Source organism: Enterocloster sp. OA13, assembly GCF_022440595.1.
GTDB classification, from domain to species: Bacteria; Bacillota; Clostridia; order Lachnospirales; family Lachnospiraceae; genus Enterocloster; species Enterocloster hominis.
On record NZ_JAKNTF010000001.1, the window covers coordinates 2,768,234 to 2,998,919 of the forward strand.

The following is a 230,686-nucleotide window of genomic DNA, read 5'->3' on the forward strand; positions in this document are numbered from 1 at the left end:
GATTTTTGCGTCCTTACATTCAACTGAAATAACCAATCATCAATTAATCCATATAATAAGAGGTGCAGAAATGACAGATACGAATAAAGCCGCGGAATCCCTTCCGCTTTACCACATTGACCATACATTATACCAGGGCCGCCCAACTGACCTTACAGGCCGTCTGGAGAAAGAAATCCGTGCATATGACCTGCTGGATTCCCTTGGTGTGCCTTATACCAGGGTGGACCATGATGCCCTTCCCACCATTGAAGCATGTCTCAAAGTGGACCAGCTTCTGGGCGCTGAAATCTGCAAGAACCTGTTCCTGCGCAATGCGCAGAAAACCGATTTCTACCTGCTTCTCATGCCCGGGAATAAAAAGTTCAAGACCGCAGTGCTTTCCAAACAGATTGGAAGCGCCCGCCTTTCCTTTGGGGAACCTGATTTCATGGAACAGTTCATGGACCTTACACCTGGCTCCGTCACGGTTCTGGGCCTGATGAACGATAAGGAAAACCAGGTACGGCTGCTGATTGACAAGGACGTGCTGGACAGCGAATTCTTTGGCTGCCATCCCTGTATGAATACGTCCAGCATTTTGCTGCGCACCAGGGATTTGATTGATAAAATACTGCCTGCCACGGGGCATCCCTATACGGTTGTGGATCTGCCGTATGCGGAGTGAGGGCAGGATTCCTTATTTACAAAAAAACAACCATCCCTTTTTGGAGACTGGTTGTCTATAGTCTGAAGCTTGCCCTATCCAAGGGCTTTTTGATATTCATTCCTTCAGATAAACAGTTAACATAGCAGAACTGTTTATCTGAAGGCCAAGTATATCTTAACTTATGGGGTAAGGCCTTTTAATCCATATTAAATCACTTTTTTTTGACGAAATAATTATATAAAAGTAATGCCACTAATATGGCCGGTGAAAATAAAATAATGTTAATAAGAACCTGAAGGAATTTTCCTACAATGATAGTCCAAAGAAATTGTATTCCCATATAAAGTGGTCCTTTCACTTTTCTTTATCAATATCACATATCGTAATTCAAATAGCACTGTATCTTGTTATAATTTTCCTGGTTATCCACAAAACTTATTGTTTGTGTGAAATATACGTTTGCCGCCAGTCCATTAACTAGAAATCCAACATATCCAGTAGTATCATACCATATATCTGCATATACAACATTTGTCGTTGCGGAGGTTTTATCAACAGTACAATACTGAGCCGGAATAGCTGATACACTTCCATCATATGCGGAAAACCTAATAAATCCACCTGGAGCAAAAATCCCTATTCTTTTACATTTACAGATTTATCATCGTAACCACTCCTTTACATATAAAGATTAATTCTTAAGAAAATATATTTTGTATTACATTTATCTCAACTATCGGTCATCTAAACGATTGCTTTTGCATTGTATAAAATCATATCATACTATCGTAGTATTATATCATAGAAATAAAAATTAAAAAAGATGAGTCCTCAATAATACAGAATAACGAACAGCATATATTCATTGCATGGCTAAATCATTGAAAACTAAAGCATGGACATTCCCCGTTTATTTATATTATTCGCATCTCATACATCCAAACAACCCATTCATTGGAACACTCCCCTTTTCCTTTAGCATACCCCAATTATGAAGTTGTTTATAATTATATTTACCCATACGATAAAGCCGATTCCATCTCAAGGCATTTTTGTTAATTTCCCAAGAGCTAAGTCCCTGATTTACTCTTACGAGGAAGTGTGATAGAATGGAACATAGGATATGCGAAATCAGATGTCGGAGGATTGAACATGAAAAAATTAGATATTAAGAGTCTGGCAATAGGATTTATCATTGGGACCGTGGGAATAACCACTGCTTTTGCGGCAAACGGCATTAAGTCAGCAGATTTAAGTACTGCCAAGGTAACACTGGACGGGGCTGCTGTCCCGCTCACTAAACCTTTAGTTGCGGTTACAGCGGATAATGAGACGGATCCAAGCCTTTACATGCCTGTCGGTGAATTACTTGAATATCTTGGATATACCGTAACATGGGATGGGACGAAGGATACGGTCCATTTAGTTTCCAACGGCAGCCGCCCTCACGAAATAATCGGCAATGTTGTTACCGATGGAAATACCGTCATGAATCTAAGCAATAAAAATGCCTTTAATATATCCGAGTCAGGTTCATTCCAAGCTGAAGACAATCAGGTCTTAACCTTAAATATCACATCCACCATTAAAGGCGGGTCCGTTGATTTATTTTTATTCGACCCCAATAATAAAGAACAGAGGATTACAATCGGTTCTGCGGATGCAGCAAAGGAGATTGCCTTATCAAAAGGCATCTGGCAGTATAATTGCAGCGGGATGTTTAACGAGGGCGGGAACATAAGGATTGTAGGAACAGTTAAGTAACCACACCGGAATCATGTGATACGGACGAAACGGAACATCAGCAACGCCAAGGGGCCGGAAAAACGGAGTTAATCAAACTTCATTTTTCCGGCCCCTTTTAGGCAGTGATGACTGTGCACGGATTTTCAGGAAAACAAGGCATCAGGAAATGATGAGGGGAAAGCTTATCCGTGTCAGGAAAAAGCCGTCCTCCTGTCCGATATAAAAACTCCCGCCATGGTCCTCGATGATTTTTGCGCAGGTCTTAAGGCCGATTCCTGTGCTTTCCTTTACATCTGCATCCCCTGCCACATAGTTGCCGAAACAGATGATAAGACAATCTTCCCGCTGTTCATAGGATACGGTTACCGGGCGGTTCCTGTCCGCGTATTTTAACAGATTGGAAAAAATATTTCCGAATACCCGGCGGCACAGATTGATGTCCGCCAAAAGCCTGCAATTGATTTCATCGGAACTGCGCCTGATGTCAAAGCCCTCGCTCTCCATGTCAAAAAGACTCTCTTCCACAATCTGGCCCAGGAATTCAGCTCCATTGACCTCTTCTTTCTCAAGCTCCTCCCGTTCCCTTCCGTACACAATGAAATACTCAAACAATTTATCGGAAAGCTCCTTAATCTGGTATGCCTTTTCCCGGATGGAATTCAGATACTTTTTCTGCTGCCCGCCATCCCCCTCCTTTCCCATCTGGAGTATGTCCACATAACCTAACAGGGAAGTCAGGGGGGTACGCAGGTCATGGGACATGGCGGTGACAAGTTCGCGGTTCGCCTTTCCCGCTTCCTCCTCCTTCTGCTGCCGTTCCTTGATGGCACAGCGCATGGCATCGATTTCCGATGCCAGGGAGGCAAGCTCATCCTTTCCCTTCACCGTAATCCGGTAATCCAGGTCCCCTCCTTTCAGTATCTGTATCTCCTGTTCCATCAAATCTATGTACCTGATTTTCCCGCGGATCAGCATGACCAGTATCAGGGCAAACGCTGTCATGGATATCACGCCGCCCAGCACACTGGCAGCGGCATAGTAGCCGTACTCCACATAATAGCTTACTCCTGCCTGGGCTGTCCCGTCTGCAAATTGCACCTCATAGAGCCATGAAGTATCTTCCCATTCATTCATTTCCGGGACCATCACCATCACCTTGGCGTCATTGCTGTAACGGAACCTGCCGTCTTTATAGATGGTAATGAGAAGGTTCTTCTCGCCTGACGCCCACTTGTCCAGCATCTTACTGTCATCCGTGGACAGTCCATTCCCTGTCACATATGCCTGGAGCCGTCCCACACATGCCTGCTCCCTCATGATCATTCTGGTTTCACTGAAACAAACCCGGTCCAGTATGCCAAACAGCACTGTATTAAGGGCCATATACAGGGCCAGTGAAACAAGGGCCGACGCCACTGCCGCCATGGTAAGCTCTGTCCCCAGCCTGCTGAAACTTCTTCTTTTACTCAATGCGGTACCCCTTTCCCCATACATTGACAATATATTTGGGATTCTTCGGATCTGCCTCAAGTTTCTTTCGAAGATTCCTGATATGGACCATCACCGTATTATTGGCGCTGTAATAATAGGCTTCCCCCCAGACGCTCTCATAGATGTTCTCAATGGTAAACAGTTTGCCCCGGTTGGACGCCAGCAGTAAAAGGATGCGGTATTCCAGGTCCGTGAGAAGAATCTCCCCGCCATTTTTCATGACCTCGTTAAATGATTTCTGAATCACCAGATCCTTAACAGCTATGGATTCCTCTCCGTCCTCCTCCTTTCCTTTATATATATGATACCGGCGTATCATGGCCTTTACCCTGGCCGCCAGCTCCGCATAGGAAAATGGTTTGGAAAGATAGTCATCACCGCCTGCCCCGAATCCCATGGTCTTGTCAGAATCCTGGGTGCGGGCCGTAAGGAACAGGATGGGGGTGTTTAACCTTCTGCGTATCTCTGCGCAGGCTGAGAATCCATTACGTCCCGGCATCATCACATCCAGTATGATCAGGTCGAATGTATCGTCTGCCATGGACGCCGCCTGCTCCCCGTTCTCTGCCTCCACAACCTGATATCCCTCGCTCTCCAGCAGGATCCTCACTACCTCGCGTATCTCCGGATCGTCATCTGCAAATAAAATCTTCCGCTTGTCCAACCTGACACCTCTCTTCATGATTGCATGTTTTTGTTCCATATCCCTGCCATGGATATCCCAGCATGGTAAAACTATTTTCTATTATATCTCAGATGCCCTGTCTCTTCCACCAAAACAGTCAGATATATACAGCTGTTTCCATTCCTTCTGTCCAGCCGTTCCCCCTGTCAGTCATGTTTGATTGCCTCCAGCGCTGAAATCCTTACTGCTTTGCCGGCCGGGTAATAACCTGCCCCCACGCCGACCGCAATGGAAAACAGGATTGCAAACAGGGACAGCCACCAAGGTATCACGGACAGCCTGGAAGGGGCGCCCGCCATACCCGCGTCCATGACAATTCCCATGTCCATGGCTGAGGATGACATGCCTCCCGATGTCATATTCATGATGAAAGATATGGCATAACTGAATACAGTCCCTGTCACTCCTCCTAAAAACCCGATAAAGCCTGCTTCCAGCAGGAATATCTTCCTTATGTCCCTGACAAAACACCCCAGAGACTTCATGACACCGATTTCCCTGGTCCGCTCAGATATGGACATGATCATGGTGTTGGTGATTCCCAGGGCTGCCACGAACAGGGAAATAGCTCCCAGGCCGCCCAGCATCATCTGCTTCTGCCTGGCCTCCTGTTCCATGGGCTTGCGGATGGTCTCCATGGAGCTGGTCCTAAATCCCATGCGTTTTATTTCCATCTCCACCTCTGCCACCTGATTCATATCCTTAACCTTTACCAAAGCGCCTGAATACCCTTTTTTCCACTCCGGCTTCTTACCGCTCAGCTTAGCCTGCTGGTCCAGTAAGGTCTTAAGCATTTCCAGGTCCATGATAAGTCCCATGGATGTCTCCTCCCCTTTTCCGAAATCCTCCTTCATCCTACCCGCGGCTTCCAGCTGGCGCGTGATTTTCTTATCATCCTCCTTATCGCTGCTGATATCCAGTGTATAGGATGTTTTCAAAGGGTCAAAATATGGCTGGGGCTTCACGGGCATTCCCCTTTCATCCAGGTTATCATATCCGCTGTACATATCAACCGTATTCCTGCCAGGAGGCCTCTTGGTGTCCTCAAACATATAGGCAAAATTCTCCCCCACAAAGACACCGTCCCTTCCCGCCTTGTCCCACGCCCCTTCTGTCAGCTTATATCCCATTGATTCAGCCGCCTTCACGTCAATGCCCACAATGGTGGCGTAAGTGGATCTGTAACGCCGGTTCCTACCCGCATACAGGGTCAGGGGTATATTTTCCGCTGTTAGTTTTGGGGTGGCTGCTTCCACCGACTCCATTTCCTTTAAACGCCGGATTGCCTTGTTATCCAGCTTTGCCGAACGGCTCCCTTTACCCGCCGGATATACGTTGATGATGGTAAGGTCCCCCATCTGGGCCAGCATGCTCTTCTGCGCCTCCTTCATTCCGATTCCAATGGATATCATGATGACCACGGAGCAGCAGCCTATGATGACTCCCAATACGGTGAGAAAGGTCCTGCTCTTGTGGCGGGTCAGGTTCTGGATACATATGGTGAGTAAGTCCTTTGTTTTCATGATCTGTCTTCCTCGTTTTCTGTAAGCCGGTTTCCAGACCGGGCGTCCTCCGGTTCATCCCAGTCATTCCGGTTCTGGCTGTCTTCCAGCATATCCCATTCAGTCTGTCCCTGGCTCCTGTTCCGGACATTCAATCCCCTGGATTTTTTCCTCTTTATCCACAGAATCCCTGCAAGCAGCACCGCGGTAAGAATAACCGCCGGCAATTTCCAGTCTGGTTTTCTTCCTCCGTCCATTTCCCCATCCATCATATCAGGGCCAGCCGTTTCCTCGGCAGCACCTTCCTTTACCTCGAATGTCACAGGAATCTCCATTGTCCTTACCTCCATGGACTCATCCTCATATGTCACCTTTACCTTGCCCTCAAAGGTTCCTGCTTTTTTCGGGGTTGCGATGAAATCAATGGTCCCGCTCTTTCCTGCATCAAAATTCCCCAGGTTCAGGCTTCTGTCAATAACCTGGATGTCGCCTTCCAGACTGGCCTCCACATTGTACACCTGTCCCCTGCCCTTGTTCACATAAGGAAGGGAGATGGTGGTCTCCTCATTCTGGCGGATTTCTTCCACAAAAGAAGGCGGACTTACCTGGAACCGGTCAGGCTGGTAAACCGGTACTGCAATGGTTTCAGTAGCAGTGGACTGCTTTCTCTCCGTCTTATCAATATACTCATATTTACACGATATGGTTATCTTAGGGGACTGTATTTTGGAATCTTTTGTCTGGAACAATGCCTGGACATCCACCTGCTGATTTTTTCTCTCCCCCGGCCCCATCTTTGGAACATAAAACGTGTTGGAGGATGAATTAATGGATAGCCCTTCCCCTGTTTCCAGTGAAATGACCACATTTTCAATGGTCGAACCCTGGCTGGTATTCATGAATTCCATGTTCAGATGAAACACCTGCCCTGCTGAGACTTTATCTCCATATGTATAATTAGTCAGTATGATATTAGGTGTGGGGGCTCCCGGTGCGGTTGTCCTGCCATTGGTAGGCACCACAATCCTCTCGGAGTATGTGCCCTGGACCGTTCCCTTATCTGTATCATAGTCAAACTTCAATGTAACTCCCAAAAGCTGGGATGCAGCGGATGACAGCTCGGAGCCTGCCTTAAGGTTCACGGGCACATCCACGGACTGCCCCGGGCCTATATCCCCTATCTGCCGTGTATCCGTTGCCTCCAAAAGGGATATCTGGTCATTTGGTTCAAAGGTAGCTGTAAGATTCCGGATACCTTTGGCTGTGTCGGTATTTTCCATCTTTAATAGGATCTGGAACGGCTGGCCGGAATTAACCGGACCCATGGGGCCTCTGTCTATCCGCAGTATGGGCTGGCCTGTGGCCGTGCCTCCTTTTACAGGCAGAAGAACCTTCTGGGCAGAGGTGACCGGCGTCAGTTGTCCTCCTGAATAGTAGTTGTACTTTAATTCTAAATCAATGAGCTGGCTGGGGCCGGATATATCCTGTCCCGCAATCAGGTTGAATTTGACGTTTTCAGTCCTTCCCGTGTCCAGGCGGCTGACGATTCTGGCGTTGGTATCATCGCCAATGAACAGGGAGGTTCCCGGTGATACGTTTACCACCATATCCTCGATATCCGCATCTTTGCTGGTGTTCTCAAGTTCCACTTCCAGGGTGAAGCGGTCTCCTGGGCCTACAGGGTTCTGCGGTGAGATTCGCCTGACCCTTATGATTGGCTGTCCTGTGGTGTTTCCTGTATCCCCGTTTTCCCTGGGAGCAGACTCCTCGCATTCCGAAATGTTCACCTCCAGCTGTTCCGGGGGAATTCCCGAACTTTTAAATCCCACCTTCAGCCTCAAGACATCTCCCTTCCCCGTGTATGTAAGCTTTGAAAATGTAACTGTAAGCTCCAGGTCATCCTCCTTATCCGATGTAATCTTTACCTTTGGATTTTCCCCATTCCGGAAGCTGTCGCTCATCTTGGTCACGGTTACCCCCCGTTTTCCCACCTCGCTTGTCTTGATTCCATTGCTTCTTAAATTGACCACCACTTTTGCCTGACGCCCTTTGCGCAGCACATCCAGGGTGTCCTTTGAACCGCCCAGTGCAAAAATATCATATCCGCCCACCCAAAGGCTGCCGCTTCCAGCTTCTCCATCGTCCGGCTTATTGGAGCCTTCCGTATTGCCGTTGTTTCCCCCGCTGCCGCCCTGGTTTTCTCCGCCCTGGCCCGCACCGCCGGAATCAGAACCTGAACCGCCCGTCTCCCTGCCTGGCTGAAATGTTCCTGCCCCTCCGGCTTCCATTCCTCCGGCTCCTGCCCCTCCGGCTTCCGTTCCTCCTGCTCCTGCCCCTCCGCCCCCATCCCTTCCATCTGTCCCTTCTGCGGCAATAGCTTCCCGTATTGCCAGGCTGCCCATCTCCTCCGCCATGACGCTGCCACACATTCCTATTATCAAAATAGCTGCAATCGCCACGGCCGCTGCTCTTTTTATCATTCTTTTCATTATTCCTTTCATCTCCATCGTCACTGTCCCTTCCTTTCATCTCCCGTTATGACGCCATCCACCAGCGTTACAATCCGGTCTGCATACTTGGACATACCCGGGTCATGGGTCACCAGTATGATGGTCTGGTTGAATCTTCTGGCAAATCCCATGACCATGTCCATGATCTCCGCTGTTGTCTTTGTGTCCAGATTACCGGTAGGTTCATCTGCAAACACCACCTCAGGCCTGGATACAAATGCCCTGGCAATCCCCGCCCTCTGCTGCTGTCCTCCGGACATCTGGGAGGGATAATGGTGAAGTCTGTGTGAAAGTCCTACACGTCTTAACAGATCTTCTGCCATGGCCTCCCGCCGCTTCCGGTCCACTCCCTTAAACATAAGGGGCATGGCCACATTTTCAACCGCTGTCATGGACGGCAGCAGATTATAGGACTGAAAGATAAAGCTCATATGCTCCTGACGGAAGGCGGCCAGTTCCTCCTCATCCATACGGGAGATACTTTTCCCGCGGATGAACACCTGCCCTTGCGTGGGTTTCTCCATCCCGGCCAGCTGGTTCAAAAGCGTGCTCTTTCCAGAACCCGACGTGCCGAAAATACAGCATACCTCTCCTTTGTAGATTTTCAGATTAATCCTTTTGAGGGCTACCACTTCCTCGTCCCCCATCCGGTAAACCTTGCGCACGTTCTTAACATATATGATTGGTTTTCCATGTTCCATCATCTTGTCACTCCTCTTTTCATGGGTCTATGATAAAAAATAATCCCATGGAAATTGCATCATATAAATCTTAAGAAATCTTAATTTCACAATACTTAATTTCACAATAACCTGTATTTTGGGATGGTCTTTTGCTATAATCATTCCATGTTAAAGGATAACTGCCTGTAAAAAGAAAGAGGTGAGGGAATGAAGGGCGCGATTCTTGAAAAAGGTGAAGCAGGTCATACCTATCTGAAAAAACTGTTCCAGTCGGTTCACCATGTCCAGAAGGACTATAACTGGCTCATCACGGACTGTCAGTGTTGTACCCGTACCGAAGCCTTTTACCAGCGGATATTTCAGTATGACCGATATGGATGGCTTTCAGGCGAAGAACTGACCTGCATGGTTGAGACGGAGGATTTCCAGTGGATCTGGGCTGTCCTCTCCGGTTTTCCCAGACATATATCCCTGGCTCAGGTGCTGGAATATGGCCTGCCTTACGCTGACATGTATCCTGGATTCTGGACCAATCCTGTCTCCATCCAGCATCCCCTGGCCGAGGTGGAAATTGTTTCCTGGGACAGTTCCTGTACCCTTGTCATAAGCCGGAACCATAAGATTGTATCGGATTTCATGGATGGATTTCCGCTTAGCAGGGATTTGTCCCTGTATAATGGACAAAACGGAATATTGGATGAGACAGATGAACTGGAACGCTGGTTTTCACAGCACAGATAGAAAATACCCCAAATCCTTTTACGCATTGGAATGGGCATGATGTAAGAAGGAAGCCCTGTTTCGGAAGGGATACTGATTGTGGATAAAATCCCATTTCAGAAAAGTGTCCCCTATTGGAATATGCATTTGGATGCGTACATTTGGGTACGTACATTTGGGTGCGTACATTTTAGAACATACATTTGTGAACATACAGATTGGACCACACCGGAGGAAACGGAGGGACAATCAGTTGCACCACGGGAGAACTATCATGTTTTCATCTATTTGAACCTGAAGACTACAGGAATCAATATGGAAAATCAGCAAAAATATGAACCTGGTTTTCAGAAAAAAGTGACTTTAAAAAGGGGCATATGCTTGAATGGATTGGGAGTAAAATAAGTATTTTCATAAATTAATCCGGCAGGATGAAGCATACATGCAATCCCAGCCCATATTACGGACCATGTTTCCAGCACAGCATAAAAGCCGCCCTCCGGCGGCTTCTGTCAAATAAAACATTTTCTTACAGCATTTCCCTATATCAGGTACTCCCCCATGGTCTGATACCCCAATCCCTGCCTGCCCATGATTCCCATCATGTTTTCCCGCCATGACGGGGGCATGCTCCAGGACAGGCCGCAGCCAGCGGATATCTGCCTTGGCACCGGTATCAGGCGTCCCGGGATATCCTCTTTGCGGCAGACTGTCTCCATGGCGATGGCCTCTGCCGTTGTATGGAATGTTATGACCAGTCTCAGTTCTTTTTTCCTCATATCCTCCACCCCGTCTTCCCGGTGCCGGGCGGCGCCGGTACTACTCAATGATCAGCCTGTATCCCCGTCCGTCCGGTTCCACCGTCACCTTTTTACCCTGGCTGATTCCATATTTCCTCACGTTCTCTTTTGTATGGTTTTCGCTTACCAGGACCTGGATTGGTCCGCTGCCATGGGTTTTCAGCGCATTGGCTGTCAGAAGGACAGGTTCCGGGCAGGATAAGCCTCTTGCATCTACTTCATACGCCATAATATTGTCCCCTTTCTTATATCTGTTCTTTTCTTGGTACAAACCCGATTACAAACAGGACCGCGATACATACGATGACCGCTGCTTTTCCCGCGCCCTGAAGCCCTCCGGCCACTGCCGGGGATGTCTCTGTGGCCGCTGCCGCTGCCGCGGCTGCAAATCCAAAGTTATGGCAGCAGGCAGCCCCCACAAAAAGCCCCAGGAATGTCACTGCGGAGTCTGAGGAACCCTGCCCTGCCAGAATCAGCTGCCTTAAGGGGCATCCCCCTGCCAATACCGCTGCATACCCCACTGCATACATTCCAAGTATGTTCCACAGATGCTGGGAGTGCGCCACCGGCTGGCCGTCAAAGGACAGCCTGAAGCCTCCTGACGCCATGTTATAGATAAGCATGACCACAAAAAAACCGCCAATGATGGTAAGCAGGTCATAATTCCTCATCAGGAATAAATCCCTGAAACCGCCTGCAAAGCAGGTCCTGCAGCGCTGTGACACCATACCGAAAGCCAGACCGCCTGCAAGGGAAATCAGTACCGGAGCGTGCATACTGCCCGGTCCCTTCTCACTGACCGCCATGACTCCTGTGGCAACACTGGCAATCAAAACCACCACCAGGAAGGAGGGAAGGATGTAACCGCTGTAAGCCCTAGTCTCATAGGCGCGCCCAAGGCTGAATCCCCGCTTTAAAGCCACGGTGCCTGTGACAGTCCCAAGCCCGAAACCGATGAGGGCCACATATGCATTCAGGTCGCCGGCCGCCATCCGGATGACCATCCTCAGGGGGCATCCCAGGAATGCCAGGGAACCTATCATCATGATGACCCCCAGCAGGAACCGTATCATGGGTGAAGAACCGGCCGTGGAGCGGTATTCCCTTGTTGCCATGGATAGGATGAATGCCCCCAGCACAATGCCCACGATTTCCGGCCTCACATATTGTACAACCGCTGCCTGATGGAACTTCATGGCCCCCGCCGTATCCCGTATGAAGCAGGCAATACAGATTGCCATATTTCTGGGATTTCCCATCAGTGCCAGCAGCGCCCCAACCACTCCCAGCACTCCGCCATACATCATCAGTTTTCTTTTGGAATCAATATTACCCATAGTGTGTATCCCCCCTGTTTTTATGATTGATATCTTACATTGATCCAGCAATTTCCCTTACCGCCAGCACGGCCTGGTCCATCTCTTCCTCCGTGTTATAATAGGACATGGAGAAACGGACCGCTCCCTGCCCCACGGTTCCCAGCGCCTGGTGCATCAGGGGCGCACAGTGGGCCCCTGCCCTGGTATAAATCCCATAATCCATTGCAAGTCCATCCGATACCTCACCCGAATCATAGTCCCGGATATTCAATGCCACCACCGGCGCGTGAAGGTCCATGTGGGAAAAATCCCCGTATACGGTGACTCCTGGGATACCCGAAACCCCTTGGTAGAAACGTCCCATCAGCATCTGTTCCCTGCCGCGGATTGCCTCCATCCCGGTTTCCTTTATAAACTCCAGGGCAGCATGAAGCCCTGCAATTCCATGCCCGTTAACCGTGCCTGCTTCCAGTGCCTCCGGCATGTCTGTGGGATGTATCTCCGAATAGCTGTGGGTCCCGCTTCCCCCTGCCATCAGAGGACGTATGGAAATGCCTTCCCGTACACATATCCCCCCAGTCCCCTGTGGGCCCATCAGGCTTTTGTGTCCGGTAAAGCAGAGCACGTCAATACCCATCTTCTCCATGTCTATGTCAAATACCCCTGCTGTCTGGGATGCGTCCAGTATGAACACCAGGGATGCCCTCCGGCAGATTTCCCCCACCCTGGCAATATCCACCAGGTTCCCCGTAAGGTTGGATGCATGGGTGCATATGATTCCCTTTGTGTTTGGCCGGATGGCTGCCTCCATGTCCTCATACCGTATGTTTCCCAGGCTGTCGGCCCTGACAATGGTCAGTTCCACGCCATTTTCCCTCATCATGTACAGGGGCCGGAGCACGGAATTGTGTTCCAGCATGGTGGTAATCACATGGTCGCCCGGTGAAAAGATGCCCCGGACAGCCATGTTCAGGCTGGCGGTTGAGTTGGCGGTGAATGCCACCTGCAGGGGATTGCCAAGACCGAACAGTTCCGACACAAGAACCCTTGTATCATATATGGTCCTGGCAGCACCCAGGGATGCCTGATGGCTTCCCCTGCCTGAATTCCCCATATGGCGCATGGCATCGGCCACTGCCTGGATGACCGCCTCAGGCTTATGGTAAGTGGTTGCCCCATTATCCAGATAAATCATTTCCCTGTCTCCTTTCGCTGTGGGCATCCGGTAAGGTTATGATATCAGGACCCGTTTCTCCCCCACCATCTTCGTTATCTTTTTCTTATCCATGAATTCCAGCATCTGCACCGCGTATTTACGGGATGTGCCGCACATATCCCTAAACTCGCCCAGGGATATCTCCCCATTCTCTGTCAGATAATCCTTCAGCCTTGCAAGTACCTGTCCATAGGCGGCGCTGTCCATATAGGACGCCGGGTTCAGCTTCACCAGCTTCCCGTTCTTATGCATGTCTGCAATGATCTGCTTTGCCCGGTTCTTATCCTTGAACTGGTTCAACACATCCACGGTAAGGGGCGCTTCAATCCCGGCCTGGGCGTATATGGTCCCTATCTGCTCCAGCATGCCTTTTAGCTCCCTGGAATACTGGGTGGAAAAATCCTTGCCGGACACATAGGTTCCCTGGGTCCTGACCACCATGCGTTTGACCAGCTCTGCCAGCAGCACGGCGCCTTTCCTCATGTCGTTCAGCCGGAATTCCTCGCTGAGCCTGGACTTGAATTCCTCCTTATCCATGCCTTCGTTGATGGGGTTCTCCCTGTGATAACCGGACAGCAGCCTGTCCGCATAGTCTGCGATTGTCTTCCAGTAATCCATATGGATGACGGATTCATCGGATAGTATGAGGATGTGCTTACTGTCTTTTAAAGTGCTGATCATATGGCTGGCCCGGGATTTCGGCATATCCATATCCGCCGCAATCCGTCCCACGGACGGGAAACGCCTGCTTTCTTCCTTAATCATAAGCTCCATGACCTCCTGGTCCGTACCTGTTTCCTTTTTATGCAGGGCTTCGATGGCCTCCTCATCCCCCCTCCTGTGTTTATAAGGGGATGCATCCAGCACGATGCCGCCTCCGAATGTCTCCACCGGTGAAAGGAAGCGGATGATGAACCTGTCATTCCTCTTAAGCACCACAGGTTCATCAAACCTGATCTGTGCATAGGCGCTTTCCCCATGGCCGATACGGTCCTTATCCATCAGGACTGCCTTTGCAATGGTCTGTGCCGCCCCATAGTTGAGATGAATCCTGTCCCCGGTCTTAAGTTCCCTGTCACTGGTCTGGAAAATGGACAGTTTCACATCCACCAGGGTGGATGTAACGAGAGAACCTGGAAATGCAAGCACATCCCCTCTTTGCAGTTCCTCTTTTTTCACATTCAGGAGGTTCAGGGCCGTGCGCTGTCCCGCATATGCGGCGTCTTCCCGCTGGCCGTGGGACTGGATTCCCCTGATTTTAATGGGGCGTTCCCGGGGATACAGCATGACCTCCTGTCCTGTCTGCACCATTCCCTCCTGCAGGGTTCCCGTAATCACGGTTCCAAATCCTTCCGTTGTGAACACCCGGTCCACGGGAAGGCGGAACAGCTCCGGCTCCGAACTCCGGCTTCCCAGGTCTGAGACCATCCGGATGATTGTGTCATGGAGAAGTCCGATGTTCTCCCCTGTATAGGATGACACCCGGAGGACCGGGGCATGTTCCAGGAAACTTCCCCGGACCATATCCTCCACGTCGGCCTCCACCATTTCAGCCCATTCCTCATCCACCATATCGCTTTTTGTCAGCACCAGGATTCCCTGTTTGATGTGAAGCATTTTCAATATCTCAAAATGCTCCGTGGTCTGGGGCATGACACCCTCGTCCAGTGCAATGACCATCAGTACCAGGTCGATTCCCCCGATGCCTGCAAGCATGTTCTTAACGAACTTCTCATGGCCCGGCACATCGATGATCCCAATATGTAGTCCGGCATCATTGGGCAGGTTGGCAAATCCCAGGTCAATGGTGATTCCCCTCTTTTTTTCCTCCTTCAGCCTGTCTGTGTCAAAACCGGAAAGCGCCTTAATCAGGCAGGTCTTTCCATGGTCCACATGGCCAGCCGTCCCCACAATGATATTCTGCATTATATTTCACCGCCTTTCATGTGAGGAAATATCTCCGCCCCATGGGGCAATGTCCCTGCCTCATGGCTCAATGTCCCTGCCTCGTGGCTCAACGTCCCTGTCCCATCCGCCGGCGCCCCCTCTGCCACGGACAGAAACGCCTCCACTGCCAGAGGAAATTCCTCATCTGCAAGGGTCCTCACATCCACCAGCACCCTGTCATGGTTGACCCGTACAATCAGGGGGACCGGGGCCTTTCTCAGCTTCCGCTCCAGCTTCTGGGCGGGCAGTTCCTCCTTCCATACGCCTATCCCATATCCCTCCAGTTCACAGGTAGGCGCGCTTCCCCCGCCCACCTGGTCCGTACAGGATTCTATCTCATAATGGAAATCCGGGCATGCGGCTTTTAGCATGTCTGCCAGCCGTCCGGCCCTTTCCTTCAGCTCGTGGGGCCGTGCGCATATCATCTTAAGCACCGGTATTTCCTTTACCGACGCCTCCCGGTCAATGTACTGTGCAAAAGTTGCCTCCAGGGCTGCCAGGGTCATCTTATCCACCCGGAATGCCCTTGCAAGCGGGTGCTTCTTCATTCTGTCTATGTATTCCTTTTTCCCGATGATGATACCTGCCTGCGGGCCTCCTAACAGCTTGTCACCGGAGAACAGGACCACATCCGCCCCGTCCTTCAGGGCATCTGTCACTGTTGGCTCATCCAGACCATACCATCTCAGATCCGTCATCAGCCCGCTGCCCATATCATAAATCACAGGAAGGCCCAGTTCCTTTCCCAGAGCCGACATCTGCTTAAGCCCCACATCCTCCGTGAACCCCACAATCCGGTAATTGGATGTATGGACCTTCATGAAGCATCCGGTCACCCCTTCTTCATAGGCGTTCCGGTAATCGGATATCCTGGTCTTATTGGTGGCCCCCACTTCCCTGAGGATGGCGCCGGACTCGCCCATCACATCGGGAATCCGGAAGGAGCCGCCCACTTCCACCAGTTCGCCTCTTGAGACAACCACTTCCTTCCCCCTGGCCAGGGCTGCCAGGACCAGCATGGTGGCTGCCGCGTTATTGTTCACAGCCATGGCTGCCTCGGCCCCTGTCACCTTCTTTACAATGTCCTCCACAATCAGGTGGCGGCTTCCCCTTGTCCCTGACTTCAGGTCGTATTCCAGGGTGCAGTACGCATCCATCACATCCATCACTGCCTGGGATGCCTCCCTGCTGAGCCTGGCCCGTCCCAGATTGGTATGGAGCACTACCCCTGTTGCATTGAGGACCCTTCTCAATGGCTTTTTCTTCTTTTCCGTCAGTATGGCGGTTATCCTGTCCATGATTTCATCCTGGGTCAGGACCCTGTCAGCCGTCCCCTCCAGAATGGCTGTCCTCAAATCCCCCACCGCGTCCCTTACTGTCTCCACTATCAATGGCCTTGGCATGGTTTCATAAAATAAAACGAGGCGCTTATCCTGCAGCACCTCGTCCACTTTAGGAAGCCCGCGCAGAAGCACATGTCTGTCCCCCATCGGTCTACCTCCTTAGTTGTACCGGAACGCGGACTGTGTCCAGCCCGTCCGCGGTACCTGCTGCATAATTAGCAAAACGGAGGTGGTGGGAATCGAACCCACCCGTGAAGCTCTTAACTCCACACAACGGTTTTGAAGACCGCGGGGCGCACCAGCTACCCAACTTCCTCCCAATTATAAAGCGATACTATTCAATTGTATGCTTTGACCTGGATGTGCCACACCTTAGAGCAGGGCACACCCGAACGGAGATGGTGGGAATCGAACCCACCCGTGAAGCTCCTAACTCCACACAACGGTTTTGAAGACCGCGGGGCGCACCAGCTACCCAACTTTCTCCCTAAAAACTTAAATCCATCCATAAGCTGCAGCCCATGGGGGATATGGCAGGCGGGGGGGATGATATCCTCTCCCCCGCGCATCCCATAACTAAAATCAATCTATATATCCTGCTTCCTTCAATATACCTGTTGCTTTTTCCAGGTTGGCCTCGGAAATCTGGACAATTGGTCCTGTGCATCCCATGCCGCTTTCCGCATAGATGCCTTCCTTCCATAAGGTCATCACCGCGTCATCCAGGTCCATGACCTCGATGCCCGGGATGGCCGCTGTCACCACTTCCTTGGGCGGGCAGGCCGCTGCCTCTGCCTCCTCCTGCCTTGCCGGGGCGTTCCTGGCTAACAGGGCGTCCAATCCGGCCTTTCTGGCAGCCGCATATTCCGCGGCGGCAACCGCCTTCCAATCGCCTGCAATCAGGCTGGCCGCATATTCCATTGCCCCTGCAATCACAGGCGCGCCGGAGGCCCTGGATACAATCATGACCAGCTTGTCATAGCCTTCGCCGATGCCTGGCCCGTATCCATATCCGGTTGCCTCATACTGGCCGCCGGTGGTGTAGGAGGAAAACATCTTCATCATCAGGTTGCCGGTAAGGGAGTCCATCACAACCACATCCGCAGTACCCATCAGCAGGTCGTTGCCCCTCATCTCCACGCCCTTGTCCGCCCTTGCGGATTGTGCCAGCCGGATGTCATATCCATTTTCCTTCAGGGCCTTTAAAATCTTCTCACATGCCCTGGCCCCGTCTATGTTGGCAATCCCCACGGTCGGATTTTGGATGCCGTCAGCCTTGGCTGCAATGATTCCTGCAATGGCATTCCTGACCAGGGCAGATACCCTGTCCGTGTCCGAGGTTCCCGTGGTATTGGCAATATACATGGGCTTTCCCTTTGCGGGGGTGATTACCTTGCCCACGGTTGACACACCGATGGGGAATGGATAGTGCATGGTCACGGCTGCCTGGGCATCTCCTGAGGCCAGGGCAAGTTCCATGGCCTTGTGGGCATCCGGGCCGTCTAAGACCGTTACCCCAATCCCCTTCCTGGCAGCCAGGTTAAGGGCCAGATCCGTGTCTTCCTGTCCGTGCTCGCTGCCCTCCAGTGCGAATACCACCTTCGTGCCGCAGCAGGACACAGCCCTTGCCAACGAGGAATGTGTACGTTCCGCCTTTTCGTTTCCGGCCTTTACGTTTCCAGCCTTTTCGTTCCCAGCCTTTCCTTCCCCGGTTTCCACGTCCCCGGCATTTACCCTTCCATCCTTCACGCCTTCCGCTGCCCCATCCCCCTCGTTGGCTTCCACCACAAAGGAAACCCCGTCAAACAAGTTGGTCATGCGGCCCAGGAACAGGGAACCCTTGCCCACAATCATGGCGCGTTTTGTCCTGCCCTCCATGCATTCCTTTACAAGAGGCCCAAGATACGGGACTCCGGATGGAATATGGCCCTGGGTGGGCGCCCAGCCGGTCATTCCGTGTTTTTTTACAAAGGACGGGATATCGGCCCGTTCAATCTGCTTTTTCATGACGGCCAGAGCTGCAATCATCTTATAATTGGCTTCCGGCACATCCCCTGCTCCCGCTGGTTTGGTGATGTCCGGATTCTGAAGCTCCGGCGCATACTTATCGATATCCGTGAATTTAAGCCCCGCCTTCTCAAGGGGTTCCGCCACCAGGGAGCTGATGACCATCTGAGGCGCTGAACCGGTTCCAATCTTATGGCAGCCCACTATATCCGTTCGTATCTGGGGATGGATCCCATCGTCCTCAGATACCAGTACGGAGAATCCTGCAATGCAATCCTCCAGGATTGGAAGCCCTTTCTTCACATGGTCCTTTCCGTTCATTCCCAGCTTGGCGGTACAGCCTCCGGCCGTGACAATGACATTTTTAAATGTCCCTGATTTGACCAGGGCCGCCGCATGTATCATGGCATGGGCAGGTCCTGCGCAGAAACCGCGCACATCGGAGCCGGTGGCGTTTTTATATCCCGCTATCTCAGCCGATGCCTTGGCAAAGTTGCCTCCGCCCCTCTGGTTCATGTCCCCGCAGGCTTCCTCGCAGCAGTCAATCACGTATTCCACATCATCGGGATTGAACTCATTCTTAAGTTTAAGTTCAATCAGGGAAATGACGTTGGATGCCTTGGACACCAGATTTTCAAGCATCACATGGGCGGACAGGTTCACATCCACATCATGGGCGCGCTTTACAACGCCTGCCAGTTCTTCCCTGCGGATATAAAGCCCCTCGGAATGCTCTTCCCTTACAAGCCGTTCCAGTTCTTCCCTGGACCCGTTATTCTTAAGAAGCCCTTCCAGCTGCTCCTGTGTGAACATCCCGCGTTTTTCCAGCTTATCCTTCACGGTACGCGCAAAGCCTTCCTCCAGCATGACCAGTTCGAACACATCACAGATGTGCATGACCCCGTAAAATTCATCTTCAGGGAGGATGCAGCCAAACGGACCATTTTCCTTTGGCTCCTTCCACTTTTTATCATAATATGGGAACGGTGTTTCTCCCAGTTCCTCATGGGTCGCATTCCCTATGTAAACCTGGTTCGGGATATAGGAAAGCACATCCTCATATTCCCTCAGGTGTCCCGGCAGTTCCACCAGATACCCGGAGTCCGGGTTCACAACCCGCTCTGTTGTCTGTGTGGTGCCGTTATATATAACCATATCCGGGGTGGCAGCCAATGTATAGCTGGTCCCCTTAATAACCGGATAACCTTTCATTCTGTATGTCCCCCAATTTTCATGAACACCGTGTGTACGGTCCGGTCTGTCCCTTTCTGGATTCCTGTATCATACAGGCGCCTTCGGGACAGCCCCGTCCGGATGGGAACAGGCCCGGGCAGCTAAGCTGCGCGGCCTGGCCTGTTCCGGGTACGCTCCTGCAATCCTCAGTGAGGCCACGAATCAATATTTGCCGTAGTCCTTGCGGATTTTCTCCACTTCCTCATGGATTGCCGGAACATCCATAACCATTTCCATCATTCCCACCTGTTCATCATAAACAGCAGGGTCTGCCTCTGCCTTTACTTCATCTTCGCAAATGTGATATACATTTAGTCCCAACTGGACTCCTGCTAAAGGACCTGCGTAAGTGGGGTCGCCTGCCGTAACGGTTTCAGCGGCCAGGCCGGCTGCTTCTGCTTCTGCAGCACCCAGAAGAACAACGATGTTCTCCGGTCCGTATTCCTCACTTAACTTTAAAACCCTTTTCTGGTTTTCCAGATCCATAGCACCCGCGGACGTTCAGACAAAGCATTCCGTAGAGGAGTAGGCTATCTTTGCGCCGGCTGTCTTCGCACACTCTTCTATGGCCGGTCCCGGTACGCCGTCACGGTCACCGATGATAATAGCGTACTTGTCTTTTAAAACTGCCATTTCATTTCCTCCTATTTCATTTTATTTATGCATAAGCCTTTGCTGGCTTTAAGCATACTTCTTAATCATTTCCTCACAGGAATCAGGGGTTGCATCCTCCTTCACCCTGGAATCAACCATCACTCCATCCTTATAGATGGCGATGACCGGAAGCCCCAGGACCTTCTGGGAGATGGCAAGCCTTCTTGCCTTTGTGGTGTTTAAGGAACAGAACTTTATTGTCTTGCCGTACACCTCTTCAAATCCATGGATATGGGGCATAAGGGCTGCACAGGGCACACATCCGTCGCCGTAAAAATCCACCAGGATATATCCTTCTGCCTTCAGCACTTCTTCCTCAAAATTTTCCTTTGTCAAATCGGTCACGTTCATATCCTCCTATTTTTCAGATTGTGTTGTATTTATCCCGCCTATATGTTATCGCGATAACTTTCGTCTATATTATACATGGGAGTCCATACTTAATCAAGTACTTTTGCGTATTTTTTACTAACTTTCACCCGTCACTGCATATCTGCCACATAGTGTTCGGCCTGACATGCGGCTATGGCGCCGTCAGCCGCGGCCGTCACCACCTGGCGCAGGGATTTCACCCTCACGTCGCCGGCCGCAAATACTCCTTCGATATTGGTATGCATGTCTTCATCCGTCCTGATGTACCCGTTTTCCATGGCCAGCCCGCTGTCCTCCAGAAGTCCGGTGTTGGGCAGATATCCGATGAATCCGAAAAGCCCGAACATCCCGTCGTCCGGGTCGGCAAGGACCTCGGTGAGCTGGCCTGTCTTCACATTCCGCACCACCATCCGGTCAAGGATCCCGTCACCGCTAACCTCGTCCACCACACTGTCCCACATGAAATGCAGCTTCTCATTCCTGAACGCCTTTTCCTGGATGGACTGGGCAGCCCTCAGCTGATCCCTTCTGTGGATTACCGTCACCTTCCTGGCAAATTTAGTGAGATAAATGGCTTCCTCAATGGCGGAGTCACCGCCGCCCACCACATAGACCTCCATATCCTCGTAGAAATTGGCGTCGCACGTGGCACAGAAGGAAATGCCTTTGCCCAGGAAGTCCTTTTCATTCCTGCATCCAATGGGCCTTGGATGGGCTCCTGTTGCAAGAATCACGGTTTTCCCCTCGTAGACATTGCCCTTTGAATCAATCAGCCTCTTTACCGGCCCTTCAAGCTCCGTCTTTTCAATGGCCGCGCTGACCCTGTGCACACCGAATTTCTCCACCTGCTTCGTCATACGCGCAATCAGGGTTGCCCCGGATTCCTCCGCCTCAACCATCTGGCCCGGATAATTCTCAATGTCCGATGTGATGGCAATCTGCCCCCCGTCCTGGCTCCTCTCAATCAAAAGGGTGTTCAGACGGTACCTGCCGCCGTAAAGGCCTGCCGCAAGACCTGCGGGGCCTGCGCCCAGGATGATTAAATCATATATGGTTCCCATTTTTCCCTGCCTCCTGAAACTTAATGTAATCCCGGACAAATGTCCTTGACAAAATGCCGGAATTGAATATGATAGAAAATAGCATCTGCCAGCATCTGGCAGATAATACACAACATAAGGAGTACTGCTCATGACAGACATTAAACTTACAGAGCTCACCGGTTCCTGCGGCGGCTGAGCGTCCAAGATAGGGCCAGACACCCTCGCGCAGGTCCTGCGCGGTTTACCAACCTTTCACGATAACCGGCTGTTAGTGGGCTATGACACTGCGGATGATGCCGCTGTCTATGAACTTTCCCCTGATATGGCCTTAATCCAGACCGTGGACATCTTCCCCCCGGCCGTGGATGACCCCTACGAATACGGCCTGATTGCAGCCGCCAACTCGTTGTCCGATGTATGGGCCATGGGCGGGGAACCCAGGCTGTGCATGAACATATTGATGTTTCCGGACTCCCTCCCTCCCGAAGCGGTCAACGCCATACTCCGTGGCGGGTGCGATAAGGTGGCTGAGGCCGGGGCCATCCTGGTAGGCGGCCACACCCTCAAGGACGACATTCCCAAGTATGGCCTTTGCGTCTCGGGCCTGGTCCCACCCAACCGTATCCTCCGCAACAACACGGTACGGGAAGGGGATGTGCTGATCCTCACAAAACCCCTGGGTACCGGAATCCTGACAACCGCTGACCGCGGCGGCCTTTTAACCCGGGCAGAACACCAGGCCATGGTAAGATCCATGACCACGCTGAACAAGTACGCTGCGGACGCGGTGCGCAGTCTTGACGGAATCCATGCCTGCACGGATGTCACTGGTTTTTCCCTGCTGGGACACAGCTTCGAGATGTGCGCGGGCACAGGACTTACCGCTGTCATAGACAGCGCCAGGGTCCCCCTGCTCCCCGGAGCGGACACCTATGCGTCCATGGGGCTGGTTCCTGCCGCGGCTTACCAGAACATGGGACACCTGAAGGAAAAGGTCTCCCTTCCCGGCAGCCTCGCATCCCACATCCATGACCTGCTCTTTGACCCTCAGACTTCCGGGGGCCTGCTGTACAGCGTTGCCCGTGCAAAAGCAGGACGCATCATGGAAGCCATCCTTAAGGCATGCCCTGAAGCTACTGTCATAGGACATGTGGAACGGGATTGCGGTTTTCCGGTAACTGTCCTATAACGGTCATCCTCTGATCCAGTAACCGGATCCTTATCTGTAATGTACGGGCAGCATGCCTGCCCTACATTTCCCTGCAGCAGTCCAGCAGGCCGCCAAGGAAGTTCCTGATCCGGATATTGCCGTGCTTTTCACTTTTCCCCCGGATATAGTTCATCTCCTTTTTCATCTGTTCAAAGCTGTAAAGCCTTCCTGCGTATTCATTGAATACAGGGTCCGCATAATCATCCAGGCCCCTGGCGGCCAGATTGTACATGCCGTCCGAGGCAGCCCTGCGGATACGCTGCTCCACGCTCTTGGAATTCTGTTTCATCCTTCTGCACAGTTCCCGGATTGTAATGTCCCCAAATTCCAGTTCCTGTTCAATCATATAGCTGATGATGCGGATGATATCCTTGCTTCCCGCCTCATTCAGTATTCCGATTTCCTGGAGGATTCCCTTCAGATGCCTGACGGAAAGACTTAAGCTTATTCCTCCGTCCGCCTCCCCTGGCCGGCCGTCTTCCCCGCCAGGGTCCGGTGTGCCCATGACGCCGCTCCTGGCCTGTTTAAGGATCCACTGCATGTTCTTGACCATTTCCATACTGCGCAGGGTGTTCCTGATTTCCGCCATGTTCACCGGTTTGTGCAGCAGCAGTTCAGCACCTCCCTCATACGCCCTCTGGACGGTTTCCATATCATGGGCCTGTGACAGCATGATGATGGACGCTGCCGGAAGTGTCTCCTTTATCCTGCGTATGCATGTGACGGCCTTAAGTTCAGGAAGGGGTAAATCCGCCAGGATCACATCCGGACGGATTCCGGGAATCCGCCTGCAGGCATCGTCCCAGCCTGCCGATACGCCGGCAACCTCCCCCAGCTCCTCCCCTTCAATCATATGGGTCAGTTCCCTGCGCGAGTAGCTGTCGCAGTCTATAAGATAGATTTTCATTTTTTATGTATGAACGTATCTTTTATATTCTTCCACAACATGAATAATATCAATACAGCGCCCACATATCCATTGAGCACGTAAATCACATTGACCAGGACCCTGAACGGGAGGAAGAGTCCTACCAGAAGCCCCACAACGCCTAAAATAACCGTTAGGATCTTAAACCGGGCTGTCCCCTCTTTGGCAAACCTGGCGCATGGGTTATATAAAAGAGGAACCGCTGTCGTATAGATGCCTGCAAATACCACAACCGCGAATATGGAGGCAAATGGCTTAAAAATCCGTTCTGCCAGGATCAGGTTGGGGATATCCGCATTCCACACAAAGATCCCGCTGTTGCTGATGCCGGAGGTATTGATATTGGCAATCTGAGCAAACATGATCAGGATGATGGCCACACACACAGCCAGTGTTCCCAGATAAACTCCGTATTCCACATCTTTCTTTTTATTGTTGGCCCCCAGGGCCGCTGTAAAGCTGGCAAACCACAAAAGTACGAAGCCTGCGTAGGACAGACTGGAAATCATCCAGTTAGGCCCTGCGTTCTTGATGGTTTCACCGCCCGCCTGTGCAAAAGCGCCGCTGTGTATGATATCCAGACCGGCGTTAATCTGACCGCCGTCCCTTAAAAGGGTTACCACACCGATTCCGATACACAGTACAACGATGGCCGGTCCTACCATACCGATCTTGTCTACCAGTGAATTCAGCCCGCCTACCACGGTAAAGATGGCCAGGGCTGCCAGGATCACGCCTCCCACCACAAAGGGAAGGCCATACTGCTGGTTCAGGGTGGATGCCGCTCCACCTACCATGACAAAGAATGACATATAACAGAAAACAGTTGAATAATAATCCATGAATGTCCCAATGTATTTTCCGCAATAAAATTTGTAAACGTCATTCCCTTTCTCAAATCTTTCTTCTGCGCCTGCCTTTGCAAAATTGTAATTGTAGTATACAAAGCAGACTGCAAATAGTAATACCGTCAGGATTCCCTGCACTCCGTATGCAGTAAAATATTGAATGATTTCCTGTCCTGTGGCAAATCCTGAGCCGATGGTAAATGCAATGACTGCCCCCGCAAGTATCATTACCCGGCCCCAGTTAACTTTATTATCATTTTCCATATGCCTTCTCCTCTTAGCAGACCTGGCTGCCGCAGGGGCACGGCAGTCCCCTGGACACAGCCGCTTTGGCCGTGCCCGGGAGCGTGTCTGAACATTGCCTTCTGCCACGCTGCAGCAGCCTTCAGCAATTATTTTTCAAACACTGTCTGTCCTTCCACTGGTGTCTGCAGGGCTTTTAACGCCCTCCTCACCATGGATAAGCGGAGTTTGTAGCTGTCTGTCTCACCCTGTGGCGGGTCGCCCAGTGGGTAGGGGATACCTATGCCAGGGATGATACGGTTGGCACCGATTGTCAGGGAGATAGGAACAACGGTTGCCATATGAACTACAGGAAGGCCATACTTTTCGATACCTTTAACCATCGTTGCACCGCAACGAGTACAGGTCCCTCAGGTGGAGACGAGGATGACCCCGTCCACATGTTCATCAACAAACATTTTTCCAATCTCGGTCCCGAACCTGGCCGCTGACGCGGTCGCTGTCCCGGTACCGGTAGTAGCGCAGAAATAGTTGACAAGCTCGCCGAACTCGCCTTCCTTTTCCAGCTCTCTTAGCGCATCGAGGGGAACCACCACATTGGGGTCCGCGATGGCAAACTGGCGGTCATATCCGCCATGGATGGATGTAAAATCATCGGCTGAAAGCCGGTCCATACCCGTAATATCGTATTTGCCCCACTTGGTGGCATTACTGGATTCGATATGGTCCGGGTTGCCTGTGGGCACGATACCGCCCGAGGTGACAACCGCGATTTTGGCTTTCTTTATATCCTTAATGGGAGCAGCAGGCTCAACCCGGTCAAACTTGGGCATGGGCAGGTCTGTCTCAAATGCCTCGCCTTTTAATTTCTTGACCAGCATCTCAACCGCGCGCTCAGAACCTCTCTTCTCAGCAAAGTAGTTGACGCGGATTCCTCTTTCAAGATATCCCTCTTCGGAAGGTCCCAGTATCTCCTGTCCCTCAGCCAGCTTCTTAACCAGGGCCGACATCACAGGAAGCACCTTGGGCATGCCCGCTGCGGAATTAGGGGTTCCCACAATGATAAGGTCCTTGCGGAACATATCCACGCCCGGGTTCTCCTCATACATTCCGGTGATGACCGGTATCATGAGGCGCTCTTCCACGGCCTTGCAGATCGTGCCGCAGGCCACGCCGTAACGTCCTGCGTTAAATGCAGGTCCTGCCACGAACACGTCCGGTTCATACTTCTTCACCATCTCTATGACGGCATCGGTTGCCGCGTCCAGGTTTTCCCCAAAATAGTTGTCACCGCAGATAACGGTGGCCGCAATTTCATAATCGCTTCCCAGTGCGGCCCTAAGTCCCATGCCTGGCCCCACGGCGCCTTCACGGACTTCCGGCATATGGTCGGCTTTTTCCTCGCCGCCAATACCGGCAAAGAACTGGTTAATATAATGTACGACTTTATATTTCGCCATGTTTCCATCTCCTTTGATTGATTTAGTATCCTCTTGCTGCCAGCTTGTTAAAGCCATTGGCAATGGTGGAGGCTATGATGATCTGAAGCTCTGCCTCAAAGCTGCCGTCCGGGTTCTTACAGCCATCCCAGCCGCCAATCTGCATCTCGATGAACTCCTGGGTTCCGATGACCTTATCCATGGCCGGGAATATAAGGGTTGCATTGCCCTGTCCGCAGGATGCCAGCGCATCCGCTTCCTGGCACACATCCGCCAGGGACTGGGACTTGCCGTCCTTGCCCGGGAACTCATCCGTAATCAGGACCACCTTGGTTCCTGCATTCTCCACCTTGCGGCAGTTCATCATCAGGTCCGTATCAGGATTGCCATACCCCTCTTCCGTAATCAGGACACCGTCCAGTCCCATCCAGTTACACAGCTTGGCAACCATATCGGAATGGCGCTCCTTGTCAGCAAGGAACACATTCTCATTGGTCAGGATGACGCCCATGAAATTGATATCCTTGCCATGATGCTTATAGCAGTCCTCAATGACCGGATTGTGGAAATGATGGTAGGTGGTAACCTTGTCACAGGGCGCCACGCAGTTGCCGGAAACAATGGCCCCGTCCATGATTTCTGTCGGATACATGAAGGTGGGGACGAACTGCTTGGCATCCACGCCATAGTAATATGTATCGTGAAGAAGTCCCTGGGACTGCAGCATGTGGATATATCCCACCTTGGGAAGGTCCGGATACATGGCCGCCTGCTCAAATACCGGTCTTGTCTCATAGGTGATGATCTCGTCCGGCTCCAGGTCCCTTCCGGCTTCCCCGAGATAGGCCGCTACCTTTAATCCGGCCATGCGGGCCGCCTTCTCGTACACATGGGTCTCCAGGCCGTCGGCCGGTTCCACCACCACGCACAGGTTATTGGTCTTGGAGAACGGACAGTAATCCGCGGCAGGACCGCTCATATCGATCACGCCTTCCTGGAACCCCACAATCTTACCTGCTGTAATGACACAGCAGCCCTCCAGTGCATGGGTCCGTCCACTGCCCACCTGAGGGCTTACCTTCCCGATTACACCTGGAAAAATCTCTCCGCCTCCGCTGACCTTGACTCTTGGCTCAATCACGTCCTTTACCGGCGTGATCCTCACGGACTCGCCTGGCCTTGCGATGTCAACATGGCAGCCAGCCAGCTTGTCATCTTCCAGGACAAGCGTTTCAACTTCCTCTTTGCTGACATAAAGGACCCCGTCCTTCACGTGAGTCTTGTCATCGAATCGGATATCTTTTATAAAGATTTTTCCCAATTCAAGCTTCATATGAAATACCTCCCACTTCTTTATATTTTACTGCCACCCGCCGGCATTACTTCACCCACTCCAGCGAAATGACAGCACTTTTACAATTGACAATATTTGTTGTTTGTGTAAAAATGATACTTTTAAAATAGTAATCGCGATAACTTATGGCTATAATATAGCATATGTTATCGCGATTATCAATGGTTTTAATGAAGTCTTTTGTTACTTTTTGTAACATTCACCTTTTTCGTCATTTTGTTATATTTTTGACATTGTTTTTGTACATATTTACCATTGGGGCTATTTGGGAGTAAAGTCACTGGCATAAAGCTGGGTTATCTCCTTGCTCTCCGATATGAACCGGTCCACCAGTTCCGGTATTGCCTCAGGTTCCACCCCGTGCTCCTGGACAAACTTAAAATATCCCAGAAACAGGGTACAGAGAATGTGATTCAGCTTTCCTGCATTTTCCTCTGTGATTTTCCCCTCTTTCACAAGACGCCTGCAGATATAATAGTCGCGGTCATAATACCCTGGGATTTCCAGCATCTCCTTTATCAGGGGACTGACGCGGATGATGGCATCCGGGAACATTTCATAATATTCCTTCAGCGCCTCCCCCAGGTCCCGGTTGATATTGCGGTAGAACACGGACTCAAACGCTTCCGGTTTGCGGAAAGCCTCCGTTGCATAGGAACGCCATATGCCGAAATGTACGTCCCATATGTCCTTCCATTCCTTCTCCCGGATGGAAAGGTCCAGGATATACTCGTTCAGGGCATCCAGCTGCGCATAGAACAAAAGCTCGTCCAGGTTGTCAAAGTACCGGTACATGCTGGCGGACGAACACCCAAGTTCCGTTGCCATGCGGCGTATACTGACCGCCCCCACTCCTTCTTCCTTGATGATCCTGCTGGCCAATTCCACATAATCTTTTCTGCTTAAGTCCTTAAAATAGGACGTTCCTGACTTCTTCATCATCGTTCCCCCACGCTCTGCTCCCTGTCCATCCCTACAGCCTTGGGATGACATTTTCAATCATCGATAAGTCAATGGTCTTGTAGTCATAGGCTATCTTCCCATCATACTCAGGGACTTTCTTAATGGCATTCCATTTCCCATAGGTTTCAATGGCCTTTTCTATGAGGCACACATCCTCCCCATCCACGGACCCTGCTTCGCCGTACAGCAGTATGGTCCTGTAGGGCGTCTGGTTGGGCTTTAAGCTGGACGCCTGGGGATGGGTCAGAAGCTTATGCCCCCTGTGGATTAAATCCCTGGCCTTCTTAAGCACCTCCTCATAGGAATCCAGCATGAATACCTGGCCCACGCTTTCCTCCCACTTTTTTACAGCCCGGTCATTGTTGGTGACCAGGATGCATTTTCCTAAATCAAACATTGTAATCCCCTCCTTTGTTTTTGGACTGCGCATGTAAATGCTTTTAATATCTTACATCATATTCGTGGTTCAGTCAATTTCCCCGGCGGGTTTGTCTGGGCTATATTTTCCTAGGGCGTGTTTGAAAATTGCTTTCCGTCAGCTGTGCGTCCCACTTTGTGGGAGATTTGGTCCCGATGATGGAGGCGTAGCGGGCTACGCTGACTGAATCGGGGCCAAATATACCGCGAAGTGGGGCGTGCAGATGGCGGGAATGAATTTTCAAACAGGCCCTAGCAGAAAGGCTGCGCCGGACCTGGACCGAAGCAGCCTTTGTTGTATGGATATTTGTGTTTTAGAGCATTCCCAGGGCTTTGGGCAGGAAAAGTGAGATTTGCGGGAAGAGGCTTAAAATCAGAAGGGTAAATAAAAGCGCACCAATCCATGGAATCAGCGCCTTTGTCAGCCTGATGATTGATATGTCCCCAATCCGTGAAATCACAAACAGTACCATTCCAAAAGGCGGGGTCAGCAGGCCAATCATAAGGTTCAGAACCATCACTACCCCAAAGTGGACCGGATTTATCCCCATTGCCTGAATCAGCGGATTCAGTAATGGCATCAGTATTGTAATGGCGGAAATAGGTTCCATAAAGCATCCCACGATTAACAGGAACACATTCAGTATCAGCATCATAACAATTGGCGATGAGATGGAACCTGTCAACAGTTCCAAAAGCTGCTGGGGTATCTGGGCCCGGATCAAAACATTGCCGTACAGTGCAGATGTGGCAAGTATTAATCCGATGGTAGCACTGTCCTTCACCGTCTCCCTTAACACATCTGTCAATTGCTTCATGTTCATTTCCTTATATACAAATACCGAAAGGATAAAGGAATATACCACCGCCACAACAGCTGCTTCCGTAGCCGTAAAATATCCGCTGTAAATACCTCCGATAATGATAATAGGGGTCATCAGAGGCAGGATTCCCTCTTTCAGGCTGATAAAGAGCGCTTTTACCGTAGGGAAAGGCTCCCTGGGATAATTATTCTTTACCGCATAAACAGTTACCACAACCATCATAACAGCTGCCATTAAAAGTCCGGGAAGAATACCTGCCATAAATAGTGCTCCAACTGAAGCCGAGGCCATCATACCATATACCACCATAGGAAGGCTTGGTGGTATGATGGGACCAATGGTTGATGAAGCAGACGTTACTGCACAGGCAAAGTCAGTATCAAAGCCATGATCCTTCATGGCCTTAATCTCAATGGCCCCCAAACCACCTGCATCGGATACCGCAGTCCCTGACATACCTGCAAAAATAATACTGGATACCACATTCACATGGCCAAGTCCGCCGGGCAGGAAACCAATGATGACCTTTGCGAAGTTAAACAGGCGGTTGGTTATCCCTCCCGTATTCATCAGCTTTCCGGCCAGCAGGAATAGCGGAACCGCCAGCATGGTAAATGAGTTGATACCAGAAACTGTCATCTGAGCCAGTGTGTTAATCTGTATGGTCCCGTACTGCATCAGCATAAGTACCACCGCCGTGATTCCCAGACTGAAGGCAACCGGAACGCCTAGTATGAACAAGCCAATAAGAAGAACCAGAAATACAATCCCATTCATCTATTACCACCTTCCTTCCCAAATGCCAGCCCCAGACAGCGTACCATATGGGATATACAGAAACAAAACATCATCACCCCGGAAAACAGCACTACACCATACAAATAACTGTGCTTGAACCACATCAGGGAAGCCGCTGCAACATCACCGCTGGTCTTGATGGTTTCATAGGTACCCCGCGAAAATAAAAGAAGGAAAATACCGGATGCCAGATATGTAACTGCCTGAATCAGATACCTGACCCTGGGATGAAAGCGGTTTAACAGAACATCAATCATAATATGGTTCTCATCTTTAGCAGCAAGGATGGAACCTAAAAATGTTATATAAACAAAGGAAAACCTGGCCATTTCCTCAGTCCATGGGGTCGCAATATTAATCCTCCTGCATATTACCTGTAAAAATACAAACAATACCATGGCCACCACCAGGATGATAGAAAGGCAGTCAATTGCCTTATATAGTAAATTCAATGCTTTTCTGGCCATCATGCACCTCCCTTATGAGAAATCCCGTTGGCAAAGCCAACGGTGACATCCTATTCAGCATACCCCATCACTTCATCATAAGTGGTTACCGTCCACATTGTCTCAAATAAATCCTTTAAAACGGGTTCAGCAGCAGCCCTGAACGCATCCACATCCGGTTCCACTACCGTACAGCCGTTATCAACCATCTCCTGAAGGAACTGTCCTGATAATATTTCCGCCTGCTCATTGGCATATTCCATTGCCTGGTCCGCACACTCCTGGAAAAGAGCCTTTGTTTCCTCGTCCATGGCATCATACTGTTTCCTGCTGATATAAATCCAGGTAGGTTCATAGATATGATGTGTATTAATCACATATTTCTGCACCTCATACAGCTTGTTGGTTGCAAACTGCTCATAAGGTCCTTCGGACGCTTCTACCACATTGGTCTGAAGCGCACTGTAAAGCTCTGTCAATGCAACGGAGGTGGTCAGGGCCCCCACCCCTTTCCAAAATGCAACCCAGGATGTTATTTCTGACACCCTGAACTTGATATTCTTAAGGTCTGCTGGCGTCTTTATTTCCTTATTGGCAGTTGTCTCCCTGATTCCCCTGCGGTTCATGGCCAGGGCATGGATATTATTTTCATCCAGCTTTTTATACAGGCCTTCACCGATTTCACTTCCAAGCACGGCATCCAGATGGTCCCAATCCTTAATCATATAAGGAGCAGACAAAAACTGATACTCCGGCGCATACATATCAATGGGTTGGATTCCTCCTACAACCATGGGAATCTCGTCTGCTGCCAAGGCAGTGAAATTATCCTTCTCCGTACCTAAAGAGCCATTGGTAAATATATTAATCTTAATGGCCCCACTGCTCTTATCCTCAATCAGTTCTTTGAATCTGGCTGCTCCAAGGGCTGGCGCTGACTTTGCATCATAAACAGTTGCCAGGTCGATGTTCATCTTAGGAAATGCCGTCTTTGAATCTGCATCCCCCGTTTCATGATTGGCTGCTTTCGTTTCTTTTGACGCTGCGGCCGTCTCCTTGCCCCCCGTTGTTGAACTGCTGCATCCTGTAAGCCCGATTGCCATGGAAACTGCAAGTCCCAATGCTATTATACGTTTCATACTGCTTCCTCCTTTGAATGAAATTATTTTATAATACCGGTGTAAACGGTATATCTGCTTAAAACATCTTCATTTATCTCAATCCCCAGCCCGGCCCCGTCCGGTACGTACACGCAGTTATCCCGGAAGTCAAAAGGCTGCACAAGAAGTTCATCCCGAAGCGGATTAAAGTTCCTGTCATATTCCATAGCCGGTTCATTCTGCATCGCCACCGGATTGGCTGTATGGGGTACGCAAGCCAAGGATGCGATTGCTGATAACGCCACTGCCAGGGCCACGCCTGATCCCCATACATGGGGTACAACCATAACACCATAAGAAGTGGCAACCGCCACGATATTCATGAATTCCGTCAACCCTCCGCATACACATATATCCGGTTGGGCAATGTCAATACATCCTTTTCCAATAAAATCCTTAAACCCATACCTGGTATATTCGCATTCGCCGCCTGCAATGGCAACATCCAGGGCCTTTCTGACTGCAATATATCCCTCCCTGTCCTCAGGCGGCACAGGTTCTTCGAAAAAATCAATCCCCTGTTCTTCCAGATAACGCCCCATCTTAATGGCTGAAAAACTGTTATATGCGTGGTTCGCATCTACAAATATCCTTACATCCTTCCCAACTGCCTCCCGGATAGCCCTTACCCTGAGATAATCCTGTTCAACAGGAAGAAGCCCTACTTTAATCTTCAGCATCTGAAACCCCTGCCTGATGTAAGATCGTGCCTCCTCCTGAAGTTCCTTAAGCTTATCCTTCACATCCAGATAATCCTCTCCCCGATAATAACATCCGGTAGCATACGTCTTAACCTTATCCCTGAAACGTCCTCCTAATAAACTGCTGACCGGAAGCCCCAGCGCCTTTCCGCAAATATCCCACAGCGCAATATCTATAGCACTGATTGCCTCTATGTATGATCCCTTCTGGCCAAAATCCCGTGTCAAAGCATACATCTGGTTCCACAAAACCCCCTTCTCAAACGGATTCCTGCCTATAAGCAGCGGTGCCAGTATATGTTCCACACACGAACATACCGGTTCAGCAGGGCCATACTGCCCTCCCTCTCCCCATCCACATATTCCCTCATCTGTCTCTATCCTGACCAGAAAACTATTCCTCTCCGGGAATTGGCACTGCGATGAAAAGAATCTTTTCTCCCCCAAAGGAACCTTCAATATATAGGTTTTAACCGCTCTGATTTTCATGGCCTTCTCCTTTCGTACACCAATTGTATACAATCAGTATACGATTTAAAATATAATTTGTCAACACTATCTGTAAAGATTATATCAATAATATTTCAGACCTGAATTTATAAAGGATTTTTTAACATCCTCCATAGTGCTGAACAAATGCTTCCGCATCAGTTCCTCCGCCTGTCCGGCATCCCCTGCCTTCATGGCCTCAAGAATCCTTAAATGCTCCTCACAGGACTGTCTGAATCTTCCTGGTACATTAATGGAATAATTATGAAGCCACTGATTCTGTTCACTGATATTCTTTAAAATCTGACGTATCCTCCTGTTCCCTCCTATCTCAATGGATATCTGGTGCAGCTTCTGGCCTTCCTGACCAAACTCCTGCCCATCTCCCTGCTGGCATTTCTCCATTCCCCTGTTAATGTCCTCTTCAATGACTTTTAGATTATCCTGATTGATTATCCTAGTGGCACAATTAACACAATATCCCTCCAAGACAGCCCTTACTGTGTATATCTCATCAATATCGTTCTCCGAAAGCTGCCTGACAAAACATCCCCGGTAAGGCATGATAACTACAAAATTCTCATTCTCCAGCCTGCGCAGCGCCTGTCTCACCGGAGTCCTGCTGACCTCATACTTCTGGGCCAGTTCCTCTTCTACCAACGGTGCACCAAAATGCAGACGCAGGTTAATGATCTCATTCTTCAGCTCCTCATATATGTAATCTGACCGCCCCTGACTGCCCTCCTTAGATTTCTCTTTCACAATCATTACCTCCTAATAAACAGTTCGTATACTATTAGTATACACTATTTCTCCGAATTTGGAAGTACATTACTAAATAAATCACCCCCCGCCAATTCAATTGATGCCAGTGACCCGTGAATCATCCTGATTCCGGGTCACCGCCCCACATCCCAAGTTTTATCCAAAAGCAGCTTATCGTCATCTCTCTATATACTGGATTGCCACACACCGCGGCCCGCCCTGTGCCACAAACACAGGACTCAGCTCCAGTATGTGGATTTCCAAGCCGGGAAACAGTTCCGCAAACAGTTCCTTCATCCGGCGGGCCTCCTCTGCCGCTGCTGCATGGGATATATACAACAGGTGCCGCTCCCCCAGCTTCTTATCCTGCAGATATCGGATGATGCTGTCCACTGCCCCGGACATGGTCCGCTTTACCCCGTATTTATCCAGCTTCTTCCCGTCCGCGGTCAGCTTGACAATGGGTTTCAGCTTTAAGAGGGAACCCACGGCGGCTGCCACGGGCGTCAGCCTGCCGCCCCGCCTCAGGAAGGAAAAGTCCTGGGGTATCAGGAAAGATTCCGTCCTGTCTGCCGCCGCCTTAAGCCAGTCCAGGATTTCATCCCTGGTCCTTCCCTCCTCTGCCATCTTCCTGGCCTGGTCCACCATGTAACGGTGGGGGCCGCACAATGTCCTGCTATTGAAGACGGTGATCTGTTCCCGGTTTTTTGCCATCTCCCTGGCGCCTTCAGCACTCTGATAGGTTCCGGACAGGCCGTCGGCCATGGATATATTGAGAATGGGCTGGTCCTTGTACTGCTCATAGGCATCCAACACATCACCGATGGGCGGCTGGGATGAGGTGGGGATCTGCCCAGCCTCAATCCGCCTGTAAAAATCCTGCATATCCATCTGAAGGTCCCGCCCGTGGCAGTCCCCAATGCTGACACAGAGGGGGATGGATTCAATCCCTGCATCCCGCCCTTCCTTAACCGTATAAAGTGTTGATGAATCTGTAATGATCTTAACCATATCAGTCCCCCCGGAGTTATTATCTGGTATTCAATACTATGTATTAGAGTTTATAGTATTGATATGATATAGTCAAGACATATTTCGACATTTTCCTACATTCCTGCTGGCAAATTATAGCAATCCATTGTGCACTGTTTTCAGACAATCTGCTCCAATATGGATGGGTCCTTTATCTTCCTGTCTTCTGCCAGCAGCACGATCTTGGACATGATTTCCGCTGTCTTGGGGTCCTCATCCACAAACGGAAGGAAGAGCCTGCCCCTGGACTGGCTGTGGACCGGAAGGATGTTGAGCATGGCCCCGCCTGCCTGGTGGATCACGCCGCTGCCCAGATGGACCGTGTACTCTCCCCTGGCGCCTTTTATCATTGCATGGCTGTCCTTTAATGTAACATTGGAAATGCCAAAGAGAGGCAGGTTGAATTCCACGATTGCCCTGCGCATCTCTATGGTGGAATGGCTGGTTTCCGGGTCCACGCCGCCTGCATGGGCCACGCTGACCGCCAGGTCCACATCCCTCATGACCTCGCTGTATATAAGGTCCGGTACCTTGTCAATCTCAAGGGATTCAAAGGTTTTCCGGTCCGAGAACTCCACCCACTCCAGGGTGGGCGCTTCCACATCACTGGGCGAGAACCAGTCGGCCAGCGCGTATATCCTGGCTATGATGTCCTCTTTATAATAGACCTTCTGAAGCCCTTCCTCGTAATCCGCTATCCAGCGCCTTCCACGCAGCACAGCCACGGTCTTCTGAGGCTGGATCTGGTTGCCTGCAAACATCCTGGAGTATTTCTGCCCCTGTTCCTCAGGCAGTTTCACGTACAGTTCCCTGAATACCTGCTTAAAGGGCTGTCTGACGCAGTTGTCAAACAGATATTTCTGGTATCCATGCCATACTCCCTGGCGGTATAAATCCAGGGGATGGGCGATCCGCAGCAGGTCCGTTCCCTTCAGCGGCGTACGTGTCCCATCATAGGGCACCAGGCAGGGGCTTATATTCCCCGGCTGGCCCTGTGCCGCATGTTCCTGCATTTCCATGAATCCCAGCTTGCCACCGGACACAAACACAAGCGGCGCCAATATGGCCCTGACCACCGGGTTTGCATAAAGCATGGACACCTCATCCACGGTGAATAGGGTCTGGCTTTCCATGGATTCCTCCATCATTTTCCTGGTCCTGGAATACTGGTCCTTCAGCTTTTTGTGGACGGCCTTGAGTTCCATCACATATGCATCCTTACCCAGCCTGGAGGGGATGGATTTCAGGGCCTTGCCCGGGCCAGGTCCCGTGATGGCGGACTTACCTGTATCAGTTCCTGGCGCCGCGGCCTTGCGGCAAAGGATTTCACTCTTCCCGTCCTCCCTGATTTCCAGTTTCACCAGTACATCGTCCACCTGTCTCCATTCCATGTATTCCCTGAACTGTTCCATGAGCCGTGTTTCCATGTTAAGGGTCAGCCGGGTCACATCCTCAAATCCCGCGTTCACGCTTAAGTTGGTCAGGGCTGTCTCCACCGCCTTTGCCTCGCTGGCCCGTCTCTGCGCCCCGAACTGGCGGCTTTCCTTCAGGAACTGCTGGATATACTGGTAGCGGTCTACCATGTCCCGGTTCCCGTCTTCCCCAAAGGGAACAAGCCCCAGACTCATCAGCAGGTCCTTGTTGCGCCTGGCCCCTATCTCATTTTTCAGTTCCTCCACACCCACCCGTCCGGCAGCGGCGTCCGCGTACTTCCTGGCCCTGGAATGCTTCTGTCCGTCTGAAATATACTTGGCCGCATCATAAAGCAGGCTGAAATGCTCCTCTCCCAGCTGGCCGTAGGCTTCCCTGAACCAGTTGACATCGAATGCGCCGTTCTGGAGTTCCTCCGGGCTTAAGGGGGTGTATTTTGCAAAAATGGCCTTCTTCCTGTCATCGAAATTCTCATCCATATGGGCCATGAAATAATAGCATCCGCTTTTTAATCCCCTCCAGCCAAGATATCCTTCTATGATATCAATCCACTGGGGCGCGTACATGGCCACCTCCACCAGACGGCTTTCCTTGATTTCCGTTTCCTTCAGGAGCTGTCCCAGGGTCTCTGGCGTATCGTCTTCTGCCGGATAACAGGATTTTAAAAGCCCGCTGAGCACTTCCTTCTTGGTATATATCCGGCTGCCTCCATACCAGCCATAATAGGAATTCCGGTCCAGCGTGTCCTTTCCCAGGGCCATGAGGATACGGACCAGGTACCGTGCCCCGCAGATATAGGTGATTCCTCCCATGAACCTGGAATAACAGGTTTCGCTGTCCCCGCGGCGCAGCTCCACATCCACCATCTGAGGCACGATTTTGTCATAAAGCTCCTTGCAGAGACGGCCTTCTTGCGTGTGCTCCAGCATGTAGGCATTGCCCTTTTCCTGTATCTGGTTATAATATGCCTCGCCAAAGAACTGGATTGTGTTCCACCTGTTCCTCGTCATGGCGCATTCGCCGTGGACGAACTGGGTCAGCACCTGAAGGTTCCTGGTGGTATCCAGGTATTCGAATACTGCCTTTATCAGGATATCCATGGGAATCATGGACATGAGGTACGCCTTCATGAACCAGGACATGCCAATGGGTGTCATTGGCTCCCTGCGGTCTGTGAGGAACTGGCCGGTATCTGAGGTGTCACGGCATTTTAACTCAAAACCATATGCGGTTTCAAATGCCAGCCTGAATTCCTGGTCTGTCTGCCAGTACTTAAGGCCCTCAAAGTAACGGTCAAGGAGAGGCAGGCGGTTCATATAGCAGGAAGTGTCATACATATTATTGTTCCATCCCCTGTACTGGTATGTAACCTTCTTGTTCTTCTGGTTTACCACTGCAGACAGGGCCTGGATGACTGCCAGGCTCTCCTTAAACAGGCTGGCCCTGTCCAGATAATCCGTCCTGTAGTTCAGGCGTATGGACCTGACCTGGTCCATATATACCAGGGACAGGGGCTCCGGTTTAAACGGGGGCTTTCCCCAAACGGCGCGGTAGAATACGGCTCCTGCATCATACGCATGGCCCTGGATGAAAAGCAGGGCTTCCATCTCCATCAGGACCTCATGGCTTTTGATTTCATTTTCATAGAATTCCCTGAATTCCTTTGCCAGGGGGTAATTCTCCAGATGATAGGAATAGTCCTTTGCATCCTTTAAGAAATGGTATCCGTTCCCGAGAAGCTGTGCCTCGCCGCTCCTGTCAAGGTACTCATAGTCCCTATACTGTCCAACCAGGCTGTCCAGCTTCTTAAGGATGAGGATGACATCCTTTTCCTTAAGGGGAAGGCACTGTTCCAGTACCTGAGGGTCCGGGGTTCCCATAGGAAGCGCCGCGCTGGCGGCAGGGTCGTACAGACCATAGCCGTTTTCCCGGGATATATCTGCCTTGGTCCCTGCACTGCCTGTCAGTTCCTCTATGAGGATTTTTTCCTTGTCCGTGGGCGCTTTTATGGCAAGGGGCAGTTCCCTCACTTCCTGGTACAGTTTATCCTTATCCTTCATCCTGCTCAGGCGCATCATCATGTCCAGGGCGGCCGTGCGCTTTTCTTCCCTTTTGTCAGACAGAAGACGGGTCACCGAAGCCTTTAACCATGCATCGTCCTGTTCCATCAATAGGTCAATCAGCCTTCCCCTCAGCCCGCTGCGCTTATACCGCAGCATATCCTCCAGGATCATATAGTCCGCTTCCTCAAGCTTCAGTTTCATTACGATTGCATAGGCCCTTTGGGCTGTGTATTCTTCTGCATTGCCCACGTATCCCAGAAGGATCTCCCTCTGCTTCCGGTTCCCTGGTTCATACAGGAGAAGGTTGATGAGCTGGCTCCTGCAGGAATACCCGCCCTGGCTGGTGATTTCCCCTAAAAGGCCTGCCATGTATGTAATCTTCTCCTCGTCCTGCAGGATATACGCCAGAAGGGACAGCTGTCCAAGGACCATTCCCGGACTTAATTCCACCTTATACCACGGAAAGATGCAGGGGTCATAAACCAGTCCCTTCTTTGGCATCCTTTTATAAATATCCAGGAACACGGCATACAGTGCCCCTGCTTCTTCCCTGCTCCCATAAATATCATCCGGCACGGGTTTCCTGGGCGTCAGCAGCTCCCGCCCGTAAAAGGTCCGGTCCGTGAACATCCTGGATAAATCACTGTGAAACCTGCAGGTAAATGCAGGCATGAAGCAGGCAGCCAGTTCCAGGTCCTCCCCCTGTTCCAGGAGCACTTTTTTCGCCACCATGCTTTTATAATTGTCATCCTGCAGGGACTGGTTGTAATACGAAGCGGCCAGCTTCTGCGGTTTCGTGCCATGGTCAATGAGCGCCTTCATGGTATCCATGGCATCATATATTTCCCAGAACCCCTTTGCCCACAATGCCACGCTGATGGCAATGGAATCATTGGATTTAAGCTGTCCGTCGCAGAACCTGCTGTCCCTCAGACAGCTTCCCATAAGCCCCAGAAGCTTACCGCTTATGCGGTCCGCGCTGTTCTCGTCAAATATACCGATCCAGGTGGATACTGCCCGCTTAACAGAGGCAAAACGGATCAGGTCATTGTCCTCTATGACCTTCAGGAGAAGCAGGAATGCGGGGATGGTACCTTCATCCATGGACTCGCAGATGGCCTGGCGCAGGCCTTCCTGTAACCTTGCGGCCACTAAAAGGTCTGCCAGCAGCTTATGAAGCCCTTCGTTATCTGAGCGGAGGATTCCAAGTATCATCTGGCGGTCCAGGTAAGCCGTGTTATTATCGCTGAGGATCAGTTCCTTCAGGGTATCTATGACCTTCTGGTTCCCACGGTCGATTTCAGCTGCATATACCAGGTCAAATCCATTCATGAAACAGGACTCCGACTTTATGTAGTCCAGCATCTCCGGCTCCAGCTGTCTTAACATCAGACGGCTGATGTCCCCGCCGCAGTAGAAAATCCGTTCATATGTATTAAGAAGCCCAATGGCACGGCGCATCTGCGGCCCGTACCCCCGGGTACGCACCGTCCTGCGGCTATATCCCGTGGAATAGGGGAACCGGTTCAGTTTATCAATGATGTAGAGATAGGAATCCTGGTAATCCTTTGGCACAAACGCGTCCAGAATCCCTCCATGGGCCCTCTTTTGCAATATCAGCCCCTTCTTTTCAAACCACTGGCTGGGCTTTTTATCACCGGCAGCGTAATACTCACTTACTGCACTGTCAACCATCGGGATATTACCATTCCTGTATCCCCTGCTTAAGGACTTTATCTCCTCTGCCAGCTTCTTCTCATCCCCCTTAAGTTTCCCGGTCCTGGCATCCAGCTTGCTGTCCCTCAGCTCCGTAATCTTCCTTCTGGTGTTGTAATCATAATCAGCCATCTCACCACATCCTTCCCGCCAGCATGGTCAGCCTGACAAATGTAAGGCTGCTCCCTTCTGTCAGCAATATCTTCTCTTCCAGTTGTTCAAGCGCCCTGTCATCCAGGAAAATCCTGTATATACCGTCCTCAAAGGACTGGATTGCATGATCCACCGCCGATTCCAGGTCAGCCTTCCTGTCCCCGTAATTCACGCCAAAGCCCACCTTGCCGGAAGCTGCCTGGTCATTAATCTCATCGCTGGTCAGGCAGCGCAGCAGCTCCTTATCATCCATCCTCTGGTTATAGAGCGCTACACATGCAGTGGTCATGGCTTCTATCAGTTCCCTGACGTTCCCCGGATGTCCGGGAATCTCATATACGGCTTCCTGGACCTGGTGTTTGCTTTTTCCTATCTTTTTGATGTTGACCTTCAGCTTCACGGATATTCCTCCCCGATTTTTTCTTCTTCTGACCCACCGGATGATTCAGTGCATCAGCTTCAATCATACAGTCTATTCTACCATATAATCCCAGTCCATACCACTCCATTTGCGGCCCTCAGACAGGCTGGTCAGCTCCCGGCCACAGTTCCCGATTACAGCTTCCGGTTACAACTCCCGGTCACAGTTCCCTCCCATTGGTCTCAATTACCCTGCGGTACCAGTAAAAGCTGTCCTTTTTAATGCGCGCCAGGTCCTTTAAGTCATGTTCATCCCGGTTCACATACACAAAACCATACCGTTTCCGGAAGCCCTGATGGGAACTGAGCAGGTCCATAAAAGACCAGGGGGAATATCCGAACAGATCCACGCCGTCCCCAATGGCCTGGGAACATGCCTCAATATGCTGTCTGAGATAGTCTATCCTGTAGTAGTCGTGGACCTTGCCGTTTTCCGTGAGCACGTCCCCGGCCCCAAGACCATTTTCCGTGACAATGAGGGGAAGCCTGTATCTGCGGTAGTACAGATTGAGCACCGTCCTGAGCCCCATGGGGTCAATCTGCGCGCCGTATGCGCTGGTTTCCAGATATTCATTCTTAACATGCCGGAAATATCCATACTGGTCAAAATCCACCTCGTTGACTGGAAATGACCGTTCCCCAAGCACATGCCCCCCGGTTGCCGGAAGATATGAAACGCAAAGCGTCCTGTAATAGTTGACAGCAATATAATCCATCCGCGCGCCCATCAGTATCTCCCTGTCCCCAGCCCCCGTCTTTGGCACAATGCCCCGCTCCTCTAAATACCTCATATAATATCCCGGATATTCACCGTCATAGTACATGTCCAGACAATAATCCGTCTTGAACCAGTCATTCATCCTGGCAGCCCATACGTCCTCCGGCCGGTTGGTCAGGGGATAGGTGCAGGTGGAGGAAACCGCCGGGCCTATTCTTCCCCCGGGAACCAATTCATGGCACGCCTTTACGGCAAGGGCATGGGCCAGGAACATGTGATAATCCATCTGCGCCCTGAGGCGGTCGCACTCCCACGCATCCCCGGCCTTGATATTCATCCGTTCATCCACCCTGACCATCAGGTTCTGCTCATTGTGGACCTGCCAGTACGCCACCTTGTCCCCAAATTCACGGAATACGATTCCGGCATACCGCTCAAAGGCAGCCACACATTCCCTGGATTCCCAGCCATTGTACTTTTCCACCAGGGCATAGGGGAGGTCAAAGTGATACAGGGTCACAAAGGGTTGAATGCCCTGTTCCAAAAGACAGTCAATGACCTGATGGTAGAACCTGATTCCTTCCTGATTCACATCCCCGTCCCCATCCGGTATGATCCTGGCCCAGGACATGGAAAAACGGTACATCTTAAGCCCCAGTTCCTTCATCAGCCCGATATCCTCCCTCCAGCGGTGATAAAAATCACTGGCCGTCCTGGTGTCTGCCTGGATGCCGGAACGCCGGAAGGAATTGTAATCCGCCACGGTCATGCCTTTCTTCCCCTCATCCCATCCGCCCTCTATCTGGAATGCGGAGGAGGATGCGCCCCAGAGGAAATGTTCCGGGAATAGGGTTGGTCGTCTGACGGAACCTGCTGTTTCATCCGTGCCTTTTTTACTCATGGAATCCTCCTTTTCATTGTTCTCATCCTCTATTGTCTTCATCCTCCATCGTCCTCATCCTCTATTCTCCCCTTCATCCAATTCCTCAAACCCAAACACCCAGGTCAGCAATGCCGACCCAAAAAAGGAAATACTGATTCCCAGCAGATAAAAGAGGAAATTCCTCATTCCGAACGCCCCATAGGTTGCCAGCGTAAGCACGCCATTATTTGCAAATGCATCCCCATACACGCCGCCAATCCCCATGACCGCCCCTCCCGCCGCCCCGCAGATAACGGCGCATACCATGGGCTTCTTAAGCCGTAAGTTGCAGCCATAAATCGCAGGCTCCGTAATCCCGCACACCCCGGCGGTCAGGGAGGCGGAGGCGGCAATTGCTTTCAGGTTCCTGTCCTTTGTCCTCAGCATCACCCCCAGGGCAGCGCCGCCCTGGGAAAAGTTAGCCGCCCCTGCAAATGCCAGCAGGTTCTGCCGTCCAAACCGCGCCACATCATTAATCCCAATGGGGACCAGGGCGCGGTGGGCGCCGAATATGACGAACACACACCACATCCCGCCGATGAAAGCCCCGCATAGGGCCGGGCTTAAGGCCATCATGCCCGTATACACGTAATTGATTGCATTTCCAATGTAAATGCCCACCGGGCCAAATACCAGATAGACGGCAGGCACCATGACCAGCAGGGAAATGCCCGGCACCAGGATGATTTTCAATATCTCAGGAATGACCCTGGTCAGGAACCGTTCCACATAGGACAGTATGAATACCCCGATGATGATAGGGATGACCGAGGACGTATAGTTGGCCTTTGTAAGTGCGATGCCAAACATCCTGACCGCCGCCCCGCCCGTCATCAGTTCCAGTATGACCGGATAGCACATGGTGCCGCCCAATGCCATGGCAACGAATTCATTGCCATGAAATACCTTTGCGCTGGTATATGCAAGGATGATCGGCATGAAATAAAAGATTGCATCCGTGGCAGCCATCAGGATGATGTAAGTCTCATTCCCCGTAATGTCCACTCCGCGGCCGGAGGCAGTAATCCTGGCAATGGTCAGGAATCCTTTTAAGAGCCCGGAGGCTGCAATAGCAGGCACCATGGGGGTGAACATGGCGGATATGGATATCAGGATGCGGTTCCATACGGAGGTACCCTGCCTGGCGCCTGCCTGGATGTCCTTATTGGCGGCTGGTGTCTTTCCTGTCGATATCTTTCCCGCCGATGTTTTTCCTGCCGATATTTCTCCTGCTGACGCCCTTTCTGACGATGTCTTTCCCGCCTCCATCTGCCTGCATACCGCCTCATAGACATGTTCCACTTTTGTCCCAATCACCACCTGCATCTGTCCGCCCCGTTCCACCACGGAAACCACGCCCTCCACCTGTGCAAGCTTTTCTTTGTCTGCTTTCGTCCTGTCCGACAGTTCAAACCTAAGCCTGGTAAAGCAGTGTGTAAGATTCTCCACATTCCCGGGACCGCCTGCCAGGGTCAGGATGTCCCTGGCCACCGCATCATAATTCATATTTCCTGCTCCTTCCCGCTGCCTGCATTTCCCTGAAAACAGCACAAAAAAGCCGGGTTCATCTGCAGGCAGGACCATATAGGTTTAATATAGCATTTACCTGCGGATTTCATCCGGCTATTTTAGGGGTCTGCTGCCCTTCTCTGTTTTTTGTATTTACCATCCGTTGACTGCATAGAGAACTGCCAGGCGGAGCTGTCTCAGGAGTCCGTCAGACAAGGTTCCATATTCTTCGTCCATCCCTTTTTCATGGGCCATGTAGGGCGGGGAATCATTCCACGAACCCATGGCGCCGAACACATCCGCCCGGCTGGCAGCCTGGAAGAGGGGCAGATGGCTTTCCGGAATCTGAGGGAGGGGAATCTGTCCGGACCTATGTTCCGGAAGTGAAACCCCCTGCAGGTACGACAGGGATGTTTCGAATATATCCGCAAAATTACCGCAATCAATTTCTCGGGCAAACCGCCCTATCTTTTCCAGGATTGCTTTAAAATCCTCCGTGTTATCGCCAAAATGGAACTTCATCCCGGACAGGTCCTTACAGACCTGTTCCGCGTACCGGATATCCCAGCCCTTTTGCGCGGAATCGAACTCCCATCTTGGAAAGAAAAGGCTTACCTGGCTGTTCCCCCAAAAACAGACAAGGGCGCTCTGGGACGTGTTGGAAAATCCCAGCACATTCCGGTCCTTGACCTGGATGGGAAGCATCATCTTGATATCCCTCATGCCCTTCTTACAGCAGTGGACATACCACTCCTCCACCCCCTTGGCATTTACCTGCTTTGTGCCAAACAGCTTCTTTTCCGGCAGGAACTGGAATCCGATGCATTTTTCATATGGCACAGGCTCATATTGTATGGATGCGCCTGTCTTAAGCGCGTTTTTGGCTGCCGCTGTGATGTGGCAGATCTGATACATTTCCCCGTTCATGGAAATAATCCTCCTGATACTGATGGCTTACAGTCTGTTAAAACTGGTTTCATCATAGCACAGGTCCGGCTGGATTTCCACTATATACGGAGCAGGGCTGCCATAATACCTGACAGTATATTTTAATTTGCCCGGATGGAACAGGGATGGTATAATGAACTGGTAAATAATGTAATTCCTGACAAGTCAAAGGAGGACCGGGGATGAAAAAAATGACAGGTTTGAAACAGGGTATGCTCTATTTAATATGCGCGGCAGTCATCATAAGCAGTCCGTCCACCGTATCTGCCGGCAATGGACAGACTGATGTGGAAGATACCGGTGAGCAGCCGCCATCGCTTCGAAAAGAGATTCAGAAACTGAAAAAGGGAAACTGGGTTAACCTGACCACGCAGCAGAAGCTGGAGGATCTGGATATCCTGTATCAGACCCTGAAGGATAATTATCCTTATTTCCATGTCCTCAGGAGAATGCGGAATGTGGATCTGGAGGAAAAATACCGGACAGCAAGAAAAGAAATCAGCAGGGGCGGAACCGATATCGCCTTTTATCAGCAGCTGGATGCATTCATTAATACCAATGACCAGATTGGACATCTGATGCTGGACAATCCCTACTGGTATGAAGATTCCGCCAGTTCCTACAAAAGCCTTGCCAGGGATTATCCTGAAATGGAACGCATGCAGAAATTCTCCGCAGCATACAACAATGATAAATCCATGGAAAACTACGGGAAAATGAAGGCCATAACAAATCCTGCCTATAACAAAGTGATGGCATATTACGATGCCGCTGAAACAGCCCAGGATACAGGAACGGAATCAGCGGCGGATAATGTCCGGACACACATCGATAATGTCCAGACACGCATCATTCAAGAAGGCCGTATTGCCTACATAAAAATCGATTCCCTTCTACCCTCCAATGTCTACGGCGAGGATAAAAAACAGCTCTTTGATTTTTATGGAACCGTGAAGGATTATGATAACGTGATATTCGATTTCACGGATAATGGCGGCGGTTCCATGAATTATTTCAATGACCTGATTGTATCCCCCAATATTGATACCACCCTGAAATACAACGCGTATAAACTGATAAAAGCCGGGGAAAATAACGGGATTTTCCTGGATTTCAATGATTACCGCCCTATTTCGGAATTCCCCGGACTTCCCCTCATGAATCAGGATGACCTGTCCGATGTGGATCTGTTCCATGAAATAGAGTACACAACCGAACCTTTGGGGAAAGAAAAAATGCTGAAAGGAAAACTATGGCTGCTTGTAAGCGATACCGTCTTTTCCTCGTCCGAATACGCAGCCATGTTTTCCAAGGCAACCGGCTTCATGACGCTGGTGGGAACCAGGACAGGCGGGGAAGGAATCGGAAGCGACCCTCTGCCCATCATACTTCCAAACAGCGGTCTTATCGTTCAGTACGCAGCAGAGTACGGCGCTTTGCCCGATGGTTCCGGCAGCCAGGAGTATGGGACAATGCCTGATATCCTCTCTCCTGAGGGGGAGTCCGCGCTGGATACCTGTTTAAGGGTCATTGGACAGGATCACTAGCCATGATATGTGCTGATATGGCTCTGTCTGTATTGACACATGGACTACATCGTGTTATCATATATTTAGACTACACATTGTAGTTTTAACAGGAGGAAGGAACGAATGGTCCAACAGGTATCTGATGCTGAATTAGAACTGATGAAAATCATCTGGGCAAAGGGCGGCAGGGTCCTTTATGCCCAAATCATGGATGAGCTTGCAGCGGCTGGCAGCCGCTGGCAAAAGAACACGGTCATCACCCTGCTGTCCCGTCTGGTGGAAAAGGGGCTTTTAAAGACAAATAAGATAGGCCGCCGTAACGAATACGCCGCCCTGGTTACAGAGGCAGATTACCAGGCGCTGCAGACAGAAAAGCTGATTAAAAAATTCTACGAGGGCAATGCAAAGGGACTTGTATCAACATTAATCCAAAGGGATATGCTGACAGCTGAGGACTATGAGGAGTTGAGGCAATTCTGGGAGGAGGAGAACAAGAGCCGATGAATGGAATATGGAAAGTCATCCTGTCCATGTCGCTTTCCGGGACCTTACTGATTACCGCCCTGCTCCTCTTTAAACCCTTGTTCAGGAACCGGTTTGGCAGACGTTGGCAGTACTATATCTGGCTGGTGGTAATCAGCCGTCTGCTCCTGCCATTCACACCGCAAGAAAGCCTCATGAACACCTTATTCTTAAAGGCCGGGCAGGCAGGTATCCAGGCGGGGACAGCCTTAGTTGAGGAACAGATGACCGGGTTGATGCTGGCTGGAGGCGCTATGGGGGACGGTGCTGCCGGCAATGACAGTACGGACGGTGGCACTTTATGGAATGATATTGTGGAGAATAGGGCTGACGGTAATGGCTCCGCTGATAAGAGCGTTGTTCATAAGGGCGCTGTTCATAAGGGCTCCGCTGATAAGGGTGCTGTTGATAAGGGTGCTGTTGATAAGGGCGCCGCTGATAAGGGCGCTGTTGATAAGGGCGCTGTTGATAAGGGCGCTGTTGATAAGGGCGTTACAGGGCGTGAAAATGAAACCTCAAAATCCAGGACAGGCTTATCCCCCGCTGTCCTGACAGCAGGAAAGCTTCTATCCCATCTCTCCCAAAACCTCTGGCTTATCTGGCTCATGACAGCAATAATCCTGCTGACACGGAAGATTACAGCTTATCAGGACTTCAGGGATTACGTAAAAGCTGGCGGGGAAGCGGTTGCTGATACAAGGATATTAGACCGGATGGCAGTGATTGGCGGACAGGCCGGAATCAGGAAACCTGTGGAACTGTACATTAATCCTCTTGTTTCCTCCCCGCTTCTGATGGGCCTTTTCCATCCCTGTATCGTGCTCCCTGAGGCTGACATGCAGGAGACTGGATTTGACTGCATCCTGCTCCACGAACTGACCCACTTAAGACGGATGGATACCGTTTACAAATGGCTGGTCCAGTTTACAATCTGCCTGCATTGGTTCAATCCACTTGTGCATCTGATGGGCCGTGAAATCAGCCGGGCCTGTGAACTTGCCTGCGACGAGGCGGTCATCATGAAACTGGACAGGGAAAAGATACGGGTCTACGGTGATACACTGATCCATGCCACAGGCGCCGGAGGCATCTGTAAAGCGCCTCTCTCCTCCGTGACACTGATTGAAGGCAAGGAACTGTTAAAAGAAAGGTTGGGCGCAATTATGACATTTAAGAAAAAAACAAGGTTTGCCGCTGTCACTGCTTTTGCCATGACACTCTTATTATCAGCCGGCGCGATTACAACGGGAGCCTATGCTGCTTCCCATGCATCCATTAGCGGCAGCCAATCCATATCAGACCTTAGGGAATTCCTGAACCGAAGCCTGTATCACAATTTCCATGCTGCAACAACCGAGGATGAAAAAAATTATGAAATCAGCGGTACAATCTATCAGAACACCCATCCACGGAGCCTGGTCCGTTTTGAAAAGCTGCCGGATACCGGGCTTACGGTAAGCGGAAGCATAACCCCACTGGATGGGGAGATACGGCTGATGTACAGGGATGAGGATGGTACGCTGGTCACACTGGCCGATGAAACAGCAGGCGCCGGGGAGGCTGTTCCTGTTTCCTGCAGCATCAATGTTTCTGAAAAAGGTGAATTCTATTTTGAGTCTGATTCTGCCATCTGTGAATTTGACCTGTTATTCTCTAAATCAGATGGAACCGTATATTATCTTACGAATGAAAACCCAATTGGACTTACATATTAAGGGATATTGGAAATGATGCGCGTTTACAGTGTATCGATTCCAAGTAAATTCTTAGCCAGTATGCCAATAATAAACGAAATAACAGCAACTGACAAAGATATCAGGGCCATTTCCAGAAACCGTCTGAGGAATGGCTCTTCCTTTGCCACGGATATGTAATAGTTGAAAAACAGTATGATAAGCATGACGGTCACAATCATTACCGCAAATGCAGCAACATACATATGGGCCGGAAATAAGAGATAGGGAAGCACCAGCAGGGCCACGGTCACCAGATATGCCGCCCCTGTATAGGCACTGGACTTCAACGCCTCTGCATTCCCCTCTGCCCGCTCCGCCAGATAGTTGGAAGCCGCCATGGACAGGGTTGCGGAAATTCCCGTTATGATTCCGGTCATGGCTACCAGGCGCGTATTGGCAAGGGCAAAGGTAACGCCTGCAATGGCGCCCGTAAGTTCAACCAAGGCGTCATTCAGCCCCAAAACCATGGCGCCCACGTAGTGAAGGCGTTCCTCATCCAGCATATTGTATAGTATATTCTCATGGGACCGCTCCTCCTCCAGCATCCTGGCTGCCTGGGGCAGTTCATGGCACATCATTCCATACCGTTCCCGTCCCACCCGCTCATCCTTCTGCATCATCTTTACCACGAATGTGAATCCGAAGATAACGGTCAGTATCTTTAGGAACAGGATATGGCTTCTTTTAGGGACCACATCTTCCCCTGTGATTCCTTTCCATACAGCTGCGTGCGCCTTTTCATCCGAGGACATCTGGCTGAACACCTTCCTGTTTTTTTCATCCTTCTGTTTCCTCCCCAGATATCCATAAAGAATGGCCCCGGTCTCCTCGTCAATCTGCGCCTTGCGCACGGTTTCCTTCATTTCCGGACTTAATGTCATGTCTTTCATCCTATGTCCCCCCATTATCTTTCCTTTCACCGCCTTCTGATTTACCCTGGACTTCCCTCTGACAGGCCTTATAGTGTGTTTGAAAATTCATTCCCGCCATCTGCACACCCCACTCCATCTTCTCCTGACATTCACTGCATTCCCTGTCATGAAGGGAAATAATGCCTTTGCACCGCTTACACGTATATCTTTTCTTCTGCTCTTCCATGAAGGATTCAAGGCCATGGTCCTGAACATGCCTGCTGTTTTCCATAAGGCTTGCCTGGTATCGCCTGTTATAGCTTTTCTCAAGATTCCTGATCTGTCTGCACGGATATTCAGGGCATTGAAAACAGTAGGATAATCCTTTTCCTCTGACGCAGTCTTTTATGTCACAGGCCCTGCAGTGTTCCGGCTTTCCCAAGTCACTTTCCAGGCAGCCTGCGCATGGTTTCCTGTGGTAACAGTGCCTGTAACAGACCATGCAGTTCATTCCGCATGGAGCAAACATGACCGGGCGGATGCCTTCCTCAGGCATTTTCATAAGCCTCTTCCCTCCCCTCCATGGAAATCCTATGCCTCCTGCTGTACATCCCTCTTCCTGACGGTCGGGTAATTCTCAATGATATCCCTGTATCTGAAGCAGCCTTCCCCATGATCATTGATGACCCCGCAGGCCTGCAGATGGGAGTACACGGTGATTGAACCCATATACTTGAATCCCCGCTTCTTTAAATCCCTGCTCACCTCATCCGACAGCTTGTTGCTTGCCGGGATCCGGCCCTTCTGATGCCCCGCATACAGGATGGTCTTTCCCTTGGAAAAAGACCATATATACCGGCTGAAGGAGCCGTATTCCTCCCTGATTTCCCGGAAACGCCGGGCGTTATGGATGACGGCCTCCACTTTTCGCCTGGAACGGATCATTCCTTCCGCCACAAGGATACGCTCCACGTCCCTATCCCCGTAAGCAGCCACCTTATCATAGTCAAACCCGTCAAAACACTGACGGAAGATTTCCCGTTTCTGAATCATCATGTTCCAGTTCAGGCCGCACTGCATGACCTCCATCATGAGAAATTCAAATTGCCTGTAATCATCATGGAGGGGGATGCCCCACTCCTCATCGTGGTATCTGATCATTTTTTCATTGCAAAGGCACCATGGACAGCGTTCCATACAATCTTCCCCCTCTGGTTTATGGTTTATCTCCGGTCTGGTTTTATGTACACAACTACCTTTTCATTATATCGTCATACCTGCAATAATACAAGAAAACAGCGCATTAAAAGACAGCGGAAATGAAGGCAGGGAGCCTTCTTCCAATCAGCTCCCTGCCTCTGTTCTTTTTAACCATCTGAATCCATGACCGTCCACCTTTACAGCGGACGCCCGCAGTATTTCCCCGGTCATCATATCCTGGTACATGCCGTCTGTCTCATCAATCCAGGCAATCTTCCCATAGTCATGAAAATTAAAGATACCTACCAGCTTTCCCTGTTCCCGTTCCCGCACCAGGCACAGCACGGAATCATCCCAGGTTTCCCTGACAGAGAACCTGGCGTCCGCACCAAAAAGTTCCTCGCCCCTGCGCAGTTCCTCCAGCTGTTTTAGCCCGGAAAATATCCGTCCCTGCACGGAATTGCCGTCTTTTATGTATCCTGTCAGTTCCCACCGGAATTTTCCCCTGTGGATATAGCGGGAATCAGCGGCTTTCTCAGGATCCTCCTTGTACGTGTAGTCATTTACCTGCCCTATCTCATCCCCGCTGTAAAGGACAGGTATCCCGGACAGGAAGAAGAGGAATCCATGGAGGCACAGGATACGCCCGATTCCATGTTCCATGCCTTCATCGTCCATTTCAAAACCAGCCTTTTCCACTCCGCACATGGAGGCCGTTGTTCCGCAGAACCGCGCATCGCCTGTGACAGGATCTTCGTTGTACAGTTCGCCCCGGCTGAAGCTTTCCGGTATCTTTCCTGTGAAGAAGTCATTGAGGTATTTCTTATGTGGCACCTGCTTCATGCCCCAGGATTCCAGAAGCGGATAGTCCAGCCCCCAGCCAATATCGTCATGGCACCGGAGATAATTGAGGAAGGAACAGGTGTCCGGCAGCCTGCTGATGGTTTCCATCTGGCGTTTTAAAAGCCTGGCGTCCCTGGCGGCAACCGAATGCCACAGGGTGGCCATGGTGGTTACATTGTAAAGCATATGGCACTCAGGTTTTTCCACCGTGCCAAAGTACGGCGCCACCTTTTCCGGCTCCATGACCACTTCTCCCAGAAGCAGTACGCCGGGGCACACAATCTCGCCGATCATACGCATCATGCGCACAATGGTGTGGACCTGGGGAAGGTTCCTGCAGTCCGTTCCCAGTTCTTTCCAGATATATGGCACCGCATCTATCCGTATGACATCCATCCCGCAGTTGGCCAGGTACAGGAAATTATACATCATCTCGTTAAACACCACGGGATTCCTGTAATTCAGATCCCACTGATAGGGATAAAAGCTGGTCATCACGTAGCTGCCTGTTTCCGGAAGGTAGGTGAAGTTGCCCGGCGCCGTGGCGGGGAATACCTGGGGTACGGTCTGTTCATATTGCCTGGGAATGTCATAGGAGTCATAGAAAAAGTACCGTTCCCTGTACTCCTTTTCACCTGCCCTGGCCCGCTTTGCCCATTCATGTTCCTCGGACGTGTGGTTCATCACAAAATCCAGGCACAGGCTGATTCCCCGTTTATGGCACTCATCTGCCAGCGTCATCAAATCGTCCATGGTTCCAAGGTCATCCCTTACCTTCCTGAAATCCGACACCGCATATCCTCCGTCTGAACGGCCCCTGGGGGTGTCCAGCAAAGGCATCAGATGTAGATAATTGACATTACAGCCTTCTATGTAATCCAGCTTCTCCTTCACGCCTGTTAACGTGCCTGCAAACTGGTCCGTGTACATCATCATGCCAAGCATGCTGCTTTTCCTGAACCATCCCGGATTCTTCTCCCGCTCCATGTCCAGCCTTTTAAGGCTGTCCCTGCGCTCCAGACAGAACTGCTCCATTCCCCTGCACAGCCCTTCAAACATCTGCTGATTGTCGTAAAGCTCCATATAAAGCCATTTCAGTTCATCCAGATGGCGCTCCAGGCGTTTCTGGAAAGGGGGGATTTTTAATCCGGCTTTTCCTGCTATGGGTCTGTCTGCTGTATGCTTGTCTGCTGTGTTTTTATCTGCCGAATGCCGACCTGTTATGTTTTTATCTGCCGCATGTTGGCCTGCTATGTTTTTATCTGCCGCATGCCGGCCTGTTATGTTTTTATCTGCCGCATGCCGGCCTGTTATGCTTTTATCCGCCGCATGCCGGCCTGTTATGTTTTTATCCGCCGCATGACGGCCTGTTATGCTTTTATCCGCCGCATGACGGCCTGTTATGCTTTTATCCGCCACATGCTGTCCTGTTATGTTTTTATCTGTCACACATTTACCCGCTTCTGCCCTATACGCTCCATTTTTATCAGATTTATCAGCCATCTTCAATTCTCCTGTTCCCGCATTCCTGCCGTGCCTTATCCCGCCGTACCGGAATCACACCTTTACCAGATGCGCCTGCCATGACTGGTATTCATCGGTCATATAAGGTATCGGAAGCCCGGCGGACATAAGGGCCGCCCCCGGATATACGCGGCCCGTGGACCCTTCCCGGTAGCTCCACCCAGGTTCCAGTCCTTTCAGCCGTATGTACACAGGAAGCGGGTTGCCATGTGTCTCAAGGGTCACTGCATTCACCAGTGCCTCGCTTTTATCTTCCCTGACAAACATCCATGCCCCTGCCTGCATTTCCTTAAATGGATTGCCAAGCCTGTAGTAATCGCCGTTGTGGATTAAATCCTGATACCTGTGATAATCCTCAATCTGTTTCCTGATGCATTCCTTCTCATCCTGCGTCAGTACGCCCGGATCCAGTTCGTACCCAAAGCTGCCCGCCATGGCCACTACGCCCCGGGTTTCCAGGGAAACCTGCCTTCCGGTCTGGTGGTTGGGGCATGCGGATACATGGGAGCCAACGGATGATATGGGAAAACCAAAGGATGTGCCGTACTGGATACGGATGCGGTCAATGGCATCCGTGTTGTCGCTGCACCATATCTGGGGCGTATAGTAGAGCATACCTGCGTCAAACCGTCCGCCACCGCCGCTGCATCCTTCAATCAGCATATCCGGATACCGCTTTGTAAGACGTTCCAGGAAATCGTATAATCCCAGCACGTAGTGGTACATGACCTTTCCCGGGTTCACGGTCCTGGCGGCCCGGACGTTCCCGCCATCCTGTGTATTCCCACCATTTTGCAGGTTAGCGCCGTCCCGTTCCTGCACCGCAGAGTATACATCCGTGATGCTGCGGTTCATATCCCATTTCACATATTCAATATTGGCGCTGTCAAATACCCGGCAGATGCTGTCAAACACATAATCCACCACTTCCTTCCGGGAGAAATCCAGTACCAGCTGGCTCCGGCTCATCACCGGCTTCCTTCCGGGAATGGTAAACGCCCAGTCAGGATGGGCCCGGTATAGATTGCTGTCAAGGGATACCATTTCCGGTTCAATCCATATCCCGAACTTAAGTCCCAGGCCGTTCACCCGCTCCACCAGGCTGCCCAGGGTGCCGCCCAGCTTGCCTTCATTGACAGACCAGTCCCCAAGGCCCGACGTATCGCTGTCCCGTCTGCCAAACCAGCCGTCATCCAGCACCAGCAGCTCCACGCCCAGTTCCCCGGCCTGTCTGGCTGTCTCATATATGGTTTCCCCTGTAAAGTCAAAATAAGCCGCTTCCCAGCCGTTAATCAGCACCGGTCTGGGGGCCAGCTTGTATTTCCCCCTGCACAGGTTGCGGCGGATGGCTTTGTGGAAATGCTGCGACAGGGCGGACAGCCCGCTTCCGCTGTAACTCATGATGACCTCCGGCCCAAGGAAGGTATCCCCCGGATCCAGTCCATAGGAGAACATCTCGTCCTGAAGCCCCATCATCATCCTGGTCTGGCCAAACTGGTCCTTTTCCACCTCTGCCCTGAATGCTCCGCTGTAGACAAATGACATGCCGTAGCATTTCCCCGCATCCTCCGTGGCATCCCTTTCAGCCAGTATCACAAAGGGGCTGTACTGGTGGCTGGAGGTCCCGCGCCTGCTTCCGATCACATGGGCGCCATGGGATACCTCTGTCCTCTGCCAGTTCCGTTCCATGGCATGCCTGCCGTAAAACTGTATCCAGTCATAGTCCCCGTAAAGGAAATCCAGGCACGCGCTCTGCACCTTTTCAAGGGCCAGGGATCCATTTCCCATGTTCTCAATCTTTACAGCCCTGGTTATGATATCGTGGATTGGAAATACCCCGTATAATAATGTCACCATAAGCCCACTGGCCCTGTCCTCAAGGACGATTTCCAATGTTTCGCAATCCATTTCCGCGCCGCCGTCTGCAGGCTGCCCGGCCGCCGCCTTATCCGCGCCGCCCGTTTCCTCCTGGTACATGGCCGGAAGTCCCGGCAGACTGTATTTCCCCTGCTTTATGGCATGGCTGCGGTAGCGCAGGTCACAGCTCATGGAACCGTCCGCCTGCCTTACCTGCAAGGCCGTGCTCCTGTAATCCCCGGTACCAAGGACCGGATATTCCTGGGGGAGTACGTCCAGGGAATAGGTCCTGTCCCCGCCGGACTCATAGGGATTTCCTGAAAATCCCCTGTCCGCATAGGTGAGAAGGTATTCCATGGAGCCTTCTGAGCGGTCCCCGTAATAAAGATGCAGCAGGTACCCAAAGCGGTCCACCTTCATCTGATAGGTCGATTGTCTTGTGTGTATGGTGAATAGCTGTTGTTCTTCCTGGTAACGGATTGCCATTGTCTGTCTCCTTTTAAATGTTCTATTTTCCGCCTGTCATGGCAATGCCCTCAATGAACTGCTTCTGGAACACCAGGTACAGGATGACCATGGGTATCATGGCCAGCATGGAACCTGCCATCAGGACCGGATAGTTGGTGGTGAACTGCCCCCTCAGTGTGGAAAGGCCTGCCGACAGCGTCATCATGTTGATATCCGTGTTGGCAATCAGCGGCCACATCAGGTCGGCATAGGCAAACACTGCGGTGAAGATGGTCAGGGCTGCCATGGAAGCCTTGGTCAGGGGCATCATTACCCTTGTAAATGTCTGCCATTTGGTGCATCCGTCCAGGTAGGCGGCTTCACCCAGCTCATCGGGGATACCCATGTAAGCCTGGCGCAGGAAGAATGTTCCGAAGGCGCTGACCAGCCCCGGGAATACCAGTGCAAATATCGTGTTGGTCAGTCCCATCTTCGCCAGCATCTGATACTGGGGGATGATGAATATCTGTGATGGCAGCATCATCTGCATGATGACCAGTGAGAACAGCAGGTTCTTTCCCCTGAACTTAAGCTTGGCAAATGCAAACCCGGCTGCGGATGAGAATGCCACTGCGCAGATTACCCTGAAAAGAATCAGCAGGACGGTGTTGGTATACAGTTTTACGAAAGGGAGGGCAATCAATGCCCTGTTATAGTTTTCTGCAAGCCATTCCTTCGGAAGGATCGTGGGCGGTATCTGCACGCTTTCACCGGCTGATTTAAAGCTGGTAAGAAGCATCCACAAAAAAGGGAATATCATCAGCACGGCCCCTGCCCCCAGCACGGCATATACGAGTATGGTATTAATCTTACGGCTTTCTTGGTATGATTTCATGGAATCTCCTCCTTATTTATCTCCTGGGGCGTGTTTGAAAACCCATCCCCGCCATCTGCACACCCTAAACCTCATAGTTGACCCATTTTTTCTGTCCCCAGAACTGCAGGGCCGTGATGATGCCGATTAATGCCACGGTCCAGATCACGATTGCCGAAGCATACCCCCTGTTCCCTGCCACAAAGGATTCCCGGTAGAACAGGTACATAAGGGACTGGGCGCTGGTCAGGGCCGGATTGGTCTGGTCCACCATCATGTAAATCAGGTCGTAAACCTTGATGGAGGCCATCAGACGCATGATTAATACCACAAACAAGGTAGGGCTGACCATGGGCAGGGTAATCTTGAAAAACTGCTGTATCTTCGTTGCCCCGTCCAGGCTGGCCGCCTCATAATAGCTTTTGGAAATGTTCTGGATCCCGGACAGCAGCAGGATGGCGTCGTATCCGATGGCGCTCCAGATAGCCACCACGGCGCAGGCAGGCAGCACCAGGCCGGGCGTGGTAAGCCAGCTCACCTTTGTTCCGATTATCTGGTTGATGATTCCGTATTCCGCGTTGAAGATCCATTTCCACACCATTGCGATGGCTGCCGGGGCCACTACCATGGGAAGGAAGTAGATGGCCCTGAAGGCGGATTTTCCCTTAATCTTTGCATTCAGCAGCACGGCTGCAAGCAGGGACAGGAACACGCCAAGAGGCACGGTCAGGATACAGAAATAGATGGAGTTCCATGTTGCTTTCCAGAATTCCTTACTTGCAAACATCTGCTCATAATTCTGGATTCCCGTGACTTCATAAATCCCAAAGGGGTGGGTGGTGGAAAAACTCAGCACCAGGGTCTGGATGAAAGGATATACATTTAATACAATCAGTCCTATGATGGTGGGCGCAACCAGCAGGTAGCCCCATTTTGCGTCATCTGTTAAAATACGTTTCTTTCCCATAGCTTCCTCCATTTTTAGACAGTTTCCGTAAACAGTGCCGGGCATCATGCCCTTTCCGTTACGGTGCCTTTGCCTCGTCTACCAGCTTCTGCATGGCTGCAAGCCCCTCATCCAGGCTCACCTCGCCGCTGTATATCTTAAGCAGGGCATCATTAATCTGCGTCTTCCAGTTGGGTCTTGATGCATTGTTCACACTCTGTACCCCGTAAGGGAACATATCCACGCATTTCTGTACATCCAGCTTATAATCAAACTGGTCGAAGGCCTGCACCCAGGTGTGCTCCAGTCCCTCATAGGCCGGGATGGCTGCGCCTGACAGCCCCTGCACCCTCTGTCCTTCCTCAGAACCGGTGAATTTCAGGAAATCCTTCGCGTATTCCAGTTTCTTCCCCTTTGCCCCGGTGGCATAACACAGGCCGTTGGAAATGGTTGCCCTGCCGTCCCCGTTTAAGGGATCCGGGCATTTGGGCAGCACCGCTACATCCCACTTTCCTTCCAGGTTCTTATTGTTCTCCATCATGGACATCAGGTTCCAGTTGCCTTCCAGGTACATGGCGCCCTGCTCGGATATGAAGGCGGTTCCGGGATTGGTTTCTGCAAAATATTTCTGGTCCGGGCACCATGGCTCCTTTTGCAAATTAATGTAAAATTCCATGCCTTTTCTTGTGGCCGGGTCCGTGAAACCTGCTTTTGTCTTATCCTGGTTCAGGATATGGCCGCCTGCCTGGTACACAAAATTCCAGTACCCCAGCTGCTCATCCGCATATGCCATGAAGCCGTATTTTCCTGTCCTTTCATGAATTGCTGCGGACGCCGCTGTCAGGTCATCCCATGTCCAGGATCCATCCGGATATGTAAGTCCTGCATTATCAAACATTTCCCTGTTATATACAAGGCAGACCGTATCCTTATCCTTCGGCACCCCGTAGATGCGTCCGTCCGACCCCTTTGCATTGTTCAGGGAGATTTCCGAAAAATGTTTTGTGTAGTAATCCGGGTCCTCCTCATCATAAAGGTCTGTCACGTCCGCCAGTTTTCCATAATCCGCATATTTAAGGATCTGGTTAGTATGCATCCAGAATATATCCGGCAGCTGGTTGGATTCAGCCGCCGCATCCAGCTTGGTCCAGTACTCATCCCAGCTGGTCACCTGGACGTCAATCACCACATCCGGATTCTGTTCCATGTAGGCCCTGGCCACGGACTCCATGCCGTTCCTCTGGGCCGTATCCCATATCTGGAAGGAAAGCTTCACTTTCCCGTCCCCTGTTTTTCCTGCTCCTGCACACCCTGTGACCATGGCCGCGGCGAGCAGTAAGGCTGTTCCGAATACCAGACACCATTTTAACGTTTTGTGCATAGTCTTCCCCCTCTTATACCTGCATTTTTCGGTTTAAATAAACCATTTTGTTGCCTTTATTTTCTTCTTTCTTTCTGTTAACCTTATGATATCACGTTGTTTTATCCGGGTAAATGTTCTGTTAATACCAGTTATATACCTAAATGCTATTTTTGTATCTGTAGGTTGATATTGGGTAGCATTTGGGTATATAATGGGATATATGCAGTATAGAGCAAAGTACACCTTTGCACAAGGGTGAACCAGTCTGGCAATGATATCAAAGGAGGCGCTACATGAGCAATGTCCTTTTTTCCATTTTCCCCAATGAACGTTTTGTGGACCTGGGCTTATACCAATATGGCTGGGAGCAGTGTGAACCCCTGCATTCCTATGGCCCTTATGCACGCAACCACTATCTGTTCCACTATGTGATATCAGGCGCCGGAACCCTGATGTCCACGGATTCCAAAGGCATGACCAATACCTATCATATCAAAAGCGGGGAGGGGTTCCTTATCCATCCAAAGCAGGTTAACACCTACAGCGCGGACAGGGACCATCCCTGGGAATACACATGGCTGGAGTTTGACGGGCTAAGGGTTAAGGAAGCCCTGGAACTGGCCGGGCTTACCATGGACAATCCGGTCTATCACTCCAATGCAAGGGATCTGAGCCTGGAACTGAAGAACGAGATGCTCTATATCGCCAACCATTCCGACCAGTCGCCCTTCCACTTAATCGGACACCTGTATCTGTTCCTGGACTATCTCACCCGCTCCTCCTCGTCCAGGAGGATGATGCGCGGCGGGAAGCTTCAGGATTTTTATATCCGTGAAGCCACATCCTTTATAGAGCAGAATTTCCAGAACGACATATCCGTGGAGGACATCGCCGCCTTCTGCAATCTGAACAGAAGCTATTTCGGGAAGATATTCCGTGACGCGGTGGGCAAAAGCCCCCAGGAATTCTTAATCAGCTACCGCATGACCAAGGCCGCGGAGCTGCTGAAGCTGACAGAGCTGACCATAAAGGACATAGGCAATGCCGTGGGATACCCCAGCCAGCTCCATTTTTCCAGGGCGTTTAAGAAAACATATGGCATATCCCCTAGGGAATGGCGTTCGGAAAATAAGATTGCTTCCGGGACGGGGAAGATGGGGTGATTTAGACATGAAAATACCTCCTAAGTAGATTTTGGTTATTTACCTTGTCTACTTAAGAGGTATCATATCATTACAAGCAGCGGTCCTTTTATGCAATCCCACTTTTTTCCACGGAATGATCCTCTATTCCATATAATCCTATATGCATTCAATCTTCCCTAATGAAATCAGTTCCCTGGTACCCTTATGGAAGATGCATACCTTGGTGCCTGAAATATTTACCTTAACCTCTTCCCCTTCCGAAAAATTAATGCTTCCAAACACCACGGACCGCAGGTTTGTCCCCATACATTCTACGATTACCGTGGTTTCCATTCCGTAAGGGAAGGAGGATATGACCTTTGCCGGGATATTTCCCTCTTCTCCAATTAATACATCTTCCGGCCGTATACCCACAATGACATCCGGCCCCTTGGATCTCAGCCCAGCTTCATCCTCCGCCTCTGCCAGAAAACGGATTCCCGCCCTCTGTAACTCCGGATGACCGGAAGCTGCATTCATTTGAAAATCCACAAAATTCATGGCTGGATTACCGACAAAGTCAGCTACAAACATATTCACCGGCTCCGCGTACAGCTTCAGCGGTGGTGCATACTGCTGGAGTACGGCCGTATTCATCAGGCAGATGGAGGTAGATAATGCCATTGCCTCTAACTGGTCATGGGTTACATACACAAAAGTCGCATTGGATGTGCTGTGCAGACGTTTCAGCTCCGTCCTCATTTCCAGCCTCAGTTTCGCATCCAGGTTAGACAGAGGCTCATCCATCAGAAGAATCTGGGGGCTGGCCGCCAGCGTCCTTGCAATGGCCACCCTCTGCTGCTGGCCGCCTGACAGTTCTGAGGGATACCGTTCCAGGAAAGGCGTAAGCTGCAAAAGCACGCACAGTTCCTCTACCTTTTCCTTAATCTCCTTTTTCCCCCACTTCAGGTTTTCCAACCCAAATGCAATATTCTTATATACGGTCATATGGGGCCAAAGGGCATAATTCTGGAACAGGAAACCTACGCTCCTCTCATTTGGCGGCACATCGATTCCTTTTTCAGCGGAAAACACCAGCCGGTCCCCAATCCATATCTCGCCTTCAGTGGGTGTCTCCAGTCCTGCAATCATCCGCAGCGTAGTGGTTTTACCGCAACCGGAAGGCCCCAGCAGGGAAATAAAGCTGTTCGCCGGTATCTCCAGGTTCAGGTGGTCCACTGCCACCGACTTTCCATAACGTTTTGTTATATTTCTTAAGACAATACTGTTATCTGCCATTTCATCAACCCCCTATACCAGAATCAATGGATGCTCCGGTCAATTTATTCACAAGTGCGTTCAATGATATTACTATAATCACAATCAAAAGCGTAATTGCATTGGCAAACTGTTCATAGCCCTTTTGATTGTACATGAACAGCAGCGTCGTAAGCAGAACGGAGCCCGGCGTATATAAAAGTACGAACAGCTCCATTTCCCTTGTACAGCTGATAAACGGCAGGAGATATCCTGACATGATGCTGGTCTTCTGGATTGGAATAAGGATACGGCACATCCTTTTATACCAGGGAATACCCATTATCATTGCCGATTCCTCCAGTGTTGCGCTAATCTGGAACATGGAGTTCAGGCCGGACCTGGACGCCATGGGCAGGTATTTCACAACGCCTATGAGTACCAGAAGGGCGTAGGAGCCATACAGCGCCGGAATGATTCCTCTCCTGGCGGAAAACATGGACAGGTAAATGGCGGAAAGGGCAATACTGGGAATCAGATACGGCAGGAAGGTCAGGCTGTTCACGGTAGAGGACAGTTTCGTCCCCCATTTCCTGGCAATCCCATATCCTGCCAGGCATCCCACGGTGCCTGCTCCAAGGGAACAGCACAGGGCAAGAAGAAGGGTATTCTTTAATGCCTTCCAAAAGGTAGGATTCCTGAATATGCCGGAAAATCCGATTCCCGCATCCTCTGCAATCCAGTAACGCAGTGTGAAGTTAGACAATGAATAATCACCCTTTACCTGGGTAAGGGATTCTGTCGCAAAGCTCACGAAGGGGAGCAGAGTCACCGCCACAACAAAAACCACGACCACGGCACTGATTATCCTGCGGCCTCCCCGCAGTCTGGTAAGTGATACGTTGGAACTTTTGCCCGAAACCGTTGTGTAGGATTTCCTGGTTCCCAGCATCTTCTGGTTCAGATACAATATGGAAAAACTTAACACCAGCATCACAACCGCATATACATAACCGCGCCCGGGATTGGTGCCGTTGAGATAGCTGTACATCTTTGTGGCCAACGTATAAAAATTAACCGGCAGGCCCAGAAACTGGGCCGTGGAGAATACACTGAGCCCGGATGCGAATACCAGGAGTATGGTGGACAGTACGGCCGGCTTCACAAGAGGCAGTGTTACTCTTGTAAATATACGCAACCGGGAGGTTTTAAGAATCTGTGCTGCTTCCTCCAGGTTAGAATCCATGTTCTTAAGAATCCCGCCAATCAGAATGTATGCATAAGGAGCATAGTGAAGGCCCGTAACAAGCACAATAGGAAAAAATCCATAAGCAAACCAGTTGGGGGTGGCCAATCCTGTCACCGACTCAAAAATTCCAGTGGTCCCGCCAATCAGGCTGTTCTTAAAAAAGTTTGTCCATGCAATTGCCAGTGTCCATCCCGGCATGATATACAGGAACATGAACAACGTGGAACAGATTTTTTTACAATACATGTCGGTCCTTATAATCAGCCATGCGAACATTCCGCCCGCCACGATTGCGATAATGCAGGAAAACACAGCACACATAAGTGAATTCATGAGAGGGATGACAAAGGTCTGATATACCTCTCCTGATGCAAATGTCTTAGTCCAGTGATACAATGTATAGGAACCTGATGCTTCGTGGACCCTGTTAACTTCCGAAGTATGGACAATCAATGTATCCTTGAATATATAGATTAATGGAACAATAACCAGATATATCAGACAGATAAGCAAAACCAAAAGAATGATGTTATGGGGTCTGCGCAGGAAATTTCCGGCTTTTCTAGCTTTTACTTTCAATCAACTCACCTCTATTGTAAAATAGAATGGATACAAAGATATCATATCCATCCTATTTTAAGATTAACGCAGCAACCCAGGCTGCATCCGGTTAACGTAATGTCTCAATAAAATCTTCCACATCCGCACGGTGATTGACCAGGTAATCCGGGTCATCCAGTACGATATTCCCCTTCACTTCGTCAAAACTGTAATCCGTGGCATGGACGTTGGCAGGATTGGCGGAAAAACCACCATAATAATCATTGAACGCAGCCCAGCCATTTTCGCTCAGCAGCCACTCAGAGAAAAGTTTGGCAGTATTGGGATGCTGGCAATTATCAAGGATGATGGAGTAAACAGGATATGCATAGCCTCCTACCGGATTGCATGAGGATAAATCATAACTCAGCTTGATTCCCTTATCATCCTGTGTACTGAATCTCTGTGTGCTGAAATATCCGACCCACGTATCAGACTGCCCCAGGGCGCCTACGGTGGTTGCCGATGTGGTATCAGAGGTGGTCAGCAGGACACCATTTTGGAACATCATCTTAATGAATTCCCATCCTGCATTATCCGTTGTCAGGGTTATATCCTTTCCAAAATACTCCTTATATGCATCCGCCAGCCTTGACGCGTATCCGTCGGATGTAAGCATGGTCAGCATATCAAAGTTAACACCCTCGCTGGAAGGATCCTTCATGGTGAACAGTCCCTTATACTGCGGGTCAGCAATGCGCCACAGGTTCGTGAGCCATCCCTCCCCAACCAATTCATCATTATACATAAAGCTCTTTGTATCATAATACCAAATCAGGGCAGTACAATCATCATTGCCCACTATCTCTCCCACCCGGGGATTGGACCATTTCATGGCATATCCGGTATCCACCAGTTCCGCCATTACACGGTAGGTATCCTGGGCGCATACTAAATCTGCACTTACCGCACCGGACTGGCATTCTGAGGTAATCTTTTCAATCATCTCTGTTTCGCCCAGCTGTGTAAATTCCACCTTAATCCCAAATTCTTTTGCAAACCGGTCAGCCGCATCCTGCAAGTATGAATTGGCGCCATAAAAAACAAGGCCTCCTTCTTCCTTTGCAGCAGCAACCAGGTCATCATAACTCATCCCGTCCTCCTGGCCGGATGATGCAGCAGAAGCCCCTGCGGATTCCGGTTCCGATGCCGCCCCGCCCTCTTTTACCTCTTCCTTTGCAGCTTCTGTTCCCATGTTCCCTTCAGTTCCAGCTGCAGTTGCGGTACTCCCGGAACCCCCACACCCGCTTAACGCACCAGCTGCCATTATCCCTGCCAGTACGATTGCCATCAGATTGTTTCTTCTCATAGTATATTCCTCCTCATATTCCGATTTTACTTCGGAAACCAACATTACCAGTACACGGCAGCACAGTTCCCCTGCCATGGTACACTATAGTTTCATGTCTGATAAAAACTCCAGCATATCCGTATTCTTCTCCTGTACGGCTGCCTGGACCTTCTCATCCTTCGCCAATACATCCAACAATGCTTCAGCCACAGCCATCTCGCACAGATGGCTGTAATTCCTGTAAAAGTCAAACCTGGAAAAATCCCCTTTGGATTCAATCACATAATCAGCCAGTTCAGCCAGTGATGAATTCTTATAGGCGGTAATGGCTATCACCTTAAGACTCCTCTGCTTTGCCAGGGCCACGCCGTCAATGACGCTTTTGGTTGATCCGGACTGGGATACCGCAAGCACCAGGTCACTGCCGCCGGCCAGGTTAATCTGGTTCATATAATAATCGGCCACACCGCTGAAGGTGCACTTAATCCCCAGTCTTCCAAGCCTGAATCCAATATGTTCAATAATCGGAGTGGTATTGCCGGAAGCAATCAGGTGGACCTGATCGCAGTTCCTTAACAGATCCACGCACCGGTAAACTGTTTCCGAATTAATATTATCCGCGATATTCAGCATGATTTTGGAGTATTCCCGGAACACATCCCCCACACTGTTCACCGTATTAACCATCTCATGATTCTGATACCTTACCAGTTCCTTGGAAAGGGACATTCGAAACGGCCAATATCCTTTAAAACCTACATGCTGGCACATCCTCACCACGGTGGCCTCGCTCACATCACTTGCCAGTGCCAGGTCCTTTACAGTAAAATCAACTACTTTTGCAGTATTCTTCAGTACATAGTCCGCCAGTTTCCGTTCTGTGGGGGAAAGGGTTTCATACTGGGCCTGTATGTTTTCTATTGCAGATAGTTCCGTCATAAACAGCCTCCTTTTTCACAATCATATATCCTCTCCTGCCATTATACTAGAACCTGCACAAGGTTCTCAACCTGTTTTCAACATAAGGCAAAAGTCTGGAATGGATATATTCCGGCATATGGATGATTTTTACAGGATCCATATTCCCTTTATTATCGGAGATATACTGTTCCATGGCCTGGTAATACTTTCCAAGAAATTCCGTACCCAGGTTAAACTTGCTGATTCCCTTTGAGAACGCTGTCACAAGTTGGTCATCCGGTATACCGCTTCCTCCGTGTAATACCAAAGGAACCTTTGTAACCGCCCGTATTTCCTCCAGTCTCTTTATGTCAAGATGTGGGGTATCACGGTATTCCCCATGGGCATTTCCAATGGAAACCGCCAGGGAATCCACTCCTGTCTCCCTGCAGAACTGTTCTGCGGCGTCCGGCTTTGTGTACAGGTCTTCCTTGGAATCATCAGCATCAGAAGCCGCCCCCACATGCCCAATTTCCCCTTCCACAATTGCGCCCAGGTCATGGGCTGCCTTCACCACGTCCCCTGTTATCTCAATATTCCTTTCCAGCGGATATACCGATGCATCCATCATCACGGATTCAAACCCGCAGCGGATTGCATTCAGAACCGCCGCTTTGGTGTAATCATGGTCCAGATGCAGTCCTATAGGCACGGCAACCTCTTCGGCCAGTTCCTTTACCATCCCGGCAAATCCCCTTATACCCGTGGTTTTCTGGACCGGGACATGCTCCGGATACAGCATGATGATGGCCGGTGTATTGGATGACTGGGCCGCATAAACAACCGCCCTGGCCATATTATAGTCCTGACAGATAAATGCAATGGCCGCCGTGTTACTCTCCCTGGCCATCTGCAGGATATTACTTACCTTCTCATACATTCCTTTCCCCTCTCCCTTCTGATGGTGTTGCCCCTGAACCGGCTGCAGTACCTGTATCCATATGCCTGCATGCCAGAACAGGCAGCAGCCCTCCTGCAAAAAAGTCCCCCAGCCCTACAGTAGTCGGCCTGTCCACAAAATCCAGATCCTTACACGCAACGCAGCAGACCAGTGGATCTGACTCCGTTACCTGCCGGCAGAATGCCTCGCCCTTCGCGTTCGTCTTCCATGTGCGGATACGACCGTACTCTTCCAGCCCAAAATCATCACCATGGACATATCTTGCTGATGCAAGCATGATCCCGCTTTCCAAGGCTCCTTTAAACTCCCGGGCACCTGTTCCATATGCAAGGGCCCATATATGGGTATGTATGATAAGAAACGGAACCTGAAGGCATCGGTAAATGTATCTGACTGCATCCATAACCTGAACCGGATCAAGGATCCGTATTCTTTGTCCCACATAGTCCTGCAGTTCATCCTCATTCATGCTTATGATGTCTAATACCGGGGCCAATTGCCTGTGCACCATATGGCGGAACTCCTTGTTGATATAGCACCCGTCCTCCAAAATCACGGCAGCGCTATCCTTGAGTCCATTTAATATATCAAATACAGTATCCAGCCTGTCCCTGAGTATATATCCGTCCAACACCTCGCTGAAGCATGAGAGGAGAAAGACATCCGCATCCCTCACCATTTCCCCTGCATCTTCTGCTATCACCATATCCATGCTGTCCTTATCCCGGGATATGAGAATCCGGTTATGGCATGGCACGGTAAAATCAATGTCATTGGCCTGGATATGTACGCCAGATGGATATTGCAGGATGATATGGGGATACACCCTATCATACTCCAGCCCGTTTCCTGAATAAAATTTTATGCCGGGCGGAAGCAGATTTTCAATGTACCGGTTAAAACAACACATCCCAAGGGTGCTTTCAAATCCTATCTTCCGTATTGCGATGGCTGCCCTGGCAGCGGTTCCCCCGATAGTTGTCCTGTATGTAAATTCCTCTGCAAAAGCATTGCATGTCCGGAAGTCATCCGGTATGATTTCACAGCCTGTGCCCTGTCTCATACAAATAAGGATTTCAATCATCAGGTCCTTAATGGATGCTATCTGGCTCCTTTCTGTAAGTTCACCAGCATGTATACCGTGCTTCCTGATTAGATGTTCCATCACAGAAAGATCCCACTCCAACTCAAAGTCCACACACGCATGAAATCCTAATGCAATCTTCCTCTCCCCTGTTCCCTCAATGTCTTTATCCTTGGTCCTGCCAATATTGCTGCCCATGTGCCCGTCCACATTCATATCCATATGTTGTCCACATTCCTGTCCATACGCCTATACGGGTCAGCGGTACAGGGATGCCTTCCCTGCTGAATGGAACAACTGGATTTTCTGTCCTGCGACCTGCCTCAAAGTTTCAATACAGGGCGGATAGATTGCATTGGGTTCCCTCAAGGACCGGTCAGACAGTACTTCCCTGCATTTTTCATAAAAAGGAGCTTTAATGTCACTTGATATATTGACCTTATTGATTCCATGGCACACAGCAGTCTCAATCTCACTGTCCGGGTTGGATGAACCGCCGTGAAGTACCAGAGGTACCTTCGCAGCTTTCTTGATTTCATCCAGTATGTCAATCCTGAGTTTTGGTTCAAATCCTTTTGGATACAGCCCATGGCTGGTTCCGATAGCAACAGCCAGTGCGTCAATGCCGGTTTCTTCTATGAACCGTTCTGCATCCTTGGGATTTGTATAATGAATCTCATTCGTTCCTGTTTCAATGGAGTCGGTATTGCCGATTGTACCTAATTCCCCTTCGACTGATACGTAATCAGCTGCCGCATGTGCCGTCCCGCAGACCTTTTTACAGAGTGCGATATTTTCCTCAAAAGGCAGCAGTGACGCATCAATCATGACAGAAGTAAAGCCCAGGCTGATAGCCTTCACGCAATCCTCATAGGAACCGCCGTGGTCCAGATGGATGCACACGGGTACTGGTGCATGATTTGCCTCATCAATCACTGCTTTAATAAAGGAATTCTGTACAAATGATAATTCATCTGGGTGGATGGCCACAATAACCGGAGAATCCTGGGCAATTGATTCCTGCATCACCCCGGTGAGAATCATATTGCTGGATGTGTTAAAGGCCGGTACTGCAAAGTTTTTTTCTTTCGCAACTGCCAAAATGTCTTTCATGTTTACAAGCATCTCTTCTGCCCTCCTGATTGTCCCTCACTGTAAATGGTAACTTGTTTTCATAGCTTTATTATATTGCTATGAAATAAAATGTCAATATGTTTTTGTAATGAAATTTCTTTTCAGTCAATATAGTGAAATTAAACTGTCAAATTTGTGCACAACTACGAAGCTCAGCCCCCCTTCGTAAAATATGCCTAATAAAAATCAAATCCTAAAACAATGTTGGTTACGCGGCAGCAGATGGAGGGAATAAATTTTCAAACGTTCCCTGGTTTTGGACACAGCAAAAAGACAGATTGGAATCTGTCTCCTTCTGTATCATGATTAAGGTTTAAGGAAAACGGCGAATCGCCAGATATTTAAGAATCATTCTCTTGACTAAGGATACCCATCACAATTCCCTCCAGCTCCTCCACCCCCGCAGCCATATAATCAGGTTCTATCCCACCACACGCCCCAGGATGCCTGTCCGGATCATCTTCACAGCCAGGAACCCCATGATGCCTGCGGTTAAACCAGACCGCTTTCCATCCGGCCCTCTTAGCCCCAATGACATCATTGGCAAAGGAATCCCCAATATAATATGTATGCCCCACATCCAGGCCCAGCGCTTCCTGTACCTTCCGAAACACGCGGATATCCGGTTTCGCAACCCCCATCTCAGCCGAGATGAACACATGGTCCTCCTCTATCCACTGTTCCAATCCCAACACGCGGATTTTATCCCGCTGGTGTCCGGAAGGGCCATTGGTTATAAGCCCCAGAAGGGCGCCCTTTGCACGGGCCTCTGAAAGGATTCCTGCCATGCCTGGGAGAAGCCCGATTCTTTGCTGAAACATCCCGTATGCCTCTTGGAGCCGGAGCGCATCCCGGGGCTTAAGACAGATGTCCAGGTCGGCAAATGCATGGACCAGCCGGTAAACATACATATCCTCCATTGACATCCGGCCGGATTCGGACTGGTTGAAAACAAGCTCGCTGTAATGCCTGCTGCGTACAAACAGGCGTTCATGATCCGTCCTGAAATCATTTCCCAGGACCTGCCCACAGGCCAGCCGGAAGGGTTCCAGCTGGTCATACAAAGTGTCGTCCACATCAAACAGTAAGGCTGTCATATACCGTATCACTCCTTCAGCCGTCCAAGCTCCTTTGCCGCCTCCTCAGGCAGCACGTCAATCAGGCTGTTCCGCTTCAGCTGGGGCTTGTCCAGATATTCTTCCCGCAGCATCACCTTCACCCGCTCCAGGTCTTCCCATAATTCCCTTGCGGAAACCAGGCGGCACCCCTGGCCGCGGATGATGACCTGTTCCAGCCCGTCGGAGGTGGCCACGGAAACATCATGACGGCGGGCATTTTCATGTGCAAATTTCTCAATATACTGGTCGGCGGTTTCCGCCTCTTTTGTGTATACCACATGGATGTTATGGTAATCCAGGATTTCAGTCGCATGTCCCTTCACCCGGTACGCGTCAAATACCACAATCAGGTTGCACTTTTTCACGGCCTGGTAATTGCACAGCAGATCCATAAGACGTCCCCTGGCGCCCTCCATATTGTCCTTTGCCAGGACATTCAGTTCCTCCCACGCATAGATGATATTGTAACCGTCCACCAGGAGATATTCTTCCTGGGGCGCCTGTTTCGCCGCCGGACGGTAGGTGCGTGTCTCCGGGGGATTAAAGCTCCTGCGGCTGCCGCCCTTTCCCGGTATCCCGCTTTTCTGGCGCGCCTTGTCCCGGCTGTTGGCATAAAAGGTCCTGTTTAATATGGCGTCGATTTCTTCTGTACCCAGCCATATCTCCTCCTGGGCGGAACCCTCCGGCATGGTCTTGGCAGGTCCGTTCCCGGCGCTTACATCCCACAGGCCACGATTCCCGGGCGCCCCGTCCCCCCATGCCCCGTCCGGCTGATCCATCCCCTCCGGCAGTTCCTTTAAAATGCCGCTGTCCACATGCATATACTCCTTCACATGGTCCCAGCCAACCACAAAGCCCGCGCCGTGGGCGCAGAACACGGAACCGGCAGGATGATCCGTATCCCGTTCCGGATCATATCCAATGCGTTCCACGACCTCTTCCGTATTATGGCAGGGTTCGTATCCTTTCATGGTGCATGTAAGCTTTCCGCATCCTTTTGTGTAGGAGGTTACTTCGGTCTGGTAATCTCCCATGGACGCCACGGGAGCGCTTCCCGTGAGCACGGCCATCCCGGATTCCGTGTGGGCAATGGCACATGTGCCGGACCGCTTTTCTATATCCGTCATGGCCCGTCCAATGGATGTGTCCGGAATCTCCAGCCGGAATTCATACCATGGCTCTAACAGGATGCTGCCTGCTTCCATCAGTCCCTGCCTGAGCGCCCGGTAGGTTGCCTGGCGGAAATCCCCGCCCTCCGTGTGCTTAATATGGGCACGGCCCGCCACCAGCGTAATCCGCATGTCTGTAATGGGCGAACCGGTCAGGACACCTTTATGGACTTTTTCCTCCAGGTGGGTGAGTACCAGACGCTGCCAGTTCCGGTCCAGCACATCCTCGCTGCACCGGGCGGCAAACTGAAGCCCGCTCCCCCGTTCCCCCGGTTCCAGCAACAGATGGACCTCCGCATAATGACGCAGGGGCTCAAAATGTCCCACGCCCTCCACAGGCCCGGCGATAGTCTCTTTATAGACTATATTGCCTGTCCCGAATTCCACCTCGACCCCAAACCGCTCCGCAATCACGCTCTTTAATATCTCAATCTGAACCTCACCCATGAGCTGGAGCTGTATCTCACCCAGGTGTCCGTCCCACACCACATGCAGCTGCGGGTCCTCCTCCTCCAGTTCCTTAAGCTTTGGCAGCATCACAGCCCGGTCGCAGCCAGGCGGAAGCTTTACCTCATAGGTAAGGACCGGTTCCAGCACAGGCTCCATGGAAGCTGCCTCTGCCCCAAGCCCCTGGCCCGGAAGGGTCCGCGTCAGGCCGGTCACCGCACAGATGCTGCCCGGCCCGGCCTCAGGGACAGCCTCATACTTTTCCCCGGAATAGATACGGATCTGATTCACCTTTTCTTCCCAGCAGGTCCCTTCCGTCCCAGGACCCGTCAGCACGGACTTCACCCTCAGGCATCCTCCGGTTATCTTCATATGGGTCAGGCGGTTGCCCTGGTCATCCCTGGATATCTTGAATACCCTGGCCCCGAACGCTTCCGGATATTCCGGGACCGTTCCATACCGGATGATTCCTTCCAGCAGTTCCTCCACGCCCTCAAGCTTTAGGGCAGAACCGAAATAGCAGGGAAACAGCCTGCGCTCATATACCAGGCGCCGGATTGTCTCCTCCCCCACCTCCCCTGTCTCCAGGAAATGTTCCAGCGCCTCCTCATCGCACATGGCCGCCTGCTCCATGAAATCCTGTGTTCCAGTCCGGGAAAAATCCACGCAGGAATCATCCAGCCTGGTCCTGATTTCACTTAACAGCGCGTCACGGTCCGTTCCGGCCAGGTCCATCTTATTCATAAACAGGAATGTGGGAATCCTGTACTTTGCAAGCAGGCGCCACAAGGTCACGGTGTGGCCCTGCACCCCGTCGCTGCCGCTGATGACCAGCACGGCATAATCCAGTACTTGAAGGGTCCGTTCCATCTCAGCCGAAAAATCCACATGTCCTGGCGTGTCCAACAATGTAACGTCTATTCCTTCCCACGTCAATCCTGCCTGCTTGGAGAATATGGTAATCCCCCTGGCCCGCTCCAGGGCATAGGTGTCCAGAAATGCATCCCGGTTGTCCACCCTTCCAAGCCTGCGGATGCTTCCTGCAAGATATAAAAGCGCCTCGGACAGCGTGGTCTTCCCGGCATCCACGTGGGCCAACATACCAGCACATATATGTTTTTTCACTCTTTTTGGTTCTTGTCCGCCCATGAAAATATCTCCTCCCGTGACAGCATACTTTATAAAGTATATCACAAGAGGAGGGGTTCGTCGAGACACTCTTATCCGCCTTCCTCATCCTCCTTTTTCAGGAAATACCGGTTTTTATTCCAGGAATCAACGATTTACCAGGGAAAAATCTTCCGTATATTCCCCGGTCCCAAAATCATAAATCAAAATCTGATACGGCCTGTCCAAAGAAATCCAAATGGCAAAATCCTGGGGTTCAAAATCGCCGTCCGTGACCAGTTGGCCATTAAACCGCCAGTATGTTGCATTTTCACCAATCACAGTGTCAACATAATACCATATGCCCTCAATTCCATTTACATATTCAATCCCGCTGATATAGCTTAAAGCGTTTTTCTCCCTATCTAATTCAGGTAAACAGTTGTATATCTCATTTTCTAATTCTGCCATCTTTTCGTAGTGTCCATGTTCCCAGCTGTATAGTTCCAATCTGTCATAATCCGGACACGCAAGATACGCCTTTTTCCCTTCCATATCGGGGATTGAAAGGGTGAAATCTGTTTTATCCTGCTGGAACGGTAATGTTTCTGCTCCATAAACCAGTACATTGACTACATCCGCTTCATCTTCACTTTCCTGCCATACGACACGGCTGACACGGCAGGATGACCGGTCAATCATGCCGCGTATGGTAAGGTATCCTGTTTCCTCATCATATGAAATGTCCGTGGCATTCACTTCATGCGTCGGTAAGCATTCACCAATGACAAAAACCTTCAAAAAAATGGATACCAGAAGAAGTGTTAACAAACCAGCAAAAATACCGATCATTCTTTTTAATTTTTTTGTATGCTGCTGCACCTTCTTAAAGCCGTCAAGCGCAAGTGTTTCTTTTTGTTCTTCTTCTGGGCCCAATCCCTCTTTCATTTCCAAATAAACCCGATTACACTCCTCACATTCCTCCAGATGCCCTTTCACCACGTCTGTTCCTGCTTCGCTTAATATCCCATCAATATATCCCGGAAGCAGATCCTGGATAATATCACAAGAATGATCTTTATTCATACTTTTTCAACTCCTCTCTGATTTTTTGTTTTGCACGATAAAAAACCGTTCTGCCCCAATTCTCACTCCTACCTAAAATTTCCCCTATTTCACGGAAAGAAAGTTCACCTGTAATCCGGTAAAGTACTACCTCCCGTTCCAGTTCTGGCAGGAGATGGATTGCACGGTAAAGTTCCATTTTACGTTCCTGTTTCAGTATACTGGTTTCGCCATCTGGCGCTGAATCATCGATTAAGTAATCTGCTAATCCTACTGTTTCCATCTGCTTTCTTTTACGGAGTTCCTGATACAGTATATGCTTTGCTATCTGACATAGCCATACAGATAACTTGCAGGTGCCGTCATACCGCGAAATAGAATATACTGCCCGCAAAAATGTTTCCTGCATCAGTTCCTGGGACCATTCTGCATCGTGCGTATGGGAATACAGAAACCGATAAACCAATTTCTCATAATCCCTATAGACAGAATCCATGTCCATGCTTTCGCCGGATTTCCCCATTGTCCCACCTCCTATCCGGAAAATCATCACTTATTGAAACCGCTTTATGAATGAATCATTATTTATATCACTTATATCACAAAACAGGGGCATTCGTTACAAGAATTTGAAAATGATGGGGGTAGGGCGGGCGCATCCCCCAAAGAACAGACCTAATTCTTAATTTTCAATGAATATCTTGGACATTTCCCCCATTTTACAGTACAATAATAATAACTCGTAAGAAGGAGGTAAATGCCATGAAAAAAAGGACATTTTTACTGGTCTTTCTGACAACCATCCTGTCCTTGGGCATCTTCATACCGGCTTATGGCGAAGAAACCCTTATTACTTCTGTTCCCTTATCCTTTTCCTGGGATAAGATACCGAAAGCCGGAGATTTGGTAGGAGAGGTATATGTCAATACCAACAGCAAGCAATTCACGGTGGAGGGGGCTTCCTATTATAAAAGAGATGATACGTGGGTTTTTGGTGAACGTCCGGTTGTGGAAGTAGAGTTATCCGCAAAGAGTGATTACCGCTTTACCAGCAACAGCAGGAAGTATTTCTCCCTTTTCGGCTGCGGGGCACAGTTTAAAAAGGCTTCCATAGATCCTGACGGCAACTCCCTTATCCTTCAGGTTACATTTCCTACCCTGGACAGCATGCTTCCCGCTTCCACTTCCGTCAGCTGGAGCAACAGCAACGCTGTATGGGATGAGGTGGAGGGTTCTAAGAGCTATGAAGTCCAGCTTTACCGGAACAACCGCCTGATGACCACCGTCAAGGCCCAGCATGACCGCTTTGATTTTCGTTCCTATATCAATCTGGAAGGTGATTATACATTCTGCGTCAGGGCATACGGCACCTACAAGTCGCAGGCCAGCCCCTGGTCTGAGAGATCTGAATCATACACCGTCACCAAGAAAGATGCCTGGTATTTTGATAACGGGACATGGAAGAGGGACCGGCTTGGACGCCGCTATGTCTATAAGAACAATGCATATCCCACCAATACATGGCGGTGCATCAATAATAAGTGGTATTACTTTAACTATGACGGCTATGTACAGACCAACTGCTATATTAAGTCAACGGAACTTGATTTCTATTACTGGCTTGGCCCTACCGGGGCCTGGGACACGGAAAAAGATACCTTCCACCCGGATATTGCAAAGTATGAAATCATTAAAGAGTGACGCCTAAGGTAAGTAAAGCATCCGAGGCATATTAAGAAAAGCAGCCAGGAACATCCTTACAGAAGGATTTCCCTGGCTGCTTTTGTGTTAAGATGGATTGAACGGATAACCCGAAAAATGGATTTATGAACACCCATGTTACATATCATGTCACTGTGCCGGTATGTTTCCCGCCTGCCGCATCCTGGCTTCCAGGAATCCCTCCATCCCATCCCCGGGCAGCGGCTTTGAATAGTAATACCCCTGGATCTGTTCCACGCCCAGGTCAATGACCATCTGCTTCTGCTCTTCTGTCTCCACGCCCTCTGCCACCACGGACATGCCCAGGTCATTAAAGGCATGGACCAGATGTCTTATGGTCAATTCGGATTTCCTGTTGTCCATGGATGCCTGGACAAAACTCTTGTCCAGCTTAACCGTGCCAAAGGGAATCTGGATTACCGTTGCAATATTGGAATAACCGGTGCCGAAATCATCCAGACCCATCCGGATTCCATGTTTCTTCATCTCTATGGCAAAATCCGTCACCACCTGGGGATTCTCCGCCAGGGTACTTTCCGTAAATTCAATCTTCACAGCCCCCATGGGCGTCCCATTCCGCTTTATGATGTCCAGCACCTTCCTGGCCAGATCCGGCTGTGAGAACTGGATGGCTGAAAAGTTGACATGGATGGCTTCTATGGGAATCCCCTTTCCCAGCAGATGGTTGATATATCTGCACACAGTATCCAGTATCACATATGTAAGGTCGATAATAAGCCCGGTCTCCTCTGCAATGGGAATGAATTCAGACGGGTACACAGGGCCAATAGGCGTATGGTTCATACGCATCAGGGACTCGGCAAACCGGAAGTCCCCGGTATCCACAGAGTAGATGGGCTGATAGTACAGCTCTACCTTTTTTTCTGACAGCTGATTTTTTAATACCTGGATGATCTGCTTCCTGCGCTCCAGCTTGCCAAGCATCTCCTGGTCACAGTAGAGCACCTGCCCGTACCGCCCCGTCTTTGCCTGGTACACCGCATATTCAATGGCGCTGACCGCTGATTCCAGTGTATTCACATATTCGGAACGGCGGATGATCCCTATGACCGCAGGAAGGATGAATTGATAATCCCTGTTCTGCCAGGGCTGCGCCATGCGCGTCTGTATATCCCCCACACATTTCCTCACATGCCGCTCAAGCCTGTCCTCCTCATCGGTAAACAGCAATGCGAACTCATCGCCGCTGAAGCGGTATACATTGCCCTGGGGGCCAATCCCGCACAGAAAGCCGCACACTTCCTTCAGGAATTCATCCCCGCCGTGCTGTCCGCATACATTGTTGACCTGGCGGAAATCCCGGATGGAGACAACCATGAGCACAAAGTCTTTCTCAGGATGCTTTTTCAGCATTAGGTCCAGCATATTGAGAAGTTCCTGGCGGTTGGGCACATTGGTCAGATAATCCAGGGAAATCTGACGGTTCTGTAAATGGAGATAGATGATAAGCAGGGCGCAGGTTGCGGCTGAGCCTGAAAGGATGATTTCGGGATAGAGCTGCTGGAACAGGATTACCAGCACGGCCAGGACCGGGAAGGCGGCCAGGATACGGTAAATCTGACGGTCAATGTAAATCCTGTTCCTGACAGCCACCAGGATACAGCCCACACAGTAAGCATAAAAAACAAGATAGGTAAGGAGGATGCAGTTTCCCTGGGTATAGTTTCCTTCTGTAATGCTGAACATACACCCTGTAAAGGGATTGGACAGAACCAGCAGGGCATAGAACACCGCCGGTATGACCCCGGCCAGGATCATGTTTTTTAACTGCGGCCTCTCCTCATAGATAATGGAGACAACATAAAGATAATACACCAGCCCCATCAAAGGGGTCAGGATAAAATAAACCGTGGTAACAGCCCAGGTGAGCAGGACCGGCACCCGGATATAATCATAGAGCATGAAGGTAGAAAGGATGTTGCTTGTCATGGCTGCAAAGGTCACGGTGAGACAGCCCTGGAACATCCTGTTCTTGAGGCTTGGAAGATGACTCCCTTTCCGCGAATATACCCATATGATTCCCAGGATAACTAATGATATTGTCTCAGGAGCTATGTTCCACCTCACTGTCCCCACCTGCCGTTTCCCACTTTTGTGTTCCTTTTATGTTCTATCATATACCCAAATTACATTTACAGCAATATCCAATTTAAAAAGAATATCTTGTAATATATTTCCGTTTGCAATATTTTTTAGATATTCTAAAAATTTTTGTTGATAAATTCTACTATATTTGTTACAATTCATGGAGAAGCAATCTACAATATCTACAAAAATCAGGAGGGTATTATGAAACAAATGTTATTTTTAGTCCCGTTGATAGGTCTTGCAGGCCTGTTGTTTGCTGTCTTTCTAAGGCTCTATGTAATCAGGCAGGACCCGGGCAATGACAAAATGAGGGAGATTGCAGATGCAATCGCAGAAGGCGCAAGAGCCTTCCTCACATCCGAGTACCGCATACTTGTTGTCTTTGTTGCCATCTTATTTGTTGTAATCGGGCTTGGGACCCGCAGCTGGGTAACCGCCGGATGTTTCCTGGTTGGAAGTATTTTCTCCACCATAGCAGGCTATCTGGGAATGAGCGCTGCTATCCGCGCCAACTGCCGTACCGCCAACGCGGCCCGTACCTCCGGTATGCGCCAGGCCCTGTCCCTTGCATTTTCCGGCGGCAGCGTCATGGGTATGGCGGTTGTGGGGCTTGGCCTTATGGGCGTGGGCGCGCTTTACATCATCACAAAGGATGTATCCGTCCTGTCCGGCTTCAGCCTGGGCGCATCATCCATCGCCCTGTTTGCCCGTGTGGGCGGAGGTATCTATACCAAGGCCGCTGATGTGGGCGCCGACCTGGTAGGTAAGGTAGAGGCAGGCATCCCCGAGGACGATCCCCGCAACCCGGCCGTCATTGCCGATAACGTGGGGGATAACGTAGGGGATGTGGCCGGAATGGGCGCTGACCTGTTTGAGTCTTATGTAGGTTCCCTGATTTCCGCCCTGACCCTTGGGCTTGTATTCTATCAGGAATCCGGCATCCTGTTCCCGCTGCTGCTTTCCGCATCCGGCATCGTGGCCTCCATCATCGGCGCCCTGCTGGTTAAGGCCATCGGCAACTCCGACCCGCACAAGGCGTTAAAAACCGGGGAATACAGCGCAACCGCACTGGTGGTCATCTGCGCACTGGCCCTCAGCCGCACCTTTTTCGGCAATTACCTTGCGGCCCTGACCATCATCACAGGACTGTTCGTAGGTGTATTAATCGGGTTTGTCACGGAAATCTACACCTCCGGTGATTACCGTTTTGTAAAGAAGGTGGCCGCGCAGTCCGAAACCGGTTCAGCCACCACCATCATCAGCGGCCTTGCAGTGGGCATGCAGTCAACGGCTGTCCCCATCCTTCTGGTGTGCATCGGCATCCTTATATCCAACCGCCTTATGGGACTTTACGGAATTGCCTTGGCAGCTGTGGGGATGCTTTCCACCACCGGAATCACGGTTGCCATTGACGCCTACGGACCCATTGCGGACAATGCAGGCGGAATCGCGGAGATGGCCGGACTGGACAGATCCGTGCGTGAAATCACCGATAAGCTGGATTCCGTGGGCAACACCACCGCTGCCATCGGTAAGGGGTTTGCCATCGGTTCTGCGGCGCTGACCGCCCTGGCCCTGTTTGTGTCCTATGCAGAGGCAGTGAAGCTTACCACCATAGATATCCTCAACGCCCATGTCATCATCGGCCTGTTTATCGGAGGCATGCTCACCTTCCTCTTCTCCGCCATGACCATGGAGTCCGTATCCAAGGCAGCCCATCAGATGATTGAGGAAGTACGCCGCCAGTTCAGGGAGGACTCCGGAATCCTGAAAGGGACTTCCAGACCGGATTACGCTTCCTGCGTATCCATTTCCACCAACGCGGCCTTAAAGGAAATGTTCCTGCCCGGACTCATGGCAGTGCTGGCGCCTCTGGCCACCGGACTGATCCTTGGCCCGGATGCCCTTGGAGGCCTGCTTACCGGCGCACTTATAACCGGCGTCCTGATGGCTATCTTCATGTCCAACTCAGGCGGCGCCTGGGATAACGCAAAGAAATACATCGAGGAAGGCAACCATGGCGGAAAAGGAAGCACTGCCCACAAGGCAGCCGTGGTGGGTGATACGGTAGGCGATCCCTTTAAGGATACCTCAGGCCCTTCCATCAACATACTGATTAAGCTTATGACCATTGTCTCCCTTGTATTTGCCCCGATGTTCCTGCAGTATGGGGGATTGCTCTAAATCCTCCTGAACGGCCTTAAAAACAGACGGACGAAAGACACGTCCCTCAGGGAAAATAAGATTCAGCCGGAAAGATAAAACGGCAAAACGGGTTCCAGGCCAATACCGGCCGGAACCCGTTTTCTGTCATCCCTTCTCTTTTTTATTGTTTGGAAAGCCCGGCTCCATTGGTTCGGATGATTTCCTTGAACCAGTAAAAGGATTCCTTGGCATAGCGTTCCCCTGTCCCGCTTCCGTCGTCATCCTGGTCCACGTAGATGAAACCATAGCGCTTCTTCATCTCCCCCGTGGTGGCGGAAACCAGGTCAACAGGCCCCCACATCAGATAACCGAAGCATTCCACATCATCTTCCTCCACCGCCAGCCGCAGCTGCTCCAGATGAAGCTTCAGATACTCAATCCGGTAGCTGTCATCCACGGTCTTGTCTTCCTTTAAGATATCCACTGCGCCTAACCCGTTCTCGGTGACAATCAGCGGCTTTCCGTATTTCCTGTATACTGCATTCAGGAGATAGCGCAGTCCTTTGGGGTCAATGGCCCAGCCCCACCTGCTCTGCTCCAGGTATGGGTTCTGTACGCCGCCAAACAGGGTTTCCTCACCGCTTTCCCCATCGTGGTGGCCCACGCTTGAGGAGTAGTAGTTTACACCGATGAAATCAATGGTTCCATTCTTAAAGCTTTCCGCGTCCTCCTCAACGCCTTCCGGCACAATGCCCATCTTCTCATATTCCTTCAGCTTGTAGCGCGGAAAGCATCCCATGCACATGGCGTCCACCTGATAGAAGTCCCTATACATCTCCCGGAAGGCCTGGAACGCATTCTCAGGCTTACAATTGTAGGCATAGACGGGCTGAAGCCCGAATACGCATCCTATCTGGTTTTCCGGGTCTATACGGTGCCCAAGTTCCACTGCCCTCACGCCTGCCGCCGTCATATTATACCCTACTGCCGCCAGTGTCCTGGCAGGATCCTCCATCTCTGAAAACTTCAGCCCCGCTATCATATAGGTAAAGATATCTGATGCTTCGGTCGCCGGGTCAATGTGGTTCATCTCATTGAATGTGACCCAGTACCTTACCTTTCCCTTCAGCGCCCGGAACATGGTCTCACAGTATCTCAGATAAAAACCGATCAGCTTCCTGTTGGTCCAGGAACCGTACTCCGTCACCAGATGATACGGCATTTCAAAATGATACAGCGTCACAATGGGTTCAATCCCATTGGCAAGCAGTTCGTCCACCACATCCGCGTAATAGCGGATACCTTCCTGATTCGGCTCTTCCTCATCCCCCATGGGATAGATCCTGGACCAGTCCACAGAGATGCGCAGGGCCTTAAATCCCATCTGCGAAAATAATCCGATATCCTCCCTGTAGCGGTGATAAAAATCAATTCCCCTGTGGGATGGATAATATTTCCCGTCCTCAATTTCCTTACAGATTTCCCTTGGGACTTCGTGGGAGCCGCTGGTCACCAGATCCATGATTGCAACTCCCTTTCCGCCCTCCTGCCATGCTCCCTCGCACTGATGGGCCGCAATGCTGCCTCCCCATAAAAAGTCATCTCTCATCCTTATCTGCTCCTTTAAACACTCTAAAATACAACACTCAGGCAATCTTCATCCAGACGGATGTTCTCACATACAGCGGGAATCACATCCAGGAAATGGGTTGTATTGGTGACAATGACCATGATGGTCGTGTCATAGCCCTCCCCTTCAATGGCTTTCATATCCGCTTCCACCAGAAGCTGTCCGCGCTCCACCCGCTGTCCCTGCTCTATATGGGCCGTAAAATGTTTTCCGTCCAGCTGCACCGTATCGATACCGATATGGATTAAAAGCTCCACGCCGGAATCACTTTTGATTCCAATGGCATGTTTGGTTGGGAACAGGCATACCACCTCTCCGCTTACAGGCGCATAGACCTGGTTGCCCGAAGGTTTTATGGCTATCCCCTTTCCCATGGCCCCGCTGGAAAATGCCTTATCTTCCACCTGTGACAGCTGAACCACCTCACCTTCAGCCACTGCCATCAGTGGTTCCCTGTGGATATTCCCGCCGTCCGCGTTTCCTGCCTCAGGAACGTCCTCAGCTGATTCAGCCGGGGCCTGGCTGGCCGGCTGTTTTTTGCGGGCTTTTCCGAACCGGAACAAGGAGGTTCCTTCTTTCTGCGCCTCCCCTTCCGGCTGGCACAGGATAAAACCAGCAATGGCTGCAGCCACAAATCCAATGGCAACCGCTGCTATCATATAATAGAAATTATTGAAATCATTGACACCGATATAGGAAGGAAGGCCTGCCAGCCCCCATGCCATGGTATATGTCTTAACCCCCATAAGTCCTGCAAACAGTCCTCCCAGCCCTCCGCCGAATATGACAGCCAGGAACGGACGGCGGTATTTCACAAACACACCGAACACAGCCGGTTCCGTACAGCCTAAGATAGCCGAGAAGCTGACCGTGCCGAATAATTCTTTCTGTTTCGCATCCTTTGCACGGAGGAAATATCCAAACATGGCGCCTCCCACTGCAATGTCGGAGATGGTGCAGGCTGCCAGGAACAGGGGGTCGTATCCCATTTCCGCCAGGAAGGCCATGACCACCGGCATAATGAAGTTTCCGGCTCCCATCATGATCAAGAATGGCTGGATTGCCGCATAAAAAGCCACCACGCTCCAGTTGCCCAGGGTATTGGCCAGGAAGGTACATACAAAACTGATTCCCTCGCCGATCCAGGTTCCGATGGGCCCAAAGAACATCAGGGTAACGGGCAGGGTTATCACCAGGGTAAATACCGGAATCAGGAAATACTGCAGAAGGTTAGGTATGACCTTCTTAAGGAATGCCTGCACATATCCCATGAACCACACTGCCAGCAGGATTGGGATAAAGGAGCTGGAGTAGGTTATGGCCGGAAGGGGAATCCCGAATACGCTGAGTCCTTCCACCCCGTTAATGGAAGCAGAGAGTAGGGTTGCCGCCAATGCCACCGCAAGGTAGGGACTGGCGTTCAGGCGTTTGGCGCATGCCATGGCCATGAATACGGGGAGGAAGAAGAACACAGCCCCCCTGATGGAGTCCAGGACAATATAGGTGGGGCTGTCCGCCGACACCAGTCCCATCAGGGATACCAGGGACAGAAGGCCTGCCAGCATACCTGCCGCGATGATAGGTTCCAGCAGCGGTGTCATGGATTCCGATACCAGGTCAAGGGCCGCCTTAAATGGATTCTTCCTGGTCCTGACCTGGGGTCCTGATGCCTCTGTGCTGATTCCCAGCATGGATATCAGTTCCTCATGCACCTCTGAAACATGGGTTCCGATGATGATCTGATATGCCACGTCGTTGGACACCACGTCAATCACCCCGTCCATGGCCTTAATTTCTTCTGTTTTTGCCTTGCTCCGGTCCTTTAATGTAAAACGGAGCCTGGTCATGCAGTGCACGACCGCGCTGATATTATCCTTGCCGCCTACCAGGCGGATGATGTTTTCATTCATTGTCTGATATTTCATCAATCTTCCTCCTTCTTTTCATTTCTGTTCGTAACCCTGTGTATATGCAGGATAAGATATGTTTCCTCATCGATGGTCAGTTCCATCTTAAAATTTTCTTTAATGTACGCCCGGATTTTTACAGCGCACCCATATGCGGCAGGATACAGCATCCTGACCTGGGAATTCAGCGCCTTGTCATTATCCTCAAATACCTGTCCGGCCTGGAGCCGCTGTATGAAATACTGCAGATGGGTAATAAGGCGCATATAGTTCACAGATGACTCATCCAGACGTATATTATAGTGATACTGGATGATGGACAGGATATCCTTAAGGACCTGCATGGCCTCTATCGTCTCCTTCAGGTCCTTCCCCTCGGACTGCAGGTTGACGAAATGAAGTGCAATGGATACCGCCTCATCCTCAGGAAATTCCACATGGAACCGTTCGTTTAACAGCTCCAGCGCATGCAGGCCGATCTGGAAATGCCTGGGATAGAATTTCTTAACCTCCCAGGTCAGGGGGCTGCGGATAAACTGCCCTTTCCCCGCACGTTTCAGTGCAAAGTCAATATGATCCAATAAGGTCAGATATAAATAATCATTTGCCTTCTGCCCCAGCAGCAGCTCGCCCTGTGCAATGACATCATTGACAATGTTCAGATATTCCTCGTCCGTGTTGGTGAGCAGGTAGCTGAAGTGTTCCAGCATATCATTGGAGTCTAAAACATATGTTTTCTCGATTTCATTTTCTCCTATGGACTGGCCAGCCTTTTTTCTGAATGATATGCCTTTGGAGTAAACAATCAGTTCACTGCCCCCTTTTTTCACCACTGCAACATTATTATTTAAAATCTGACTTATCTTCACAATAAATCCTCCTTTCCAGAAAAAAAAACTCAAACTACACGGAAAATAAAAATTTTCAGTGTAATCTGAGTTCTGCCTGCGTACCAGTAACATACTCACTTCGTGACTCCCTAGTCACATAAGTTTTCTTTTCTAAGTTTTTCTCTGATTTTTATTCTATATAATAATTCTCACAATGTCAAGCCCTATTTTCAATTAAATTTATGGAATATTTACAGTACCTGAAAAGCTGGCTTAGGCAAGTCCGCCTGTCATTCATCAAATATGCTGACAATCTCCCCCTTCAGTATCCGGTTCATATTCTTAACCGCGCAGAAATTGCCGCACATGGAGCAGGTGTCCTCTTTCTCCGGCTTTGCGGACGCCCTGTACCTCCTGGCCTTTTCCGGGTCAATGGAAAGCTGGAACATGCGCTCCCAGTCCAGGTCCCTGCGTGCAGCGCTCATCTCATGATCCCACTGTGCAGCCCCTTTGACGCCCTTTGCAAGGTCCGCTGCATGGGCCGCAATCCTGGATGCCATGATTCCCTCCTTCACATCCTCCAGATCCGGCAGCCGCAGATGTTCCGCCGGGGTCACATAGCATAGGAAGGACGCGCCGCTGGCAGCAGCCAATGCCCCTCCGATGGCTGCAGTTATATGGTCATATCCCGGCGCGATATCCGTGACCAGCGGACCCAGGACATAAAAGGGCGCGCCCTTGCAGATGGTCTGCTGTATCTTCATATTGGCCTCAATCTGGTTTAAAGGCATGTGCCCCGGTCCTTCGATGATGACCTGGACATTCTTATCCCACGCCCTCCTGGTAAGCTCCCCCAGCGTCACCAGTTCCTCTATCTGTGAAATGTCCGAGGCGTCCTCAATGCATCCGGGGCGGCAGGCATCCCCCAGGCTCAGTGTCACATCATACTCCTGGCAGATGTCCAGTATCTCATCAAAGTGTTCATAAAACGGGTTCTCCTGCCCTGTCATCTCCATCCATGCAAATATGATGGAACCGCCTCTTGATACAAGATTGGTCAGGCGTCCTGCCTGTTTAAAACGCTCTGCGGTCCGCCTGTTTATACCCACGTGGATGGTCTGGAAATCCACTCCGTCCTCCGCATGCATTTTCACGATATCAATCCATTCGCGGGAGGTGATATCCTTTAAGGGCTTGTGATAATACACCACGGCATCATAGATGGGCACCGTGCCTATGATGGCCGGGCATTCCCGGGTCAGCATCCTCCTAAAGGTGCGGGTATCCCCGAAGGAGCTTAAATCCATGATGGATTCAACTCCCATGCGGACTGCGTCATTAACCTTTAAAAGTTCCATATCCAGGTCCTTACAGTCCCTGGAGGTGCCCAGGTTAACATTGATTTTTGTCTTCAGCATGGAGCCGATTCCGTTTGGTTCAAGGCATCCATGGCGCCTGTTGGCAGGAATGGCCACCTTCCCTTCTGCCACCAGCCTCATCAGCTCTGCCGGTTCAAACTGTTCCTTTGCAGCCACCTTCCCAAGTTCCTTTGTCAGGATCCCCTTTCTGGCCGCATCCATCTGTGTTGTGTAGTTCATGTCTTTCCTCCTCTTCTTTTTATGGTAAATAAAAATGGCCCACTCCGTCAAGGAATGGACCATGAATGAACTCATGCGCTGCATCTGCCGCGCAAATCAGATGCGCGGTTGATGTACTTCCATATTTTCCCTACGTTGGCATTATCCAAATCAGGTATAATAGGTCGAAGTTCGATTACTTCCTCTCAGCCTGCTTCACAAGCTCCCTGTTGTGGTTGTATCATATAAAAATCTTATTATATCCGTATCATCAGTTTATTCGGTATTGTTTTAAATGTCAAGCTTTAAATTTCAGCCTTTAAATGTCAGCCTTATTCTGCTCCCGCCTGGAGGGCAGACGGTGCTTCTCCCCCCACTCGCACATCATGTCCAGGATGGGAATCAGTGATTTGCCCCGTTCCGTCAGGCTGTATTCCACCTTAGGCGGTATCTGTGGATACTCTTCGCGGTGCACCAGCTGGTCGCCCTCCAGTTCCTTCAGCGTGACGCTGAGCGTCTTGTATGAGATTTCCCCAATGTACTTTTTCATCTCATTGAACCGCACCACCCCAAATTCCATAAGGGTGTAGAGGATTGTCATCTTATATTTGCCGTTTATAAGGGACAGGGTATAGCTGAATCCTGTCTCCCCAAGGCTGGCCTGTGATATGGAGCATTTTCCCATCTTACACTCTCCTTCAGGTAAGTACCATACTTCTATGTTAGTACCGCACCTTGATGTTCGTACTTGTAATTTATAATGATACTGTTAAAATTATAATATGTCTAAAAAGAAAAGTCAATCACGGAGCGTAATCATATAATGGATAAAACATGCAATAAAAAACAGACCGGGTCATGTACCGGCTCATGCTGTGCACAGACCTGCAGCTATCAGGTTTCGGGGAATACGGCCCTGTCCATGGATTGGGGCGGCAATGCCCCAAGCATCATCCGCAGCACCCCTATTGAGTTCAGGGAACTGTCCATCGCGGACCGTTCATGGATGGCCCCCATCCTGGCGGCCGAGGACAGCCTGGCATCCGATGGATGCTTTGGGACGTTCTTTCTCTGGGGAAGGGCGTATGGAATGACTGCGGCAGACCTGGGGAGCCGGATGATTGCCAGGTACCAAACGGAGGATGGACTGTTCTTCTCCTATCCTGCCGGCAGCGGAACACTAAAACCTGCCATCACCCAGATGAAGCGGCTGGCGGAACAGCTGGGACAGCCCCTTTTAATCAAGGGCGTGACCGAGGCGCAGAAGCAATGCCTCCTGACGGAATTCCCCACACAGTTCCGGTTTGAGGGACTTCGGGATAGTGCGGATTATATCTATGAGGCAGGAACCCTGGCCAGTCTTGGGGGGAAAAAGCTGCATAATAAACGGAACCACTGCAACCGCTTTGAACAGGAATGTCCGGACTGGCATTTTGAAGTGCTGGGACAGGAACATATAGACTCCTGCCTTGCCCTTCTGCAAAGCTGGGAAGAAAATCATGAAGGGCTTGAAAGCGGTATGCCGGAAGCGGAAAAGGAGGCCATCCTCACGGCCTTTAAACATTATGATGCCCTGGGGCTTACAGGCGGCGTCCTCTATGCCGGGGACCGGCTGCTGGCCTTTACCTTTGGTGAGCCGGTAGGCGGACATGGGTTTGATGTAAGGTTCGAGAAAGCCGATATCACGGTCCACGGCACATACCAGATGATTAACCGTGAATTTGTCCGCCATCTGCTTAAGGTCTATCCTGAACTGCACTATATTAACCGTGAGGAAGATATGGGGATGGAGAATCTGAGGAAGGCAAAGGAATCCTACTATCCTGCATTTATGCTGGATAAATATGCGGCCCGCTGGGAATAAGCGGACCGCTTCCTGTTTCAATTAATCCTGTTTCAATTAATCCTGTTTCATGTAATCCGGCTTCCTTTCATCCGGCTTCATCCCCCCTGTTTTTTCCCTTTCCCATCCGCCTCCAGTATCCCTCTCCTGATTGCCTCAAATGCAATGGGCGCATATCCAATCCGCTCCACACAGGCACAGAAACTCCGTTCAGACACATCCGCATACATGGGGTTGTTGTGGACATGACCGAATATATTGGCATAGGGACTGTATATATTCACATACATGGGTTGATGGGATAGTATATAGAATTCCTCTAAGACAACGGGAAGGAAACTCACCTCCCCAAATCCCATATCCATCCACCTTCGGCTGTCAAAATCCCTGTCATGGTTCCCTGCTATCAGGATCTTATGTCCATTCAGCCTTCCCAGTATGGCCGTTATCTCCCCTGCGTCCATACCGCAGGCAAAATCGCCCAGATGATAGACCGTATCTTCCGCCCCAACCACACGGTTCCAGTTTTCAATCATCTGCTCATTCATCTCATGGCCATCCTTAAAGGGTCTTCCCTCATATTTCAGTATTGCGCCTGCATCGCCAAAATGGGTGTCTGATATCATATAAATATTTCCCATAAAATCCTCCTGGTTGCCTTTTGCATATTTTGTATATTTATATTATTTTATTTAATATCATGTTCATTTGATATGATTCATTTTACCATACCACCATGGCAAATCACAGGCCCATCTCGAATATTGGGGACTTAAAATATTCAGGACTGTTTTTTGAAGGATCTTACAGTCTCCACACCCCCATTCATAAACCACATCTGCCGGCTGAACCTGTCATCCACGGAATCCATCAGCATCTGCTCATGGTTCCCACGGATCAGGACGCAGCGTTCCCCCATATCGGATTTCAGCGTCCTGACATAATCAAATACCTCATAAACCTGATTTCCCCTGTCAATCAGATCCCCAAGACAGATCAGTCTGTCCGTATCTTCCCTGAACTTAAGCTTTTTAAGCAGCGCCAGCAGTTCGCTGTGGCATCCGTGGATATCTGCAACGATTATGGTCCTCATACATGCCTCCAGTCTTATTCCCCTATGATAATTATATCTGAAACTGACCGGAAAGCACAGATACTTTTGATTTTATACGGCTTTTACCTCATTCCATTTATAATATCAAGATCCGTTAACATCACGCCTGATTTTCCCAGTACTTTTGACTGGCCTTGCAGAACTGGATTGTTAAATTGAAATATGCAGGCATATATCTTTGCCTCCCTTCGTATTTCCGTAAAACTATTTTATCATCCATCTTTAAGGCATACAACCTGTATTATACAAAGGCGGGATGTTCAGTCAGAGCATGTATGATTGGAAGATTCACTATCAGGAACACAGACCTTGCAGGATATTGTAATATCCGGCCCCTGCATCCAAAAGGATGGGAATCTGATACTCTTTGCATCCAAAAGGCAGCAAGGATGTCATCCCCTGCTGCCCTGCATAAAACCATATCTTATCTTATAAACGGATCAAGACATCCCCATCTGTCATCTTATCTGCATCCTCCGCACTCCCTACAGCCACAGACTGCAGATAAAGGTTGCACACAGGCCGCCTAGGGACATCACCACATTACTGATGGACAAGGTCTTAAGCCCTGTCTTCATATCAAATCCCATACAGTTGGTATATACCCAGAAATAACTGTCATTTACATGGCAGCAGGCCCTTGCGCCTGCACCGGATGCCAGGAAAATAAGGATTGGATTAAGGCCCAGGCTGGCCGCAATGGGGGCACACAAGGTAGCTGCTGTTGTCACGGCCACGGTACCAGAACCCTGGACTATCTTTAACAGACCAGAAATCACGAAAGGTATAAGGATAAACGGAAGCCCTGTATTCACTACCATAGTGGCAAGGCTGTCACCTGCGCCGGATACCTTTAACACCTGTCCCAATGCACCGCCTGCGGCAGTAATGAATACAATTGGGCCTGCATCCTTTAACGTTTTGTCCATGATTTCCAGCACCTTTTTACCGCCCAACCTCTTTCCAAGGGTTGCGATTGCAAGAACCGCACCGATTGCCAGGGCAATATTGGAATCCCCAATAAAAGATGTGACCGTAAGAAGCAGCGAGCCTTCCGGGCACAGCATGTCACATGTTGTCTTTCCAAGAATCAGAAGAATCGGCACAACCAATGGAAGAAGGCTTGCCATGGTTCCCGGTAGGTCTGTTTCATCCTCAATATCCAGACCCTCCTCCTCCTTTTTTCCAGATTCCTGGAAAGAATAAAAATCAGAAGGCTTGTTGCGGAAATATATCTCTGCAAAAATCCACCCAAACAAGGTCATGAAAACCGCTGCAAATGCTCCGTACAGGATTGCCTGCCCGATATCAATCCCAAGAAGCCCTGCCGCTGCCAGAGGGCCTGGTGTTGGCGGGACATAAACATGGGTTGCCAGCAGGCCTGCGGAAAGACTGACTGCCAGGATTGCCAGAGGTATCCTGGTCTTTTTGTGGATTGCCTTTACAAGCGGCGTCAGGATGACAAAGGCTGCATCTGAAAATACGGGTATGGATACGATATAACCCGTGATTGCCATGGCCAGTCCGGCACGTTTCTGTCCTACCAGCCTGACCGCGTCCAGCGCCATACGGTTGGTTCCCTTTGCCGCATCCAGATAATTGCCCAGCATGATTCCGAAAATAATGATGATGCCGATACTCTTAACGGTTCCGGAAAATCCGCCTGTGATGGCCCCGATTGTATCAGCTCCTGTCATTCCGGACAGCAGTCCCATGACAAGCGCGGTTGCAAGCAGTGAAATAAATGCATTGGCCTTTACCTTAAGACACAGGAACAAGAGCACGGCCATACCTATTATAAATACAATTTCCATTGGCATAATTGAATCCCCCTATTTTATCGATTTGTGTTCATCCTTCTTTTTCATCCTTCTTAAACCTTGCCCGCATCAAGGGCTTGATTCCCCCTGCCTCCAGGATGTTAAGTGCATGTTCCCCCAGCTGCTCGCAGACGTAAACCTTACCTGTTTCTTCCACTGTAACCACGCCTTTTCTTATATCCAGCTTCAACGTCTGCCCGTCATGGACCTCCTTGCCTATGCCCTTACATATAATCAGGGGCAGCCCTAAGTTGATGGAATTGCGGAAGAAAATCCGTGCAAATGAATCTGCCAGCACAGCAGACGCCCCCATGTTAAGCAGGGCAATGGGCGCATGTTCCCTGCTGGAGCCGCATCCGAAATTAGTACCGGCAACCACGATGCCTCCCTTGGGGAATGAAGAAGCAATGGATTCATCCACCCCGCCCAGGCAATGGCTGCCAATCTCCCCAGGGTCCGTAATTGCCAGGAACCTGCCCGGATAAATCTGGTCCGTGTCAATGTTATTGCCCAAAACAATGATTCTTCCTGTTATCTCTGTATTCATCTATATTGCCTCCTATAAGTAATCCCGCGGATCCGTAATGCGACCATTGATGATACTGGCTGCCACCGTGGCCGGGCTTGCCAGATATATGGATGCCTGGTTGGATCCCATCCGCCCCGGGAAATTCCGGTTGGTACTGCTGATACAGGTTTCACCCGGCGCAATGATTCCCTCATGGGCGCCCAGGCATGCGCCGCAGCCAGGCGTGGTTATGGTTGCCCCTGCATTCATTAAATCCTGTATGTATCCTTTTTCCATACAGGAAAGCATGACCTCAGAAGATGCCGGAACCACCACCAGCCTGCTGTATGGGGGTATGTGCCTCCCCTTCACGATCCTGGCCGCAACCGCGATATCCTCCTCCCGTCCTCCTGTGCAGCTTCCTATGTATCCCTGGTTCAGCTTTATCTCCCCTTCTGCAATCACATGGGACAGTGTATCCACATTATCGACGCTGTGCGGACATGCCAGCTGAGGTTCCAAACCGGATACATCGAACACATGACGTTCGCTGTACTCAAAACCAGGATCCGTAACCTGTACCTCAAAAGGACGTACCGCACGCTTTGACACATAATCAAGGACATCCTGGTTCGGCTGCATATATGCGGTCTTTGCGCCCATCTCCACGGCCATGTTACAGATGACCATCCTGCCTGCAACATTCAGGCTGTCCACATAGCTTCCTGTAAAGTCAATGGCCTTATAAACAGCGCCGTCCGCCTTAATCCTGCCCAGGACATTAAGGATGACGTCCTTTGGAAATACTCCCTTGGGCGCCTGGCCTTCCAGACGTACCTCGATTATCTCCGGAACCCGGAACCACAGTTCCCCCGTCATCAGGATCGTGGCCATATCCGTTGCGCCGCATCCCGTGCCCATGGCGCCAAATGCGCCGTGGGTCGTGGTATGGCTGTCCGTGGCCACAATGATCATCCCCGGATAAATAACCCCTGCCTCAGGCATGACCTGATGGCAGACCCCACAGTTGGTATCAAAATGATACTTCAACTGGTTCTTCCTGGCAAACTCCCTCATCTCCCCGTGGTTGGCCGCACTTTTGATGTCCGGCGCTGGTGCATAATGGTCAAAGACAAATGCTGCCCGGGTATTGTCCCAGACCTTCTCCCCACCCATTTCGTAAAAGGAATAAACGGTCTGCAGATATAAATCATTGATTTCAGCAAAATCAATCTTTGCAGTGATGATCTCACCGGTCTTTACATGGGTACGGCCGCTGTTCTTTGCAAGAATTTTTTCAATTACATGCATTATTTTCTCCTCCTTTTCCCTTTTTTGAAATCGTATATTGTATACGATATTCAATCTACGTGTTAAACATTAGCATAATTAAATAAATAATGCAATATATTTTTTAGTTTTGTTTATATTTTTGTGCATATTTTACAATTCATACTACACTCAGTTATGGCATTTGACAATAAAAATGGGGGTATGGTATGATGATAAAGATAAAACATTCGAGGTGAAATTAATGGAATCTCTGGAAATGATGCCTGCAAGGGTCCGGATTACATCTATATTAAAAAAAGCGCTCCTTGCAGGAGAATATAAAAGCGGCCAGGAGCTGAGCCTGACCGAGATAGCTGAAAAACTTGGAGTCAGCAGGACTCCTGTACGTGAAGCATTTCAGACCCTTGCTGCAGAGGGCCTGATTGAACTCCGTATGAATAAAGGGGCAATTGTAAAACAGATTGACCAGAAATTCATCACGGACCATTATGAGATGAGGATCCTGCTGGAATCAGAAGCAGCCGTAAGGGCCGCCAGAAATGGAATGGATGTATCGGAACTGCTTGCCAGACTTTATCACCTGACGGACAACCTATCCACCTTGGACCGACCATACTACACGGAACTGAATCAGCAAATACATACTTCCATCTGGACAGCCGCGGATAACCAGAAACTATATAATTTCCTGATGAGCCTATGGAACGGCCCCAGCACCGGCAGTGCCAACTCAGAACTGGACCACTATGTCCAGTCCACAGAGGAACATATACAGATACTTCAGTCCATACGTTCCAAGGACACGGTAAAAGCACGTCAGATGATGGAACAGCATATTACCAGGAGCATGAACAACATCCTGAAAAGCTACCGCGCCGCCCAGTAACCCATGAACCTAAAGCAGTGCATTCAGCTTCTCCTCGTCCAGTCCATACATCTCCCGTCCCTTAACCTTAAAGTATCCGTCCCTCTGCATCAGCTTCAGTTCCTGGTTCAGGGATGAGCGGCTCACATGGAGCATATTGGCCAGGATCAGCTGGGAACCGGGCATAAGGACGCTTTCCACGGGAGACAGGTTATGGAGTCCCACAATCCAGTAAGCAATCCGCTCCCGGATGGTCTGATAGTTAAGGCAGTTAAGGTACAGCTGGTCCTTCAGCCCCCGCTGGCAGACATAGAGAAGCAGCGCATACATCAGTCCCTGGTCCTTTTCCAGCATTTCCTCCAGTACCTGGACCGGGATCCAGAGAACTGTTGATTTTTTCTCAGCAATCAATGTGTATGCGTAATTCTTCCTGCCGGTAAAATAAAGGAATTCCGGAAATAGGTCCTTGGCCTCAAAGTAAGAATGGCACTGTTCCACACCATTAATCGTATTGTTCACAGCCTTCAGGATGCCGCTCTCCACAATCCCGAAACAGCTGATTTTTGTTCCCTGGGGGTGTATGCACTGGGACGCTTCATAGGTCCTGCGCACAAAATACGTGCGGTACTCCTCATTTCTTTTGCAGAGGTCTGCAAAGGGGACCCTGCATGCATTCTCTGAGATTGTAAAAAAATCGCGCATATTCCTTCCTCCATGAACTACCGAAAGAGGGGCTGTTTCAAACAGCTCCTCTTCTGGTAATGTCTTGTTTTCTTCCTATCCCTGCTTATATAAGGTTCAGGCCTACTCCAATGGGCGGTCCAGGATATCACACAGATCGTCATAATCCATCTCGCCATTAAACCTCAGTACTTCCTTTCCATTCCGGAATATGACTACGACCGGGATACCGCCCACATTGTAGGTGTCCACCAGATCCTGGTTTGCATCCACATCCACATAGCGGATTTCGTATGCCCCGTCATATTCTTCCTTCAGGGCTTCCTCCAGCACAGGGTGAAGGGCCTTACAATGGACGCAGCGCTCTGCGCCGAACAGTACCAGCACCGGTTTATCCTCCACTGCCAGTACCTCATCCTTCCAGCTGGCCGCATCGACAGGATGGAATACATCCGTATCCACCTCGAAGACCTTTTCCCTTTGTGACAGGTCTTCCTCGTCATCCGTTGCCACACAGAGGGCCACATCTTGATAATACGGCAAAGTCCCCTCAACGTCAATCACCTTTTTTGCCCCGAACGCGCCTGCGCCCGGAACACGGTAGGTCACATTGTCAATCCGCTCAATGGGAACCTCCACTGGTTCCGGCTCCTGAGGCACATAGCTGTAGGGATAACGGTAGGCCCTGTAAATCATATTGTTCTTCGGACCCTTTTCATTGTGCGTATAATATGGTGAAATCCACTCCCATACAATCTCAAGGTCCGGCGTCACCTCGATGAGCCTGCCGTCCGAGCCTTCTGTTACCAGGGTATTTCCATTGGGCAGACGTTGTGCGCTGCTGACATAGGGGCTGTAGAATTTGCTGGCATCCGTGGGAATCGCATGCCCCAGTTCCTTGGGGGTCAGCTTCCATACCACCTCCAGTGTAACAGGATTGAATTCCAGCACGCGGCTGTAATCCCTCAGTGCATTTTTGGTGCCGATTGGAGATGATGGGTTGGGTGTCCCGTAGCCGCCCCAGCCGCCATTGTCAAAGACCATCAGGTTTCCTTCGCCCGGCAGGCCCTTGGGAATCATATGGAAATGATGCTGTCCGATAATCCATCCCAGCTTCTTAAGCTCCGGGGAAGCGTTAAAATCAGGTCCGATGCGCCATACAATCTTTCCTGTCTCCTTATCCAGGATTGCCAGGATATTGGCTTCGCGGCAGTCAAAGATGATGTTGTCAGGCTTAAAACGCATATCTCCCTGGTCATACCATTTATTAGGCCCAAGATAGCTCATGCAGTTCACATGCAGGTAATCGCCCACGCCGCCGTCCGATGCGCGCAGGTTGGGGTCGCGGAACAGCACGTTCTTAGCCGCCTCGTCAAATCCCAGTTCGTCAAAATGCTCACTGATGGACCATTTCCAAAGGATATTCCCCTCCCAGTCCACTTCAATCATGGCATCATCCAGCAGTTTCTTATCCGTTATCTTAGGATTGTGGATGGTCTGGTGCACCAGGATCAGGGTGTTGCCCGAAAGCGGTTTTGCATCCATACCGGGTACGTAATACCCCACCGGGTTTCCCTCTCTCTGGTAATCATGGTGCTGGCGCGCCATCCATCTGTGGTCCCTGCCCGGGTCGTCAATATTCTCAAAATGGTCAAATTCCCATACAATATTGCCGTCGTAGTCAATTTCAATCAGGTTGACGCCGTCCTGCATGCCATAATCAGGATGGCGGTATCCGGAAAGGCCCATCACATATCCGCCCGGAAGAAGCTTTGGCGGCATGGCGTGCATGTTCCAGCGCCTGACCTCGTTGCCGTTCATATCAAACAACAACACGCCGTCATTGATTAACGGAACAATCGTATAACCGCTCCAGCATTTTTCAGGGTTGTAAACAGTGACTCCGTGTGGAAAAACAAGTGGCTGTCCCATATTTCATATCCTCCATTGAATTATTATTATTTGTTAAAAAGCCTGTTTGATTTCAACCAGCTTTCCGTTATCGTAAAATGCCCCCGCAACCGTCCGATTAAGCTTCAGGCTGTTGTAGAGCAGGTTCTGTCTTGTGATATCCTGCCTGTATACCTTCCACTGTCCGCTTAACTCCTGCTCCAGACTGGCGGTCTTCTCAATATCCTCATTGCTGTACGGGTTGTAGAATAAAAATGCGGTCCTGCCCGAATCCGGGCCAAGGATTCCCTGGATCTGTTCCAATTCCTTTACATAGCGCTCCGATGCAACCGCCGCAACCGCGCCGTCCGCCGCCGAGGTGACTACCTGGCGCAGGAATGTCTGGGTGCAATCGCCCGCCGCATAGAGTCCCGGCACATTGGTCTCCATTTTCTCATTGACCTTAATGTAACCGGACCTGTCACAGTCCACCATGTCCTTCACCAGTTCCGTCTGCGGCACCATGCCCACGAACAGGAACAGCCCGTCGGCCCTCACCTCTGTTTCCAGGCCCGTGTCAACGTTCTTTAATACCAGTGATTCCACATGGCCGTTCCCCTTGATTTCCTGTACCGTGGAGCTCCACACAAAATCTATCTTGGGGTTCTTATACGCATGCTCCGCGGCAACCTCGTTACAGTCCAGATGCCCTTCCTCATGAAGCACTACAATGGTCACCTTGGATGCAAACCCGGTCAGGTAATCCGATTCCTCAATGGCCTGGTCCCCCGCTCCCAGGACATAGATTTCCTTTCCTTTGAAAAACTCCGCATCGCAGGTCGCGCAGTAAGCGACCCCATGCCCGGTAAATTCCTTCTCACCCTTGATATCCAGTTCCCTGGGCCTGGTGCCCAGATCCAAAATAACGCTGCGCGCCATAAAATTCCCGCGGCGCTTTGTCTCCACAATGAATGTACCGTCCTCCTTCCGGACCCCTGTGACAGTGGTACGCTTAAGCTCTACCGTGGGATGGCTGGCCGCATGCTCCCTGAACAGTTCCATCAGATGCTGCCCGCTGTCCGCTTTCGTTCCCGGATAATTCCTGATTTCATACGTATCATTAATCCTTCCGCCGTAGCTGCCCTTTTCCAAAAGCAGCGTCCTGCGCTCGGAACGTCCGGCATAAATGGCTGCTGACAGCCCTGCCGGTCCGCCGCCAACGATAATAAGATCATAAACTGAGTCCATAACCAACTCTCCTTTCTATCATAAAACACGGTTCCTGACCATATCGGCTCCCGTATCAGCTTCCCCTCACCGCAGAAATTCCCTGGGCCTTTTGGTGTCCGAACTTGCCTGCTCTCTCCCCCACGGCTACCCAGATAACACAGATTCCTGTAAGGAACAGGCAGTAAAATGCAGCACTGAAGATCTGGAATGGGGACACGGTCGGGAGATAGCTGTGCTTTTGCACCATTTCATTGATAATTGTCACACTGCCCATGACAAATGCACTGTTAATAGGAATGATGGAACTGAAATTCGTTGCATTGGCTGTCAGGAGGATGCTCCTGCGCTCCGGGGATATGCCGCTTTCCTGTCCAATCCTGTCCGCCATGCTGCCGAACATCAGGATGGACGGCAGCACACAGCCTGCCAGAAGTATATTGGTAATGATGATTCCCGCTGTAAGTATGGTTTCGGCGCCACGTGTGGTTCCCATGATCTTCCTGCTTAAAAGCCAGGAACAGCACCGCTCCATCATGCCTCCATCCACGGCAACCGCAATCAGCCCATACAGCAGGATAGTGGAAACCACCACATCCAGCATTCCGCTGATGCCTTCAAAGATAACCCCTTTCAGCCCCGAGGTGCCATAGTCAATGGCCACGATATCCGATGGGGCAAGAACCCCTGTCAGAAGTCCCACCGCGAATCCTGACACAATGGCAAATGACAATCCCATGAACAGGTTCCCGGTCCGGAAACAGACGAGCAGCAGGACTGCCAGCGGGACCAGCATCCAAAGCCCCTGTGGTGAGGACATGGCTGATATCTGTGAAATATCCCCCATGGTGCCTCCGCGTCCCCCGAATATCAGATAAACCACCATGGCTAACCCGCCTGCCGCCAGGATATAGGGAGTCCTCATCCTCAATGTCTGAAGCAGGTCTGCAGGCCGTCCCGTCACTCCGTCATGCTGTATCATGACGGTCGTATTGATGACCTGTGAGCTTGGGGAGATTGCATCCCCAAAGAAAATACCGCTGATCAAAGCCCCTGCCAGCATGGCAGGATTGGCTCCCAGCAGGATTCCCGGCGGATAAAAAATGGGTATCACTGCAAACATGGCCGCAATGGGTGCGCCGGCCCCCATGGAAATCATGGCCGAGGCCAGGAAGCTGAATACCACAAATCCGCTTCTTGAAATCCCAAGCTTGAGGCTGAGCCAGATAAATCCGTCCCCAATCCCTCCTGTATTCATCAGCTTGGAAAAAATGCCGATGACCATGAATACAAATATCAGCCTGGAATTACCATACTGGGCAAGACCATGGACCACGCTGTCCCAATACCGGTCCTTCTCCCTGCAGAGGAAAAATCCTGCAAAGAGGGATACCGCCGCCGCAAAGGACAGCCCCTTCATGGAATAATAGTGAAGTCCAACTGAAAATGTCCCGCCGATAAGTATATATCCCACCAGCGGCAGCATGGCAAACGCCTGATTACCATAAAATGTAAGTTTGGTTTCCTCTGTCTTCATATCCTTCGCCCCAATCCGTCCCTTAAGATAGTTAAAATTATAACAGGCTTTTTCCCATGGATATGTTGGAGCTCCAACACTTATGAAAATTTTATAATTTCTTACCATCTTTTTTATATAAGAAGGACATTAATACAGGTATCCGGCGGCATCGGTTCGTCAAACCAATGTCAATACTTCTATTATATGTTTTATTATCCAGTTCTAATTGTGCATAATTAACCACTGTTTTTCATAAGAAAAGGACTCCCCACATCCGGCCGGATGCCTGGGAGCCCTTCCTATATCACGTTCGCTTGTCTTTATATCATTTGATTGTCTATTTTTCAACGTTCCAGACAGAACATCTTCTTGCCATCCGTCCCGCACTGCACCACGTGGAAATTAAACAGATTCCCCTCTGTCCAGAACTCCATTGCATCCAGGATCCGCATGACAGTGGAACGGTTCACCACGTTATCCTTTTCCATCGCAAACGGGGCAAACTCCCGGTTAATGAAATCCGTAATCTCTGTGATGGTTAAAGGATGGTCCTTTGTGGCATGGTTTTCAAGTATATTCATGACTAGTAATGGAAACATGGTCTGATGCACGGTAATCTTCCTCTCTTTCTGCATCAAAAAGGGCCTGCTGTGAGGCCCCATATTTCCATTCTGTATTAATGGGCGCCCTGGCAGTCCTGGTTCTCTGTTACGCCAATCCGTCCGCTGCCGTAGTGATACTGATAACTACCTGCACCGGACTGCCCATAACTCAATTCCCTGTTAATGTTCCTGACTGCCATGATCCACTCATTTCCTTTCCACGATTCTTTATACACTTTGCCGGGGCGTATATAAAAATCCATTCCCTGTGCACGTTTAACAGCGCACGGTAACCCCCTGCATTTCACAGTTACAGTATATACATAGTCCTTTTTCCATGTCAAGTACGCAAATGGAAGGATTCGAACCTTCGGGCCGGTTACCCGGCCAACTCCTTAGCGGGGAGCCGCATTCAGCCACTCTGCCACATTTGCCCGGACGGTGCATTTGAAAAAAAGGATACCCGATTCCCAAATACACGCATGCGCCAGGTTGGATTTGAACCAACAATGTTTACCACCAGGGTCACGGTTTTACAGACCGCTTGCTTCAGCCGTTTGCATACCGGCGCGTGTTATCGGTTATTTATGTTTCCGATGAATGTACTATAACACGGTAACCTGTGCAGATATGCATTATTTTGCTGTTTTATGCAGATTTTCATATCCCGGCCTTCACATCCAGCCTCTCAAACCCAAGATACCTGGTTCCCTGGAAGCTCAGCTTCCCTGTGTCCCCCTCTGAAAGCATCCCGTATTCCCTGCCTGTCACGGACAGTTCCATCCTGTCTCCGCTCTCCACCTGGAATGTCACATAATAACTGGTGGACGAGGTGGAGTGGAATCCATGTGCGCCGGTCATGTCCCCGGCATTGGCATGCCTATGATGGCTCACATTGGTACGCTTTGCAGTTACCGATGCGGGCACGGTCAGCCTTGGCGACTGGTTATTCTTATTCCACTGTCCAATCCCCTTTACTGCCACTACCACAAACATCCCAATTACAATTACAAACATCAGGGAAAAAATTACCTCAAAACCGCCTCCCCAGAAAAACGAATCCATAAACAAATGTACATCCCTCCTGTTCCGGTTTATTTCCAGAATTTTATATTTACATAGTAGCACATCGGCATGGGGGTCTGTTTTACATTTTGTTTAATATAATCTGACTATTTTATATATGCGTGCCATGGCCCGTGACCATGGAAACAATCTCCTTTACACTCTTTCCACTGTATATCTTCCCATCTACCATGATATTAGGGGCTGTCCTGCACTGTTTCAGGCATGCCCTTGTTTTCATATATATCCTCCCATCCTGGGAGATACCGTCACCGCCTATCTTAAGCCGCTGCCTCAACTCCTGCAGCAGCTTAAGGTTATCCCTGGATGCACAGTTTTGGCCTGTGCAGACAGTGATTTCATGGACATACGGTGATTTCTTCAGGCTGGGATACCGTTTCATTATGATTTCTATAAGGGATTCCTTCACCCCGGCCGTCTGTGCCGCCTCCTCCAGAACAGAGGGTCCAATCCATCCGCATACGTCCTGAAGTTCCCTCAGCATGCTTACAATGACCTCCTGCGAACCGCGTTCCGGAAGTCCTTTGTAATAATCCAGTATTTCCCTTACTTCTGTATCTGTCTTTTCATTATCACCTGACTGCATGTATACTCCTTCTCCATAATAATGTGTACCATGATATAATGCGTACCATAACACCGGAATTTCCCGCTGTATCCTTTTATTTCCCATCTATATCTTCTGATGTTCCGGATTGTTCTATTCATTGTATCATGAAGACAGGGGTTCGTGCATTCCAAAAAGCGTCTTTCCCCCCTTTATCTGGAAACTTTCAACGTCTCATATATCCTGGTGTCATCCCAGTCCGGGTTTGCTTTAATCATGTCATAAATTTTTTCAATAAGGTAAACTTCCTCTTCCAGCATATCCGCACACGCCTCTGCCGTAACGCCCTTTGCCGCCTTCTTCCTTACCTGTTTGATTAGCTTCACGGACTCACCGGCTGCCTCGCCTTCTGCCCTTGCTTCCTGTTGCAGATATATCCTCTCTTCCCACTCCTGCATATACTTCACTCCAATCTCTTCACTGGCTTTTAGCTGACTGACCCGTCCGTGCAGTTCTTTGATACGCTGGCTGGTGCTATGGGATGCCGCCTGGTCTGTAGTGTGCTCCATATAATGGAGCAGCTCTATCAGTTCCGTGCCCACTCCCTCCCCATTCGTCCCATGGGTATTTAAAAATATCCTGCTTGCCCCATCCTCCAAAAGCAATCCTTCCTGCTCCTGACAGGTCATCCTGAAGGTATACTTATACCTCCCATATCCCCATAAATCAAAGGGCATGATGGATATCAGATACGAGGGCTGCATCTCATTAAAATCAATCTCCCCCGGCATTAGAAGGGAGCCGTCAATCAGCGCCTGGTAAAACCTGCTTCTCTTAACCAGGTTCCCCGTATTGATTTTCTGCACTTCGGTTGAATAGACGCGCCGTTCCTCATCCGTCGTATACACATCCAGTCGGATGGAGCGCAGCCAGGGCGCTGTCCTCAATTCCTTCTCCACCTGTGGCTGTCCTTTTAATTCCAGCTCTTTTCCCAGGATAATTGAAAGTATTAACTGAAGGTTCCTTTTGTCCTCCATGGTTTCCGCAAATAAAAAGCGGTCCAACAGGGTCAGTTCTTTAAGCCGCTTGACGGTCTGCCTGTTTTTCACAGCTATATCCATATGTATCTCCTTTTATTATAATCAATCTTTCCATCTGTTGCAAGAAAATACAGCTTTACACATCCATGAAACCACCACCTGACCATTGAACCATATTCTTTTATCACACATTGGGAATCACAGGGAGAATATCCCTTAAAGATTGTCATTAGCAGAACGCCATTGAGAATCATATCTATAAAATATCACGGAACCACCGTCACGTCAAGACTTGTAAAATAGTCCTGAAACTTATTTGAACCGCATAGCCAACTCACCAATCCAATTCCGCCGCATAAGATATGACAAAGCGTATTATGAAAGGTTACTGTATGTATTACGACGACTACTATCCTTCCGTGCCGGAAGACCTCTATCCTTACCCTGCAGCAGGTTCTGAATTACAGCCTGATGACCTGCAGATGGATGAATCCATGCCTGATGACCTGCAGGCGGATGAATTGCTGCCTGATGATTTACAATCTGATATGGACTATTCAGAAGACTGGGTTAATTCACAGGAGTATGACCCAATCATCCCATATACAGACAGCCCGGAGGAGGACCAGGTTTTTGGCGCCCCTATGTCCGGACGCACTGCCCAGCCCATGCAGGCACAGCCTATGATGGCCCAACCCATGCAGACCCAGCCCATGATGGCACAGCCTGCAATGCCTATGCCGGACAGACCGGTTGCTCCTTTACCGGACCGGCCGGTTCCTCCTATTCCGGACAGACCGAATCCTCCGGTAAGACCTGACAGGCCCAACCCTCCGGCAAGGCCCGACAGGCCCAACCCTCCAATAAGACCTGACAGACCTAACCCTCCGGTAAGGCCCGACAGGCCCACACCACCGGTAAGACCCGACAGGCCCACACCACCTAGGCCCATTCCTCCAAGACCTGTTCCCCCAAGGCCCATCCCCCCAAGGCCCATTCCTCCAAGGCCTGTTCCCCCACGACCTGTTCCTCCAAGGCCTATTCCTCCTGTGGTGAACCCTGACTGGTCATGGAACTGGGGTGTGATCCTCCCAGGCACGGTTTTCCCGGTTTCCATTGCACGGGTGCGGTTTTACAATGCAGCGGTCCGAGGCCCAATCCAGATTTACGTGAATAACAGGCTGGTTGTATCTAACTTAAACTTCCTGGATTTCACCCGGTTCTATAATGTGGCACCAGGCCGCTACCGCATAACCATCTACAGGGGTAACAACATGCGTACGCCAATCGTGGATACCTGGATGTCTTTCCAGCGCAACACATCCACAACCGTTACCCTGGCCGGTTCAGGCTCTAACTTCTGGCTCCAGACAACGGTACAGTAATAGGCGCATCTGCCCTAAAAGGGACACCGGGCTAAGCCTGGTGTCCCTTGGGGCAGGTTGGCATTATATTTCCTGCCACGTTTTACTCATCCGGATTTACTGGTCGCAGATGGAGCCGTCTTCATACAGCCGTGTGTTAATCTTATGTGGCTGGAATGGGAACTTATCTTCCACATCAGGAATCAGCTCAATTCCAATACCAGGTCCTGTGGGAATTTCAATATACCCATCTTTTACATCCGGTATATGATTTACCATATCTTTCATACACAGATTTTTATTGTTACTGTTCATAAACAGGTCCTGTGTTGAACGCACATAAGGTGACGGATATTCCGCAATTGCCAGATTATCAATTGCCGTACAAAGATTCAGTTCAGCGTTAGTTGCCACAGGACTTAAGGGATTATGGGGCACCAGGCTGCAATGATGTGATTCTGCCAGCGCCGCAATTTTCATGGCACCGGTAATCCCTCCGCAAAGACATATGCTTGCCCTTACATAATGGCATGCTTTTCTTTCCAAAAGCATTTGAAATTCAAATATATTATGTATCCTCTCCCCGGTGGCAATGGGAATCCTTGACATGGACGCCACCTGGGCCATGGCATCAAAATTATCAGGCCGGATGGGATCTTCCAAAAACATTGGATTAAATTGTTCTAGTTTACCTGACAACGCAATAGCCAATGCCGGTTCCAGCCGCCTGTGCAGCTCCAGACATAAATCCATATCCCTGCCAACTGCATCCCGTATAAGCCCCACCCTTTCCTCTGCCTTATAAAGCATAGAACTGCTTCCATCAGAATACGGTATGCTGGAAGGTTCATCCAAAAACGGGTTGATGTGCCCTAGTGCTGTGAATCCTTCCTCTTTTGCTTTCAGGCAATGCTCAATCTGCTCCTCTACTGTCCTACCAGATATATGGGCATATACACGTACTTTGTTACGGCACTGCCCACTTAAGAGCTGCCACACCGGAGCATTGAAATATTTTCCTTTTATGTCCCACAATGCAATATCCACCGCGCTGACCGCACCCATGATGGCTGCTCCCCGAAAATGTGAAAAACGGTATAGGTATTGCCAATGGTGCTCAATCTGCAAGGGGTCCTTGCCAATCAGATATTCACGGAATGTTTTCAATGCCGCAGCACTTGCCTCCAGGAATCCCCACGCCCCGCTTTCACCTAATCCAACCAGGCCATTATCTGTAAATATTTTACAATATACAAACCGATTTGCACGAATAATCTGTAAGTCCTTTATTTTCATCATTCATCTCCTGTTCCCTGTCATCCAAACAAACCAAACACCACCCCGGAAATGGCAAGTACAATCGCACCTCCGATTCTGGAAGATATGGATGCATATGTCATAAGCCCCATACGGTGACCGGCGGCCAGAATCAGCATATCCCCGGAACCGCCCATATTGGCCATGCATAATCCACCTGTAATTGCAGCATCCACTGGATAATATCCAACAAAATAACCTGCAATTGCGCTTCCGATTATACATCCAATGATAATAAATACAGCTATGCATAAAGTTGTCACTGACAGCGCATCAATGAAGCTCTGGAAATCCAATAGGGAAATAGCCATACCGCCAAAAACCGCCGGAGCCAGTCCTACATTAATAAACTTATACATTTTGCTGATTCCTTTTCTCAGGGTGCCGGGAAGAATTCCGGTAACATTCATGATTACTGCTATGACAACAAGGTATGCATATTGATGAATGGATACCCCAAGGATTTTAGGTAGCAGCCATTTGCTTAACAGGCCGGCAAATACCCAGCAGCTGACCATGATCAGTAACCCGTTCCCAATATCCTGCATCGTACAGGAATAGCCGGACAGGTCTTCTGCTGCATTCTCCTGCTCGCCCTTTGTCCGCATTAATTGTGTACCGTCTCCTGTCAGTTTCGGAAATTTCTTCCCTATGATGTCTAATGCGACCGCAAAGAAAATACAGAGGATATTGGCCACCATCAATGCCGACATTGCAATCCCATAATAAACATCCTTGTCTTTACCTGTAACCTCCTCATATATACTGCTCATTGGCAATGCACCCGCGGCACTTCCACCGCCCATGATTGGCATGACATATGTCATGAGGATATCACCTATATCCAAACCAAAAAACAGGACACCGGCTATCATTGCCATAACAGCGGCCCCGGCTAATCCGCCAAGGATACATGGCAGATAACCAATCAGGGAACGAAGCAGGGTTTTCCGCTCAATCGCCATGACTGCCCCTACAATCAGCAGTGTCAGATAGAAAGCCTGAAAATTGATTGTAGCCATCCATGTATTGGTTGCTTCCACATACTTATCAGGAATCCAGCCTGACCATGTGGCAAAGGAACCAAGCAATAACAATAATAATGGACCTCCTCCCAGATAGTCCTTTATAACCGGCAGCTGGTTTCCAACTCCCATGATGATTCCGCCCACTACCGTAAGCCAGAATAATGTAGCCCCAAAATCAGTCCCCAATGCCCCGACATACATTCCGGCAAATACTGAGACAGCCATGATTATCCACAGATACACCGGCAGCCCCATCCATGTCACTTTATTTAACTTCTCCACACCAAAAAGCCTCCTTATGGGATTTATTTTCCTGATTTTAAAAAACGGAACCGGCCGGTCCTGATTAAAATCAATAATACAATACCCCCTCATTGACTTGCTTTATTTGATATTGTATTATTTATTAATAATTATAGGGAACAGTACAGCATTTTGTCCAATATATAATATTGGATTGCCCCATAACCACCCACTTATCGCCAAGGAGGTTTTCATGTCTTTTGACCGTTTGGAATATGTAATGACAATTGCAGAAGAACAGAATATGACAAAGGCAGCTGCCAGGCTTTTTATTTCCCAGCCAGCCCTGACAGCCTCCATTAATAAATTAGAAGAAGAATTGGGAGTGAAACTATTTGACCGGCAGCGCCCGCCCATCAAGTTGACGCAGGCCGGCGTGCTGTATATAAAAGAGATGAGCCGTATCCATCAGCTTCAGTTCAATCTCAAAGCACAGCTTTCTTCCTTTGCAAGAAAAAAGCCCCAGTTCACAATTGGGATTGGAAAAGGACGGAGCCAGTTCTGGCTTCCTATTTTACTGCCCATCTTTCAGGAATTGCATCCGGAAATCCAGATTATTGTAAAAAACGGAAATTATGATACACTGGAAAATACCTTTCATTCGGGTTCTATCGATATTGCTTTTGGATCCCTTAACTTTTCATTTTCCGATACCGATATTGTGGAGGAGCCTTTATCAAAGGAGAACCTTATCTATATTGTTCCCAGCAAATTAGGGATAATCAATGATATGGAATATGGTGACTGCTCATTATACAACCCATTTCTGATTTCCCCATCCTTACTGAATGAGCAGCCCTTTGTCTGTGCCGAATCAGGAAACAGCTATCAGCGGTATCTGGAAATCGAGATGAACAAATATAGCTTCCGCCCAGGCGATATCTTCATCTATGATTTTCCTCCCCTCGCAGCCCAATTGGCAGGAAAGGGGATGGGTATTTTCTTTACATCACAGAGCCTCTGCGAATGGGAAAGGCTTGCCCTGAATAGCAATGTATATTTCTGCACACTAAATAACATCATGCCCAACCAGAATATCCGTGTATACTATAACAGGAACAGTACAAAACTGGATTTGATTCATGAAGTAATCTCTATTGTACGTAATCATGTGATTCCTGCCCTGTATCCAAATACAGCCAGCCCCAGCATCATATAACCCCCTTCTGTTTCCTATACTCCGACACCGACACATGATACCGCCGTTTAAACAGACAGGAGAAATAATTGGCATTGACATAGCCCACCCGTTCCCCAATCTCATATGTCTTAAGGCTGGTGTGCTCCACCAGTTCCCTGGCAGCTTCCATCCGGATTTCTGACAGGAAGTCGGAAAATGTAACCTGCTTTATCTTCTTAAACAGGATGGACAGGTAGACCGGGCTTACGTGGAGTTCTTCCGCCACATCATTCAGGGACAGCTCACTGTCCGGATAATTATTCCTTATATACGTTTCCGCCTTGTGGGCCAGGACTGTTTTGGAGTCTGCCTGTGTCTCGTTAACCCCTGCGCAGATATCACGGATCAGGTCCGCCACAATCCCGAATATCCGGGACAGGTCTGAACTGGCGCATATCCTGTCACAGTATTCATAGTAATCATGGCTTCCTTCCAGGCGGCTCCAGTTCCCTGTTTCCTGCAGCAGATGGGCGATAAGGCCGATGCACCACATGCGGAGGTTCCCAAGGGTGATTCCTTCCTTCAGGACCCTGGCCCTGCACTGCTCTAAAAGCCCCAGGGCCTGCTCACGGCTGCCCAGCAGGACTTTCTGGATAAGCAGCTTATTTCCCTCGCCCAGCTCTGCCCTTTTCCCGGATTCCCAGGTCACGGCTTCATGAAATACGGAGTAACCCTCCCGCTCTGATAAATGTCTGTATTTTAAGGCTGTGAACGCTTCCTGTATGGAGTCCTCCAGCCGTTCCAGGCCAGAATACCGGTTTCCGATTCCCAGCGCCGTCTCCACGTCCAGCACCTCCAGTATGGTCCCACGGATTTTCCCTGCAAATCCTGTCCCTTGTTCCTCCAGGCCGCATCCCCCGTCCTGGCTGGACAGGATGATATACACATGGTCTGCATTTCCCTGAAAGACTTCTACCGCACAGCCATCCACGGACTGGCTCAGCTCCTGGACACAGTTATAGACCGCATATTTAAGAAGCTCCCCCCACAGATCCCTGGTCCTGTCATAATAGTCCACAATCAGCAGGTCCAGGGCAATCAGGTTCTCCTTGTATATCTTCAGCCCTAATTCCTGTATGGCTTCTTCTATCCTGGCCTTGCCATAATAACCCGCCATCAGGTCATTGATGAACTGGCGGCTTAAAAGCGGTATGCTTTTATTCTTCCGGTGGGTATCCCTCATACGGCTTTCAAACTGCTTCTTTGTGTTCAGGACCGATTCCAAAAGTTCCTCCCTGGCCAACGGCTTCAGGAGATAATCGCATGCCTTATGCTTAATTGCCTCCTTTGCATACTCAAAATCCTCATATGCAGTCAGAAGGATGACCTGGATATCCGGATAAAGAATGCGGGCCTCCTTCATAAGCTCAATCCCGGACATCTGAGGCATCTTAATATCAGTCAGCAGCAGATGGGGAGCAAGCTCCTTTAGCATGGAAAGGGCTTCCTGTCCGTCACATGCAACCCCCACGATTTCCATTCCATAGCTTTCCCAGTCAATTGTCTTTTTAAGTCCCCTGCGGATGATGGCGTCATCATCCGCAATCAATACACGGTACATAAAACCTCCTTTTTCAACAGCCGGGATCTGTTCCAGGGATTTCAGGTCACAGGGATATACACCTTTATGACCGTTCCCCGCCCCTGTACGCTCTCAATCTCCAGCCCGGCTTCCCCGTCATAATAAAGCATAAGCCTGGAATACACATTCCTCAGCCCAAAGCTTACCTGGCTGTATCCTTCTTCCTGATTCATGCTTTTTCGGACCTGCTCCAGCCGTTCACTGGCCATTCCAGCTCCTGTATCCCTTACCTCAAACAGGATACGCCCGCCCTCACGCTTCCCGGTAATGGTAATCATACCTTTTCCGGCCTGATTCTGTATGCCGTGGTGCAGCGCGTTCTCCACAAGGGGCTGCAGCGTCAGCTTCAGGATACGGCAGTCCCGTATATCCGGGGCTATCTCTATTTCATATTCAAATTTATCCCCATATTTCATGTGCTGGATTACAAGATAATTTTTTACATGGTTGATTTCCGTGTCTATGGTTATGACATCTTCCCCCCGGCTTAATCCGGTCCTGAAAAAATTGGACAGGGCCAGGACCATGGCGCTGGCCTCCTTTGATTCATCCAGTTCACAGAGCTGCTGTACGGAATACAGCGTATTATACAGAAAATGCGGGTTAATCTGTTCCTGCATCAGGGAGAGTTCTGCCTCCCGCTTTTTCTCCTGCTCCTCTTTTACCTGTTCAATCAGCTGCCTTACCCTGGACAGCAGTTCATTGATTTTGTCGCTGAGGATCTGTATCTCCCTGGCGCCGCCTGAGGAGACATTGGCGATTGAAGTGACGTCCTCAACGGATACGGTGTCGGTCAGCCGTTTGATGGGCAGCACGATCAGGCGGCTCAGCACCACACAGGCCAGCACGCTGCACACAATCACTGCAATCATGGTAAAATGAATGGAGTTCTGCATCGTGCGCACATCGTGGAACATTTCATTGGTTGGCAGTAATGCGGCCACAAGCCAGCCATTTGTCTTCAGATGCCTTGTATATACCATCATTTCCTGCCCGGAGACGCTCTTAACCTTGATTCCGGCGGATACATCCGCCATCTGCTGGAGACGGCGCAGGGACTGTGCCGACAGCGTATAAGACTCATCCACATCCTTATAACGTATAAGGCTGCCGTCATGGATCAGGGCCACATATCCATTTTCACTGATATCCGGTATGGTCAGCATATCCCGGAACATGGATTCCCGGATATTAAACACAATCCCGCCCCGTCCGGGCTGCCCCGGCTTGCCGTACAGCCTGTACAGGGAGAACACCCGGTTGTTCTTACGGTTGTTTTCCGCATCCGTCACCTGGAAAATGGTATCGTCGTGAAGAAAGCTCCAGTTATAGATGGACTGGTTGCGTCCATACCATGCGTCGTAGTTAAAATCAATCTTTACCGGTATATCCTCACACCGGTACATCCGGAACCGGCTGTCATTAAAATCAATGATTACGGAATCCAGGAAGGAACCAGATGACACAAACTGGTCGTCAATGCTTTTCCTCAGGTTGATATAATACTGTCCCTTGGCCCTGTCCACATTTTCCTGTGACATCACAAGGGCAAGGGACAGCATGTCACTGCTGTTCTCAATGTACTGGAACCGCTCCATCAGATCCGCCATACGGCTGTCAAGCACGCTGGTTGACTGGGTCAGCGAATTAAGCATGTTGGCCCTTGAGCTTTCCGTCACCTGGTTATATGACATGCGCTGGAACGTAGTGCCCATAATAAGGATTGTCACCACCATCACGGGCACGAACACAATCACTAAAAGCCACATAACCGGTATATGCTTCATTGCCGTTTTCCGGCCGGTGTCAAATCCTTTCATCTCATTCCTGCTCCCAATCCTCAATTAAAAACAGATTACAGTGTCCTTCATCCGTATCAGCCGCATACAGGATCTTACGGCCGTCCCAGCTGAACGTCGGGTGGCAGTGGGAGTGCTGGTACAGCCATGTGGTATTATGGTTTGCCAGCACCCGGAGGGTTGGTTTCCCATCTGTCCCCATACGGATCAATACGATATCATCCGTTCCATCCCCCACGAACTCATCCTTTACCGGATTGGCCATGTAATGGTTACAGTAAAAAGGCATGGGGACCGTCCTTTGTACCTGTCCGGTTTTATCCGCAATACCGAAATAGGGCTGCCTGCCTCCTGAGGAAGGCGGCGTGAATACCTGGGTCCTGTCCGAGGAAATGGTGCCGTCATGGCCGGCTCCCCGGTTGTCGAACACAATCATCCCATCCCTTGTCCAGAACTCGTGTCCCACGCAGTCGTCCTCCCCCTGCCGGAAACAGGGCCACACATGCCCATTGTCCATGTTGATAAGCCATATCCTCTGGTTCACGCAGTTCCACGGCCCTTCATGGCAGAACATGGCAATGGAAGGATTGTCCGGGGAAAACTGGAAATGCGACAGCCAGTTGGTATCCCTCCACACATCATGGAAACCCGTGCCATCCATGTTGACCACGGAAATCCGGCTGTCCTTGATTGCATACATTTTATCCTTAAATCCCGAATAATTAGGGCCGCCGTCCTGCCTGGCCCCCACATCCTCATTGCGTATGAACCCAATCCGCTTCCTGTCGCTGCTGACCGAGAAATTCTGTACCAGCATGTCATGGTCTTCATATACCACCTTCACGGTCTTTTCCCGCGTATCCATCACCTTTAAACGGCATCCGGACCAGTACACAAGATACCGGCTGTCCCTTGTCTTGGTGGCCGTGCTCAGCCAGACCCCCTCCGGCTCATCCGTTACCTGGGTCATCACGCCTGTATCCAGCTCCATATGGAACAGGTTATAAATACCCCTGCCATTACAGCGGTCCGAGAAAAAGTATATGGAGTTACTATCCCCATCAAAGGAATTATCTGTAAAATACATATGGAAATTCACATGTCTGTCCGTCAGCTGTTTGATGCGCAGCCCGCTTTTTGGGTCCGTATACTCTTTTATTTCTGACGGAAACCTGTCTCCTGTCATGGCTGTCCCCTTTCTATACCATTTATATCACATTTTTTCCCTCACATCCAGAAGTTCCGGTATCTGCAGGTCCATGGATGCAAATGCATCCCGTATCCGCGCCGCCTTGCTGCACCCAAGGATCAGGAAGGTCTCAAATTCCCTGGTCAGCACATACTGTATGACCAGGGATGATACATCAATCCCTGTCCGAAGGCTGGCTTCCCTGACCCTCCTGGCCCTTGCCATATTTTCCTCTGTCAGATATTTTTTCCTTGTGTCTTCATTCAGTGCATCCTCCCCCTGTTCCAGATACAGGCTGAAAAAGCCCTGGGCCTGGGCGGAATAGGCGTACAGAGGAATATCTGCCGTCCTGTACCATTCATAGGATACAGGATCCATGCAGATAACGGATTCATCCCCCCATGCCTCAGGTGTACAGACGCCCAATCCAAACTGTATCTGGCTCATGGAGAACCCCTGTTTCCCCGCCGCCCCAGCATAGGCATTGGCTGCCTGGATCCGCTCCGTGGTCCAGTTGGAAGCGCCCACATAGCGGACCAGTCCCTGACGGACCAATGCATCACAGGTATCCACAATCTCCTCTACCGGGCGCTCCCTCTCATCCCTGTGAAGCCAGAACACATCCACGTATCCTGTTCCCAGGGCATCCAGGCTTTTATGGAGTTCTTCCTCCAGATGGGAACAGGACAGACAGCCCCGGTCCCTGTTATATCCTCTTGGCATCAGTCCGCCTTTGGTTCCGATAAAAAGAGTTTCCCTCTTCCCGTGTTCCTTCAGCCACATGCCGATGGCCTGCTCGCTTGTACCGTCCCGGCCATCCAGCCAGCTGGCATAGCTCCTGGCCGTATCAATCTGGTTCCCGCCTAGGGATGTATATACCTGGAGCAGCTTAGCTGACTCTGTCCTGCTTATCCTGCTGCCAAAATACATGGTCCCCAGCGCTATGGTGCTGACGGGGGTACCATCCGCACAGCAGAACCTGGAACTGTATCTCCGGTCATTGCCCGCCTGTCCGCGGATTCCTTTATCGCTTCGCATGCCTGCACTCCTCCCAAAGCCCGGCCATGTAATGCAATGGATTATGGCCCAGATAATCCCTGCAGGGCATGTTAAACCCGGTCTGCGGTTTCCTTTGTACCTGTTCCGGCCGTCCTCCAAGGGAATCATAGAATTCCCAGATACAGCCGGTCTGGGAATAAATCCGGGAAGTCCCGTCAAGGGCGGCTTCCAGCAGGCGCCCTGCCTCCTCATATCTGCCATACCTCATACAGCCCCTGGCAGCCCACATGGTCATGGAATTCCAGGCAGGGCCTCTCCACATCCGTTTCTCATACAGGGAATCCTGCAGGGAGACGGTAGGGACAGGGTGCCGTGACAGGAATTCCTGTTCATTCATCATATGGCGCTCAATGATATATCCGGCCTGTTCAGGATCCGCGGCCCCCACAATCACCGGCCAGAAGCCTTCCAGGCACAGGTGCCTGTATTTGGGACAGTCCACGGACCAACTGTCATAGAAGAAACCTGTTTCCCTGTCATACAGGACATTCCTTATATACTGTCCCAGGCCATCCCTTTTTTCCTCAAGGGTCCTGTCCCTGATACCGTACAGTTCCTGCTGCCATGCCAGAAGGCGGTCATACATGAGATATACGTGGGAACAGGCATCCACACAGGACTTTTCCCCTTCCGGGACCTCCATGAACCGGATTCCCTCATCCACGCCGCTTTCCCAGAGATGGTTTTTAATATCCGTATAATAAAAGCCTCCGTCCATTGCCCTGCGGCTGTGTTCAAACCAGGACACCTGGCGTTCAAGGGCATCCGCACAGGTTTTCAGCCACGCCTTATCCCTGTTTCTCCCATATATCAGATCTGCCGCAGATACCCACACCGGGGGATGGGTCTGGTCCGGCGCCCAGTCCGCAGGGGCATCCTCCCTCATCCATATGATACTTGGGATCATGCCGTCCTCCTGCTGAAGGCTTATCAGGTTGTCAATCTGATACCTGGCCTGGGCCGGATCATCCTCAAGAAGGTCCAGGGCGATGTGCACTGCATCCCAATGTCCAAATGCCGGGCCGTAGCAGTAGCCAGGGCCGATATCCTCCCATGGATAAGGCAGCACGCCCTGGGGCTGGAACTGGCTTTTTCCGTGAAGCATTTTCACATAGTCAAGCACTGGCCCCCATTCACTTTTACCGTAATTCATGACTTTCCTCCTCTTATCTTACATGGACAGGAAGGGATACGGATTCCTGTCATCCGTATCCCTTCCTGCCGCCTGTTATTTCTTAATCAGCTGCGTATATTCTGCCTCCGCACCTGTCATGGCATCTGCCCATTCTGTCAGGAACTCCTCCGAGGATTTCTGTCCTGCCAGCACTGCCTGGAATCCCGGCGCTGCAATGGAATCCTGGATGGACTGGTAATCCGGCAGATACAGAGGATACGGGAAAGCAATCGTATTGTCATCAGACTGCATCTTCATTGCCTCATTGATGTGCTGTGTGTTTACGACCCAGTCTTCATTGGTCAGGTCCGTGTGGGTAGGCACCTGGCCAATGTTCTGGTTCCAGTAACTCTGTGACTCCGCGGAGCACAGGAAGCTGATGAACCTCCACGCCTCATCCTTGACCTGGGACTGCCTGAACATGACATAGCCATTGACCGGATAGCCGCCGGAAATCACACGTTTCCCCGTGGCTGATACAGGCGGTGCGAATGCAAAGAACTTACCTTCTCCCAGGGTCTTGCTGTGTTCGCCGAAGGAACCCAGGTTATGCTGTATCATTGCCGCACTTCCAGTATCAAAGGCAGCTACCATTTCCTTATATCCGTTGGAAATATCGCTCTCCGGTGTGTACTTGTTATAGATATCCTTAAGCCGGTCCAGGGCCTCCACGTTCTTCGGGTCATTGAGCGTGGATTTCCCATCCTCCGTAAATGGCTGCGTGATGCCGGAATATGCGTACAGGTATTCCTGAAGCTGCATGGGGCCGCCTGCCCCGCCGCGGATGCTGAACCCGTAGGTGCCTGCATCGCTGTCCGTAAACAGTTCAACCAGATCATAGAAGTCATCCCAAGTCCCGGGCGCCTCCACCCCTTTCTCCTCAAACCAGTCCTTCCTTCCCCAGAACATCGGGTTAAAGGTGGATGTGTTAGGTATACAGTACAGTTTGTCATCCACGGACAAGGTGCGCAGGGATTGGACGATGGACTGGTTAATCTTGTCATGTTCCTCCCATGAATCAAAGTACGCATCAAGTGGCTCCAGGGCGTCATTTAAGATGAATCCTGCCTGCCACTGGGGCGGCATGCCGCACACATCCGGGGCAGCGTTTCCGGTTACCGCAACCTCAATCTTGTTCTTCGCATCACTGTTGGGAAGGCCCACATACTCAATCTTGATATCTGGGTTCTGCTCCTCAAACCGTTTAATCAGCTCCTCATAATACGGCGTCCGGTTGGGACCTGCATTCTCATCCCAGAAAACAACGGTCTTAACCTCCCCGGAGGCAGCCTTTCCATTATCCGCTTTTCCGGCATCCCCCTTTCCGTCCGCGCTTTCAAGAGCCTCCGTGGCCTGTCCGGCCGGGGCAGCCGGCGCATCCTCCTTGGAACCGCATCCGTACAGCATGGAACCTGCCATACACACCCCCAGTGTCACTGCTAATAATTTCTTCCTCATAATGAACCTCCTTATCCTTTTACAGCTCCGGCCGTCAAACCGCCGACCAGATACTTCTGCACATATATGAACATCAGAATCGCCGGGGCCAGCGCAATCATGCTTCCTGCTGCCAGCGCCCCATAGTTAATATCAAATTGTCCCTGCATGAACGAAAGACCTACCGGTATGGTGAATTTCTTTGTATTGTTCACAAACATCAGTGCAAACAGGAATTCATTCCAACAGGATATAAAGGAAAATGACGCGCACGCCACCACTCCCGGCGTCAGCACGGGCAGCACCACCTTGACCAGGGCCTGGAACCTGGAGCATCCGTCCACATAGGCGGCTTCCTCCAGATGATACGGTATCTTCTCCACAAACCCCTTCATCATGATGGATGAAAATGGAATCTGGAATGTGGTGTAAACCAGGATCAGGGACCAGTGGTTGTTAATCAGGTGCAGCTTTGAGAATGTAATGAACAGCGGTATAATCAACATGGCGCTGGGTATGAACTGGGTACATAAAAGCACCAGCATGAACGGCTGTTTCCCTTTAAACTTAAATCTGGACAGGGCATATCCCACCAGCAGTGCGCTGGCCACCGTCATGAGGCAGGCCACGGCAGATACCAGGAGGCTGTTAAGGAAATACTGGGAAAAGCCCACATCCCTCCAGGCCGTGACATAATTCATGGCGGTCGCCGGGTCAGGCAGGTAGCGCACAGGCCGCTTGATGATGTCCCCCTCCACCTTCAGGGACGTGACCAATGTCCAGTAAAAGGGGAAACAGATGAAACCCACAAACGCGGTCAGTGGCAGCAGACGGTATATGATTAAATCCTTCCATTTCCTGGCTTTCATGCCTTCTCCTCCTCTCCGAATCCTGTCAGCTTAATATAGGCTGCTGCGAACACCGCCAGGATGACAAATGAAATCACTGCAATGGCGGATCCGTATCCAAAGTTACTGTCCCTGATGGCTGTCTGGGTTATATACATGGTCAGGGTCATGGTACGGTTCACCGGCCCGCCTCCCGTCAGGTTGTAGATTACATCCACATTGTTAAACTCCCACACAGCCCTTAAAAGGGTGGACAATACAATGGTTTCCTTAAGATGCGGCAAGGTAATGTAGAGGAATTTGCTCCATCTGGTCCCTCCGTCAACCGAACACGCTTCATACTCCTCATCCGGTATGCTCTGAAGGCCCGCCAGAAGCATGATGGCAAAAAACGGGATACCGCGCCACAGTTCCGCAACCGTCAAGGCTGCAAAGGAGGTGCCGTAACCGGAAATCCATGCAATCCCCTTCTTAATGATACCCATTTTCATGAGAAAGTCATTGACCACGCCCATATTCTCATTGTACATTAACGACCACATCATGGATGTCAGCACGCCTGACACGGCCCACGGCGCGAACACAATGGCCCTTAAGATGCCACGGCCCCTAAACCTCTGGTTCAGGACCAGGGCAATCATAAGCCCGAATACCAGCTGAAGCCCCACCTGGACAACCACCCATTTAACAGAGACAAGGAGGCTGGCCCTGAAGGTCTTATCCTCTGTCAGGATTTTTATGATATTGCCAGGCCCCACAAATCCTCTCAGATAAGGCTTGTTGGTGGCATAGTTCTGAAGGCTGTAATAAAACACGTTCAGGATCGGGTATGCCATGAACAGCAGCAAAAACACGATTGCCGGCGTCAAAAAACAATATGGCAGGTACCTGCTTCCAATCTTCTTACTCATATCCTCATTCCCCTCTTCTGTTCCAGGTCATATCTGAACTGTAACATTATAGTACCGGATAAAAGGAAAATTTGATATGAAATAATTTATACAAAAATCTATAATATTTTTATGTGTGTGTTCCGCTATTGCTGCCGGGACTTCCGATTGTTTATCTGAATCCGGTATGCTAGAATATAATCAGATGAAACAGAAAGGGGTGGGAAGATGAGGATTGCAGCTTCCAGGTAACAGTGCAGGGTTCCTGTCAGGGGCCTTGCTGATTGACATCAGATTAGGAGGCCAATATGTCATATTTTAAATATCAGGGAAAAAATATCCATTACGAAGAAACAGGCAGCGGCAGGCCATTACTCCTGCTTCACGGCAACACGGCATCATCCAACATGTTTTATGAGATAGCCGGCAGATATGCAGGGCATCACAAAGTAGTCCTCATTGATTTCCTGGGACACGGAAAGTCGGACAGGCTGACAGAGTTCCCGGCAGACTTATGGTTTGATGAGGCCATGCAGGTCATCGGACTTATAAAGACCAGGCAGTACGGCAAAGCAGATATCATCGGCAGCAGCGGAGGCGCCCTGGCCGCAATCAACGTGGCCCTGGAGGCGCCGGAACTGGTTGGGAAAGTCATTGCCGACAGCTTTGAAGGCGAGACTCCGCTGAAGGCATTTACCCAGAACATCGAACAGGACCGCGAGGCATCCAAGAAGGATGAAAATGCCAGGATGTTCTACTATTATATGAACGGGGATGACTGGGAACATGTGGTGGATTGCGACACCTCCGCCATCCGCCGGCATGATAGTACCATCGGTAAATTCTTCCACAAACCCCTGGAGGGCTTCCAGCCGGATATCCTGCTGACCGGAAGCAGGGAGGATGAATTTATCTGCGCCCTTGAAACAGACTACTTTGAACGGGTCTATGGGGAGATGATCAGGAAAATCGGCCATGGGAAAATCCATCTGTTTGACACAGGCGGCCATCCGGCCATGCTGTCCAACCAGCAGGGATTCCTTGAGATAAGCCGTGGTTTTTTAGAGGAATAAACAGCAGGGGCCAGAGGAGCAATCCTCTGGCCCTGTCTGAATTTCCTTTATGATTGTTTCCTAGTGCTCCATCCAGCCAGAAACTGTACTGCCAGTGCTGAATATTTTGTCAGCCTGCAAGGCGGAGGAAGGAAGCGGAGTGGGTCCTCCGCTGACTGACGACAACGCGGCAGATGGCAAAATAGGCAGTGCTGGAAGTACAGTTTCTGGCTGGATGGAGTACTAATCCCCCAAAGAATATACTGCCGTAAAATATCCTCTTGGGTTATAGCTGAGACAGTTTCCCCCCAGCATCCCCTGCACGCCGTCCATTCCCTGCCCCCTGTCAGAAGGCAGTATCTCCTGCTGGGATCTGGATGCCATGGCAACCCCTGTATAAGAGCCTTCGACCGCGCCCTTCAGGATATAGATATCCCCCTCATAGATTGTCTTCATCACCGTATCCGCGCTTGTCTGCCACAGTTCATAGGTACCGGAACCGTAATCCAGGGTAAGTCCTGTCTCTTCTCCACTCCCGGACGGATTACTGCCTTCTTCATACAGCACATATCCGTAAACGGTTTCCTGCCCTTTTGTTCCCGGGTCCAGCGCCAGCATCCTGTGCTCACCGGTCCGTTCATTCAGCACAACCTGAACTTCCCCTCCATCCGCCATAAGCTTTACCTGCTCCGCCGTAATGGCCGCAGGTATGGAAATGCTTCCCTGTACAACATAATACGCCCCCATATCCCTGGCGGTCGATAAATCCGCATACAGTCCCGTTTCAGGATGATTACCCAGCAGGGATAGATAAGGTGCAAAGGGAAGGTCTTCCAGTCCATACTGGTTCTGCCCGTCCAGACGGTTCCTGTCCGGATTCCCCTCCATCTCTTTTATGAAAGCAATATTATTCTTTTCCACATCGGATAGGAGGGATTCGGAAAATGCATCCGGCTCCATGATTCCCCGGTACCACATCTTACCGGAATAGTATTGGTTCAGTACATCGGATTTGAACTTCCTGCCATGGGCCGCATAAATCTCATTCCTGAGCAGCATCAGGTCCTCCGTAGGCCACAGGCATAAATCAGCTTTGCAGAGATTTCTGGTAAAGACATCCGGAAATGTGAAGCTTCCCTCCCAGGGATAGTAATCCCCTGCAAAAGCGCCGTTTCCCTCCACAGAGATATGCCTGTCGGTCAGATCCGGGGTTAAGTGGAAGGCTACCGTATAGGATGGATTCCCTGCTTCCGTTTCCGCGCCTGCAAGATATTCCTGAGGCTGTACCTCATATGAAAGCCTCCCTTCCTCCGTCAGGAATTCCGTACTGTCCATAACAGAAAAGGCATCGGCATAATCCTGAATCAGGAAACTGCATTCCAGCCATTCTGTTTCCATGCCGCCCTTTGCCGGACGGAGGGAAATGCGCCGCCGGATATCCCCTGCCTGAAAGAAAGTACCTGTAAATATGGTATTATCCGTCCTCAGGTTTCGGGCAGCTTTGCTGATGACATATTGATTTTGGGTGATTGGCCGCCCCTGGCCTGAATCTGATTCCCGGCTGCCTGGCTGGCCCTGGCCTGCCTGCTGGTCATTGCCCCGGCTCTGGTCTATATTCCGGCCGCTTCCCTGGCTCTGGTCTGCATTCCGGTCACTGCCCTGGCTCTGGTCTGCATCCTTCCCGGCATGACCCGTGCCATCTTCCCATCCTTCCTGCCCTGGCTTTAAGGACTGTTCCGTCTGCTGTCCCCCACCCGCCGTAACATCCAAACCAGATTCTTTTCCCTGGCAGGAAACCAGTACCATACCGGCTGCCAGCATGTAACCCAATACAATCTTTCTTTTCATCCAATCAACACCTGCCTGTCTTCTCCCCATAGGAAAGCATCCTCTGTCTGCATCCCTTTCCACTGTTATGCACATATGAACGTCAAAACACACTTAAATCTTCCAGGAAGGCAGATTTTCAATTGCGTCAGCAGTCTTTCCGCTTTCCATCGTCACTTAAAAGTATACTACAGACATCAGAAAAGGACTATTAATTTTCCCTTGCAGAATTCTTAGGGTGTGTTTGAAAATTGCTTTCTGTCAGCCGTGCGTCCGCGTACCTGACAGCAGGGTTACCTTATAAACTCAACCCGGTCCACGGTTGCCGGATTAACCAGCACCTTAAACTCCTTAACCGTAGGCGTATGGTAAGAACTTATCTTCCTCTCCTTCAGCTCCTTCATGATCTGGTCCTTACAGTCCATGAACGTCACAAAATCATCGGAGATATAATAATAGTCAACCCAGGCAGTATCCCCCTCCCCGCATTCCAGATACGGTCTTATGGCCTTGGAATTATAGGTAAGCTGGAACCTCACTGTATTCTCCGGCACATCCGGGTCCTGGACCAGTTCCTTTTCGGATTGGGATTCCCCATAGTAATAGCCAATCCGAAACTTTTCTTCTTCCTTTGGTTCAAACGCATACTCAAAGGATTCCGTCTTCATCTCCACCGGACCTGCTTCCTTTTCCCCCATGTAAGCAAAGGTGGAGGCTTCATAGGCCGCGACTCCGGTTCCCAGTCCGGTAAGAAAAACACCACCGCAGAAAATACCTATCATGACTTTCTGTAAATTACGCATGCCTTACCTCCTTGGAAATCTTATTCATGCAGGTTTCTTCCTGATATCCACGCAATGATGCCTGCGGTCTATCTTCCGGCACGGGCGGTTCCTGCGGTCCTGCCTCCTCTTCCGGTTCAGGGTGCTCCTGCCGCCCGGCCTTTTCTTCCGAATCAGGGTACTCCTGCCGCCCGGCTTTCCCTTCCGGCCCCAGACGCTCCTGCGGTCCTGCCTTCCATTCCGGCTTAGGGCACTCCTGCCGCCCGGCCTTTTCTTCCGGCTCAGGGTGCTCCTGCCCGGCCTTTTCTTCCGGCCCCAAGCACTCCTGCCGCCCGGCCTTCTCTTCCAGTTCAGGCCACTCCCGCAGCCCGGCCTTCTTTTCCGGCTCAGGCCACTTCCGCAGCCCAACTTTCTCATCCGGCTCCAGACGCTCCCGCCGCCTGGCCTCCTCTTCCGGTCCAGACCGCTCCTGCCGCCCGTCTTTCCCTTCCGGCCCCAGACGCCCCTTCCGCCCGGCCCTCTCTTCCGGTTCAGACCGCTCCCGCCGCCCGGCCTTTTCTTCCGCCCCAGTCCGCACCTGCTCCCCGTCCTGCATCCTTATCCGCCCTGGCCTGGCCTGTTCCCAACAGCATTCCCGCCCTGTCCTCAGCCGCAACAGGCTGAAACACAGATATGTAACTGAACCAAAACATAAGATCGTTCCCAGACTGATTAACGTAATACCCAGCAGCGGATAACCATGAAACAGCCATACCACGGATGCGCCAAAGATAAATATCATGCACAGGGTGAAGGAGCCTCCAAGAAGCCCCAGGAATATCATGCAGATATTAAAACACCAGCGGATACACCACAGCGCCATCCAGACCAGAAACCGGAAACAGTGTCCTATGAATGAACCAATACCCTGTCCCACATCTCTGATACAGGTCCCGATTCCCAGCCTTAACAGGCCTCTGCCCCGGTCCGATCTGCAAACACCCATGTCCCTGTCAGCCTGCGCCCTTCTGACAAAACGTTTTATACCGCTCCCCTGGAGACGTCCGCCTTCCGGACGTGTATCCTCATCCTGTTTCCGGCTCCTTATCCTGTTTCTCCATGGCGCGGACAGGAACATCCATATGCGTCCCGCGCCCTGCCTGACTGTTCCGGCACAGATGCAGAAAAACCTTTTTACCCTCGTGCCGGTCCTTCCAAAAAAGCCGGACGCTGCCGCCCATGCCTGTTTCCCTTTTGCAGCAGCTGCTTGCGTATCCACCTTCCTCTTAACAGACGTTTGGCCCTGATATTCCGGATTCACATGGTATGCCTCAAGTATCCCACATGCAAGTTCCCGGATATCTCCAAAGTCCCGGATTGCCTCTTCTTCACTTAATCCATTTTCAATCTTCATGTCAATATGCTGGGTGTATTCCTCCAATATATCCTGCTGTTCCTTATCTTCAAGAATGGCAAGATATGTCCCCAGTTCCTCTAAAAATCCCTTCTTATTCATCCTTCTGCTCCTTTAAAAACCTGCACACCTGTTTCTGAAATTCATCCCATTCCTGCTCCAGCCGGTCCCTGTACAGGATTCCTGCCGCCGTGATATGATAATACTTCCGGGGCGGGCCCTCGGTTGATTCCCGCAGATATGTCTCAAAATACCGTTCATTGGTCAGACGCTTAAGCAGCGGGTAAATGGTACCCTCGTTCACATCAATGACCTTGGACACCTCCTCTACCAGCTCGTACCCATACATGTCCTTCTTCCTGACAGATTCCAGTACCACCAGCTCAAGGACTCCTTTTTTAAACTGTGGATTCATGGCCGTCCTCCTTTAGATACTATATTATACATACTACTATGTAATGTCAAGTACTATGAAAAACAAAATACTTAAATTTTCATTACGCCTGAGATAACTGTCATGGCTTGATTTCCATCCCTGCTTCTGTTATGATAAACCGCATGAAAGAATAGGTGATTACAATATGAATCTGCATTTTCAACCAATAACAGACAAGAACAGGGAAACCGCGCTTAAGCTGCGCATTTCCCCAAAACAGAAAGGCTATGTGGAGACGGTGGAGGAATGCCTGGCGGAGGCCGCACATAACAGGAACTGGAGGCCCGTTGGGATATACGACGGCAACGTCATGGTAGGTTTTGCCATGTACGGCTTCTTCTGGTGGCCATACCTCCCCTTTGGGCGCCTGTGGCTGGACCGCCTTCTCATTGATGAAACCTTCCAGGGAAAGGGGTATGGAAGTGCCGCCCTCTCCGGCCTCCTGAACCGCCTGAAGCAGGAATACCGATGCTCCAGGATCGATCTGAGCGTCATCAGGGAAAATACCACCGCCATCACCATGTATGAAAAGTCCGGCTTCCGGTTTAACGGCGAACGGGACATACACGGGGAGCATGTGATGGTATACCAAGTAAAAAAACAATGAGCAGGCAGCCCGCCGGGTCACCTGCTCCATCTATAATCATAGATTGATTCTTTCATTCCGATTGATTTTTTCATTCAGCTTTCTGTAAACCCGTTCACGCATCCACGGTTCCGTTGAAGCGAGGACGGCATCCCCAGGTAAGAACCATGCGACGCCGCTGTTCTCATCCTCTTTTATGTGCAGTCCTTCCCCCTCCTCCGCCTCCAGCAGATAGGTCACATTCAGATGCAGATGGGAGGGCACATAAGCGCCCTTTTTCACATGACCGTCCACCGTCAGGATTTCCAGCGAGTAAACCGCATCCGAAACAGGCCGCACCTGCTTAAGCCCGCTTTCCTCCTTCACTTCCCGGACAGCCACCTGTAAAAGATCCTGCACCCCGTCCGCATGGCCTCCCAGCCAGGACCAGGACTGATAGATGTTATGGTATGCCATCAGCACTTTGGTGCGCTGACGGTTTACAACCCAGGCCGACGCGGTCATATGCGCCATGGCATTGTCCCGTGTGAAGATATCCTTTTCTTCCTTCAGGCATCTGATAATGATGTTCCTGTCCCTTTCCTCCTGCTCATTAAAAGGACTGTATTCCTCTAATTGCCTTAACAGATCCATCATAGTCCCTCCAGCGGACCCACGATTTTCCCGGCCGCTGCACAGGCCGCGGCGGTTCTGGGTGACGCCAGGTAAATCTCCACCTTGGAAGTCCCCATGCGCCCCAGGAAATTGCGGTTATTGGTGGCAATGACCCGCTCCCCATCGCTGAGGATACCTCCGGTCCGCCCGCAGCACAGGCCGCAGCCAGGATGTGTGATGATTGCGCCTGCCTCCGCCAGGGTATCGATTGCCCCGCAGGCAATGGCCTCGTTATAAACCTTCCTGCTGGCCGGCGTCACTATCAGCTTCACATAGTCCGCCACCTGCCTGCCCTTTAATACCTCAGCCGCAGCCACCAAATCCTCCAGGCGCCCGTTGGTGCATGAGCCGATGAACACCTGGTCGATGGGCGTGCCTATAAGCTCACTGACCGGCTTGATTTTGTCCACCTGGGACGGACATGCCATCACAGGAACAAAGTCCTCTGCCCGATACACCATTGTCTTCATGTACGCGGCATCCGCATCGCCTATCAGGCTCTTCTGGTAATCGTCCAGTTTCACTTCACAGTATTCTTCCGTCTTGGCATCCGGTGTGAACAATGCACATTTGGCCCCGGCTTCAATGGCCATGTTGGCAATGGTCATACGGCTGGCAATGCTCATCTCCTCCACCGTTGTCCCGCTAAACTCCAGGGCACGGTAGGTTGCCCCGTCAGCCCCCAGGTCGCCAATCAGGCGCAGGATGATGTCCTTTGACATGACGCCCTCAGGCAGTTTTCCGTCTATGACCACCTTGATGGTTTCCGGAACCTTAATCCACATGGTACCGGTGCCCAGGATACTTGCCATCTCCGTATAACCGATACCAGAGGAAAATGCACCCACACATCCATAAGTGGTGGTATGGCTGTCCGTGCCGAACACCACGTCCCCCGGTTTCACATAACCGGCTTCCGTCATCAGCTGGTGGCAGATGCCATCGCTTCTGTGCACATGCTTCATCCCGTATCTGGCCGCAAACGCATCCCCTACACGGAAATGCCTGGTATCATCCAGCTGGCTGGCCGGGACCAGATGGTCGTAGATAAGGACCACCCTGTCCGGGTCCCAAAGCTTCTTAAATCCCATCTCTTCAAACTTATCCGCCACAAACGGAATGAAGATATCATGAATCATCACACGGTCCACATTCACCGTGACAATGTCCCCCGGCCTGACCTGGGCAGCGCCTGTATTATGTTTAATAATCTTTTCAATGATTGTATTTCCCATTGCAGTCTCCTTAATCCCCTTAATCCAGTCCGTTCAGTTTCCTCATGGCTTTCACCAGTCCGCCTGCATTGATGATATCCACCAGGTTCTGGGGCAGGGATGCAATCGGATACTGCCTTCCCTTATAGTCCACATGGTGATTCACTGTAACCGTTATGGGGTCCCCCTCCGTCATATCATCATACAGGTCCGGCTGCTCTATCAAAAGCAGGCCGTTATTAATGGAATTACGGAAAAATATCCTTGCAAATGACTTGGCAATCACACACCTGATTCCCAGTGCCTTGATAATCTCCGGCGCCTGCTCCCGGGAGGAGCCGCAGCCAAAGTTCTTACCTGCCACGATGATGTCCCCTTCCTCAATCTGCCCAGCCAGTTCCGGGCGCAGGGGACTGAATCCGTACTGCTTCATATCGTCAATTGTCTTAAGCGCCAGATACTCGGTTGGGATGATGATGTCCGTGTCAATGTCATCCCCCAGCACCCAGACTTTGCCTGTAAATGTCTCCATTTTTCTATTTCCTTTCCTGTGTTGCTGCCATCACAAATCCGGTTCCGGTTTACATACCAAGCCGCCCCCTGGTACTGGCCGTCTATCCGGCCTGGTATTGTTTGGTGATTCATTCCCGCCATCTGACGGAAAGCATTTTCAAACACATCCCAGGGCAATCTCCCCCGCAATGGCGGAAGCCGTCACTGTTGCCGCGGAACCGAGATACACCTTGGAGCTTGGATGGCCTGCGCGGCCCTTGAAGTTCCTGGTTCCGGTGCTGATCAGTACCTCATTTTCCCCAATCACGCCCTGGCAGCTTCCCCAGCACACACTGCAGTTGGGGTTCATCACAATGGCCCCTGACTCCATGAAAATGTCAATCAGGCCTTCCTTAAGCGCCTGCCTGTATACCTCAAGGCTTGCGGGAACCACCAGGAAACGTACGCTGTCAGCTACCTTTTTCCCCTTAAGTATAGCCGCGCCCACACGAAGCTCATCGATGCGCCCATTGTTGCAGGACCCTAAGAATGCCTCGTCAATCTTAACGCCGCAAACATCCTTTGCAGGCACCACATCATCCACAAAATCAGGCCTTGCAACCACCGGCTGGATTTGGGACAGATCAAAGGTATACTCCCGTGCATAGACAGCATCCGGGTCACTGGTATATACGGCCTTCGGTTCACGCCCCCGCTCCCTCAGATACCGGACAGCGGCTTCATCTGCCTCAAAAATCCCTGTCTTGGCCCCTGCTTCCACCGCCAGGTTGCATAGAACCATACGGTCATTGATGCTCAGCGTCTTAGCGCCTTCCCCGGTGAACTCCATTACCTGGTAATTACATCCATTGGCCCCAATCTCCCCAATGATGGTCAGCATCAGGTCCCTTGGATAGACGCCTTCCTGCAGGCGGCCCACCAGATTGAACTTCACTGTCTCAGGCACCAGCACCCAGGAAGTGCCGGTAACCATGCCGTAGAGAAAATCCGTGCATCCCACCCCGGTTCCGAAGGCGCCCAGCGCGCCGTACGTGCAGGTGTGGCTGTCCGCCCCGAATATCAGCTCGCCGGAACATACGTAATGCTCCATCATGATCTGATGGCAGACCCCCTTTCCTTCCCAGAAATCAATCCGGTTCTCCCTGGCAAAATCCCTCATCTTTTTCTGTGAGGCAGCTGTTTTTGGATTATCCGCAGGCACATTGTGGTCCACGATAAAAACCAGTTTCTTATGGTCCGCAATCCTGGGATGTTTCAATTTATTGTTGTACATGTCAACGGTCAGGTGGGTGGTTCCGTCATTGCTCATAAGACGGTCCAGGTTCACGGTATGGATATCCCCCGGCTTCACACTGTCCACCCCTGCCGCTGCTGCGATGATCTTCTCTGCAATCGTCATTCCCATGTCTACGCTTCCTCCTTGTTCAATGATGCAATCAGCCCGCCCTGATTCAGGATATTCTGCATATACTCAGGAAGTCTGGTACATGCATACTCCTTTCCATTGGCCCTTGCCACACCCTCGGACATGGACAGTTCCATGGTATCCCCGGTCTTCACTTCATCCGGAAGTTCCTTGCAGACAATCACGGGAAGCCCGATGTTGATGGAATTCCTATAAAATATCCTGGCAAACGACTTGGCAATCACAGCCTTGACCCCCAAAGCCTTGAGGACGCTGGGCGCCTGTTCCCTGGAGGAACCGCATCCAAAATTCTCGCCCCCCACCACGTAGTCCCCTTCCTTTACCTTCCTTGGAAAATCAGGGTCCAATGATTCAAATGTATGTACCTTCATCTCATCGATATTTGGCAATAAGAGATATTGTGAAGCAATGATCTGGTCCGTGTCCAGATCGTCATGAAATTTAAAAACAGTTCCGCCCGGCATAAGGTAATCCCTCCTGTTAAAAGTTATACTTGTTACTCATCTGCTTATCTATTCTACCACAGACTTTGCTATAATAATAATACATGATAAGAATAGGTACTATAGATACAGATTATGAAAGGGGACATCCACCCCCATAAATCCGCAAAAGATAAGGCATATATAGGAACATCCTGTCCTTATATGCCTTATCCATATATTCCTTCAGATAAACTTAGGAACAATACTGTCCATCAGGATTCTACTTTCAGACTTAACGCATTAAGAAATTTGATGATATCTGACTTTGCTCCGATTTTGCTTTTATGGGTTTCAATGTAATATCCATCATAAATAATAGGGGCAAAAAATGCCCTCCCGCTTATATGCTTTCCGTCTTTACTAATCAGATATCTTTTGCTCCCTGTTTTAAAAGGAACCAGCTGTTCGAACTCAATGTCATTTGCCGTAAGGTAATCAAACACATTCCGATAAAAAGATTTGACCGTATTCGCCTCTATCCTAAATCCATCGATGATTAAACTTATCTTATCTTCATCATTTACAATATCAATTTCACTTAACTGTTCTTGTGCTAAATCAATTTTTTGCTGAACTTTTTCCCTGATATCCTGAGGGACCGTACTATCATTAGCCACCTCATTCCCCAATATGTTCAGTTTCTGTCTAATGGCCTGCAAAAAATTGTTATCATTTTTGTAATAATCCGGAGAATAAAAATTTTCCGGTTTTTTGTACAGCACAAAAAAGAAAAGCAGGACAATCAGCACCGGAAAGCATATGACAAACCACACAAATATCATCTGAATATTGTTTGGAAGAAATTTCAATACCACGGTGCCAAACACTTCTGCCAAAGATGCAAAAATAGCGATTATCCCTAAAGGGTTCTGTTTATTATGATTCATGAGTAACTTTCCCGCTTTCATTGGTTATCATTCCACCCGTCACCGTCCCCTCCCGGTACACACAATACCTGGAGCGTCCCTCCTTCTTTGCCTGGTACAAAGCCTGGTCGCTGTGCTGGATGAGCAGGTCTATATCCATATCCCCGTCCTTTCCCTGGGCAATGCCTATGCTGGCTGATAAGGATTGCATTTCCCTGGATGCCTGGAACCGGGCATTAAGCTTATCAAGGAATTCCCCTGCTTCTTTTTCAAGCTGTTCCATGCTGCACTCACCGAGCCTTGCCACCAGGAACTCATCCCCTCCAAGCCTTGCCACAAAATCATCCGGGAAGGATTCCACAAGCATCCTGGCTGTACCTGTCAGCACCGCATCCCCCACCTTATGCCCGTATGTATCGTTCACCGCCTTAAACCAGTCCAAATCAATGTAAAGCAGGCTTACGGCCCTGTCCCCGCGGTTATGATTGATATACTGGTAAAAATACCTGCGGTTGTAAAGCCCTGTGAGGAAATCCGTATTGGAGCTGTGGAGGATCTGTTTTTCCAGGTTCCGCTCCACCGTCACATCCCGGAAGATGCAGAGCTTCCCCACTACATTGTGGAATATGTCATAGATGGAGCTTTCGTGGATTTCCAGCATTTTCCCAGTCCCGTCCGGCAGGGATACCCTGGCCTCCGCATATCCCTCGCTATTAACTGTGCGTGGTCCGTCAAAGGCATCCGCCAACCACTCCTCATAATCCTTTCCCAGGATCTGAATCTTACTTATCTGGAAATACTCCTCGAATTTTGCATTTGCATTCAGTATCCTGCCCCTGTTATTCCATAAGAGGATGGCATAAGGCATGCTTTGAAGCAGGATTTCGATTTCCGCGCTCATGTTGTGCAGGTCCGTCACATCATGGCCGATTCCGACCGTCCCAAGGACCGTCACACCGTCCCGGTCCATGATAGGTGTCTTATAGGTGCGCAGCTGCCGCATTCCCCTGGAACATTTGACCTCCTCGGTAAACTGCAGGGTACGCCGCGCCAGGATGACAGCATCCTCCGACTTTTTACAGGATTCCTCCCCATTTTCAAAGTCATCCGGTGAAACGCCCCAGATATAACAGTGGTCCCGTCCAACCACATCCTCCCGGTCCTTTCCCACCACGGAACAGAATGCACGGTTCACCTTGACATGTGTTCCGTCCATGGCCTTGAACCAGAGCATGTCCGGCAGGCTGTCAATGGCCGTGTCCAGGTATGTCCGGGTCATATACAGGTCATACTCAAGCTTAATCTGTTTCAGGATATGTTCCATCCGGATACGCACCCGCTCCTGCATGAGCGGGATGTCCCAGAACTCGTCCGCCGCCTCCATCTCGCTGGCGGCAAGACCGTCAATCATCCCCCGCTCCCCACAGTACACAAGAACCGCATCCTCCCTGCAATGTGAACGCAGCCCTGATGGAAGGATGCCGCTGCCCAGGTTCCAGATAACCACATGGCTGCCAGCAGCCCGCTCAGGCGAAAATTCCCCTGCTTGCGTAATTGTATGTGAAAAATGTTCCAGCGGGCAAAGACGGCGCATCACCCCGGCCAGCATTGAATCCCTGCTGAAAATCATGATTTGAAGCTTACATTGATACATTGTACCCCTCCCCCTGCAGACACCAGCCCCTGCTATAAGCCCCTGCTATAAATACAGCTTTTCAAACCCCGAAGCGCTGACCGGCCTTCCAAACAGATATCCCTGTATGTAATCCGGCTGTGTCTGCTTTACAATATCAAATTCTTCCTCTGTCTCCACACCTTCCACGCAGACCTTTAAACCGATGCTGTGGGCAAGCTTGATGATATACTCTAAAAAAATGTATTCATAGCTTCCCTGGTGGATACCTGTCACAAAACTGCGGTCCACCTTAAGCACGTTAGCCGGAAGTTCCTTGAGATGGCTCAGCGAGGAATATCCGGTGCCAAAATCATCAATTGCAATCCCATATCCCATGCCGCGCAGTTCCTCAAACTCCTGATTCAGGAAATGCAGGTTCGGCACCCAGCAGCTTTCCGTCAGTTCCAGAACCATCTGCCCCACAGGCAGGTCACCCCATTGTCCATCCTTCAGATATTCCAGCAGCGCATTGTCCTTTAACTGGATATATGAGACATTGACGCTCATGGAAAAGTCTTCTTTATACCTGCTCCATATCTGGAACTGCCTTGCACTCTCCTCCAGCACCCAGGCCCCTACCTGTGTTATGAGGCGGCTCTCCTCCAACAAGGGGATGAACTCCGAAGGCGGAACCTCCCCATGTTCCGGGGAATGCCACCGCAGCAATGCCTCCGCGCCAGTGACCGCCCCCGTCACCGCATCCACCTGTGGCTGGTAGAACAGTTCAAACTGGCTGAACCCATCCTTCACACAGGCGTGCAGGCTCTCCTGCAGCTCCATGTTCCTCAGCTTTTGTTGATACATTTCCTCGGAAAAGAAAACCAGCTGGTTCTTTCCGTTCATCTTGGCAATCTCAACTGCATTTTCCGCATTCCTGAACAGCTTCTGGTAGGTACTGGCATCATCTGGGAAAAAGCAGGCGCCTGCGGATAAGGAAATCAGTATCTGATGGCCTTCCACCGTAAAATGGCTGCCGATGAACATCTGGATATTCTCATAAATCCCCCGTACGGTCTCCCTTGTGCCGTCCTTCACCAGAAACACGAACTCATCCCCATCCAGACGGTAAAGACGGCATCCCTTGGGAAGCATGGCCGATATCAGTGTGGATAGAAGGTTAAGTGCCCGGTCCCCAAATGCATAACCGTACTTTTCATTGACATTCTTGAAGTCATCAATGTCCAGGACCACGATTACACCGTTGGCAGCTGTCTCCGTTCCCACAAGGGCCTTAATATCCTGTTCAAACTGGCTTCGGTTCATCAGGCCCGTGACATTATCAAATTTATTCTGTTTTCCGATATTGGAAATCCGGCCAATCATGAACAGCGGCCTTCCTGACCCATCTTTCTTTACGGTTCCCCGGCACGACACCCATATGACCCGGCCGGATTTATTACAGACCCGGTACTCCATGTCATGGTAGTCCTTAATACCGTCCTGAATCATCTGCATATCATTAAGCCACGGCTCCAGATCCTCCCTGACCATGATTCCCGACCATGAAGTGACAACATCCTGTTCAATCAGGCGGCTGATATCAAGGTCCTCATATGCATTATCCGATATGTAAAACGTCCCGTTCTGAATATCCCACATATAAAGATAGTCATCCGTGGTCTCGGAAAGCAGGTTCAGGAGGACATCCGCGGTAAACTTCTCATCTTTTATTATATCAGCCATGACAACCTCCAGAATAAGTATGGTTTATATTTTACCATGACCGGCTTTCAGTGTCCAGAAGCAGCAGATATTATTAAGGATTTTCTAATTTTTCTTACAGTTGGATCCACTATCTTTACTTTCATCCATGAAGTGGTTAAGATACAGCATTATAAGGAGGGATTCCTATATGATGTACTTTAAACATTTCCATTCATGGCTGACAGCATATGGAGGCGGCCTTGGGAAACTGGCCATTGCCAGCTGGCTGCTGACCAATACCATGTTCCTGCTGTGTAGCCGTGTCCCGTTCATGACCCTGGATTTTGTGAGACAGATATCCCTTGGGAGCTTTCTCGGCATCTGGCTTGGTATCTGCTTCTGCCTCACCATTCCCTGGCTGATATCGTCAGGCACCGGAAAAATACGTTTATCCCTGACATCCAGTATGGCCATGTACCTTGCAGCCCTGATGATCAAGGAAACATTCATATGATGACTGAGCGGATGGACAGATGGCTGACTTCCCGGCGGTTATGGATGATCCTGGGTGGAACGGCAGTGCTCTGGTTCCTGTTCACTGCCTCCATGACCATCCTGCGCTACCGCCTCAATTACTCGTCAGCTTATGATTTTGGAATATTTTCCCAGATGTATTATTACATGGACAAGGGCCTGACACCTCTGACCACCTGTGAGCGCGACGGGCTTCTGTCCCATTTTGCAGTGCACCTGTCCCCTATCTTTTATGTGCTCCTGCCCTTATATAAGCTGGTGCCGCGTCCGGAGACACTGCTGGTCCTTCAGGCGTTCATGGTCATAAGCGGGGTCATTCCCCTGTGTCTGCTGACCAGGGCTTTGGGCCTTACCCGTCTTAAAACGCTGTGCTTCGGTCTGGTGTACTGCGCCTATCCGGCGTTCATGGGAGGCTGTTTTTATGATTTCCATGAAAATAAATTCCTGGCAGTCATCATACTCTGGACCATGTACTTTCTGGAAACCGGACATTATAAATCCATGGCCTGCTCTGCTGCCCTGCTGCTTCTGGTTAAGGAGGATGCCCCGGTCTATGCGGCCTGCATCGGCCTTTATCTCTTTCTATATAAAAAGCAGTATCGGTACGGATTCCTGGTCTTCGCCGGTTCCTGCCTGTACTTCTGCATGGCCATCTGGTATATCAACCGGTTTGGGGACGGCGCCATGGTTAACCGGTTTGATAATTTCATATCTGACAAGCGGCTGGGCCTGGTCAGCATGTTCAAGACAATCCTGGTCAATCCGGCATATGTGCTGTCGCAGATAGCGGTAAGGGAAAAACTCATCTTCTTCCTTCAGATGCTGCTCCCCCTGGGATTCCTTCCGCTTATGACCAGGGACTGGCGGAAATGGACCCTTATCATCCCATTCGTGCTGATTAACCTGATGTCCAATTATAAATATCAGCATTCCATTTTCTTTCAGTATACATATGGTTCAGGCGCCTTGCTGATGTATCTGGCGGCAGTGAACTACCGTGACCTGATGGACATCCCCCAGCCGGCATGTCCAACGCCAGCATCTTCCCAGTCCCTGCCCAAGCCCCGCTCATCCCTGCCATCCTCCATCCTGTACTGCGGACTGGCCTGCGCCCTGATGATCACCGCCGTTGTCGTGTACAAAAAAACGTATTACATCGGCAGCTACGCCCAGGACCGGGAAAAAGCAGCAGAAGCAAGACTCCTGCTGTCAACCATCCCAGAGGATGCATCCGTCAAATCAACCACCTTCTTCATTCCCCAGCTGTCCGGCAGGGATGAAATCTATCTTGCGGACAGCAGGCATCCGGCTGATTATATCGTGTTGGACCAACGGCCTGGATATGAAAAGGATTCCCAGGACCTGATGGCTGATTACCTTTTACAGGGATATGTGGTCCAGGGGGAGGTGGACGGGTATGTGGCCGTGCTGGGACCTGCCGTGCCCTCCCACTGAATCCATATTGACTGTAACCACAATCCGTGATATGATTTGTTCATCTTTTCAGGGCAACTCATTTGCCCCTTATCAATTCATATTTGTATCACATGCCGGCAGGGTCGCTGGCGGTTTCACAGGATTGGCAATGGATACAGGCAGCGGATTCTTGCATTTTACATGTATGCCCGGTATAATAATATCAGATAAAAATGTCCCCATTCCATTGCATTCAGAACATATTCAAACAGGAAAGGCAGGAAAATGGGACAGAGGGATATCTCGCAGGTGCGGTATTTTGAGGACAACCAGCGCTATGCTGATTTAATCAACGGGTTTGTGATACGCTGTACCAAGGTACCATAATGCGTAGATAGCGGGACAAAGGATAGCGGGTGCCGTCATCTACGCATTATTTCTTCCATGGGAATGAAGTCAGATTTCCACATCCAGCACATCATCCAGATTTATCCTTGTGTTCACCACCTGCAGCATCCTGCTGTTCCTGTCAAACCGCGCAACCATTCCCGTCACCTTCAGATATTCGCCCTTATGGAAATACACCACGCTTATGATCCTGCCTGGTATGATTTCCCGCATCTTCTGATTCAGTTCCTCTGCCATGTCATCGGACAGCACAATCTTAGGCACAACCACCCGTTCCTTTTCCGCCAGGGCCTCCGGCAGGCCCTTTAGCGCCGCAAATGGAAGGAACTGTTTGGCCCTGTCAGCCACAGCCATCTTAGCCCTTGGTCTACTCGCCACTTTTATGACCTCCTATCTGGCGGTTCCTCTCCTTCATGGTTGACGCATCCTGCAGGTTCATGCCCTTAAGGATTGCATTCTTGCCAAACTTTTTCTTGATATCCAGCATGGCCGTCTGCAGCTTCCTGTTGCGTTCCAGCTCCTCTGCATCAGCAAACAGGCTGTACTGACTGTATTCCTCTTCTACCACATGATTGACGGAAATGTTAATCCGGTGTACCGGCAGTCTTGGGTTTACAATCCGCTCATACAGAGCGGTCACGGCCGGTATCAAAACCATATCCGCATTGGTCTGCGCATCCAGGGAGGCGGTTCCCCTGGACGGCTCTGCTTCTGCGCGTTTGGAATATCCCACATACAGGGTCACGGAATTGGAAACCAGGTTCTTTTCCACCATCTCAAGACACAGCAGGTCCATCATCTCCTTGACAATCAGCTCCCCATCCTCAAAGCTGTAATCACAGCCCAGGACCTGCCCACAGGTAAGACAATTAGTCTTGGCTTTATAAGACTTGATATCCCCAATGGTCACAGGCTCCCTGCCCCATGCATGGTCAATCAGAAGTTCCGCATCCACGCCGAACAGCTTATATAAGAAGTCCTCATCCATGGCCGCCAGGCCGCCCATGGTATGGATGCCATAGCGTTCCAGCTTACCGGCAATGCCCTTGCCGATTCTCCAGAAATCCGTCAATGGCTTATGGTCCCACAATGTTTTCCTATATATCTCCTCATCCAGATAACCGATGCAGTCCGCTGCATGCTTGGCCGTGATATCCAGTGCAATCTTTGCCAGATACAGGTTGGTCCCGATGCCGCAGGTTGCAGGAATACCGAACTGCCTCGTGATGTCCGCCATGATGGACTGCCCCAATTCCCTGGCCGTGATATGGTAAAGGGGCAGGTAATTGGTCACATCCATGAATGCCTCATCAATGGAATACACATGGATATCCTCCTTGGAGATATACTTCAGGTAAATGCCGTAAATCTCCGCAGCATACTCAACATACAGCTTCATCCGCGGCTCTGCCATGATATAGTCCACACTCTTTGGAATCTCGAATACGCGGCACCTGTTATGGATTCCGAGGGCTTTCATGGCCGGGGATATGGCAAGGCAGATGGTCTTTTCCGTGCGTTCAGGGTCAGCCACCACCAGTCTGGTTGTCATGGGGTCCAGCCCACGCTCCGCGCACTCCACAGAAGCATAAAAAGATTTTAAATCAATGACAAGATAGGTGTGCTGCTCCATTCCATCCCTCCTCTACCACGGAAATATATCCTTATTATAATTATACAGCGGCGCCATGAAAACTGCAATCCATTTATCGAACATCTGTTCTTTTGATATTTCATATCATCTCACAAGTCCATCCAAAAAAGCTTCCAGCCTTTTTGCAGGAACCAGCAGGCCATCCTTGGAGCCGATGAAATGTTTTCCGGACCGGTAACTGGGCACTGCATCCAGACGGTTGGTTTCCCAGGCATACCGGTTCCCTTCCACCAATTGTTTCCTGTAATGACCTGCACCAACCATCTTTTGGAAATCCACCGGATCAACCCGGCACCGGGAAGCCATCTGAGAAAGGATATCCATGGAGGAAATATCCATCCCCCTGTCAAAAACCGCCTCGTAAGCCAGGGCATGGTACCTCCAAAGGTCCCCCTGATGCTCCTGTATATAATACATGCCCTGTATGGCCTTATCACTGTGCACCGGTGATGGTTCCGGGCGGGGATGGGACTCGCAGGGCCGCCATACCAGTTCAATCTGAGGATAACGTCCCAGAAGGTTTAAAAGATTTTTATGCCCACGGTAACAGTATGGGCATGCATAATCAAAAAACAACTCAAGTTTTACCATTTCCATCATTTCTCAGACTCCCTTCAGCTTCCATTCCTTTATTCCCATCGTCTTCCCTGTCTTCCATTAAATGCTTCCTGTAATACAAGGGCGTACACCCCATATACCGGCAGAATGTATTGGAAAAATGGCTGCTTCCCGAAAACCCCACGGCCAGCGCAATCTCCAGCACGCTTTTGTCAGAATGGGCCAGCATATACTCACCCATCCGCACCCGGTAGGAAATAAGATAATCCACAGGCGACTGGGAAAGGACCTCCTTAAAATCACGGCAGCACTCACTGACACTTACATTGGCTGCCCGGGCAATATCCTCCAGCCGCAGCCTGCCTGCATACTCCTTATGTATGTATTCCAGGCAGCAGCGGACACGCTGGTATCTGGAATCATGGACGGAAGGACATGGCTCCTGTTTCATATCAAGATTCTCAAACAGTATAAGCCCTGCCTGCTGTACCAGGATCTGCAGTTTCCACAGATATCCCCTGGGACGGCTGCAATCACACTGGTACATCTCATGGATACAGGCCAGCACCCCTGCATGCCAGGGACTTGTCCCGTCCAGGAAGAAGAAATCTGTTTCCGGCCGGAACAGGGCGGATATGTATTGTTCCTCAATCAACCCGCCGGAAAGGCCATGGAGCAGATAACTGTCCGCCAATACCGCACAGTAGATACTTCCATGCTGGCGATGGTAAGGGGACACCATATGAAGCATATTGGAGGGGACAAGACCGCCCTGGCCGGAACCAATCACATACGTGCTGACGCCGGTCTGGAATTCTATGGTTCCTTCCAGGACATAGACAAATTCCAGTTCCTTATGCCAGTGCCATGGAATAAACCGGTTGGGATACAGGTCCAGATTGTCAAGGTACACTTCCATGGGAAATGCCGGAGAGCCGTGGCAGGTTATCTCCTCCAGATTGCCATTCACTTCAAGATAATTCAGCTGCATGGATATCCTCCTGTCCCTTCAGGGATCTCTTACATACCTTACATACTTAATATAACCGGATACCTTGTTTCCTGCAAGGCCGTATATCATCCTTCCAGGAAACCGTATGTAACATCCCTGAATCACATATTGACATGATTCTGTTATTTTTAGATACTATTATAATAGAATACGCCATCATATTCTATTATAATATAAAAAAGAGCAGAATTACCAGAAAAATTCAGTAAAGATGAAATGACCATGCGATGATGATTTGAAAAGTGAGATGATGATTTTGAAAGTTGACTACATTACACTCCAGACCCTGTATCCAGATAAGATGAAGGATTTCTATGTGAGGTATTTTGGGGCCGAAGCCAATGCAGACACCGTTGGCACTGACAGTTCAGACTCAATGTATATCCTCTCCTTCCGGGGCGGTTTTAAGATTAAGCTGGCCCCGGCAGGACAAACCTTATCCGCTCCCTCACCACAGCCGGCCCCATCCCAGCTTAATCCTGTCTGCCTGGCCTTCAGGCTGGGAAGCAGGAAACGGGTAAACACCCTGACCAGCCAGCTGATACTGGAAGGACACGAGATACTAAGTGAACCCCAGCTATCGGCTCCCGCACATTACAGCAGCTGTATCTTTGACCCGGAGGGCAATATCGTGGAACTCATTTCCTAATTGTCTTCATTATGAGAGATACGCAATCAGCTGCCGCCGGCCATGAATACGCCGTGTGGCAGCTGATTCTGATTGTGTTGAAAAAGGGTGTTCTTTGCACTAATCGGATACATCCGGCGGACTTTTTAAGGCAGATGGCAGAGTGGATTTCCCAACACAGCCCGGACATCATTCCGTCACAACCACATAACTGGCTGTCCCAAAGCATCCATTCTCCTCCAGATGTTCCTCATCCCATTCAGCCACCAGTTCATACACCCTGCTCACTTTAAACTCCGGCATCAGTGCGTCCTCATAGACCGCGCTGGACAACGGGCTGGCGTCCGTCCCTTCCATATCCTCAATGGAATACTCGTAAACCGTCAGACGGTCAGGCTGTATTGTGAAGGAAACAGCGTAACTTACAGTATTCTGTCCATTATACCGGGGAAGCTTCAGGGTTTCCTTATCCTTTGCCTCGAACAGCGGATGGGCGCCACAGGCAACTGCCCCTGTCATCCCATCCCCGCCGGGATAATTCCACTGATAGTTGCCTGATGTGACCTCAAACTCATTCATGGTGCCGGAAAGGATATCGGAAAGCTTCATGGCAGGCGGTTCCTGCCCCACATTTCCCACTTGGACAGAAGGATTCCCGCCGCTTTCAGCCTTGCATCCCGCAGAGCCTGTAATGACAGCCAGTACGGCTATGGAGACATACAGTACCCTGATATATTTCCCATATCCTTCTTTGGAATATCTGTCTTTGGAATATCCTTCTTTGGAATATCTGTCTTTGGAATATCTGTCTTTGAAGTGCCTGTCCTTGTAACACCTGTCCTTGAAATTCCTGCCTTTGAAATTCCTATCCTTGCAATATGCCCTCATATCCCCATCCTTTCCGCAAACCGATATATACATGTCAGCCCTGCAGTTTTTCCTGACCGCTTAAAGGTGTAATTGTTTCAATCCACGCTCGGTATATTGTCGAAGTATGACTGCATCCTTCGTAGATGCGTGGTTGACCGCATGGCAGTGGGGATACCGATTACTCTCCGCCCACCACTGCCGTTAAGTTTGTTTTTGGCAATTCATCCCACCACCTTAGAGGATGGGAGAATCCTTGCTGATATTTGTTGAAAATAACCTTCCGTCAGCTGCATACTCCGGTATTGCTTCCTGGATTTACTATATCATATTTTTTATTTTAATACCTTAACCCTTGCTTAAGGATCTATGGTTTTTCTTTAACGTTTTCCTGTCTCCCCTTCAACGCCTGCCATCCCTGCCATCCCGGTTATCCAGGTAATACTGCAGTGCTTCACCCATGAACCGGGAAGCCCCTGTCCCATAGCGTTTATCCATGCCCTCAATCAGCGTGGGATTATGAAGATACCCGTCTATCAGCACATTCCAGTAATTCTTCCCCATGTCCATATCGGGACTGTCCTCCTTACTCAGAAGGTTCATCAACTGATTCACGACATCCTGCACTTCCCTGGACGCCACATCCCTGGACACATCCTTTAACAGTTCCTCCGTCAGTTCCTGATTCCGTTCCACATAGCCCTTTTCCTTGATTTTCTCCATCTTCTCCATATTTTCCGAAAAATGTTCCAGGCTGTGCTTCATGGCGTCCACATACGCTTCAACGCTTCCATAATATTTAATTGCATTCTGTGCAATGCCTGATTCATGGTCCCTGACCCGGTCCACCAGCTCCTCAAACTTCTCCACGCTGCCCCAGTGCCGTATTACCTCATCCATGTTCTCACGTTTAAAATGCTCCAGCGCCTCCACATACCCGCTTAAATCAAATTCCTCAAAGCTCATGCAAGTCTCTCCTTTTTCCAGTTTATCCAACAGTTCCAGCAGACGGTCCAGTCTGTCCCGCTTGGCCTTCAGCAGTTCTTTCTGCTTCCTGAAGGCTTCCAGCCTGTCATAGTCAGGATTTCCCATAATTATCCTGATATCCTTCAGCGTAAAATCCAATTCCCGGAAAAACAGGACCTGCTGCAGGATGTTCAGGGATGCATCGTCATACAGCCGGTATCCGGCATCCGTGACCTTGGTTGGTTTGAACACCCCTATCTCATCATAATATTGTAGCGTGCGCACACTGACACCGGTCAGCGAGGCGACTTCCTTAACAGTCCTCATGGTATCAACTCCTATCTGGTTTATGATTTACCTTTATCTTATATTATCACGTAACGTGAGGGTCAAGGGTTTTTATGATAATTTCTGCCAAAAGGAATCCTTGCCATACCGCCTCCATCCTGCCCGCGCCAGATAAAGCGCCAGCAATACGCCCCAGGAAAATGCCTCCGCATAAGCGATGATCATATTCCCGCAGACAGCCGCCATCCCATAAGAAGCCAGAATACGGGATATCAGAGAGACAATACCCGCAATGCTGGAATAAAGTACGTCCCCAATCCCTTCCAGATATCCGCGTACAGCTGTTGCAAGTCCAAAGACCACATAAAAGCTGGCAATCCTGCGAAAGAATTCCTGCCCGATTGCCACAGCTCCCGCACCCACGCCAAACAGTGCAATGACATGGCCGCCCGTGGGGATGACCAGGATTGTCAGGCACAGGGATACAACCACCATCATGACCGTCCCGACACCAAACACCTTCCTGGCGCGCATTTTATCCCCTGCCCCATGGTTTTGGGCCACAATGGTGGAAATCCCCGACCCCAGATTAATAACCGGCAGCAGGATGATTGTATCTACCCTGTATGCGGTGGTAATGGCCGCCACGGTCTGCGTTCCAAAGCCATTCATGAAATTCTGCAGGAGCAGGCTTCCGAATGCGCTGATGCTGGATTGGATCATGGGCGGAAGGCCCATGCGCAGCCCCTGCAATAATGCAGTCCGGTCCAGCAGCCTGCCAGTCAGGCGAAACCGCAGCAGCGGATGCTTAACCACTGCATACAGAAGCAGGAATGCTGTCATGGACGCCTGGGAGACAACGGTTGCGGCTGCAGCTCCTTTAACGCCCCAGCGCATGCAGGCCACGAACAGGATGTCCAGGACCACATTCACGGCAGAAGAAAAAACAATGGCCAGAAACGGCGCCCGGCTGTCCCCAATCCCGCGAAGTGCGGCTGAGTAAACATTGTACACTGCCAGAAATGGAATACCTGCAAATATGATCTGCAGATAATCCCCTGCCAGGCGGATTGTATCCCCGGTCGTATGTAACAGGCCCAGTATCGGGGATGCCAGCCAGATTCCGGCGGCCGCAAAGAATGAAAAACCCACGCCGAATATCAGGGAAAAGGTTGACAGGATGCCCGGTATGGCCCTGGTTTCCCCACTGCCTGATTTATGGGCAAAGAGGATGGATAGTCCCAGTGTGAATCCGGTAATTGCCATAAGATAAAAGTTCACAACCGTCCCGGTTGCCCCGATTGCCGCCAGGGCCAGCTCACCCTCCACATTGCCCACAATAAATGCATCCGCCCAGTTATATAGCTGCTGTAAGATACCGCTGAGAATAAGAGGAAGACTGAATTTAATCAGGATGTATGCAATATTTTCCTGTCCGTCACGTGTTTTGTCATAGCCTTTATCATAGTCTTCCTCATGTCCGCTCCTATTCACCATACCTATCCCCCTCCTCCTTCCATACAAAAAAACCGTATGCAGATTCAGCCTTGCATACGGTAGGTGCTCACCCGGTTCATATGATTTGTTTTTGGCAATTCATCTCACCACCTTAGGGGATGGGAGAATCCTTGCTAATATTTGTTAAACATTTCATGCCTTCAATCATAGCATATCACGGATGGAAATGCAAATCCAGCTCCGCCCACGGTGTCCATTGGCTTCCCCGCAAGGGTAAGGACACCTCCAGCCAGTTACCCAATATAACCAATCAGGTTTTTCGCTTTTTCATACTGGCTTTCATCAATAAAAATCTTAAAATTCTGCCTGTGGTCATCCATAAGACCTGACGCCGGGCGGCCAAAAGCCAGGAGACTTCCTATCATCCGGCCTGTTCCCCCCGCTGATGTATTTTCCGTGTCATATCTTATATTGTTTTTCTCCAGTATGGATCTGATTTTTAAAAAGTCATCCAGGGAATCACCATTATGCCAGGGTATGTCCGGGACTCCGGAATCCCAGCCCATGGATATTTATGAGCATTTTACAGCCAATATCCTTTGTATATCGTCATAATGGGCTTCGCAGGTAACGCGGTAGTGTATCCAGCCTCCGTCGCCGCAGGGATATTTATGGTCAATGTACTCCCTGGCATATGGCTTCAGCTCTTCATATATGGATTCAAACTGTTTATCCGATAGCCTGACCATGACCGTAAACCCGTTGTTTTCGGCGAATACATTGCATATGAGCTTCTTCCCTATCCTGTGGGCAATTCCCCAGCCGTATCGGTTGCCATAGGGGAATGTAACCTGCTGCACGGTTTTGTAGTTTTCGGACATCCAGCTGTTCAGGCGGGTAAACCGTCCGGCATTGCAGCCGCAGTATGATGTCATCATGGTCATGGTTGGTTTTTCCTGCTTATTGAGCATCCTTTCGTACATAGGGCCTCCTTTTTTCCGTCCATCCCTGAATCCGGCGGCGTCAGGCGTCCATAAACCGGGCGCCGCCATTCCCCCAGGATGATTGATACATCTGAATTATCTTTATATAGTTGATTTATCTGCCTTTTTGTGATTACGGAGATTGCAGATTTCCCGTTTTTATAAAGTCAATGAGCATTTCCACATCCTCAAACCCATCATAATCACCGTTTAACCCTTCGCGGTGATAAACCACCCCAGCCTTCTCATTTGCCTCCAGGCAGTCTAAAAGCCGTTCTTCACCATACCTTTTTACAAAGAGGTTAAATGTATATGGCTTAATCTTTGACAATATACCTTTACGGCAGTCTTCCTCACAGACATAGCAGTGGCTGATTCCCTTTTCCAATGAACAGTTCCTGTTTTTACACCAATCCTTGTCCTGGCATTCTCCTGAATCACAGCCTGCGCAGTGTGTATTTTCCGAACATAAACAACAGGCAAGCCCGCATCTTGCAATTCCCAGTCTTCTTATCATCCCGCACCTCCCCTATCGGTTTTTATTAAGTCCAGTTTACTACATTTATGCCATATCGTCCACAGTGCCGGCCTCCATATAACCCAAACCAGCCGGATAATCATTTCATGCCGGGTTCAAAATACACAAAAGGAAATGCCGTCCCTCTGCCAGGACAGCATTTCCCCATTCATCCATATCTTTTACATATCCTTTATATATCCCTATATTACTGTGCTTCCTTTACAGCCGGAAGGATTACCTCCACCTCTGCATGGGGACGTGGGATTACATGGACAGATACCAGTTCCCCAACCCTCTGGGCAGCTGCCGCGCCTGCGTCGGTTGCTGCCTTGACAGCGCCCACATCACCTCTGACCATCACCGTCACCAGGCCGCCGCCCACGAACTCCTTGCCAATCAGCGTAACATTGGCTGCCTTGACCATTGCGTCTGCTGCCTCGATGGAACCTACCAGTCCTTTTGTCTCAATCATTCCTAATGCATCATACTTCATTTGATTGTCCTCCTGACATTTCTGTTTTTATTGTTATTTTATTGAACTATCTTTACCCTGGATGAGGAGCTTAAGCCCAGGGCATTGGCTTCCTCCGTGTCAATGTGGCATTCCAGGCCGGACTGGCCGGTTACGCGCACAATGGTGTTCCTTAAGATGCCGCCCCGGATTCCATCCACTTCCAGGCTTACCACCTGTCCGTCACGGACACCCATCCTGGCCGCATCCTCCGGAAGCATGTGGATATGGCGCTGCGCCACCATCAGCCCCTCTTTTATCTGTACCGACCCTTTCGGCCCAATGATGGTGATTCCCGGGGTACCATCCAGGTCCCCGGACAGCCTGGCAGTTGATTTTATCCCCAGCTTAAAGCTGTCTCCTGCCAGGATTTCCACCTGTGTCCTGCTGCGGACCGGGCCAAGGATCCGGACCTTTTCAATGGCCCCCTTTGGCCCGCAGATGGTTACTGTTTCCTTGCAGGCGTATTGTCCGGGCTGGGATAAATCCTTCATCCTTGACAATTCATATCCGGGTCCGAACAGGGCTTCCAGATCCCCCTGGGACAGGTGCACGTGACGGTTGGAAACGCCTACCGGGATTGTATTATCCCGGGCATCCGGAATGCTTTTCCTGGCTGCTTCCATAAGAAGTTTTATGATTGCCTCATACTGGTCCATGACTCTCCCCTTTCCTACGCATCCTTCTGGTCCTTCATGGTGGTGATCAGCTGGCGCACAAGGGCTGCCAGCTTTTCATTTTCACCTGGAACGGCCTTGGCAGCTTCAGTGGTATCCGCGGCCCTGTCCGTATTCCTTGCATCATAGGCAGCCACGATTGCCGCCGGGCTGAGATTACCGCGGCATGGCCCGCAGGCAGACGCTGCCTGGGCAGGGATGCTGCCGGCCGGCTGATCCGTCACAGCCATTCCCGGGTGAAAGGTTTTGTCATCTTCCATCAGCGTGGTACAGTCTTTCAGCCCATAGGCCACCTTCTTGATATTAATCAGCTGCAAGGGGCTGACATTTTCCGAAACAGAGCTTCCCCCGCAGGTTCCGCAGCCCAGGGTAAATGCAACGTTAAGGCCTGTGCTGATTCCTGTGCCGCCCTGGCTGCCTCCGGTGTTGACAAGGATCCTGGATGCCGGCTTGGCAGCGAATTTAAGTACCATTTCCCGGTCCTGGGTATGCAGGCTCATGGTGTGGCCGATACCGTTCTGGAGAAGGTCAATGCTCAGCTGGCAGGCTTCCTTCCAATCCTTCACCGTATAGAATCCCAGCACGGTGGTCAGCTTTTCATAAGACAGGGGGTATCCCTCGCCCACGCCTTCCTGCTCACCGATCAGGACCCTTGTGCCTTCCGGGATTGTGATGCCTGCGCCCTTTGCAATTGCCTGGGGGGAGCGGCCCACGAACCTGGCGTTCATGGCATGGCCGTTCTTAAACAGCAGGCCGCATACCTTTTCGGTCTCTTCCTTTGTCATGAAATACCCGCCCTGGGCCTTTAACTCCGCCACCACCTCATCATGGTTGCATTCCTCGCAGATTATGGACTGTTCGGAGGCGCAGATGGTCCCGTTGTCAAAGGTCTTGCTGGCCATGATGGTCCTCACCGCATGGCTGACATCCGCGGTCCTCTCGATGTAAGCAGGGGAATTGCCGGCCCCTACCCCGATGGCGGGCTTTCCCGCGCTGTATGCCGCTTTTACCATGCCCGGACCTCCGGTGGCAATGATGACGGACACTTCCCTGCAATGCATCAGTTCATTGGTTGCACCCATGGTCGGCATGGAAATACATCCAATCACATCCGCGGGCGCCCCTGCTTCCACGGCTGCCTGGCACATCAGCTGTGCTGCCTTCAGGGTGCATTTTGCTGCGGAAGGATGGGGTGAGAATACAATTGCATTGCCTGATTTAATGGCAATCATGGACTTGTATATGGCGGTGGAGGTGGGGTTGGTGGATGGGACAATACCCATGATCAGTCCAACCGGCTCCGCAACGTCCATGGTACCCCTGACCGTGTCCTCGCTGATGATCCCAACGGTCTTCATGTCCTTGATATCCTGGTAGAGAAGGGTGGATGCGGCGTGGTTCTTGTAGGTTTTATCAAGCTCCTTGCCGAATCCTGTCTCCTCCACCGCCATCCGGGCCAGACATGCCGCGTGCTCCTCTGCGGTCCTGACCATGTTCTGTAAAATCCTGTCTATCTGCTCACTGGTATATCCAGCCATCTTCTTTGCTGCCGCTTCCCCCCTGCGGGCCAGGTCCCTGGCTTCCTGTATGGAGCGCAGGTCGTAATCGAAATTTTCCATGTGAAAATTACCTCTCTTTGCTATTTAACTGCTTTATATGATTGAAGTTCCCTATCACAGGTCCGCCCAGTTGGCCGGATACGTGGCGTAGAATATCCTGGCCTTATCCGGCGACCCCCAGATGACCTTTGAACCGGATGGGACAAACAGGACATCGCCTTCATGGGCAGTGTATGTGGTCCCGTCAATGGTCACGTTCAGCGTGCCCTCGATGACATAATCAATTTCCTCGTAGGTCAGTTCCCATTCAAAATCCGAGTGGTCAATCACAAGGAAACCTGCGCTGATATGGGATTCCTCCTTGCTTATAAGCTCCTGATAGTACGCTGTGGCCTTGGGATTCCCAGTGTCGAACACATCCATTTTCACCGAATCCCCCCTCACCACCTTAAGACCGTTTGGATGGCTCTGCGCATCATAGGGTTTTAAAAACCCGTCCAGCAGCCTCTTATCCAGAAGCCCCTTATCCAACAGGGCTTTCAGCACCATGTAAATCTGATTGGCATCCATGTCCTGGCCGCCCGAAGGTGCATTGTCATCGCCGCATTCCTTTTTATATGTAAATGTCACCCCAAGGGAGTCAGCCGCATCCCTTGCCGAAGGGGTGACAATGGCGTCCTGGTCAATGCACAGTTCTGTCTTCCCTTCCCCCTTCAGGGTTTCCACGTCTTTTGCGCAAACCAGCTGTTTCATACCCTCACTTCCTCTCTGCTCTTCTCATTGCTCTTCCCACTGCCTTTCCCACTGCCCTTCCCACTGCTCTTCCCACTGCCCTTTCCACTGCTTTTCCCACTGCCCTTCCCACTGCTTTTCCCACGGTCTGCCTTCCTGCCTGTCACTTAAACCGTCTCCTGACCGAAGGTGCAGTCCTCGTCTATGATCCCAACCACAACCGCGTCTACCGGAATCCCGTCATCCTTAAGCATCCGGCGGGCGGAGGAACCAGTGGTAATGATGACCCGGTCACCGATGCCCGCGCTGATGGTATCAACCACCACCATCTGTTCCCCTGCCCTGGCGCCGCCGATTATCTGAGCCAGCATCAGCTTACAGCCATTTAATGTCTCTGCCTTCCTGGTGGCCCATATGTTGTCAATGAGTCTTGCGGTTACCATCCTTCCCCTGCCTCCGTTTCCTTTTTCCGGATTGCATCCATCGCCGCCTCCACCGAGGCCGTATCGCCGAAAATGGCCAGCAGTATCATGTTCTGGGGACAGCTGCCACGTATATCTTCCACCGTGACCCCCACTGCCTTTTCCGCCACATCGGCGGCGCATACCATTTCAATCATCCGGCCCTGTATGAGGCCGATGGCGTCCGCCTGCCCTATGGGCTTTGACGGCCCTGACCCTTTCCTGCGGCACAGTATGTCGATGGTGCCCTGGGTGGGCGATTTAATGATTCGGTATTCCATAGACACCTTCATCCTTTCTTATATCTTTCTTACCATGCCTGCGGCATGTTACCTTCCCGTCCCCTTACCAGGCTGCCCGGCAGTTCATTGCGATTCCAAGAGGCGTCACAAACATGGGGTTGCCCGGCTTATAGGTAGGAATCCCGGTTTTCTTTTCAATGATTCCTTCAATCCCTGTCAGACAGCAGGTGCCCCCTACCAGGTAAATCCCATCCACTTCCCTGCCCTCAATGTGGCGGCTGATAATGGATGAAACCTTTTCAATCACCGGCTTTAGCACCGGTAACAGCTCCTTGTGGTTCTTTTTATCCCGTTTGTAGCATTCCGCATCAGCAAAGGACATCTTATAGGCGCCGGATATCACCAGGGAAAAATGGGTCCCTCCGGTAGGTTCATCCGCCACATAGACCACCTTTCCATCCTTCAGTACAGAGATTCCCGTGGTGCCTCCTCCGATGTCAACCACAGCCCCATTGCGTATCTTTAAAACCGCATTGGCCGCAGTAGGCTCATCGGGCAGGGCCGTGATTTCAAATCCGGCTCCCTGCACCACATTTTTAATGGCCCCGGAGTCCAGGGCGTCCGTGCCCGGCGGAATGGCGGCCGCCGCATAAAACAGTCCGGTCCCCAGCTTTTCCTCCAGCTCCTCCTTCATTTCCCTGACAATGCGGATGGCGCCGATGTAATCCACCACCATGCCGTCCCGCACCACATCCGCATAGCGGAAGGTTCCGGCCACCGGGCGCAGGTGTTCATCCAGGACAGCCAGCACCACGCAGGCGGTCCCAAGGTCAACGCCGGTATAGTAAACTGCCGACGGTTCCCGGACAGGTTTTGCCATCACGGCTTCAAACTCCCTGACCATACGGTCGCAGGCCTTAAATGTTAATTCTTCTTTTGACACGTCTTTCCTCCAAATGCCTGGCAGATTATCTGTGACAGCCGGTTGATGATACGGTTAACGGTTCCCTTCTTATCTTCAGGAAGTGTGCATGACAGGATACGCAGCTCACACCTCAGGCAGTGAAGGAGGGCAATCTCACGTCCTCTGGGGGATTGGACATGGAATCCGGTGACTTCAAAGCAGTCTTCTAGCTGGCTGTCCCTGTTTTCCTGTGTGATTCCTGTACAGCTGGCCCATGGCGGCCCTGAATCCGGCATTTCCTGTGTGATTCCGGCCAGACTCCGCTCCAGCTCGAATATTTCCCGGGCCGCCAGCACATCCATATCCAGCAGGCTGGCCCCGGCCTCCAGGAACCTGGCCCGGACAGAGCGGATAATGGCCTCTTCCAGCGGATATGAGGCACCGTGGATTGGGGATGCCTTATCCTGTGCCTGATGTGTTGTTCCATCCATGGGTTCGGCTGTCTCCACGGAATCCTTGATTTTGACACCGCGGTCATTTAAAAACTGCCTTCCCCCTGGTGTCAGCCGCTCTCCTGCTTTTGTCTCATAGGATGGGAACGGGTGCTTCTTATAGACAGCACGCAGGTCATCCTCTGTTATGAACCTCATCCCAGGCCCCCTTTGCACAGCCTTCCATATATATCTTCCAGATCTTTTAAAGCAGGCTTTCTTGGGTTGGCAGCCGTACAGCCGTCCTCCAGGGCTTTTGCGGCCATGCTTTTAACCGACTGCAAAAACTCTTCCCTGTCAATACCAAGCTCCGTAACCTGCTCCGGTATCCCAATGCGCTTCATAAGGTTGCGGATCTGCCGGATCAGTCCGTGGACCGTGGCTTTCCCGGTTCCGGCTGAGATGCCTAACAGATTGGCAATCTCCACATAACGGGAAAGCGCTTCTGTCTCACCGGCTTCCTCCAGGCCTGCATTATATGTAATCACATGCGGCAACAGGATGGCATTGCTTCTGCCATGAGGAATATGGAAGCGGGCCCCCAGGGCGTGCGCCAGGCTGTGGCAGATTCCCAGGGAAGCGCCGTTAAATGCAACGCCGGCCAGGCAGGATGCATTGTGCATATGGGTCCTTGCGTCCATATTGCTTCCGTCGGCAACCGCCTGCTCCAGATACTTCCATACCATACGGACCGCCTTCTCAGCACAGGCATCCGTAAAATCCCCTGACTGAGTGGAAACATAGGCTTCCAGCCCATGGGTCAGCACATCCATCCCCGTGTCCGCTGTAATCCCGGAAGGCACCGTGGCTGTCAGTACCGGGTCTAAAAAAGCCACATCCGGCACCATGACAGGGTCTTTTAGCGGGTACTTGGCCTGGGCCTCTGGGTCTGAGATGACTGCAAAGGATGTCACCTCACTTCCGGTCCCGCTTGTGGTGGGCACTGCCACAAGGCGGGGCCTCTGTTCCTGTTTCATTGCCGCATAAAGGTGGCAGACCGCCTTGGCCGTGTCCATGGCGGAACCGCCTCCCAGTGCAATCACGGTATCCGGGGCAAAGTCTTCCATCCCTTCAATTCCCTGTGTCACCGCCTCAATGGTGGGGTCCGGCACAACCTTGGCAAATATCCGGCTCTGCGCCCCTGTTTCCTCTAGAAGTCCTTCTATCTCTGAAGCCTTTCCTGATTTCTCCATAAACGGGTCGCATATAATATAGGCCCTCCTGATTCCCAGGCTGTTTAACTGTAAAAGGCAGGCTTCTCCCATATATATCTTTGTTTTCATGATAAACTGTTCCATGTCCTGTCCCTCCTTTCTGTCATTTTTTATTTCAACCACATTTTATTCCCATCCCATTCCGGCGTTCTGCAGCAGGCCCTGATTTCACGGCACAGGGCTTTAAGCCCATCTCCGTCCTTTGCACTGGTCATCAGATATGGTTTCTTTATCCCTGCCCTTGCAAGCTGCCAAAAGCAGGGCTCAGGCCCTCTGCGTCCCGCCTGTATCAGGTCACATTTTGTCACAATCCCAAGCACCGGCACACGGAATGCCATGGCAAATCCCGGCGGGTAAATCTCCCTGTTCCCCATAAGATCCACCAGCATCAGGACACAGGATGCATCCTGGGCCGCTGCTATCAGATGGTGGCGCATCCATGGACTTTCCAGATAAGCGCCCGGCGCTTCAATTATAGTTCCCCTGTACACAAGGACAGGAGTCCGGCGGGACCAGGGGTCTATTGCTGTCCCCGGCCTGGTTTGGCTGCCCGCAGTTGTCTCCAGCCCGTTTTCCCCGCCCACCGTCTCCTTCCGGTTTTTGCTGTCCGCCGTGGTTCCCGCCTGTTCCAGCCACCTTTCCGCCTGTTCCAGCTGCCTTCCCGCCTGTTCCAGCCGCCTTCCCAGCAGGCTTTTCCCGCTGCGTCCTGCCCCGATTATCATGATCCGTTTTCTTCTCACGTCCTTGTAATCTCCGCCACAGTGAATCCCAGCAGCCGCTTCAGCGTGTCGTTCACCGCCTTCAGGGCAGTCCCCACGCTCTCCACATCCCCGGCAATCACAACCGAACCAGTGAAGCGGTCCAGGAATCCAATCTGCACATCCGATGCCTTGGCCGCAATGTCCGCCGCAATGACAGCCGTCTCAAAGGGACTCAGCGTAAGAATCCCAATGGCCCCCATGTCATCGATGCCAAGGCATTCATAGACCTCCGGCACCGGGGATGCTATCACATGGGCAATGGTTACCTGCTTACCCGGCACGGATTCCTCAATTACCCGTCTGACCTCTTTACCTTCTGTCAGGCACATGCTTAAAACTCCTCTCTCTGGCGTTTGTCCATATGGTCTTCCCTTATTAATGCCTCACCACGTTCACAGGGAAATCATAGGCTTTTATCCATCCTTCAATCCGGTCCAGGTCCTCACTGCTAAGGCTCGGATCGCCCTCAATGGGATAGGGCTTATCCAGCTGGTTGTATTTATTTACACCCATCTTATGGTACGGCAGCAGGTCAATCCCTTTGAAGTTCCTGTTTTCACGGTAGGGAAGAAGGAATTTTATGATCTGGTCAATCTCCTCCCTGCTGTCATTGATTCCCTTTAACATGGGCATACGGACCTTAACATTGATTCTGCGACGCAGGAGTTCATTTAAGTTATGGAGGATAAGCTCATTGCTGATCCCGGTCAGTTCATTGTGCCGGACCGGGTCCATGTGTTTCATGTCATACAGGAACAGGTCCACATACTCAGCTATCTGAAGCAGCTTTTCCGTTTTCAGATGCCCGCAGGTTTCAATGGCAGTGTTGATGCCCTCCTCCTTGCACGCCATCAGAAGGCTTTTGGCTGCTTCCGGCTGGGAGGTGCACTCTCCGCCCCCCAGGGTCACACCGCCCCCGGATGTCTCATAAAAGGCAGCGTCCTCTTCCACCAGCTTCAGCAGCTCAGAGATGGTTTTCATCTCCCCGGTTATCTCGATGGCTGACTGGGGGCAGCTGGCCTTGCATTTGCGGCAGCCTGTACAGTCAATGTCGCGCCGTATCATATGCTTTCCTGTTTCTTTTGACAATACATGGATTCCCACCGGGCAGGCATTTACGCATGCGCCGCAGTCCGTACAGGAGTTTTTCTTAAACATGACCTGTATCCTGCGCTCCATCCCTTCCGGGTTGGAGCACCACCTGCAGCGCAGGGGACAGCCTTTAAAGAAAACAATGGTGCGGATTCCGGGTCCGTCATACATGTTGTATTTCTGCACATTGAAAATCAGCGCCTTCCTCTCGATTCCGGCCGTATTTGCATGTTCCATTCTTCCATCTCCATTCATTCCTGCCTGCTTCTATAACTGGGTCAGCATGGTCCTGCTTATGATTTCATCCTGCACATCCCTGCACAGTTCCACGAAAAAGGCGCTGTAACCAGCCACGCGCACAATCAGGTCACGGTACTGTTCCGGATGCTTCTGCGCCTCAATCAGCGTGTTGTTGTCCAGGTAGTTAAACTGCATCTCGCCGTTGCCCAGCATGCAGGCCGTGCGCAGCAGCGTAATCAGGCTCTCCTCGCCCTGGGGCGTATCCAGAAGCCCTGCCATGATTTTAAAGTTATGTACCATTCCGATGTTCATACTGTCATTGGACATCTTGGACACGGACTTGATGATGGCGGTCGGCCCCTTGTAGTCAGCGCCCTGGGTCGGGCTGATCCCATCGCTGAGCGGCAGCCACGCATGGCGGCCATTGGCAGAAGCCCCTGTCATCTGTCCAAAGGGCGTATTATTGGAAATGGACAGGGTCCCGTGGCTCAGGACCGAATACAGGGTCTTGTATTTCCTGTGTTCCCGCTCCGTGAAATTCACAAGGTCGGCGGCAATCAGATCCGCGTAATCGTCATCATTTCCGTACTTCGGCGCATTTAAGCAGTCGGTACGGATCTGCCCATACCCCTTAAAGTCCGCTTTCAGGGCTTCATTTATCTGCTCCAGGGTGTATTTCCTATCATCAAATACCAGTTTCTTTATGGCTGCCATGGAATCCGTATAAGTAGCCAGCCCGGACCAGACAACGCCCGGTCCAAAGTTATACATGGCGCCTCCTGCGGAAACATCCTTTGCCTTCTCCATACAGCCCTCGTACATGATGGACATCAGGGGCTTTGGCGCCAGGTCGCGGTGGACGCGCTGTGAAATCACCGTGGCCACATCGGTCCACTTTGTAATGAACCTGATTTCCTCCTTTACCGCTGCCTCGAATTCCTCATATGTCCGGAACCGGCTCAGGTCCCCCATGTCCGGGCACACCTGCTTGCCGTACCACAGAGGGACTCCGTGGTTTAACACCAGCTCGATGCAGATAGGCCACTGGGTATAGGCGGTGGAGGTCCACTGGTACAGACGGCCGGATTTCTGCGGTTCCACGCATCCCATAAGGCAGTAATCCCTTGCGTCCTCAATGGACACGCCCTTTGCCAGCATCATCTTTATGTGCGCGTCATCAAAATGGCAGGCTGGAAAGCCCATGCCGGAGCGCACCACATCCACGATTTTCTTCAGATACTTTTTCGGCGACTTGTTGTGGATGCGGCAGGCCAGGGACGGCTGGTAAATCTTCACATGGCGCACGGCATCCATCAAAAGGTAGGTCAGTTCATTGGTGGCATCGCGTCCCTCCCTGGTCACGCCGCCCACACACATGTTCACGAATGGCTGGTAGCCCGCAAAGAACTTGGAACCGCCTTCGCTTGTAATCCACATCATCTCGGACATCTTGATCAGCATGCATCCTGCCAGTTCGAATGCCTGGAAGTCATTCATACGTCCGCTTTCAATGTCCGCCTTATAGAAGGGATACATGTACTGGTCCACACGGCCGATGGACATGCCGGTCTGGTTCTCTTCCACCACCAGAAGGGATTCAATGGTCCACACAGCCTGGATGGCCTCCCAGAATGTCTCTGGTTTATGGGCCGGCACCCGCGCATTGACCTCGGAAATCCTGAGAAGCTCTGCCTTGCGTTTGGGACTGGTTTCCTTTTCAGCCAGTTCCTTTGCATATCCTGACATCCTCCTGGCGTAAATCATCACGCCTTCCGTGGTATCGATGATGGATTTGTAGAAATAAATCTTCTCAATATCATCCGGGTTCTCATAATCCAGCTGCTCCAGATGGTCCATGGCTTCCTTCTGGATGTCCAGCATTCCTTTTTTCATCAGAATCACATCGTACCCAGGATTGGAATCACCGCCCCCGTTCAGTGCATGGTAGGAACAGTCAGACACAAAGGATTCGCCGGACAGTTCCCAGACCCCTGCCTCGCGGTACTGGTCCTCGCAGTACTCATCCACGGATTTGCCCTTCCAGAACGGGAACAGCTCCTCCCTCATGATTTTCTTATCTTCTTCGGAAATATAGAATGGGTCCTGAGGTCTTGTTCCGATGGTGTCAATCTCATCCTCCATCCATCTCCATGCAATATCCGGTGAAAATGCACCTGCCCTGGGTGCGCCGCAGGGAGCGCCAACAATCAGCTCATTGTCCTGGATGACCAATGGCGCTGTCTCACAGCAGTAGCGGAAGCATTTGGCCCGCAGCATGATTTTTGGCATTCCAGGATTCTCCCTGGCAATCTTGGTGATGGCCCGCGCACGGTGCGTGGTTATGGTCGGCTTATGGGTCAGATAGTTCTCCTTCAGGGCCTGGAGACGGGCGGTGATGCCGTCCGGTATGGAGGTTCCCTGTGCGGCCCCGCTTTCCTGTACGGATCCGGTTCCCTGCACAGCCCTGCTTTCCTGCACGGATCCACCGCACTGCACAGCCTTGCTTTCCTGCACGGATCCACCGCACTGCACAGCCCCATTTCCCTGGCCGCTCCCAACTTTCGTAATCTCATCGGCCACGGTTTCGAACATTTTCATCAGTGAGGCTTTCTCTTCCGGAGACATGCCCTTTGCGGCTTCCGCCAATTTATTTGAAAATTCACGAATATCCAATATATTCCCCTCGCTTTCAGCTTATTTATTTTCCTTATGGGAATTGTTTCAGCATATTATCAGCACTTTATGCTATCGGCTGCTATATTCAATCCTCAAGCTGCCGCAGCACTGCCCTCAGCAGTCCTGCCACATCCAACGTATCCTCTTTCCGGTTTTCATCCCTGACTGCTGCTGCATTTTGGTCCGCAGGCATATCCGCACCGGCCCTCACATCCTGCCCCCGGCCTGTACCGCCATCGTCAAAGGCTTCCGGTCCCGGTATCTCCCTTACGCCCCAGGCAGCATTTCTCATATACACCAGGTTCATGGGCGATACGTTGTCGCTGGTAATGCCCAGTCCTGCGGTCAGGCCGCCAAGGGTCATGGACGGGAACAGGTCCGTGGTGACGCCCATGGCGCCAAAGACAGCCGGGGTATTGACCAGGATCCTTCCCACTGGTTTCTTAAGCATGAACTGCCGGATCACATCCTCGTTTTCTGAATGGATTACCAGCGTGTGTCCGCAGCTTTCATTGACCAGCAGCTCCATGCACTTTTCACAGGCATACATCCAGTCATCTTCAATATAGAATACCAGTACCGGGCATAACAGCGCGCCGGAATACGGATTAAAATCAGTTATGTACGTTTGCTGGGATACCAGCACCTTTGTATCTTCCGGGACTGGGAATCCGGCTTTTTGGGCCAGCCAGACAGCCGTCTTTCCCATGTATTCCGTCTCCCTGCCGCCTTTTGGCCCCAGCAGGCCGATCAGGCGCGCTTCCTCCTCCTCATTCATGAAGTATGCGCCCTGGCTGAGCATTTCCCTTTTGGCTTCTGCTGCAGCCTGCCGGTCAGCGACCACATACTGCTCCGCTGCCGCCAGGGTTCCGCAGTCAAAGGAACGGCTTGCTATAATGTATCCCACGGCCCGTTTCACATCCGCGGTCCGTTCAATGAATACAGGGCTTGGGCCGATTCCCCCGCAGATTAACGGTTTCCCGCTTTCCCGGCAAGCCTTAAGGAGTCCGGGGACCCCGGTATTAATCACAAGTGAGGTCAGGGGATGGCCCATGAGGGCAGCAGTCCCTTCCTTGCCCACCGTACCCAGACATGAGACTGCGCCCTGGGGCAGGCCCGCTGCTTCTGCTGCCATTGCCAGCAGCTTCACGGTTTTCTGCACCGTCCGTCCCGCCCTTGGATGGGGAGCGAATACTACCGCATTGCCGGATTTAACGCTGATTGCTGCCAGGAACAAGGTGGTGGACACCGGGCTTGTGGCCGGAACCAGGGCCGCGATGATTCCCAGGGGCACGCCGATTTTGGCGGTCTTACTGCCGGGATTTTCTTCCACCAAGCCTACGCAGCGCATTCCTTTAAGGCTCTGTGACATCTGGTTCCACACCAGACAGTTCTTCCTGTATTTATCCTGCCAGTTCCCGTATCCTGTTTCCTCTGCTGATTCCACGGCCAGTTCCTTAAGACAGCCTTTGATGGCTTCCAGCATGGCCCAAAGGCAGCGGTCCAGCTTTTCCTGGGTGTACAGGGCCAGGGCCTTCTTTGCTTCTCCTGCATGTTCCATCAGGATTCTGGCTTCCTGGACAGAAAGCAGGTCCTTGTCAATAAATTTCATATCAATGCCTCCATTCCATTACCCCTGAGGCAGAAGACCCTCCAGTGAGTAGCGGATCATGATCTTCTCCAGATGGGGATGAGGCCTTGGGATCACAACGGAGCTGTAAACCCCGGCTCCCATGGCATCCACTGCCTTTATCCCTGCCTCAACAGCGGTCCTGCAGGCTCCTACATCCCCCTGCACCAGGACGGATATGTATCCCGAGGCCACGTTCTCATAGCCGATCAGCTCCACATCCGCCGCCTTTAGCATGGCATCCGCTGCTTCCAGAACAAATACCAGGCCAAATGTCTCTATCAGTCCAATGGCTTCATATCTTTCCATATGTTTGATTCCTCCCTGCTAGTACAGCATTGCGTAAATAACGGTGAAGTCAGTGCCTGATATCTGCGTCAGGAGTGCGTCTGTAAAGCGACGGCGTAGTGGGCGCTACGACTAGCTTTGCAGGCGTGCTCCTGGCGTAGATAGCGGGTGCTGGATTCACTGGTATTTATGCAAGGCTGTACTAGTTATTATGGGCGCCCTGCCGGATTGGACGGCTGCGCCGTTTCAGGTATGCCTGCACGGACATCCGCGCCGGTTCAGGCGTCTATATCATGAACCGACACAATATCCCCCACCCCGCGGATGGGCCTTGGCATTACATTTTTGACCGTCAGCTTCCCGATGGCAGCTGCCGCTGCCGCGCCTGCTTCAACAGAGGAACGGACCGCCGCCACATCCCCTTTTACCATGATGGTAACAAGGGTGGAGCCTACATTTTCATAGGAAACCAGTTCCACATCCGCTGCCTTGAGCATCTTGTCGGCTGCTTCCAGGGCGGGAACCAGACCCACTGTCTCCACCAGCCCAAGGGCCTCCTCGCCATAATATCTCATATACGGTACCTCCTATCAGCCGCACATACGGTATTTTTCCGGTACATATTTCTCAACCGTTGATTTCCCGTCTCCGTTGATGGCATAGCGCAGGGAAAGTTCCCCTGCTTCGTCCAGTTTGTAGCTCTTAAGGTCCAACAGCCCATTGGCTTCCAAGGACATCACATGGTCCAGGAAACGCGCTTTTGTAAACTGGCGCTCATTGCCGTACCGTGGCTTTAATGCCTCCATGATTTCCTTTATGTCCGCGCTTTCCACGCCGTATAAATAATTTAACACCGCTGTCCTTGCCGGTAATAACATTTTCCTATTCTCCCTTCTTAAGCAGATCCAATGGGTTCATGGTCACAAGGATTGCCCCGGATACGATTACGATGGAACCGATCACAATGGTGGCTGTAAGCTGCTGTCCCAGGAACATGACACAGAACAGTACGCCCCAGAAAGCATAGGTTACATTCAGGGACATGCCGATGGCGCAGCCCACCGTGGAATTGCTCTTATACCAGCATACAAAAGACACGGCCGCGCTTAAACCGGAAAGGGCCAGCCAGATAAGGGGAAGCCCCGCTGCAAAGGTTCCGCCCAGAAGCGCCATACCTCCAACCAGGGGGACAATCACCGCCAGGTCCACGATGCCGGATATCAGTTCCCTCAGGTTCACCGCCACATCCGTGTCAATCATGGCTCCGCCGTAGCTGGAAAGCATTCCTTCCAGTCCCCAGCTGACTGCTGCAATCAGGGCGCAGATAATGCCCAATGTGAAATTGGGGCTGCCCTCAGGCTTAACCCAGTTGATTATGATGGCGCCCGCCACACAGATTACCATTCCTGCCACCACGCGCCTGGTAGGCTTCTGCTTTAAGAAAATCCATGCAAAAACCGCTCCGAACAGGCTGCAGGTGGCGGATATGGGGATGGCGTAGGCGCCTGCCATGGCCAGGCCCACCAGATAGGCTCCATTGGCAATGGGTCCGCCAAGGAGGGAACCCAGCACGATCATCTTGCCGGGAAATGTATGTAAACTCCGCAAAAGCTCACTGAGCCTTCCGCATCTTGCATTGTATATGGTCAGCCAGATACCTGCGAACAGGTCATTCAGCCCTGAGCAGACATAGGGGGCCGCCAGCACCCCGGCCGCGCTTAGAAGAGGCTCGTAATATCCCGCCACCAGCACCAGGGTAGTGTAAATCCCATAGGTCAGGCCGGATAACAGGCCGGTTGTTATTCCTGTCACTCGGAATTTCCTGTTTACCTGTTTCATTTTGTCATCAGCTGTCATGGGGACTGCTGCCCCGTAATTTACTGCTGCACCTTCTCCGTTCATAGATGGAATCTCCTTTTAGTCACTATTCTGCTGTTCTGGTTGTTCCCGGAAGTATGGTTTCCACCTCGCTGTGGGGACGCGGGATCACATGGACGCTTACCAGCTCCCCTACCCTTCCTGCGGCAGCCGCCCCTGCGTCCGTGGCAGCCTTGACAGCGCCCACATCGCCTCTGACCATGACTGTCACCAGGCCGCCTCCAATCATTTCCTTGCCAAGCAGCGTGACATTTGCAGCCTTTACCATTGCGTCGGCTGCCTCAATGGAACCTACCAGCCCTTTTGTCTCAATCATTCCCAATGCATCATATTTCATTGTTCATTACTCCTTTTCTTTCACCTGACTGCACAGTGTCAATATGCACAAAAGCAGGATGTGTGATTTTGTTTTAATGGTTTTGTGTCTGGCCTTCACAAATTAGAAAACATTCTGAATCAGCAATATTACTAACTTTTAAAATGCACTCCATGTTTTTCTATGCATTTAGTATAGACCATGCCCTATGGTGGAATGTCAACCGTTTTTTTGAGATTTTCTTAACCAGCAGGAAAAATAAAGGATGAATGTAAATGGACAATTCTGGAAACCCTTGCAATATATGGATTTTCGGGCGGTGATATCCGGAATCCAGGACAAAAAAGAAGCAGGTACCAAGGTACCTGCAGACCAAAAACGACAGTTTTATGCTCCATCCATTTACAGGATGGAAAGGAAAACGACATTTCCCCTCTTTATGTCCATTACAAATCTTTCCCCTAAGGGGAAGCTTTTGAAGGGCTTAGGGCCCGTCCATGACCGGCACTATCACCTCGGTCACAAATTCCTCCGGGTTCCTGGTTGTCCAGTAGTCCACCACATACCGCTCATAAGACTCAGGGCCGCACTTATATCCCCTGTCCCTTGCCCAGTCCCGTATCTTCTTATAAGATTCCCCAATCCGTTCCAATGCACCCAGATGATAAACCGTCACCGCCATGATCCCGCCGAACACGGTCTTGTTGGTGCCAGCCATACAGGGCCGGACGGGCCTCTGCATGATCCTGGCCCGGGTGCTGGTCCCTTCCATCTTATCCGTCCAGGAGGGGAACCTTAAGATTACCTCCCCTGCAATCTCATTGTTCACGCTTTCCAGATAATTCACCCAGTCAATATTGATGATGGATTCCATGTAGCGGTAGGAAAAATCCTGGTCCATATAACAGTAGTCAGCCGTGTTTATGTATTTAATCCCTGCTTCCTGCACATTGCTCCTGGACACCAGCTGCGCCTCCTGGATCAGCTCATACCAGTCCTTTACAGCCATATAGCTGTTGTGGATTTCCTGCTCCTGGATCCTCAGTTCATCAATCTTGCTGATGAAGTTCTGTTTCACGAAATAATAGGTGTTCCCCTCCACCAGGTCCTGCATTTCCTCCAGCTTAAACCCCATCTGCTTGTAATACTTAACGATAGGCACCGTCAGCAGTGTTTCCCTGTTATAATACCGGTAACCGTTCTCCTTACAGATCACATCCGGCGTGATGATTCCGATCTGGTCATAAAAACGAAGCGCCTTTTTTGAAATGTTGCATATCCTGCTCACTTCCCCAATTGAATATAACTTTTCCTTCTGCATGATCCCCGATGTTACCCCCTGTCAGTTTTTAGGAACCAGCCTTCCCGGCTGTTCCTGTCATTCAAACATGTCTATACACATAAGTATAAACCTTCCCGTTATGTGGAATGTCAATAACCATTCGCGGCGCTCAAAATCCCTAAAATCAGCGCAAAAATGAACACCCGGCGCCGCGCTGTGTCAGCCAGGCCGCAATACCGGGCCAGTAAACAGGGCAATCCTCCCCTGCTTTTCCATCCGCTCCTGTCTTGGTCCATTTCCCCCTTCCCCTATAGTGGAAGGTTTTTCATCCGGGCGGCGGGGTAACCATTACAATGATTTCCGTTACAAATTCTTTTGGGCTGCGGGTGGTCCAGTAATCAACCACATACCGCTCGCAGCACCCTTGGGCACAGGTATAGCCCTTAAGCCCTGCCCATCCAAGGATCCGCTCATAGGCCTGTCCAATGCTGTCATAATCCCCCACATGGTAAGTACAGGCAGCCATCTGTCCGCCGTACAGGATCTGGGATGGATCCTCCTGGTCCGGCCAGACCGCCTGCTGCATGATCCTTGCCCTGGTACAGTTCCCGGCCATCTTATCTGCCATGGACGGGAACTGGAGGATGACCGGTCCCGTAATCCGCTGCCCGGCCTGTTCCAGATAATTCGTCCAGCTGATGTTAATGACAGACTCCATATACTGATAGTCAAACTCCTGGTCCATATAACAGCAGGAAACCGGGGTTATGTAGCGCAGGGACACATCCCGGATATTGTGGCGGATTACCAGTTCCGCCTCCTTCACCAGTTCATACCAGTCCCTGACAGCCACATAACTGCCCTGGATTTCCCGCTCCATGTCCTTAAGTTCACTGATCTTACTGTGGAAATTCTGCTGCAGGAACTGATACGTGTTCCCGCCCAGCAGTTCCTGCATTTCCTCCAGCTTAAACCCCATCTGCTTATAGTATTTCACCACCGGTACCAGCAGCAGGGTCTTCTTGCTGTAATAGCGGTAGCCATTCTCCTCGCTGATATGGTCCGGGGAAATGATCCCGATTTTATCATAATAGCGCAGGGCTTTTGTGGATATGCCGCAGATGCGGCCCACCTCCCCTATGGTATACAGTTCCTTATCCTTCAAGATAATACCGTTCCTTTCCCTGGGTTTTCTTCCTGTACTCCACCGCTGTCACCGGGCAGCCGCAGATGCAGGCCATGCACTGGGTGCATTCGCTGCCCCAGACCGGCTGTTTCCCCTCCATCCTGATATTGTTAAGGGGGCAGAGGGATGCACATTTCCCGCAGCCGATGCAGGCAGATGTGGTGTGATACCCCTTTGCTGTCACGAACAGGGGATAGAACAGGTCATTGACAATACCGCTTTTAAGGGCATTGGCCACGGTCGGTCCCTGCTCCGGGAACTTCCTGCCCCCGCCCACCAGGGAGGCGGCAAGGAGGATCGGCTCCTTTGCCCTGCGGATGATTTCCTGTATCTCTTCCCTGCCAGGCGCCTGGTACATGGTGATATAGTTCTCCGGCATCCGGATTCCCATAAGCCCCTGATATGCCAGCCCCTTCCGTACACACAGCTTTTTTGCATACTTCCCGGCCATTCCCACGTCCCCGCCGCAGGTCAGCACAAAATAGATATCCGCATTCCCCTCAAAGGCCGTTTCCAGGATAAACCGTTCCACCACCCTTGGAAGCCGCCACGCATAAACCGGGCTGACCACCACAAAGGGCGTCTTGGACACCAGCGCCTCACGGTTCCCTGTCTTAAGACGGTCATTGATGGACACGGCCTCATCCTTCAGTTCCTCTCCCATCATCTTTGCCACATACCGGCTGTTGCCTGTTCCGCTGAAATACAGTATCATATTTTTCATCTCCTGTTATTATTTATACGCTGCAGTGTCTGCCAAAGCTTCCGTATCAGCTGTTTTCCCACACTGGTTGACGCCCTGGACCTACAGGATCCGTTTTATCAAGATTATACAGGAACAACGGAATTATTGCAAACTTGACAGCGCATGGGATTTCATGCTATACTGGCGTTACAAAAATTTCAGTGTGGATTTTTCTAGTTTTGACTCTTTTCGCCACACAATTGTCTTATAGGCAATTGTGTGGCTTTTTTGTTTCTCATATCTGGAAACGGAACTGCTGAACGGAATATGGAGGTTGTAATATGATGAACGATGATTTTATGAAGGAAAAGCCCATTCTGCCGCTGCTTACATCCATGGCATTCCCCATGGTCATTTCCATGCTTGTGGGTTCCCTGTATAATATTGTTGACAGCTTTTTCGTTGCACAGATCAGCGAAAAGGCTATGACTGCATTGTCCCTTGTTTTTCCGGTGCAGAATTTCATTAACGCTGTTTCAATCGGATACGGCATTGGTATCAATGCATTGATTGCATTCAGCCTGGGGGCCGGGAATAAAAGCAAAGCCAGCCTCACAGCCACCCAAGGGCTGTTATTCTCAGTCATACATGGAATCCTTGCAATGGCTGTGTGCATTCCCATCATGCCTGCATTCCTGCGGCTCTTCACATCGGATGGGACGGTCATAGCACTGGGGGTACGTTATTCTTCCATTGCATTCCTGTTTTCACCAATCATCATGGCAGGGCTTTCCTTTGAAAAGATTTTCCAGTCCGTGGGCAGGATGAAGATTGCCATGGCAAGCATGCTGTGCGGATGTATTTCCAATATCATCTTAGATCCGCTGCTGATTTTCGGGATTGGTTTTTTCCCGGAAATGGGGATTACAGGCGCTGCCATTGCCACCGGAATCGGGCAGGTCATCACATTAGGAATCTACCTGATCATGTACGTGGCACACCCTATTCCCGTGCATTTCAGCCGCAGGTATCTGGCTTTTAACAAATCCGTGGATGTCCGGCTTTATGCCATCGGGATACCCGCCATGTTAAACCTGGCCCTTCCCTCCCTTTTAATATCATTCCTCAATGCCATCCTGGCCATGTATTCGCAAAGCTATGTTGTCATTTTAGGGATTTATTATAAATTACAGACGTTCCTTTATCTTCCTGCCAATGGGATTGTCCAGGGAATGCGCCCCCTTATAGGCTACAATTTTGGCGCGGGGGAACACGGAAGGGTTAAGAAAATATACGGTATGACCCTATGTATGAGCGGTATCATAATGCTTCTTGGGACCGTGGCATGCCTGACGTGGGCCAGACAGCTGATTGGACTGTTCACGGATAACCCGGAAACAATCCTGGCAGGACAGACAGCCCTGCGCATCATCAGCGCCGGGTTTATTGTATCCGCTGTCTCAGTCACATCCTCGGGAGCATTGGAGGGACTTGGGAAAGGAACCCAGTCCCTCATAATCTCACTGTTCCGGTATCTGTTCATCATCATCCCGGCAGCCTCCCTCTTATGCAGAATCATGGGACCTGTGGGGGTCTGGAATGCGTTCTGGATAACGGAGTTCATGACGGCCGTCATAGCAGCCATTGTCTACCACAGGTCAGTGAATATGGCGGGTGGTGTCCGTGACCATGCCTGCCTCCGCAAGAAGGAGTCCTGCTGACGGCGGAATCCCTTGGCGGATCCTTATGGCGGATTCTTATGGCGGATTCTCATGGTGAATCCTTATGGCAGATCCTTATGGCAGATTCTCATAGCGGATTCCGTTCAGGATGCAGTCACACACCTGCCGCCGATATGGCCTGTACCGCTTCCTCCCTGGAAAGCCACTGGCCCCATGTATACCCTCCCCTGGCCCTGGATGTATCATAGACCGCATTCAGGGCCTTGTCATATTCCTCCTTCGTCATCACGACGCCGTTCCATTGATACTGGTATACCGGGTTCTGGTTCTCATCATACTGCACCTTTGAGTTATCCCCTGCCCCATAATATCCGGCTGCGGCCTGTACCAGGCGTCCGTCTTCCAGCCGGTATACAATGTCATAGTAGCTGTCCATATTGCCGTCCGAATTACACAACAGGTTTTCCCTTTCAATATAAGAAAAGCCAAGCCTGTCCAGCCGGGATTCCCGGACCTGTCCCTGTGCGTAGCCGGCAATGCTGCAGCCGACCGCCTCGCTGTTACCAATCATCACCAGCTCCGGTATATCGTCATTGTCAATATAGATCAGATTGTACCCCTGCCACTGTTCCCCATCCAGCTCCATGATATAGTCGATGTATGCCTGTTTCCATTCAGAACCCGCGCTGACGGCATCCCCTCTTCCCACGCCTAAAAATCCCAGGATTGACTTCACCGTCTTATCCGCAACCGCTGAGTTTGCCACATCCGAAAGATCCTTCTCAAGGACAAAGGAACCGTCCGCGCTGCCACGGTAAATCCTTGCCTCCGAGTATCCCGTCCCCGCCTCAGGGCCGGATGCCGGGGAATAACTGCAGATGATGATGATATCACTGTAACCATCGCTGTTATAGTCTGGAAATGATACGGCTTCCACCTGATTGAAGGTCTCATTGGCGCGGACATTGTCCCCGTATACGCCCTCCAGGGTATCCACAGCCCGCCCGTCCTTCTCCAGCCTGAACACCACATCCCCCATAGGATTTTTAGCTGGATCAGGTCCGTAGGAAGCAAAGGTCACATCGCCCAGCGGAATCAGGCTGACCTGGAATGTCTGGTCCTTTATCAGCCTGGCCTGTATCCCGCCGTCCTGTTCCTGGGCGCCGCCCGCCCCACTTTCCTGTACCTCATTGTTCCCCGTCCCGTCCTGCAGACCGCTGTTCCCTATCCCGTCCTGCAGATTGCTGTTACCAGTCCCATTCAGCGTCCCGCTGTTTTCCTCCCCGTTCCCCGGCTTCCCGTCTATCCAGATTTCACTGTTTTCTTCTGTCTGCCCGGTACGGGATTCCTCTGTTTCCTTTGCCTTGCCGTCAGGGCCGCAGGCGGTCAATGCCGCGCAAAGGGCCATCAGGCACAGGGCTGCCGTGCATTTTCTTACACTGATTTTCATGATTTTTTCCTCCCAATGTCCGTTATTGTAGGTCATTTCTCTGTAAAGCATTGCTATATCGGGGATTTCCCCACATGAAAAGAGCCGGGAGCTTCCTGTTCCCAGCCGCTTATCATTACGATTCCAGCCTGGCATATCCGGCGCAGGAGGATTCCCTCCCTTCCAAGGCCGCCTGTCTGGCTATCCTGCTAATGAGGCGCTCAGCCATGGCCGCCGATGTCAGTGTCACATATATCTCCAGCGCGCTGCTGATGATCCCGGCTGCTGCCAGAAGAAGCGCGGACCCGCCCACAATGGCCAGCCAGCCATAAAGGAACCCCCGGTAGACCTGGGGATATATCTGGTACTGGGACCATATGACCAAAAGCAGGTATAAAAGCACCAGTACTGCGGATAAAAATGCAAATATGATATGTAACACTGATTTCAGCGGAAGCTCCCCGGGAAGATAAGGCGTCGTGATGGCGCAGAACAACAGCACCAGGGCAGACGGGACCATCCTCCCGCAGGCAGGATGCAGGGGCAGACGGGATTTAAGTTTCCTGTGGACTATATGGAAAAAACCGCCCACCAGCACGCCCCATAGGAAAAAAGACCGCTTTTTATCAAAGAAGTTGCCAATAACAGAAAAATTGGTGGTAAACCAATTGTATCCTCTTGTAAATAAGACCGTATATACGGGAATTAAAAAGTAAGCCCAGAATTTCATCAATTGACCAGTCCGTTTCTTTTGTTTTATACAGTATAGCAGACAGTTGGAAATTTATATTTAAGAAAAAATGATTTCTTTCTGAACAATTGATAAAATATTCTTACGTCCTCCCTCCCCTATTCCATCCTTCTAAGTACCGTGCGCTCAAATTCATCCACCGGCATCGGTTTTGCAAAATAATATCCCTGTCCTATGTCGCAGCTGACCGATTGCAGGAATTCCAGCTGGACTTCATTTTCAATCCCTTCCGCAACCGTTGTGATGGAAAGCGCCTTGGCAAGATGGATGATGCTTTCAATCACCACCTGTCCCCGCGAGGAGGTGGACTGTTCCGACAGGAACTCCTTATCCAGCTTAAGCTCCGCAATATCCAGGTCCTTCAGGGTGTTCAGGGAGGAATAGCCGCTGCCGAAATCATCCATGGATATGGAAAATCCCATGTCATGGAGTTTACTGATTACCATCTTGACCTGGGCCAGATTGCTCATGGCCACGCTTTCCGTCACCTCAAGGATGATCATGTCCGGGTCAATGCTGTACCGGTCCACAATCTGGCGGAACTTGTCAAGGTACTCCTCGTCATAGAAAAATATCCTGGACTGGTTCACGGATATGGGCCGCACCTTGTATCCCTGTTTCATCCAATGGGAAACCCGGCGGCAGGCCTCCTCCAGCATATACATGTCCAGTTCAGTGATGAATCCGTTTTCCTCGAATATGGGGATGAACTCATCCGGATAATGTATGATTTCCCCATTTGAGCACCAGCGGACAAGGGCTTCCGCACTGTGAAGGGAACCATCCTCCAGATAATACTTCGGCTGGAGATACATGTGGAATTCCCCGTTGGCCAGCGCGGCCTGCATCTGGCTGGCAATCTCAATCTTCCTGCGCGCCTTTTCATGCATTGCCCCGTCATAAAATGCAATGGGGTTGGTGGTATTGCCATTGACGCTGTTAAGGGCCAGCAGGGCGCCGTTAATCACGGTATCCGGCGATGCAGGGTCCTGTCTGTCCGGATCCGGCGCCTGGATGATATAAACCCCGAAATTACAGTTAATGCGGTAGTCCTGATTGGGACTTATGGTATATTCATTGATGCCCTTCTGTATTTTTTTAATCCTGTCCGTCAGTTCTTCCCTGCCCTGGTAATAAACCAGCATCCCGAAACGGTCGGCATTATCCCTGTAATAGCGTTCCCCCTCCCTGATATCAGCGCGTAAGACCTTCGCAATATGCAGCAGGAAGAGATTACCTTTCTCAAAGCCGAAAAATTCATTCACAAACTTAAAACCGCTTATGTTCATCAGCACGATGGCCCGGTCCGCTGTCTCCTTTAACAGGACAGGCAGCTCCGATACAAACCGGTTCCTGTTATCAGCCCCTGTCAGGCTGTCCTTATATGCAAAGAGCCTGAGGGATTCATGCTCCCTTTTTAATAAGGTATAGATATACAGGAACAGGACTGCGAACAAAAGGAAGATACAGGCCATCACACCGGCAAACACAATGAATACGCTGTCAAAATTGTGATTCAGGAACGTCTGCGGCACCAGACAGAAAATCTGCCATCCATTAACCCCCACCGGAATAAAGGTTACCCAGTAGGCTTTCCCCTGATAATGGAAGACAGCAAACGAATCACCGCCCGTTCCAATGTCGGCCAATATGGAGGAACGGACCTCATCCGTGAAATCCCCGTCATCAAAAATGTTGCCCATCTGTTTATTTATGACCGCATGGCCGGAACGCAGGACGAAATTCCCCTTCTGGTCAATGATATGTACATAGGCAATGCCGTCAAAAATCTCCTGGCTGATGATATCTGAGAGGTTGGATGTGGTCCGGGTAGCCGTAACCGCGCCAATGACATTCCCCTTATGGGTAACCGGGACCCCGTAACAGACAACCGTGTTATCCGACATCTTGTCTTTCATGATCCCGGAGACAACGGACTCGCCTGATAAGGTCCTGGCAATGAAGTCTTCATCGCTGGTATCCACCCCATAGTGCCTTGTTCCGTCCGTATCTATAAAATATCCCTTGCAGTCAGGAAAAACAAATCCCATACGGATAAAGTCACTGCGGGTGCCCTCTTCCTCCAGATAAGCCAGTACCACATCCAGATTCACGGAACCATGCTGTCCTGTAATGGCAGCCACTGCGTCCAAGGTCTGGATATCCCCGTCAATCTGCTCCGTAATGATATTCTTATACTGGGATACAATCTCTTTCATATACTTCTGCGCTTCTTTTTCCTGGGTGCCTTTGATACTGAAATAGCTGACACCGCCTGCCATCACAAGAATGACGCTGACAATCGAAAACAGGGCAACCGCTATGGTGATCTGCTTTTTTACTTCCTCTCTGGCCAAGGTTTTTCCTCCTATGCATCGCAAGAACATCCTGATTTTTATCATACACCATAATTATAAGTTATTCAATCATCACAGATAATAAATGGAATTTGTTTTTTGATACCTGGCACGGGCGTATATATTACCATAAAACCGGCTGGCAGGCCATCCAGTTCTTCTTTAACCTGTGCAACGCCCTCTCCCAGACGCAGGCGGCGGTCCAGATAGATTTCACACTGGCAGGGAACCGCATTGAGGGAGGCGCCTCCCATCCCCGTCATTGGCCTGCGCCGTATCCATGTGGGAATCAAAATGTATGACCTTGCCTCCGCTTCTGTCCTCATAGTACGGACACACAGGCCCAGGCGCGCATCCATGGCAGTGACTCCGTCCAGACCATACCGGCCTTCATCAGCGGACATTGCAGCGAACCCCTTACCATTGACAGGATTGCCAGGGAGGTATCCCTAAGCTCCAGTGAATGCTGCCGCCTGTTTAAAAGGAAACTGGGGACAACGCCCCTGCAGTACAGGAAGTCCGCATTTTCATGAAAACGGCCCGGAAATGGCGGCAATGTTTCCCAACAGGAGACATCTGTTCGTGTTTACGGCACAAATACATTTTATTTAAAAATGTCCGTCTGATGCGGATATTTTCTCTTGATATTTGGTCTGTCTGCCCTTATAATGGAGATATAAGATACTTGGAAATGAGCTGTTTTTTTCACACTCGCATATGTAGCAAGGGGGTTATATCATGCAGGATCATACCATGTGGGCTTTAACAAAAAAAAAGCCGGAAACCGGACTTTGGATGGAGCGTGTCCCGGTTCCGGAAGTAGGACCAAATGATGTGAAGATCAAAATTCACAAAACAGCTATCTGCGGGACAGACGTACATATCTATCAATGGAATGAGTGGGCGCAGCACACAATTCCAATCGGCCTTACGGCCGGGCACGAATATGTGGGGGAAATTGTGGAAGTCGGTTCCGGGGTGGACGGACACACCGTAGGGGACCTGGTATCCGGGGAAGGCCATATCACCTGCGGCAAGTGCAGGAACTGCCTGGAAGGACACAAGGAAAACTGCAGGGATGCCAAGGGTGTCGGCGTGAACCGTAACGGCGCTTTCGCGGAATACCTGGTGATTCCCTCATCCAATGTATGGAGCTGCCGCCCGAATATACCGGAAGAGCTTTATGCAATATTCGATCCATTCGGCAATGCCACCCATACGGTCCGCTCCTATGACGTGCTGGGTGAGGATGTGCTGATTGCCGGCGCAGGACCCATCGGCATCATGGCCGCTGCCATTGCAAAGTTCAGCGGCGCCCGTCATGTGGTGGTTACGGATATGAATGAATACCGCCTGGACCTGGCAAGGAAGCTGGGAGCCACCAGGACCGTGAACCTGAAGCAGGAAAAACTGAGGGATGTAATGAAGTCCATCGGGATGACAGAAGGCTTTGACGTGGGGCTTGAGATGTCCGGCAGCCCGGCGGCCCTCTCCGATATGATCCTCAATATGAAACACGGCGGCAACATTGCCCTTCTGGGACTTCAGGGACGTGAAACCATTGTCAATCTGGAAACCGTGATTTTCAATGGCCTGAATATCCGGGGCATTTACGGCAGGAAGGTTTGGGATACCTGGTATAAGATGACCACCATGATAGAGGCAGGCCTGGATATCTCCCAGATCATCACCCACCGTTTTGATATCCGCGACTATGAAAAGGGATTTGAAGCCATGATTTCCGGGCAGTCCGGCAAAGTAGTCCTGGACTGGTCCCACATTAACGAATAACCATATTGAAAAGGAGATGTAAAGATGGCCCGCAAGAATGATATTTTAAGTATTTATACAAAAGAAGTAGAGGAAATCAGGGAAGCCGGACTTTTTAAGGGTGAAGCGCCCATTGCCTCCGCCCAGGGCGCCCGGGTAAAACTGGAGGACGGCCGGGAGGTCATCAACATGTGCGCCAACAACTATCTTGGCCTTGGCGACAGCCAGAGACTGATTGACGCGGCCAAGAGGACCTACGATGAAAGAGGCTACGGCATGGCTTCGGTCCGCTTTATCTGCGGGACCCAGGACATACACAAACAGCTGGAAGAACGGATTTCCCATTTCCTTGGAACGGATGACACCATCCTCTATTCCTCCTGCTTTGATGCCAACGGAGGGCTGTTCGAGACAATCCTTGGCCAGGAGGACGCTGTGATCAGCGATGAGTTAAACCATGCCTCCATCATCGATGGGGTGCGCCTGTGCAAGGCCAAACGCTACCGCTACAAAAACAATGACATGGCTGACCTTGAAGAACGGCTGAAGGAAGCGGATGCCGCCGGAGCAAGGGTTAAACTGATTGCAACCGACGGTGTGTTCTCCATGGACGGCATCATCTGTAACCTGAAGGGCGTATGCGACCTGGCCGATAAGTACAACGCCCTGGTCATGGTTGACGACAGCCACGCGGTAGGCTTTGTGGGCAGACACGGCCGCGGCACAGCGGAATATAACGGCGTGGAAGGCCGGGTGGACATCATTACAGGCACCCTGGGCAAGGCCCTGGGCGGCGCTTCCGGCGGATATACATCCGGGCGCAGGGAAATCATCGACCTGCTCCGTCAGAGAAGCCGCCCCTACCTGTTTTCCAACACCCTGGCTCCCGCCATCGTGGGCGCCAGCCTGGAACTGTTCGACATGCTGGAGGAAAGCACCCAGTTACGTGACCATTTAGAGGAGACCACCGCTTACTACAGGAAGCAGCTGACTGACAACGGGTTCGATATCATTCCAGGAACCCATCCGTGCGTGCCTGTCATGCTTTATGATGAAAAGCTGGCAGGGGAATTTGCAAAAAGGATGATGGCAAAGGGCGTGTATGTGGTTGCCTTCTCCTTCCCCGTGGTGCCAAAAGGCAAAGCCAGGATCCGCACCCAGGTCTGCGCAAGCCATACCAGGGAAGATATTGATTTTATTGTGAAGTGCTTTAAGGAAGTGCGGGAAGAGATGGGGCTTAGCTAAGACCCGGATGATTTTTCCGTAAACAGGCGGAAGAATCCCCTGGTCCGTGACCGGACCAGGGGATTCCCATATCCTTAAATATATTCTTCAGTATATCCTTCAATCCTTGATTCCCTGCAGTATGTTTCCCTGTAATCCACCCCCGCCGTCCCTGCCCCGGTTCACTGGCCCGGCGCCTGGACAATGAAATTATAAAATACGGTCTTATCCTCCAATTGGAATACTGCGCGGTAGGTACCTGACGGAACACCTGCAGGTATGTTCACCGTGACCACTCCGGTCCCCGAGGTACCTGAAACCGTCACAGGATCTGATATCGTCCACTCATCTGCTTTTTCAGCCGGGCCTATTGCCGTATATCCCTCTTCTGTCTTTTTCCTAATCCCTGCCCTTATGACGTGGGATGAGGATTCCCCGTCATTGTCAATCCTGTACACGGCGTTAAATTCCAAGCTGCCGCCAGCATTTGCCGGAATCACGCGGCTGCCTTCCCCTAAACTTACCATAAGCCCATAGGTTGGATTGGGCCGGACATCGTAAGATGCCTGGACCTTTGGGATTGCTGGCGCTTTTACGCTGCCTGTGTTCATCCCAACCGGGTAAACATCCATAACAAGTAAATGATTACCGTCTGACAGGCCGGAGGAAGTGCCCGTATCCATGATGATTTCCTCACCGGATTGGATTCCGGGCAGATAGACCTTGCCGCCTTTGGGATAATATTTTATTCCTGTCCTGCCGATGGCAAAGCTGGTTCCTTCCGGAAATCCCGGGCTTCCTTCACCGGAAGAAATAACCGCCGCCATCTCCGCCAGACGTGTATCAGCATCAACAGAAGCAGTAAGGGTAAAGGTATGTGTGCCTCTGGAAAGCCCGCCTGTTCCTGTCAGCCTAAAGTTTGGAACAGATGATACTACTGTAAATTCTGCTTTTTCCGTAGGTACCGCAGCATTATCGTCCTGCAGCACCAGGGCATATTCCCCTTCCCCCAGTCCGTCTGTGGGCGAAAAATCCACGATGACGGTAAGGGACTCATGCAGCATGCCAAATTTATTGCCAATGTTGGTATGCCACATTTCCTGGAATTCCGATAAGGCAATTGCCCCATCTCCATCCGATGCGTACGTATAATACGCTGTCCCCCCGGCCGTTGATTCGTCTATCAGGGTCACATCCGTACCTTTGGGGAAATTAACACCTGCACCATTCTTATCCTGTAATTCCAGTAAAATCCCATCTACTGCCCCTGCCTTCCTGATATTGAATGCTGCGGTCACGGAACTATTAGGGGAAATCACTACATAGTCTGATGGAATCCTTGCATTATACTGCTTTCCCGCCGCTGCCGCCGCCCCAGATACCATAGAACCCTCCCAATGGACAATCACGGATATCTTTACCAGAACCCCATCGGTCTGGCTTTCATCTTTGAAGGAAAGGACAAGCTCTGCCGGTTCCCGGCTTGTAAATGCTTTTGCATTCCTTAAAACAAATTTGATGGAAGCATCGTAACGCCCATCGGTGGTTCCCAATGCAACCTCATTGCCTTGATAGGCAGCTAAATCAAGCGGTGTATCCATTACTCCCGCCTCCCATTCCCCACTATGGCCCTGCACCGGCTGCATTGTAATCGCAATCTCATCATTTAAGAGTTCATCTGTCCCCTTTTTCATCGTCACGCCAGATGGAACCTCAACGCCAACCAGGCTTAAGGGCCGCTGTGCTCCCTTGGGGATTATGAACTCGGCCGTGTATGTCCCGGACTGGCTGGCAAAAAGTTCGATTCCCGAATCGTCCAGGGCGCTGGCTTTTGTTATGATATCTGCATTTATTTGGATTATTTCATCCGGAGTACCTTCTTTGGTCTGCCTGACGGTAATTATTACGGTTCCGACATCCTGACTTTTTGAAATCAGATGATTGGCATAAGTCAGATAGAAATTAAGCTGCGGCGTCTGAATCCCTGTTGTGGCTGAGGTTGTCTCAGCTCCGATAATCGTATTGGCATTATTACTTAGAATATTCTTACTTGAGATTACTTTTCCCGCGTTTGAATCCTGAAAGCCCTCCCCGGTATCCATGAACAGACCGAATGTGGTTGTTGGGGCTTCCATCATCCTGCTTTTTTCTGTATCCGGACTCCCTTCTGGTTCCTCATTTCCAGTATATGCCCAACTCCCGTCAGACTTAAGGGCTGCCTCTGTAAGAACTACACTGCCTTTGATTTCAATTGCTTCAATCTGATACTTTGTTCCTGCTTCAACCGGCGGCAGCGTTACCGTGCCCATTGTCCCTGTAACATCCTCATCCCCTCCTGTATCCTGAGCAGTCAGCACGGTCTGGCGCAGGGCTACCGCATCGGCCCCGGACATTTTCCAATAACGGTAATCCGGTTCTACGTTGATATAGGGAAGTTCGCTGTCTCCTTCCGCTGCACCCATGGCATAAAATCCCCCGTCCGGATGGGCAGGTTCTGGCATATCCCCTGGTTTTATACGTGCAAATACGGTGGCGGCAGCCTTATTATCAGCCATCAGGAAAGAATAACCGTCTACCTTGCCATATGTTTCAGATGCATCATAAACATTGCCGGTTTTAAATCTGCATGCGATACGCAGTACTGTTCCGGATGTAAAACGTATGGTATTCCCAACCTCATGCAGTTTTTCCAGAGAGGTGATTGCGGTTCCGGATGAATCCACACTTTTATAATCTGCAATCTCAATTGCATCCGAATCAAGGACCAGCGTACTTCCCCCCTGTAACACAAGGCTGTTGCCCATATCCCCAAGCTTACTGTTTCCATCCCCATCCATCTTGGCGTTGCCATGGTTTCCAATCCGGTTCAGGGAATAGCTGGCCTGCTGGTTCTCATTGGCCACGTCCTTCTGGCCGGACAGCCGCACATGGGAATCAATGAGGCGTACCTGGTCCGCCCTCTGGATGGAAAGGATTTTTCCCGCCACCTCTGCTCCGGAACTGCTTCCAAACTTCTCCAATGTAACCAAACGTACATCCCCTGCATCACAGGATGCCCCGCTTCCGAACACCCCACCTTCCAGAGTCATCTTCGGATTACCGGAAGAGCTGTCAAAGGCATATCCCTCTCCGTCAATATATACATGCGAATATCCGTTTACTGTAATTGTTTCATAGTCCTGCCTGCCGTCTCCATAGTCACCGCCCGCATAGACCGACCCGCTTATGGAAAGGGCATTATCTGAAGACAGTCTTGGGTTATCTTCTGTGTGGGATGCATAGTACTTACATTTTCCAATAGCGCCTGCTCCGATATGCAGATGTGTAGAACCATTAACGGTTCCACGGTAGCTTCCCCCAAAGACCCTTCCATTTACGGTTCCTCCAACCAGATTAACAAAAATCAGGTCCTGCTTATCGCCTCCCGTCACATCTTCTCCTTCCAACGGCCCGTCATTCCCCCGCTGGCTGCCTCCATACAGGTTCGACACGGTTCCGCCAGTCATGTTGACCGTGGCGCCGCCTATGACAAACTTTCCCGGTACCCCGGACTCATCCACCTTACCCTGGGCGCCGCCAAAGACGGATTTACCGATTATCCCGCTGACAATATTAACCGTTGTCCTTCCCTCTACGATTCCTTCCTTGCCGCCTCCGTAAACATTCTCCTGTATGGTCCCGCCATCGACCGTAACCATGGTGTCATTCTTCACAATCCCTTCCCTACCGCCCCCATAGACGTTTCCCCAGACAGTCCCGCCCTTAACCGTAACGGCTGTGGAGCCCAGGACCGAGGCAACCTCACCGCCTCCATAGATGTCCCCTTCCACTATGCCGTCCAACAGATTTACAGAGACAGTTGAGCCAGGTTCCACACGGGCGCATTTACTATAGTCAACGGAGTCATTTACCTTATTAATCCCCTGTCCCCCTCCGTAAATGCTTCCTTTTACAGTACCTCCCTGCAGGCTGATTGTACATTCCCCATTCAGGTAAGCGTTCCTCTGGCCGTATTCCAATTTATGGGAATCCTTCGAGCCATCATATCCTTTACCGCTTGCATAAATATTACCGGTTATCTGTGCATTCCCACTTACGGTTATGGCAGCATGACCAGTTAAACTGCCGCAGTCCTGCGCTTTCCCGCTGTCCATTATAGTTGGAGAGGTACCTGAGGGCGTATATTGGCTCACTTCCCTGGAGCCGCCTAATCCTGCAGCATAAATATTACCGACCGTGCCGCCTGAAACAGATATGTTTACCTGTGAAGGAGTATCTTTCTCCGGGCTGATTACATAAGCAGCAGCGCCTGAACCATAGATATTGGTTACATTTCCGCCTTCTACGTTTATATCCAGACTGCCTTTATAGGTCGGAAGGCTGACTCCCCTGCCTGAACCTGCCCCATAAACATTCGTAACAGTGCCGCCTCTGATATTGATTGCAGTATTGCCTGTAAATGCTGCATTGCCGTCATTAAATCCCTGATTTCCTCCAATGAGTGTATCTACCTTCCCATTTCCCTCCACATTAATTGTTGCATTTGCGTTTAAAATAGGACCACTGGCACAGCCCGCCAACACGGTTGCGGCATATGCATTCCCTGTTACCGTTATCTCAGCCCTGTTCTTCCCTTCCGGTAATGCGCTGAGATTGCCGGATCTTATATATCCTGCTATCCTGATATACCTTCCCCCCGCAACATAGATTGATCCTGCGCCATTTGGTATATCCTGCCTTCCCGCGCCGTACAGATACACTTCGGTATTGGATGCCGCAGACACGGTATCCTCAACCCGCAAATCATATCCGTCCGCATATACATGGCCTATCTTCCCAAATTCCAGATTCTCAAAGATTACCTTTGCGGTCAATACCAGATTCCGCTCCTCCGTGCTGCTGCCGCTGGTGCTGATGTTTATCTTGGAATCCCCATCCATCCCTCTGATTGTGACCGGTACTGCATTAACTGCGGGAAATGGCAATGATATACCGTCTGATGTAGTAATTACATATGCCTCCATAAGGATAATCTGATTATCCGCAGCCGAATCCGTTGTCTGGCCTCCGTTTTCGATTATTTTCCCCATTGCTTTTGAAATCGTTTGAAAAGGCTTCCCCTGGGTACCATCGCCATTATCATCGCTACCACTGCCGGCCGCAACATACATCGTCCTGCCTGCTTCTGCTGCCGGAGCGGTTGTTGATACCGGCTGGGAATATAAAACCACATCTGCGCCAGCCGGACGGGTCCGCAGCAGGCTGATTGCAGTCACCTTACAGCGGAACTGATTTGTACCTTCACCTTTTTTTACTTCCCGCTGATACCGGGCCTCATCCGCACCCTCGATATCAATCCAGATATTATCCTCATCCAGGGATTTTTCCGCCTCCGAAGGTGTGGCGTTAAACGGATCATCAGATTGTGTGATATCTGCTTTATCCAGTTCCGCATCATCCACATGGGCGGTCTGCCACTGATATAAAAACTTATATCTGCCCGGAACTTCCAGCGCCTCACCTGTGCTGGAATCAATCAGTGTGTAAATTGCCATCCCGTCCTCTATGTTCAAATCAACGTCTAAAGGATGCTTTTCAACTGTTTTCCAGGATGAATACAGGTCTACATGGTCATCCTCCTGGATATCCAGATACTCCCCCGGTTCCCATATCAGCGCATCCCCTTCCTCCTCTTTCACTGTCCATCCTGTAAATGAATTGGTAAAAAAGGGATCTTCCTCATATGGGCCTGTGATTTCCAGCGGGCATTCCGGCAGCAGCACCTGATTGTCCCGAACAGGCAGATCCATCTCCATTATACCGCCGTCCAATGTAGCAGCAGCTATCCGGTCTGCCAATTGGTATCCTGCGTATTCAGCTGATTCCATAAAAGACAGGTTTTCTTCTGAGCAGGTAAAAAGCCCTGTCTGCCCTTCGTAAAAAAGACTTTCCGGGTTTTCCACCAGCTGCTGTGTAATATAATTGACTGTATAATCCTTTTTCTTTTCCAGTTCATCCTCCGGAAGGGGGGCTGTCTCCGGAAGGGGCTTTGTTTCCGCTTCCACATGTTCGCTTTCCTTTGGAGTAAGGCTTTCGTCCTCCATGGAAGGATTGGTCCCCGGCACCTCCTCATCTTTGGCTCCGCCCCCGCTTCCATGGTCTCCTCCTGCGCCTGACGGGCCATGGCTTCCTGAACCATTTCCTCCTGCGCCTGACGGGCCATGGCTTCCTGAACCATTTCCTCCTGAATTGTCTCCTTCGTCATTCTGGGATGGCTGGCTTTCGCTTTTATCCTCAGTACCGCCGGATAAGGCATCGTCTTCCTTATCCATGGATGAACCGTCTCCATCCGGGGCGCCATCATTATCAGGCACATTGCCTGTATCCGATGTATTGCTGCCTCCTGATGTGCCGCTGTCATCCCAGGCATTGCCTTCATCTGAGGGGCCGCTTCCGTCTGAGATATCATCTCCATCTGAGGTTCTGCTTCCTGGGGTACTGCTTTCTCCTGAGATGCCGCTTCCTCCTGAGATGCTGCTTCCTCCTGAGGTACTGCTTTCTCCTAAGGTTCCGTTACCTCCTGAGATGCTACTTCCTCCTGAGGTGCTGCTTTCTCCTGATGTACTGCTTTCTCCTGAGGTTCCGTTTCCTCCTGAGATGCTGCTTCCTCCTGAAATGCCGCTTCCTCCTGAGATGCTGCTTCCTCCTGAGGTTCCGTTTCCTCCTGGAGTGCCGCTTCCTCCTGAGGTGCTGCTTTCTCCTGAAGTGCCGCCTCCTTGTGAGGTTCCGCTTTCTTCTGAACTGCTTCTGCCTGACGCGCTGCTCCCCATTGATATGCCGCCATTGCCCGATGAATCACTTCCACTGTTGTCCGCAGATTCATCAGCAATTCCTAATCTGGGAACCCTATGTTCCGTAATTCCTGCAGCCGTTAAATTTAAAGGTTCCTCCTCCGGCTTATCTTCCGTTCCTTTCCCCCTTGTCTCTGCCTGGTTCTCTTCCCGGCTTTCCTTTGTCTCTGCCTGGCCCTCTTTCTCCTCCTGGCTTTCCCTTGTCTCTGCCTGGCCTTCCTTCTCCTCCTGGCTCTCTTTTGCCCCAGCCTGGCCTTCTTTCTCCTCCTGGCTCTCTTTTGCCCCAGCCTGGCCTTCCTTCTCCTCCTGGCTCTCTTTTGCCCCAGCCTGGCCTTCTTTCTCCTCCTGGCTTTCCTTTGTCTCTACCTGGCCTTCTTCTGTCCCTTCCTGTTCTTTTATCCCTGACCAGCCTTCTTCTTTTCCTTCCCGGCTTTCCCTCGTCTCTGCCTGGCCTTCTTCTGTCTCTTCCCCTCCTTCATCCCTTTCAATCCGGTTCTCTTTTGTCTCTGCCTGCCCCTCTTTTATATTCTCATCCCGGTCTTCCCACTCCGCAATTTCACCGCCCTCAAATTCATTGACAATGACTGTAAATCCTGGAGCATTTTCTTCATCTTCTCCTGAAAATGCATATTCCCCAAATCCAACAATGCTGCCCGGCAGTACCAGTTTGCCGCGCAGCCCGCCAAGCCCATAAAACAGATATGAGCCAATATGGGTAATCCCATCTTCAATCACCAATGTGTGGATTTCATCTGAATATCCCAAAAATGGAGCCGTATCTTCCGTATAGTCCTCTGTATCCCCATAGCCTTTTATGGTCAGCACCCCATCTTCCAGTTCCGCTGTCACATCAGCGCCTATGTCAAAGATTTCCGGGGTCTCTTGGGTTGCATAACTAAGTATGGAGCCAAAGTTCATATTCGTCAGCAGCAGGCTGCATATAAGTACTGCCGCCAATATCCTCTGCCTGATTCCCCCTGTCTTTGTCAGATGTTTTTTGTGTTGTCCCATACCCATGAAAATCCCTCCAGTATCCACGGCACCGCGCTGCTGCCTGATATCTATTTTTATGAATACACTTACTTACTGTTTATCGTGATTTTATCCGCAAATGTTTCCCCTGATCCTACTGTAAGTTCTGTTGTTTTATCTGATTTCAGAAGAACCAGGGAATACACGCCATATCCTGGCGATGCAAATGTACAGGTGGACGGACCAGAGGTATACGTTACCCTGTCATCTGTCTGGTCCGGGATTACATCACGCGGAAGCTCTATGGTTATATTTTTTGCAGAATCAGCACAGGTCATGGTCAGTACGGCCGCCCTGTTTCCAGATGCATCCTCCATGCTGGCCAGGTTCCCGCTTTCCCTGTGAAAGGCAGCAGTCAGTACTTTCCTATATGGTTTTGAAGAAGTAACTGTAACAATCACGTCATTCGCTCCAGCATCCGGCGTTATGGTAAGGGTTGCCTTCTGTGCGGTCACGGATCCCGGAACAGTACCTGTAACCAGTTGATTACCAGATGGATCCATACATTGCCCTCCATCCGCCTCCACCCCGTACTGAATCGTTCCCGGCGTTATTCTAAGGGAATCCGCATAGTTATACAGCTCAATGGAAATATTGCTGTCCGGGTCAATGAAGTATTCTGCCTTTTCTGATTCTTCTTTTAAAAGGTCGCTTATAAAATAAAAATCTTTTGCCGCCACCAGGCCGCTTCCACGTTTCTGCATAGTATAACGGGCAGCGGCAATTCCAGCAAGGGCCAGTACCATGACAACAATCATGAGTAACAGCAGGGAGAACCTGGTCCGCTGTTTCATTCTATCTGCTTTCATATCCATCGTCCCCTTATTTATCATCCGGAATTATCTGTTCTGCCTTTACCGTAACCGTTACCAAGTCGATTTCATCCATGTAGGATGCTTCTGTTTTTTCAGCCGGCCATGTAATGGTTAATTTATATAGATGGGAAGCTTCCCTGGCATACGGAAGGGTTCCTAACTTTGTATAGGTTCCGCTGGCAAGCTGGACAGGATTGCCTGCCCTGCCCAATATGGAGGTTCCCTCCCCATCTGCCACATTTTCAGCCAGAACCAGCGTAAACTCCAATGGAATGTTTCCCATGGTCTCAACCATGATGGAATACTCCTGTCCCACCTGGCTAATCCTGCCATCCTTTTTATTCGTCACTGCAAATCCATATGTTCCATCTGCTCCCGGCGCTAAATCCTTTAAATCAATGGTAAAGACAGATTCCGCTCCCCAGGCGGCAACCGTTACATCAGAGGTCATGCTGGCCTGGCTCTTATAGCCGGCATAGGATAAGGATATTACCCCCGTGCTTACTGCCGCAAGCAGTACAAGATACCCAATCATCCGGGACTTTGTAAGCTGTTTTTTCATTCTGATGTTTTCCTCCCTGTTTCCTGCAAAAGGCCAGACAGGTCACTGCCCCAAAAAAGCAGTATTGACAGCAGGACAATTGCCAGTTTCCCGACCGGCTTCCTAAAAAACAATACAGCATATCCGGCCCCGGGAATCACAGCTGCCATCCTTCCGTGTATGCTGTCCCCTGCAACAATACCCCCATCCGGAGCATTGTTAGAATCGCCTTTTGTCACAAACCCTTCCGGCGTTTCTTCTACGATACGGTGCGTTATCAGATTTCCATTTTCCGAAAATGTAACGATATCTCCGGGCCGGTATGCATCTTCCTTATGGACTATGATTATATCTCCAGCTGAAACAACAGGTTCCATGCTTCCTGACATTACAACCGCCGGATACCAGCATGATGAAGACGGGTATGCTTTGTGGAATAATACCTTTGCACCTATCTGCCAAAAATTAAGGATTACAATCAGACCAAGGGCTGCCGCCTCCATTAAATAGAAACATCTTCCTATTATTTTCACTGATGGGCCGCCTCCTTTATGTGTTCATCTATCCGCGCCTTCTGCATGTACGGTCAAAACCAGCATGTAGTCCTTACCAGCTTTTCCGGCCTCTGTGTCCGCATGTTCATTCCCTTCAAAGGGCCATTGCCAGTCCAGCTTAAAATCCTTTTCCTCACCTGGTCCTATCTCTGTTTCCAGCACAAGCCCTGATCCATCCCTGCCCAGTGTTCCCGTAGCAGTTCCTGTCTTATCCGGCCATATCCCACTGTTTTGTTGAGTCAGCGTAAATGATAACGGCAGATGGACCTCACCCTCAGTCATGATAAGGCGTATGGAAAGAGACTCGTTTCTGGTGTTTTTAAGGCGGAATTGGTAGTATCCCTGTGAACCGGGTAAAACAGGCTCCTGCGGACCGCCCTCCCGGTTGTAGAACAGGTCTATGCCGGAAAGCTGTGTCCATGATTTATATCCTGATGTATCCCTCTGCATCTCCAGCACATCCAGGATTCCTTTATCCGGGTCCGCTGTGGTTTCAGGAGGGCTTTCGGGAGGTGTATTCCCGCTGTTTCCACTGCCTCCGTTGTTTCCGCCGCTTCCCCCACTGTTTCCTCCGCTTCCTCCGTTGTTTCCGCCGCTTCCCCCACTGTTTCCTCCGCTTCCTCCGTTGTTTCCTACACCTCCGCTGTCCGCGCCTTGACTTTCCTGTCCTTCGGTTCCTCCGGCGCCCTCCTGTGATTTATCTGAAGGATTCTCAGGGATACTGCCTGGACCGGATGTTTCCCCTTGTCCCGCACCAGTATTCCCGTTCATTATATCCGGTACGTCCATATTTATAGTTCCAGAAGCCATTCCTTCCCCTGCACCGGTTCCGTCCAGACTGCCGCCTTGCACCGTACCAGTCTGGGATGCCTGTTCCTGTGCCCCGCCAATGGGCCGGACCTCCTGCCCTGACACAATCACCCCTCCGGTTCCCGGATTTTTAACCGTCCCATCCGGTATATGGATTTCTCCATCCGGACCAATGACCGTGCCTTGGGGAAGGTTTACCGTGCCATCCGGTAAGATTGCAGCATTCCCGGCAACAAGCTTTTCCTGAGGGAAAATAACAGTATCGTCCGGAAGGATGACTGCTGTGGGATCTTCCTTCCTTTTCCCCGACATGACAATGGTTCCGTCCGGCAGACAGACATTGCCTGCCGGGGTCACCACTGCCCCATCCGTTATGGAAGCCCTTCCGTCCGGCGTCACCACCATGCCGTCCGTTGTGGCGTAGGTGACATTTTCCGGATTAATATAATAGTTATCCGCATCCAGTTCAATGTACATCTCCAGCATCCGCACATCCATTGCAAGTTCCACCACATAAACGCCTTCCCCATTCAGGTCAACGGAAATGCCCTTCCCTGCTTGTGTCCTGTCTAACACCACATTCCTCCGGGCCGCCATTGTCCCGTCATCATTCATCACGGCAAGACTGTGTTCTCCCAGGGGGACATGGTCAAACAAAAAGGCACCTGCGGAATCCGTCACGGTGCGTATGGGTTCACTGTGCAGTTCCAGTGTGCGCCCCGCGGCCGGGGTGCCGTCTGAATACAACACGCGGCCTGTCAGGTGCAGGATGGCACTTTTTTCCTGTTCAGCCTCCGGCGTCAGAAGGATGGTGTCAATCAACTGGCCGCTATAACGTATATCGCTTTTTTTTCCCAGAACGTATCCAGCCAGGCTGGATGTACATAATGTCAAAATAAAAATCAACAGAAGAAATGGCGGCCTTTTCCGTCCCTGTTGGTCCTTGTCCCCATGCAGGGACAAAATGTCCCTTCCTAATCCTGTCATCTGTTTTATCTCCTATCACAATACCGGAATCTGTTCAGTTTCCGGCAAAAAGCAGGAATGGATTCCTGGCTTTTGCCGGGGACTGAATGCCCCCGTCCGGTTCCCTGTCCAGCACAGACGGACGGGGAATGGATGGCCTATGGTGTAGGTGTTACCGGGATTATCTGTTCTGCGGACAATTTCAGGGTAAATTCCTGGTTAGCAGGCGGTGTCATACCTAACCCGGTATCGGCTGTATCAGTATCGGTTTCCCACCGCCAATATATTGATCCCTCAAGTCCTCTATCAGCGGCATCAGTGGCATCAGCGCCCACTGTCTTATTGGCAACCTTATTATCCTTTACTATACTTGCTGCCGAAAAGTCATCACTTGTGTAAAATTTGATAACAGCACCAATATCCGAATCAAGCTGACTTGTATCAAGTTCCACTTTGCATGTATATCCAACCTCTGTACCCTTATCCTCAATCACATATTTTATCTCGCCTGTATCCCCTGGTGCCACGACATCGGCCTGTACATTGTCATTCTTCTTTTTTGTACCCGCCAGCGTAAAGTCGAATGTACTGCCAGATATATCATTTCCCTCAATATCTTTTGGTGTAACACCCCACTTCGCTATCGCCACCGTACCGGTGCCTTCCGCTTCACTGACATACTTAGCCAACGTACTTCCCATCATGCTGGTGGTAATAAGGGTCAGCGCCAGCGCAAATGCACCCAGTTTTACCACATTATTCCTTCTCATACACACTTGCCCTCTCTTTCCTTTTTGTGGGACCAATCTGCATTTGTCCAGGCACGGTCCCCTTGTGCCTGTGGCTTCTATGCACACCCGGTGCATCTGCCCGGTTTTCTAAACAGCCTGCTGCCCCGCTGTGCCCGGGACGCAGGACTGGTGCACTCATCATGATCTGGTTGTCTTCCCCTCATCCCCGGGAGTTCCTGACCCGCTTTCCAGCTGCTGCTTCATGGCTTTTATCTCTGCCTCCAGCCTGGCCTTCTCCATGACGGCCTGCATCATCTGCTGACGGTCGGCCCTGCGTCTGAGCCATATATCAATTATGATATATAACAGCAAAGGGCAGATAATGGTGAGAACCATGCCCATGGGCGTCTGTATGGCCATGATTTTATGGCCCAGACCCGGAATCCTTCCCCCATTCCAGATGCCCTGTACCTGTTCTGAAGTCACAGGCATACGGTCTTCCGCATTATTGGCATCTCCCCTGGTGATATACCTGGGCTGCCCGTCCTCTCCTGTGGTAACCCCTACGATTCTATGGGTAATGGCTTTCCCGGACAAAAGGTAACATATCACATCGCCTTCCTTTAAAGTACCAGGGTCCGTGCTGCGGATGAATATCATGTCGCCTGTCTCTATGACCGGTTCCATGGAACCAGACATCACCACAGCCGGCTTGATGCCCAATACCCCCGGCAGTTCCCCCGGATTTATGTAGCTGCTGGCAATCAGCACAAGATTAATGAGGATGATGGGAATGAATGCCATACAGAGCACGGCCCCTGTCACTCCGGGAAGTGATATCCTGCGTGTTTCCTTTTCCATTCAGCATTACCTCCTTTGGTGATCTGTCCCGGATTCTCCCGCAGTTTAGGGATAAAACGTCCCCATTCCGGAAGACACTCCATATCTTCCCCCTGGCTCAGGGCTTCTGGGAACACTTCCACCGTAGACTTATCCATCTGCGCATCATCCCCTCTGTCATATCCGGACAACAAAAACCAGCTTCATACTGCAAAGCTGGTCTTATATTCATATACAACTGGCTGGCTTTCCTTCCGCACTGCGGAAAGGCGAAACCCCTATAGCTTTGCGACACTGCCTTTCGACAGCTATGCCCGGTCTTCAATTGTAAATCACCGTATATGTGCAGTCCAAGATTCAATTACATTCCAAGAATACTTCTTTTTACAATAAATAACAATACAGCGTGGTCTTTTGGCAATGCCATTTTTATGTCATCAAAGATGACACATTTTCCTGTCATGCAACCTGCCTTCTAATACTGCTGCGTCATATGCCACCGGATTGTTTTCCTCAGCCCTGTGTCCAGATCATAGGACGGTACCCACCCCATTTCTTCTGTTATTTTAGCAGTATCAGCTGCAGGCCATTCCCTGTCCTTTCCTCTATCATTACCATAACAGATAAGTGTTTCGGGCCTGCCCAGTATCTTTAAGATGGTACGCACCACATGTGAATCTTTCTGCAGGCTGTTACTGCAGATGTCATATGTCCCTCCATCCTTCCCTTCATTCACAATCAGGTCAATGGCCCTGCAGTAATCCGCCACATAAAGCCAGTCCCGGACATTTTCCCCCATATTCTCCAGGTAAATCCGCTCCCCTGATAACGCCCTGGCAATGGCCATGGGAATCAGGCTGTCTTCCCTGCTGCAAGGACCGTAAAGGTTGCAGCAGCGCGATACCGTGACCGGAAGTCCATATGCCGCCTGTATTGATGCTGCCAGCGTTGAACCTGCCTGTGCCGGCGCCTCTCCTTCCGATACCTGGTGGTAATGCCTGATTCCAAACAGCCGGCATGCGTCCAGAAGATTTTTAACCCCTGCCTCATTATATGGTACAAAATTAATGACAATCCCCGGCTTTTCTTCGGCAAACAGATTCAATACAAAGTCCTTGTCCCCAATGTCACCTTTTACGAACCGGTAACCGGGTATATCCTCAAATGGCTTCAGATTGTCCGCATTGGCTGATATATCCAGATTGACCGTATCATTGCCCGGATATTTACCGACCATATATTGTATTAAGTGGCTTCCTGCAAACCCGGAACCTCCGGTAATAATTACCTTCATAACCATCCCCCTGCTTCCCATTTTGATTTCAGGATACTTCTTTTTATAATGGAGGACAATAAAGTAACATCTTTTGGCAATGCCACTTTTTTGGCATTCAAAATGACACCTGATTTCATTGACTCAATATAGCGAATGGAATAATATATAAAAGAAATCATCACGACAAGAAGTGGGGAAATCTATGCAATTTTACGAAAAGCTTATATTTCTGCTGAACTTAACTCAATCCACAAACCGAATACTGGCCCACGAACTTCAGGTAGATCCTTCTCTGATAAGCCGTCTCCGCACAGGAACAAGGGGTATTCCACGTAACCGTGAGCACATAAAAGCCATGTCCTCTTATTTTGCAAAACGCTGCACCACTGAATACCAGCGGCAGGCACTATCGGGAATGCTTGGCATCAGGCAGGCCTTTACAATGAAGAAAGAACAGCTTTCAGAAATTCTTTATCACTGGCTCTGCGGGGAGTCGGACGAGATTGGCCGTTTCATAAGAACCTCTGAATCCATTACAGTCAGTGCAGTGACTCCAGGGAATACTATTCCTCCCTTAAATGCCACAGCTGACAATACTGCTTATTATGGGAATGAAGGGAAACGTGCAGCGGCCCGTGCAATTTACCATCATCTGCTCTCACTTAAAAAGCCGTGTACGATTTATATCATGGCTGATGAGGCGGATAACTGGATTTCAGAAGATTATGAATTTTCCCAGGAGCTTCAGTCATGGGGCATGAACCTGACCAGCCGCGGATTTCATTTATGCCACATAGCGCCTCCCGCTTACCCTGTGGACTTAGCCTTTGATTCACTGCTCCGCTGGATTCCATTTTACATGACCGGACATGCTACTGCTTACTATTATCCGCGTCTGAGGGACAATGTCTACCGGCGTACCCTTTTAGTTGTCCCGGGAAACATTGCCATGTTTTCAAACTCACTGGCACACCAGACCACGGGAACCGCTGCAATCGTGACAACGGATAAACGGCTGATACAGGCCTGCTCCGTACAGTTCCAGGATTATCTGTCCCTGTGCAGGCCTATGCTGAACATTTATACGGAGCCTGAAAGCCTGAGGCACTGTTTTACCCGTTTTTTATCCACCGAAGGGGCGCGCATCCAGAAGGTCACCACCCTGTCCGCAGAGACAACCCCTCCGGAACTGATGTACCTGTGTACCGGAAAATTCACACGGACCGGATTAAAAATGCTTGGAAGCCCCTATCTACATAATATGGTCCAGATAGAAGAACACAAGGATATTTCCGAATTCATTGATATCGCCTATCTTGCCAGTGCCCAGGAGGTGAGAAACGGAAATGTACCTATCATACTGTCCTATGGTAAAGGCTCATCTCCTCTCTGCTATACCCCGGAGACTTATGTCATGCACCTTAAGAATATACTTCATATCATGGACATATACGATAATTACCATTTTGTCCCCATTGGAAAGGAAATGGAAAAAGACGGCACCATCCTGATAAAAGAAGGGCAGAGGGCCCTTCTGGTACATTTTGCCCCACTTCCCAACAATGCTGCAATTTCCGTCTTTGAAATTGTCCAGCCTGAAATCGTCCAGCTCTGCCGGGAACATTTACTCAGAATCGCTGAACATATCGGATATGCCGGTGTTAACAGGTCCAAAATCATTTCCCAAATCAAGAAACGAATCAGTGAGCTTCAGGAATAAAGAGGTGACGCGGAGTTTAAATAAAAAGTGGAGAGCGGCATTGATAACCGTTCTCCATTTTCCTGCCGTCTTTTTCCTTTTAAGCGCCTGTTGAAAAATACCATGTAAAACTGTATAATCAAATAAAACTGACATGCACATCCATAAAAGGTTGGTTCGGATGTAATACGAAAGTGTGGTTTACCATGGACACCAAACAGATTGAATATATATTAAAAATAGCCGAAGAAGGCAATATCACCCATGCAGCGGAAAAACTGTTCCTCACACAGCCCGCGCTGAACCAGCAGCTCCTGCGTCTGGAAAAGGAACTTGGGACACGGCTTTTCGTACGTTCCCGCACCGACTGGCGCCCCACCGAGGCAGGCAGGGTCTACCTGGAAAATGCACGGAAAATGCTGCAGCTCAAGCAGGACACCTACCGCATCATAAGCGACATGGTTTCCGACCAGAAGGGACGCCTGTCCATCGGCTTTACACCCGGGCGGGGAATCCACATGTTCTCTGCGGTATACCCCGGATTCCACCGGAAGTTCCCGGATGTCATTGTAAGCCCCAACGAACTGAGCGTCCATAAACAGCAGGAATTAATCAGCCGCGGGGAACTGGATATCGGCTTTATGACTCTCAGTGAAGACCACAAGACAGGCGATACGTATATCCCCATTGCAACGGAGGAAATCTACCTGGTAATTCCCGGCAGCCACCCATTAAGCAGCCTGGCGCCCAAAAACGGTCATGCCGCCCTGGACATCTCAGCTGTCCGAAATGAACCATTTGTGCTGATGTATAAGGAATCCACCATCCGCTCCCTGGTGGATGGTATATTCGCCCAGGCCGGATTTAAGCCCACGGTCCTGTTTGAAACCTCCAACAATAACACAATCCTTACCATGATACAGTCCAACCTCTGCTGCGGGCTGCTTCCTGCATATTATATACAGGACAACCCCGGTGGTATCACCTGCTTCCAGCTTCCCACCAGGCCGGTCTGGGAGGTGGTGGCGTCCTACCGGAAAGGCAGCTATCTGACCCAGGCTGCCCGGTATTTCATTGAATTAACAAAGGAGCACTGGAATCCATGACTGATTCCAGATGCTCCTTTTCCATCAGGTGATTGGCGCTGGGTTGAAGATACATAAATCATTATGAAGCCTGTACTGTTCCGCAAAGCTTTTCCTGCGTCCGCTTGCCACATCGATGATTTCCATGAACAGCTGTGTCCCTATCTCAGGAATGTCAGCCTCCCCGGTTGCAACCGGGCCGGCGTTGATATCGATTAAATCCTGCCACTGTTCCTTCATCTCATTCCGTGAGCAGACCTTTATGACAGGGGCAATGGCCAGTCCATAAGGTGTTCCCCTTCCGGTCATGAATACCTGAAGCCCGATTCCCGAAGCCAGCTGGCAGGGACCGCAGACAATATCACTTGCCGGGGTTGCCGCGTATATCAGGCCCTTTTTGGAAGGCTTCTCAGCAGGTGAGAGCACTTCCACAATGGGGGAGGTTCCTGATTTGGCAATGGAACCCATTGCTTTTTCCACAATATTGGCCAAGCCTCCCTTTTTGTTGCCGGGGGTGGGGTTTGCGCTCCGGTCAACCTGGCCCGCATCCAGGTAATTATCATACCACTTCATCTCTGCGGCCAGCTTCTTCCCCACTTCTTCATTGACGCACCGGTGTCCCAGCAGATATACGCCGTCCCTGACTTCCGTAACCTCTGAAAACAGGACCGTTGCACCGCCCTTTACCAGCATGTCCGCCGCATATCCGGCAGACGGATTGGCCGTGACCCCTGAAAATGCATCGCTGCCCCCGCACTGCATACCAATCAGCAGCTCCGAGAGAGGGAGTGTCTCACGCTTACGCCGGTTCAAAATTGCCAGCTTCTTTTCCGCCATCTCCATCAGCGCGTCCACCATTGCATTGAAACCTTTTATCTCCTGGAGGATGATCACATTCTCAGGACATATATCCGCCTCATCCAGAAGCATTTCCACGGTGAATTTCTCACAGCCAAGGCCCACTACCATCAGCTGTCCGCCAAAATTGGGATGCTTTGCCAGGTTCCTGAGTGCCCGTATGGGCACCTTTGCTTCCGGCGCATTGATGGCTACCCCGCATCCATATGCATGGTTCAGGGGGACAATGTCATCTACATTGGGATACTTGGGGAGAAGTTCTTTCCTCATCCTCTCCACCGCCACGTTCAGCACACCGGTCACGCACTGCACCGTGGTGCTGATTCCCAGGATGTTCCTGGTGCCCGCAGGGCCTCCCCACGGGTTGCGGTAACCTTCCCAGACAGTAACCGGAGGCTCCGGCAGATCCGTTACCAGATTCGTGGCAAATTCCATATCATCCACATCCGGGGGCGTGGGAAGCTCCAGCATGTGTTCGTTAATCCAATCGCCTTTTTTTATCCGGCTGACAGCATATCCCAGGACTACACCGTAGCGGATGATCTCCCCTCCCTTTTCAATGTCGCACAGGGCAATCTTATGGGCCTGGGGGATGTCCTGGTGGGCAATGACCCCATCCATCACTTCTGTCCCCGCCTTGATGTCCTTCACGGCAATGGCAACATTATCCTGGTCTTTGATTTTTATGTACAGTGGCTCGTTCAAGGTATTTCCTCCTATTATTTAGAATCTGACAGTTGGAAGCGGATGTCTCCGCCAATTGATTATCTTTATCATATATCATTCCAAACAATAAGTAAAATTGATAATTGTTTTGTATCTCTAATTATTTGTTAGAGTTCTCAGGCCATTATATCCCGGCGCTGAATGACCCAATCCTGTTTGTACCCAACTGCAGGAGCGCACAGCTGATGATGCCAATGCTGATTTCCGCCAGTATAAGCAGCCAGAATAATCCCGCCGGCTTATTAAGTGTATGGGTAGACAAAGCATGTGCAAAGGAAATGATTGCCTGGCACAGGTAAACGTAGAATCCGGTCACAAATTCATTTTCCTTCCCGATGGGAAACTTGTCCAGGAGAATGATATAAACTGCCCAGAACACCCCTGAAAGCAATGCACATATAATCCCGGTTGCGGATGTGGAAAAACTGTCCCAGCTTATAAAAACAACACCTGCAACACTTGCCAGCAATGCCAGCCCCTTCTGCCAGCACAGATGCTCATGAAATACCGTCACCAGAATGAATGTAATCACTGCGGGGTAAAGGGATCCACCTCCATATATCCTTCACATGGATTTCCGACCGCCACGTACATTATCTTCCTGTTTAAATCACAGACCGTAGAAGTAAGGGTTGCAAAATCCTCTGCATGCTGGCAGATGGATGTAGGATAATTCACACTGTGGTCTGACAGGATATCCATCAAATCCTTTTCTGAAAGCTGGTTTCCTTCTAATCCGCCCACCAGTCCAGCCAGCCTGAAGGACCTGAGTTTATCTTTTGGAAACCAGTCCGTCTCCCTGTAAGGCGGTCTGGGAAGTTTAGGATGGCAATAGCTGTTGGCATGGCATATACTGCCGTTTTCCATATAAAGCATGCCATATCCCCTGTACTCCATTTCCAGGTTCACCATTTCCCCTTCTGGCCCGCAGACCATAAAATTGATATTGCTCGCAACCCTGCTCTTTACTGCCGCCTCGACCGCGTCCGGAAACGTGTACTGGTCCATGATGAAACGATATGCAAACTGAAGAGGCAGACCTTCAAAGTCAATGGGCGCATCCGTAAAAAGTGAATTTCCTCCAAGCCCGATTCCAGCAGAGTTCATGCCAGCCATGCGGCATATCATTCCTGCCTCGCCTGCCCAGGCAATATCGGGCTTCCCCTCCTGTTTCACTATCATGAATACAATGGTTGGAATCTGGGAATGAGGGGCATCCCAGTTCTGGCCATACATAGTGGTTCCCGACGCCGTCCTGGTGTGGTTCAGTCCGACCACGGAACAGCCCCCCGCAAGATGCAGGGCTGTTTCCGCATTCATCCCCATGTTATGGCTGAACTGCTGTCCCAGCTCCGTGCGGCAGTTCAGGGTGAAAATATCTTCAAAGCTGTATCCAGCCCCATCGGCAATGCCCTGGATTTCCTCCAGATACTGCGGCGCCATGGCCCTGACAGCCGGAATGAATGCAGAGGCTATCTTCCTGCACATCCCCCAGTCATGCCCCGTTGTCTTTTCCACTCCTGCCTTAAGATTGTCCAGTGAAACCCCTATCTGTACCCTGCCGCTTGTTCCATGGGTGAATCCAATCCCATAATTTGTTCCGGAAGCCCGGATGACAGGAATCTTCCCTGCTATTTCAGTTAAAGACATATGCACATTTCCCTCTCCATCAGTATATTATCCCGCATAAACCTGCGGTCTGCGGTCCTTCCACGGTTTAGCCCTTTCGAGCTGGGCCGCAAGACTTAAAACAAGGGCATCATTCCCAATCCGTCCATCAATTTCAATTCCTATGGGAAGCCCGCTCCTGCTTGTTTCCAAAGGTATTGTAATGGATGGCTGTCCTGTCACATTGCACATGGCGGTATTCCCCGACCACCGTCTGCGCTCCAACACCCATTCCTCCACTGTCATGTCCGGCCTGGAAAACGGATTATATACCCCTGCCTTAAGGGGAAGGATTCCCATGGTGGGGGATACAATCAGGTCATAATCCTCCATAAAAGCACCCACGGCCCGCATTACGGCATTCAGTTCTTTCCAGGCAGCCGCATATTCCCTGGCCGTTACATTTCTTGCTTCCAGATAAGCTTTATAAACCAATGGTTCCAGATATTCGGCCGTAACCGGAAGCCCGGACTGCCTTGCCACGCTGTCAATCCATCCGTTTGTCCCAACAGATTGAATCAGTATCCTGGGTTCATGGTAATGGATATCAAGAGGAGGATATGCTTCCACACATTCATGCCCCAATCCTTCCAGCAGCTTTACGGTTGATCTGACCGCCTCAAGACATTCCTCATTTTCATACGTTCCTCCATAGGGCGGATGGAGCATATAGGCTATCTTAAGCTTTCCGGGATCTCTTTGGATGACATCCCGGTATGGAACAGCCGGGTGCAGGGCCGCCCCATAGCTTCCTGCATCAGGCCCCTCCACCTCATCCAGCATGATTGCCGTATCCCTTACGGAACGGGACAGCATGAAATCCGCGGAAAGACCCGGGTCCCCGTCCTCAGGCCCCGTGGGAATCCGGAAACGGGTAGGCTTTAACCCCACAAGCCCGCAGGCTGAGGCAGGCATCCTGATTGAGCCGCCGCCATCGCTTCCATGTCCCATGGGAACAGCCCCGGCTGCAACGACAGCTGCCGTCCCCCCGCTGGAGCCGCCTGGTGTCAGTTCCGTGTCCCATGGATTCCTGGTTATTCCATGCAGGATTGTCTCCGTTGCATTATTCCAGCAAAACTCCGGGCAGGTGGTGGTTGCCACCACCACAATACCTGATTTTTTAAAGCGGGCAGCCAGTTCACTGTCACTTCTGGCATAAATTCCCCTTCCTGAAATCCGGGAACCGACCGTGCTTCTGATTCCGGCCAGAACATCCCCCTGATCCTTTATGACAAATGGTACGCCGCAAAAAGGCGCTGATAAATCAATGCCTGCATCAATCTGTGCCTTTGCATATTCGTATGTCTCATCCACAACCGCATTGATGGATGGATTGACCTGCCTGATTGCCTCCAAAGCCGTATCCAGGACTTCCGAGGGCGATACTTCCTTTTTTCTGATTAATCCGGCAAGTGCTGTTGCATCTAATGCCGAGTATTCAGATACCTTCATAATTTACCTACTCCAATCTTTTGTTTATTCTGCATATACAGCAGGTCTCCTCTTAATCCATGGCCTGGCTCTTTCAAGCTGCGCTGCCAGGCTGAGTACCAGCTGGTCATTGTCAATCGCACCATCCAGCTCTATCCCTAAAGGCATACCATCCCTGGTGATATACAGCGGGAGTGAGATGGATGGAAGTCCGGCAATATTGGCCAGCGGCGTAATGCAGGCATATTCCCGCCTGCGAAGGGCCCACTCTGATGCCTGGATACCAGAATCCACCACCCCGTTCAGCATTCCCAGCCTGCGTCCTGCCTTCCCCACCGTGGGGCTAAGCACAATATCATAGTTTTCAAAAAAACGGCCCATCGCCCTTGCGGCTATCCCAAGCTCTGCCTTTGCCCTGAACACATCCATTCCCATACGCTTTTGTGATTCCAGATATGTTTTATACACCAATGGCTCTAACGTGGATTCATCCGCAGTAAGCCCGGTACCGGCGGCCAGTTCCTCTATGCTGACCGCTATCTCATCACACATACAGGCTATACGGGCTTCATGATAGCTTTCCCGGATATCCGGATAGGCTTCAATGCATTCATGCCCCAATGAGCGGAGGATTTCCACGGCTTCCTTTACCGCCAGGATACATTCAGGGTCGCTGAATTCCTTTCCATATGGGGTACGCAGCATGTATGCTATCCTGACTTTACGCGGTTCACACCGTACTGCCTCTGCGTACGGCATGCCATGCGGAGCCGCCGCACCATAATATCCGCAGTCAGGCCCTTCCACAGCATCCAGCATTGCTGCCGAATCCCGGACCGAACGCGAAAGAATGAAGCTGACAGAACCACCGGGATCCCATCCATAAGGACCAGTAGGGATCCTGAACCGCGACGGTTTGAATCCCACAATACCACACATGGAAGCAGGTATGCGTATGGAGCCGCCGCCATCATTTCCATGGGCAATCGGCACGCCTCCAGCCGCCACCAGCACCGCGCTTCCCCCGCTGGAACCACCCGGAGAATACTCCAGGTTCCAGGGATTGTGCGTGGGGCCGTTGCGAAGTGTCTCTGTAGAAGAATCAATACAGAATTCCGATGTGGCAGCGGTTGCCACCACAATGATACCAGATTGTTTCAGACGTTTAAAAAAATTGGAATCTTCTTTGGCATACACCCCTTTTCCAGATAACCTGGTCCCCATTGTTGCCCGGATTCCCGCGGCTTCCCCGCCACAGTCCTTGAGTACCATCGGAACCCCGGGAAAGGGGGATGATAAATCAATCCCGCCCTTAATCTGCCTTAAAGCATATTCATATGTATAATCCACAACGGCGTTTAACTTACCATTAATCTTTTCAAGGGCTTCCAGGGAAGTTTCAAGTACTTCCTCCGGTGAAACCTGTTTCCTGCGTATCAGGTCAGCAAGCGCCGTGGCATCCAGGCCCGAGTATTCACTAAGCTTCATTCTGGCTCCTCTCCATCATTAATCGTTCTCAAATCCAGCCATCTCAGCCGTGAGCATTTTCTCCCTTGACTTATGTGCAAAATGACATGCCACGCAATGTCCGGGTGCAATTTCCTGAAGGGGCGGCTCCTGTTCAAAACAGACCGGCTCGCTCATCCAGCATCTGGATGCGAACCTGCAGACTGGTTTCGGGTCAATAGGGCTTGGTACATCCCCCTTAAGCACAATCCTTCTGACCTTACGGTTCACGTCCACTTTGGGAATAGCTGACAGAAGCGCAATGGAATACGGATGACGTGTATCACCAAACAGGATATCCTTATCTGCAATTTCCACAATCTTCCCAAGATACATGACCGCAACCCTGTGTGATATATGCTTCACCACGCTAAGGTCATGGGAGATGAATAAGTATGACAGGTCCATCTTGTTCTGCAAATCCATCAGAAGGTTAATGATTTTAGCCTGTACGGAAACATCCAGGGCCGAAACCGGCTCATCGCACACAATAAAATCCGGGTTAAGGCTCAGCGCCCTTGCTATCCCGACCACCTGACGTTTCCCTCCATCCAGCTCATGAGGGTACTGCATCAGCATATCCTTTGCAATCCCGGTAACGTCACAGAGCGCATCGATGGTACTGTCCAATCTTTCCTTTGTACATGATTTATGTATTTTATATGCCTCTGCGAGAATATCCTTAACCCTCTTCTTAGGATTAAGGGAAGAATATGGATCCTGAAATATGATCTGCATCCTTCTTCTCAATTCCAGGTCCTCACTCCTGCTCCTGACGTCAAATATATTCCTGCCATTGACCAATACCTGACCGCCGGTAGCCCCCTGCAGGCGCATGAGTACGGTCCCTACCGTGCTTTTCCCACATCCGCTTTCCCCCACCAGTCCAAGGGTTTCACCCTTTCTCACCGCAAAGTTAACCCCATCCACTGCGTGCAGCATCCCTGCTCCGGATACTTTAAAATGTTTTTTCAGGTCTTTTACCTCAATCAGGTTCTCTTTTCCGTCATTATCTGACACATTACGGACAATGCTATCATCCATGGTTTATCCCTCCTTATGGTGCTGGCAGGCAACATAGTGGTTATCATTGATTTTAACCAGTTCCGGTACCGCATTTTCACATTCCGCCGTACACTGCCCGCACCTTGGTCCAAAACTGCAGCCCTTTGGCAGATGATAGGGATCTGCAACCGCGCCAGGTATTGCGGTCAGCCGTTCCTTATCGTCATCCAGTGTGGGGATGGCACCCAGAAGTCCCTCTGTATATGGATGAAGGGGATGGCTGAACACCTCTTTTACGGAACCGTATTCAATGATGGATCCCGCATACATGACAGCAACATTCTTGCAAAGTTCCGATATGATTCCCAGGTTATGGGTAATCATCAGCAGCGATGTGGAGTATTTCTGCTCCAGCACTTTTATCAGTTCCAGTATCTGTGCCTGTATGGTAACATCCAGTGCTGTTGTGGGTTCATCCGCAATCAGAAGTTCCGGATTACATGCCAGCGCAGCCGCTATGCCTATCCTCTGGCGCATACCGCCGCTGAACTGATGGGGATAGTCCTTTATCCTGTCCGCACGGATACCCACCATCTCCATCAAATGTCCTGCTTCCTTATACGCCTCGGCATTTTTCATTCCCTGATGCTTCCTCAGCACAAGGGCCAGCTGCTCCCCTACCGTAAAGACCGGATTCAGAGAGGTAAGGGGGTTCTGGAAAATCATGGAAATCTTGTCCCCCCGCAGGCCCTGCATCTGCCGTTCTGAATAGCCGGCCAGGTCCTCTCCCTTATAGGTGATGACACCTGACTTAATCATTGCGGACTTCGGCGACAGAAGGCGCAGGATGGCAAGGGCCGTGGTGGTCTTTCCGGCTCCTGCCTCCCCTACCAGTCCCAATGCCTCCCCTTTATGTATGGTAAGGCTCAGATTATTGATGGCCTGTTTGATTCCTGTCTCTGTTTTAAATTCCACTGTCAGATTTTTTATATCTAAAAGCACATTGTCCATTTGCTCTCCCCCGCTATCTTGTTTGTCTGGGATCCAGCACGTCACGAAGTCCGTCTCCCAGGAAATTAAATCCCATGACAGCAATCATCAGGGCAACACCAGGTACAATAACCGTCCAAGGGGCAATTGCCAAAAAGTCCTTGCCTGCCGCTATCATGTTCCCCCAGGAAGCAGTGGGAAGCTGGACCCCGAGATAAAGGTAGCTGAGACAGGATTCCACCAAAATCACACTGCCAAAGCAGTTGCTGCATACGATAAGCAGGGAAGTCGTGACATTAGGCAGTATCTGTGTGAACATGATATGGAAATTAGTAGCCCCCAGCGCCCTGGACGCCTGGATGAATTCCCTGTCCCGGATTGACACCACCTCATTGCGGCACACCCTTGCAAAGCTCATCCAGAAACTGATTATCATGACAAGGAGCAGATTGAAGATACTGGTACCGAATATGGCCATGACAACAACGCCCAGTGTCATGGTAGGTACACACATGCTGACCTCTGTACACCGCATGATGATAACATCTAAAAAACCGCCCTTATATCCCGCAATGATTCCAAGCACCACCCCTGCCACCAGTGACAGGAGTGTGCCAAGAACCGCAACCTTCATGGAAGATTTTGCGCCCACAATCATTCTTGAAAGGATATCCCGGCCCATGGAGTCAGTGCCAAGGATGTACCCATGTGTGCCATGGGAAAACCATTGAGGCGGAAGGAGGCGGTCAGCAGTATGATATTCATTGGGGTCAAGGGGTGCAAGCTGGTCTGCGAAAACCGCTACAAAAATCAGTATCAACACCAATGCAAGCCCAAACATGAACTGCTTACTGCGCAAAAATCGCCGTAATAATATTTTCTTCTGCATAAGCTCCTCCTTACACTTCCTTAATCCGCGGGTCAATAAAGGTAATGGCAATGTCAACCAGCAGATTCACAATGGAAAACATGGCCGCAGTCACCACCAATGATGACTGGACAAGGGGATAGTCCCTGTTATTGACGGCTGTCACAAGCATGGTCCCAATGCCGGGAATGGTAAATACCTGCTCAATGATGACCGCACCAGCCAACATGGTTGCCACTTCCAGACCATAGATGGTCACCACTGGAATCAGGGAATTCTTAAGTGCATATTTTGAGTAAACCTCCCATTTTGAAAGCCCTCTGGCATAGGCACAGGTAATATAGTCCTCATTCAGCACATCTATCATGCTGGAGCGGGACATCCTGGCCAGCTGTGCGCATAGCCTGTAACTCATGGCTATGACCGGCATGATAAGATAGGCCGGTTTGGACAGGCCATAATATCCCATGGAAGGAAGGCACTTGAGCCATACGGAAAATACAAGCAGCAAAAGGACACAGACCCACACAACCGACATGGATTGAAGGATGACCACAAAGAATATCATGGAAAAATCAAGCCCGCTTCCCTTTGACACACCTGCCGATATCCCCATGGGCACACTGATGATAAACACAATCACCGCGGACAGGATGGAGACGCATAGTGTTGTTGGCAGACGGTTCATTATGATTCTTGCGCATGGTTCATTGTAAAGGGTTGAATGTCCCAGGTTACCGGTAATAAGCCCCTTGAAATATATCCAATACTGTACAAGATATGGCTGGTCCAGTCCAAGTTCCGCCCTCAGGGCAGCGCGCTGGACTTCCGTGGCAGTATCAGGAAGCATTGTGACAGTGGGATCCCCCGGGGCACACCGCATGAGCACGAACGCCATCACAGAAACCACCCATACCACTATCAGCATATAACCGATACGTTTTAGAATGGATTTTAACATTTGCTCTCCTCTTTTCCCAAAAATGGTTAACTACTTTTTCCATACATTCTCGTCAACATGTGCATAACGGAAATAGGGTCCTGCACACTTGGTTATATTGACGCCCTCAAGGCCTTGACGTTTTACACAGTACTCCATGGGAGTATAGACGGCCAGAATCGGTCCGCACTCTTCATAAACAGTTTCTGCAACCTGCTTAAGCATTCCTTCCCTCTTACCGGCATCTATGGTCTTATAGGAATCCAGGATAAGCCCGTTCAAATCCTCATTTACATAATAACTGTTATGACAGTCATCCACGATACGCGGAATGATATAGAGACTGTAGGAGTCACCGTCAAACCCTCCAAGCGTAACAAAGAACATATCATATGCACTGGGATCCTGGCGGATTGTAACAAATTCCGCACTGTCACACAGCTTCGTGGTTACATTAAAGCCCACTGCCTTCAGATTCTCAACAAACACCGCCATGACATCATCGATTGACGCAAGGTCATTACGTGTATAAATAGTCAGTTCCTCACCCTTATATGCTGTCTTAGCAAGATATTCCTTAGCCAGCTCAGGATCATACCCATACCCCTCAATGGTTTCATCATAGCCCGCCAGGGATTTTAAGAACATGCAGTTCATGGCTTCCCCGCCGCCTACCAGATTCAGCATGGTATCCCTGTCGATTGCGTACGCCACTGCTTTCCTGGCATTGATATCACTGAAAATGGAATCCTCCGCGCAGTCAAACTGAAGATAATGCATGACATCGGATACATATCCCACAACCTCAATGCCGTCCTGCCCTTCCAGCATAGGAAGCATGTCCGGGCGCAGGGTTGATGCAAAGTCCACTTCCCCGGATATCATCCCCGACACCTTGGCATTTTCCTGTGATATGTACCAGACATAAAGGGTATCAATATTGGATACATTCTCCTTGTCCCAGTAATCCTTATTACATGTAACTTTCAGATACTGACCGTCTACCCAGTCTGAATATTTCCATGGCCCGCTGCCATTTATCACTTTTTCGGCCGACTGGAAATCATCCCCATATTTCTCGATATCCTCATCTGATAAAACCCAGGTATAAGAAAGGGCTGTCTCGAAGGTTGCGAAATACTGTGTCAGATGCAGCTTTACCGTATTATCATCCACATACTCCGCGCTTTCCAGATACGGCCATACGGCGGATACAAGTGCCAGGGTATCCATATTCCGCTTCATGAATTCAAATGTGGCAACCACGTCCTTTGCATTTAAGTCCGTACCATCATGGAACTTAACACCATCAATGATATGCAGGATTGCTTCCGTCCCATCCTCATTAAGTTCATAGGAGGAACAGATACAGGGCGTATTATTCCCCTCCCTGTCACCATAATAAAGCGGGTCAAACACCAGGTCCGCATAGAGGAATTCGCAGCTGTTATTGTTGGCATACACTTCCAGATTAATCAATGTAATGACATCGCTCACATTGACCACACGCCCATCCTCCTTGTCCTTCCCTGCCGCGGCTGTTGATGAGCCGTCTGCCGGAGCCTCACCGGACGGTGCGCCGGAGCCACATCCTGCTAATGTAAGAGCCATAAACAGACACATCAGTTTCTTTGCCATCTTTTTCATATGTAATCCACCCTTCTCTTTTATATTGTTCAGTCATCATTGAACCAACTACCTCAAACATCCCTTGCACTACATGGCCATTCTTCACTTATCCCTGATAATAACTATTCTTATTTTTAATATTAAGATTTTGTTACTTTTTGGCCGAAAATATTTCCCCCTTCCCCCATTTATTGTTTTGATGCTTTTTGCACAATTTTCAGTTAAAATTCTTATATTGTTTTACTATTTTAACTATAGTATAATATAAACACATACCTTCGTCCAATGAATTAAAGTCAACACTCTATAACCAAATACAATACCGATTAAGGAGGAATGGGCATCCAGATGCAATACAAATCACTCAAATACATGTTAGCCCTTCAGGAAGAAAGGGTACTTGCAACAGCAGCAAAACGGCTGGACATATCCCAGTCATCACTGAGCCTGTTCTTACTCCGCCTGGAGGAAGAAGCAGGGACACCGCTATATGACCGCAAGATGCACTGTATGACAAAAGCCGGGGAACTATATTGTGACGGCGCAAGGAAGATCCTTAACCTGCATGATAAAGCCATGGATGATATAAAGACACGTCCGGACAGTAAGGCCATACTCTTTGGAGCCGATATCTGCATCAGTGAGATTGTCCCCTCGCTGATTAACAGCCTGTTGGAAAAAATTGCAATGGCATATCCGCAGCTCAGGCTGCAGGTTTCTTTCCTCCCGGAGGCAAGGCTGAGGGATTTAATCCAGCAGAAGAAACTGGACCTTGCTTTCTCTTACTTCCAAAGAAGTGGGATTGACAATTTACGGCGCAGGGAAATCATGGCAGAGACATTCATATTGGTTGTACCAAAGGGATTTAAGCCTTATAAGGCCAATCCATTTACGGCCCTCAACAGCCTTAAATACATATCCATGTTCAGGGATACCAGTATCCGTTCCGCTTGTGACGCCCTGCTGTTCGTACATGGAATTTCTCCATTTGTCCAAATTGAGTCCGGTTCCTACGCCTTCACCCAGTCCCTGATGGAAACAGGATCATACACCACCATCATCCCGTCAGGGGCAGTAGGCCTGTTTGAACGGTTTGACCTGTATCCGCTTGAGTCGGAGGTACAGGCCGTAAGCGGCTTCTACCTTCACGGTCATGAAAGGGAAACGCCTCAGTTCCTATGCCTTATGGATGTCTTTGAACAGTTGCTGCACGCCATGTATACGGAATCTTCCGGTATCCATTTTCCAGGAGGTACATCGGATGAACCTGCATAAGCTTGAATATTTAGTTGCCATATCTGAAGAAGGGAACCTTTCCCGGGCAGCAGAGAAACTTTACGTATCACAGCCGGCCCTGAGCAAAGCCCTGTCCGCCCTGGAAAGTGAACTGGGCATCCGCCTCATGGAAAGGCGTTATGCAAAACTGATTCCCACCCCGGAAGGCAGGATTTATATTGAAGCTGCCAAAAAGATGATTGCGGTCAGAAATGAAGTAAATGAAAGCATTGCCCAGATAGCTCAGAATAAAGTCTATCCGCCTGTCCGGGTAGGTATCAACAATTCCACTGCCATCGCTGAAATGATGTTGTTTATGGTGAATCAGATGCAGATAGAAATGCCGGTTTTCTTTGATGTGGATTCTGTTGAATGTACAAAGATGCTGCAGAAAGGGCAGCTGGATATTGCCAGTTTAAGCCTCCCCCATGGTATCCCCGAGGACCTGGATTGTATCATGACGGAACCGGATACCCTGGTGATTGTCGTGCCGAATACACCTGAATTTGACTATATTAACTTACAATACACAGACACAATCCCCATCACGGCACTGCACGGCACAAAGGCAATCCAATGCCGTCCTGACAGCGGGCTTGGCATAATGGTTGCCCGTTATCTGTCAGAGAATGGGGTCCAATTCAACTACGTGTGTTCCATCAGCGTATTAAGCGCCATCATGCTTGCCATAGAAAGCGGGGCCGGAATCGCGCTGATGCACAGGACACTTGCAAGGGAGAGCACCGCCTATAAGATCTATACACCAGATCCCCCCATGTATTATGACCATTATCTGTGTATACGCAAGGGAGTGGAACTCACGCCCAAAATCAGGCGTGTCCTGAAATTGTTATGGGGATTGGAGCTGTGAATCTCAGTTCATGATTCATGGGACCTATCATCCCTCTAAACGTAAAAGGAACCGCCCATATCACACTGGTCAGTTCCTTTTACGTTTATATTCACATGTTGTTACAGGGCCTTCCCTCATAGTACAATTCCCCGGTCACCGGATTTTTGGAAAACTTTGTAAAATACCCATTCCAAACAGATTCACATTCACTTGGCCAGGTTGCATGGGCTTTGGTGTCCGTTTCCGTCAGATGCAGCATTGGCACCCCATCCTCTGTCTCAAACACATAGTGCGCTACAAGTCCGTCTTTATAGCTGCAGTTCTTCCCCCCATCCATATAGGTGTAATCCGCCCACTTCTTAGTCAGGCCATATCTGCCGCACCAATAGTCCACCAGATCCTGCGCCTGTGTAAACCCGCCTTTAAAAGCAGCGTCGCAACAGCCCAGGTTGGCTATGATGGGAATCATGGAACCTTCCACGGGCGGCCGCTCCTTCCCTCCGTGTTCCACTGCCTCAATATCAATATGCCTTGCGGAAAATGGAGCCACTGCCGCAAAATAGTCCGGGCGGTAAGCAGCGCAGGCCCAGCTCATCATTCCGCCAGAGGACTGTCCGCTGGCATAGATACGGCTCTTATCAACCGGATAATGCCCTGTCAGCCATTGGTACAGGAAGTCCAGGAACCTCATATCCTCCGGACGCTCCGGCTGCGGCTCCCCTGTATTCCACATGGCCCTGAAAATGTTGTTGGTCCGGATACCGCTGATGGAACGCACCTCATTCGGTTCGGATGCAGTTGGCATGATGATCATGAAACCATACTTATCAGCCACATAGCTCCAACCGATACGGTCCGCAATCTCATCCCCGCTTCCTCCGGCGCCGTGGAACACGAACACGGCCGGCATCCCGCCCTCCTTTGGTGCGGACTTGGGAACATAAACATACCACTCCCTCCGGTAGGTATCACGCCTGTCCCCATAATATCCGCCCCACACATCGGCTGAGAACTTTTCAAAGCCTCTTTCATATATATTGCCCGCCCGCCTCAGGGCGCCATTGTTATTGCCCGGATAGCGGTAGATCCCGTCAAACAGCTCTGTCAGGACCGCCTCGCTGTACTTCCGGTCCACGCTCTTTTCCCATGGTCCGAAATCCGCCACCACATTGGCACACCAATGTTCATCCACGGTGCCGCCTTCCTGCGGGACCCAGGTAATCCTCATCCCATCCGCACCATCGGATACAGGATTGGATGAGGCGCCGAATCCGGCACTGGAACCAGCCCCGGATACAATACCGGAATCCCCGCTGTGATTCGCATGCCTGTAATAGCCAATCTCCCGCTCTGCCGCTTCATCCTTTCCTGCGGATAAAAGCCACACAGGACACTGCACCTGGCTGTAACAGACGCCTTCCACACGGGACTGCGTTGTCCTCAAAGCCTCTGCCTCTTCTGCTGTCATCCCGCTGGTTCCAAGCAAAGCCACGGCCGCGTAGGCCCTGGGCATCTTCCTGCTCTGCGCGCCCACCGCATCCGCCGCGTCCCCATAGGCAGCCGCATAGAAATTGGCCTGGAAGGAACAGAATAAAGGCCGCACCGCAAGGTCGTTGTTAAGGGCATTGAGATAATCCAGGTCAGCCCCGTCGTTTTTCCAGACGCCACCGTCCCCGGCTTCCATCAGCACCAGATAAAGCCCATAACGGTCTGAAAGCTCCTTCCAGCCGCTTTCCACCATGAACTCCCAGGGATTCCTTCCTCCCGGTATACCGATAAAGACCGTGGGCTGGTTGTAGATGGAACCCTCGGGTATGTAAAATTTTGCGGAACGGGTCACTGTCCCGCTGACAGCGCAGTCAAACTGGTAATACCCATGAAGGAACTGCCTGTAATAATTCTTTCTGTCTATTGTCACCAGGGAAGCGTCCGGTAAAACCTGGGCCACCGGTTCCTGTAAATATGATTTCATGGCTGATACCTCACCTTTCTATAATTATATATATTGCATGACAAGCCAAACACACCCTGATTCTACGCCGGATATACCGGGAAGAAGATGCTGGCTGAAATAACAAGGGTCACAACCGCAATCAGCAGATAGGGCAGCGTAAACTTAAGAAGCTTACCCGGCTCATGCTGTCCAATGGCAAACGCCAGGGCACACTCTGCTGAGCCGCTTGGGAAAGCGATGGCCATGATGGATGCAATATTGATGATCAGTACGATTCCCCTTGGATCCATACCCGCGACCATGGAAAGCGATGCGGCAATGGGGGTAAGGACAGCCGCTGTCCCTGTATTAGACATAAAGGTGGTCATCACAATGGAGGTAACTGCAAATACAAAAAGCACGAACACGCCGGAGGGCTTATCCCCAAGAAGCACAAGGAGGCCATTTCCAATCATATCACCCACACCGGATCTGCCGATGGCATCCGACATCACAAGGACGCCCGCAATCATCCACACCATGTCCCCGGTCAGGGAATTGACCGTTTCCTTGGTGGTCAGTGTCTTTGTGTAAAGCAGCACAAGCACGCCGGCAGCCGGAATCACATACATCAGATTGCCAATCCTTGCCCCAAAAATAAATCCTAAAAGAACACCGATAAATACAATATTGATAATTGTCTCGTCACGCCTTGATATGGCCGTGGTCTCCTTTATCTCCTTTACATCGGAGGTATTGACCCCATGCCTTGGAATGAATTTCCATGCAAATAAGGCGTAGATGGTAAGGGCTGTTGCAGGTATGAAGGAAACCTTAATAAAATCCCCGGGCAGAAGCATCAGGGCCGGGTTACTTATGATGCCCTCATAATATGCATTGGCCGTCGGGGACATGGTTGCTCCCAGTCCCACGGGGAATTTAAGGCTCCAGGCAGCCATGACGGCAAATGCAGCAAAAATCATGCGCGAAGCACAGATTTCATCCTTATCATCCAGGGATACCAGGAACAGGGCGACAATGGAGACAATGGCCGTCCTTCCCATAAGCTGTGACAGTACAATGGTTACCAGGAATAGAAAGATGATGAACGCAAGCCCGCTTTTTCCCTTAATCCTCTCCATGCTGTTCCTGACCTTATTGATAAGGCTTGTCTTACCAAAGGCATAGGCAACCGTAAACATACAGGCAATCAGTATCGTGGTCTTGTTAGCCAGACCTGAAAACGCCGTTGAAATATCAAACACACCTGTTAAAGCAAGCATCACGCAGCAGGTCATGGTGGTCACACCATAAGGGACCTTGTGTGTAAAAAACATGGCAATCATAAAAACCAGCAAACCTAAAACAATATACATCTGCATAAATGTACCCCTCATACTTTCCTATCATTTAAGTAAAATTCATTAATTACATTCATACTCCAGATAACACTAACCTATCTTCCATCCTCTGCCGGCAATTGGATGTGGTTGTGCCATCCCTGTAAATCTTATGTTTTAAGTATAGTTTAAATATTCCTTATTGACAACCATATTAAATTCATGTTAACTTTAAGTAAAAGTTATGGAGGTTTGCTATGGACTTGAAGGACCAGAAATACATGGCGGCGCTGGCTGGCGAGGGTTCCCTTACCAGGGCGGCCAGACGTCTTAACCTGTCACAGCCAGCCCTTTCCAAGTGGCTCGGCGACCTGGAGCAGGAACTTGGCCTGTCACTGGTCATACGCTCCAGGCAGGGACTGATTTTCACGGAAGCCGGACAGATTTACCTGGAAGGGTGCAGGGAATGTCTGGAAGCCGCCCTTGATATAAGAAGGAAGCTGGACGCCCTGTCCCAGAAGGCAAAACAGAGCATCATCCTGGGTGGAAGCCCCATCCGGGGCGCCCAGGCATTTGCCAAGATATATCCGGATTTCCGCCATCAATACCCGGATATTGACCTTCAGTTTGTAAGCGATAAAAACCCGGTGCTGAAAAAGCTGCTGCTGGAGGGCGAGATTACCATGTCCCTGCTGGGAGCCATGGAAACCAGCCTGCCAGGCCTTGAATATCTTAAATTCATGGATGAGGAGCTGCTGCTCATGCTCCCCAAAGGCCATCCTCTTTCCTACGATTACAAAGAACTTCCGCCAGGCCGTCCCTATCCGGTCATCGACCTGGCAAGCCTGGGTGACACCCCCATCCTCGGCAGCGCCCCCGAGACCTCCTACGGCAATATGGTCCTCTCGTTTTACCGCAATGCAGGCCTGGAACCCAATATCATATTCCGCTCCAACGTGGTACCCCTTCTCTACGAAATGGTGCTCAACGGCGTAGGCGCGGCCATGATTCCGGACTCCTATTATAATCCGGATGACGGCATCAGCGTGTATTCCCTTTCGCCGCGCATCATCGTATACCAGGGAATCGGCCTGCAGAGCGGATATCCCCTTTCAGAGGCGGAGGAATACCTGATCCATCTTGTGATGAACAACTGGGGTTCCCCCTATTACATGCACCAGTATGCCGACTATTATCTTGAACAAAGGAAATTAAGGATAGACGCCTATGAATACAACCAGATTTGAATACCTTTTGGCATTAGAAAGACTCGGCACCATGACCGGGGTTGCGAAGGCATATTTCATCTCCCCCTCCGCCGTCAGCCAGTGCCTTAAAAGTGAAGAAGCCCAGCTGGGCCATCAGCTGTTCAAAAGCGAGAATCACAGGATGGTCCCAACCGAGGCCGGGCAGATTTATCTGAACGGCGCCAGGAAAATCCTTCAGATACGGGAAGCAACCATGGACAGGCTTAACGTCATTCCCAAAAAGCACCATTCCATCCGGATTGCAGCGGCTCCCATGCTCTATGAAAAAACAGCTTCCATCATCATCCCGGCACTGAACACATTGCTTCCCGGCACTGATTTTGAGCTGCTGCGGGCAGCTTCCATGGTAAGCGTTGCTTATCTGCTGAATGACCTGGCTGATTTTGCACTGCTCTGCTCCCCACCCTTGAACCATACCCTGCTTTCAGAAGATATCCTGGGCCAGGACCAGCTGCTGCTGGCCGTCCCCAAGGCATATCTGCGCAGCCAGCTAACCGGGCCGCCAACCATAGAGGATTGCGGTCCCCTGCCCTTCATCCTTTTGAAAAACGGTTCCTATACCCGCGGCATTGAAAATGAAATCCTTGCACAGCACCACATTGCCCTGAACCGGATATATGAAGTGGACGACCATGTGATGGCCAGGAATTTTCTTGAAGAAGGACGGGGCGCCACCTTCCTGCCATCCTCCATGATTCCACCCCATGCAGGGCAGCACTTTTTCATCCTTCCCCTCCATCCGCCAAAACCGTTTAATTTCATACTGGCCTACCCCAATTTCAAAAAACCGGACAAGGATAAAAGGGATGTGCCAAGGATAGTAAAAAAGGCGTGGGGAAAGATGGACTTTGATTTTTATGATCCGGTATGAAAGCCTGCTTTCCATTACCATTGGATTCTCACTATCACAGAAATAATCCGCACGATTGGATGTATAAAATCAATCCAAATTGGATGTTGTCATACCGGCATTTTCCATTTACAATCACATCATAACCAACCAATCGGAGGCAGGCATGAACATCCATATTGATAAATCCAGGAAAATCCCCCTATACAGACAGATAGCGGAACAGATACAGTCACAGATTACCTCCGGCGAAATCCCCCAGGGGTTCAGGTTCCCCTCGGAACGGCAGCTGGCGGATGCCCTTGGCGTCAACCGGACCACCATACTGAACGCCTACAAGGAATTAAAGGCCGACGGCCTGATGGATTCCCACGTGGGAAGGGGAACCATTGCCGTCAGGCCCGAGCGCAGCAGGCCGGAGAAGCCCCCTTATTCCAGGGAACCCATGTGGGAGTATCTGTTCAGCGATTATATGAAGCATCATGATACGTTTGATGTGAATAAATATCTGGAGATAGCCAACCAGAAGGACGTCATATCATTTGCCGCCGGGATTGCATCCGTTGACACCATTCCGGCGCAGGCGTTTGAAGGAATCGAGAACGAACTGATGGCCAGCAGGGAGCGGCTGCTTGTCTCGCCCGTGTCAGGCTTTTACTCCCTGCGCAAAGCGATAAGCTCCTTCATGCAGAAGCGCTCCTGTTTCTGCCAGCCATCGGAGGTCATGATACTGTCCGGCTCCCAGCAGGGCATTGACCTTATCACAAGGGCCTTCATCAATCCCGGGGACGTGGTGGTAATCGAAGAACCCTCATTCTTTCCTGCCATCCAGAGCTTCCGCCTGGCCGGGGCGAAAATCATGGCCGTACCCATGGACGGGGAGGGGATGGATGTGGGAATACTTGAACAGCTGCTGTCCCGTTACCAGCCCAAGCTTATCTACACCATGCCGGTCTTCCACAATCCCTGCGGCATCTCAATGAGCATGGACAGGCGTATCCGCCTGCTGGAACTGGCCGGTCAGTACGGCATCCCCATATTGGAGGATGACCCCTACAGTGAACTGAGCTATGAAGCCCGGGCCATGTCCCCATTAAAATCAATGGACCAAAACGGACATGTCATCTATCTCAGCACCTTCTCCAAGACAATATCACCGGGACTGAGGCTGGGATGGATGTGCGCCAGCAAGAAACTGATATCCCAGCTATCCGGCATACGCCAGCTCACAGACCTGCATTCCAGCTGCATTTCCCAGCAGATTGTAGAGCGTTTCATGAACAGTGGGGAAATGGAGCATCACCTCGCCTTCATCCGCAGGGAATATCAGGAACGGCGCGACATCATGATAGAGGCCCTGAACAGATACGCGCCTCCCGGACTGTCCTGGAACCGGCCCGAAGGCGGTTATTATCTGTGGTGCAGGCTGCCGGAAGGCGTCACGGCCTCTGAACTTACTGCAAAAGCAGCGGCAGGAGGGGTTGCCGTGCTGCCCGGCGTGCCGGCCTGTCTGTCCCCCCAAAAGGGCGAGGGCCATATCAGGCTTAACTACACCTATCCTCCAAAGGACAGGATTGCAGACGGTATAGGAATCCTGTGCAGCCTTATCCGCCAGCTCAGTGCCGCGCATAAGGATGAAGAGGCACTGACCGCCGAGATCAATCCAATCCTTTAACCAATCCAATATCATAAGGAGAATCATCATGGACTACAACTACGCAAGAAGGATGGCAGATATGAAAGCATCCGAAATACGGGAACTGTTAAAGCTGACTGAAAAACCGGAAGTCATTTCCTTTGCCGGAGGGCTTCCGGCCCCGGAGCTGTTTCCCATAGAAGAGATTAAAAAGGCAAACAATCATGTCCTGGACCACAATGGCGGCCAGGCACTGCAGTATTCCACCACGGAGGGATACGGACCCTTAAGGAAATGGATTGCACAGCGCATGAACGCCCAGCTGGGCACCTCATTCGGCGGGGACGATATCATGATGACCAATGGTTCCCAGCAGGCCCTTGACCTTTCAGGAAAACTATTTTTAGACGAAGGGGATGTGGTACTGTGTGAAAGCCCTACCTACCTGGCTGCAATCAGCGCCTTCAAGGCATATGGGTGCAGGTTCGTGGAGGTTCCAACCGATGAGGAGGGAATGATGATTCCAGAACTGGAACATGCATTAAAGGCCGAACCGGATGCAAAGCTGATTTATGTAATCCCTAATTTCCAGAATCCAACGGGAAGGACATGGAGCCTTAACCGCAGGCAGAAGCTGGCTGAACTTTCAGCAGCATACAATGTTGCGGTAATCGAGGACAATCCATACGGGGAACTGCGGTATGAAGGCAGCTTCCTTCCCTCCATAAAATCCTTTGACCGTACCGGCAATATCATATGCACCGGGACATTTTCCAAAATCCTCTGCCCTGGCTACCGCATCGGCTGGATTGCCGGGGAAGCGGAGGTCATACGCAAGTATGTCCTTGTCAAACAGGGCGTGGACCTGCAGTGCAGTACCATTGCCCAGATGGTCATTTCCGCCTATCTGGAACAATATGATATTGACGCGCATATCAGGACAATACGCGAGGTCTACAGAAAGCGCCGGGATGTGGCCCTTGACGCCGTAAACCGCTTTTTCCCATCCGATATAAAATACACGAAACCGGAAGGCGGGCTTTTTCTTTGGATAGAATTAAATGATGCCGTTGATACGGTTGCGCTGCTTGAAAAGTGTCTTGAGTACAACGTTGCATTCGTACCCGGCAATTCCTTCTATCCCAACAGAAATAAACCGAACACCCTGAGGATTAATTTCTCCAATATGCCGGAGGACAGGATTGAGGAAGGGATTGCGCGGATAGGACAGGTACTGGTTGTATAAGCCAGCCTGTCCAACGGACATTTAAGACAGTCTGCAGCTTTTAACCCAACGGGCTTATTATGGCACATTAAATTTAAAAGTTCTGTAAAGTTGTAAATAGCATTCTACCGTATTTCTCTTGACTGTCCTGGAGATTTACGCTATATTCATTTCAAGGAACAATCGTGTTGCAGGGTGGCGTTGGCCTTCATTCTACATAGAATGGAGGTGATGTCTATGAAACATTTCGATTTTAAAGACCTAATGGCATTTGGAATGTTTATTTTGGCGTTGCTGACATTCATTTATTTGATTTGTCGCTAGCTTAACATAGAAAAACCACCCCTAAACTTTGGCGAGTAGCAGGGTGGAATTTCTATCCAACTATTAGGCCAACCCACCTTGTGGGCGGTTGTTCCTTTTTATGTCTTTACTATAACATTTCTCCTCTTAAAATTCAAGACATATTTTTTATATGCTTTGTTCCATTTGTAATTTAAACTTATCTTTAGGTCAGTTTACAAGGAACTACACGCAGACCGTGAAACGGGCTGCTGACAACAAACGGCGGTATGCTCCCGGAAAGGGCAGCATACCGCCTGTTTTGTTGTCTGGGGTTTCCAAAGGGGGTCCCCCTTTGGCACACGACTTTGCAAAGCAAAGTGTAGTGTGTTATACGCTCTGTCGGCGTTGCCGTGAAAATACCGTTGCCGCCGGGGAGGGCAAGGGCATTTGAAGCGGCAGGAAAACAGGGCTGTGATTGCGTGGCGTGGAGCCGCAAGCGCAGGACTGGTTTCGCCAGCAGACAGGGCGTATATGAATGCCCCCGTCCCTTGTCCTACGCCGAACTATGGGACAAAGTGTCCCATACAGATAGCCACACTTACGAAAAAACAGACGGATTTTTCTCTCAAAATTGAAATGGGCGGGAAGCCATTTTAGGGCTTTCCCGCCTTGATTACCCATTAGCAAAGACGGGCGGGACTGTCAACGGCGGCGCATAAAATGCGCCGTTCATCTTGACCGTTGACTGGCTCGACTGGCTTTGTTATTTTCCCGGTAAGTGAGAATGAGAATAGGTATGTATCATATTATTTTATCATAATCCCATCTGGCAAAATAATATCGCCATCATCTCCACTCACATCAAAAAATCCAACCTTGTGTTTTTGAGCTAAACTACGCATAAGTTCATACGCCTCGTCTGCCACCGACCAAGAAAACGCAGCGTAAATTACATTATATCCAATACTGTAATCAACCATATGCAACTCCAAATTTTCATCTTCATCAAGAGCATCGTCATTTGGTGCATATTCCCCATTCATGGGCGGGAATTTTTCTTTCATTTCCATAAACCAGTTTTGTAAAGCCGGAGAAGAAACACTAATCGTTTGGTAATCATGTTCTTCCTCCCATTCCGTTTGCTTTTCATACCATGCCATAAATTCTTTTTTTGTGGTAGGTGCTTTTGTTCTCTCAAAAACCATCAAATCATAACTCATATTGATAACTCCTTTCAGATTTCTTGTTTATCGCTCTCTTACTTTCTCCCTCGCTGGGGGTTTGGATTTTTCAGCAAGTCCGACTTCTGTGCAATCTTTTTCAACCATTTCTTTTCTTCCTCGGACAGCTTCTTCAAATTCAATTTAAGCCGCTTACAGATAAACGCCAAAGACGCTTGTTCCGGGTCGCCGTCCTCGCTGGCGACTTCGTCTGCGGTCTGTAAAAAATCTTCCAGCGGATTGTCCTCCGGGACGCTGAAAAAATCGTCCTTATGTGCTTTCCGCAGGTCAAGAGCTATCTTGTTTATGTCCTGCTGTATCACATAGCGGCAAAAGCTGTCATCGTCAATATGGGCGGCGATAAGCTGTCTTAACTGCGGGTCGGACAAGCCGGGATTGTGCTGCTTCATAATGGTTGCGCTCATGGCATCCACAATGGCGTTTGCACTCTGCACCTGTTTGCCTGCTATACCGTTTACATAGATTTCAAGGTCAGCCATCAGCCGGGGAAAATCCGGGTGTACTGCCAGTTCACACAAGAGGGAATTATCCACCCGCCCGCTTTTCAGCAGTTCAATCATATCATCACTCAAACGCAGGTCTGCAAGATTGGCGTTTGGGTGATTTTTTGTTTGAGAACGCCCCAGCAGATAATCGGCGGTCACGCCGTAAAACTTCGCCAGCTTGATAATAGCATAGTGGCTGATGTCCTTGAAGTCCTTTGCTTCATAGCTGCCCAGCGCAGACTTTGAGAGATTTACTTGTTCTTCAAGTTGCTCCAGCGTCAGCCCACGCTCCACACGCAGGTCTTTCAATCGTTCTTGTATGGATAATTCCATGCCCTCCCTCCTTGTCTACTTAATATATGACGACTTAACTTCCTAAACAGTTTATAATTTCTTCTATTTCCATACAAGCATCCTCAACCCTGATTGCTGTTTCCTCGCTAAAGAAGCGGCTTCCTCCCGCTAATTGGTCAATCAAGCTAATTAACACTTCAACATCACAATTCAAAATAAATCCCTGTGTTCTCCACTTTGGCATTTCAATAAGGATTTGATTTTTAATTTCTAAATATTTCGTTTCGTCAAAAGTATTTTCACATCTTAGTTTTACCAGAAAACTATCTTCTGCATTTATTAAATCACTTAATTTTGACATAGAGACCTCCCTAAACGAAAATGGCATTCTGTTTTTTCCATTTTACCACAATTCCGAGAGCGTGGAAATAGAGAGTTTTCCGGGCTGATTTCCGACCTTATGGATATACGGGGCGGGCGGTCTTTTAGGTGTAGACTTAGGGTAGTTCATCGATGAGCTGCACCTTGAAAAATGAATGACCGTCCGAAAAGGAATACCCCGGCAGGGGAAGCACCGCAGCGAGCCACTTCGGGACAAAATGTCCCGAAGTCCGGGGAGCGTGCCAACGCCGGAACACGCCGCAGGAATGGGGCAGGAAGCCTTTTCGGAGAGAACGGCGAAGGAAAAATGGAGGGAACGCATGAGAGATAACCCCTATAAAGACTTGCCGCCGCTGGAACGCAGGCCGGACGGTTCCCTTTACCGCATGACACCGGCGCAGAGGAAACGGGCAAACGCCCTCATTCGCCGGGAGTGCTGTTGCTGTGAGGACGGCAACTGCATTGTCCTTGACGATGGGGACACCTGCACCTGCCCGCAGACGGTTTCTTTCTCGGTCTGCTGTAAGTGGTTCCGCTGGGCGGTCTTGCCGCTGGACGGGACGCTGGAAGCGGATATTTTCCGGGATAAGGACACGAAACGCTGCGCTATATGCGGACAAGCCTTTCTCCCAAAATCCAACCGGGCAAAATACTGCCCCGGCTGTGCCGCCAGCGTTCACAGGCGGCAGAAAACAGAAAGTGAACAGAAAAGGAGGTCTGCTGTGGACAGTTAGGAGTGAAAAAAGCCTTGATTTATCAGGCTTTGCAAGCCCCAAAACGGGGCAGGTGGTATAAAAGTATCGTCCACCCCCGGAAATGCCGTTCTAACTGTCCACAAAGCACACTATGACAAACACGATTTATATTCATCAGCCGGAGAAATCGGTCAGCTTTACCCGGCTCCCGAATTTTCTCTTTGAAGCCCCTACATTTACGCCCCTGTCCAACGAAGCAAAGATACTGTACGCCTTTATCCTGCGCCGGACAGAGCTATCCCGCAAGAACGGCTGGGCGGACGAATACGGGCGCATTTTCCTGTATTATCCAATCTGCGAGGTGGTCGCCCTGCTCCACTGTGGGCGGCAGAAAGCAGCCAATACCCTGCGGGAGTTGCAGTATGCGGGGCTTGTGGAGATACAGAAGCAGGGCTGTGGAAAACCCAACCGTATTTACCCAAAATCCTATGAAGCGGTTTCAAACACCGACTTCAAGAAATCCCGTTTTGGTACGCCGGAGGGCTGAAAAGCGTACTTGACAAGTACGAAAATCAATCCTCTTGAAGTACGAAAACCGGACGGAAGATAGAAATACAGAGATTAACAGATTTATTTATATCAATTCCATTCCAATCCTATCAGAGCTATTTCCGGCGGGATTTTCCTGTGGAAAAGTCCCGGATAGGAAAAGAATGGGGAAAGGAGTTTATGGCACAGCACGCAATTTTGCGGTTTGAGAAGCATAAGGGCAACCCGGCAAGACCGCTGGAAGCCCATCACGAACGGCAGAAAGAGCAATACGCCAGCAACCCCGACATTGACACCAGCCGGAGCAAATACAATTTCCACATCATCAAGCCGGAGGGCAGGTACTATCATTTTATTCAAAACCGTATCGAACAGGCCGGTTGCCGTACAAGGAAAGACAGCACCCGGTTTGTCGATACGCTCATTACCGCCAGCCCGGAGTTTTTCAAGGGGAAATCCCCAAAGGAGATACAGGCGTTTTTCCAGAGGGCGGCTGATTTCTTAATCGGGCGGGTAGGGAAAGAAAATATCGTGTCGGCGGTGGTACACATGGACGAGAAAACGCCCCACCTGCATTTGACCTTTGTGCCGCTGACAAAGGACAACCGCCTGTGTGCTAAGGAAATCATCGGCAACCGGGCGAATTTGACAAAGTGGCAGGACGATTTTCACGCTTATATGGTGGAGAAATATCCCGACTTGGAGCGTGGGGAAAGCGCCAGCAAGACAGGCAGGAAGCATATCCCCACCCGTCTGTTCAAGCAGGCGGTCAATCTCTCCAAACAGGCAAGAGCCATTGAAGCCACGCTGGGCGATATTACCCCGTTCAACGCCGGAAAGAAAAAAGAGGAAGCCCTCTCCATGCTGAAAAAGTGGTTTCCTCAGATGGAGAACTTCTCCGGGCAGCTAAAAAAGTACAAAGTCACAATCCATGACCTGTTGGCGGAAAATGAGAAGCTGGAAGCAAGGGCAAGGGCCAGCGAACAGGGCAAGATGAAAGATACGATGGAACGAGCAAAGCTGAAAAGCGAACTGCACGATATGCAAAGGCTGATTGAGCGTATCCCGCCGGATATACTGGCGGAGCTGAAACGGCAGCAGCGGCAGCATGGAAAGGAAAGGTGATTTTATAAGCAGATTTTTACGCCGTCCCTGTGCGGCATTGTACCTTGAAAATTGAATACAGGAGGTTCTATGGAGCATATCAGATACAAAAAAGAAACAGAGGTCGTGACTTTTCAGGGAAAAGAAATCACGCTGGAAAATCTCTCCCCGGTGTTCACGCCGGAACAGGAAGTGGCCAAACGCCGGGAGCTGGAGCAGCAGCTTTATGAGGTGTTCCGCAAGTATGCCGACAAACGGCAGAGTGAGGAAGCTGGGGCATAAGGTTTTCCAAAGCCATCGTTGATTTGCGGGGCTGCTGGCGGTATAATAAAACTGTCAGCAGCTCCGTTTCTTTTTGAAGAAAAGGAGCGACAATATGAACAACAGAATAGACGCAATCTATGCAAGACAATCGGTAGACAAAAAGGACAGCATTTCCATTGAAAGCCAGATTGAGTTTTGCAAATACGAATTGAAAGGTGGGAACTGTAAGGAATATACAGACAAAGGATACAGCGGCAAGAACACAGACCGTCCGAAGTTTCAAGAACTGGTGCGGGACATTAAGCGGGGCTTGATAGCAAAGGTCGTTGTTTACAAACTTGACCGTATCAGCCGTTCCATTCTGGACTTTGCCAACATGATGGAGCTGTTCCAGCAGTACAATGTGGAGTTTGTGTCCTCTACGGAAAAGTTTGATACCTCCACCCCAATGGGGAGAGCTATGCTGAATATCTGTATCGTGTTCGCCCAGCTTGAGAGGGAAACGATACAGAAGCGGGTGACGGACGCTTACTATTCCCGCAGCCAGCGAGGTTTCAAGATGGGTGGGAAAGCCCCTTATGGCTTCCATACAGAGCCGATTAAGATGGACGGTATCAACACAAAAAAGCTGGTGGTAAATCCAGACGAAGCGGCAAATATCCGGCTGATGTTTGAGATGTACGCCCAGCCCACAACCTCCTACGGGGACATTACCCGGTACTTTGCCGAACAGGGAATTTTATTCAACGGCAAGGAACTAATACGCCCCACGCTGGCGCAGATGTTACGCAATCCTGTCTATGTGCAGGCAGACCTTGATGTGTACGAATTTTTCAAAAGTCAAGGGACAATCATTGTCAATGACGCTGCCGACTTTACGGGGACAAACGGCTGTTATCTGTATCAGGGACGGGATGTGAAGCCCAGCAAGAAAAACGACTTGAAAGACCAAATGCTGGTGCTGGCTCCCCATGAGGGCATTGTCCCGGCGGATATATGGCTGGCCTGCCGCAAGAAGCTGATGAACAATATGAAAATCCAGTCCGCCCGGAAAGCCACCCACACATGGCTGGCGGGGAAAATCAAATGCGGGAACTGTGGATATGCACTTATGAGTATCTTCAATCCGTCCGGCAAGCAATATCTCCGCTGTACGAAACGGCTGGACAATAAAAGCTGTCCGGGCTGCGGGAAAATCATCACTTCGGAACTGGAAACGGTTATTTATCAGCAGATGGTAAAGAAACTGGCAAGCTACAAGACGCTGACAGGCAGAAAGAAAGCGGCAAAGGCAAACCCGAAAATTGCCGCCCTGCAAGTGGAACTTCTCCATGTGGACAGCGAGATTGAAAAGCTGGTGGACAGTCTGACGGGTGCAAACAATGTCCTGCTCTCCTATGTGAATGTGAAGATAGCGGAACTGGACGGGCGCAAACAGGAACTTGTGAAGCAGATAGCCGAGTTGACGGTGGAAGCCATAAGCCCGGAACAGGTCAGCCAAATTTCCGGCTACCTCGACACTTGGGAGAATGTATCCTTTGACGACAAGCGGCGGGTGGTGGACTTGATGATTACCACCATAGCCGCTACAAGCGACAGTTTGAACATCACATGGAAAATCTGACGGGCGGCACACCTCCCGTCAGACCGTTACCCTGTGTAGTCCCTTGTAAACTGTACTTTCGTATGTTCTAAATCATTAGCAAAAAGGCCGCCGGTATGTACCAGCGGCCTTCATTAACCATATCCTCTCCCCTATCACACCATATGCATATCCGCATAATTCATATACTGGTTCCAATCATACTCGTCCATATCATGGTCCCCGGTTTTATGGTGATGCCCCATACTGCCTTCATGAAGCGGGTTCTCCGGCAGGGGCGGCTCCGTCCTGTCCAGTCCTTTAAGACCGAACAGCCCATAGACAGGCGATGCCTGGACCAGGGATTCAAACTCAGAAGCAGGATCGGCCCAGCTGTCATTGGTCTTTGTTGACGTATAAACCATCCTGGGCGCCATCAGCGCTACCAGGAAATGCTGGTCAAAGGGCATCTCCTCTTCATGGCCCGCATACTTCTGATAATTTTTCGCAAACCAGAACGGGAAACGGTCCAGTATCTGTCCGATGCTCTCTCCTGTTTTTCCCCGGGAGATTGCATCCCCGCTGTTTCCGGAACAGCTGCTGACAGCCATTGCAAACCGCTCATCCTGGGCCCCGCACCACAGGGCTGTCTTACCTCCCCTGGAATGGCCTACAACGGCAGCCCTTTTCTCATCAATCAGCGGCTCTGTTTCAAAGTAATCCATTACCCGGCTTGCAGCCCAGGCCCATACAGTAATGGTCCCCCATGCATCGTCCGGGCGGGAATCCTGGTATTCCGGGAACAGCCTGTGAAAGCCGATGGAAAACCCCTCTTCATAATCCGGGGCCACCTCCTGGGTCCTGAACACGGCGCATGCATAGCCTCTGGAGATGATGGTTTCGGCCGGATAGAAGGAACTGTAAAACTCCCTTGCGGGGTCACAGTTCATCGTGCCCCTGTTGCAGATTTCCACAAAAGCCGGAACCGGCTTATCCGCGTTCACGGGAATAAACACCTCGAAGGTGAAAATGAAATTCCGGTTCCCGCGGACCGCCTCAACCTCCACGGTCTTACGGATGGCCCGTCCGTTCATGATTTTCCCGCCCTGCCTGACAGCGGCCACGCGTATGTTGATCTGTACGTCACCCATATCAGGAAGACGCCCATACTCTTCCCTCCTTAAAATCTCCAAGATTTCCGGTCTGCGTTTCCCTGTCCAGTCCTCTGCTGTTTTCACCTCTGTTCCGTCAAGACAGGTAAATAATGAGGGGACATTCCTCTTGTTTTCTGGTCTATATATCATTTGGGATTCTCCTTTTTCTTATATTCATTTCATTCATTCCCGCCGTCCGCCCTAAGGAATCCGCCAGAAGTACCCCCTTAGGGCATCCGGCGGAAAGCCACTTTCAAGCGCGCCCTAGACTTCCGCTTCCGCCGCTGCCTTTGCATTTTCCTGGGCTTTATGCATTGCGTGCAGCACCAGTGCCACGGCGATGACGCCGTTTGAGATAATGGTACGGAAATATTCCCCCACCTGGCTGTCATTGAAAATCTTCGTACCGGCGGCCGGAGCCAGCAGAAACAGCAGCTGGAACAGCACCACGCCGATAAATGCCTGTTTTACATTGGCCCGGTCAATGGACGCGCCTCCCACCAGCAGTGCGGCGATGGAGAAGGTTCCCACATTCTGCTGGGCCGTATAAGTACTGAACGTACCCATGTTCTGCAGGAAGGCAAACTGCCCCCAGGATGCCAGGACCGTGGAAAATATGGTTGCAATGATACGTATTCTGTTCACATTGATGCCTGCGGACTCCGCTATATGGATATCGTTCCCGACGCTCCTGAAATCCTGCCCCAGCTTCGTGTTCATGACAAACTGGCACAGCAGGCTCACCAGCAGGATAAAAATCAGGGTGATGACCGGAATACTGCATCTGCGGATAACGGCTGAGGTCACTGGAATCACCAGCAGCGCCGCCAGCAGGATTCCAAGACCTGCCCACCTTACAATCCTGCCCCTGCGCCCTGCTTTCTGTTCCTCATCCCCTGCTTTCCAAAGCCGATACCCGGTATAGACAGTGAATATGGCAAACCCGATGATGCACACAGTGGAAAGGGGCAGCTTATACGCCGCATCCAGGGCGCCTTTCATCCCCTCCTGCAGGTTCAGGGTGTCCTTCACGCCGATGCCTGTGCTGATACTCAGCTGGTCGTCCCAGAACGGGATCACAGTCCCAAGAAGCACCAGGAAAATCAGCAGGTATATGCCCTGGCCAAAATAGCCCGCAATCATTCCGGTAATCATTTCCTGGCCCCTTGTCCGGTTGAACAGCCTGCCCAGAAGATAGCCGCAGAGCACGGAAACCGCTGTACACATCACCAGCGCCGCCGCGATTCCGGCCACGCCCGTAAGCCGCCAGTGCGTCACGAAGATAAGGGCTGCCTGTGCGCTCATGGCTCCCACCACGATTCCGAAGTTCAGTCCCATGCCGGTCAGGATGGGTATGATAAGGGCCAGGACCATGATGCTGTTCCTCATGACACGGTTAATCAGGTCGCTGGCAACCACATAGGGATTCTGTCCCGCAATGGTATATGCCGCAATACACAGCATACAAAAGAATAAAACCACAATATTTTCTGAAATCCATTTTTTTATCTGATTCATTTTTGCCTCGAGCCCTTTCCTAACGCGTACAGAATAATACCATTGCTAATAATCATCCTTACAATATCCGAGATATTGCTTTCCGGCAGAATAACATTGGCCACCGGCAGGGACAATGTGAGCAGCCCCTGGAATATCATGACGCCAAACAATACGTTAAAAATAGACGCTTTTTTATTGGAAGCCCCTCCGATCAGTACTGCGGCCACTGCGGAAAACGACATCATTTTCGGCGAATCATAAAACTGCAGGAATCCAAAGCTCTGGGCATATACCAGGATACCGATACCGCCAAGGACCGTGGACAGGGTAATACCCCATATCCTCATCCTGTCAACATTGATGCCGTTCGCCCGGGCAAGTCCGGGATTCTGTCCCGCGGCCCGCATCATGGTACCTGTCTTGGAATGCATATAAAGATACATCAGGAAGCACATGGCAAAAAGGAACAGGAACGTACCCGTCGGAATGACCAGGTCCCCCAGATGGATTGGAAGGAACCCGTCCAGGATATCCGCCCAGTATTCCGCCAATGTAACATCCTTCCTCACGCCGCGTCCCATCTGCATCCTGAGGACCAGGTTGTTAAGGGGAACGAACAGCCAGACAATACACATGATGGAAATCATGGTAAAACCCACATAGGTGGCAATAATCATCTCAGAACCCTTGACCCGGTTCATAAGCAGCCCGTAAAGGTATCCAAACACCAGGGAAAACGGGATGGAGCATATGATTGCAGCCGCAAAGCCGGCAAGCCCGGTCAGTTTCAGGTTAAGGCTGATAAGACCGCCGATGAGTCCGCAGATAATGCCGATGGGAAGCGCAAAGTTCATGCCTGCCCCGCATACCATGATAGGCACCATGGTAAGTACCAGGACGCCGTTCATTGCCATCCGTGTAAATGCCTGGGAAAACAGGGTTGCCGTATTCAGGCCCAGCATCGGGACCATGGCAGCCACCACAAGGAAAAAGGTTACAGCCACAATCCTTGTAAATCCGAAATCTTCGATATATTTAATCATTTTGACTTTCATTATCACTGTACCTCCAATGCGTCCAGGCCGGACATCAAAAGGCCGAATGTCTCATCCGAATCCGTTGGTTTCAATACGCTTTTCACACGGCCGTCATAGACCACCGCAATCCGGTCGCACAGGGAACGCAGCTCCACCAGCTCGCTGGATGTAATGACAATGGTGATACCCTTTTCCCGGTTCAGGGTCAGGAGATAATCCAGGATTACCTTCTTGGCGCCTATATCAATCCCCCGGGTAGGCTCAGACACAAACAGCATATCCGGTTCAAATACCACTGCCTTGGCAATACAGACCTTCTGCTGGTTCCCGCCGCTTAAATCCGACGGGTGCTGCTCGCTGTTCACGCACTTAATCCCCAGCTCCCTGACCATGTCGTCAGCCGTACGTTTCATGGTCCTCCGGTCCAGCTGGCGGAAGAATCCATAGGATTTGAAAAACCTGTTTTTAATCTGCATCGCAAGCAGGCAGATATTCATCCGGATGCTTTCATCCATAAGCAGGCCGATTCCGCTGCGGTCCTCGGATACAAAGCCGATTCCGTCCTTAAGGACTTCCAGCGGACGGCCAAAGGGAAGTTTCTTCCCTTTATATATGACTTCCCCGAAGGCGGGGTATAAACCGGCTATCCCGTTTGCAATGGCAAGCTTCCCCTGCCCTGCCAGGCCGCAGAACCCAAGTATCTCACCCTTATGTATATCAATATCAACGCCCTTCACATTCTCCCCGGGCATCTTAACGCTCAGACCTTTAATCTGCATAATCGGGCCGTTTTTTTCAATCTCCTCCACGGGCCTGCCTGCAATGGCTGAAAAGTCAACATTCCTTCCCACCATCAGCTTTGCCAGCCCCACCACATCCACTTCCCCTTTTCCGATGGTGTCCACCAGTTCCCCGTCCCTGAGCACCACAATCTTATCCGATATCCCCATAACCTCATCCAGCTTATGGCTGATGAAGATTACGGCAACCCCGGCCGCCGAAATCTCCCTGATCGTATCCAACAGCCAGGTGGATTCCATGTCGGTCAGGACGGCCGTCGGCTCATCAAACACGATTAATTTGATATTCTTCTTGTCGATTTCCCTGGCTATCTCCACAAACTGCTTATAGCCCACGGACATGCTTCCAACCACTGTGGACGGGTCCACCTTCAGATGGATCTTATCCAGGGCTTCCTTTGTATCCGACTTCATGTGCCTGCGGTCCAGGGTGCTCATGCTGTTGCCCACTATGCGGCTGACCACATTGGGCTTCGTATTTTCACGGTTCAGCTTTACATTCTCGGTTACTGTATAGGACGGAAGCAGCATGAACTCCTGATGCACCATTCCAATGCCCAGGTTCATGGCCTGTCCAGGCGATGCCATCTGTACGGGCTGTCCTTCCCATATGATCTGCCCCTCATATCCCCCGGTATTCACAATACTGGCCATCCCAAACAGGATATTCATCAACGTGGACTTTCCAGCCCCGTTCTCCCCTACCAGGGAAACGATCTCGCCTTTGCCCACCTGCAGGCTGACGCCTTTGAGCACCTTGTTCCGATTGAATTCTTTTTCGATATTTTTCATTTCCAGAATTATATTCTGCATTCTTTTCTCCTGACAAACCCTGTTCATGATATAACTGTGCTGCCATGGCATGCCGCCAGCGGCAGCATGCCTGCAGGCCCTATATAAGGGCCTGCCTGTTACCAATTAGAATATATACATATCCCTTGAAACAGTGTACCAGTTTTTATACTCCTCGCCTGTCTGGTCATTCACACAGTTCTGATATGTGACGCTGTCCCCATAAATATCCTTCATCAGCTTCTTTACTTCTTCCACGTCAGGAAGGCCATCCACCTCGTTCACCTTGCCGTCGCAATAGTCAACCGCATACTGGAACAGGAATTCAAGCTCGCAGCGGATATAGGACTTATCCCAGCCCCCAACCCTTCCGTTCATATCATACTCACCCAGCTTATCGGAAATCAGCTTTGTCACGTACTCTGCATCGTATTTATGTTCATCATCCACCTCGAGGCCAAGGGCGCCGGAAAATGCGCTGAATGGTGACGGGTCCGTATGGCATGGATAGATGCCGCCGTTTTCCACAACCGCCTTTAACATGCTCTCCTGAATCGTGCTGACCGTTGCAAAATAGGCAACATCCTTGGTATCGTACTGCTGCATCAGGGACGGTATGTTTTCCAAAAGGAACTGCTGCGCGCCGCTGATTCCTGCATCACCGGCAGGATCCGGCATCGTAACCTGCTCAAACTTGACTCCGTTTGCCTCGCATACTTCCTGCATGGAATCCCTGTAGCGGACCTTCATGGAATTGCTCATATGGCGGGCAAAGCTGTAGAAAACAAAAACCTTTGCGCCTGTGTCAACCGCCATCTGTGCAACTGCCTTCCCGTATAACTCCGGGTCAATGGTCAGTAACAGGTCCCCAACCTTAGCCATCTCATATACGTCTTCATTCAGGGAACCAAACAGGAACTTAATGTCAGGGCGCTCTTCTTTAATCTTATTCACCGTTGCAATGGTACCGATATCCGCATTATCAAATATCATCACCTTTACATCCGGGTCCATGGCAATATTTAACGCTTTGGAGATCGTAACCTCCTGCTCATTCTGCGGGTCCTCAGGAAAAACATCCATGATGAACTTATCCAATCCATGCTTTTCAACCAGCAGTTCAGCCGTCCTGTAATATTCCTCACGGGTTGCCAGGGGACTGATCATCAGTCCGATCTTATAAGTTCCGGATGCATCCTCCGGCGCTGCCTCCGTCTGTTCCTGTGCCTCTGCCGCCGTGTCCTTTGCCGCTGCAGGGGCAGCTGGTTCTGGGCTTGAACCGCATGCCGTCATACCTGCAACCATAGATACCGCAAGTGCTGTTGCTAAAAATTTTTTCAACATATTCTTCTCCTCCTGATCATTGTACTATTTCCACAACCATACATGTATGTAAGCAATTACATTCTAGCATATATACCAGACGGCTGTCAATAAAATATCGACACGAATTTATATTTTATTTTTATTTATCAAAAAGGGGATTTCAGAGTAAGAGCACGATATTTTTGTGTATTTTTTATATATTAACGTTTTTTTATCCAATTATATAAACAAATTAATCAATTTTTACTATGGTTTTTATTTTTGTATCTGTTTTGTAAATTTGACATATCACTTATATTACACCACGATTCCCATATTTATATACTCGAGTTTATAAAAATGCCAACATTCATCTGGCGCAAACTTTAAAACTATGATAAAATAAATTGGAAAAATATCCAGGTACTTTCAATAGTTCCAAACAGGTTAGAAAGCGAGTATATCCATGAGGCAAAAGGTCACACGTAATGATGTCGCGAAACTGGCAGGAGTTTCCCCGGCAGTTGTTTCGTATGTTATTAATGATTCCAATTATGTAAGCCAGGAAAAACGGGAGGCTGTCCTGAAAGCTGTAAAAGAGCTTGAATACACCCCCAATGTTTTTGCTAAAAGCCTTAGGACCAACCGTTCCAACCAGATTGCACTGGTTGGGGATACCTTACAGGCAGAATTGTATGAAGAGCTTTCAGCTCAGTTATTCCAAAAGGGGTATTTCTCCTGTCTGTTTTACAGCCAGAAGGAGGATACTTTCATTAACAGATTGATAGAAGGACGGTTCGCTGCCATATTCATGGCAAGCAATGCTTTTACGGCTGAACAGCTGAACCGGATTGTCCAGAACGGGATACCGCTGATATTATATCAGAGCCGCGAATATATAGGCCTTGATCCAAGGATTGTCATCCGGGCTCCTGATATTTATAATGATGTGAAACAGATATTGAATTATTTAATCATGAAAGGGCACACACGGATTGCCTTCGTTGCCCCATTAAAATACAGGGCAACCGGGGCTGACGGTGATGATTTCCGGGCAAGGGCGTATTCCGAAACCCTTCAGGCCAATCACATCGAAGTCAACCCGGATTTCTTTTGCAGGCACACGCAGTCGGAGGCAAGCCTTCTGGAGGATGTGGTTTATATCATGACCTCCTACAATGCCAGCCAACGCCCAACCGCCTTTGTTGCCAGCGATGACCATATGGCTGCCCAGGTCATGCAGTGCATCAGGAAACTGAACCTGCGCATTCCCGATGATATTGCCATTGTGGGTTCAGGCAATATTGCCAGTTCCCAGATAACAACCCCGGAGTTAACCACCATCGACAGCGGGATCCCGGACTTTGCATCCGAAGTTGCGGATGCATTATTTTGTATGGCCAACGGTGAGACGCCGGATGACCGTCTGTACAAAGGCAGGCTGATCATCCGCGGCAGCACGTAAGCCCCATGGCGGTCCGCATCCTAATAATCCATTAAGCCCTGCAGCTTATCCACAACCTCCTCCAGCTCCGTAACCATTGGCATGCAATTGCCGCCGCTGCAGAGATAAAACGCTGCCCCTTTTCCAGGAAGCGGATAATCCCTGGTATAAGGGGCCAGCTCTCCAAGTGCCTGTGCATTGTCTTCTGTTTTTACGGTCACCGACAATCCCGGTGTAGTCTGCCCCAGACAGCCGAGCCTGGCCAGCAGCCGTGTCCGCTCTTCCCCGGCATAAGATGGGGACAGGACACACACCAGTTCTTTTGTCGGATACAGCACATCCATCATGACCAGCAGCCCATAGCTGTGGCCCGGTGGATATCCGGCCATGGCGCCGGCCAGATAGCGAAGCTGCTTATCCAGTATCTCCTGCCACTGCACCTCTCCTGTAATCTGGGCCAGCTGCTGAAGTACACGTGCAGCCGCAGAATTTCCTGACGGCACCGCCCCGTCATAGGCTTCCTTTGTCCTTACGATCAGCTGCTCCCCGTCCTCTGCATACAGATAGAAACCGCCGCGTTCCCGGTCAAAGAATTGCAGGACCATGGTTTTCGCCCAGTAAACCGCCTGTTCCAGATAACCAGTCCCAAATGTGACTTCGTACAGTTCCAGCAACGCCAGCGCATAACAGGCATAGTCATCCAGTTTCCCCTGGCCCGCGGCATCCCCGTCCCGGTAGCGCACCAGCAGACGCCCATCCTTCACAAGGTGTGTCCTGATAAATGCCTCAGCCCGTACAGCCATATCCACATACTGCCCTGCGCCCAGCACTGCCCCGGCCATTGCACATGCGCATATCATCCATCCGTTCCATGAGACCAGGATCTTATCATCCTTGTGGAGATGCGCCCTGCGGATACGGTATTCATATAACTTCCTGCGGGAGGCTTCCTTCCCGGCAGTCTCGTAATCCTCATTTCCCAGCAGATTCGGTATATTCTTTCCTTCAAAGTTTCCTATTCCGGTAATCCCAAATTGACTGCAGAAGTCCGCCCCATCTTCCGACCCCAGCACCTGTTTTATTTCCTCAGGCGTGAACACATAATACCTGCCCTCCACGCCATCGCTGTCCGCATCCTGCCCGCAGTAGAAGCCTCCTGAAGCATGGGTCAGTTCCGCTTCCACATAACCAAGGATTCTTTGCACCACACGGGCATACAGCCCCCGCCCGGTAAGGCCGTATGCCTTTGCATAGGCCATCGCCAGCAGGGCATTGTCATAAAGCATTTTCTCAAAATGGGGCACCAGCCACTGTTCATCCGTGGAATATCTGGAAAAACCGCCGCCAATGTGGTCAAAAATCCCTCCCCTGTACATCTGTACCAGGGTATCCATCGCCATGTCCACTGCCCCTGGTTTGTTTTCCCTTACCCCGTATTCCATCAGGAACATAAGGTTGTGGGGCGTGGGGAACTTAGGCGCCTGGCCAAAGCCTCCATTCATTTTATCGAAACCATCCCCAAAGAGCCTGAAGGCCCGGTGCACTACTTCCAATCCCGGTTCTGCCGACACATCCGCCTGTTCCTGTTCCTTTAAAAAGGCCTCTATCCGGCCCGCACCCTCAAGGAGCCGTTCCCGTCCCCCCTTCCACTGCGCCGACACCGCTGCCAGCAGTTCCTCCAGTCCCACCCTGCCATACCGCGCTTTGGGCGGAAAATAGGTCCCGGAAAAAAACGGCCTGCAGTCAGGCGTCATGATGATGGTCAGCGGCCACCCGCCCTGCCCGTTCATGGCCTGACAGACCGACATGTATACGGAATCCACATCCGGCCGTTCCTCCCGGTCCACCTTAATACAGATATAGCCCCTGTTTAAAATCCCGGCAATCCCTTCATTTTCAAAGGACTCCCGTTCCATCACATGGCACCAGTGACATGTACTTTTCCTGCGGACCGTCAGCTATACCCAATAGATAGGAAAACAGGCTTATCCTGCGACCTTGCTTTCTCAAATGCCTCCTCCCCCCACGGATACCACTGCACCGGATTATATGCGTGCTGCAGCAGGTAGGGTGATTTTTCATTGATTAACCTATTGGGTTCATTCTTATGATTGTCCACGGGACCACCTCCTTTCTCAGAAAAAGGATATGTCTGCGGCTGCATACATATCCTCTTTGGCTTATTTGCTATTGATTTTCCTCAGTTAGCTTCCCCGGTTTGTCCCTTAATTATTCCCTGGCGGATATGACCCGCCGTCCTCCTGCAGTAAATTCCCGTAGGTAATCCCTTCCTTCATGACAAAGCTACAGTCCAGCAGTGCCTTCATGTCAGTCATCAGGTCTCGTTTCCAGCCAGCCAGGTCTGCATATTTGCCCGGTTCGACAGTGCCGATCCTATCCTCCAGCCCCAGGATGCCTGCATTTGTCCTGGTGGCCGCCTCCAGGGCGTCAAAGGGAGACATGCCGCTGTTCATCCAGGCCTCATATTCATAGCCGCTTTCATAATTCTGATGGGTTGCCACAAAATCAGTTCCGTATCCCAGACGTATCCTGCTGCTGCAGATAACTTCTCTGCCAGCCCTCAGGGCATCCTTATAAAGTTCCAGCTTTTTCCTGAACTCCGGCTGTTTATCCTTTATTTTCTCCGGGTCATAATGGACCGCTTCCTCATAAGGGGAAAATGTGGGAACCAGATAGATTCCCTTATCTTCCATCATTGCAGCCGTCTCCCTGTCCATCAGGCTTCCATGCTCCATTCCGTCAATCCCAAACCGGATCAGCTTCTGCATCAGTTCCCTGGTATATACATGGGCCGTCACTGTCTTCCCCAGTTCATGGGCCGTGGTAATGATGGCCTCCAGCTCTTCATCCTTCAACTGCTGCTGTACAGGTGAATCATAGGGTGTGAAGAATCCTCCGGTTGCCATGATTTTAATGAAATCCGTCCCGTATTTTACCTGTTCCCGGACCGCATTGGCAAAAAATGCTTTGCCGCTTCCAAGCCCGGGCCTCTGCTTCTGCATGTATGCGGAAAGTTCCGGGTTGCGGGCAAAGCCCTGGCTTAAATCCCCATGGCTGCCGGCGGTACACAGAAACACCGGCGCTGCCACGATCCGCGCCCCCGGCATGTACCCACGCTCAATAAACTCCTTTACATCCAGGACGCCATAGCCATTGCTGGTAATGCCGCCCACATGGCGGACCGTTGTAAACCCGCGGCCCAGGGCCATCCTGGCACAGCGGGCAATGGCCAGGGTCTTGGCCTCCTCGCTGGTGGTATAGACTTCTTCCCGGATTGTATGCCAGTCAATATAATCCATGTGCATATGGGCGTCTATCATTCCCGGTGTCACCTGGCAGTCTGACAGATCAATCTCCGCCGCATCCTCCGGGCGGGGAACCTGCGGACCCACTGCTGCAATCAATGCACCATCCACCAGGATTTTCCAATTCTGTTTCCATTCCCGTGTGACTCCATCATAGAGACGTCCACACAGGATTATTTTACGCTGTTGTTTCATCCAGACCTCCCTGACCCGCATCCTTAAATTCAAACTCCGGCGGTTCCTCCCCAAGGAGATGGCGTACGAAAAAGTCCAGTTTGCGCCGGATGAAATATAAATCCCCGGGCACATTGTGGTTGGCCCTTGGAAGGATAAGAAACTCATAATCCTTATTGTTCTGTATCAGACGGTCGCAGAGTCTCAGGGTCTGGGACATGCTTACATTGTCATCCATGGCGCCGCAGGCCAGGAAAAGCTTTCCTTTCAGATTAGATGCCAGGCGGCTTATGTCCCCCTTCCCATACAGTTCTTCCTCATATCGCCCATAATACCGCTCCGTCCAGGAATTTTCATACATCCTCTGGTCATAATTCCCGGCGGACGCCACACCGGCCTTATATACATCCGGATATTGCAGCATGGCTGATACGGTGGCGTATCCGCCTCCTGAATTGCCCCAGATGCCCACCCGCTTCAGATCAAGGAAAGGAAAACGTTCCTTCAGCGCAGGAAGACAGCTTACATGGTCCCTGAGTCCTGCACATTCATGAATCCCCTTCCAGCTGAAATCATGGAACGCCTTTCCTCTTCCGGGTGTTCCCCTGCCGTCCAATATGATTCCTGCAAACCCCAGCTGGGCAAATTCCTGCAGCCCTCCCATGACTTCCCTGCCCATGGCATTATCCCAGGTAAATCCGCGCGGTACATTATATAGCTGGGCGCCTCCGTAGACATAATCAATCACCGGATACTCCTTCCCGGCTTCAAAGCCCGATGGCCGCACAAGAATACCATAAAGCAGCGTAACCCCGTCGTCCGCCAGGACCGTGAACCGTTCCGGGTACCGGTATCCATTGGCCAGGAGTCCGGTCACATCCGCCCGCTCCAGTTCCCTGATCAATGTACCGTCCAATGCCCTGATTACCGTAACCGGCTCAGCGTCCACCCTGGAATAGGTGTCCACGAAGGTATGCTCCCCCATGCTGACCTGGTGTACCGCATCCTCCGGGGTAAGCCTTTTAAGGTATTTTCCGTCAAAGGAAACCACGTAAAGCTGATAATAAAGAGGGTCTGAGCATTCAGGCACATGATTGGCCATAAAGTAAATCTTTTTAGAGCCTTCGTCTACCTTTACCAGTTTTTGGGCAATCAGCGACCTGTCCGATTCGGGGAATAGGTCTCCTTCACAGTCACCTGTTTCCACATTATAACGGTATAAATGGGCATATCCGCTTCTTTCGCTCTGCCAGAAGGCCAGCTTCCTGTCTGTAGTAACAAAATTGGAAAATTGGTAGCTGCCAAATCCATCCAGCTGCCCAAAGGCGCCCAGGTTTAAAAATGTGTCTGTCCTTTCCCTTACAATAAGGCGTGTCCTGCCGTTCCCTGCCTCTGCCAGATAAAGCCGTCCCTCCTGATAGCCGCGGCCAAACCATGTAAAATAAAAGCTGCTGCAATCCAGCCAGCGCACAAAACTCTTTTCCCCGGATGTGAAGACCGGATCCAGATAGGGCGGAGCATCCACCATGACCATTTTCTTTTCCTTGACATCGCCCACGAAAAGCTGGAAATGAGGCAGTTCCTCATCGGAATCCACGGCAAAGGGGCATGGATATTCCCTAAGCCTTGGCCTGACATCCCAGGCCGAATCTGAATAGGACTCTATCAAATACAGGCTCTTTACCTTCCGGCGGTCTGCGCGGTATGTGATGAAATAGCGGCTGTCCGGACTCCACACCACCAGGGGATGCTCCACATATCCCTGCCTTTTTACCGTAACCTGGCTGTAGATATCCACATAGCACCCATATCCGCACAGTGCCTCACCGTCACTGGTCAGCTGGGTTTCCGCCCCGTCCTTTTCCCTGAGGTAAAGGTTGTGTTCCCTGGTAAACAGTCCGTATCTTCCGTCCGGGGACATGGTGACCGGGGACATGGGAATCGTGGACCCGGCGGACTGAGGGACAACAGAACCGGGCCTAAGGGACTGAGGGACAGCAGAACCGGGCCTAAGGGACCTGGACACCGTTCCATCCTCCCTGCATATCTTCTCTTCCCCCGTCAATGCGCTGACCAGCACCGTCACCTCTTCCATCCCATCCCCAACTGTGCTTTCCGGCCCATATCCGTCCCCACCCTGCACCCACACCTGGCGGGTATAGGTAAATTCATCCGGCCCTGTCCACCGGATCTGTGGACAGCCGTTAAGCACCATTTTCCTGGTGTTCCAGGGCAGCATCTTTTCTGCGGCCCTGTATTTATCAATTAAATCCATCATCTCATTCTCCTAAGGAATATTTCACAAGAAAACCGAAGCGCCTGGGCCAAGGGGCAGGTTAAAGACCACCCATACTATCATCTGGATTACCCATACAGCCAGGAATGCAATGGAATATGGGAGCATCATGGAAATCAGGCTTCCCATGCCAAAGTCCTTGTCATACTTTTTC

The 230,686-nt window shown here is 50.6% G+C and carries 202 protein-coding genes, 4 tRNA genes, 1 pseudogene and 2 riboswitches (1 of these 209 only partly in view); of the genes and pseudogenes, 37 read left to right on the forward strand and 170 right to left on the reverse strand.

Features of this window, described 5'->3' with window-relative positions; all coding sequences use genetic code 11:
• The first annotated feature begins 70 nt into the window (after positions 1-70).
• Both MCJ35_RS12270 and MCJ35_RS12275 read left to right on the forward strand, forming a co-directional pair.
• A complete protein-coding gene (locus MCJ35_RS12270; protein ID WP_025486965.1) occupies positions 71-667 on the forward strand; it encodes a prolyl-tRNA synthetase associated domain-containing protein in 597 nt (198 codons plus the stop codon).
• Positions 668-1,750: 1,083 nt separating this feature from the next.
• Positions 1,751-2,413: a copper amine oxidase N-terminal domain-containing protein gene (locus tag MCJ35_RS12275; protein ID WP_240299501.1), complete on the forward strand. Its 663-nt coding sequence runs from the start codon at positions 1,751-1,753 to the stop codon at positions 2,411-2,413.
• 141 nt (positions 2,414-2,554) lie between these two features.
• On the opposite strand, the gene MCJ35_RS12280 is transcribed toward MCJ35_RS12275, so the two are convergent.
• The 5 genes from MCJ35_RS12280 to MCJ35_RS12300 form a co-directional block, all read right to left on the reverse strand.
• The gene (locus MCJ35_RS12280) at positions 2,555-3,865 is read right to left on the reverse strand and encodes a HAMP domain-containing sensor histidine kinase (protein ID WP_025486963.1); all 1,311 of its coding nucleotides are present in this window, start codon (positions 3,863-3,865) and stop codon (positions 2,555-2,557) included.
• A complete protein-coding gene (locus tag MCJ35_RS12285) occupies positions 3,858-4,550 on the reverse strand; it encodes a response regulator transcription factor (RefSeq protein ID WP_025486962.1) in 693 nt (230 codons plus the stop codon). The genes MCJ35_RS12280 and MCJ35_RS12285 overlap by 8 nt, the downstream gene beginning before the upstream one ends.
• Positions 4,551-4,717: 167 nt before the next feature.
• A complete protein-coding gene (locus MCJ35_RS12290) occupies positions 4,718-6,094 on the reverse strand; it encodes an ABC transporter permease (RefSeq protein WP_025486961.1) in 1,377 nt (458 codons plus the stop codon).
• Complete coding sequence (locus tag MCJ35_RS12295; protein WP_240299502.1) at positions 6,091-8,553, reverse strand: COG1361 S-layer family protein; 2,463 nt, start codon at positions 8,551-8,553, stop codon at positions 6,091-6,093. Before MCJ35_RS12295 ends, MCJ35_RS12290 begins: the two co-directional genes overlap by 4 nt.
• Positions 8,554-8,582: 29 nt before the next feature.
• The gene (locus MCJ35_RS12300; protein ID WP_025486960.1) at positions 8,583-9,284 is read right to left on the reverse strand and encodes an ABC transporter ATP-binding protein; all 702 of its coding nucleotides are present in this window, start codon (positions 9,282-9,284) and stop codon (positions 8,583-8,585) included.
• A gap of 189 nt (positions 9,285-9,473) precedes the next feature.
• Between MCJ35_RS12300 and MCJ35_RS12305 the strand changes: the two genes are divergently transcribed.
• Positions 9,474-10,007, forward strand: coding sequence for a hypothetical protein (locus MCJ35_RS12305; RefSeq protein WP_025486959.1), 534 nt, complete (start codon positions 9,474-9,476; stop codon positions 10,005-10,007).
• A gap of 521 nt (positions 10,008-10,528) precedes the next feature.
• On the opposite strand, the gene MCJ35_RS12310 is transcribed toward MCJ35_RS12305, so the two are convergent.
• The 12 genes from MCJ35_RS12310 to trxB form a co-directional block, all read right to left on the reverse strand.
• Positions 10,529-10,765: a putative Se/S carrier protein gene (locus MCJ35_RS12310; RefSeq protein WP_008716910.1), complete on the reverse strand. Its 237-nt coding sequence runs from the start codon at positions 10,763-10,765 to the stop codon at positions 10,529-10,531.
• Positions 10,766-10,805: 40 nt separating this feature from the next.
• Positions 10,806-11,015, reverse strand: coding sequence for a sulfurtransferase TusA family protein (locus tag MCJ35_RS12315; protein WP_025486958.1), 210 nt, complete (start codon positions 11,013-11,015; stop codon positions 10,806-10,808).
• A gap of 16 nt (positions 11,016-11,031) precedes the next feature.
• Positions 11,032-12,123 carry a YedE family putative selenium transporter gene (yedE, locus tag MCJ35_RS12320; protein WP_025486957.1) on the reverse strand — a complete coding sequence of 364 codons (1,092 nt, stop codon included), beginning with the start codon at positions 12,121-12,123 and terminating at the stop codon, positions 11,032-11,034.
• Between the two features lie 34 nt (positions 12,124-12,157).
• Positions 12,158-13,300, reverse strand: coding sequence for an aminotransferase class V-fold PLP-dependent enzyme (locus tag MCJ35_RS12325; protein WP_025486956.1), 1,143 nt, complete (start codon positions 13,298-13,300; stop codon positions 12,158-12,160).
• 36 nt (positions 13,301-13,336) lie between these two features.
• On the reverse strand, positions 13,337-15,247 hold the full coding sequence (selB, locus tag MCJ35_RS12330; protein ID WP_025486955.1) for a selenocysteine-specific translation elongation factor: 1,911 nt from the start codon (positions 15,245-15,247) through the stop codon (positions 13,337-13,339).
• Positions 15,247-16,758, reverse strand: a complete 1,512-nt coding sequence (gene selA, locus MCJ35_RS12335) for an L-seryl-tRNA(Sec) selenium transferase (RefSeq protein ID WP_025486954.1) — start codon at positions 16,756-16,758, stop codon at positions 15,247-15,249. Before selA ends, selB begins: the two co-directional genes overlap by 1 nt.
• Positions 16,759-16,835: 77 nt before the next feature.
• A tRNA-Sec gene (locus MCJ35_RS12340) sits at positions 16,836-16,929 on the reverse strand.
• A 75-nt stretch (positions 16,930-17,004) separates the two neighbouring features.
• A tRNA-Sec gene (locus MCJ35_RS12345) sits at positions 17,005-17,098 on the reverse strand.
• A gap of 95 nt (positions 17,099-17,193) precedes the next feature.
• The gene (grdC, locus tag MCJ35_RS12350; protein WP_025486953.1) at positions 17,194-19,830 is read right to left on the reverse strand and encodes a glycine/sarcosine/betaine reductase complex component C subunit beta; all 2,637 of its coding nucleotides are present in this window, start codon (positions 19,828-19,830) and stop codon (positions 17,194-17,196) included.
• A 183-nt stretch (positions 19,831-20,013) separates the two neighbouring features.
• The gene (gene grdA, locus MCJ35_RS12355) at positions 20,014-20,484 is read right to left on the reverse strand and encodes a glycine/sarcosine/betaine reductase complex selenoprotein A (protein WP_081739274.1); all 471 of its coding nucleotides are present in this window, start codon (positions 20,482-20,484) and stop codon (positions 20,014-20,016) included.
• Between the two features lie 48 nt (positions 20,485-20,532).
• Complete coding sequence (gene trxA, locus MCJ35_RS12360) at positions 20,533-20,850, reverse strand: thioredoxin TrxA (RefSeq protein WP_025486951.1); 318 nt, start codon at positions 20,848-20,850, stop codon at positions 20,533-20,535.
• A gap of 137 nt (positions 20,851-20,987) precedes the next feature.
• Positions 20,988-21,938 (reverse strand): thioredoxin-disulfide reductase, encoded by a 951-nt coding sequence (trxB, locus tag MCJ35_RS12365; protein ID WP_008716930.1) that lies wholly within the window; start codon positions 21,936-21,938, stop codon positions 20,988-20,990.
• 130 nt (positions 21,939-22,068) lie between these two features.
• On the opposite strand from trxB, the gene selD reads away from it, so the two are divergent.
• Complete coding sequence (gene selD / locus MCJ35_RS12370; RefSeq protein WP_353656069.1) at positions 22,069-23,109, forward strand: selenide, water dikinase SelD; 1,041 nt, start codon at positions 22,069-22,071, stop codon at positions 23,107-23,109.
• Positions 23,110-23,170: 61 nt separating this feature from the next.
• On the opposite strand, the gene MCJ35_RS12375 is transcribed toward selD, so the two are convergent.
• From MCJ35_RS12375 to MCJ35_RS12455, 18 genes are all read right to left on the reverse strand, one after another.
• The gene (locus MCJ35_RS12375; RefSeq protein WP_025486949.1) at positions 23,171-24,037 is read right to left on the reverse strand and encodes a response regulator; all 867 of its coding nucleotides are present in this window, start codon (positions 24,035-24,037) and stop codon (positions 23,171-23,173) included.
• The gene (locus MCJ35_RS12380) at positions 24,034-25,170 is read right to left on the reverse strand and encodes a YkvI family membrane protein (RefSeq protein WP_008716939.1); all 1,137 of its coding nucleotides are present in this window, start codon (positions 25,168-25,170) and stop codon (positions 24,034-24,036) included. The genes MCJ35_RS12375 and MCJ35_RS12380 overlap by 4 nt, the downstream gene beginning before the upstream one ends.
• A gap of 128 nt (positions 25,171-25,298) precedes the next feature.
• Positions 25,299-26,666, reverse strand: coding sequence for a sarcosine reductase complex component B subunit beta (grdF, locus tag MCJ35_RS12385; protein WP_488473298.1), 1,368 nt, complete (start codon positions 26,664-26,666; stop codon positions 25,299-25,301).
• Positions 26,632-27,921, reverse strand: a complete 1,290-nt coding sequence (gene grdG / locus MCJ35_RS12390) for a sarcosine reductase complex component B subunit alpha (protein ID WP_025486946.1) — start codon at positions 27,919-27,921, stop codon at positions 26,632-26,634. The genes grdF and grdG overlap by 35 nt, the downstream gene beginning before the upstream one ends.
• 282 nt (positions 27,922-28,203) lie before the next feature.
• Positions 28,204-28,884, reverse strand: a complete 681-nt coding sequence (locus MCJ35_RS12395; RefSeq protein ID WP_040379521.1) for a TetR/AcrR family transcriptional regulator — start codon at positions 28,882-28,884, stop codon at positions 28,204-28,206.
• A 31-nt stretch (positions 28,885-28,915) separates the two neighbouring features.
• Positions 28,916-29,302 carry a GrdX family protein gene (locus MCJ35_RS12400; protein ID WP_008716949.1) on the reverse strand — a complete coding sequence of 129 codons (387 nt, stop codon included), beginning with the start codon at positions 29,300-29,302 and terminating at the stop codon, positions 28,916-28,918.
• Between the two features lie 100 nt (positions 29,303-29,402).
• Entirely contained in the window at positions 29,403-29,567 is a 165-nt protein-coding gene (locus tag MCJ35_RS32550; RefSeq protein WP_420315223.1) for a DUF6783 domain-containing protein, read from the reverse strand.
• Between the two features lie 69 nt (positions 29,568-29,636).
• On the reverse strand, positions 29,637-30,923 hold the full coding sequence (locus MCJ35_RS12405; protein ID WP_025486945.1) for a TRAP transporter large permease: 1,287 nt from the start codon (positions 30,921-30,923) through the stop codon (positions 29,637-29,639).
• Complete coding sequence (locus MCJ35_RS12410) at positions 30,920-31,411, reverse strand: TRAP transporter small permease (RefSeq protein ID WP_025486944.1); 492 nt, start codon at positions 31,409-31,411, stop codon at positions 30,920-30,922. Before MCJ35_RS12410 ends, MCJ35_RS12405 begins: the two co-directional genes overlap by 4 nt.
• Positions 31,412-31,461: 50 nt before the next feature.
• Complete coding sequence (locus MCJ35_RS12415; protein ID WP_025486943.1) at positions 31,462-32,529, reverse strand: TRAP transporter substrate-binding protein; 1,068 nt, start codon at positions 32,527-32,529, stop codon at positions 31,462-31,464.
• 23 nt (positions 32,530-32,552) lie between these two features.
• Positions 32,553-33,740, reverse strand: coding sequence for a mandelate racemase/muconate lactonizing enzyme family protein (locus MCJ35_RS12420; protein ID WP_025486942.1), 1,188 nt, complete (start codon positions 33,738-33,740; stop codon positions 32,553-32,555).
• A gap of 84 nt (positions 33,741-33,824) precedes the next feature.
• A complete protein-coding gene (locus tag MCJ35_RS12425) occupies positions 33,825-34,502 on the reverse strand; it encodes a GntR family transcriptional regulator (RefSeq protein WP_162158557.1) in 678 nt (225 codons plus the stop codon).
• Positions 34,503-34,682: 180 nt separating this feature from the next.
• Entirely contained in the window at positions 34,683-35,516 is an 834-nt protein-coding gene (locus MCJ35_RS12430; RefSeq protein WP_025486940.1) for a DegV family protein, read from the reverse strand.
• A 140-nt stretch (positions 35,517-35,656) separates the two neighbouring features.
• Positions 35,657-40,879, reverse strand: coding sequence for a DUF4132 domain-containing protein (locus MCJ35_RS12435; protein ID WP_025486939.1), 5,223 nt, complete (start codon positions 40,877-40,879; stop codon positions 35,657-35,659).
• A 1-nt stretch (position 40,880) separates the two neighbouring features.
• Positions 40,881-41,300 (reverse strand): hypothetical protein, encoded by a 420-nt coding sequence (locus MCJ35_RS12440; protein WP_008716955.1) that lies wholly within the window; start codon positions 41,298-41,300, stop codon positions 40,881-40,883.
• Positions 41,301-41,481: 181 nt separating this feature from the next.
• The gene (locus MCJ35_RS12445; protein WP_240299792.1) at positions 41,482-42,939 is read right to left on the reverse strand and encodes a glycoside hydrolase family 1 protein; all 1,458 of its coding nucleotides are present in this window, start codon (positions 42,937-42,939) and stop codon (positions 41,482-41,484) included.
• A gap of 54 nt (positions 42,940-42,993) precedes the next feature.
• On the reverse strand, positions 42,994-44,466 hold the full coding sequence (locus tag MCJ35_RS12450; RefSeq protein ID WP_240299503.1) for a PTS transporter subunit EIIC: 1,473 nt from the start codon (positions 44,464-44,466) through the stop codon (positions 42,994-42,996).
• A gap of 156 nt (positions 44,467-44,622) precedes the next feature.
• Positions 44,623-45,396: a hypothetical protein gene (locus MCJ35_RS12455; protein ID WP_025486938.1), complete on the reverse strand. Its 774-nt coding sequence runs from the start codon at positions 45,394-45,396 to the stop codon at positions 44,623-44,625.
• Positions 45,397-45,599: 203 nt separating this feature from the next.
• On the opposite strand from MCJ35_RS12455, the gene MCJ35_RS12460 reads away from it, so the two are divergent.
• The 3 genes from MCJ35_RS12460 to MCJ35_RS12470 all read left to right on the forward strand — a co-directional run bounded on the left by MCJ35_RS12460 (position 45,600) and on the right by MCJ35_RS12470 (position 49,183).
• Positions 45,600-46,964 (forward strand): S41 family peptidase, encoded by a 1,365-nt coding sequence (locus tag MCJ35_RS12460; RefSeq protein WP_025486937.1) that lies wholly within the window; start codon positions 45,600-45,602, stop codon positions 46,962-46,964.
• A gap of 105 nt (positions 46,965-47,069) precedes the next feature.
• The gene (locus MCJ35_RS12465) at positions 47,070-47,450 is read left to right on the forward strand and encodes a BlaI/MecI/CopY family transcriptional regulator (RefSeq protein WP_025486936.1); all 381 of its coding nucleotides are present in this window, start codon (positions 47,070-47,072) and stop codon (positions 47,448-47,450) included.
• The gene (locus MCJ35_RS12470; RefSeq protein ID WP_240299504.1) at positions 47,447-49,183 is read left to right on the forward strand and encodes a M56 family metallopeptidase; all 1,737 of its coding nucleotides are present in this window, start codon (positions 47,447-47,449) and stop codon (positions 49,181-49,183) included. Before MCJ35_RS12465 ends, MCJ35_RS12470 begins: the two co-directional genes overlap by 4 nt.
• Before the next feature lie 23 nt (positions 49,184-49,206).
• Here the strand turns inward: MCJ35_RS12470 and MCJ35_RS12475 are convergent, their stop codons facing one another.
• The 9 genes and pseudogenes from MCJ35_RS12475 to MCJ35_RS12510 form a co-directional block, all read right to left on the reverse strand.
• Positions 49,207-50,094: a VIT1/CCC1 transporter family protein gene (locus MCJ35_RS12475; protein WP_025486933.1), complete on the reverse strand. Its 888-nt coding sequence runs from the start codon at positions 50,092-50,094 to the stop codon at positions 49,207-49,209.
• A 1-nt stretch (position 50,095) separates the two neighbouring features.
• Positions 50,096-50,212, reverse strand: a complete 117-nt coding sequence (locus MCJ35_RS32070; protein ID WP_329602232.1) for a DUF6783 domain-containing protein — start codon at positions 50,210-50,212, stop codon at positions 50,096-50,098.
• A pseudogene (locus MCJ35_RS12480) lies at positions 50,207-50,617 on the reverse strand (DUF3795 domain-containing protein); the annotation flags it as partial. The pseudogene MCJ35_RS12480 and the gene MCJ35_RS32070, both read right to left, overlap by 6 nt.
• A gap of 29 nt (positions 50,618-50,646) precedes the next feature.
• Entirely contained in the window at positions 50,647-51,252 is a 606-nt protein-coding gene (locus tag MCJ35_RS12485) for a DNA-3-methyladenine glycosylase I (RefSeq protein ID WP_025486931.1), read from the reverse strand.
• 147 nt (positions 51,253-51,399) lie between these two features.
• Positions 51,400-53,238, reverse strand: coding sequence for an alpha-amylase family glycosyl hydrolase (locus MCJ35_RS12490; RefSeq protein WP_034578247.1), 1,839 nt, complete (start codon positions 53,236-53,238; stop codon positions 51,400-51,402).
• A 417-nt stretch (positions 53,239-53,655) separates the two neighbouring features.
• Complete coding sequence (locus MCJ35_RS12495) at positions 53,656-55,965, reverse strand: alpha-galactosidase (protein ID WP_025486929.1); 2,310 nt, start codon at positions 55,963-55,965, stop codon at positions 53,656-53,658.
• A gap of 22 nt (positions 55,966-55,987) precedes the next feature.
• Positions 55,988-56,821, reverse strand: a complete 834-nt coding sequence (locus tag MCJ35_RS12500) for a carbohydrate ABC transporter permease (RefSeq protein WP_008716975.1) — start codon at positions 56,819-56,821, stop codon at positions 55,988-55,990.
• A 64-nt stretch (positions 56,822-56,885) separates the two neighbouring features.
• Complete coding sequence (locus tag MCJ35_RS12505) at positions 56,886-57,767, reverse strand: carbohydrate ABC transporter permease (RefSeq protein ID WP_025486928.1); 882 nt, start codon at positions 57,765-57,767, stop codon at positions 56,886-56,888.
• A 58-nt stretch (positions 57,768-57,825) separates the two neighbouring features.
• Positions 57,826-59,127, reverse strand: a complete 1,302-nt coding sequence (locus MCJ35_RS12510; RefSeq protein ID WP_240299506.1) for an ABC transporter substrate-binding protein — start codon at positions 59,125-59,127, stop codon at positions 57,826-57,828.
• Between the two features lie 275 nt (positions 59,128-59,402).
• On the opposite strand from MCJ35_RS12510, the gene MCJ35_RS12515 reads away from it, so the two are divergent.
• The gene (locus MCJ35_RS12515; protein WP_025486927.1) at positions 59,403-60,272 is read left to right on the forward strand and encodes an AraC family transcriptional regulator; all 870 of its coding nucleotides are present in this window, start codon (positions 59,403-59,405) and stop codon (positions 60,270-60,272) included.
• A gap of 138 nt (positions 60,273-60,410) precedes the next feature.
• Here the strand turns inward: MCJ35_RS12515 and MCJ35_RS12520 are convergent, their stop codons facing one another.
• The 11 genes from MCJ35_RS12520 to MCJ35_RS12570 form a co-directional block, all read right to left on the reverse strand.
• A complete protein-coding gene (locus tag MCJ35_RS12520; protein ID WP_025486926.1) occupies positions 60,411-61,532 on the reverse strand; it encodes an ABC transporter ATP-binding protein in 1,122 nt (373 codons plus the stop codon).
• A gap of 4 nt (positions 61,533-61,536) precedes the next feature.
• A complete protein-coding gene (locus tag MCJ35_RS12525) occupies positions 61,537-63,318 on the reverse strand; it encodes an ABC transporter permease (protein WP_025486925.1) in 1,782 nt (593 codons plus the stop codon).
• Positions 63,319-63,409: 91 nt separating this feature from the next.
• Positions 63,410-64,648, reverse strand: a complete 1,239-nt coding sequence (locus MCJ35_RS12530) for an ABC transporter substrate-binding protein (protein ID WP_025486924.1) — start codon at positions 64,646-64,648, stop codon at positions 63,410-63,412.
• 84 nt (positions 64,649-64,732) lie between these two features.
• On the reverse strand, positions 64,733-65,569 hold the full coding sequence (locus tag MCJ35_RS12535; protein WP_025486923.1) for a MurR/RpiR family transcriptional regulator: 837 nt from the start codon (positions 65,567-65,569) through the stop codon (positions 64,733-64,735).
• Positions 65,570-65,615: 46 nt separating this feature from the next.
• Positions 65,616-66,470, reverse strand: a complete 855-nt coding sequence (locus tag MCJ35_RS12540; RefSeq protein ID WP_025486922.1) for a class II fructose-bisphosphate aldolase — start codon at positions 66,468-66,470, stop codon at positions 65,616-65,618.
• A complete protein-coding gene (locus MCJ35_RS12545) occupies positions 66,463-67,797 on the reverse strand; it encodes an ADP-dependent glucokinase/phosphofructokinase (protein WP_025486921.1) in 1,335 nt (444 codons plus the stop codon). Before MCJ35_RS12545 ends, MCJ35_RS12540 begins: the two co-directional genes overlap by 8 nt.
• A gap of 36 nt (positions 67,798-67,833) precedes the next feature.
• Positions 67,834-68,700 (reverse strand): ketose-bisphosphate aldolase, encoded by an 867-nt coding sequence (locus MCJ35_RS12550; protein WP_025486920.1) that lies wholly within the window; start codon positions 68,698-68,700, stop codon positions 67,834-67,836.
• 350 nt (positions 68,701-69,050) lie between these two features.
• A complete protein-coding gene (locus MCJ35_RS12555; RefSeq protein ID WP_025486919.1) occupies positions 69,051-69,806 on the reverse strand; it encodes an HAD family hydrolase in 756 nt (251 codons plus the stop codon).
• A gap of 8 nt (positions 69,807-69,814) precedes the next feature.
• A complete protein-coding gene (locus tag MCJ35_RS12560) occupies positions 69,815-72,592 on the reverse strand; it encodes an NYN domain-containing protein (RefSeq protein WP_240299507.1) in 2,778 nt (925 codons plus the stop codon).
• A 126-nt stretch (positions 72,593-72,718) separates the two neighbouring features.
• Positions 72,719-73,636, reverse strand: coding sequence for a zf-HC2 domain-containing protein (locus MCJ35_RS12565; RefSeq protein WP_025486916.1), 918 nt, complete (start codon positions 73,634-73,636; stop codon positions 72,719-72,721).
• Positions 73,629-74,138 carry an RNA polymerase sigma factor gene (locus MCJ35_RS12570; RefSeq protein ID WP_034578215.1) on the reverse strand — a complete coding sequence of 170 codons (510 nt, stop codon included), beginning with the start codon at positions 74,136-74,138 and terminating at the stop codon, positions 73,629-73,631. The genes MCJ35_RS12565 and MCJ35_RS12570 overlap by 8 nt, the downstream gene beginning before the upstream one ends.
• 239 nt (positions 74,139-74,377) lie before the next feature.
• Between MCJ35_RS12570 and MCJ35_RS12575 the strand changes: the two genes are divergently transcribed.
• Positions 74,378-75,316, forward strand: coding sequence for a hypothetical protein (locus tag MCJ35_RS12575; protein ID WP_008716983.1), 939 nt, complete (start codon positions 74,378-74,380; stop codon positions 75,314-75,316).
• A 150-nt stretch (positions 75,317-75,466) separates the two neighbouring features.
• Here MCJ35_RS12575 and MCJ35_RS12580 read toward each other — a convergent pair whose 3' ends face one another.
• Positions 75,467-77,425: an EAL domain-containing protein gene (locus MCJ35_RS12580; protein ID WP_025486914.1), complete on the reverse strand. Its 1,959-nt coding sequence runs from the start codon at positions 77,423-77,425 to the stop codon at positions 75,467-75,469.
• A gap of 222 nt (positions 77,426-77,647) precedes the next feature.
• Between MCJ35_RS12580 and MCJ35_RS12585 the strand changes: the two genes are divergently transcribed.
• A complete protein-coding gene (locus tag MCJ35_RS12585) occupies positions 77,648-79,630 on the forward strand; it encodes a sodium-translocating pyrophosphatase (protein WP_025486913.1) in 1,983 nt (660 codons plus the stop codon).
• A 142-nt stretch (positions 79,631-79,772) separates the two neighbouring features.
• Here the strand turns inward: MCJ35_RS12585 and MCJ35_RS12590 are convergent, their stop codons facing one another.
• From MCJ35_RS12590 to MCJ35_RS12610, 5 genes are all read right to left on the reverse strand, one after another.
• Positions 79,773-81,200, reverse strand: a complete 1,428-nt coding sequence (locus MCJ35_RS12590; RefSeq protein ID WP_081739268.1) for a family 1 glycosylhydrolase — start codon at positions 81,198-81,200, stop codon at positions 79,773-79,775.
• A gap of 23 nt (positions 81,201-81,223) precedes the next feature.
• Positions 81,224-83,146, reverse strand: coding sequence for a beta-glucoside-specific PTS transporter subunit IIABC (locus MCJ35_RS12595; protein WP_025486911.1), 1,923 nt, complete (start codon positions 83,144-83,146; stop codon positions 81,224-81,226).
• Entirely contained in the window at positions 83,146-83,997 is an 852-nt protein-coding gene (licT, locus tag MCJ35_RS12600) for a BglG family transcription antiterminator LicT (protein WP_025486910.1), read from the reverse strand. Before licT ends, MCJ35_RS12595 begins: the two co-directional genes overlap by 1 nt.
• A 251-nt stretch (positions 83,998-84,248) precedes the next feature.
• Positions 84,249-85,556, reverse strand: a complete 1,308-nt coding sequence (thiC, locus tag MCJ35_RS12605; RefSeq protein ID WP_008716991.1) for a phosphomethylpyrimidine synthase ThiC — start codon at positions 85,554-85,556, stop codon at positions 84,249-84,251.
• Positions 85,557-85,664: 108 nt separating this feature from the next.
• A riboswitch (TPP riboswitch) is annotated at positions 85,665-85,775 on the reverse strand.
• 79 nt (positions 85,776-85,854) lie between these two features.
• Complete coding sequence (locus MCJ35_RS12610) at positions 85,855-86,220, reverse strand: winged helix-turn-helix transcriptional regulator (protein ID WP_008716993.1); 366 nt, start codon at positions 86,218-86,220, stop codon at positions 85,855-85,857.
• Positions 86,221-86,358: 138 nt separating this feature from the next.
• Between MCJ35_RS12610 and MCJ35_RS12615 the strand changes: the two genes are divergently transcribed.
• A complete protein-coding gene (locus tag MCJ35_RS12615) occupies positions 86,359-87,399 on the forward strand; it encodes a DUF2156 domain-containing protein (protein ID WP_025486909.1) in 1,041 nt (346 codons plus the stop codon).
• Positions 87,400-87,476: 77 nt separating this feature from the next.
• On the opposite strand, the gene MCJ35_RS12620 is transcribed toward MCJ35_RS12615, so the two are convergent.
• From MCJ35_RS12620 to MCJ35_RS12640, 5 genes are all read right to left on the reverse strand, one after another.
• Positions 87,477-88,019, reverse strand: a complete 543-nt coding sequence (locus MCJ35_RS12620; protein WP_025486908.1) for a metallophosphoesterase — start codon at positions 88,017-88,019, stop codon at positions 87,477-87,479.
• A gap of 140 nt (positions 88,020-88,159) precedes the next feature.
• Complete coding sequence (locus MCJ35_RS12625; RefSeq protein ID WP_025486907.1) at positions 88,160-88,471, reverse strand: metallophosphoesterase; 312 nt, start codon at positions 88,469-88,471, stop codon at positions 88,160-88,162.
• A gap of 506 nt (positions 88,472-88,977) precedes the next feature.
• Positions 88,978-90,312 carry a GntP family permease gene (locus tag MCJ35_RS12630; protein ID WP_008717003.1) on the reverse strand — a complete coding sequence of 445 codons (1,335 nt, stop codon included), beginning with the start codon at positions 90,310-90,312 and terminating at the stop codon, positions 88,978-88,980.
• A gap of 31 nt (positions 90,313-90,343) precedes the next feature.
• Entirely contained in the window at positions 90,344-90,859 is a 516-nt protein-coding gene (locus MCJ35_RS12635; RefSeq protein WP_025486906.1) for a LeuD/DmdB family oxidoreductase small subunit, read from the reverse strand.
• Positions 90,860-90,871: 12 nt separating this feature from the next.
• Positions 90,872-92,131 (reverse strand): 3-isopropylmalate dehydratase large subunit, encoded by a 1,260-nt coding sequence (locus tag MCJ35_RS12640; protein WP_025486905.1) that lies wholly within the window; start codon positions 92,129-92,131, stop codon positions 90,872-90,874.
• A gap of 223 nt (positions 92,132-92,354) precedes the next feature.
• On the opposite strand from MCJ35_RS12640, the gene MCJ35_RS12645 reads away from it, so the two are divergent.
• Positions 92,355-92,999, forward strand: coding sequence for a GntR family transcriptional regulator (locus MCJ35_RS12645; RefSeq protein WP_034578211.1), 645 nt, complete (start codon positions 92,355-92,357; stop codon positions 92,997-92,999).
• A 9-nt stretch (positions 93,000-93,008) separates the two neighbouring features.
• Here MCJ35_RS12645 and MCJ35_RS12650 read toward each other — a convergent pair whose 3' ends face one another.
• The 12 genes from MCJ35_RS12650 to MCJ35_RS12700 form a co-directional block, all read right to left on the reverse strand.
• Entirely contained in the window at positions 93,009-93,680 is a 672-nt protein-coding gene (locus tag MCJ35_RS12650) for a Crp/Fnr family transcriptional regulator (protein WP_025486904.1), read from the reverse strand.
• A gap of 102 nt (positions 93,681-93,782) precedes the next feature.
• Complete coding sequence (locus tag MCJ35_RS12655; RefSeq protein ID WP_025486903.1) at positions 93,783-95,591, reverse strand: aryl-sulfate sulfotransferase; 1,809 nt, start codon at positions 95,589-95,591, stop codon at positions 93,783-93,785.
• A gap of 33 nt (positions 95,592-95,624) precedes the next feature.
• Positions 95,625-96,797 carry an NAD(P)/FAD-dependent oxidoreductase gene (locus tag MCJ35_RS12660; protein WP_025486902.1) on the reverse strand — a complete coding sequence of 391 codons (1,173 nt, stop codon included), beginning with the start codon at positions 96,795-96,797 and terminating at the stop codon, positions 95,625-95,627.
• A 55-nt stretch (positions 96,798-96,852) separates the two neighbouring features.
• Entirely contained in the window at positions 96,853-98,313 is a 1,461-nt protein-coding gene (locus tag MCJ35_RS12665; protein WP_008717010.1) for a Na+/H+ antiporter NhaC family protein, read from the reverse strand.
• A 326-nt stretch (positions 98,314-98,639) separates the two neighbouring features.
• Positions 98,640-98,906: a hypothetical protein gene (locus MCJ35_RS12670; RefSeq protein WP_025486901.1), complete on the reverse strand. Its 267-nt coding sequence runs from the start codon at positions 98,904-98,906 to the stop codon at positions 98,640-98,642.
• A gap of 65 nt (positions 98,907-98,971) precedes the next feature.
• Positions 98,972-99,097: a hypothetical protein gene (locus tag MCJ35_RS31640; RefSeq protein WP_268886789.1), complete on the reverse strand. Its 126-nt coding sequence runs from the start codon at positions 99,095-99,097 to the stop codon at positions 98,972-98,974.
• 147 nt (positions 99,098-99,244) lie between these two features.
• Positions 99,245-99,331: transfer RNA gene (locus MCJ35_RS12675), tRNA-Ser, on the reverse strand.
• Between the two features lie 49 nt (positions 99,332-99,380).
• Positions 99,381-99,468, reverse strand: a tRNA-Tyr gene (locus tag MCJ35_RS12680).
• An 89-nt stretch (positions 99,469-99,557) separates the two neighbouring features.
• Positions 99,558-99,968 carry a DUF2500 domain-containing protein gene (locus MCJ35_RS12685; RefSeq protein ID WP_025486900.1) on the reverse strand — a complete coding sequence of 137 codons (411 nt, stop codon included), beginning with the start codon at positions 99,966-99,968 and terminating at the stop codon, positions 99,558-99,560.
• Positions 99,969-100,074: 106 nt separating this feature from the next.
• Entirely contained in the window at positions 100,075-100,569 is a 495-nt protein-coding gene (locus MCJ35_RS12690) for an NADH-quinone oxidoreductase subunit NuoE family protein (RefSeq protein WP_025486899.1), read from the reverse strand.
• A 173-nt stretch (positions 100,570-100,742) separates the two neighbouring features.
• Complete coding sequence (locus tag MCJ35_RS12695) at positions 100,743-101,651, reverse strand: Rpn family recombination-promoting nuclease/putative transposase (RefSeq protein ID WP_034578206.1); 909 nt, start codon at positions 101,649-101,651, stop codon at positions 100,743-100,745.
• A gap of 472 nt (positions 101,652-102,123) precedes the next feature.
• Positions 102,124-102,522 carry a hypothetical protein gene (locus MCJ35_RS12700; RefSeq protein ID WP_025486897.1) on the reverse strand — a complete coding sequence of 133 codons (399 nt, stop codon included), beginning with the start codon at positions 102,520-102,522 and terminating at the stop codon, positions 102,124-102,126.
• 97 nt (positions 102,523-102,619) lie between these two features.
• Here MCJ35_RS12700 and MCJ35_RS12705 point away from each other — a divergent pair, with 97 nt between their 5' ends.
• The gene (locus tag MCJ35_RS12705) at positions 102,620-102,955 is read left to right on the forward strand and encodes a DUF4397 domain-containing protein (protein WP_025486896.1); all 336 of its coding nucleotides are present in this window, start codon (positions 102,620-102,622) and stop codon (positions 102,953-102,955) included.
• Positions 102,956-103,051: 96 nt separating this feature from the next.
• Here the strand turns inward: MCJ35_RS12705 and MCJ35_RS12710 are convergent, their stop codons facing one another.
• Together MCJ35_RS12710 and MCJ35_RS12715 are read right to left on the reverse strand one after the other, a co-directional pair.
• Positions 103,052-104,233, reverse strand: a complete 1,182-nt coding sequence (locus tag MCJ35_RS12710) for a mandelate racemase/muconate lactonizing enzyme family protein (RefSeq protein ID WP_240299508.1) — start codon at positions 104,231-104,233, stop codon at positions 103,052-103,054.
• Positions 104,234-104,250: 17 nt separating this feature from the next.
• Positions 104,251-105,561 carry a 2-hydroxycarboxylate transporter family protein gene (locus tag MCJ35_RS12715; protein ID WP_025486894.1) on the reverse strand — a complete coding sequence of 437 codons (1,311 nt, stop codon included), beginning with the start codon at positions 105,559-105,561 and terminating at the stop codon, positions 104,251-104,253.
• Positions 105,562-105,775: 214 nt separating this feature from the next.
• Between MCJ35_RS12715 and MCJ35_RS12720 the strand changes: the two genes are divergently transcribed.
• On the forward strand, positions 105,776-106,741 hold the full coding sequence (locus tag MCJ35_RS12720) for a LysR family transcriptional regulator (protein WP_025486893.1): 966 nt from the start codon (positions 105,776-105,778) through the stop codon (positions 106,739-106,741).
• Here the strand turns inward: MCJ35_RS12720 and MCJ35_RS12725 are convergent.
• The 8 genes from MCJ35_RS12725 to MCJ35_RS12760 all read right to left on the reverse strand — a co-directional run bounded on the left by MCJ35_RS12725 (position 106,734) and on the right by MCJ35_RS12760 (position 116,761).
• Positions 106,734-108,323, reverse strand: a complete 1,590-nt coding sequence (locus MCJ35_RS12725) for a response regulator transcription factor (RefSeq protein WP_008717028.1) — start codon at positions 108,321-108,323, stop codon at positions 106,734-106,736. The genes MCJ35_RS12720 and MCJ35_RS12725 overlap by 8 nt on opposite strands.
• Before the next feature lie 41 nt (positions 108,324-108,364).
• Complete coding sequence (locus MCJ35_RS12730; protein WP_025486892.1) at positions 108,365-110,164, reverse strand: sensor histidine kinase; 1,800 nt, start codon at positions 110,162-110,164, stop codon at positions 108,365-108,367.
• A gap of 1 nt (position 110,165) precedes the next feature.
• Entirely contained in the window at positions 110,166-111,329 is a 1,164-nt protein-coding gene (locus MCJ35_RS12735; RefSeq protein ID WP_025486891.1) for an oligogalacturonate lyase family protein, read from the reverse strand.
• Positions 111,330-111,356: 27 nt separating this feature from the next.
• Complete coding sequence (locus tag MCJ35_RS12740; protein WP_025486890.1) at positions 111,357-112,370, reverse strand: aldo/keto reductase; 1,014 nt, start codon at positions 112,368-112,370, stop codon at positions 111,357-111,359.
• The gene (locus MCJ35_RS12745) at positions 112,357-113,544 is read right to left on the reverse strand and encodes an MGH1-like glycoside hydrolase domain-containing protein (protein WP_025486889.1); all 1,188 of its coding nucleotides are present in this window, start codon (positions 113,542-113,544) and stop codon (positions 112,357-112,359) included. Before MCJ35_RS12745 ends, MCJ35_RS12740 begins: the two co-directional genes overlap by 14 nt.
• A gap of 75 nt (positions 113,545-113,619) precedes the next feature.
• Positions 113,620-115,023, reverse strand: coding sequence for an ABC transporter substrate-binding protein (locus MCJ35_RS12750; protein WP_025486888.1), 1,404 nt, complete (start codon positions 115,021-115,023; stop codon positions 113,620-113,622).
• 11 nt (positions 115,024-115,034) lie between these two features.
• The gene (locus tag MCJ35_RS12755; protein ID WP_008717034.1) at positions 115,035-115,871 is read right to left on the reverse strand and encodes a carbohydrate ABC transporter permease; all 837 of its coding nucleotides are present in this window, start codon (positions 115,869-115,871) and stop codon (positions 115,035-115,037) included.
• Complete coding sequence (locus MCJ35_RS12760) at positions 115,868-116,761, reverse strand: carbohydrate ABC transporter permease (RefSeq protein ID WP_025486887.1); 894 nt, start codon at positions 116,759-116,761, stop codon at positions 115,868-115,870. Before MCJ35_RS12760 ends, MCJ35_RS12755 begins: the two co-directional genes overlap by 4 nt.
• Before the next feature lie 287 nt (positions 116,762-117,048).
• On the opposite strand from MCJ35_RS12760, the gene MCJ35_RS12765 reads away from it, so the two are divergent.
• Positions 117,049-117,813 carry an alpha/beta fold hydrolase gene (locus MCJ35_RS12765; protein ID WP_025486886.1) on the forward strand — a complete coding sequence of 255 codons (765 nt, stop codon included), beginning with the start codon at positions 117,049-117,051 and terminating at the stop codon, positions 117,811-117,813.
• 222 nt (positions 117,814-118,035) lie between these two features.
• Here the strand turns inward: MCJ35_RS12765 and MCJ35_RS12770 are convergent, their stop codons facing one another.
• The 4 genes from MCJ35_RS12770 to MCJ35_RS12785 all read right to left on the reverse strand — a co-directional run bounded on the left by MCJ35_RS12770 (position 118,036) and on the right by MCJ35_RS12785 (position 122,209).
• Positions 118,036-119,670, reverse strand: a complete 1,635-nt coding sequence (locus MCJ35_RS12770) for a DUF4454 domain-containing protein (protein WP_051400710.1) — start codon at positions 119,668-119,670, stop codon at positions 118,036-118,038.
• Between the two features lie 242 nt (positions 119,671-119,912).
• Positions 119,913-120,422, reverse strand: a complete 510-nt coding sequence (locus MCJ35_RS12775) for a hypothetical protein (RefSeq protein ID WP_008717041.1) — start codon at positions 120,420-120,422, stop codon at positions 119,913-119,915.
• Entirely contained in the window at positions 120,415-121,896 is a 1,482-nt protein-coding gene (locus MCJ35_RS12780) for a DUF1700 domain-containing protein (RefSeq protein WP_240299509.1), read from the reverse strand. Before MCJ35_RS12780 ends, MCJ35_RS12775 begins: the two co-directional genes overlap by 8 nt.
• Positions 121,889-122,209, reverse strand: coding sequence for a PadR family transcriptional regulator (locus MCJ35_RS12785; protein ID WP_008717044.1), 321 nt, complete (start codon positions 122,207-122,209; stop codon positions 121,889-121,891). The genes MCJ35_RS12780 and MCJ35_RS12785 overlap by 8 nt, the downstream gene beginning before the upstream one ends.
• Before the next feature lie 166 nt (positions 122,210-122,375).
• On the opposite strand from MCJ35_RS12785, the gene MCJ35_RS12790 reads away from it, so the two are divergent.
• On the forward strand, positions 122,376-122,837 hold the full coding sequence (locus tag MCJ35_RS12790) for a GNAT family N-acetyltransferase (RefSeq protein ID WP_025486883.1): 462 nt from the start codon (positions 122,376-122,378) through the stop codon (positions 122,835-122,837).
• Between the two features lie 36 nt (positions 122,838-122,873).
• Here MCJ35_RS12790 and MCJ35_RS12795 read toward each other — a convergent pair whose 3' ends face one another.
• The 8 genes from MCJ35_RS12795 to MCJ35_RS12830 all read right to left on the reverse strand — a co-directional run bounded on the left by MCJ35_RS12795 (position 122,874) and on the right by MCJ35_RS12830 (position 131,332).
• Positions 122,874-123,449, reverse strand: a complete 576-nt coding sequence (locus tag MCJ35_RS12795) for an NUDIX hydrolase (RefSeq protein WP_025486882.1) — start codon at positions 123,447-123,449, stop codon at positions 122,874-122,876.
• Entirely contained in the window at positions 123,449-124,705 is a 1,257-nt protein-coding gene (locus tag MCJ35_RS12800) for a 3-isopropylmalate dehydratase large subunit (protein ID WP_025486881.1), read from the reverse strand. Before MCJ35_RS12800 ends, MCJ35_RS12795 begins: the two co-directional genes overlap by 1 nt.
• Positions 124,706-124,724: 19 nt before the next feature.
• Positions 124,725-125,216, reverse strand: a complete 492-nt coding sequence (locus MCJ35_RS12805) for a LeuD/DmdB family oxidoreductase small subunit (RefSeq protein ID WP_008717052.1) — start codon at positions 125,214-125,216, stop codon at positions 124,725-124,727.
• A 138-nt stretch (positions 125,217-125,354) separates the two neighbouring features.
• A complete protein-coding gene (locus tag MCJ35_RS12810) occupies positions 125,355-126,602 on the reverse strand; it encodes a 3-isopropylmalate dehydratase large subunit (protein ID WP_008717054.1) in 1,248 nt (415 codons plus the stop codon).
• A 2-nt stretch (positions 126,603-126,604) separates the two neighbouring features.
• Positions 126,605-127,087, reverse strand: a complete 483-nt coding sequence (locus tag MCJ35_RS12815; RefSeq protein ID WP_025486880.1) for a LeuD/DmdB family oxidoreductase small subunit — start codon at positions 127,085-127,087, stop codon at positions 126,605-126,607.
• 233 nt (positions 127,088-127,320) lie between these two features.
• Positions 127,321-127,995, reverse strand: a complete 675-nt coding sequence (locus MCJ35_RS12820; RefSeq protein WP_025486879.1) for a hypothetical protein — start codon at positions 127,993-127,995, stop codon at positions 127,321-127,323.
• Positions 127,985-129,628 carry a sensor domain-containing diguanylate cyclase gene (locus tag MCJ35_RS12825; protein ID WP_025486878.1) on the reverse strand — a complete coding sequence of 548 codons (1,644 nt, stop codon included), beginning with the start codon at positions 129,626-129,628 and terminating at the stop codon, positions 127,985-127,987. Before MCJ35_RS12825 ends, MCJ35_RS12820 begins: the two co-directional genes overlap by 11 nt.
• Before the next feature lie 45 nt (positions 129,629-129,673).
• A complete protein-coding gene (locus MCJ35_RS12830) occupies positions 129,674-131,332 on the reverse strand; it encodes a bifunctional diguanylate cyclase/phosphodiesterase (RefSeq protein ID WP_025486877.1) in 1,659 nt (552 codons plus the stop codon).
• Positions 131,333-131,501: 169 nt separating this feature from the next.
• Here MCJ35_RS12830 and MCJ35_RS12835 point away from each other — a divergent pair, with 169 nt between their 5' ends.
• Positions 131,502-131,807 carry a hypothetical protein gene (locus MCJ35_RS12835; protein ID WP_025486876.1) on the forward strand — a complete coding sequence of 102 codons (306 nt, stop codon included), beginning with the start codon at positions 131,502-131,504 and terminating at the stop codon, positions 131,805-131,807.
• The gene (locus tag MCJ35_RS12840; protein ID WP_025486875.1) at positions 131,807-133,282 is read left to right on the forward strand and encodes a DUF2079 domain-containing protein; all 1,476 of its coding nucleotides are present in this window, start codon (positions 131,807-131,809) and stop codon (positions 133,280-133,282) included. Before MCJ35_RS12835 ends, MCJ35_RS12840 begins: the two co-directional genes overlap by 1 nt.
• Positions 133,283-133,699: 417 nt before the next feature.
• Here the strand turns inward: MCJ35_RS12840 and MCJ35_RS12845 are convergent, their stop codons facing one another.
• From MCJ35_RS12845 to MCJ35_RS12860, 4 genes are all read right to left on the reverse strand, one after another.
• Positions 133,700-134,029 carry a YolD-like family protein gene (locus tag MCJ35_RS12845; RefSeq protein WP_008717070.1) on the reverse strand — a complete coding sequence of 110 codons (330 nt, stop codon included), beginning with the start codon at positions 134,027-134,029 and terminating at the stop codon, positions 133,700-133,702.
• Positions 134,019-135,284, reverse strand: coding sequence for a Y-family DNA polymerase (locus MCJ35_RS12850; protein WP_025486874.1), 1,266 nt, complete (start codon positions 135,282-135,284; stop codon positions 134,019-134,021). The genes MCJ35_RS12845 and MCJ35_RS12850 overlap by 11 nt, the downstream gene beginning before the upstream one ends.
• A gap of 105 nt (positions 135,285-135,389) precedes the next feature.
• Positions 135,390-135,905: a DsbA family oxidoreductase gene (locus tag MCJ35_RS12855; protein ID WP_051400709.1), complete on the reverse strand. Its 516-nt coding sequence runs from the start codon at positions 135,903-135,905 to the stop codon at positions 135,390-135,392.
• Positions 135,883-136,854 carry a helix-turn-helix domain-containing protein gene (locus MCJ35_RS12860; protein ID WP_008717073.1) on the reverse strand — a complete coding sequence of 324 codons (972 nt, stop codon included), beginning with the start codon at positions 136,852-136,854 and terminating at the stop codon, positions 135,883-135,885. The genes MCJ35_RS12855 and MCJ35_RS12860 overlap by 23 nt, the downstream gene beginning before the upstream one ends.
• Positions 136,855-137,125: 271 nt before the next feature.
• On the opposite strand from MCJ35_RS12860, the gene MCJ35_RS12865 reads away from it, so the two are divergent.
• Positions 137,126-137,524 carry a VOC family protein gene (locus tag MCJ35_RS12865; protein ID WP_025486872.1) on the forward strand — a complete coding sequence of 133 codons (399 nt, stop codon included), beginning with the start codon at positions 137,126-137,128 and terminating at the stop codon, positions 137,522-137,524.
• A 168-nt stretch (positions 137,525-137,692) separates the two neighbouring features.
• Here MCJ35_RS12865 and MCJ35_RS12870 read toward each other — a convergent pair whose 3' ends face one another.
• From MCJ35_RS12870 to MCJ35_RS13000, 28 genes are all read right to left on the reverse strand, one after another.
• On the reverse strand, positions 137,693-138,391 hold the full coding sequence (locus MCJ35_RS12870) for a hypothetical protein (protein WP_155858512.1): 699 nt from the start codon (positions 138,389-138,391) through the stop codon (positions 137,693-137,695).
• A 381-nt stretch (positions 138,392-138,772) separates the two neighbouring features.
• Positions 138,773-139,663, reverse strand: coding sequence for a MerR family transcriptional regulator (locus MCJ35_RS12875; RefSeq protein WP_025486870.1), 891 nt, complete (start codon positions 139,661-139,663; stop codon positions 138,773-138,775).
• Positions 139,664-139,735: 72 nt separating this feature from the next.
• Positions 139,736-141,121 carry an MATE family efflux transporter gene (locus MCJ35_RS12880; protein WP_240299511.1) on the reverse strand — a complete coding sequence of 462 codons (1,386 nt, stop codon included), beginning with the start codon at positions 141,119-141,121 and terminating at the stop codon, positions 139,736-139,738.
• Positions 141,122-141,375: 254 nt separating this feature from the next.
• On the reverse strand, positions 141,376-141,507 hold the full coding sequence (locus MCJ35_RS31645) for a hypothetical protein (RefSeq protein WP_275891634.1): 132 nt from the start codon (positions 141,505-141,507) through the stop codon (positions 141,376-141,378).
• Positions 141,508-141,654: 147 nt separating this feature from the next.
• Positions 141,655-142,065 (reverse strand): DUF3788 domain-containing protein, encoded by a 411-nt coding sequence (locus MCJ35_RS12885; protein WP_025486867.1) that lies wholly within the window; start codon positions 142,063-142,065, stop codon positions 141,655-141,657.
• A gap of 133 nt (positions 142,066-142,198) precedes the next feature.
• Positions 142,199-142,582 (reverse strand): DUF3795 domain-containing protein, encoded by a 384-nt coding sequence (locus MCJ35_RS12890; protein ID WP_025486866.1) that lies wholly within the window; start codon positions 142,580-142,582, stop codon positions 142,199-142,201.
• A 208-nt stretch (positions 142,583-142,790) separates the two neighbouring features.
• Positions 142,791-143,078 (reverse strand): ethanolamine utilization microcompartment protein EutM, encoded by a 288-nt coding sequence (eutM, locus tag MCJ35_RS12895; protein ID WP_008717088.1) that lies wholly within the window; start codon positions 143,076-143,078, stop codon positions 142,791-142,793.
• A 38-nt stretch (positions 143,079-143,116) separates the two neighbouring features.
• Complete coding sequence (locus MCJ35_RS12900; protein WP_025486865.1) at positions 143,117-143,755, reverse strand: phosphate propanoyltransferase; 639 nt, start codon at positions 143,753-143,755, stop codon at positions 143,117-143,119.
• Positions 143,756-143,769: 14 nt separating this feature from the next.
• Positions 143,770-145,392 (reverse strand): acetaldehyde dehydrogenase (acetylating), encoded by a 1,623-nt coding sequence (locus tag MCJ35_RS12905; protein WP_025486864.1) that lies wholly within the window; start codon positions 145,390-145,392, stop codon positions 143,770-143,772.
• 54 nt (positions 145,393-145,446) lie between these two features.
• Positions 145,447-146,085, reverse strand: a complete 639-nt coding sequence (locus tag MCJ35_RS12910) for a cupin domain-containing protein (protein ID WP_025486863.1) — start codon at positions 146,083-146,085, stop codon at positions 145,447-145,449.
• A gap of 146 nt (positions 146,086-146,231) precedes the next feature.
• Entirely contained in the window at positions 146,232-146,507 is a 276-nt protein-coding gene (locus MCJ35_RS12915; RefSeq protein WP_008717097.1) for a EutN/CcmL family microcompartment protein, read from the reverse strand.
• Positions 146,501-146,806: a BMC domain-containing protein gene (locus MCJ35_RS12920; RefSeq protein WP_025486862.1), complete on the reverse strand. Its 306-nt coding sequence runs from the start codon at positions 146,804-146,806 to the stop codon at positions 146,501-146,503. The genes MCJ35_RS12915 and MCJ35_RS12920 overlap by 7 nt, the downstream gene beginning before the upstream one ends.
• A gap of 64 nt (positions 146,807-146,870) precedes the next feature.
• Entirely contained in the window at positions 146,871-147,710 is an 840-nt protein-coding gene (gene eutJ, locus MCJ35_RS12925; protein ID WP_025486861.1) for an ethanolamine utilization protein EutJ, read from the reverse strand.
• On the reverse strand, positions 147,692-148,321 hold the full coding sequence (locus MCJ35_RS12930; RefSeq protein ID WP_025486860.1) for a hypothetical protein: 630 nt from the start codon (positions 148,319-148,321) through the stop codon (positions 147,692-147,694). Before MCJ35_RS12930 ends, eutJ begins: the two co-directional genes overlap by 19 nt.
• Positions 148,318-149,460: a 1-propanol dehydrogenase PduQ gene (locus MCJ35_RS12935; RefSeq protein WP_025486859.1), complete on the reverse strand. Its 1,143-nt coding sequence runs from the start codon at positions 149,458-149,460 to the stop codon at positions 148,318-148,320. Before MCJ35_RS12935 ends, MCJ35_RS12930 begins: the two co-directional genes overlap by 4 nt.
• 26 nt (positions 149,461-149,486) lie before the next feature.
• Positions 149,487-150,116, reverse strand: coding sequence for a EutP/PduV family microcompartment system protein (locus tag MCJ35_RS12940; RefSeq protein WP_227795904.1), 630 nt, complete (start codon positions 150,114-150,116; stop codon positions 149,487-149,489).
• Positions 150,113-150,466 (reverse strand): BMC domain-containing protein, encoded by a 354-nt coding sequence (locus tag MCJ35_RS12945; protein ID WP_025486857.1) that lies wholly within the window; start codon positions 150,464-150,466, stop codon positions 150,113-150,115. Before MCJ35_RS12945 ends, MCJ35_RS12940 begins: the two co-directional genes overlap by 4 nt.
• 46 nt (positions 150,467-150,512) lie before the next feature.
• On the reverse strand, positions 150,513-151,466 hold the full coding sequence (gene cutD / locus MCJ35_RS12950; RefSeq protein WP_025486856.1) for a choline TMA-lyase-activating enzyme: 954 nt from the start codon (positions 151,464-151,466) through the stop codon (positions 150,513-150,515).
• A 30-nt stretch (positions 151,467-151,496) separates the two neighbouring features.
• Positions 151,497-154,142, reverse strand: coding sequence for a choline trimethylamine-lyase (cutC, locus tag MCJ35_RS12955; RefSeq protein WP_025486855.1), 2,646 nt, complete (start codon positions 154,140-154,142; stop codon positions 151,497-151,499).
• 88 nt (positions 154,143-154,230) lie between these two features.
• A complete protein-coding gene (locus MCJ35_RS12960; protein ID WP_025486854.1) occupies positions 154,231-155,757 on the reverse strand; it encodes an aldehyde dehydrogenase family protein in 1,527 nt (508 codons plus the stop codon).
• Between the two features lie 18 nt (positions 155,758-155,775).
• Positions 155,776-156,084 (reverse strand): BMC domain-containing protein, encoded by a 309-nt coding sequence (locus MCJ35_RS12965; RefSeq protein ID WP_025486853.1) that lies wholly within the window; start codon positions 156,082-156,084, stop codon positions 155,776-155,778.
• A 257-nt stretch (positions 156,085-156,341) separates the two neighbouring features.
• On the reverse strand, positions 156,342-156,638 hold the full coding sequence (locus MCJ35_RS12970; protein WP_025486852.1) for a BMC domain-containing protein: 297 nt from the start codon (positions 156,636-156,638) through the stop codon (positions 156,342-156,344).
• 15 nt (positions 156,639-156,653) lie between these two features.
• Complete coding sequence (locus MCJ35_RS12975) at positions 156,654-156,941, reverse strand: hypothetical protein (RefSeq protein ID WP_025486851.1); 288 nt, start codon at positions 156,939-156,941, stop codon at positions 156,654-156,656.
• Positions 156,942-156,945: 4 nt separating this feature from the next.
• Positions 156,946-157,965: a DMT family transporter gene (locus tag MCJ35_RS12980; protein WP_008717117.1), complete on the reverse strand. Its 1,020-nt coding sequence runs from the start codon at positions 157,963-157,965 to the stop codon at positions 156,946-156,948.
• Between the two features lie 22 nt (positions 157,966-157,987).
• The gene (locus tag MCJ35_RS12985) at positions 157,988-158,278 is read right to left on the reverse strand and encodes a BMC domain-containing protein (RefSeq protein WP_008717118.1); all 291 of its coding nucleotides are present in this window, start codon (positions 158,276-158,278) and stop codon (positions 157,988-157,990) included.
• A gap of 463 nt (positions 158,279-158,741) precedes the next feature.
• On the reverse strand, positions 158,742-159,578 hold the full coding sequence (locus MCJ35_RS12990; protein WP_025486850.1) for a MerR family transcriptional regulator: 837 nt from the start codon (positions 159,576-159,578) through the stop codon (positions 158,742-158,744).
• Positions 159,579-159,864: 286 nt separating this feature from the next.
• Positions 159,865-160,704: a MerR family transcriptional regulator gene (locus MCJ35_RS12995; RefSeq protein ID WP_025486849.1), complete on the reverse strand. Its 840-nt coding sequence runs from the start codon at positions 160,702-160,704 to the stop codon at positions 159,865-159,867.
• A complete protein-coding gene (locus MCJ35_RS13000) occupies positions 160,694-161,440 on the reverse strand; it encodes an EFR1 family ferrodoxin (protein ID WP_040379576.1) in 747 nt (248 codons plus the stop codon). Before MCJ35_RS13000 ends, MCJ35_RS12995 begins: the two co-directional genes overlap by 11 nt.
• Positions 161,441-161,754: 314 nt before the next feature.
• Here MCJ35_RS13000 and MCJ35_RS13005 point away from each other — a divergent pair, with 314 nt between their 5' ends.
• Positions 161,755-163,131, forward strand: coding sequence for an MATE family efflux transporter (locus tag MCJ35_RS13005; RefSeq protein ID WP_025486848.1), 1,377 nt, complete (start codon positions 161,755-161,757; stop codon positions 163,129-163,131).
• A gap of 115 nt (positions 163,132-163,246) precedes the next feature.
• Here the strand turns inward: MCJ35_RS13005 and MCJ35_RS13010 are convergent, their stop codons facing one another.
• From MCJ35_RS13010 to MCJ35_RS13025, 4 genes are all read right to left on the reverse strand, one after another.
• Complete coding sequence (locus tag MCJ35_RS13010) at positions 163,247-164,542, reverse strand: hypothetical protein (RefSeq protein WP_240299512.1); 1,296 nt, start codon at positions 164,540-164,542, stop codon at positions 163,247-163,249.
• 115 nt (positions 164,543-164,657) lie between these two features.
• The gene (locus MCJ35_RS13015; protein ID WP_240299513.1) at positions 164,658-165,113 is read right to left on the reverse strand and encodes a hypothetical protein; all 456 of its coding nucleotides are present in this window, start codon (positions 165,111-165,113) and stop codon (positions 164,658-164,660) included.
• Positions 165,114-165,370: 257 nt separating this feature from the next.
• Positions 165,371-167,629, reverse strand: coding sequence for a bifunctional diguanylate cyclase/phosphodiesterase (locus MCJ35_RS13020; protein WP_025486844.1), 2,259 nt, complete (start codon positions 167,627-167,629; stop codon positions 165,371-165,373).
• A 65-nt stretch (positions 167,630-167,694) separates the two neighbouring features.
• The gene (locus MCJ35_RS13025; RefSeq protein WP_025486843.1) at positions 167,695-168,033 is read right to left on the reverse strand and encodes a hypothetical protein; all 339 of its coding nucleotides are present in this window, start codon (positions 168,031-168,033) and stop codon (positions 167,695-167,697) included.
• On the opposite strand from MCJ35_RS13025, the gene MCJ35_RS32075 reads away from it, so the two are divergent.
• From MCJ35_RS32075 to MCJ35_RS13035, 3 genes are all read left to right on the forward strand, one after another.
• Positions 168,022-168,162 (forward strand): helix-turn-helix transcriptional regulator, encoded by a 141-nt coding sequence (locus tag MCJ35_RS32075; RefSeq protein ID WP_353656118.1) that lies wholly within the window; start codon positions 168,022-168,024, stop codon positions 168,160-168,162. The genes MCJ35_RS13025 and MCJ35_RS32075 overlap by 12 nt on opposite strands.
• 205 nt (positions 168,163-168,367) lie before the next feature.
• The gene (tdh, locus tag MCJ35_RS13030; protein ID WP_008717142.1) at positions 168,368-169,420 is read left to right on the forward strand and encodes an L-threonine 3-dehydrogenase; all 1,053 of its coding nucleotides are present in this window, start codon (positions 168,368-168,370) and stop codon (positions 169,418-169,420) included.
• Positions 169,421-169,444: 24 nt separating this feature from the next.
• Positions 169,445-170,644 carry a glycine C-acetyltransferase gene (locus MCJ35_RS13035; RefSeq protein ID WP_025486842.1) on the forward strand — a complete coding sequence of 400 codons (1,200 nt, stop codon included), beginning with the start codon at positions 169,445-169,447 and terminating at the stop codon, positions 170,642-170,644.
• A gap of 161 nt (positions 170,645-170,805) precedes the next feature.
• On the opposite strand, the gene MCJ35_RS13040 is transcribed toward MCJ35_RS13035, so the two are convergent.
• The 9 genes from MCJ35_RS13040 to MCJ35_RS13080 all read right to left on the reverse strand — a co-directional run bounded on the left by MCJ35_RS13040 (position 170,806) and on the right by MCJ35_RS13080 (position 185,057).
• A complete protein-coding gene (locus MCJ35_RS13040; protein WP_025486840.1) occupies positions 170,806-178,491 on the reverse strand; it encodes a hypothetical protein in 7,686 nt (2,561 codons plus the stop codon).
• Between the two features lie 62 nt (positions 178,492-178,553).
• Positions 178,554-179,315 carry a hypothetical protein gene (locus MCJ35_RS13045; protein ID WP_025486839.1) on the reverse strand — a complete coding sequence of 254 codons (762 nt, stop codon included), beginning with the start codon at positions 179,313-179,315 and terminating at the stop codon, positions 178,554-178,556.
• Positions 179,316-179,328: 13 nt separating this feature from the next.
• A complete protein-coding gene (locus MCJ35_RS13050) occupies positions 179,329-179,883 on the reverse strand; it encodes a hypothetical protein (RefSeq protein ID WP_025486838.1) in 555 nt (184 codons plus the stop codon).
• A complete protein-coding gene (locus MCJ35_RS13055; protein WP_025486837.1) occupies positions 179,880-180,395 on the reverse strand; it encodes a signal peptidase I in 516 nt (171 codons plus the stop codon). The genes MCJ35_RS13050 and MCJ35_RS13055 overlap by 4 nt, the downstream gene beginning before the upstream one ends.
• A 24-nt stretch (positions 180,396-180,419) precedes the next feature.
• The gene (locus MCJ35_RS13060) at positions 180,420-182,213 is read right to left on the reverse strand and encodes a carboxypeptidase-like regulatory domain-containing protein (RefSeq protein ID WP_025486836.1); all 1,794 of its coding nucleotides are present in this window, start codon (positions 182,211-182,213) and stop codon (positions 180,420-180,422) included.
• A gap of 137 nt (positions 182,214-182,350) precedes the next feature.
• A complete protein-coding gene (locus MCJ35_RS13065) occupies positions 182,351-182,962 on the reverse strand; it encodes a hypothetical protein (RefSeq protein ID WP_025486835.1) in 612 nt (203 codons plus the stop codon).
• A 159-nt stretch (positions 182,963-183,121) separates the two neighbouring features.
• Positions 183,122-183,784 (reverse strand): signal peptidase I, encoded by a 663-nt coding sequence (locus MCJ35_RS13070; RefSeq protein WP_025486834.1) that lies wholly within the window; start codon positions 183,782-183,784, stop codon positions 183,122-183,124.
• Entirely contained in the window at positions 183,745-183,921 is a 177-nt protein-coding gene (locus tag MCJ35_RS13075) for a hypothetical protein (RefSeq protein WP_155858509.1), read from the reverse strand. Before MCJ35_RS13075 ends, MCJ35_RS13070 begins: the two co-directional genes overlap by 40 nt.
• A gap of 72 nt (positions 183,922-183,993) precedes the next feature.
• Positions 183,994-184,088, reverse strand: a riboswitch (cyclic di-GMP riboswitch).
• A 150-nt stretch (positions 184,089-184,238) separates the two neighbouring features.
• On the reverse strand, positions 184,239-185,057 hold the full coding sequence (locus tag MCJ35_RS13080; RefSeq protein ID WP_162158556.1) for a dTDP-glucose 4,6-dehydratase: 819 nt from the start codon (positions 185,055-185,057) through the stop codon (positions 184,239-184,241).
• A 424-nt stretch (positions 185,058-185,481) separates the two neighbouring features.
• On the opposite strand from MCJ35_RS13080, the gene MCJ35_RS13085 reads away from it, so the two are divergent.
• Entirely contained in the window at positions 185,482-186,759 is a 1,278-nt protein-coding gene (locus MCJ35_RS13085; RefSeq protein ID WP_240299514.1) for a hypothetical protein, read from the forward strand.
• Positions 186,760-186,944: 185 nt separating this feature from the next.
• Complete coding sequence (locus MCJ35_RS13090) at positions 186,945-187,844, forward strand: LysR family transcriptional regulator (protein WP_008717165.1); 900 nt, start codon at positions 186,945-186,947, stop codon at positions 187,842-187,844.
• Between the two features lie 24 nt (positions 187,845-187,868).
• Here MCJ35_RS13090 and garD read toward each other — a convergent pair whose 3' ends face one another.
• The 10 genes from garD to MCJ35_RS13140 all read right to left on the reverse strand — a co-directional run bounded on the left by garD (position 187,869) and on the right by MCJ35_RS13140 (position 199,462).
• Entirely contained in the window at positions 187,869-189,386 is a 1,518-nt protein-coding gene (gene garD, locus MCJ35_RS13095; protein WP_025486830.1) for a galactarate dehydratase, read from the reverse strand.
• A 145-nt stretch (positions 189,387-189,531) separates the two neighbouring features.
• The gene (locus MCJ35_RS13100; protein WP_025486829.1) at positions 189,532-189,939 is read right to left on the reverse strand and encodes a hypothetical protein; all 408 of its coding nucleotides are present in this window, start codon (positions 189,937-189,939) and stop codon (positions 189,532-189,534) included.
• Complete coding sequence (locus MCJ35_RS13105) at positions 189,936-191,057, reverse strand: C45 family autoproteolytic acyltransferase/hydrolase (RefSeq protein ID WP_025486828.1); 1,122 nt, start codon at positions 191,055-191,057, stop codon at positions 189,936-189,938. Before MCJ35_RS13105 ends, MCJ35_RS13100 begins: the two co-directional genes overlap by 4 nt.
• A gap of 27 nt (positions 191,058-191,084) precedes the next feature.
• The gene (locus tag MCJ35_RS13110) at positions 191,085-192,527 is read right to left on the reverse strand and encodes an amidase (RefSeq protein WP_008717170.1); all 1,443 of its coding nucleotides are present in this window, start codon (positions 192,525-192,527) and stop codon (positions 191,085-191,087) included.
• 24 nt (positions 192,528-192,551) lie between these two features.
• Positions 192,552-193,994: an amidase gene (locus tag MCJ35_RS13115; protein WP_025486827.1), complete on the reverse strand. Its 1,443-nt coding sequence runs from the start codon at positions 193,992-193,994 to the stop codon at positions 192,552-192,554.
• Positions 193,995-194,012: 18 nt separating this feature from the next.
• Positions 194,013-195,056, reverse strand: coding sequence for an ABC transporter ATP-binding protein (locus tag MCJ35_RS13120; protein WP_025486826.1), 1,044 nt, complete (start codon positions 195,054-195,056; stop codon positions 194,013-194,015).
• Positions 195,057-195,059: 3 nt separating this feature from the next.
• Positions 195,060-196,028 (reverse strand): ABC transporter ATP-binding protein, encoded by a 969-nt coding sequence (locus tag MCJ35_RS13125; RefSeq protein ID WP_025486825.1) that lies wholly within the window; start codon positions 196,026-196,028, stop codon positions 195,060-195,062.
• Between the two features lie 13 nt (positions 196,029-196,041).
• A complete protein-coding gene (locus MCJ35_RS13130; protein WP_008717175.1) occupies positions 196,042-196,896 on the reverse strand; it encodes an ABC transporter permease in 855 nt (284 codons plus the stop codon).
• Positions 196,897-196,906: 10 nt separating this feature from the next.
• Entirely contained in the window at positions 196,907-197,836 is a 930-nt protein-coding gene (locus MCJ35_RS13135) for an ABC transporter permease (RefSeq protein ID WP_008717177.1), read from the reverse strand.
• Positions 197,837-197,866: 30 nt separating this feature from the next.
• Positions 197,867-199,462 (reverse strand): ABC transporter substrate-binding protein, encoded by a 1,596-nt coding sequence (locus MCJ35_RS13140; protein WP_008717179.1) that lies wholly within the window; start codon positions 199,460-199,462, stop codon positions 197,867-197,869.
• Positions 199,463-199,792: 330 nt separating this feature from the next.
• Between MCJ35_RS13140 and MCJ35_RS13145 the strand changes: the two genes are divergently transcribed.
• Together MCJ35_RS13145 and MCJ35_RS13150 are read left to right on the forward strand one after the other, a co-directional pair.
• Complete coding sequence (locus tag MCJ35_RS13145; protein ID WP_162158555.1) at positions 199,793-200,719, forward strand: LysR family transcriptional regulator; 927 nt, start codon at positions 199,793-199,795, stop codon at positions 200,717-200,719.
• Positions 200,706-201,590, forward strand: a complete 885-nt coding sequence (locus tag MCJ35_RS13150; RefSeq protein ID WP_025486823.1) for a LysR family transcriptional regulator — start codon at positions 200,706-200,708, stop codon at positions 201,588-201,590. Before MCJ35_RS13145 ends, MCJ35_RS13150 begins: the two co-directional genes overlap by 14 nt.
• 91 nt (positions 201,591-201,681) lie before the next feature.
• Here the strand turns inward: MCJ35_RS13150 and MCJ35_RS13155 are convergent, their stop codons facing one another.
• Both MCJ35_RS13155 and MCJ35_RS13160 read right to left on the reverse strand, forming a co-directional pair.
• The gene (locus MCJ35_RS13155; RefSeq protein ID WP_025486822.1) at positions 201,682-203,544 is read right to left on the reverse strand and encodes a CE1 family esterase; all 1,863 of its coding nucleotides are present in this window, start codon (positions 203,542-203,544) and stop codon (positions 201,682-201,684) included.
• Positions 203,545-203,606: 62 nt separating this feature from the next.
• Positions 203,607-204,887 carry an SLC13 family permease gene (locus MCJ35_RS13160; RefSeq protein ID WP_025486821.1) on the reverse strand — a complete coding sequence of 427 codons (1,281 nt, stop codon included), beginning with the start codon at positions 204,885-204,887 and terminating at the stop codon, positions 203,607-203,609.
• Positions 204,888-205,102: 215 nt separating this feature from the next.
• Here MCJ35_RS13160 and MCJ35_RS13165 point away from each other — a divergent pair, with 215 nt between their 5' ends.
• The 4 genes from MCJ35_RS13165 to MCJ35_RS13180 all read left to right on the forward strand — a co-directional run bounded on the left by MCJ35_RS13165 (position 205,103) and on the right by MCJ35_RS13180 (position 209,845).
• On the forward strand, positions 205,103-206,092 hold the full coding sequence (locus tag MCJ35_RS13165; protein WP_008717189.1) for a LysR family transcriptional regulator: 990 nt from the start codon (positions 205,103-205,105) through the stop codon (positions 206,090-206,092).
• Positions 206,073-206,984 carry a LysR family transcriptional regulator gene (locus MCJ35_RS13170; RefSeq protein WP_240299515.1) on the forward strand — a complete coding sequence of 304 codons (912 nt, stop codon included), beginning with the start codon at positions 206,073-206,075 and terminating at the stop codon, positions 206,982-206,984. The genes MCJ35_RS13165 and MCJ35_RS13170 overlap by 20 nt, the downstream gene beginning before the upstream one ends.
• Before the next feature lie 145 nt (positions 206,985-207,129).
• Positions 207,130-208,638 (forward strand): MocR-like pyridoxine biosynthesis transcription factor PdxR, encoded by a 1,509-nt coding sequence (gene pdxR, locus MCJ35_RS13175; RefSeq protein WP_240299516.1) that lies wholly within the window; start codon positions 207,130-207,132, stop codon positions 208,636-208,638.
• Between the two features lie 28 nt (positions 208,639-208,666).
• Positions 208,667-209,845, forward strand: a complete 1,179-nt coding sequence (locus MCJ35_RS13180) for an aminotransferase-like domain-containing protein (RefSeq protein WP_025486819.1) — start codon at positions 208,667-208,669, stop codon at positions 209,843-209,845.
• Between the two features lie 1,070 nt (positions 209,846-210,915).
• Here the strand turns inward: MCJ35_RS13180 and MCJ35_RS13185 are convergent.
• The 3 genes from MCJ35_RS13185 to MCJ35_RS13195 are packed head-to-tail and all read right to left on the reverse strand — an operon-like array spanning position 210,916 to position 212,490.
• Positions 210,916-211,329 (reverse strand): hypothetical protein, encoded by a 414-nt coding sequence (locus MCJ35_RS13185; RefSeq protein WP_025486817.1) that lies wholly within the window; start codon positions 211,327-211,329, stop codon positions 210,916-210,918.
• A gap of 38 nt (positions 211,330-211,367) precedes the next feature.
• Positions 211,368-212,168 carry a helix-turn-helix domain-containing protein gene (locus MCJ35_RS13190; protein ID WP_025486816.1) on the reverse strand — a complete coding sequence of 267 codons (801 nt, stop codon included), beginning with the start codon at positions 212,166-212,168 and terminating at the stop codon, positions 211,368-211,370.
• 34 nt (positions 212,169-212,202) lie between these two features.
• Entirely contained in the window at positions 212,203-212,490 is a 288-nt protein-coding gene (locus tag MCJ35_RS13195) for a hypothetical protein (RefSeq protein ID WP_025486815.1), read from the reverse strand.
• 340 nt (positions 212,491-212,830) lie between these two features.
• Here MCJ35_RS13195 and MCJ35_RS13200 point away from each other — a divergent pair, with 340 nt between their 5' ends.
• From MCJ35_RS13200 to MCJ35_RS13220, 5 genes are all read left to right on the forward strand, one after another.
• Positions 212,831-213,244 (forward strand): cysteine-rich VLP domain-containing protein, encoded by a 414-nt coding sequence (locus tag MCJ35_RS13200; protein ID WP_240299517.1) that lies wholly within the window; start codon positions 212,831-212,833, stop codon positions 213,242-213,244.
• Positions 213,245-213,356: 112 nt separating this feature from the next.
• The gene (locus tag MCJ35_RS13205) at positions 213,357-213,752 is read left to right on the forward strand and encodes a replication initiator protein A (protein WP_025486814.1); all 396 of its coding nucleotides are present in this window, start codon (positions 213,357-213,359) and stop codon (positions 213,750-213,752) included.
• Positions 213,753-213,934: 182 nt separating this feature from the next.
• On the forward strand, positions 213,935-214,879 hold the full coding sequence (mobV, locus tag MCJ35_RS13210; RefSeq protein WP_240299518.1) for a MobV family relaxase: 945 nt from the start codon (positions 213,935-213,937) through the stop codon (positions 214,877-214,879).
• A 69-nt stretch (positions 214,880-214,948) separates the two neighbouring features.
• Complete coding sequence (locus tag MCJ35_RS13215) at positions 214,949-215,140, forward strand: hypothetical protein (protein WP_025486813.1); 192 nt, start codon at positions 214,949-214,951, stop codon at positions 215,138-215,140.
• A 94-nt stretch (positions 215,141-215,234) separates the two neighbouring features.
• Positions 215,235-216,746 carry a recombinase family protein gene (locus MCJ35_RS13220; RefSeq protein ID WP_025486812.1) on the forward strand — a complete coding sequence of 504 codons (1,512 nt, stop codon included), beginning with the start codon at positions 215,235-215,237 and terminating at the stop codon, positions 216,744-216,746.
• 134 nt (positions 216,747-216,880) lie between these two features.
• Here the strand turns inward: MCJ35_RS13220 and MCJ35_RS13225 are convergent, their stop codons facing one another.
• From MCJ35_RS13225 to MCJ35_RS13245, 5 genes are all read right to left on the reverse strand, one after another.
• Positions 216,881-218,008 carry an alpha/beta hydrolase family protein gene (locus MCJ35_RS13225; protein WP_025486811.1) on the reverse strand — a complete coding sequence of 376 codons (1,128 nt, stop codon included), beginning with the start codon at positions 218,006-218,008 and terminating at the stop codon, positions 216,881-216,883.
• A gap of 114 nt (positions 218,009-218,122) precedes the next feature.
• On the reverse strand, positions 218,123-219,376 hold the full coding sequence (locus tag MCJ35_RS13230; protein ID WP_008717202.1) for an ABC transporter permease subunit: 1,254 nt from the start codon (positions 219,374-219,376) through the stop codon (positions 218,123-218,125).
• A complete protein-coding gene (locus tag MCJ35_RS13235) occupies positions 219,373-220,413 on the reverse strand; it encodes an ABC transporter permease subunit (protein ID WP_025486810.1) in 1,041 nt (346 codons plus the stop codon). The genes MCJ35_RS13230 and MCJ35_RS13235 overlap by 4 nt, the downstream gene beginning before the upstream one ends.
• Before the next feature lie 2 nt (positions 220,414-220,415).
• Entirely contained in the window at positions 220,416-222,008 is a 1,593-nt protein-coding gene (locus MCJ35_RS13240) for a sugar ABC transporter ATP-binding protein (protein ID WP_025486809.1), read from the reverse strand.
• A 105-nt stretch (positions 222,009-222,113) separates the two neighbouring features.
• Complete coding sequence (locus tag MCJ35_RS13245) at positions 222,114-223,331, reverse strand: DUF3798 domain-containing protein (protein ID WP_240299519.1); 1,218 nt, start codon at positions 223,329-223,331, stop codon at positions 222,114-222,116.
• A gap of 427 nt (positions 223,332-223,758) precedes the next feature.
• On the opposite strand from MCJ35_RS13245, the gene MCJ35_RS13250 reads away from it, so the two are divergent.
• Entirely contained in the window at positions 223,759-224,757 is a 999-nt protein-coding gene (locus MCJ35_RS13250; protein ID WP_008717207.1) for a LacI family DNA-binding transcriptional regulator, read from the forward strand.
• Positions 224,758-224,777: 20 nt separating this feature from the next.
• Here MCJ35_RS13250 and MCJ35_RS13255 read toward each other — a convergent pair whose 3' ends face one another.
• The 5 genes from MCJ35_RS13255 to MCJ35_RS13275 form a co-directional block, all read right to left on the reverse strand.
• A complete protein-coding gene (locus tag MCJ35_RS13255) occupies positions 224,778-226,652 on the reverse strand; it encodes a thioredoxin domain-containing protein (protein WP_025486807.1) in 1,875 nt (624 codons plus the stop codon).
• Between the two features lie 38 nt (positions 226,653-226,690).
• Positions 226,691-226,855 carry a DUF255 domain-containing protein gene (locus tag MCJ35_RS13260; protein WP_008717209.1) on the reverse strand — a complete coding sequence of 55 codons (165 nt, stop codon included), beginning with the start codon at positions 226,853-226,855 and terminating at the stop codon, positions 226,691-226,693.
• 106 nt (positions 226,856-226,961) lie between these two features.
• Entirely contained in the window at positions 226,962-228,257 is a 1,296-nt protein-coding gene (locus tag MCJ35_RS13265; protein ID WP_240299520.1) for an amidohydrolase family protein, read from the reverse strand.
• Positions 228,241-230,514: a S9 family peptidase gene (locus MCJ35_RS13270; RefSeq protein ID WP_025486805.1), complete on the reverse strand. Its 2,274-nt coding sequence runs from the start codon at positions 230,512-230,514 to the stop codon at positions 228,241-228,243. Before MCJ35_RS13270 ends, MCJ35_RS13265 begins: the two co-directional genes overlap by 17 nt.
• 21 nt (positions 230,515-230,535) lie before the next feature.
• Positions 230,536-230,686: the 3' portion of an AbgT family transporter gene (locus tag MCJ35_RS13275; protein ID WP_240299521.1), read on the reverse strand. 1,370 nt of this gene lie beyond the right edge of the window; the window shows 151 of its 1,521 coding nt (coding positions 1,371-1,521); the start codon falls outside the window, past its right edge — the gene reads right to left on this strand; it ends in the stop codon at positions 230,536-230,538.

Coding starts and splice junctions, on each gene's coding strand:
- MCJ35_RS13010 (WP_240299512.1), bottom strand. CDS start 164,542: ATGAAAATCAGTGTAAGAAAATGCACGGCAGCCCTGTGCCTGATGGCC.
- MCJ35_RS12520 (WP_025486926.1), bottom strand. CDS start 61,532: ATGGCAGATAACAGTATTGTCTTAAGAAATATAACAAAACGTTATGGA.
- MCJ35_RS12515 (WP_025486927.1), top strand. CDS start 59,403: ATGAGCAATGTCCTTTTTTCCATTTTCCCCAATGAACGTTTTGTGGAC.
- MCJ35_RS13190 (WP_025486816.1), bottom strand. CDS start 212,168: ATGGAATTATCCATACAAGAACGATTGAAAGACCTGCGTGTGGAGCGT.
- MCJ35_RS12720 (WP_025486893.1), top strand. CDS start 105,776: ATGTCTTTTGACCGTTTGGAATATGTAATGACAATTGCAGAAGAACAG.
- MCJ35_RS12420 (WP_025486942.1), bottom strand. CDS start 33,740: ATGAAAATCAGAGCGGTTAAAACCTATATATTGAAGGTTCCTTTGGGG.
- MCJ35_RS12905 (WP_025486864.1), bottom strand. CDS start 145,392: ATGGAAAATTTCGATTACGACCTGCGCTCCATACAGGAAGCCAGGGAC.
- thiC (WP_008716991.1), bottom strand. CDS start 85,556: ATGAACTACACAACACAGATGGATGCGGCCAGAAAGGGGATCCTGACA.
- MCJ35_RS12865 (WP_025486872.1), top strand. CDS start 137,126: ATGATTTTGAAAGTTGACTACATTACACTCCAGACCCTGTATCCAGAT.
- MCJ35_RS13000 (WP_040379576.1), bottom strand. CDS start 161,440: ATGATACTGTATTTCAGCGGAACAGGCAACAGCCGGTATGTGGCAAAG.
- MCJ35_RS13135 (WP_008717177.1), bottom strand. CDS start 197,836: ATGTTAAAATCCATTCTAAAACGTATCGGTTATATGCTGATAGTGGTA.
- MCJ35_RS13145 (WP_162158555.1), top strand. CDS start 199,793: ATGCAATACAAATCACTCAAATACATGTTAGCCCTTCAGGAAGAAAGG.
- MCJ35_RS13220 (WP_025486812.1), top strand. CDS start 215,235: ATGAACAACAGAATAGACGCAATCTATGCAAGACAATCGGTAGACAAA.
- MCJ35_RS32070 (WP_329602232.1), bottom strand. CDS start 50,212: ATGGAGTGGGGTGTGCAGATGGCGGGAATGAATTTTCAAACACACTAT.
- MCJ35_RS12310 (WP_008716910.1), bottom strand. CDS start 10,765: ATGAGGAAAAAAGAACTGAGACTGGTCATAACATTCCATACAACGGCA.
- MCJ35_RS12790 (WP_025486883.1), top strand. CDS start 122,376: ATGAATCTGCATTTTCAACCAATAACAGACAAGAACAGGGAAACCGCG.
- MCJ35_RS12405 (WP_025486945.1), bottom strand. CDS start 30,923: ATGAATGGGATTGTATTTCTGGTTCTTCTTATTGGCTTGTTCATACTA.
- eutM (WP_008717088.1), bottom strand. CDS start 143,078: ATGAAGTATGATGCATTAGGAATGATTGAGACAAAAGGACTGGTAGGT.
- MCJ35_RS13215 (WP_025486813.1), top strand. CDS start 214,949: ATGGAGCATATCAGATACAAAAAAGAAACAGAGGTCGTGACTTTTCAG.
- MCJ35_RS12660 (WP_025486902.1), bottom strand. CDS start 96,797: ATGGACTCAGTTTATGATCTTATTATCGTTGGCGGCGGACCGGCAGGG.
- MCJ35_RS12465 (WP_025486936.1), top strand. CDS start 47,070: ATGGTCCAACAGGTATCTGATGCTGAATTAGAACTGATGAAAATCATC.
- MCJ35_RS12445 (WP_240299792.1), bottom strand. CDS start 42,939: ATGAGTAAAAAAGGCACGGATGAAACAGCAGGTTCCGTCAGACGACCA.
- MCJ35_RS12305 (WP_025486959.1), top strand. CDS start 9,474: ATGAAGGGCGCGATTCTTGAAAAAGGTGAAGCAGGTCATACCTATCTG.
- MCJ35_RS13165 (WP_008717189.1), top strand. CDS start 205,103: ATGGACTTGAAGGACCAGAAATACATGGCGGCGCTGGCTGGCGAGGGT.
- MCJ35_RS12455 (WP_025486938.1), bottom strand. CDS start 45,396: ATGAACGGGGAAATGTATCAGATCTGCCACATCACAGCGGCAGCCAAA.
- MCJ35_RS13205 (WP_025486814.1), top strand. CDS start 213,357: ATGACAAACACGATTTATATTCATCAGCCGGAGAAATCGGTCAGCTTT.
- MCJ35_RS13040 (WP_025486840.1), bottom strand. CDS start 178,491: ATGGGTATGGGACAACACAAAAAACATCTGACAAAGACAGGGGGAATC.
- MCJ35_RS12830 (WP_025486877.1), bottom strand. CDS start 131,332: ATGGCTGATATAATAAAAGATGAGAAGTTTACCGCGGATGTCCTCCTG.
- MCJ35_RS12430 (WP_025486940.1), bottom strand. CDS start 35,516: ATGGTTAAGATCATTACAGATTCATCAACACTTTATACGGTTAAGGAA.
- MCJ35_RS12645 (WP_034578211.1), top strand. CDS start 92,355: ATGGAATCTCTGGAAATGATGCCTGCAAGGGTCCGGATTACATCTATA.
- MCJ35_RS13105 (WP_025486828.1), bottom strand. CDS start 191,057: ATGTCTTTAACTGAAATAGCAGGGAAGATTCCTGTCATCCGGGCTTCC.
- MCJ35_RS12885 (WP_025486867.1), bottom strand. CDS start 142,065: ATGTACGAAAGGATGCTCAATAAGCAGGAAAAACCAACCATGACCATG.
- MCJ35_RS12870 (WP_155858512.1), bottom strand. CDS start 138,391: ATGAGGGCATATTGCAAGGATAGGAATTTCAAAGGCAGGAATTTCAAG.
- trxB (WP_008716930.1), bottom strand. CDS start 21,938: ATGGGAACCATATATGATTTAATCATCCTGGGCGCAGGCCCCGCAGGT.
- MCJ35_RS12585 (WP_025486913.1), top strand. CDS start 77,648: ATGAAACAAATGTTATTTTTAGTCCCGTTGATAGGTCTTGCAGGCCTG.
- MCJ35_RS12980 (WP_008717117.1), bottom strand. CDS start 157,965: ATGAACGGAGAAGGTGCAGCAGTAAATTACGGGGCAGCAGTCCCCATG.
- MCJ35_RS13245 (WP_240299519.1), bottom strand. CDS start 223,331: ATGTTGAAAAAATTTTTAGCAACAGCACTTGCGGTATCTATGGTTGCA.
- MCJ35_RS13085 (WP_240299514.1), top strand. CDS start 185,482: ATGAAGAAAGAACAGCTTTCAGAAATTCTTTATCACTGGCTCTGCGGG.
- MCJ35_RS12805 (WP_008717052.1), bottom strand. CDS start 125,216: ATGGAGACATTTACAGGCAAAGTCTGGGTGCTGGGGGATGACATTGAC.
- MCJ35_RS13155 (WP_025486822.1), bottom strand. CDS start 203,544: ATGAAATCATATTTACAGGAACCGGTGGCCCAGGTTTTACCGGACGCT.
- MCJ35_RS12770 (WP_051400710.1), bottom strand. CDS start 119,670: ATGGGGAGAAGACAGGCAGGTGTTGATTGGATGAAAAGAAAGATTGTA.
- pdxR (WP_240299516.1), top strand. CDS start 207,130: ATGAACATCCATATTGATAAATCCAGGAAAATCCCCCTATACAGACAG.
- MCJ35_RS12775 (WP_008717041.1), bottom strand. CDS start 120,422: ATGCGTAATTTACAGAAAGTCATGATAGGTATTTTCTGCGGTGGTGTT.
- MCJ35_RS12395 (WP_040379521.1), bottom strand. CDS start 28,884: ATGATGAAGAAGTCAGGAACGTCCTATTTTAAGGACTTAAGCAGAAAA.
- MCJ35_RS12930 (WP_025486860.1), bottom strand. CDS start 148,321: ATGAGGTTCATAACAGAGGATGACCTGCGTGCTGTCTATAAGAAGCAC.
- MCJ35_RS12315 (WP_025486958.1), bottom strand. CDS start 11,015: ATGGCGTATGAAGTAGATGCAAGAGGCTTATCCTGCCCGGAACCTGTC.
- MCJ35_RS12795 (WP_025486882.1), bottom strand. CDS start 123,449: ATGGATCTGTTAAGGCAATTAGAGGAATACAGTCCTTTTAATGAGCAG.
- MCJ35_RS12915 (WP_008717097.1), bottom strand. CDS start 146,507: ATGGTAACCGCAAGACTCATTGACAACATATGGGCCACCAGGAAGGCA.
- MCJ35_RS12555 (WP_025486919.1), bottom strand. CDS start 69,806: ATGACAGCCTTACTGTTTGATGTGGACGACACTTTGTATGACCAGCTG.
- tdh (WP_008717142.1), top strand. CDS start 168,368: ATGCAGGATCATACCATGTGGGCTTTAACAAAAAAAAAGCCGGAAACC.
- MCJ35_RS13075 (WP_155858509.1), bottom strand. CDS start 183,921: ATGGATAAGTCTACGGTGGAAGTGTTCCCAGAAGCCCTGAGCCAGGGG.
- MCJ35_RS12270 (WP_025486965.1), top strand. CDS start 71: ATGACAGATACGAATAAAGCCGCGGAATCCCTTCCGCTTTACCACATT.
- MCJ35_RS12800 (WP_025486881.1), bottom strand. CDS start 124,705: ATGGGAAATACAATCATTGAAAAGATTATTAAACATAATACAGGCGCT.
- MCJ35_RS12850 (WP_025486874.1), bottom strand. CDS start 135,284: ATGGAGCAGCACACCTATCTTGTCATTGATTTAAAATCTTTTTATGCT.
- MCJ35_RS13270 (WP_025486805.1), bottom strand. CDS start 230,514: ATGATGGATTTAATTGATAAATACAGGGCCGCAGAAAAGATGCTGCCC.
- MCJ35_RS12325 (WP_025486956.1), bottom strand. CDS start 13,300: ATGATTTATCTGGATAATGGGGCAACCACTTACCATAAGCCTGAGGCG.
- MCJ35_RS13140 (WP_008717179.1), bottom strand. CDS start 199,462: ATGAAAAAGATGGCAAAGAAACTGATGTGTCTGTTTATGGCTCTTACA.
- MCJ35_RS12300 (WP_025486960.1), bottom strand. CDS start 9,284: ATGGAACATGGAAAACCAATCATATATGTTAAGAACGTGCGCAAGGTT.
- grdG (WP_025486946.1), bottom strand. CDS start 27,921: ATGAAGCTTGAATTGGGAAAAATCTTTATAAAAGATATCCGATTCGAT.
- MCJ35_RS12595 (WP_025486911.1), bottom strand. CDS start 83,146: ATGAAATATCAGACAATGAATGAAAACATCATCCGCCTGGTAGGCGGC.
- MCJ35_RS12735 (WP_025486891.1), bottom strand. CDS start 111,329: ATGACAGGAGACAGGTTTCCGTCAGAAATAAAAGAGTATACGGACCCA.
- MCJ35_RS12620 (WP_025486908.1), bottom strand. CDS start 88,019: ATGGGAAATATTTATATGATATCAGACACCCATTTTGGCGATGCAGGC.
- MCJ35_RS13265 (WP_240299520.1), bottom strand. CDS start 228,257: ATGAAACAACAGCGTAAAATAATCCTGTGTGGACGTCTCTATGATGGA.
- MCJ35_RS12700 (WP_025486897.1), bottom strand. CDS start 102,522: ATGGGCCTAGGTGGTGTGGGCCTGTCGGGTCTTACCGGTGGTGTGGGC.
- MCJ35_RS12725 (WP_008717028.1), bottom strand. CDS start 108,323: ATGTACCGTGTATTGATTGCGGATGATGACGCCATCATCCGCAGGGGA.
- MCJ35_RS12965 (WP_025486853.1), bottom strand. CDS start 156,084: ATGGAAAGATATGAAGCCATTGGACTGATAGAGACATTTGGCCTGGTA.
- MCJ35_RS12740 (WP_025486890.1), bottom strand. CDS start 112,370: ATGCGAAGCGATAAAGGAATCCGCGGACAGGCGGGCAATGACCGGAGA.
- MCJ35_RS12880 (WP_240299511.1), bottom strand. CDS start 141,121: ATGGTGAATAGGAGCGGACATGAGGAAGACTATGATAAAGGCTATGAC.
- MCJ35_RS12780 (WP_240299509.1), bottom strand. CDS start 121,896: ATGAATAAGAAGGGATTTTTAGAGGAACTGGGGACATATCTTGCCATT.
- MCJ35_RS12590 (WP_081739268.1), bottom strand. CDS start 81,200: ATGAGAGATGACTTTTTATGGGGAGGCAGCATTGCGGCCCATCAGTGC.
- yedE (WP_025486957.1), bottom strand. CDS start 12,123: ATGGGTAATATTGATTCCAAAAGAAAACTGATGATGTATGGCGGAGTG.
- MCJ35_RS13120 (WP_025486826.1), bottom strand. CDS start 195,056: ATGGATGATAGCATTGTCCGTAATGTGTCAGATAATGACGGAAAAGAG.
- MCJ35_RS12910 (WP_025486863.1), bottom strand. CDS start 146,085: ATGAAACAGCTGGTTTGCGCAAAAGACGTGGAAACCCTGAAGGGGGAA.
- MCJ35_RS13045 (WP_025486839.1), bottom strand. CDS start 179,315: ATGAAAGCAGATAGAATGAAACAGCGGACCAGGTTCTCCCTGCTGTTA.
- MCJ35_RS12745 (WP_025486889.1), bottom strand. CDS start 113,544: ATGAATTACGGTAAAAGTGAATGGGGGCCAGTGCTTGACTATGTGAAA.
- MCJ35_RS12540 (WP_025486922.1), bottom strand. CDS start 66,470: ATGTATGAGAAGGTAAGTAATATCCTGCAGATGGCCAGGGAGAGTAAC.
- MCJ35_RS13005 (WP_025486848.1), top strand. CDS start 161,755: ATGAACGATGATTTTATGAAGGAAAAGCCCATTCTGCCGCTGCTTACA.
- MCJ35_RS13115 (WP_025486827.1), bottom strand. CDS start 193,994: ATGAAGCTTAGTGAATACTCGGGCCTGGATGCCACGGCGCTTGCTGAC.
- MCJ35_RS12970 (WP_025486852.1), bottom strand. CDS start 156,638: ATGAGATATTATGGCGAGGAGGCCCTTGGGCTGGTGGAGACAGTGGGT.
- grdC (WP_025486953.1), bottom strand. CDS start 19,830: ATGAAAGGTTATCCGGTTATTAAGGGGACCAGCTATACATTGGCTGCC.
- MCJ35_RS12650 (WP_025486904.1), bottom strand. CDS start 93,680: ATGCGCGATTTTTTTACAATCTCAGAGAATGCATGCAGGGTCCCCTTT.
- MCJ35_RS13025 (WP_025486843.1), bottom strand. CDS start 168,033: ATGTCCGCTGATGAAGGCCGGTATGGTCTGGACGGAGTCACTGCCATG.
- MCJ35_RS13065 (WP_025486835.1), bottom strand. CDS start 182,962: ATGAGAAGGAATAATGTGGTAAAACTGGGTGCATTTGCGCTGGCGCTG.
- MCJ35_RS12630 (WP_008717003.1), bottom strand. CDS start 90,312: ATGCCAATGGAAATTGTATTTATAATAGGTATGGCCGTGCTCTTGTTC.
- MCJ35_RS12410 (WP_025486944.1), bottom strand. CDS start 31,411: ATGGCCAGAAAAGCATTGAATTTACTATATAAGGCAATTGACTGCCTT.
- MCJ35_RS13240 (WP_025486809.1), bottom strand. CDS start 222,008: ATGCAGAATATAATTCTGGAAATGAAAAATATCGAAAAAGAATTCAAT.
- MCJ35_RS12975 (WP_025486851.1), bottom strand. CDS start 156,941: ATGTTATTACCGGCAAGGACAGCGGTGTTAAATTATTTATACGGCGTG.
- MCJ35_RS12820 (WP_025486879.1), bottom strand. CDS start 127,995: ATGAATCATAATAAACAGAACCCTTTAGGGATAATCGCTATTTTTGCA.
- MCJ35_RS12570 (WP_034578215.1), bottom strand. CDS start 74,138: ATGGGGAAATCCGGCGAAAGCATGGACATGGATTCTGTCTATAGGGAT.
- MCJ35_RS12610 (WP_008716993.1), bottom strand. CDS start 86,220: ATGGGAAAATGCTCCATATCACAGGCCAGCCTTGGGGAGACAGGATTC.
- MCJ35_RS12505 (WP_025486928.1), bottom strand. CDS start 57,767: ATGGGAAAGAAACGTATTTTAACAGATGACGCAAAATGGGGCTACCTG.
- MCJ35_RS12875 (WP_025486870.1), bottom strand. CDS start 139,663: ATGAGGACTGTTAAGGAAGTCGCCTCGCTGACCGGTGTCAGTGTGCGC.
- MCJ35_RS12855 (WP_051400709.1), bottom strand. CDS start 135,905: ATGATGGAAATGGTAAAACTTGAGTTGTTTTTTGATTATGCATGCCCA.
- MCJ35_RS12900 (WP_025486865.1), bottom strand. CDS start 143,755: ATGGACCAGTATGAGGCAATCATAAAACTTCTTATGGAAGCAGCCAGG.
- MCJ35_RS12655 (WP_025486903.1), bottom strand. CDS start 95,591: ATGGGACAGCCACTTGTTTTTCCACACGGAGTCACTGTTTACAACCCT.
- MCJ35_RS12890 (WP_025486866.1), bottom strand. CDS start 142,582: ATGATAAGAAGACTGGGAATTGCAAGATGCGGGCTTGCCTGTTGTTTA.
- MCJ35_RS12935 (WP_025486859.1), bottom strand. CDS start 149,460: ATGGAACAGTTTATCATGAAAACAAAGATATATATGGGAGAAGCCTGC.
- MCJ35_RS12295 (WP_240299502.1), bottom strand. CDS start 8,553: ATGATAAAAAGAGCAGCGGCCGTGGCGATTGCAGCTATTTTGATAATA.
- MCJ35_RS13070 (WP_025486834.1), bottom strand. CDS start 183,784: ATGGAAAAGGAAACACGCAGGATATCACTTCCCGGAGTGACAGGGGCC.
- MCJ35_RS12730 (WP_025486892.1), bottom strand. CDS start 110,164: ATGAAAGGATTTGACACCGGCCGGAAAACGGCAATGAAGCATATACCG.
- MCJ35_RS12690 (WP_025486899.1), bottom strand. CDS start 100,569: ATGCAGTCAGGTGATAATGAAAAGACAGATACAGAAGTAAGGGAAATA.
- MCJ35_RS13185 (WP_025486817.1), bottom strand. CDS start 211,329: ATGAGTTATGATTTGATGGTTTTTGAGAGAACAAAAGCACCTACCACA.
- MCJ35_RS12695 (WP_034578206.1), bottom strand. CDS start 101,651: ATGGATATAGCTGTGAAAAACAGGCAGACCGTCAAGCGGCTTAAAGAA.
- MCJ35_RS12625 (WP_025486907.1), bottom strand. CDS start 88,471: ATGAGGACCATAATCGTTGCAGATATCCACGGATGCCACAGCGAACTG.
- MCJ35_RS12815 (WP_025486880.1), bottom strand. CDS start 127,087: ATGCCGGGCGGAACTGTTTTTAAATTTCATGACGATCTGGACACGGAC.
- MCJ35_RS31645 (WP_275891634.1), bottom strand. CDS start 141,507: ATGATAGGAAGTCTCCTGGCTTTTGGCCGCCCGGCGTCAGGTCTTATG.
- MCJ35_RS12835 (WP_025486876.1), top strand. CDS start 131,502: ATGATGTACTTTAAACATTTCCATTCATGGCTGACAGCATATGGAGGC.
- MCJ35_RS12945 (WP_025486857.1), bottom strand. CDS start 150,466: ATGTGCCTGACAGAAGGTAAAGAGGTCAGACGGGTAATTGAGGAATCC.
- MCJ35_RS12615 (WP_025486909.1), top strand. CDS start 86,359: ATGGATAAAACATGCAATAAAAAACAGACCGGGTCATGTACCGGCTCA.
- MCJ35_RS12500 (WP_008716975.1), bottom strand. CDS start 56,821: ATGAAATCATACCAAGAAAGCCGTAAGATTAATACCATACTCGTATAT.
- MCJ35_RS13130 (WP_008717175.1), bottom strand. CDS start 196,896: ATGCAGAAGAAAATATTATTACGGCGATTTTTGCGCAGTAAGCAGTTC.
- MCJ35_RS13255 (WP_025486807.1), bottom strand. CDS start 226,652: ATGGAACGGGAGTCCTTTGAAAATGAAGGGATTGCCGGGATTTTAAAC.
- MCJ35_RS12550 (WP_025486920.1), bottom strand. CDS start 68,700: ATGCTTGTAAACATGAAAGACATTTTGGCAGTTGCGAAAGAAAAAAAC.
- MCJ35_RS12560 (WP_240299507.1), bottom strand. CDS start 72,592: ATGGGCGGACAAGAACCAAAAAGAGTGAAAAAACATATATGTGCTGGT.
- MCJ35_RS12990 (WP_025486850.1), bottom strand. CDS start 159,578: ATGCAGAAGGAAAAGTTATATTCAATTGGGGAAGTGAGCAGGATATGC.
- MCJ35_RS12810 (WP_008717054.1), bottom strand. CDS start 126,602: ATGGGAATGACGATTGCAGAGAAGATCATCGCAGCAGCGGCAGGGGTG.
- MCJ35_RS13125 (WP_025486825.1), bottom strand. CDS start 196,028: ATGGACAATGTGCTTTTAGATATAAAAAATCTGACAGTGGAATTTAAA.
- MCJ35_RS12435 (WP_025486939.1), bottom strand. CDS start 40,879: ATGGCTGATTATGATTACAACACCAGAAGGAAGATTACGGAGCTGAGG.
- mobV (WP_240299518.1), top strand. CDS start 213,935: ATGGCACAGCACGCAATTTTGCGGTTTGAGAAGCATAAGGGCAACCCG.
- MCJ35_RS12840 (WP_025486875.1), top strand. CDS start 131,807: ATGACTGAGCGGATGGACAGATGGCTGACTTCCCGGCGGTTATGGATG.
- cutD (WP_025486856.1), bottom strand. CDS start 151,466: ATGGAACATGCAAATACGGCCGGAATCGAGAGGAAGGCGCTGATTTTC.
- MCJ35_RS12510 (WP_240299506.1), bottom strand. CDS start 59,127: ATGCACAAAACGTTAAAATGGTGTCTGGTATTCGGAACAGCCTTACTG.
- MCJ35_RS12960 (WP_025486854.1), bottom strand. CDS start 155,757: ATGAAATTTATTGACAAGGACCTGCTTTCTGTCCAGGAAGCCAGAATC.
- MCJ35_RS12785 (WP_008717044.1), bottom strand. CDS start 122,209: ATGAATCCACAGTTTAAAAAAGGAGTCCTTGAGCTGGTGGTACTGGAA.
- MCJ35_RS13090 (WP_008717165.1), top strand. CDS start 186,945: ATGGACACCAAACAGATTGAATATATATTAAAAATAGCCGAAGAAGGC.
- MCJ35_RS12535 (WP_025486923.1), bottom strand. CDS start 65,569: ATGACGGAACTATCTGCAATAGAAAACATACAGGCCCAGTATGAAACC.
- MCJ35_RS12415 (WP_025486943.1), bottom strand. CDS start 32,529: ATGAAACGTATAATAGCATTGGGACTTGCAGTTTCCATGGCAATCGGG.
- MCJ35_RS12750 (WP_025486888.1), bottom strand. CDS start 115,023: ATGAGGAAGAAATTATTAGCAGTGACACTGGGGGTGTGTATGGCAGGT.
- MCJ35_RS12755 (WP_008717034.1), bottom strand. CDS start 115,871: ATGAAAGCCAGGAAATGGAAGGATTTAATCATATACCGTCTGCTGCCA.
- MCJ35_RS12635 (WP_025486906.1), bottom strand. CDS start 90,859: ATGAATACAGAGATAACAGGAAGAATCATTGTTTTGGGCAATAACATT.
- selB (WP_025486955.1), bottom strand. CDS start 15,247: ATGCAGAATATCATTGTGGGGACGGCTGGCCATGTGGACCATGGAAAG.
- MCJ35_RS12475 (WP_025486933.1), bottom strand. CDS start 50,094: ATGAAAGACATGACATTAAGTCCGGAAATGAAGGAAACCGTGCGCAAG.
- MCJ35_RS12665 (WP_008717010.1), bottom strand. CDS start 98,313: ATGAAGACAGAGGAAACCAAACTTACATTTTATGGTAATCAGGCGTTT.
- MCJ35_RS13250 (WP_008717207.1), top strand. CDS start 223,759: ATGAGGCAAAAGGTCACACGTAATGATGTCGCGAAACTGGCAGGAGTT.
- MCJ35_RS12545 (WP_025486921.1), bottom strand. CDS start 67,797: ATGGATATGAATGTGGACGGGCACATGGGCAGCAATATTGGCAGGACC.
- MCJ35_RS13235 (WP_025486810.1), bottom strand. CDS start 220,413: ATGAAAGTCAAAATGATTAAATATATCGAAGATTTCGGATTTACAAGG.
- MCJ35_RS12375 (WP_025486949.1), bottom strand. CDS start 24,037: ATGAAAATCTATCTTATAGACTGCGACAGCTACTCGCGCAGGGAACTG.
- MCJ35_RS13035 (WP_025486842.1), top strand. CDS start 169,445: ATGGCCCGCAAGAATGATATTTTAAGTATTTATACAAAAGAAGTAGAG.
- MCJ35_RS12985 (WP_008717118.1), bottom strand. CDS start 158,278: ATGAAATATGATGCATTGGGAATGATTGAGACAAAAGGGCTGGTAGGT.
- MCJ35_RS12760 (WP_025486887.1), bottom strand. CDS start 116,761: ATGAGTAAGAAGATTGGAAGCAGGTACCTGCCATATTGTTTTTTGACG.
- MCJ35_RS13160 (WP_025486821.1), bottom strand. CDS start 204,887: ATGCAGATGTATATTGTTTTAGGTTTGCTGGTTTTTATGATTGCCATG.
- MCJ35_RS13200 (WP_240299517.1), top strand. CDS start 212,831: ATGAGAGATAACCCCTATAAAGACTTGCCGCCGCTGGAACGCAGGCCG.
- MCJ35_RS13225 (WP_025486811.1), bottom strand. CDS start 218,008: ATGATATATAGACCAGAAAACAAGAGGAATGTCCCCTCATTATTTACC.
- MCJ35_RS13230 (WP_008717202.1), bottom strand. CDS start 219,376: ATGAATCAGATAAAAAAATGGATTTCAGAAAATATTGTGGTTTTATTC.
- MCJ35_RS12575 (WP_008716983.1), top strand. CDS start 74,378: ATGAAAAAAAGGACATTTTTACTGGTCTTTCTGACAACCATCCTGTCC.
- MCJ35_RS12495 (WP_025486929.1), bottom strand. CDS start 55,965: ATGGCAATCCGTTACCAGGAAGAACAACAGCTATTCACCATACACACA.
- MCJ35_RS12380 (WP_008716939.1), bottom strand. CDS start 25,170: ATGGAAAATGATAATAAAGTTAACTGGGGCCGGGTAATGATACTTGCG.
- MCJ35_RS12485 (WP_025486931.1), bottom strand. CDS start 51,252: ATGGAACGCTGTCCATGGTGCCTTTGCAATGAAAAAATGATCAGATAC.
- MCJ35_RS13060 (WP_025486836.1), bottom strand. CDS start 182,213: ATGACAGGATTAGGAAGGGACATTTTGTCCCTGCATGGGGACAAGGAC.
- MCJ35_RS12640 (WP_025486905.1), bottom strand. CDS start 92,131: ATGCATGTAATTGAAAAAATTCTTGCAAAGAACAGCGGCCGTACCCAT.
- MCJ35_RS12920 (WP_025486862.1), bottom strand. CDS start 146,806: ATGGAATACCGAATCATTAAATCGCCCACCCAGGGCACCATCGACATA.
- selA (WP_025486954.1), bottom strand. CDS start 16,758: ATGGGGGACAGACATGTGCTTCTGCGCGGGCTTCCTAAAGTGGACGAG.
- MCJ35_RS12565 (WP_025486916.1), bottom strand. CDS start 73,636: ATGAATAAAGATCATTCTTGTGATATTATCCAGGATCTGCTTCCGGGA.
- MCJ35_RS12765 (WP_025486886.1), top strand. CDS start 117,049: ATGTCATATTTTAAATATCAGGGAAAAAATATCCATTACGAAGAAACA.
- MCJ35_RS12400 (WP_008716949.1), bottom strand. CDS start 29,302: ATGTTTGATTTAGGAAAATGCATCCTGGTCACCAACAATGACCGGGCT.
- MCJ35_RS12825 (WP_025486878.1), bottom strand. CDS start 129,628: ATGTATCAATGTAAGCTTCAAATCATGATTTTCAGCAGGGATTCAATG.
- MCJ35_RS13180 (WP_025486819.1), top strand. CDS start 208,667: ATGGACTACAACTACGCAAGAAGGATGGCAGATATGAAAGCATCCGAA.
- MCJ35_RS13110 (WP_008717170.1), bottom strand. CDS start 192,527: ATGAAGGTATCTGAATACTCGGCATTAGATGCAACAGCACTTGCCGGA.
- MCJ35_RS12460 (WP_025486937.1), top strand. CDS start 45,600: ATGAAAAAAATGACAGGTTTGAAACAGGGTATGCTCTATTTAATATGC.
- MCJ35_RS13050 (WP_025486838.1), bottom strand. CDS start 179,883: ATGAAAAAACAGCTTACAAAGTCCCGGATGATTGGGTATCTTGTACTG.
- MCJ35_RS12450 (WP_240299503.1), bottom strand. CDS start 44,466: ATGAATTATGATGCGGTGGCCAGGGACATCCTGACCCTGGCAGGCGGT.
- MCJ35_RS12710 (WP_240299508.1), bottom strand. CDS start 104,233: ATGATGAAAATAAAGGACTTACAGATTATTCGTGCAAATCGGTTTGTA.
- MCJ35_RS13170 (WP_240299515.1), top strand. CDS start 206,073: ATGAATACAACCAGATTTGAATACCTTTTGGCATTAGAAAGACTCGGC.
- MCJ35_RS13150 (WP_025486823.1), top strand. CDS start 200,706: ATGAACCTGCATAAGCTTGAATATTTAGTTGCCATATCTGAAGAAGGG.
- MCJ35_RS13080 (WP_162158556.1), bottom strand. CDS start 185,057: ATGAAGGTAATTATTACCGGAGGTTCCGGGTTTGCAGGAAGCCACTTA.
- MCJ35_RS12290 (WP_025486961.1), bottom strand. CDS start 6,094: ATGAAAACAAAGGACTTACTCACCATATGTATCCAGAACCTGACCCGC.
- MCJ35_RS12860 (WP_008717073.1), bottom strand. CDS start 136,854: ATGCAGCTGAATTATCTTGAAGTGAATGGCAATCTGGAGGAGATAACC.
- MCJ35_RS13195 (WP_025486815.1), bottom strand. CDS start 212,490: ATGTCAAAATTAAGTGATTTAATAAATGCAGAAGATAGTTTTCTGGTA.
- MCJ35_RS31640 (WP_268886789.1), bottom strand. CDS start 99,097: ATGGCAGTCAGGAACATTAACAGGGAATTGAGTTATGGGCAGTCCGGT.
- MCJ35_RS12530 (WP_025486924.1), bottom strand. CDS start 64,648: ATGAGAAGAAACAATCTGATGGCAATCGTACTGGCAGGGATAATGGCA.
- MCJ35_RS12470 (WP_240299504.1), top strand. CDS start 47,447: ATGAATGGAATATGGAAAGTCATCCTGTCCATGTCGCTTTCCGGGACC.